Annotated in this window: 194 protein-coding genes and 2 pseudogenes (1 of these 196 cut by a window edge); 74 read left to right on the top strand and 122 right to left on the bottom strand. The window is 49.0% G+C overall.

Going from position 1 to position 230,686, the window contains the following annotated elements; all coding sequences use genetic code 11:
- Positions 1 to 726 precede the first annotated feature (726 nt).
- Positions 727 to 1,650: a GGDEF domain-containing protein gene (locus AC6B99_RS17405; protein ID WP_496663872.1), complete on the top strand. Its 924-nt coding sequence runs from the start codon at positions 727 to 729 to the stop codon at positions 1,648 to 1,650.
- A gap of 35 nt (positions 1,651 to 1,685) precedes the next feature.
- On the opposite strand, the gene AC6B99_RS17410 is transcribed toward AC6B99_RS17405, so the two are convergent.
- The 5 genes from AC6B99_RS17410 to yidC all read right to left on the bottom strand — a co-directional run bounded on the left by AC6B99_RS17410 (position 1,686) and on the right by yidC (position 5,983).
- Positions 1,686 to 2,906: a Bcr/CflA family multidrug efflux MFS transporter gene (locus AC6B99_RS17410; RefSeq protein ID WP_496663873.1), complete on the bottom strand. Its 1,221-nt coding sequence runs from the start codon at positions 2,904 to 2,906 to the stop codon at positions 1,686 to 1,688.
- A gap of 173 nt (positions 2,907 to 3,079) precedes the next feature.
- Positions 3,080 to 3,316 carry a cold-shock protein gene (locus AC6B99_RS17415; protein WP_442952533.1) on the bottom strand — a complete coding sequence of 79 codons (237 nt, stop codon included), beginning with the start codon at positions 3,314 to 3,316 and terminating at the stop codon, positions 3,080 to 3,082.
- A gap of 547 nt (positions 3,317 to 3,863) precedes the next feature.
- The gene (locus tag AC6B99_RS17420) at positions 3,864 to 4,196 is read right to left on the bottom strand and encodes a hypothetical protein (RefSeq protein ID WP_494861117.1); all 333 of its coding nucleotides are present in this window, start codon (positions 4,194 to 4,196) and stop codon (positions 3,864 to 3,866) included.
- 33 nt (positions 4,197 to 4,229) lie between these two features.
- Positions 4,230 to 4,928 (bottom strand): pirin family protein, encoded by a 699-nt coding sequence (locus tag AC6B99_RS17425; RefSeq protein ID WP_056036544.1) that lies wholly within the window; start codon positions 4,926 to 4,928, stop codon positions 4,230 to 4,232.
- Positions 4,929 to 5,122: 194 nt separating this feature from the next.
- The gene (gene yidC, locus AC6B99_RS17430; RefSeq protein ID WP_496663874.1) at positions 5,123 to 5,983 is read right to left on the bottom strand and encodes a membrane protein insertase YidC; all 861 of its coding nucleotides are present in this window, start codon (positions 5,981 to 5,983) and stop codon (positions 5,123 to 5,125) included.
- A gap of 458 nt (positions 5,984 to 6,441) precedes the next feature.
- Between yidC and AC6B99_RS17435 the strand changes: the two genes are divergently transcribed.
- Positions 6,442 to 7,188 carry a hypothetical protein gene (locus tag AC6B99_RS17435; protein WP_496663875.1) on the top strand — a complete coding sequence of 249 codons (747 nt, stop codon included), beginning with the start codon at positions 6,442 to 6,444 and terminating at the stop codon, positions 7,186 to 7,188.
- Positions 7,189 to 7,337: 149 nt separating this feature from the next.
- On the opposite strand, the gene AC6B99_RS17440 is transcribed toward AC6B99_RS17435, so the two are convergent.
- The gene (locus AC6B99_RS17440; protein ID WP_496663876.1) at positions 7,338 to 7,754 is read right to left on the bottom strand and encodes a glycosyltransferase; all 417 of its coding nucleotides are present in this window, start codon (positions 7,752 to 7,754) and stop codon (positions 7,338 to 7,340) included.
- 133 nt (positions 7,755 to 7,887) lie between these two features.
- On the bottom strand, positions 7,888 to 8,535 hold the full coding sequence (locus tag AC6B99_RS17445; protein ID WP_496663877.1) for a hypothetical protein: 648 nt from the start codon (positions 8,533 to 8,535) through the stop codon (positions 7,888 to 7,890).
- Between the two features lie 155 nt (positions 8,536 to 8,690).
- On the opposite strand from AC6B99_RS17445, the gene AC6B99_RS17450 reads away from it, so the two are divergent.
- On the top strand, positions 8,691 to 9,665 hold the full coding sequence (locus AC6B99_RS17450) for an aldo/keto reductase (protein ID WP_496663878.1): 975 nt from the start codon (positions 8,691 to 8,693) through the stop codon (positions 9,663 to 9,665).
- A gap of 126 nt (positions 9,666 to 9,791) precedes the next feature.
- On the opposite strand, the gene AC6B99_RS17455 is transcribed toward AC6B99_RS17450, so the two are convergent.
- Entirely contained in the window at positions 9,792 to 10,694 is a 903-nt protein-coding gene (locus AC6B99_RS17455; RefSeq protein WP_496663879.1) for a LysR family transcriptional regulator, read from the bottom strand.
- 229 nt (positions 10,695 to 10,923) lie between these two features.
- Between AC6B99_RS17455 and AC6B99_RS17460 the strand changes: the two genes are divergently transcribed.
- Together AC6B99_RS17460 and AC6B99_RS17465 are read left to right on the top strand one after the other, a co-directional pair.
- Positions 10,924 to 12,024 (top strand): YeiH family protein, encoded by a 1,101-nt coding sequence (locus AC6B99_RS17460; protein ID WP_496663880.1) that lies wholly within the window; start codon positions 10,924 to 10,926, stop codon positions 12,022 to 12,024.
- A gap of 94 nt (positions 12,025 to 12,118) precedes the next feature.
- On the top strand, positions 12,119 to 12,313 hold the full coding sequence (locus AC6B99_RS17465; RefSeq protein WP_494880944.1) for a hypothetical protein: 195 nt from the start codon (positions 12,119 to 12,121) through the stop codon (positions 12,311 to 12,313).
- Between the two features lie 704 nt (positions 12,314 to 13,017).
- On the opposite strand, the gene AC6B99_RS17470 is transcribed toward AC6B99_RS17465, so the two are convergent.
- Positions 13,018 to 14,994 (bottom strand): GTP-binding protein, encoded by a 1,977-nt coding sequence (locus AC6B99_RS17470; RefSeq protein ID WP_496663881.1) that lies wholly within the window; start codon positions 14,992 to 14,994, stop codon positions 13,018 to 13,020.
- A gap of 327 nt (positions 14,995 to 15,321) precedes the next feature.
- Here AC6B99_RS17470 and AC6B99_RS17475 point away from each other — a divergent pair, with 327 nt between their 5' ends.
- Positions 15,322 to 16,764 carry an RICIN domain-containing protein gene (locus AC6B99_RS17475; RefSeq protein ID WP_496663968.1) on the top strand — a complete coding sequence of 481 codons (1,443 nt, stop codon included), beginning with the start codon at positions 15,322 to 15,324 and terminating at the stop codon, positions 16,762 to 16,764.
- A gap of 92 nt (positions 16,765 to 16,856) precedes the next feature.
- Here the strand turns inward: AC6B99_RS17475 and AC6B99_RS17480 are convergent, their stop codons facing one another.
- From AC6B99_RS17480 to map, 3 genes are all read right to left on the bottom strand, one after another.
- Entirely contained in the window at positions 16,857 to 17,225 is a 369-nt protein-coding gene (locus tag AC6B99_RS17480) for a DUF5412 family protein (RefSeq protein WP_496663969.1), read from the bottom strand.
- 374 nt (positions 17,226 to 17,599) lie between these two features.
- Positions 17,600 to 19,792, bottom strand: a complete 2,193-nt coding sequence (locus AC6B99_RS17485) for a bifunctional 2',3'-cyclic-nucleotide 2'-phosphodiesterase/3'-nucleotidase (RefSeq protein WP_496663970.1) — start codon at positions 19,790 to 19,792, stop codon at positions 17,600 to 17,602.
- A 234-nt stretch (positions 19,793 to 20,026) separates the two neighbouring features.
- Positions 20,027 to 20,773 carry a type I methionyl aminopeptidase gene (map, locus tag AC6B99_RS17490; RefSeq protein ID WP_056036524.1) on the bottom strand — a complete coding sequence of 249 codons (747 nt, stop codon included), beginning with the start codon at positions 20,771 to 20,773 and terminating at the stop codon, positions 20,027 to 20,029.
- 329 nt (positions 20,774 to 21,102) lie between these two features.
- On the opposite strand from map, the gene AC6B99_RS17495 reads away from it, so the two are divergent.
- Positions 21,103 to 21,606 carry a hypothetical protein gene (locus AC6B99_RS17495; protein WP_056036522.1) on the top strand — a complete coding sequence of 168 codons (504 nt, stop codon included), beginning with the start codon at positions 21,103 to 21,105 and terminating at the stop codon, positions 21,604 to 21,606.
- An 89-nt stretch (positions 21,607 to 21,695) separates the two neighbouring features.
- Here the strand turns inward: AC6B99_RS17495 and AC6B99_RS17500 are convergent, their stop codons facing one another.
- The gene (locus tag AC6B99_RS17500) at positions 21,696 to 22,754 is read right to left on the bottom strand and encodes a hypothetical protein (RefSeq protein WP_496663882.1); all 1,059 of its coding nucleotides are present in this window, start codon (positions 22,752 to 22,754) and stop codon (positions 21,696 to 21,698) included.
- A gap of 176 nt (positions 22,755 to 22,930) precedes the next feature.
- On the opposite strand from AC6B99_RS17500, the gene AC6B99_RS17505 reads away from it, so the two are divergent.
- A complete protein-coding gene (locus tag AC6B99_RS17505; RefSeq protein ID WP_496663883.1) occupies positions 22,931 to 25,216 on the top strand; it encodes an ATP-binding protein in 2,286 nt (761 codons plus the stop codon).
- A gap of 134 nt (positions 25,217 to 25,350) precedes the next feature.
- Here AC6B99_RS17505 and AC6B99_RS17510 read toward each other — a convergent pair whose 3' ends face one another.
- Entirely contained in the window at positions 25,351 to 25,914 is a 564-nt protein-coding gene (locus AC6B99_RS17510; protein ID WP_056036516.1) for a CatB-related O-acetyltransferase, read from the bottom strand.
- Between the two features lie 178 nt (positions 25,915 to 26,092).
- Here AC6B99_RS17510 and AC6B99_RS17515 point away from each other — a divergent pair, with 178 nt between their 5' ends.
- Positions 26,093 to 26,950, top strand: a complete 858-nt coding sequence (locus AC6B99_RS17515; protein WP_056036515.1) for a lipoate--protein ligase family protein — start codon at positions 26,093 to 26,095, stop codon at positions 26,948 to 26,950.
- Positions 26,951 to 27,073: 123 nt separating this feature from the next.
- On the opposite strand, the gene AC6B99_RS17520 is transcribed toward AC6B99_RS17515, so the two are convergent.
- From AC6B99_RS17520 to AC6B99_RS17530, 3 genes are all read right to left on the bottom strand, one after another.
- A complete protein-coding gene (locus AC6B99_RS17520) occupies positions 27,074 to 27,517 on the bottom strand; it encodes a threonine/serine exporter family protein (RefSeq protein WP_056036513.1) in 444 nt (147 codons plus the stop codon).
- 21 nt (positions 27,518 to 27,538) lie between these two features.
- The gene (locus AC6B99_RS17525; RefSeq protein WP_056036511.1) at positions 27,539 to 28,300 is read right to left on the bottom strand and encodes a threonine/serine exporter family protein; all 762 of its coding nucleotides are present in this window, start codon (positions 28,298 to 28,300) and stop codon (positions 27,539 to 27,541) included.
- 90 nt (positions 28,301 to 28,390) lie between these two features.
- Complete coding sequence (locus AC6B99_RS17530; protein WP_235533184.1) at positions 28,391 to 29,773, bottom strand: MATE family efflux transporter; 1,383 nt, start codon at positions 29,771 to 29,773, stop codon at positions 28,391 to 28,393.
- A gap of 611 nt (positions 29,774 to 30,384) precedes the next feature.
- Between AC6B99_RS17530 and AC6B99_RS17535 the strand changes: the two genes are divergently transcribed.
- On the top strand, positions 30,385 to 31,959 hold the full coding sequence (locus AC6B99_RS17535) for a histidine kinase N-terminal 7TM domain-containing protein (protein WP_494861179.1): 1,575 nt from the start codon (positions 30,385 to 30,387) through the stop codon (positions 31,957 to 31,959).
- Positions 31,960 to 31,969: 10 nt separating this feature from the next.
- Positions 31,970 to 32,596: an NAD(P)-dependent oxidoreductase gene (locus tag AC6B99_RS17540; RefSeq protein ID WP_056036505.1), complete on the top strand. Its 627-nt coding sequence runs from the start codon at positions 31,970 to 31,972 to the stop codon at positions 32,594 to 32,596.
- On the opposite strand, the gene AC6B99_RS17545 is transcribed toward AC6B99_RS17540, so the two are convergent.
- Positions 32,585 to 33,064 carry a glutathione peroxidase gene (locus AC6B99_RS17545; RefSeq protein WP_494861541.1) on the bottom strand — a complete coding sequence of 160 codons (480 nt, stop codon included), beginning with the start codon at positions 33,062 to 33,064 and terminating at the stop codon, positions 32,585 to 32,587. The genes AC6B99_RS17540 and AC6B99_RS17545 overlap by 12 nt on opposite strands.
- Positions 33,065 to 33,304: 240 nt before the next feature.
- Here AC6B99_RS17545 and AC6B99_RS17550 point away from each other — a divergent pair, with 240 nt between their 5' ends.
- The 6 genes from AC6B99_RS17550 (at position 33,305) to AC6B99_RS17575 (ending at position 39,153) form a co-directional block, all read left to right on the top strand.
- Entirely contained in the window at positions 33,305 to 33,754 is a 450-nt protein-coding gene (locus tag AC6B99_RS17550) for a MarR family winged helix-turn-helix transcriptional regulator (protein ID WP_056036504.1), read from the top strand.
- Positions 33,755 to 33,921: 167 nt separating this feature from the next.
- The gene (locus AC6B99_RS17555) at positions 33,922 to 34,293 is read left to right on the top strand and encodes a GntR family transcriptional regulator (RefSeq protein WP_056036502.1); all 372 of its coding nucleotides are present in this window, start codon (positions 33,922 to 33,924) and stop codon (positions 34,291 to 34,293) included.
- A complete protein-coding gene (locus AC6B99_RS17560) occupies positions 34,290 to 35,186 on the top strand; it encodes an ABC transporter ATP-binding protein (RefSeq protein WP_496663884.1) in 897 nt (298 codons plus the stop codon). Before AC6B99_RS17555 ends, AC6B99_RS17560 begins: the two co-directional genes overlap by 4 nt.
- On the top strand, positions 35,183 to 35,872 hold the full coding sequence (locus tag AC6B99_RS17565; protein WP_496663885.1) for a hypothetical protein: 690 nt from the start codon (positions 35,183 to 35,185) through the stop codon (positions 35,870 to 35,872). The genes AC6B99_RS17560 and AC6B99_RS17565 overlap by 4 nt, the downstream gene beginning before the upstream one ends.
- Positions 35,873 to 36,076: 204 nt before the next feature.
- Positions 36,077 to 37,114 carry a Leu/Phe/Val dehydrogenase gene (locus AC6B99_RS17570; protein ID WP_056036495.1) on the top strand — a complete coding sequence of 346 codons (1,038 nt, stop codon included), beginning with the start codon at positions 36,077 to 36,079 and terminating at the stop codon, positions 37,112 to 37,114.
- A gap of 329 nt (positions 37,115 to 37,443) precedes the next feature.
- A complete protein-coding gene (locus AC6B99_RS17575) occupies positions 37,444 to 39,153 on the top strand; it encodes an alpha/beta fold hydrolase (RefSeq protein WP_496663886.1) in 1,710 nt (569 codons plus the stop codon).
- Positions 39,154 to 39,374: 221 nt separating this feature from the next.
- Here AC6B99_RS17575 and AC6B99_RS17580 read toward each other — a convergent pair whose 3' ends face one another.
- Positions 39,375 to 39,938, bottom strand: a complete 564-nt coding sequence (locus AC6B99_RS17580) for a DUF1697 domain-containing protein (RefSeq protein ID WP_496663887.1) — start codon at positions 39,936 to 39,938, stop codon at positions 39,375 to 39,377.
- A gap of 342 nt (positions 39,939 to 40,280) precedes the next feature.
- Here AC6B99_RS17580 and pepT point away from each other — a divergent pair, with 342 nt between their 5' ends.
- Positions 40,281 to 41,513, top strand: coding sequence for a peptidase T (pepT, locus tag AC6B99_RS17585; protein ID WP_496663888.1), 1,233 nt, complete (start codon positions 40,281 to 40,283; stop codon positions 41,511 to 41,513).
- Positions 41,514 to 41,689: 176 nt separating this feature from the next.
- On the opposite strand, the gene AC6B99_RS17590 is transcribed toward pepT, so the two are convergent.
- The 4 genes from AC6B99_RS17590 to AC6B99_RS17605 all read right to left on the bottom strand — a co-directional run bounded on the left by AC6B99_RS17590 (position 41,690) and on the right by AC6B99_RS17605 (position 44,448).
- Positions 41,690 to 42,310, bottom strand: a complete 621-nt coding sequence (locus tag AC6B99_RS17590; protein WP_496663971.1) for a flavin reductase family protein — start codon at positions 42,308 to 42,310, stop codon at positions 41,690 to 41,692.
- Entirely contained in the window at positions 42,310 to 42,921 is a 612-nt protein-coding gene (locus tag AC6B99_RS17595) for an alpha/beta hydrolase (RefSeq protein ID WP_496663889.1), read from the bottom strand. Before AC6B99_RS17595 ends, AC6B99_RS17590 begins: the two co-directional genes overlap by 1 nt.
- Positions 42,922 to 42,939: 18 nt before the next feature.
- Entirely contained in the window at positions 42,940 to 43,869 is a 930-nt protein-coding gene (locus AC6B99_RS17600) for a ring-cleaving dioxygenase (protein ID WP_496663890.1), read from the bottom strand.
- Positions 43,870 to 43,971: 102 nt separating this feature from the next.
- Positions 43,972 to 44,448 carry a MarR family winged helix-turn-helix transcriptional regulator gene (locus AC6B99_RS17605; RefSeq protein WP_235533183.1) on the bottom strand — a complete coding sequence of 159 codons (477 nt, stop codon included), beginning with the start codon at positions 44,446 to 44,448 and terminating at the stop codon, positions 43,972 to 43,974.
- Between the two features lie 192 nt (positions 44,449 to 44,640).
- On the opposite strand from AC6B99_RS17605, the gene AC6B99_RS17610 reads away from it, so the two are divergent.
- On the top strand, positions 44,641 to 45,654 hold the full coding sequence (locus AC6B99_RS17610) for an LLM class flavin-dependent oxidoreductase (protein WP_056036486.1): 1,014 nt from the start codon (positions 44,641 to 44,643) through the stop codon (positions 45,652 to 45,654).
- A 200-nt stretch (positions 45,655 to 45,854) separates the two neighbouring features.
- Here AC6B99_RS17610 and AC6B99_RS17615 read toward each other — a convergent pair whose 3' ends face one another.
- The 6 genes from AC6B99_RS17615 to AC6B99_RS17640 all read right to left on the bottom strand — a co-directional run bounded on the left by AC6B99_RS17615 (position 45,855) and on the right by AC6B99_RS17640 (position 54,447).
- The gene (locus tag AC6B99_RS17615) at positions 45,855 to 47,576 is read right to left on the bottom strand and encodes a PAS domain S-box protein (RefSeq protein WP_494880926.1); all 1,722 of its coding nucleotides are present in this window, start codon (positions 47,574 to 47,576) and stop codon (positions 45,855 to 45,857) included.
- 190 nt (positions 47,577 to 47,766) lie between these two features.
- A complete protein-coding gene (locus AC6B99_RS17620) occupies positions 47,767 to 48,753 on the bottom strand; it encodes a methyl-accepting chemotaxis protein (protein WP_496663891.1) in 987 nt (328 codons plus the stop codon).
- 5 nt (positions 48,754 to 48,758) lie between these two features.
- On the bottom strand, positions 48,759 to 49,145 hold the full coding sequence (locus AC6B99_RS17625; protein ID WP_496663892.1) for a hypothetical protein: 387 nt from the start codon (positions 49,143 to 49,145) through the stop codon (positions 48,759 to 48,761).
- Between the two features lie 275 nt (positions 49,146 to 49,420).
- Positions 49,421 to 50,758, bottom strand: a complete 1,338-nt coding sequence (locus AC6B99_RS17630) for a type 2 periplasmic-binding domain-containing protein (protein ID WP_494880921.1) — start codon at positions 50,756 to 50,758, stop codon at positions 49,421 to 49,423.
- 132 nt (positions 50,759 to 50,890) lie between these two features.
- Entirely contained in the window at positions 50,891 to 52,540 is a 1,650-nt protein-coding gene (locus AC6B99_RS17635) for a response regulator (RefSeq protein ID WP_056036477.1), read from the bottom strand.
- A complete protein-coding gene (locus tag AC6B99_RS17640; RefSeq protein WP_494861207.1) occupies positions 52,537 to 54,447 on the bottom strand; it encodes a histidine kinase in 1,911 nt (636 codons plus the stop codon). The genes AC6B99_RS17635 and AC6B99_RS17640 overlap by 4 nt, the downstream gene beginning before the upstream one ends.
- Before the next feature lie 197 nt (positions 54,448 to 54,644).
- Here AC6B99_RS17640 and AC6B99_RS17645 point away from each other — a divergent pair, with 197 nt between their 5' ends.
- The 9 genes from AC6B99_RS17645 to AC6B99_RS17685 all read left to right on the top strand — a co-directional run bounded on the left by AC6B99_RS17645 (position 54,645) and on the right by AC6B99_RS17685 (position 65,277).
- On the top strand, positions 54,645 to 55,535 hold the full coding sequence (locus tag AC6B99_RS17645) for an ABC transporter permease subunit (protein WP_494861209.1): 891 nt from the start codon (positions 54,645 to 54,647) through the stop codon (positions 55,533 to 55,535).
- On the top strand, positions 55,535 to 56,368 hold the full coding sequence (locus AC6B99_RS17650; protein WP_099518046.1) for a carbohydrate ABC transporter permease: 834 nt from the start codon (positions 55,535 to 55,537) through the stop codon (positions 56,366 to 56,368). The genes AC6B99_RS17645 and AC6B99_RS17650 overlap by 1 nt, the downstream gene beginning before the upstream one ends.
- Before the next feature lie 168 nt (positions 56,369 to 56,536).
- Complete coding sequence (locus AC6B99_RS17655; RefSeq protein WP_494861212.1) at positions 56,537 to 58,360, top strand: histidine kinase; 1,824 nt, start codon at positions 56,537 to 56,539, stop codon at positions 58,358 to 58,360.
- Entirely contained in the window at positions 58,338 to 59,570 is a 1,233-nt protein-coding gene (locus AC6B99_RS17660; protein ID WP_056036468.1) for an AraC family transcriptional regulator, read from the top strand. Before AC6B99_RS17655 ends, AC6B99_RS17660 begins: the two co-directional genes overlap by 23 nt.
- Positions 59,571 to 59,889: 319 nt before the next feature.
- Positions 59,890 to 61,374, top strand: coding sequence for a DUF5605 domain-containing protein (locus tag AC6B99_RS17665; protein WP_496663893.1), 1,485 nt, complete (start codon positions 59,890 to 59,892; stop codon positions 61,372 to 61,374).
- Between the two features lie 101 nt (positions 61,375 to 61,475).
- Positions 61,476 to 62,765 carry an ABC transporter substrate-binding protein gene (locus tag AC6B99_RS17670; protein ID WP_056036464.1) on the top strand — a complete coding sequence of 430 codons (1,290 nt, stop codon included), beginning with the start codon at positions 61,476 to 61,478 and terminating at the stop codon, positions 62,763 to 62,765.
- A 93-nt stretch (positions 62,766 to 62,858) separates the two neighbouring features.
- Positions 62,859 to 63,734 (top strand): carbohydrate ABC transporter permease, encoded by an 876-nt coding sequence (locus tag AC6B99_RS17675; protein ID WP_056036462.1) that lies wholly within the window; start codon positions 62,859 to 62,861, stop codon positions 63,732 to 63,734.
- Positions 63,735 to 63,760: 26 nt separating this feature from the next.
- Positions 63,761 to 64,594 (top strand): carbohydrate ABC transporter permease, encoded by an 834-nt coding sequence (locus tag AC6B99_RS17680; RefSeq protein ID WP_056036461.1) that lies wholly within the window; start codon positions 63,761 to 63,763, stop codon positions 64,592 to 64,594.
- Between the two features lie 257 nt (positions 64,595 to 64,851).
- Positions 64,852 to 65,277, top strand: a complete 426-nt coding sequence (locus AC6B99_RS17685) for a DUF1878 family protein (protein WP_494861219.1) — start codon at positions 64,852 to 64,854, stop codon at positions 65,275 to 65,277.
- A 15-nt stretch (positions 65,278 to 65,292) separates the two neighbouring features.
- Here the strand turns inward: AC6B99_RS17685 and AC6B99_RS17690 are convergent, their stop codons facing one another.
- The 3 genes from AC6B99_RS17690 to AC6B99_RS17700 all read right to left on the bottom strand — a co-directional run bounded on the left by AC6B99_RS17690 (position 65,293) and on the right by AC6B99_RS17700 (position 68,800).
- Positions 65,293 to 67,074: a WD40 repeat domain-containing protein gene (locus AC6B99_RS17690; protein WP_496663894.1), complete on the bottom strand. Its 1,782-nt coding sequence runs from the start codon at positions 67,072 to 67,074 to the stop codon at positions 65,293 to 65,295.
- A 160-nt stretch (positions 67,075 to 67,234) separates the two neighbouring features.
- Complete coding sequence (locus AC6B99_RS17695) at positions 67,235 to 67,750, bottom strand: GyrI-like domain-containing protein (protein ID WP_496663895.1); 516 nt, start codon at positions 67,748 to 67,750, stop codon at positions 67,235 to 67,237.
- Positions 67,751 to 67,867: 117 nt separating this feature from the next.
- Positions 67,868 to 68,800 carry a helix-turn-helix transcriptional regulator gene (locus AC6B99_RS17700; protein ID WP_496663896.1) on the bottom strand — a complete coding sequence of 311 codons (933 nt, stop codon included), beginning with the start codon at positions 68,798 to 68,800 and terminating at the stop codon, positions 67,868 to 67,870.
- Positions 68,801 to 68,925: 125 nt separating this feature from the next.
- Between AC6B99_RS17700 and AC6B99_RS17705 the strand changes: the two genes are divergently transcribed.
- A complete protein-coding gene (locus tag AC6B99_RS17705) occupies positions 68,926 to 69,645 on the top strand; it encodes a 3-ketoacyl-ACP reductase (protein WP_496663972.1) in 720 nt (239 codons plus the stop codon).
- A 191-nt stretch (positions 69,646 to 69,836) separates the two neighbouring features.
- On the opposite strand, the gene AC6B99_RS17710 is transcribed toward AC6B99_RS17705, so the two are convergent.
- The 5 genes from AC6B99_RS17710 to AC6B99_RS17730 form a co-directional block, all read right to left on the bottom strand.
- Positions 69,837 to 70,622: an ankyrin repeat domain-containing protein gene (locus AC6B99_RS17710; RefSeq protein ID WP_494861227.1), complete on the bottom strand. Its 786-nt coding sequence runs from the start codon at positions 70,620 to 70,622 to the stop codon at positions 69,837 to 69,839.
- 341 nt (positions 70,623 to 70,963) lie between these two features.
- Positions 70,964 to 73,492 carry a glycoside hydrolase family 3 N-terminal domain-containing protein gene (locus AC6B99_RS17715; RefSeq protein WP_496663897.1) on the bottom strand — a complete coding sequence of 843 codons (2,529 nt, stop codon included), beginning with the start codon at positions 73,490 to 73,492 and terminating at the stop codon, positions 70,964 to 70,966.
- Between the two features lie 162 nt (positions 73,493 to 73,654).
- Entirely contained in the window at positions 73,655 to 74,665 is a 1,011-nt protein-coding gene (locus AC6B99_RS17720; RefSeq protein WP_056036446.1) for a DUF3829 domain-containing protein, read from the bottom strand.
- Between the two features lie 185 nt (positions 74,666 to 74,850).
- Positions 74,851 to 75,141, bottom strand: coding sequence for a hypothetical protein (locus AC6B99_RS17725; protein WP_056036444.1), 291 nt, complete (start codon positions 75,139 to 75,141; stop codon positions 74,851 to 74,853).
- A gap of 85 nt (positions 75,142 to 75,226) precedes the next feature.
- On the bottom strand, positions 75,227 to 76,927 hold the full coding sequence (locus AC6B99_RS17730; RefSeq protein WP_496663898.1) for a methyl-accepting chemotaxis protein: 1,701 nt from the start codon (positions 76,925 to 76,927) through the stop codon (positions 75,227 to 75,229).
- A 215-nt stretch (positions 76,928 to 77,142) separates the two neighbouring features.
- Here AC6B99_RS17730 and AC6B99_RS17735 point away from each other — a divergent pair, with 215 nt between their 5' ends.
- The 3 genes from AC6B99_RS17735 to AC6B99_RS17745 all read left to right on the top strand — a co-directional run bounded on the left by AC6B99_RS17735 (position 77,143) and on the right by AC6B99_RS17745 (position 78,951).
- Positions 77,143 to 77,763, top strand: a complete 621-nt coding sequence (locus AC6B99_RS17735) for an acetate uptake transporter (RefSeq protein ID WP_056036441.1) — start codon at positions 77,143 to 77,145, stop codon at positions 77,761 to 77,763.
- Positions 77,764 to 78,059: 296 nt separating this feature from the next.
- Positions 78,060 to 78,485 (top strand): YkvA family protein, encoded by a 426-nt coding sequence (locus AC6B99_RS17740; protein WP_081418841.1) that lies wholly within the window; start codon positions 78,060 to 78,062, stop codon positions 78,483 to 78,485.
- On the top strand, positions 78,475 to 78,951 hold the full coding sequence (locus tag AC6B99_RS17745; protein ID WP_496663899.1) for a hypothetical protein: 477 nt from the start codon (positions 78,475 to 78,477) through the stop codon (positions 78,949 to 78,951). Before AC6B99_RS17740 ends, AC6B99_RS17745 begins: the two co-directional genes overlap by 11 nt.
- A 133-nt stretch (positions 78,952 to 79,084) precedes the next feature.
- On the opposite strand, the gene AC6B99_RS17750 is transcribed toward AC6B99_RS17745, so the two are convergent.
- A complete protein-coding gene (locus AC6B99_RS17750) occupies positions 79,085 to 79,570 on the bottom strand; it encodes a VOC family protein (RefSeq protein ID WP_496663900.1) in 486 nt (161 codons plus the stop codon).
- A gap of 160 nt (positions 79,571 to 79,730) precedes the next feature.
- On the opposite strand from AC6B99_RS17750, the gene AC6B99_RS17755 reads away from it, so the two are divergent.
- On the top strand, positions 79,731 to 80,165 hold the full coding sequence (locus tag AC6B99_RS17755; RefSeq protein WP_056036439.1) for an Lrp/AsnC family transcriptional regulator: 435 nt from the start codon (positions 79,731 to 79,733) through the stop codon (positions 80,163 to 80,165).
- 98 nt (positions 80,166 to 80,263) lie between these two features.
- Here the strand turns inward: AC6B99_RS17755 and AC6B99_RS17760 are convergent, their stop codons facing one another.
- Entirely contained in the window at positions 80,264 to 80,677 is a 414-nt protein-coding gene (locus AC6B99_RS17760) for an organic hydroperoxide resistance protein (protein WP_099518023.1), read from the bottom strand.
- A 14-nt stretch (positions 80,678 to 80,691) separates the two neighbouring features.
- Complete coding sequence (locus tag AC6B99_RS17765; RefSeq protein WP_056036435.1) at positions 80,692 to 80,979, bottom strand: putative quinol monooxygenase; 288 nt, start codon at positions 80,977 to 80,979, stop codon at positions 80,692 to 80,694.
- Between the two features lie 821 nt (positions 80,980 to 81,800).
- On the opposite strand from AC6B99_RS17765, the gene AC6B99_RS17770 reads away from it, so the two are divergent.
- Positions 81,801 to 82,436, top strand: coding sequence for a DUF1361 domain-containing protein (locus AC6B99_RS17770; protein ID WP_056036433.1), 636 nt, complete (start codon positions 81,801 to 81,803; stop codon positions 82,434 to 82,436).
- Between the two features lie 51 nt (positions 82,437 to 82,487).
- Here the strand turns inward: AC6B99_RS17770 and AC6B99_RS17775 are convergent, their stop codons facing one another.
- Both AC6B99_RS17775 and AC6B99_RS17780 read right to left on the bottom strand, forming a co-directional pair.
- Positions 82,488 to 82,712, bottom strand: a complete 225-nt coding sequence (locus AC6B99_RS17775) for a hypothetical protein (RefSeq protein WP_496663901.1) — start codon at positions 82,710 to 82,712, stop codon at positions 82,488 to 82,490.
- Complete coding sequence (locus AC6B99_RS17780; protein WP_056036428.1) at positions 82,664 to 83,005, bottom strand: sigma-70 RNA polymerase sigma factor region 4 domain-containing protein; 342 nt, start codon at positions 83,003 to 83,005, stop codon at positions 82,664 to 82,666. The genes AC6B99_RS17775 and AC6B99_RS17780 overlap by 49 nt, the downstream gene beginning before the upstream one ends.
- A 234-nt stretch (positions 83,006 to 83,239) precedes the next feature.
- Here AC6B99_RS17780 and AC6B99_RS17785 point away from each other — a divergent pair, with 234 nt between their 5' ends.
- Entirely contained in the window at positions 83,240 to 83,659 is a 420-nt protein-coding gene (locus AC6B99_RS17785) for a hypothetical protein (protein WP_496663902.1), read from the top strand.
- A gap of 16 nt (positions 83,660 to 83,675) precedes the next feature.
- Complete coding sequence (locus AC6B99_RS17790; protein ID WP_056036424.1) at positions 83,676 to 84,359, top strand: hypothetical protein; 684 nt, start codon at positions 83,676 to 83,678, stop codon at positions 84,357 to 84,359.
- Here AC6B99_RS17790 and AC6B99_RS17795 read toward each other — a convergent pair.
- Together AC6B99_RS17795 and AC6B99_RS17800 are read right to left on the bottom strand one after the other, a co-directional pair.
- Positions 84,334 to 85,047: a DUF3169 family protein gene (locus AC6B99_RS17795; protein WP_056036422.1), complete on the bottom strand. Its 714-nt coding sequence runs from the start codon at positions 85,045 to 85,047 to the stop codon at positions 84,334 to 84,336. The two genes, AC6B99_RS17790 and AC6B99_RS17795, sit on opposite strands and share 26 nt — an antisense overlap.
- Positions 85,044 to 85,262 (bottom strand): helix-turn-helix transcriptional regulator, encoded by a 219-nt coding sequence (locus tag AC6B99_RS17800; protein WP_056036420.1) that lies wholly within the window; start codon positions 85,260 to 85,262, stop codon positions 85,044 to 85,046. The genes AC6B99_RS17795 and AC6B99_RS17800 overlap by 4 nt, the downstream gene beginning before the upstream one ends.
- 233 nt (positions 85,263 to 85,495) lie before the next feature.
- On the opposite strand from AC6B99_RS17800, the gene AC6B99_RS17805 reads away from it, so the two are divergent.
- The gene (locus AC6B99_RS17805) at positions 85,496 to 86,056 is read left to right on the top strand and encodes a helix-turn-helix transcriptional regulator (RefSeq protein WP_494880895.1); all 561 of its coding nucleotides are present in this window, start codon (positions 85,496 to 85,498) and stop codon (positions 86,054 to 86,056) included.
- A complete protein-coding gene (locus tag AC6B99_RS17810) occupies positions 86,022 to 86,774 on the top strand; it encodes a CPBP family glutamic-type intramembrane protease (protein ID WP_494880893.1) in 753 nt (250 codons plus the stop codon). The genes AC6B99_RS17805 and AC6B99_RS17810 overlap by 35 nt, the downstream gene beginning before the upstream one ends.
- A gap of 132 nt (positions 86,775 to 86,906) precedes the next feature.
- On the opposite strand, the gene AC6B99_RS17815 is transcribed toward AC6B99_RS17810, so the two are convergent.
- From AC6B99_RS17815 to AC6B99_RS17825, 3 genes are all read right to left on the bottom strand, one after another.
- Positions 86,907 to 87,878 carry an ankyrin repeat domain-containing protein gene (locus AC6B99_RS17815; protein ID WP_496663903.1) on the bottom strand — a complete coding sequence of 324 codons (972 nt, stop codon included), beginning with the start codon at positions 87,876 to 87,878 and terminating at the stop codon, positions 86,907 to 86,909.
- A gap of 303 nt (positions 87,879 to 88,181) precedes the next feature.
- Positions 88,182 to 88,445, bottom strand: coding sequence for a DUF7667 family protein (locus AC6B99_RS17820; RefSeq protein ID WP_235533177.1), 264 nt, complete (start codon positions 88,443 to 88,445; stop codon positions 88,182 to 88,184).
- 65 nt (positions 88,446 to 88,510) lie between these two features.
- Entirely contained in the window at positions 88,511 to 89,062 is a 552-nt protein-coding gene (locus AC6B99_RS17825; protein WP_496663904.1) for an MOSC domain-containing protein, read from the bottom strand.
- Positions 89,063 to 89,515: 453 nt separating this feature from the next.
- On the opposite strand from AC6B99_RS17825, the gene AC6B99_RS17830 reads away from it, so the two are divergent.
- The gene (locus AC6B99_RS17830) at positions 89,516 to 90,250 is read left to right on the top strand and encodes an MgtC/SapB family protein (RefSeq protein ID WP_056036414.1); all 735 of its coding nucleotides are present in this window, start codon (positions 89,516 to 89,518) and stop codon (positions 90,248 to 90,250) included.
- Between the two features lie 387 nt (positions 90,251 to 90,637).
- On the opposite strand, the gene AC6B99_RS17835 is transcribed toward AC6B99_RS17830, so the two are convergent.
- The 3 genes from AC6B99_RS17835 to AC6B99_RS17845 form a co-directional block, all read right to left on the bottom strand.
- Positions 90,638 to 91,084: a DUF1284 domain-containing protein gene (locus AC6B99_RS17835; RefSeq protein WP_056036412.1), complete on the bottom strand. Its 447-nt coding sequence runs from the start codon at positions 91,082 to 91,084 to the stop codon at positions 90,638 to 90,640.
- Positions 91,085 to 91,180: 96 nt separating this feature from the next.
- Entirely contained in the window at positions 91,181 to 91,996 is an 816-nt protein-coding gene (locus AC6B99_RS17840; RefSeq protein WP_056036410.1) for a GNAT family N-acetyltransferase, read from the bottom strand.
- 29 nt (positions 91,997 to 92,025) lie between these two features.
- The gene (locus tag AC6B99_RS17845) at positions 92,026 to 92,910 is read right to left on the bottom strand and encodes an NAD-dependent epimerase/dehydratase family protein (RefSeq protein WP_494880886.1); all 885 of its coding nucleotides are present in this window, start codon (positions 92,908 to 92,910) and stop codon (positions 92,026 to 92,028) included.
- Positions 92,911 to 93,025: 115 nt separating this feature from the next.
- Between AC6B99_RS17845 and AC6B99_RS17850 the strand changes: the two genes are divergently transcribed.
- The 5 genes from AC6B99_RS17850 (at position 93,026) to AC6B99_RS17870 (ending at position 98,723) form a co-directional block, all read left to right on the top strand.
- Entirely contained in the window at positions 93,026 to 93,703 is a 678-nt protein-coding gene (locus AC6B99_RS17850; RefSeq protein ID WP_494861268.1) for a response regulator, read from the top strand.
- Positions 93,700 to 95,127 carry an ATP-binding protein gene (locus AC6B99_RS17855; RefSeq protein WP_494861270.1) on the top strand — a complete coding sequence of 476 codons (1,428 nt, stop codon included), beginning with the start codon at positions 93,700 to 93,702 and terminating at the stop codon, positions 95,125 to 95,127. The genes AC6B99_RS17850 and AC6B99_RS17855 overlap by 4 nt, the downstream gene beginning before the upstream one ends.
- A 98-nt stretch (positions 95,128 to 95,225) precedes the next feature.
- Complete coding sequence (locus tag AC6B99_RS17860) at positions 95,226 to 96,350, top strand: FtsX-like permease family protein (RefSeq protein ID WP_494861272.1); 1,125 nt, start codon at positions 95,226 to 95,228, stop codon at positions 96,348 to 96,350.
- Positions 96,347 to 97,027 (top strand): ABC transporter ATP-binding protein, encoded by a 681-nt coding sequence (locus AC6B99_RS17865; RefSeq protein WP_056036399.1) that lies wholly within the window; start codon positions 96,347 to 96,349, stop codon positions 97,025 to 97,027. Before AC6B99_RS17860 ends, AC6B99_RS17865 begins: the two co-directional genes overlap by 4 nt.
- A gap of 157 nt (positions 97,028 to 97,184) precedes the next feature.
- Positions 97,185 to 98,723: a hypothetical protein gene (locus AC6B99_RS17870; RefSeq protein WP_496663905.1), complete on the top strand. Its 1,539-nt coding sequence runs from the start codon at positions 97,185 to 97,187 to the stop codon at positions 98,721 to 98,723.
- A gap of 127 nt (positions 98,724 to 98,850) precedes the next feature.
- On the opposite strand, the gene rsgA is transcribed toward AC6B99_RS17870, so the two are convergent.
- Positions 98,851 to 100,032 (bottom strand): ribosome small subunit-dependent GTPase A, encoded by a 1,182-nt coding sequence (gene rsgA, locus AC6B99_RS17875; RefSeq protein WP_496663973.1) that lies wholly within the window; start codon positions 100,030 to 100,032, stop codon positions 98,851 to 98,853.
- Positions 100,033 to 100,530: 498 nt separating this feature from the next.
- On the opposite strand from rsgA, the gene AC6B99_RS17880 reads away from it, so the two are divergent.
- Positions 100,531 to 101,046, top strand: coding sequence for a nucleoside 2-deoxyribosyltransferase (locus AC6B99_RS17880; protein ID WP_056036396.1), 516 nt, complete (start codon positions 100,531 to 100,533; stop codon positions 101,044 to 101,046).
- A gap of 133 nt (positions 101,047 to 101,179) precedes the next feature.
- Here the strand turns inward: AC6B99_RS17880 and AC6B99_RS17885 are convergent, their stop codons facing one another.
- Together AC6B99_RS17885 and AC6B99_RS17890 are read right to left on the bottom strand one after the other, a co-directional pair.
- Entirely contained in the window at positions 101,180 to 102,901 is a 1,722-nt protein-coding gene (locus AC6B99_RS17885) for a family 10 glycosylhydrolase (protein ID WP_496663906.1), read from the bottom strand.
- 121 nt (positions 102,902 to 103,022) lie between these two features.
- Positions 103,023 to 103,601, bottom strand: coding sequence for a prolipoprotein diacylglyceryl transferase (locus AC6B99_RS17890; RefSeq protein ID WP_056036392.1), 579 nt, complete (start codon positions 103,599 to 103,601; stop codon positions 103,023 to 103,025).
- A gap of 176 nt (positions 103,602 to 103,777) precedes the next feature.
- Here AC6B99_RS17890 and AC6B99_RS17895 point away from each other — a divergent pair, with 176 nt between their 5' ends.
- Positions 103,778 to 105,769, top strand: coding sequence for a DUF2157 domain-containing protein (locus AC6B99_RS17895; RefSeq protein WP_496663907.1), 1,992 nt, complete (start codon positions 103,778 to 103,780; stop codon positions 105,767 to 105,769).
- Between the two features lie 440 nt (positions 105,770 to 106,209).
- Here the strand turns inward: AC6B99_RS17895 and speD are convergent, their stop codons facing one another.
- The 6 genes from speD to rlmN form a co-directional block, all read right to left on the bottom strand.
- The gene (gene speD / locus AC6B99_RS17900; protein WP_081418838.1) at positions 106,210 to 106,668 is read right to left on the bottom strand and encodes an adenosylmethionine decarboxylase; all 459 of its coding nucleotides are present in this window, start codon (positions 106,666 to 106,668) and stop codon (positions 106,210 to 106,212) included.
- A 2-nt stretch (positions 106,669 to 106,670) separates the two neighbouring features.
- Positions 106,671 to 107,555 (bottom strand): nitrilase-related carbon-nitrogen hydrolase, encoded by an 885-nt coding sequence (locus tag AC6B99_RS17905; protein ID WP_494861283.1) that lies wholly within the window; start codon positions 107,553 to 107,555, stop codon positions 106,671 to 106,673.
- A 14-nt stretch (positions 107,556 to 107,569) separates the two neighbouring features.
- Positions 107,570 to 109,120, bottom strand: a complete 1,551-nt coding sequence (locus tag AC6B99_RS17910) for a GNAT family N-acetyltransferase (RefSeq protein ID WP_494861285.1) — start codon at positions 109,118 to 109,120, stop codon at positions 107,570 to 107,572.
- 270 nt (positions 109,121 to 109,390) lie between these two features.
- The gene (locus AC6B99_RS17915; RefSeq protein ID WP_099517995.1) at positions 109,391 to 109,666 is read right to left on the bottom strand and encodes a hypothetical protein; all 276 of its coding nucleotides are present in this window, start codon (positions 109,664 to 109,666) and stop codon (positions 109,391 to 109,393) included.
- Between the two features lie 41 nt (positions 109,667 to 109,707).
- Positions 109,708 to 110,193, bottom strand: coding sequence for a transcription elongation factor GreA (gene greA / locus AC6B99_RS17920; RefSeq protein ID WP_442952530.1), 486 nt, complete (start codon positions 110,191 to 110,193; stop codon positions 109,708 to 109,710).
- 173 nt (positions 110,194 to 110,366) lie between these two features.
- Entirely contained in the window at positions 110,367 to 111,458 is a 1,092-nt protein-coding gene (gene rlmN / locus AC6B99_RS17925) for a dual-specificity RNA methyltransferase RlmN (protein ID WP_056036383.1), read from the bottom strand.
- Between the two features lie 278 nt (positions 111,459 to 111,736).
- Here rlmN and pgoN point away from each other — a divergent pair, with 278 nt between their 5' ends.
- Positions 111,737 to 112,582: a glyoxal/methylglyoxal reductase gene (pgoN, locus tag AC6B99_RS17930; protein ID WP_496663908.1), complete on the top strand. Its 846-nt coding sequence runs from the start codon at positions 111,737 to 111,739 to the stop codon at positions 112,580 to 112,582.
- Between the two features lie 216 nt (positions 112,583 to 112,798).
- The gene (locus tag AC6B99_RS17935) at positions 112,799 to 114,373 is read left to right on the top strand and encodes a diguanylate cyclase domain-containing protein (RefSeq protein WP_496663909.1); all 1,575 of its coding nucleotides are present in this window, start codon (positions 112,799 to 112,801) and stop codon (positions 114,371 to 114,373) included.
- 3 nt (positions 114,374 to 114,376) lie between these two features.
- Here AC6B99_RS17935 and AC6B99_RS17940 read toward each other — a convergent pair whose 3' ends face one another.
- The 4 genes from AC6B99_RS17940 to AC6B99_RS17955 all read right to left on the bottom strand — a co-directional run bounded on the left by AC6B99_RS17940 (position 114,377) and on the right by AC6B99_RS17955 (position 119,345).
- The gene (locus AC6B99_RS17940) at positions 114,377 to 114,943 is read right to left on the bottom strand and encodes a DinB family protein (protein WP_056037032.1); all 567 of its coding nucleotides are present in this window, start codon (positions 114,941 to 114,943) and stop codon (positions 114,377 to 114,379) included.
- Positions 114,944 to 115,020: 77 nt separating this feature from the next.
- Complete coding sequence (locus tag AC6B99_RS17945) at positions 115,021 to 115,968, bottom strand: helix-turn-helix transcriptional regulator (RefSeq protein WP_056036377.1); 948 nt, start codon at positions 115,966 to 115,968, stop codon at positions 115,021 to 115,023.
- Between the two features lie 76 nt (positions 115,969 to 116,044).
- Positions 116,045 to 117,553 (bottom strand): response regulator, encoded by a 1,509-nt coding sequence (locus AC6B99_RS17950; protein ID WP_496663910.1) that lies wholly within the window; start codon positions 117,551 to 117,553, stop codon positions 116,045 to 116,047.
- 16 nt (positions 117,554 to 117,569) lie between these two features.
- Complete coding sequence (locus AC6B99_RS17955) at positions 117,570 to 119,345, bottom strand: sensor histidine kinase (RefSeq protein ID WP_056036373.1); 1,776 nt, start codon at positions 119,343 to 119,345, stop codon at positions 117,570 to 117,572.
- Between the two features lie 220 nt (positions 119,346 to 119,565).
- On the opposite strand from AC6B99_RS17955, the gene AC6B99_RS17960 reads away from it, so the two are divergent.
- From AC6B99_RS17960 to AC6B99_RS17970, 3 genes are all read left to right on the top strand, one after another.
- Positions 119,566 to 120,885, top strand: a complete 1,320-nt coding sequence (locus AC6B99_RS17960; protein WP_494880870.1) for an extracellular solute-binding protein — start codon at positions 119,566 to 119,568, stop codon at positions 120,883 to 120,885.
- Between the two features lie 75 nt (positions 120,886 to 120,960).
- On the top strand, positions 120,961 to 121,830 hold the full coding sequence (locus AC6B99_RS17965; RefSeq protein ID WP_056036369.1) for a carbohydrate ABC transporter permease: 870 nt from the start codon (positions 120,961 to 120,963) through the stop codon (positions 121,828 to 121,830).
- Entirely contained in the window at positions 121,830 to 122,660 is an 831-nt protein-coding gene (locus AC6B99_RS17970) for a carbohydrate ABC transporter permease (RefSeq protein WP_099517988.1), read from the top strand. The genes AC6B99_RS17965 and AC6B99_RS17970 overlap by 1 nt, the downstream gene beginning before the upstream one ends.
- A 207-nt stretch (positions 122,661 to 122,867) precedes the next feature.
- Here the strand turns inward: AC6B99_RS17970 and AC6B99_RS17975 are convergent, their stop codons facing one another.
- Positions 122,868 to 123,635, bottom strand: a complete 768-nt coding sequence (locus AC6B99_RS17975; RefSeq protein WP_496663911.1) for an ABC transporter ATP-binding protein — start codon at positions 123,633 to 123,635, stop codon at positions 122,868 to 122,870.
- Positions 123,636 to 123,637: 2 nt separating this feature from the next.
- On the bottom strand, positions 123,638 to 124,741 hold the full coding sequence (locus tag AC6B99_RS17980; RefSeq protein WP_056036364.1) for a FecCD family ABC transporter permease: 1,104 nt from the start codon (positions 124,739 to 124,741) through the stop codon (positions 123,638 to 123,640).
- Positions 124,742 to 124,866: 125 nt separating this feature from the next.
- Between AC6B99_RS17980 and AC6B99_RS17985 the strand changes: the two genes are divergently transcribed.
- Entirely contained in the window at positions 124,867 to 125,940 is a 1,074-nt protein-coding gene (locus AC6B99_RS17985) for an ABC transporter substrate-binding protein (RefSeq protein WP_494861306.1), read from the top strand.
- A 135-nt stretch (positions 125,941 to 126,075) separates the two neighbouring features.
- Here AC6B99_RS17985 and AC6B99_RS17990 read toward each other — a convergent pair whose 3' ends face one another.
- Both AC6B99_RS17990 and AC6B99_RS17995 read right to left on the bottom strand, forming a co-directional pair.
- Complete coding sequence (locus AC6B99_RS17990) at positions 126,076 to 127,140, bottom strand: LLM class flavin-dependent oxidoreductase (protein ID WP_056036360.1); 1,065 nt, start codon at positions 127,138 to 127,140, stop codon at positions 126,076 to 126,078.
- 24 nt (positions 127,141 to 127,164) lie between these two features.
- Positions 127,165 to 127,506 carry a zinc ribbon domain-containing protein YjdM gene (locus AC6B99_RS17995; RefSeq protein ID WP_056037031.1) on the bottom strand — a complete coding sequence of 114 codons (342 nt, stop codon included), beginning with the start codon at positions 127,504 to 127,506 and terminating at the stop codon, positions 127,165 to 127,167.
- A 212-nt stretch (positions 127,507 to 127,718) separates the two neighbouring features.
- Here AC6B99_RS17995 and AC6B99_RS18000 point away from each other — a divergent pair, with 212 nt between their 5' ends.
- Positions 127,719 to 128,768, top strand: a complete 1,050-nt coding sequence (locus tag AC6B99_RS18000) for a bifunctional transcriptional activator/DNA repair enzyme AdaA (RefSeq protein WP_496663912.1) — start codon at positions 127,719 to 127,721, stop codon at positions 128,766 to 128,768.
- A 19-nt stretch (positions 128,769 to 128,787) separates the two neighbouring features.
- On the opposite strand, the gene AC6B99_RS18005 is transcribed toward AC6B99_RS18000, so the two are convergent.
- The gene (locus AC6B99_RS18005; RefSeq protein ID WP_496663913.1) at positions 128,788 to 129,804 is read right to left on the bottom strand and encodes an SDR family oxidoreductase; all 1,017 of its coding nucleotides are present in this window, start codon (positions 129,802 to 129,804) and stop codon (positions 128,788 to 128,790) included.
- A gap of 96 nt (positions 129,805 to 129,900) precedes the next feature.
- The gene (locus AC6B99_RS18010) at positions 129,901 to 130,356 is read right to left on the bottom strand and encodes a MerR family transcriptional regulator (protein ID WP_496663914.1); all 456 of its coding nucleotides are present in this window, start codon (positions 130,354 to 130,356) and stop codon (positions 129,901 to 129,903) included.
- A 171-nt stretch (positions 130,357 to 130,527) separates the two neighbouring features.
- Between AC6B99_RS18010 and AC6B99_RS18015 the strand changes: the two genes are divergently transcribed.
- Positions 130,528 to 131,379, top strand: a complete 852-nt coding sequence (locus tag AC6B99_RS18015) for an aldo/keto reductase (protein ID WP_496663915.1) — start codon at positions 130,528 to 130,530, stop codon at positions 131,377 to 131,379.
- A gap of 194 nt (positions 131,380 to 131,573) precedes the next feature.
- Here the strand turns inward: AC6B99_RS18015 and AC6B99_RS18020 are convergent, their stop codons facing one another.
- Both AC6B99_RS18020 and AC6B99_RS18025 read right to left on the bottom strand, forming a co-directional pair.
- On the bottom strand, positions 131,574 to 132,587 hold the full coding sequence (locus tag AC6B99_RS18020; protein ID WP_494880847.1) for a zinc-binding dehydrogenase: 1,014 nt from the start codon (positions 132,585 to 132,587) through the stop codon (positions 131,574 to 131,576).
- A gap of 419 nt (positions 132,588 to 133,006) precedes the next feature.
- Positions 133,007 to 135,313, bottom strand: coding sequence for a beta-L-arabinofuranosidase domain-containing protein (locus AC6B99_RS18025; protein WP_496663916.1), 2,307 nt, complete (start codon positions 135,311 to 135,313; stop codon positions 133,007 to 133,009).
- Between the two features lie 133 nt (positions 135,314 to 135,446).
- On the opposite strand from AC6B99_RS18025, the gene AC6B99_RS18030 reads away from it, so the two are divergent.
- A complete protein-coding gene (locus AC6B99_RS18030; RefSeq protein WP_496663917.1) occupies positions 135,447 to 136,211 on the top strand; it encodes a helix-turn-helix transcriptional regulator in 765 nt (254 codons plus the stop codon).
- 49 nt (positions 136,212 to 136,260) lie between these two features.
- Complete coding sequence (locus AC6B99_RS18035; protein WP_494861324.1) at positions 136,261 to 136,911, top strand: pentapeptide repeat-containing protein; 651 nt, start codon at positions 136,261 to 136,263, stop codon at positions 136,909 to 136,911.
- Positions 136,912 to 137,014: 103 nt separating this feature from the next.
- Here AC6B99_RS18035 and AC6B99_RS18040 read toward each other — a convergent pair whose 3' ends face one another.
- The 6 genes and pseudogenes from AC6B99_RS18040 to AC6B99_RS18065 all read right to left on the bottom strand — a co-directional run bounded on the left by AC6B99_RS18040 (position 137,015) and on the right by AC6B99_RS18065 (position 143,693).
- A complete protein-coding gene (locus AC6B99_RS18040) occupies positions 137,015 to 138,472 on the bottom strand; it encodes a hypothetical protein (RefSeq protein WP_496663918.1) in 1,458 nt (485 codons plus the stop codon).
- Positions 138,473 to 138,502: 30 nt separating this feature from the next.
- Positions 138,503 to 139,273 (bottom strand): dioxygenase family protein, encoded by a 771-nt coding sequence (locus AC6B99_RS18045; RefSeq protein ID WP_496663919.1) that lies wholly within the window; start codon positions 139,271 to 139,273, stop codon positions 138,503 to 138,505.
- Positions 139,270 to 139,923, bottom strand: coding sequence for an alpha/beta hydrolase-fold protein (locus tag AC6B99_RS18050; protein WP_494880839.1), 654 nt, complete (start codon positions 139,921 to 139,923; stop codon positions 139,270 to 139,272). Before AC6B99_RS18050 ends, AC6B99_RS18045 begins: the two co-directional genes overlap by 4 nt.
- Before the next feature lie 176 nt (positions 139,924 to 140,099).
- Entirely contained in the window at positions 140,100 to 142,130 is a 2,031-nt protein-coding gene (locus AC6B99_RS18055) for an S-layer homology domain-containing protein (protein ID WP_496663920.1), read from the bottom strand.
- A gap of 171 nt (positions 142,131 to 142,301) precedes the next feature.
- The gene (gene lepB, locus AC6B99_RS18060; RefSeq protein WP_056036337.1) at positions 142,302 to 142,862 is read right to left on the bottom strand and encodes a signal peptidase I; all 561 of its coding nucleotides are present in this window, start codon (positions 142,860 to 142,862) and stop codon (positions 142,302 to 142,304) included.
- Between the two features lie 257 nt (positions 142,863 to 143,119).
- Positions 143,120 to 143,693: pseudogene (locus AC6B99_RS18065) on the bottom strand (alpha/beta fold hydrolase).
- Between the two features lie 289 nt (positions 143,694 to 143,982).
- Between AC6B99_RS18065 and AC6B99_RS18070 the strand changes: the two are divergent.
- Entirely contained in the window at positions 143,983 to 144,726 is a 744-nt protein-coding gene (locus AC6B99_RS18070; protein WP_494861333.1) for a hypothetical protein, read from the top strand.
- 108 nt (positions 144,727 to 144,834) lie between these two features.
- Here AC6B99_RS18070 and AC6B99_RS18075 read toward each other — a convergent pair whose 3' ends face one another.
- The 15 genes from AC6B99_RS18075 to AC6B99_RS18145 form a co-directional block, all read right to left on the bottom strand.
- Positions 144,835 to 148,002, bottom strand: a complete 3,168-nt coding sequence (locus tag AC6B99_RS18075) for a hypothetical protein (protein WP_496663921.1) — start codon at positions 148,000 to 148,002, stop codon at positions 144,835 to 144,837.
- A gap of 319 nt (positions 148,003 to 148,321) precedes the next feature.
- Positions 148,322 to 151,720 (bottom strand): RCC1 domain-containing protein, encoded by a 3,399-nt coding sequence (locus AC6B99_RS18080; RefSeq protein ID WP_496663922.1) that lies wholly within the window; start codon positions 151,718 to 151,720, stop codon positions 148,322 to 148,324.
- 247 nt (positions 151,721 to 151,967) lie between these two features.
- The gene (locus tag AC6B99_RS18085) at positions 151,968 to 152,762 is read right to left on the bottom strand and encodes an ABC-2 family transporter protein (RefSeq protein ID WP_494880833.1); all 795 of its coding nucleotides are present in this window, start codon (positions 152,760 to 152,762) and stop codon (positions 151,968 to 151,970) included.
- Between the two features lie 18 nt (positions 152,763 to 152,780).
- On the bottom strand, positions 152,781 to 153,569 hold the full coding sequence (locus AC6B99_RS18090) for an ABC-2 family transporter protein (protein WP_494880831.1): 789 nt from the start codon (positions 153,567 to 153,569) through the stop codon (positions 152,781 to 152,783).
- A gap of 12 nt (positions 153,570 to 153,581) precedes the next feature.
- Positions 153,582 to 154,589, bottom strand: coding sequence for an ABC transporter ATP-binding protein (locus AC6B99_RS18095; protein ID WP_496663923.1), 1,008 nt, complete (start codon positions 154,587 to 154,589; stop codon positions 153,582 to 153,584).
- 26 nt (positions 154,590 to 154,615) lie between these two features.
- On the bottom strand, positions 154,616 to 156,199 hold the full coding sequence (locus AC6B99_RS18100) for a nucleotidyltransferase family protein (protein ID WP_496663924.1): 1,584 nt from the start codon (positions 156,197 to 156,199) through the stop codon (positions 154,616 to 154,618).
- 10 nt (positions 156,200 to 156,209) lie between these two features.
- Positions 156,210 to 156,833, bottom strand: a complete 624-nt coding sequence (locus AC6B99_RS18105) for a hypothetical protein (RefSeq protein ID WP_056036322.1) — start codon at positions 156,831 to 156,833, stop codon at positions 156,210 to 156,212.
- Positions 156,820 to 157,443 (bottom strand): dTMP kinase, encoded by a 624-nt coding sequence (tmk, locus tag AC6B99_RS18110; protein ID WP_496663925.1) that lies wholly within the window; start codon positions 157,441 to 157,443, stop codon positions 156,820 to 156,822. Before tmk ends, AC6B99_RS18105 begins: the two co-directional genes overlap by 14 nt.
- On the bottom strand, positions 157,440 to 158,129 hold the full coding sequence (locus AC6B99_RS18115; RefSeq protein ID WP_496663926.1) for an SDR family NAD(P)-dependent oxidoreductase: 690 nt from the start codon (positions 158,127 to 158,129) through the stop codon (positions 157,440 to 157,442). Before AC6B99_RS18115 ends, tmk begins: the two co-directional genes overlap by 4 nt.
- 10 nt (positions 158,130 to 158,139) lie before the next feature.
- The gene (locus tag AC6B99_RS18120; RefSeq protein WP_056036316.1) at positions 158,140 to 158,793 is read right to left on the bottom strand and encodes a GTP cyclohydrolase II; all 654 of its coding nucleotides are present in this window, start codon (positions 158,791 to 158,793) and stop codon (positions 158,140 to 158,142) included.
- A gap of 251 nt (positions 158,794 to 159,044) precedes the next feature.
- Positions 159,045 to 159,944, bottom strand: coding sequence for an orotidine-5'-phosphate decarboxylase (gene pyrF / locus AC6B99_RS18125; RefSeq protein WP_496663927.1), 900 nt, complete (start codon positions 159,942 to 159,944; stop codon positions 159,045 to 159,047).
- A 138-nt stretch (positions 159,945 to 160,082) separates the two neighbouring features.
- A complete protein-coding gene (locus tag AC6B99_RS18130) occupies positions 160,083 to 161,219 on the bottom strand; it encodes a response regulator (RefSeq protein ID WP_496663928.1) in 1,137 nt (378 codons plus the stop codon).
- The gene (locus AC6B99_RS18135; protein WP_496663929.1) at positions 161,216 to 163,024 is read right to left on the bottom strand and encodes a sensor histidine kinase; all 1,809 of its coding nucleotides are present in this window, start codon (positions 163,022 to 163,024) and stop codon (positions 161,216 to 161,218) included. The genes AC6B99_RS18130 and AC6B99_RS18135 overlap by 4 nt, the downstream gene beginning before the upstream one ends.
- Before the next feature lie 215 nt (positions 163,025 to 163,239).
- Positions 163,240 to 164,856, bottom strand: a complete 1,617-nt coding sequence (locus tag AC6B99_RS18140; RefSeq protein ID WP_494861347.1) for an S-layer homology domain-containing protein — start codon at positions 164,854 to 164,856, stop codon at positions 163,240 to 163,242.
- Between the two features lie 98 nt (positions 164,857 to 164,954).
- Positions 164,955 to 166,328, bottom strand: a complete 1,374-nt coding sequence (locus AC6B99_RS18145; protein ID WP_496663930.1) for a hemoblobin-interacting domain-containing protein — start codon at positions 166,326 to 166,328, stop codon at positions 164,955 to 164,957.
- A gap of 291 nt (positions 166,329 to 166,619) precedes the next feature.
- Here AC6B99_RS18145 and AC6B99_RS18150 point away from each other — a divergent pair, with 291 nt between their 5' ends.
- Positions 166,620 to 169,739, top strand: a complete 3,120-nt coding sequence (locus AC6B99_RS18150) for a copper amine oxidase N-terminal domain-containing protein (RefSeq protein WP_496663931.1) — start codon at positions 166,620 to 166,622, stop codon at positions 169,737 to 169,739.
- 108 nt (positions 169,740 to 169,847) lie between these two features.
- Here AC6B99_RS18150 and AC6B99_RS18155 read toward each other — a convergent pair whose 3' ends face one another.
- Complete coding sequence (locus AC6B99_RS18155; protein WP_056037024.1) at positions 169,848 to 171,368, bottom strand: DHA2 family efflux MFS transporter permease subunit; 1,521 nt, start codon at positions 171,366 to 171,368, stop codon at positions 169,848 to 169,850.
- 228 nt (positions 171,369 to 171,596) lie between these two features.
- On the opposite strand from AC6B99_RS18155, the gene AC6B99_RS18160 reads away from it, so the two are divergent.
- Entirely contained in the window at positions 171,597 to 172,196 is a 600-nt protein-coding gene (locus AC6B99_RS18160; RefSeq protein ID WP_056036301.1) for a TetR/AcrR family transcriptional regulator, read from the top strand.
- Between the two features lie 74 nt (positions 172,197 to 172,270).
- Here AC6B99_RS18160 and AC6B99_RS18165 read toward each other — a convergent pair whose 3' ends face one another.
- The 9 genes from AC6B99_RS18165 to AC6B99_RS18205 form a co-directional block, all read right to left on the bottom strand.
- Entirely contained in the window at positions 172,271 to 172,825 is a 555-nt protein-coding gene (locus AC6B99_RS18165; protein WP_056036299.1) for a VanZ family protein, read from the bottom strand.
- A 195-nt stretch (positions 172,826 to 173,020) separates the two neighbouring features.
- A complete protein-coding gene (locus tag AC6B99_RS18170) occupies positions 173,021 to 174,112 on the bottom strand; it encodes a HAMP domain-containing sensor histidine kinase (RefSeq protein WP_056036298.1) in 1,092 nt (363 codons plus the stop codon).
- Complete coding sequence (locus tag AC6B99_RS18175; protein ID WP_056036296.1) at positions 174,105 to 174,800, bottom strand: response regulator transcription factor; 696 nt, start codon at positions 174,798 to 174,800, stop codon at positions 174,105 to 174,107. Before AC6B99_RS18175 ends, AC6B99_RS18170 begins: the two co-directional genes overlap by 8 nt.
- A gap of 63 nt (positions 174,801 to 174,863) precedes the next feature.
- Positions 174,864 to 176,414: an SAM-dependent methyltransferase gene (locus AC6B99_RS18180; RefSeq protein WP_496663932.1), complete on the bottom strand. Its 1,551-nt coding sequence runs from the start codon at positions 176,412 to 176,414 to the stop codon at positions 174,864 to 174,866.
- Positions 176,415 to 176,734: 320 nt separating this feature from the next.
- Complete coding sequence (locus tag AC6B99_RS18185; protein ID WP_235533174.1) at positions 176,735 to 177,655, bottom strand: MBL fold metallo-hydrolase; 921 nt, start codon at positions 177,653 to 177,655, stop codon at positions 176,735 to 176,737.
- 25 nt (positions 177,656 to 177,680) lie between these two features.
- On the bottom strand, positions 177,681 to 178,727 hold the full coding sequence (locus tag AC6B99_RS18190) for an ABC transporter substrate-binding protein (RefSeq protein ID WP_056036289.1): 1,047 nt from the start codon (positions 178,725 to 178,727) through the stop codon (positions 177,681 to 177,683).
- Between the two features lie 27 nt (positions 178,728 to 178,754).
- Positions 178,755 to 179,447, bottom strand: a complete 693-nt coding sequence (locus AC6B99_RS18195; RefSeq protein WP_235533173.1) for an ABC transporter permease — start codon at positions 179,445 to 179,447, stop codon at positions 178,755 to 178,757.
- Between the two features lie 4 nt (positions 179,448 to 179,451).
- Positions 179,452 to 180,291 (bottom strand): ABC transporter ATP-binding protein, encoded by an 840-nt coding sequence (locus AC6B99_RS18200; protein ID WP_056036287.1) that lies wholly within the window; start codon positions 180,289 to 180,291, stop codon positions 179,452 to 179,454.
- A gap of 30 nt (positions 180,292 to 180,321) precedes the next feature.
- Positions 180,322 to 181,002: a Crp/Fnr family transcriptional regulator gene (locus AC6B99_RS18205; protein WP_056036285.1), complete on the bottom strand. Its 681-nt coding sequence runs from the start codon at positions 181,000 to 181,002 to the stop codon at positions 180,322 to 180,324.
- Between the two features lie 431 nt (positions 181,003 to 181,433).
- Here AC6B99_RS18205 and AC6B99_RS18210 point away from each other — a divergent pair, with 431 nt between their 5' ends.
- From AC6B99_RS18210 to AC6B99_RS18230, 5 genes are all read left to right on the top strand, one after another.
- Positions 181,434 to 182,990, top strand: a complete 1,557-nt coding sequence (locus AC6B99_RS18210) for a helix-turn-helix domain-containing protein (protein WP_056036283.1) — start codon at positions 181,434 to 181,436, stop codon at positions 182,988 to 182,990.
- Positions 182,991 to 182,997: 7 nt separating this feature from the next.
- Positions 182,998 to 184,740, top strand: a complete 1,743-nt coding sequence (locus AC6B99_RS18215) for a sensor histidine kinase (RefSeq protein ID WP_496663933.1) — start codon at positions 182,998 to 183,000, stop codon at positions 184,738 to 184,740.
- 365 nt (positions 184,741 to 185,105) lie between these two features.
- Entirely contained in the window at positions 185,106 to 186,482 is a 1,377-nt protein-coding gene (locus AC6B99_RS18220) for an ABC transporter substrate-binding protein (RefSeq protein ID WP_056036279.1), read from the top strand.
- Positions 186,483 to 186,569: 87 nt separating this feature from the next.
- A complete protein-coding gene (locus AC6B99_RS18225) occupies positions 186,570 to 187,457 on the top strand; it encodes a carbohydrate ABC transporter permease (protein ID WP_063892567.1) in 888 nt (295 codons plus the stop codon).
- Positions 187,454 to 188,260, top strand: coding sequence for a carbohydrate ABC transporter permease (locus tag AC6B99_RS18230; RefSeq protein WP_056036276.1), 807 nt, complete (start codon positions 187,454 to 187,456; stop codon positions 188,258 to 188,260). The genes AC6B99_RS18225 and AC6B99_RS18230 overlap by 4 nt, the downstream gene beginning before the upstream one ends.
- Before the next feature lie 132 nt (positions 188,261 to 188,392).
- Here the strand turns inward: AC6B99_RS18230 and AC6B99_RS18235 are convergent, their stop codons facing one another.
- Positions 188,393 to 189,247 carry an alpha/beta fold hydrolase gene (locus AC6B99_RS18235; RefSeq protein ID WP_056036274.1) on the bottom strand — a complete coding sequence of 285 codons (855 nt, stop codon included), beginning with the start codon at positions 189,245 to 189,247 and terminating at the stop codon, positions 188,393 to 188,395.
- A 211-nt stretch (positions 189,248 to 189,458) separates the two neighbouring features.
- Between AC6B99_RS18235 and AC6B99_RS18240 the strand changes: the two genes are divergently transcribed.
- Positions 189,459 to 190,151 carry an MIP/aquaporin family protein gene (locus tag AC6B99_RS18240; protein ID WP_056036272.1) on the top strand — a complete coding sequence of 231 codons (693 nt, stop codon included), beginning with the start codon at positions 189,459 to 189,461 and terminating at the stop codon, positions 190,149 to 190,151.
- Positions 190,152 to 190,273: 122 nt separating this feature from the next.
- On the opposite strand, the gene AC6B99_RS18245 is transcribed toward AC6B99_RS18240, so the two are convergent.
- The 6 genes from AC6B99_RS18245 to AC6B99_RS18270 form a co-directional block, all read right to left on the bottom strand.
- On the bottom strand, positions 190,274 to 191,389 hold the full coding sequence (locus AC6B99_RS18245; protein WP_056036270.1) for a response regulator: 1,116 nt from the start codon (positions 191,387 to 191,389) through the stop codon (positions 190,274 to 190,276).
- Positions 191,386 to 193,119: a sensor histidine kinase gene (locus AC6B99_RS18250; RefSeq protein ID WP_496663934.1), complete on the bottom strand. Its 1,734-nt coding sequence runs from the start codon at positions 193,117 to 193,119 to the stop codon at positions 191,386 to 191,388. Before AC6B99_RS18250 ends, AC6B99_RS18245 begins: the two co-directional genes overlap by 4 nt.
- Positions 193,120 to 193,423: 304 nt before the next feature.
- A complete protein-coding gene (locus AC6B99_RS18255) occupies positions 193,424 to 197,284 on the bottom strand; it encodes an RCC1 domain-containing protein (RefSeq protein WP_496663935.1) in 3,861 nt (1,286 codons plus the stop codon).
- 701 nt (positions 197,285 to 197,985) lie between these two features.
- A complete protein-coding gene (locus AC6B99_RS18260) occupies positions 197,986 to 199,413 on the bottom strand; it encodes an NAD-dependent malic enzyme (RefSeq protein WP_056036258.1) in 1,428 nt (475 codons plus the stop codon).
- Between the two features lie 46 nt (positions 199,414 to 199,459).
- Positions 199,460 to 200,881: an aspartate ammonia-lyase gene (gene aspA, locus AC6B99_RS18265; RefSeq protein WP_496663936.1), complete on the bottom strand. Its 1,422-nt coding sequence runs from the start codon at positions 200,879 to 200,881 to the stop codon at positions 199,460 to 199,462.
- A 24-nt stretch (positions 200,882 to 200,905) separates the two neighbouring features.
- On the bottom strand, positions 200,906 to 202,171 hold the full coding sequence (locus tag AC6B99_RS18270) for a cation:dicarboxylate symporter family transporter (RefSeq protein ID WP_056036255.1): 1,266 nt from the start codon (positions 202,169 to 202,171) through the stop codon (positions 200,906 to 200,908).
- A gap of 240 nt (positions 202,172 to 202,411) precedes the next feature.
- Here AC6B99_RS18270 and AC6B99_RS18275 point away from each other — a divergent pair, with 240 nt between their 5' ends.
- The 5 genes from AC6B99_RS18275 (at position 202,412) to AC6B99_RS18295 (ending at position 208,480) form a co-directional block, all read left to right on the top strand.
- Positions 202,412 to 203,710: an ATP-binding protein gene (locus AC6B99_RS18275; RefSeq protein ID WP_494880800.1), complete on the top strand. Its 1,299-nt coding sequence runs from the start codon at positions 202,412 to 202,414 to the stop codon at positions 203,708 to 203,710.
- Positions 203,688 to 204,617, top strand: coding sequence for a DNA-binding domain-containing protein (locus tag AC6B99_RS18280; protein WP_056036250.1), 930 nt, complete (start codon positions 203,688 to 203,690; stop codon positions 204,615 to 204,617). Before AC6B99_RS18275 ends, AC6B99_RS18280 begins: the two co-directional genes overlap by 23 nt.
- A gap of 736 nt (positions 204,618 to 205,353) precedes the next feature.
- Complete coding sequence (locus AC6B99_RS18285) at positions 205,354 to 206,193, top strand: AraC family transcriptional regulator (protein ID WP_056036248.1); 840 nt, start codon at positions 205,354 to 205,356, stop codon at positions 206,191 to 206,193.
- Positions 206,194 to 206,374: 181 nt separating this feature from the next.
- Positions 206,375 to 207,433 carry an NAD(P)/FAD-dependent oxidoreductase gene (locus AC6B99_RS18290; RefSeq protein ID WP_496663974.1) on the top strand — a complete coding sequence of 353 codons (1,059 nt, stop codon included), beginning with the start codon at positions 206,375 to 206,377 and terminating at the stop codon, positions 207,431 to 207,433.
- Between the two features lie 15 nt (positions 207,434 to 207,448).
- Positions 207,449 to 208,480 carry an ABC transporter substrate-binding protein gene (locus AC6B99_RS18295; RefSeq protein ID WP_494861384.1) on the top strand — a complete coding sequence of 344 codons (1,032 nt, stop codon included), beginning with the start codon at positions 207,449 to 207,451 and terminating at the stop codon, positions 208,478 to 208,480.
- A gap of 103 nt (positions 208,481 to 208,583) precedes the next feature.
- Here the strand turns inward: AC6B99_RS18295 and AC6B99_RS18300 are convergent, their stop codons facing one another.
- From AC6B99_RS18300 to AC6B99_RS18320, 5 genes are all read right to left on the bottom strand, one after another.
- Entirely contained in the window at positions 208,584 to 210,176 is a 1,593-nt protein-coding gene (locus tag AC6B99_RS18300) for an ABC transporter permease (RefSeq protein ID WP_494861386.1), read from the bottom strand.
- Positions 210,173 to 211,057, bottom strand: a complete 885-nt coding sequence (locus AC6B99_RS18305) for an ABC transporter ATP-binding protein (protein WP_056036242.1) — start codon at positions 211,055 to 211,057, stop codon at positions 210,173 to 210,175. The genes AC6B99_RS18300 and AC6B99_RS18305 overlap by 4 nt, the downstream gene beginning before the upstream one ends.
- A 392-nt stretch (positions 211,058 to 211,449) precedes the next feature.
- A complete protein-coding gene (locus tag AC6B99_RS18310; RefSeq protein WP_496663937.1) occupies positions 211,450 to 212,394 on the bottom strand; it encodes an alpha/beta hydrolase in 945 nt (314 codons plus the stop codon).
- Between the two features lie 31 nt (positions 212,395 to 212,425).
- Positions 212,426 to 213,481 (bottom strand): LLM class flavin-dependent oxidoreductase, encoded by a 1,056-nt coding sequence (locus AC6B99_RS18315; RefSeq protein WP_056036238.1) that lies wholly within the window; start codon positions 213,479 to 213,481, stop codon positions 212,426 to 212,428.
- A 111-nt stretch (positions 213,482 to 213,592) separates the two neighbouring features.
- Positions 213,593 to 214,843: an MFS transporter gene (locus AC6B99_RS18320; RefSeq protein ID WP_056036236.1), complete on the bottom strand. Its 1,251-nt coding sequence runs from the start codon at positions 214,841 to 214,843 to the stop codon at positions 213,593 to 213,595.
- A 318-nt stretch (positions 214,844 to 215,161) separates the two neighbouring features.
- Here AC6B99_RS18320 and AC6B99_RS18325 point away from each other — a divergent pair, with 318 nt between their 5' ends.
- The gene (locus AC6B99_RS18325) at positions 215,162 to 215,767 is read left to right on the top strand and encodes a TetR/AcrR family transcriptional regulator (protein ID WP_496663938.1); all 606 of its coding nucleotides are present in this window, start codon (positions 215,162 to 215,164) and stop codon (positions 215,765 to 215,767) included.
- A 208-nt stretch (positions 215,768 to 215,975) separates the two neighbouring features.
- On the opposite strand, the pseudogene AC6B99_RS18330 reads toward AC6B99_RS18325, so the two are convergent.
- Positions 215,976 to 216,206 (bottom strand): annotated as a pseudogene (locus AC6B99_RS18330) (winged helix-turn-helix transcriptional regulator); the annotation flags it as partial.
- Between the two features lie 257 nt (positions 216,207 to 216,463).
- On the opposite strand from AC6B99_RS18330, the gene AC6B99_RS18335 reads away from it, so the two are divergent.
- Entirely contained in the window at positions 216,464 to 216,640 is a 177-nt protein-coding gene (locus tag AC6B99_RS18335; RefSeq protein WP_496663939.1) for a DoxX family protein, read from the top strand.
- Here the strand turns inward: AC6B99_RS18335 and AC6B99_RS18340 are convergent.
- The 4 genes from AC6B99_RS18340 to AC6B99_RS18355 form a co-directional block, all read right to left on the bottom strand.
- A complete protein-coding gene (locus AC6B99_RS18340; protein ID WP_494861396.1) occupies positions 216,610 to 217,533 on the bottom strand; it encodes an NAD-dependent epimerase/dehydratase family protein in 924 nt (307 codons plus the stop codon). The genes AC6B99_RS18335 and AC6B99_RS18340 overlap by 31 nt on opposite strands.
- Before the next feature lie 101 nt (positions 217,534 to 217,634).
- A complete protein-coding gene (locus AC6B99_RS18345) occupies positions 217,635 to 218,243 on the bottom strand; it encodes a DUF4304 domain-containing protein (protein WP_496663940.1) in 609 nt (202 codons plus the stop codon).
- A gap of 306 nt (positions 218,244 to 218,549) precedes the next feature.
- Positions 218,550 to 219,014 carry a DUF8821 family protein gene (locus AC6B99_RS18350; RefSeq protein ID WP_496663941.1) on the bottom strand — a complete coding sequence of 155 codons (465 nt, stop codon included), beginning with the start codon at positions 219,012 to 219,014 and terminating at the stop codon, positions 218,550 to 218,552.
- 156 nt (positions 219,015 to 219,170) lie between these two features.
- The gene (locus tag AC6B99_RS18355; protein WP_496663942.1) at positions 219,171 to 222,590 is read right to left on the bottom strand and encodes an S-layer homology domain-containing protein; all 3,420 of its coding nucleotides are present in this window, start codon (positions 222,588 to 222,590) and stop codon (positions 219,171 to 219,173) included.
- A 337-nt stretch (positions 222,591 to 222,927) separates the two neighbouring features.
- Here AC6B99_RS18355 and AC6B99_RS18360 point away from each other — a divergent pair, with 337 nt between their 5' ends.
- Entirely contained in the window at positions 222,928 to 224,073 is a 1,146-nt protein-coding gene (locus AC6B99_RS18360) for a response regulator (RefSeq protein ID WP_494861404.1), read from the top strand.
- Positions 224,074 to 224,270: 197 nt separating this feature from the next.
- Here AC6B99_RS18360 and AC6B99_RS18365 read toward each other — a convergent pair whose 3' ends face one another.
- Positions 224,271 to 227,360, bottom strand: a complete 3,090-nt coding sequence (locus AC6B99_RS18365) for a hybrid sensor histidine kinase/response regulator (RefSeq protein ID WP_235533171.1) — start codon at positions 227,358 to 227,360, stop codon at positions 224,271 to 224,273.
- A gap of 72 nt (positions 227,361 to 227,432) precedes the next feature.
- Between AC6B99_RS18365 and AC6B99_RS18370 the strand changes: the two genes are divergently transcribed.
- The gene (locus AC6B99_RS18370) at positions 227,433 to 227,579 is read left to right on the top strand and encodes a hypothetical protein (RefSeq protein WP_235533170.1); all 147 of its coding nucleotides are present in this window, start codon (positions 227,433 to 227,435) and stop codon (positions 227,577 to 227,579) included.
- Positions 227,580 to 227,778: 199 nt separating this feature from the next.
- Here the strand turns inward: AC6B99_RS18370 and AC6B99_RS18375 are convergent, their stop codons facing one another.
- Together AC6B99_RS18375 and AC6B99_RS18380 are read right to left on the bottom strand one after the other, a co-directional pair.
- Positions 227,779 to 228,555, bottom strand: coding sequence for a class B sortase (locus AC6B99_RS18375; protein WP_056036216.1), 777 nt, complete (start codon positions 228,553 to 228,555; stop codon positions 227,779 to 227,781).
- Between the two features lie 19 nt (positions 228,556 to 228,574).
- On the bottom strand, positions 228,575 to 230,686 hold the 3' portion of the coding sequence (locus tag AC6B99_RS18380; RefSeq protein WP_496663943.1) for a DUF7601 domain-containing protein. 3,969 nt of this gene lie beyond the right edge of the window; the window shows 2,112 of its 6,081 coding nt (coding positions 3,970–6,081); its start codon lies off the right edge, out of view — the gene reads right to left on this strand; it ends in the stop codon at positions 228,575 to 228,577.

The raw sequence follows: 230,686 nt of genomic DNA on the forward strand, positions 1-230,686 counted from the left end.
GGTAGCTCATGGCTGATTCTCCTGTGTAGGGGTAGTGTGGTAACTTCATTCTACACACGAATCGGTCATGGGTCATTTTTATGTGTCGCACTTCATATTACAATCCGTCATCAATAAAAATCTATCATAACGTTTAAAAAAATATTCCTCCTTATTCATTTTTCAACACATAGTAACAATCTATTTCTTTTTTCATTAATTTACAAGAGTTGTATTTTGTCGAATTAGATAATAAAATGTCGAATTAAAATATATATTTAAAGATTTGTTTCATAGACCCTCATTGTATAAGAAATAAGCTATGGATTGTCTTTCAGTAGGCATTTGAATACTCAAACTCTCTCCTACTAAGCGAGGTGATTTTTCAATGTAAACTTTCTAATATATTAAGAAAATTATACTCTCGCACCCCAATATGCAAATTTTAACAGCAAACCTCTAAATTTCGCATGAATAAGTGTCGAATTTGCAGGATAGAAGGAATGGTCTGTCGAAGCTATTCAGCTAGCCATCTAACGGAGGCACCATTTTGGAAAAGAGGCAGATATGTTCAGTCTATCTTCATTACCCCGACATGATTCATCAAGCTGGTACCGCATTATGCTCAATGTGTATTGGGTGTTATGTATACTAGCGCTTACTTGTCAATACACGATATTTGCTCTCCAAAATACTTCAACGGAAGATACCTTTTTCACAAACCGACTATTTACTTATGACATCCTGGTGCAAAACATATTTCTGCTAGTCGTTATGGTATCCCTTGAAGTCATTATCCGCTATGCAAACCGCTTTATCGAAAAAGCACTCATTATCGGCGCTCATCTCATTACGATGAGCTTCTTATTTTTTTTAAATGCACAGCTTTTAACGGCACCCGCCTTGCTGCTGCTTCCGATGCTGATTACGATTTTATTTTTGCGGCCGTATTATTTATTTGTTTCGCTGCTCGTCTCGATGCTTTACCTGTTTTATATTTATTTTTCTTATTATTATGATGAAGGATTTACTGATCTCGATGCCTTCTTCTTCGCGGGTATTCTAATTACGACAGCGCTAGTAGGATTCGCCATTATTCAACGGGCAAGAGGCTTGCTTGTCACGCTCAACCGGACGCTGAAATCAGAGCAGGAGCTGCTGATCAAAAATATCGTGATGGATCGGATGTCGAAAATCGACCCGCTCACCGATCTTTATAACCATAAAACGTTTCACGAATATGCGGAAAAGCTCATTGAGTACCAAGAGGCTAATCCGTTCAACTTCCAGCTAGCGATTATAGACATCGACAACTTCAAGCATGTCAACGATACCTATGGGCATTGGGTTGGCGATATTACGCTGAAGCAGATGGCGGCGACGCTGCTGAAGCACTTGAAAACCGATGATTTTGCCGCCCGTTATGGCGGTGAGGAATTTATTCTCATCCTTCATGAAGAGAGTTTGGAGAAGGCGCTTGCGCTCGTGGAGGAAATTCGCGTTTCCATCTCTCAGACCAAAATCGCTGAAATGGATAACCATTCCGTCACCGTCAGCATCGGCCTGCATGAGCATCTCCCTGGCGAATCCAAAGGAACGAGCTTCCAGGAAGCGGATCAAGCCCTCTATGAATCGAAAAATAGCGGCAAAAATAAAACGACTATCCGATAACTTGCTCGGATAGTCGTTTTTGTGTGAGCTTCCAGCTAACTTGCGGTCCCCCTACGCGCCATAAACACATAGAACAGCACAGCAAGGATGCTCGATGCTGCAATAACAAGGCCCATCGGCAGCGCCGTGTGGCTGCCGCCCAGACCTACCATCGGCGCTGCAATTGCGCCGATGACGAAGGATAGCAAGCCGATCAGCGCCGAAGCGCTTCCGGCTGCTTTGCCTTGGCTTTGCATCGCCAGCGTAAAGCTCGCCGTCTGGATGACGCCGACGCTGGATACGACGAAGAATAGCGGAATGAGTACAGCAATCAGCCCGAGATCGGCTAATATGACGAGCAGCAGCGCTGCACCGCCAATAGATGCCATGCTTAGCCCGACGATAAGCAGCTTCGTCTCGCTGACCTTGCCAGCAAGCCTGCCAGCGGTTTGGCTGGCAATAATGATGCCCAAACCATTGATTGCGAAGCATAAACTGAACATTTGCGGCGATACGCCAAAAATCTCCTGCAGTACAAACGGAGAGCCCGATATATAAGCAAACATCGCCGCGGTTACAAAGCCTTGAGAAAGCGCATAGCCCATAAATACGCGGTCCCGGATTAATGTGCCGAAGGTACGCAGCGTACTTTGAAGCCCGCCTTTCAATCGATTATGCTCCTGCAGCGTCTCTCTAAGCCCGAGCCATGAAGCAAGCAGCATAACAAGTCCAATCGCACCGAGCACGAGGAAAACACCGCGCCATGACGTCCATTGCAGCAGCTGGCCGCCTGCTATGGGCGCAGCGATTGGAGCTACACCGTTCACCAGCATAAGCAGGGCGAAAAACTTCGTCATTTCGGGCCCCTCATACATATCCCGCACAATCGCTCTGGATAGCACAATTCCCGCTGCCCCGCCCAAGCCTTGAACGAGCCGCAGCAGCACGAAGGTCTCAATTGACGGCGCGACGATACATAGCACGGAGGCTATAACGTATACGATGAGTCCAATAATAAGCGGCTTTTTCCTGCCATAAACATCGCTAAGAGGGCCAATGATGAGCTGGCCTACAGCAATGCCGAGCAAGCAAGCCGTCAAACTCAGCTGCGCCATGGAGGTGCTTGCGCCAAAATAATTTGCCAGCTCCGGCAATGCCGGCAAATACATATCGATGGATAACGGAGCGAAGGCCGTTAAAGCGCCAAGCAGCAGCGCCATCCCTATTCGTGCCGAAGAAGCCGGTTTTTGCTGCGATGTAAGCACCTGTTGTTTCATCGAGCTATCTCTCCATTTCTATCGTCCATTTGCGTCCCTTCATGATGTAACAATTATAATTACAACTCGCGATAGGTGTCAATGCATGAACAGCAGCAGACGCTCTTCGGCGGTTTGCCCAAACAAAGGGCGCCCAATGGGCGCCCTTTGTTTGAATCCACCATTTATTCGGTTTATTCCGTAACGGGTATGCTGTTTTTCGCCCGATTTATATCATTGGAGTTGACGAGCTGTGGCAGCATCTTCTCCGATTCTTCCATAGGAGAATTACATTGCAGGCAAGTAGGCGACTGCTCGAACGAAAAGTTTGCACGCATCCAGCCATTGCAAACATCACTCGTACAAGCCCATATTTTCGTGCTGACCTCAGGGACTTCCTCTTGAAACTTTTTCCGACTATAGATCGTCAACGCCTCCTTTAATTGGACATGCTATTGCCATGATAATCCTGTTCCTGCTCCTAGCGTTTGATAATTCGCGAAATTCCATACATAGGGATTGGACGCAATTTATTACCAGCCGCCCGAGCCCAAGCAATGAATCGTTGTACAACTGATCGGTACGCCTGAATAAGTCAAGCCAAGGCACCCTGTCCTTCATTCGCATAAAGGATGTATATGCAGCAGCGAGCGATTTTATTAAAATATAAGAAAGTATAAGTTTTCTCTTTATACTTAGCTTATATTTCACCGCGAAACGTTAGCATTACCGCCAGAGGACGGCGACAGCCGTTTCACCTTGAATTCTAAGCATGTATAAGTTTGCTCGTTTGCCCCTTATATCCGCTTAGAATTCTAGGGCAAAGCTCTTCGCTCGTCACAGAAGGACGACGAGGTCGTTTTTGCTTGAAATATAAGAATTTATAAGTTTTACATCTATAAATACGCTTATATTTCTCGGACTGAAACGCGCTACGCCGCCAAAGGACGGCTTAAGCCGTTTCACCTTGGCCCTGCTTTACAGCTTGTAGCCGTAATTGTGTGGAATATATTCAATCAACGCCTTCGCCTTGAACGCAAGCTTGTGTTCATTAGCTTGAAAGCTGACGGATTGTTCCTGTACATAGAACCAAATTTTGACCGTTGGCTTATCCTCGTGCTCTTGGAAAAGAAAGACGTTCAGTTCTTCCTTCCACGCAAGCAGGTCAGCCAAATCAAGCTCCGGCGGCACAGTGACCGTGAACGCCCACAAATCAGCAGCCTGCTCAATGTGATAATGAACGCCATGCTTGCTGGAATCTACAAAGGTTCTTCCTCCAACCGCATGCTTGATTAATAACGTTTCCTTCATCGCTTTCTCCTCCTCGCGCAGAAACTTCCGTCCTTATGGCATATCAATGAGCATGACGAATGTATCTTCCTTCGCCTTGATTAGAATTTCCGGTTCAAACTCCGCACGAAGGCTGTCCTTCGCCACCATATTAAGATTGTTCACATCGGCAGCGCCCTCAATCAGCATGAGAAACACACGCCGGCCTGCCTTTTGGCTGTAATACAAACGTTTCCCTGCCTCAACGCGGCCCAGATGAATCGACATGTCCTGATGAATCATCGCTGTGCCATTCGTTCCTTCCGGCGTGACAATCGGCAGAAAAGCATTGACCAGCTTCTCCTGATCGTACCGATGCACCTCATAGGAAGGAGTCAGCCCGCGCTCGCGAGGCATAAACCACAGTTGAAGAAAATGTCCTTCTTCGGTATCCGAATCATTGTATTCTGCATGGACAATGCCGGAGCCCGCTGTCATTCGCTGGATTTCTCCCGCAGAGGTAACCTCCATATTGCCTAAATTATCCTCATGCTTGAGGCGGCCCTTCAACACAATGGTGACAATTTCCATGTCGCTATGAGGATGCGCTCCGAAGCCGCGGCCCGGCGCAATCTCATCTTCGTTGCATACACGCATGACGCCGAACTGAGCGTTATCGGGATCATAATAATCACCGAACGAGAAGCTGCGTGAGCCCCTCAACCAACCAATATCAAAAAAGTTCCGCTCGTTCGCAGGATAACGCTTAATCATCGTGCAAGGCCTCCTTTTTCCATTCCATTGTCCGCATGCCAAACTAAACCTTACACTTATTGTATCATAATAAAGTGCTTTATAGGATTTTCGACTTATAATCTTCTGCCCGCCGTTTTCTTATGCCTTCAAAAAAATAAAAACAAACGCCCCGAGGGTTGAGAGCCCTCTGGAGCGTCTATTCAATATCCGGGTTAAGATTTCGCTGGCAGCTTCTTGTTTTTCGATTTCACTGGCGCTGGCTTCGCGGCCTCAACTGCCGAAGCGACCGGCACTGTCGGCATTGGGTAAAGCCGCTTGGAAAGCATCGTCTGCAAAATCATAAATACGCCGCCAACAACCCAATACAAAGGTACAGCAGCAGGCGCGGTAAAAGAGAAAATGCCCATCATGATCGGTGAAATGTAACCAAGCAGCGCCATCTGTTTTTGCTGGGCTGGGTCAATCCCGATTTGAGACACGCGGAACTGCACATAATAGATAGCAGCGGCGAGAAACGGCAGGATGTGATCCGGCGCGCCCAGTTGGAACCAGAGGAAGGAATGCTGCGCCAGCTCCGGCGTCATTTTGATCGCATAATACAGTCCTGACAAAATCGGCAGTTGAATGAGCATCGGAAGGCAGCCAATGGCAAGCGGATTAAACTTATGCTCGCCGTACAGCGCCATCGTTTCCTTCTGCATTTTCGACTGTGCTTCAGGCGATTTGTCATTTTTGTATTTTTCCTTAATTTGGTTCAGCTGCGGCTGCATAACGCTCATCTTCTGCTTCATCACCTGCTGGCTCTTGGATTGGCGAAGCATAAGCGGAAGCAGGGCCAGACGGATAAGCAATGTAATCGCAATAATCGCCATCCCAAAACTGTCGTTAAAAAACTGCGCAATGTGTTGAATTAAATAAGAGATGGGGAAAACGACGTAATGGTTGAAAAATCCTGGTGTCGCTGAATCAATCGTTCCATTCGGCGCACCACAGCCGCTAATGATGAGCAGCAGCCCGATAATAAGGATAAAGCGGTATTTTTTAAGCATTTCCATTGTATATTTAGATAACATATATATCCTCCTCGTTTGTTTGGATGTTGCTTCACAAACGAGGAGCTGCAATCTGTGGGATCACCATCAGGCGCTTCTTTTCTTTTTACTTTTCGTACAAGCCAGAGCGCAACGGTATGAGCCCGTTGAACAGTTGGCAAAATACGCTCAGGTGCTGGCGTATGGACCTTGTCCTTCGACCAGCGGGACGGCTCGCTTGCAGCATGAAAAGTGAAATACGCTGCATAAGCGAACGTGCAGATAATGCTTACAGAGAAAAAATACGGTATAATATCATGCAGCTCGAGCAGCTTCTTCACCTCCAGACTCAAATCGGTTACTCTTGTATTATAAAGCAACCATTCCTGATATTCCCTCGTCTAAAGTCTAGGTACTACCTGAACCAGAGACTGTTATAGCGAGAAGCTCGCAGGCGATAAAATATATCTAGTTATTATTATACTGGGAGGTAAGCTATTTTGTATATCACCTTGGTTCATCTTACGCTTGGTTGTTTATTCCTAGCGCTGCTGTTGTCTTGGATTGCCGGCAATAAGGCCTCCTCCCTGCTCTACAGCAAATCCGAGCAGCAGCTGCACCAGCGTGCCAAAAACTTGTTCATTTGGACAATTGTGCTGTCCATTCCAACAGCAGCCGCATTGGGCGGAGTCGTCACCATGGCCGTCAAGCTCCCTCCGGATTACGATTTGGGCATGCTCATCTGTGTACCGATCTTGACTCTGTCGCTAGCGCTGCTGTGGGTCAGAAGCATGCCGAAGCTGCTCAGAATGCGGAAAAACACAGGACGGAAGTCCAGCGATCCATTGCCTGTGCGCATGCTGTATCGCGCTTCAGAGCCCGCATTCATTTTGCCCTACCAGCTGCTGTCGCTCTGTACGCTAACGATCTTTTATTTAACCTTATCGGTCGCCGTATCCCTGCATTCGATGCCGCTCAATATCCCGCTTTCCATGCTTGGCTTCGCCGCTGCCGTCCTCTGGATGATTCATGGCGAGCGCAGCAGCAGAGTGACCTTGCCGAAGGCGAAGCTCAATCGCCGCCCAAGCGAGCGGTTGGTACGCAGGCTGGCTATTGCCATTGCTATTGTGCTGCTTGCTGGAACTCCTTACTACAACGCCTTTGACAAAATCGATTTGCCAGAAGCGCTCACCATGACCAACAGCGCCGACAACCTGCACTCATTCGGCTTTTACATTGAACAATAACAGATCCGCAGCAGCCGCTCTTCTACGGGGTACATCAGGACAAACCTGCGCATATGCATAAATAGCATCGCTCCAGTTAAAAATAACCCTCGCCTAATAAGGCGGGGGTTATTTTTTGCGAACAAAAAACCATCCAGCTGTTCTATTTATTAGCATGCGGCACTCTCCGAAGCAAAATCCCAAAGCGGTGAATGGGTAAAGCCTTCCTTAGCCCGTACAACATAAAACGGAGAAGCACCCTTCAATCCTGCACTAACGGTGCGGAAGCGGTCAGATACCTCCATGACGATCTTCTGTTCGCCCGAGGCATGGTCGGTTCCTGCGGCAACGGCCGCCTCATAGCCGAAGCTGCTGGCGAAATGGATGGCACGTACCCGAATATCGGCTGCACAAAAGACTCGAAGCATATCTGCTGAGCGGTCCGTGCTGTTGTCATTTACAAAAATCAGTTCGTAATTCTCGCCAATGGGCGGAATAATTCGTTTTAGCCGCTTGTAGGTGTCGTAAAGCATTTGCTCATCATTATACACAGGAATGACTACGGAATAAGTGACTGGCTCACGCATAACAGGTCCCCTCCCGGCTTCGAATGCTGCCTAAACAGCTTGTACCTTTACTATACATGATTTATCTTAAGATTCCCTTAATTCTAACTGATCATTTTTCATGAAATTATGATGAATTTTGTCAGTTTGTTCCTTATTCACCCAAAGCAAACCAAGTTTCCACCGGCTTGAAATACAAATGACCATCGGGCCATGGCTGAAAATGCAAATCCATTCGCGATTCGCTCCAGTCCGCAGGCGTTCCGTTTGTCTTCAGCTTGCGCGGCAGCACTGGCTCCTCCACTACACCTGGAAACTCCTGATAACCGAATAGCAAATTTTCATGCAGCGCGATGATTTCATATTTAGGCCCATGAAATGCGTGCTCCTCCTGCAGCTGGTAGTGATAATAAATGTAGCTCGCCACCATCTCCGGCTTCAAATGCGCCACGCGCCCGACGCGCCGCTCCACCGCTTCCTTGCGCCGCCAATGCTCCGGGCTTGCTGGCGCATTGAAATGAAAAACATCAATCATCGGAATCCATAACCGCTTCTCGGCCTGACCGGGCCATGGCTCCAAGCAACGGCTCAAATCACGCATGAGCTCCTCTGGCGCTGGCGGTTCATCGATCAGGCTCTCTACGTATAAGAAAAGATTACGCTCCCATTTAAATAAAGCAGCTGTCATAAATTTGCCCTGCTCAATCCAAGGAAGCAGCTGCTCTCTCAAGCGCTCTACAGAAGCGAGCGCTTTCATTTCTTCATCTGCAAGCAGCTGCGCCCGCGCTATCACTCTTTGCATCGTCGTCCCCCACATTCTTATGCTATAGTGAAATAAAAGCGTATTTATAAAAAAACTATAAAATCTTGAATTTAAAATGGTCGCCTTGGAGCAGCAGACAAGCAAGCTTCTGCCTAAAGGAACCAATTAAATGTTGAACGGAGTGATTTTAGCTTATGATCTATAAACGTCTTGGCACTAGTGGACTGAAAGTATCCTCTCTCGGCCTTGGAACTAATTCCTTCGGCTCGCGGGCGGATAAGCAAAGCTCTATTTCCATTATACATGCTGTGCTTGGCAGTGGGATAAACTTTCTGGATACTGCCAATATTTACTCGGGCACCGCATCCGAGACGATTATCGGCGAAGCGCTTAAAGGCCGGAGGCATGAGGCCGTCATTGCCACCAAAGCCGGGCTGCCGCGCGGGAAAGGCGCAAATGAGCGCGGCTCGTCCCGCTATCATTTGCAGCTGGAGCTCGAGCAAAGCTTGCGGCGGCTGCAGACGGATTATGTGGATTTATACCAAATCCACACCTTCGATCCGGAAACGCCGCTGGAAGAAACGCTGCGGGCGCTCGATGATATGGTGCGCGCCGGCAAAGTCCGCTACATCGGCGCATCGAACTATGCGGCCTGGGAGCTGATGAAGGCGCTCGGCATCAGCGACCGCCTTGGCCTGAATCGGTATGTGTCGATTCAGACCAGCTATTCGCTCGCCGACCGGACGCCGGAACGCGACATTACGCCGCTATGCCTCGACCAAGGCGTCGGCATTATCCCTTATTTTCCGCTTGCCGGCGGCCTGCTGACCGGAAAATACAGCGAGCAGCAAAGCGCGCCGGAAGGGTCGCGCTTGGACAAAAACCCGGACTTCGCCCGCTTCTTCACCGGCGAAGGCTTCACGCTCAGCCGCCAAGTCGGCGAGCTTGCGGCTGAAGCTGGCTGCACGCCAGCTGTGCTTGCCCTGCACTGGCTTATGCAGCAGCCCGCCGTGGCAAGCGTTATCGTCGGCGCGACGAGCACAGCGCAGCTGGAGGCCAATCTGGCTTCAGCCAGCCTTCAGCCCGAGCCGGCCGTCATGGAGCGGCTGGATGAAATCAGCCTGCGATTTAAGCATGGCGAGCCATTTGCGCTTTACCGGCTAAGTTAGCCGGTAAGCTTGAAGGGGAACATGCCATGGTGTGCGCTCGAGGCAGCGCAGCCGGTTATGGGCCGGGTGGCAGGGGCTATTTTTCATAAGAGGATGTTGCCCTATCGCTGCTGGACCGGGGGATTCCTAAGCCGGCTGCTGCGGCATGCCTTCGCGGGCACGTAACATTTCAATGAACAGCTCCGCCGCTTTCGTATGAAAAGCATCGCGCAGCGTAATAATCGAAAAATCTCGCTGAACAGGCTGGCCATCGATGGTCAGCCTGTTCAGCGTCCCGAGCGAAATTTCTTTGCGCACAGCCCACTCTGACAGCAAAGAGATGCCCAGACCCGCCTCCACAGACTCCTTAATAATTTGCGTGCTGCCAAACGCCATAGGGTTAAGCGGCCGAATATCGTATTGCTCGAACATTTTTTCCATTGCCGTCCGCGTTCCCGAGCCTTCCTCCCGCATAATCCAATGCTCGCCCAGCAGCGCCTCAGCCTCTATATCATGCTGCCGCGCGTAAGGATGCCTGACGCCAACAACGACATACATCGCATCTTTGGCAAAAGGCTCACATTGCAGCTTGTCCTGCTCCGGCACCGCACCCTCTACGATTCCAATATCCAGCTGGCGGGCTGCAACGAGCGCCGCAATGTCCTTCGTGTTGCCGATTGTAATTGTGGGCGTAATAAGCGGATACCGCACCCGCAAACAGGCTATCATATGCGGCAGCACATACTCGCCAAAGGTGAAGCTTGCGCCGATCGACAGCGCGCCGCTTGCCGTGTGAAGCAGGTCACCCAGCAGACTTTGCATTTTCGCATGCAATCCGCTGATTTCCTTCGCATGGCGATACACGATGTCACCCGCTTTATTCAATCGGACGTACTTGCTGCTGCGATCCAGCAGCTTGGTGCCTAAATCCGCCTCCAGCGACTGAATATGCTGACTGACTGCTGGCTGCGTCATATGCAGCGCTTCCGCTGCGCGAGTGAAGCTCCGTTCCTCAGCAACCGCAATAAAAACGAGCAGGGATTGATCCATCGTTTAAACACGCTCCTCTCTCTCCATCTGTTGTCTTTTCTATTTATGAAAATACCATAAGTATTTAGTTATGATTATAATCATAACAATTTATTTTTCTTATCGTAAGCTATTCCTTATGCTTAATTTATAAAACAAGCAGGAAGCATGCGCCCGCTATTGGCGGCATCGGCGTCGGAAGCAGTAGCAGCGGGCTTTTCGCTTACAGGATAAGGATGAGGTGACAGCTATGAAAGCAGAAATAAACGCGATGATGATGAGGCAGCCCTCTTCGGAAAAGACGGAGCCGCAGGGAGCGTTAAGCAGGCACGCCAAGGGGCATGCTGCGGCTTGGCTGGGCGGGGTTGCGCTGACAGCTGCTTTTGCCTCCGCTGCTTATGCGCTCGCCATGCTTCCCGGCTTCAGCCGCATAGGGCCTATGGCGATTGCCTTAATCGCTGCTGTGCTTTTTCGCCAGTTCGTTGGATATCCGGCTTTTCTCCGCGCTGGCATCCAATTTTCCTCCAAGCAGCTGCTGCGGCTTGCGATTATATTGTTTGGGCTCAAGCTGAATATGACCATTTTGCTGGAGCAGGGGACCGGATTGCTGCTGCAAGCCGCAGCCACCATTCTCTTCTCCACCCTCTTCACCCTGCTTGTCGCCCGCAAGCTCAAAGCCGATATGCCGCTGTCGCTATTGCTCGGAATCGGCACAGGCATCTGCGGCGCGGCAGCCATTGCGGCTGTATCGCCGATTCTTAAAGCTCGCGGCGAGGACACAGCCGCAAGCGTCGGGCTCGTTGCGTTGGTCGGCACGATTGCCGCACTCGCTTACACCGCCCTCCAGCCGCTGCTGCCGCTGACTGCGGAGCAATACGGCATTTGGGCAGGCATCAGCCTGCATGAAATTGCCCATGTGGCGCTTGCCGCAGAGCCGGCCGGGCAAGATGCTGTCGCCCTGGCGCTGCTGGCGAAGCTGAGCCGCGTGTTTTTGCTCGTTCCCGTCAGCTTCATACTGATGGCAATCATGAACCGCCGCCGCCACCGCGGGATGGGGGCTAGCGCCCAAGAGATGAAGGCTCGGCCTGAATTCCCATGGTTTTTGCTCGGCTTCATCGCCCTCAGCTTGTTCGGGAGTATGACTGCAGGCACGACGCTGGAACTTTCCGCTCGGACCTTAGGCAGCCTGTCCACGATTACAACCATCCTGTTGACGATGGCTATGGTCGGGCTAGGGCTGAACGTCAACTTGAGGGAGCTGCGCTCCCGCGCGCTTCGCCCGTTGCTCGCCATGACCATAACGTCGATTCTGCTGTCTATATTGTCTTTGCTGTTCATCATGTGGCGCTAGGGGGCGTGCGCAAACCAGATTCAGCCTGCCGCGCCTTGCTTTGCGCTTTTTCGATGCCAATATCATCAGACGATCATGGCTAGGTAGCCACAAGATGCAAATGCAGTTGAAAACACGTTTGCTTGGATCCCGCAGCTTGTATGCCGCTGGTATGCAGCTTAACCGCCGTTGGTTCGCAGTTAGTACCCAGTTGGTACGCAGCTTGTATGCAGCCTGGCCGCCATTGGTACGTATTTGGTACCCAGTTGGTACGCAGCTTAGGATGCTCACTCCTTTTTTGGAGGACTGAGGTTCCGCTATTCTGGCTTATGATTGGATTTCTGGCCGTAAGAGGACAGGAAATCCGTTATTACCCTCTTCACCCCAGCAAAATGGCCATTTGCAGCGAATTAACGGCTCCTGAGTCCGCAGACTGTGCCATAGCCCTTGATTTAGATGAAATAGCTGCTGCTGTGTCCGCCAAATCTATCTTTGTGCAGGTGCATCCCTCTTAAACGAAGAGCAGAGAGCAGTCCATCGGCACGAATGGTCACATTCATGAGGTGTGATATACCCGGTAGTAGAAAAATTAGGTTTGACGCTGTTTTCTAACAGGGTCTGCCTCGTTTACGTTTGCATACACGCCCTAGCCCTAGTGCCGAACAATGAAAATCCCCGCCCCTTCTTTACATAAAGGGGTGAGGACTTTTTAGGTTATCCTTTTTTTCGGCTCCACAGAACCCTTAAGCAGAATCCTTAACCTGACTTCATAATCTGTCTTCTTAATCTCAACCTTTAATCTGAATTCTTAATCTGCATCTTTGATCTGAACCTTTAATCTGCATCTTCAATCTGATCCTTTAATCTGATCCTTTAATCTGATCCTTTAATCTGATCCTTTAATCTGATCCTTTAATCTGAACCTTTAATCTGATCCTTTAATCTGATCCTTTAATCTGAACCTTTAATCTGAATCTTCAATCTGAATCCTTAATCTGATCAGCTCTAGCGTATCTAATTTTGCAGCGCCTTGCGCACGCTCAAAATATATTTTGACTGATCCAACGGATTGACACCGCGCCGCTGGCGCTCGGCTTTCACATCAAGCGGGCAGGGCTCATAGCCAGCGAAAAAGGTGGCAATCGTCCCGCGTCCTTTCGTCAGCGAGCTGAGCTCCACCGCGTATTCCAGCGAAGTCGCTGCGGGTACGCGCCCTTCGATAATCATTCTGTCGCCATGCAGCACGGGTGCACCGAATGTGCCGCGCATTAACGACAGGTCGTTCATTACCCGGCCTCCCGCCTCCTCGGGCACGACGATGCGGAACTGGAGAATCGGCTCCAGCAGACGGGTGCCTACCGACGCGAGCCCACTCATAATGCCCATTGGCGTCGCCACCGCAAAATCCAGCGGATGCGTATGCCACACATGATGCTGCCCTTCAATCAGCGTCACTTTCAGGTCAACGACCTCCCAGCCGTACAGCCCTTGCTCCAATGCCTCCGGCACGCGCCGCGCCACCTCGCTCTGGTATTGCGGCAGCAAATCCTCGGAGCGTACTACCGAAGCATATTGCAGCCCGCTTCCACGCTCGCCCGGCTCCATCCGAAACCGCAATACCGCCCAGCAAGGCTTGGGCATTAAATAGGAAATATACCCTTCCCCCACTTCCTCAAGCGTTTCCTTATAAATAACAGATGGCTGACCGAAGCGCACCGCAAGTCCATACCGCTGCTCAATAACACTCGTCAATATTTCCAGCTGTATCGGGCCCATTACTTTAACATGCAGCTCCCGCTCGTCCTGCAGCCACTGCACATTGAGCAGCGGGTCCTCATCGGACAGCTCCGTAAGCGCCTGTACCATTGCCGGATAATGCTGGGCATCGCCCCAATGGGCTTGAACGGTCAGCAGCGGAACAGCGAGCCGCGCCTCTTCGGGAACGGCATCCGGGCTGCCGATAATATCGCCGATCCGCACATGCGACATGCCGCATACGGCAGCAATGCCGCCAGCCGCAAGCTCTCCGGCGTCCTCGGAGCGGAAGCCGTCCATTTTGCGAATTTGCGTCACCTTCTCATCCATTTGCTGCGTAAAATTGCGAACGACATCGCGATTGCGGATTTTCCCTTGATATAGCCGGATGTAAGCCATCCTGCCCATCACCTTGTCACGCTCAATCTTAAAAACAATGCCTGAAGGCGGCGCCTCCGCCTCTCCGCCCGGCGCTGGCAAATATTCGATCATCGCGTCCAGCAGCGCTTGCACGCCAATGCCTTTGCTCGATGCGCCGTACAGCACCGGATAAACCTCCGCACGGCGCGCCTTCGCGGCGGCTTCCGCCCGCCACTCCGCCAGCGGCACTTCCTCGCCGCTAACATACCGCTCCAGCAGGCGCTCATCCCGCTCCGCCAGCGCCTCAAGCAGCGCCGTGCGCGCATCTGCATCCGCGCCCTCCGCCCACAAATCCTCCGCGCCAGCGAACTGCTGCTCGCTGCCGAGCGGACGCTGCACCGCGAGCAGATCCGCCGTCAAATAGCTGCGGATATCAGCAAGCACCGCTTCGCAATCAGCGCCGACGCGGTCCATTTTATTGATATAAATCAGCGTAGGGATGCACAGCTTGCGCAGAGCATTCCAGATCAGCTCCGTCTGCGCCTGCACGCCCTCCACTGCGGACACGATCAGGACAGCGCCATCCATTACCCGCAGCGCACGCTCCACCTCCGAGAGAAAATCGACGTGTCCTGGCGTATCGACCAGCTGCACATGCGTACCGCACCACTCCAATGCGGTCATCGCTGCCCGTACCGAAATGCCCCTTGCCCGCTCAACCTCCATGGAATCCGTTATCGTCGTTCCTGTATCGACACTGCCTAGCGTCCGCGTGCGTCCGCTGACATACAGCATATGCTCCGTCGTCGTCGTTTTGCCTGCATCGACATGAGCGAAAATCCCGACATTGCGCCAATTCGCGCGGCTGTTTCCCATCCTTCTGCTCCCCTGTCCGCCTCAATCATCGCCGTACCGCATGGCGGCTTTATTTTGCTTTTAGCGTACCGCGATAGCGGTTTCACGTCAAATGCCGCGATGCCCCTCCATACACTGCTTACCCACCAAAATAAGTAAAAATAATAGGATGCTTTTCCCTCATCGTCGTTGTACAATCTTATTTGCAAACGCTTACTTTTTCTCGTTATTCACCTAATCAACCCCATAACCCGAGTTAAGCCTAAGCCGGGCTCCGAGCAGCTATGCGGTCCATGCTTACGCCGATGCTTGCGATTGCCTCATCACATTCCAAGGAGGTTTTTTATGATGAAAAGCAAGTCCCGGCTTTTGCTCGCGTATGTGCTCACCGTCGCTTTGGCTCTTACTCTTATGACCGTTCCTGCGGCCGCTGCTCCTGTCACGTTCGACAATGGCATTCAGTTCAAAGACACCGCTGGCAACCCGATTCAAGCTCATGGAGGCGGAATTCTCAAATCAGGCAGCTATTATTACTGGTTTGGCGAAAATCGCGACGGCGTCAATTACGTTTCCGTCTATCGCTCAGCAGATCTGAAAAACTGGGAGCTTCGTGCCAATGTTCTCAGCAAAACCTCGTCGCCCGAGCTGGCAACCGCCAACATTGAGCGCCCCAAAGTCATCTATAATGCGGCTACGAATAAATATGTGATGTGGATGCATAAGGAAAACGGCGTAGACTACGGCGATGCACAGGTCGCTGTCGCTTCCTCCACCAACATTGAAGGCCCCTATACGTATCACGGCAGCTTCCGTCCGCTGAACTACGATTCCCGTGATATGACGGTCTACAACGACAATGGCACCGCCTATCTCATCTCCGCTACCCGCGTCAACGCCGATTTAAATATTTATCGCCTGACCTCCGACTTCCTTGGCGTCGATTCGCTCGTCTCCACTCTGTGGGTTGGCCAATACCGCGAAGCGCCTGCCATGTTCAAGCGGGGCAGCACCTACTTCCTCGTCACCTCCGGGGCGACTGGCTGGGCGCCGAACCAGGCGAAATATGCGACGGCAAGCAGTATATCTGGTACATGGAGCAGCTTGACGAACGTCGGCAATGGCAATACCTACAACTCGCAATCTACGTATGTGCTGCCTATTGAGGGCTCATCCACTACTTCGTTTCTTTACATGGGTGACCGCTGGGCCGGCGCTTGGGGCGGTGCGGTCAACACCTCAGAGTATGTGTGGCTGCCAATTACCTTCCCTTCGTCTACTACCATGACGCTGGACTGGGCCGACCAGCTTACGATTGATGCGGCGACAGGCAGCGCCACCGGTACTGTAGCGCCGCCTGTCAATACAACGTCCTGGTACAAAATCGCGAATCGCGCCAGCAGCAAGCTCCTTGGCGTCACTAGCGGCGGCACGACGGACGGCGTGCAGATCGAGCAATACACCGATGGCGGCTGGACAAGCCAGCACTGGCAGTTCACTGACGTTGGAGGACGCTATTACACGATCAAGAACCGCAACAGCGGCAAAGTCATGGATATTACCAGCAGCTCGGTTGCTGATGGCGCTACTGTCATTCAATATACGAGCAACGGCGGGCTCAATCAGCAATTCCGCATTTTAAGCGCCGGAAGCGGTTATTTCAAAATCATGAACGTCAAAAGCCGCAAAGTGCTTTACATTACGGGCGGCTCCTCCGACAATGGCGCCGACGCCATCCAATGGACGGATGACAACAATATGAATAAGCATTTTTCATTCACAACGACGAGCTAGTCCAGCCCCACGAGCATAGCCACTCCACAAAAAACAGATGATTTAGAGCTATCTAGCTCTAGATCATCTGTTTTTCAGCGCGCCTCAAAGCGCTATATTCCTCCTTGCGGGGGCAGCATTTTACTTGCTTGCAAATTATCGCGAAAGTCAAAAACCTCATTTTTCGAAACATCTAACGTTTCTCTGCCAATTTTCACCACACTATTGCCTATCCACTGAACAGCCGGACTGCGATCATAATCATTAAAGTAGATAGTCTTGCTCTTCCCACTCTCTATATCCACAGCTTCGGCTCGCGCCGTTCTATAAAATAGCCCATTATAGTGATAAGTCCGAATTTTATATTGACCATTTGGAGAAACGGCAGCGCTTGGTTTCAACTCCCCCTTAGGGAGAAAATCAAGATGATTAAAATGATTATAGTCATATATCCCTACCGTAGAGGCTCCGATTATTGTCAGCTACACGGACACGATTCTCTCTCTTTTCTTGGAGGACTGACATTCCGCTATTTGAGCGTTTCGAGCGATTTTGGCATATGAGCGGACAGGAAATCCGCTAATCCCTTGATCATGGCGTTAAAACAGGGAATTGAGAACCAATAGCGGCCCCTGTGTCCGCGAACACCTGCAAACCCTGCGATTTAGACAAAATAACGTTATCTGTGTCCTCCAGACCAGACTCCACTTTGAGCGAACTTCCCTTGTACAATTAAAAAACACCCTTCGAGCGTTCATCCAAACAGCCGTGGAAACCCAGGGGCTGCAAGGACGAATGTCGAAAGGGTGTTTCTTCTCAAATGGCTATCCCCCAGGCAAGCGAGACTAAGCTCTGCTTATTTCGCTGCCGGAATCAAAATCTTCTGGCCAATGGACAGGCGATCCGGGTTCGCCAGCTTATTATAGGCGGCAAGCTTCTGCCATGTCGTGCCATGATTCAGCGCGATGCGGTACAGCGTGTCGCCGCTCTTCACGATATACACCGTATCCTGCGTCGTACCGGTCGCCGGCTTCGTCGGTGTCGTTGGTGTCGTTGGTGTCGTTGGCGTTGTCGGCTTCGTTGGGCCCGGCTCAGTTGGCTTCGTAGGCGTTGTTGGAGTTGTTGGAGTCGTTGGCGTTGTCGCGCCAGCTGACAAATTAATCTTGAACTCCGCATAACCATCATCGGTTTGGCCTACATACGACAGCGGGTCGAGCGAATCCGCGAGCGTCTTGGCAGCAGGCGACGTTTTGAACGAAACGTTGACGTCCGCTTTGATCGCCGCAAGCGACCAGTTGCCGTCGGCAGCAGGGTTAATCGTCTTGTTGGAGCGAATGTAATCAATGACAACCTGACGGTTCTCGTCCGGCGATGCCAAAACAATTCGCTTGCCATCCGGGTTAGCAAACTTGCTCGACGATGCCCGGTAGTTATTCGACGCTACGATGAATTTCTGCTTTGGATCAATCGCTTTGCCGCCAAATTGCAGATTGACGATCCGGCTCGATTTTTCATGAACGGTTGTGCCTTTAGCATCGTATTTGGCTGGCTGTGTCACGTCAATTTGGTACGTTACGCCGTCAATGACATCGAAGTTGTAGGTCGGGAAATCCAGATTGACCAGTTCCTGCTTCGCTGTCGACTTGGTATCGATTTGGTTGAATTGTCCAGCGGACCATTCCAGCCATTCCTTCAGCTCGGCGCCTGTTACTAATACAGCGTTAACGGTGTTGGAGTACAGATACAGATCGGCTACGTTTTTGATCGCAATATCGCCTGCAGCAATATCTGTGTAGTAGTTCGGGCCTTGGCGTCCGCCTGCCTTGAACGGCGCTCCTGCGGATAATACCGGAATACCCTCGTATTCCGTGCCTTGCATTTGCTTTTCTACGTACCATTTTTGCGCATTCGTTACGATTTGGATCGATGGATCATCCTGTACGAGCGCGAACCAGCTATTGATAGGCGCCGTCGTCTTGCCTACTGGGCCGCGAATGTAATCGAGCGTATGCTCATGGTCATCTTCTACGGCGTCCAGCACCGCTTGATCCGCTTCTACAAGCGGCTGCTTGTTCACCGCATCAAAGATCGGCTTAACCTCCACCTTGGAGTCCACAACCGACCATTTGCCATCTGTGAGCAACAGATCAAGGTCAATAATCCCAAGATTATTGCCCCAGAAGCCCGGCTCAACCGAAGGCACGCCGTTAATTGTTCCTTTTTCCAAATCAACGCCCTGCTTGCCCTCGAACGACTTGTCTGGAAACACTTTGTGGGCATGGCCGAACAAAATTGCGTTAATATCCTTGACCTTGCTGAGATACAGCACGGAGTTTTCCATATTTTCAGCCTGCGGAATATCCTCAAAGCCGGAATGGGGAATCGCTACAATAATGTCCGCGCCCTTCGCTTTCATCTCCGGAACGAATTTCTCCGCCGTTTTGATAATATCCTTGGCAATGACCTTGCCTTCGAGATTCGCCTTGTCCCACTGCATCACCTGCGGCGGAACGAAGCCGATAACGCCTACCTTGAGCTTATGTGTGGCGCCGCTCTCATCCTTCACTTCCTTGTCCAAAATCAAATAAGGCGTGAACAGATTTTTATCGTTTGACTCGTCTTTATCTTTGTCATCCACATAGATGTTCGCATTGACGTAAGGAAAATCTGCCCCCGCCAGCGATTTATTCAGAAAATCCAGCCCATAGTTGAACTCGTGGTTGCCCAAATTCCCAGCATCGTAATCGAGCAAATTCATCGCTTTATACACCGGATGCGTCTCGCCCTGCTTCAATGGATTGATAACCGCCGTGTAATCGCCAAGCGGGTTGCCCTGAATCAGATCGCCATTGTCAAAAAGCAAGCTGTTCGTCGCCGCTTCGCGCGCCTGCTTGATGAGCGTCGCTGTTTTGGCAAAGCCGTACTCATCGGTCGGCTTGTCCGCAAAATAATCATAGTTCACCATGTTCACATGCAAATCGGTCGTTTCCATAATACGCAGCTTTACTGTGCTGCTGTTCTCAGATGCCGCTGTTGCAGTAAAGGGCATTGCGACCAAGCCTACAGTAACCGCAATAGATAGAGCATTTCTCCATACGACTGACGATCTCAACAAATGAATACCCTCCCCAAAATGACTAAAATCATGTAATGATCACGTTATGTAGGTCGAGCTTTTGGACGATCATTCCCATCATTCCATTTATTTTAGATGAATTAACCATTTTTGTCATGCAAAAAAAAGAGGGATTTCTCCCTCTTCGCGTTACATACATGTAAAGTTCTATTGTTGGGTCAAAATAAGCGGGCCATCCTTCGTAATCGCAATCGTATGCTCGTACTGGGCCGACAGCCTTCCGTCGCGCGTCCGCGCCGTCCATCCATCGGAATCCAGCTTGCTGAAATACGTGCCTGCATTCAGCATCGGCTCAATCGTGAATACCATGCCCTCTTTAATTCTTGGCCCTTTATCCGGTGGTCCATAGTGAGGCACCTGCGGGTCTTCATGCATGTCCTTCCCAATTCCATGGCCGATAAAATCACGCACGACCGAGAAGCCTTCCGCCTCAGCATAAGACTGAATCGCGTGAGACACATCGCCAATCCGCTTGCCGATCAGCGCTTGCTCGATGCCGAGATACAGCGATTTTTCCGTCACCGCCAGCAAATGCTTCGCTTCATCACTCACTTCGCCAACCGCATAAGACCATGCGGAATCCGCAAGCCAGCCATTCAGGTTGACGACCATGTCGATGGTCACGATATCGCCTTCTTTGAGCTTCTCCTTCTTCGGGAAGCCGTGGCAAATAATATCGTTTGTAGAAGCGCAGGTCGCGTATTGATAGCCGTTATAGCCTTTTTGCTCCGGCGTTGCGCCATTTTGCTTCATAAATTTTTCCGCAAACTGGTCGATTTCATGCGTCGTGATGCCAGGCTGAATGAGCTTGGCAATTTGCCTGTGGCATTCCGCCAATATTTTACCCGCCTCATGCATGCGGTTGATTTCCGCTTCGGTCTTAATAATGATCATTTCCGTTCCTTCTTTCCATCAATTTAACCCGGCTTCGTCCCGAGACTTCGCCAGAAGCTCCGCTAGAAGCTACATGCCTATGCCCATCGTAGCATATTATGATAAATATGCGAACATGGGCTGGCCCATGACGCTGCTTTTTCGCTCATATCTGTTAGGAAATTTGGTGAAAAAGAGTCGAAACCGTGACGTTTCCTCCAGCTGCCTAGACTTTAGTCTAGTTTGCGGCTTTACCTCTAGCATGACGACATGCTGCGGGGGCCTGTGCTATGCTATTGTTGCTAAGAAAAGCAACGGATAAATAATTAAAAGAGGAGAGATAACAAAAAATGTTAAAGCGATCGATTATCGGCCCTGTCCTTATGCTGATTGGTGTATTTCTTTATTTCAACCAAGGTCAGTCATTTGGAGCGGGCGCTGTGTTCGCAAATTTTTGGGCCAGCATGTTCATCATCCCGCTGGGACTATTTTTCCACTGGCTGTATTTCGGCGTGACAGGTGGCAAAGGGGTCGGCCTGCTCATTCCGGGAGGCATTTTGTTCACTGTTGGACTCGTCTGCCAGCTCTCTACGTTATTCTCGGCATGGCATATTTTGTGGCCAGGCTTCATTATGGCGGTAGCCGTCGGCTTGTTTGAATTTTATTGGTTTGGCAGCCGCAACAAGTGGCTGCTTATCCCGATCAACATTTTAACTGTCCTATCGCTGCTGTTCTTCGGTGTCTTCTCGCTGAGCGCTGCCTCGGGACAACTTGCCACCGTACAGCCGCTGCTCGCCATTGCCCTTATTATCGTAGGAGCTTTCGCGATGCTGTCGCGCAAGAAAGAGCAATAATCGCATAGACCAGAGCCTCCGGCTCCGCTTGAAGGGATCGCCCTTCACCAGCGGAGCCGGTTTTTTTATGCCTGATGCTGCTAGCCCTTCTAACCTTCCACGTGCAGCGAATCCTCCGCAATGCTCATGCGAAAGAGGCAATCCGCCAGAAACACTTGCGGCTGATCGATAAAGATATAAACCTCACGAACGCTCCGCTGGCTGCTAAACAAGCCGTAGGCCACTAAGTTCTCCTTCAAGCGAATACTTACATTCGGCTCCACACCGTGCGGCTGAATGGCTGCCTGCCCTTCCTTCTCTCTCCGTTCCTTCAACTCCTCTGGCGATACCAATTTTACGGACGCTACATTATTGATGTCGATTTTCACCCGCAATTGAATGCCGTACTGGATATGGATGCTTCGATCATTCATTAATATCGGACTCAGGCGCATTGCACGGTAGTTTGCCACCAGCAAAATGATAAACCAAACATTTCCTATAGAAAGTACCCAAGCCACCAAAGGCGACCATTGCGCCAACAGAAAGTGAACCACTGCGCCCTCCAGCAGCAATATTTTTGAGAGAAACAATACAATAATGAGTGAGTTGGTATTTTCATGATAAGTATAAACAGCTGTCTCCGAGCGGATATACGGCTTTCGTCGCCAAGTGAGAAAGGCGTAATAAACGACGGATATATCCTGCAGAAGCCATGCGGCTAAGCGTGGAGAACGAACAACAGTTTGCAGGCTGATCCTCATAGTATCCATCGGATGAACATCCGGCTGCCAATTGCTCTTGAATGCTCTAACAATACGGTACAGCTTATATAGCTCATAGCTGATGAAGGCAAGCTCCAGCGGCAGCAGCGTATACTTTGCGATCACAACAGCCACATTGTCTGTTTTCGGCATCAGCATCAGAATTGCGAAATAGCCTGCAATGGCGAGGGGCAGCACGCCCAGCAACGGCTTTTTTATTTTTCGATAGACAAGAAAATAGAGCAGCAGTGGTATGACCAGCACAAAATCTGCTACGATGGCAGTGCCAAGCACCTCAGCATGCTGAACGAATAATAGCGACTGCATAAGCAGAGCATCTGCCAAAACAATAATGGCGCTTACAAGCAGAAAAACAATGACATTGTTCTTCTTCAGCCTAAACATCGTGCAACTCCCCCCGTTTATGACTCTTTGACACCAATATAGAGCATTTATAACTATTTTCCAAATTTATTTTAAGCAGTAAAATAGTCTCTATCTCCTCTCACAAACAAGGAATTTGCCTTAAAGATGTCAAATAATACAGAAGCATCCGCGACCATGGCCAGGAGGAATAGGATTTGTCGATCAGAGCGAAGCTCGTTTGCCTCATATCGGTTACCGTTACCGTGATTTTGCTACTCAATATTACGATTTACTATATGTCCTCCAAGGGTGAGCTGCAACAGAACGCAGAGCAGCAAATGCGCTTTATTGGCAATCAGATAGCCGTCTCCATCGCCTCGGCCGAGCAGAACAGCCAGTTGACGGAGGACGCGCTGGGGGAGCGGCTGCGCGCTGTCGCGATTGCCATACAAAGCAAGCTCGATCCCGATATTAAAAATGTCCGCAACAGTGAGCTGGTTCAGCTGAGCAAGGAGCTGGGCGTTGATCACATTACACTGTGGATCAAGACGAAAGACGATATTTTATCGGTACGCTCGACGAACCCCGATGAGCTTTATATGAGTCCGAAAACGTGGAACTACTGGTATACCGCCTTTACCCAGCTATTCGAGAAGCATAATGTCACGATTCCCGAAGGACAGAAGCTGGAGCATTTTTGGGCGGGACCGATCAACTTCGGCACCTCCGACCCCGAAAAAGTGTTTAAATGGGGCAACTATTATGACGGCACGACCAACTATATGATCAATCCTTATATTCATGCGCAAACTTTTTTGGATAGCAAAAAGAAATATGGTGCGGATGCCATCGTGGCGCAGATTTTGCGTGATAAAAATAATATTCTCGAAGTGACCGGCTTCGATCCTGCCTACTTCGGCAAAGCGCCTGCTGTCAGCATTAAAAATGGGGCCGTTGTCTATAATCTCGATGTTCGCAACATTATTTTTGGCCAATATTATTACAAGGACCCGGATAACGATCACCTAAATACTCAGAAAGCGATTGAGAAAAACGAAGTCGTTACGATTGAAAGCAAGCTGAACAGCAAGCAGGTCATCAAGAGCTTTATTCCCGTCCAGGGATCGAAGCCGTACGTTATTAGCATTACCTTCAACAACTCGGCCCTGCAGCAGACGCTGATGCGTCAGGTTCTGACGCAAGGCGCAATATCTCTTGGCCTGATTTTGGCGACGGTGCTGTGCAGCTACTTTATTTCCGGCTTCATGGTGCGCTCGCTCAATCAAATCGTCAGCAAGGTCAATGAAATTTCCAATGGCAACTTCGGCGCCCGTATTTCCTTAAAGAGCAATGATGAATTCGGCGTATTAGCTAATCGCGTGAATGCCATGGGGCAAAACCTTCATACGTATATGAATCGGCTGACCGAATCAGCGGAAGAGCTGCGGCAGACGAAGCAGTATTTGGAATCGTTCGTCAATCATACCTCCGATGCAATTCATGTCTCCAATCTGCACGGCTCTGTCATTCAGATGAATAAAGCGTTTGAGAAAATGTATGGCTGGACGGAGGAGGAGCTCCTTGGCCAACCGCTTAACAACACACCGCCAGAGCTTGCGATGGAAGGCAACTTTATGCTGGAGTTCATCCAGCAGGGCGGCTCCGTTGCCGATTACGATACGATGCGTTATGACAAAAGCGGCAGGCTGCTCGATGTGAGCATCACCGTCTCTTCCATTCGCAATGAGCAGGAACAGATTATTGCGATTGCGACGATTTCGCGCAACATTACAGCGCGCAAGCAGACGGAAGAGGTGCTGCGCCGCTCGGAGAAGCTGTCCGTCGTCGGGCAGCTCGCGGCGGGTGTCGCCCATGAGGTACGCAATCCGCTAACGACGCTGCGCGGGTTTGTACAGCTGATGAAGAAAAATGGGCAGCTGGCGCCCGCCTACATCGATGTGATGCTGTCTGAGCTGGACCGGATTAATTTTATCGTCAGCGAGTTTCTTGTGTTCGCCAAGCCGCAGGCCAGCCGCTTCCAGCGCGCCAACATTCATGAAATTATGCGGGGCATCATTATGCTGCTCGATTCCGAGGCCAACATTAGCAATGTCCAGTTCACGACGCGCTTTGATACTGAGATACCTGAAATGAAGTGCGAGGTCAATCAGTTAAAGCAAGTATTCGTCAACATTATTAAAAATGGGATCGAAGCGATGCCGGAAGGCGGCGAGCTCGACATCGACCTGTCCTATACGCCTTCGACCGGCATCATTATCCGCATAACCGACCATGGCTTCGGCATTACAGAGGACAATCTGTCGCGGCTCGGCGAGCCGTTCTTCACAACGAAGGAGGAGGGCAATGGGCTCGGCCTGATGGTATGCTATCAGATTATTGCCAATCATCGCGGCTCGATGTCATTCCAAAGCAAGAAAGGCATTGGCACGCAAGTGGAAATTCGGCTGCCTGTCATTCAGGATGTGGCGCCGACCGGATAGCCGGCGGCGACTCGCATTTGCAAGGAGGAACCCTTGCATACCACTGCCTAGACACAATCAGCAAAAAAAGACGTGGCAGCTGTTCGTGCTGGCTGCCGCGTCTTTTTTTGCTTTTCCCCCACACCTTCATTTCCTTAGTAGCCATGCGAATCGCAGTAATCCAGAAAGGCTTTCATGTTGTGCGACGCGATGAGCGGCACCACCTTCTCAATACGTTTCGGCGGCCAATCCCACCATTTGATACGCAGCAGCCTGGCAATGACGAGATCGCTGAAGCGATAACGGATGAGGTTCGCCGGATTGCCACCTACGATCGCATAAGGCGGAACATCTCTCGTTACCGTCGCATTCATGCCAATGACCGCCCCATCGCCAATCGTAATGCCAGACATAATGGTCGCATGCGTGCAGATCCAAACGTCGTTGCCGATGACGACATCACCATTCGTTTGCGGATGGCCGGTAATGTGCAAATGCTTCGAAAGAAAGGAAGTAAACGGATACGTCGATACCCAATCCGTACGATGGTTCCCTCCGAGCATGACTGAAACGCCACCGGCAATACAGCAAAATTTGCCGACTGTCAGCTTCGTTCCCTCCCCCCAGGAGAAAACATTCGGTTCACCAACGGTGTATTCGCCAATTAGCGTATGCCCATCCTTTTGCTTTGCAGGGAATACCGTTCGCAGCAAGTCCATGTCCACTCTATCACTCCTTCCTACCATAAGGGTGAAACTTATAAAGACTTATATTTTAAAATAATATATTCAACAGCTTGCCTTTTTGCTTCCGCTCCTCTATAGAGTCAGGCTGGACTTCTAGCCCCGCCGCTTAGTATGATGGAGGAACAGGAAGCCTAGAGAGGAGCAGCTCACGATGACAATCCAGCCAGCAAGTCCGGTTCCCGGACTGCAAAATCTGCTGCTGCTTGACCGGATGAACGATTATTCGCAGACCGATCCGCTTTATCCCTTCGCCTTGGATGAGCTGCTGTGCCGCAGCACAGGGCAGGGCGGGCCAGCGATATGCCATATTTGGCGCCACGAGCGCGCCTTTATACTTGGCCTGCGCGACAGCAGGCTGCCGCTGGCGGGCGACGCCTCCCGCTGGCTTGAATCGCTCGGCTACAAGACGGCGGTGCGCAACTCTGGCGGCGCAGCAGTGCCGCTTGATCCGGGCGTCGTCAATATTTCGCTTATTTTGCCTAAGGCGAACACGCTCGACTTTCATTTTCATCAGGATTTTGAGCTGATGTACAGCCTCATTCGCTCCGCGCTTGCCGGGGCTGGCGTGCCAGTCGATAAAGGCGAAATCGCCGGGGCGTATTGTCCGGGCGATTTCGACCTCAGCATCGACGGCTTTAAGTTTTGCGGCATTGCGCAGCGCCGCCAGGCCCACGCCTATATCGTGCAGGCGTTCATCGTCGCCGAAGGCGCAGGACAGGAGCGGGCGGCGCTAGTCCGCTCCTTCTATGAGCGGGCAGCGGGCGATGCCGAGCCCGGCGCGCATCCGCTCGTAGAGAGCAGCAGCACGGCCAGCCTCGAAGAGCTGGTCGGCTTGGCGCAGGGCGGCGGCGCGGAGCGCTTCGCAGACGCCGTCAAGCAAATCATCCGCAGCGGTCAGACGGCGGATGGTCTTGCCGCAGCGGCGGCTAGGCTCCAGATGCCGTCGCCTCAGCAGATTGAAGCCATGGCGCAATCGCTGCGCGGACGCTATGCAACTACGCAGGCGTAGCACTTTTGGCTAGGCTAGGCTAGGCTAGGTTAGACTAGACTAAGCAAGTTTAAAGCGCGTCCAAATATACAAAATGCCTCTTGCCCTGCTGCGAAGCAGCATAAGCAAGAGGCATTATTATTGTCAGGATGATCGCGGCGATCTGCGAAATATAAGATAAACAACCTCGGAGAATACAAGCCCGATAGCGATGGAGCCAGAAATCATGAAAGCCTGCATAGCTAGCTCGACAGCTATGACGTATTCCTCCTGCACAATGTGACGCATCGCATCATAGGCGATTTTACCCGGCACAAGGGGAATAATGCCCGCCGCACTGAAAACGATGATTGGCGTGCGATAATGCTTCGCCATTATTTGGCTAATAATCGTCACTACACAAACAGCCAGCAGTGTCGCGGGAATCGTCCTCATATCCAGCATGCTGCACACGGTATATGCAAGCCACCCCGATGCGCCAACCAGACCGCACTGCACCAGGCGATGCTTCTGCACACCGAAGATCAGGCTGAAGGCCGCGCAGGCCACGAAGCTGACGGCAAGCTGTTCAAGCAGCTGTACAACCATCGTTTCTCCCTCCTTTTCAAGCTACGAATAAACGGACAGCACGAAAGCAATGCCAGCACCGATGGCAAAAGCAATGAGAAAAGCCTCCGCTCCCTTGGACAAGCCGGAAACCAGATGCCCCGCCATTAAGTCCCTTACCGCATTCGTAATATGAAGGCCGGGCACAAGCGGCATAATTGAGCCGATAATGATTTTATCCAAATTGTGCCCAAAGCCAAGCCATACCATCAGGACAGCCAGCGAACCGCTAATAACCGCCGACAAGAAGCTCGCGAAAAAAGTAATCGGCATAATGCGGTGCAGCGTCAGCAAGCACAAGAAGCCGATGCCGCTCGCAAGCGCCACCGGAAGAAAGTCGTTCCAGCTGCCGCGGAACATAATTAGGAAGCAGCCGCTTGCGATAGCGGCAACCAGCACCTTGAGCCACGCCGGATAATCATCCGCCGCCTGCTCAATATCCTGCAATTGCTTATAAGCTTCATGACGCTGAAGGTTCCCTTGGCAGATGCGCCTGGAAATATCATTGACGAGCGTCACCTTCTTCAAATTCGTCGAGCGTTCCGAAATCCGGACAAGCCTCGTCGACTGCGCAGCGCCATCCAGCGCAAAAATAATGCCCGTGGGCGTCACATAGCTATAAGCATTAGCCACGCCGTAAGCCCCGGCGATCCGAACCATCGTATCCTCAACCCGGTACGTTTCCCCGCCATTTTGCAAAATAATCTTGCCCGCCAGCAAGCAAATGCTCGCAATATCCTGACCATCATTGTTAGCGTAATCCATACGTAGCCAGCCTCCCTAGCTTCGCAGCCTCAACACTTCATAACAGGATGAGCGGCAAGCGTATGTCCGCCCGCAAGACCCATTCTGCCATTAATGCGAGGCCGTATGCTCTACAAAGTCCGGTTTCACCAGCGCATGCCGTTCCCACTTCCGGCTCTTCCACCGGAAATACATAATGACCGCGCGCAACCACTCATCCGTCGCAATAGCCAGCCAAATGCCCGCCAGTCCCATATCCAGATGAAAAACAAGATAATAACCGAGCGGCACGCTTATGCCAACCATCGTAACCATCCCGATCCAGAGCGGAAACTTCGCATCCCCGGAGGCCCGCAGCGAATTGACCAATATAATATTGATCGTTCGCCCCGTCTCCAGCACAATGCTGTACAGCAGGACGTTCGCCCCCAGCCGAATAATGTCGGCATCATCCGTGAACAAGCCCATTAGCCGCTCGCGGAACAGCAGCACGAACACCAGCATCACCATCGTCGCTCCGCTGGCCCACAGCACGCTTGCCAATACCTGTTTGTACGCAGCGTCGCTGCGTCCGCCGCCGACGTAGCGGCCTACCATTATTGCCGTACCCATGCCGACCGCCATCGCGAATAAATAGATCAGCACCGATATATTCGAGGCGTACTGCCGGGCCGACAAGGACGCATCACCGAGAAACGTCACATAATACAGAAAGACCATTTGGCAGCTCTGGTACATCACCTGTTCAAAAGCCGACGGAATGCCGATCTTTAATATTTTGCGAATAAATTCCTTCGACATTTTGAAAAAATATTGCAGCTTCACCTTAAATACCATAACCCGATTCATCAGCCAGAAAAACACCAGCATCGCCAGCAAGCGGCTGACAACCGTCGAAATAGCTGCTCCTTCCACCCCAAGCTCGGGAAAGCCGAACTTGCCAAAGATCAGCACGTAGTTGCCGACCAAATGTATAATGTTCATTCCCAATGATACCAGCATGGCTTCCTTCGTGAAGCCGTATACCCGAATAATTGCAGAAAGTGAATTAATAATTGCCTGTAAAAAAATAAAGCCGCCTACAATTCGCAAATAGCTTTGCGCATAGGCCAATACTTCCCCTTGCAGATGCAAGCCTTGCAGAATAACATTGCCGAACAACAAACAAGATAAGCTCATCAGCAAGCCCGCCAACAGATTAAGCGAAATCGCCAGCGCTGACAGCTGTGCAGCCTCAACCAGCTTCCGCGAGCCTATATATTGCGCGACAACAATCGAAGCGCCGTTGCCGATAACCTCCATAACAAGCAGCATAATGTGCAAATATTGATTGGATGCGCCTACGCCGGAAACGGCATTGTCGGACAGCTTGCTGAGCATGAATGTGTCCGCTGTTCCCATCATCATAAACAAAAATAATTCCAAAAATATCGGCCAAGTCAAGAAAAAGAGACTATTGTCCCGATCCCGCTTAACCCCCAGCTTAAATCCCAAGATGTCACCTTCTCCAGCTCATAATCCTAAGGTGAAACGGCTGTCGCCGTCCTTGACGGCGTGGCGCGTTTCATTCCGAGAAATATAGAGAAAGGATGAAAAAAAATCATATACTTTCCTATATTTCAAGCGTAAACGGCTGTCGCCATCCTCTGGCGGCAAAGCTAACGTTTCGCGATGAAATATAGAGAAAGGATGAAAAAATCATATACTTTCCTATATTTCTAAGAAACTCAAGGTATCTTAGCATACTTGACTGGCAAATGCACGAACTAAGGAGCTGCGTGGAAATTAGTATCCGCTTTTATTGACAAAATCTCCACGGTTTTAGGAGTTTTGTCAATAAATTAGCGGTACCTTATTTCGTCGCAGTCTCTAAAGCGGGTTTTATCGGCCTTTTGCCACCCAAGAAGGATGAAAGCGGTTTATGCTTAACATTACCATTCAAATCGCGTATCCTTAAAGGCAAAAAATGTGATACCATTCTAAATAGATTGTTTAGCAACCTGAGAGCGCTTCATTGCAGCAATACCTAATTACTAAGGAGCTGTGAGGAAATTAGCGGTACTTTATTTCGTCGCAGTCTCTAACCAACTGGAGCCATACAACTGATGAATATGACTATCTCCAATTATATTGTTATTGTAACGATTTCCAGCGTGCTCAGCGCCTTGCTTGCCATTTACGGATATTTAATAAAATCCAGCTTTGCCGGAATGAGAGCCTATATCTGGACCTCGATTTGCTCAGCTATCTACACCTTCGGCTTTGCTTTTGAATTGGCAAGCGATTCGTTAGCCGAAATTCGCTTCTGGATTGGCATAGAATATTTGGGACTGCCATTCATCTCCCCCGCTACGCTAGTGCTCATTCTGTACTTTACTGGAATGGATCGCTTCGTTACCCGTAAGATGCTAATCTGGCTCTTTACGATTCCCTTTATTACTTTATTGCTGGTCGTCACAAATGAATGGCATCATATGTTTTACCGTTCGATATTTCTCCGTCCCAATGAATCGGTTATTGTCGCCGATATCGTCTTTGGAGAATGGTATATTATTAATGGCAGCTTTACGTTCGGCTGTCTGGTCGTAAGTGCTTACCTGCTGCTGCGTCAATGGAATCACGCCAAGATGATTTACCGCAAGCAGCTTTTAATGATGGCAGCCGGCATTTTTATTCCCATGACTGCCTCCTTTATGTATTTGCTTGACCTTACGCCACACGGCATGGACATCGTGCCTCCGCTTATGTTTATCACGTCGATTTTGAACATTTGGGCGATTTTGACGTCAAATATTTTGAAGGCTGCGCCAATTGCCAGAGAACGTATTTTCGAAAGCATGCGCGACGGCGTTATTGTGCTGGATATGAGCGGGCGGATTGTAGATTATAATCGGTCGGCGTCGCAGATGATCGCATCGCTGAGGCCTACGGCGATTGGGACGGCATTCAAGGATATATGGCTGTTCCATACGGGACAAGCTGCTGATTTTATTCATTATGATGAGGAATTCAAGCATCATGAGCGGGAAGTAAGGTGGATTCAGCTGCATACGAGCCTGCCGTCGTTCTACCTTGTGCGCTCATCCCCTGTCCACAGCCGCAAAGGCGAGCTGATCGGGAGGACGATTGTCTTGATGGATATTACGGAGAAGGCGATTCTGCAAGAGAAGCTGAAGCAAATGGCTACTATAGATGGACTGACTGGCATATACAACCGCGCTTACTTTTTAGAGCAAGCCCGCTTGCTGCTTCATCAATCGCTGCTGAATCAACAGCCGTTTTCACTTATTTTGTTTGATATTGACCATTTTAAAACGATAAATGACCGCTTCGGCCATGACATTGGCGATTTAGCCCTTTGTCATGTCGTAGCGGTCTGTCAGGAACAGCTTAGCGATAGCGATTTATTCGGGCGGTACGGTGGAGAGGAATTTATTATTTGCCTTCCATCTGCTGCGCCCGAAGAAGCAGGGGAGCTCGCCGAGAAGCTGCGCCGGGCCCTTGCTGGCAGCCCGTTGCAGACACAAGCCGGCACCGTTCCATTGTCAGCAAGCTTCGGCGCAACTGGCATAACAATTGCAGAGCATGCTGAACTGGACGAGATGATTCGCGAGGCTGATAAGGCGTTGTACCAATCCAAGCATATGGGACGCAATGCCGTTCATATTTTTAGCAAATGAGGGACATCACATGCAAATTACGATATTAGGCGCCACAGGACGCGTCGGGCGCGAAGTCATGCTGCGCGCCCTTGCAGATGGACATAGCGTCCATGCCTTGGTGCGTTCGATAGAGAAGCTTGAGCTTTCGCATCCGCAATTGAAAGCCATCGTTGGCGATGCCCGCGAAGAAGCTATGCTCAAGCAAGCTGTTGCAGGCAGCAGCGTAGTTATTAGCGCACTGGGCACGGACGGAGGAGATACGCTCTCCTCCTGCTTTCCGGGCCTTCTTGCCGTTATGGAGCAGCAAGCCATCCATCGTCTGGTGACGGTCGGAACGGCGGGTATTCTGGAGAGCCGCACCGAGCCTGGCCTGCTGCGCTATCAATCCAGCGAATCGAAACGCCGGTCTACACGGGCTGCCGAGGAGCATCATGCTGTACTGCGCCTGCTGGAGGCATCTGCCGAGCCATTAAATTGGACGCTCGTATGCCCAACTTATTTGCCGGATGGGCCTTATACTGGCGTTTATCGCAGCGAGCAGGACTATTTGCCAGAAGGCGGGCTGCAAATTACGGTAGGCGATACCGCCGACTTCACTTATAATGAAGCGATTAGCGGAGCCTTCGCCCGCTGCAGAGTTGGCTTAGCCGAGTAGTTTTTTGATATCTTCTACGAGATCTTCCGGCTTATCATTCGGCCCAAACCGCTTGACCACTTTGCCATCCCGATCCACTAGAAACTTCGTAAAATTCCACTTGATCGCCTTCGAGCCCAGCACCCCGCGAGCCTCATTCGTCAGGTGCTGGAACAGCGGGTGTGCGCTGCTGCCGTTTACATCGATTTTGCCAAACAGCGGAAAGGATACCCCGTGGTTAAGCTCGCAAGCCTGCGCAATTTCCGCATCGCCCTCCAGCTCCTGATTCATAAACTGCCCGCTTGGAAATCCTAGAACTGCAAGCCCTTGCTCGCCATACGTATCCTGCAATTGCTGCAAGCCTTTGAATTGCGGTGCAAAGCCGCATTTGGTAGCTGTATTTACGATTAACATCACTTTGCCTTTATACGGAGCCAGCGTCTCCTGCGAACCTGTAATCTTCTTCACTTCGATATCATAAATGGACATCATAATAACCTCCTTTAAATTTAAAAAAACAACGGTCAGGCTGAAAATACAGCGATTGATTTTGATAAATTTAATTTTATACAATTTAATTTCAATTGTCAAATCGCTTTGCTGAAATTTGCTGCTGCGCATACCGCTTCTTCTTTTGACAGGTTCCGCAGGCAATGCTACAATAGCTTAATTAATTGTACACAACTGATTGCTGCGCATAACCTTGGTCCGGAGGGAGAGACAACTAACATGAATGAAGATGAATGGATGAAGCTCGATAATCAAGTTTGCTTTTCCTTATATGCCTGCTCGCGGGAAATTACAAAGCTTTACCGTCCTGTACTAACGGAGCTTGGCTTAACGTATACGCAATATGTCACCCTGCTGTCCTTATGGGAACAGGACAAGGTGACGATGAAAGAGCTGGGCGCGAGACTGCTGCTCGACTCTGGTACGCTGACCCCGCTGCTTAAGAAGCTGGAAGGCATGAACCTTATTACCCGCATCCGCGATAAAGCCGACGAGCGCAATCTCGTTATTCAGTTGACGGACGATGGCCGCGAGCTTAAAAAACGGGTTGCCGACGTTCCGAAACGCGTTTATGGCGGCCTGGACATTACACCCGAGGAGCTTCATGCTATTCATAAGCAGGTACGAGACCTGCTTGGCAAAATAGAAGCTGCACAGCAGCCGATTTAACAGAGGGCAGTCGGCCCATTTCACCCCAAAAAGGATAGAAGAGCAGATACCCTACTGCCTCTTCTATCCTTTTTTGTGTTTTTTCATATCGGCTGCCTATTGACGCATTGGTTGATCGCATGTATAGTTGGTTACATGAGTAACTAACCAGTTTGGTGGTGGACAATGTGAGCATAAGCATCGACGATAGCAGACCCATTTTCATGCAAATTGCCGAGCGCATCGAAGACGATATTATTCAAGGCCTGCTGCCGGAAGAGTCGCAGGTGCCTTCGAAAAATCAATTTGCAGCCTTTTACCAGATCAACCCCGCCACCGCAGCGAAAGGCGTCAATCAATTAGCGGATCAAGGCATTCTTTATAAGAAACGAGGGATTGGCATGTTTGTCGCAACAGGTTCCAGAGCGCTATTGATGGAAAAGCGGCGTGAGCAGTTTTTCGAGCAGTATGTGGTGACGATGATGCATGAGGCCGAGAAGCTGGGCATTACGCCGGAGCAGCTGTCAGATATGATCAGAAGAGGAGGAACCAAGCCATGAGTCCAATTGTCGAGCTGAAGCGGGTAACGAAAGCTTATGGAAATTTCAATGCCGTAAACGAAGTGAGCTTCGTGCTGGAGCCGGATAAAATATACGGTTTGCTCGGACGCAACGGCGCCGGGAAAACGACGATTATGCATATGCTGACTGCCCAGTTGTTCACGACGAGCGGCGAGCTGACGGTCTTCGGCGAAGCCCCTTATGAAAACAACCGTGTACTGAGCCAAATTTGCTTCATTAAGGAGAGCCAGAAATACCCGGACAATTACAGCCTGCTCGATGTATTGGAGCTATCCGCCTCTTTGTTTCCAAACTGGGACCGCACCTTCGTTAATACATTAGTCGAGGAGTTCCAGCTGCCCTTGAAGCGTAAAATCAAAAAAATGTCGCGCGGCATGCACTCCTCTGTCGGCATCATTGTCGGGCTCGCGAGCCGCGCCCCGCTGACGATTTTTGACGAGCCCTATTTGGGACTGGACGCCGTGGCCCGAAATTTATTTTACGATCATCTGCTCACCGATTATGCCGAGCATCCCCGCACGGTCGTGCTGTCCTCCCATCTCATTGATGAGGTCAGCCAGCTGCTGGAGCATGTAATCGTCATCGACAAGGGCAGCATTCTGATTAACGAGGACGCCGAGCTGCTGCGGGGTCGCGCCTACACAGTGGCTGGCTCTGCATCTGAGGTTGAATCGTTTCTCATCGGCAAAACCGTTATTTCCCGCGAGCCCTTTGGCGCCTTGCTCTCTGCCACAGTAGACGGCATGCTCAGCGCAGTTGATCGCAAGCAGGCGACGGCGAGAGGGCTGGAGTTCGGCTCCGTATCTCTACAGCAGCTGATTATTCATCTGACGAATGGCAAAACCGAACGAAAGGCGGCTGATTTGTTATGAATCGCACAATAAGCGTGATCAGGCTGCATCGACGCGATCGATTTAGCTGGTTTTTCATTCCTCTCTTCATTCTCGGCTCCAGTTTTATTGTGAATTTGCTCATTAGTTTATTGATTGACGATAAGGAGAATATGTATACGGGCGGAATCTCCTCTCTATTGGTCTATATATTCGTGCTGGGCATTATCGTCGTCGCACAGACCTTTCCATTTGCGATTAGCTTCAGCATTAGCCGCTTCAATTATTTTGCAGGTACCATCGTAATGGCTCTAATAATCAGCTTCGGCTCGGCGCTCCTGCTGCTGCTTATGTCTATTATTGAAAATCAGCTTACGAACCACTGGTGGTCGGGCTTGTATTTTTTCTACCTGCCGTATTTGAGTGACGGAAATTTGCTCGTACAGCTGCTTACCCTTTTCCTGATCGCTCTGCATTTGTTTTTGTGGGGCTTTGTCTTAGGCAGCTTCTATCGCAAATTCAAGAAAACCGGCATGCTGATTTTGTTTCTTGCATCCGGTGTCGCACTCACCCTTAGCTCCTATATCATTACTCAAAATCATGGGTGGCTCGATATTTGGGCGTGGCTCACCAAGCATACCGCACTCGGCCTCTCCCTGTGGCTCCTTCCTTTCATCCTGCTAAATGCTCTGCTATCCTTCCTTATGCTTAGAAGATCAACGATATAAAAGCTTACTTGAAAGGGGCCGCTTCATCACTCCAGACAGCTGGTGCAAGCGGCTTTTTTCTTGTTCACGCTGCGCCCTTCTAAGCTATGTATTTCCCCCGACTCGTGCATATGCGGTATCGGTATCAAGTTATGCTGCTGTTGAATACATCAATAGTAAACGGCATAACGGCTATGCACTTCAGCAAAAGGGAGGCTGCTATCTATGGACGGGCATAGCGTGAGCGCAAGCTTCGAAGGATTCGAGCAGTTGGACGTGATGGAGGATGCATCTAGCGGGCTCAAAGCGATTATTGCCATTGATCAGACCAAGCTTGGTCCGGCACTGGGCGGCTGCAGAATGTGGACATACGCCTCTGAAGAGGCGGCGATCAGCGACGCTCTTCGGCTGGCGCGCGGCATGACGTACAAAGCGGCGCTTGCCGATATCCCCTACGGGGGAGGCAAAGCCGTCATTATCGGCAATTCTGCCACAGACAAAAGCAGCAAGCTGTTCCGCTCGCTCGGGCGTTTTATTGAGCGGCTTAACGGACGCTATATTACCGGCATGGATCTGGGCACAACTCCGGGCGACATGGATGAGATCGCAAAAGAAACAGGTTATGTGACCGATGTTACCGGCTCGCTGGGAGCAACGGGAAATTTCACAGCGGAAATGACCGCCTATGGCGTATATATCGCAATCCGTATATCGCTTAAGCAAAAATATGGCTCTGAGCAGCTGCAGCAGCGAACGGTCGCTGTACAAGGCCTTGGCAAGGTTGGCTACGCCTTATGCCGCTATTTGCATCAAGCAGGAGCTCGGCTTATTGTCGCTGATTTGAACGACGGGCTAGTCAAGCAGGCGGCCGCACAGTTCGGGGCCACAGCTGTTTCCGTCAACAGCATTCATAAGCAAAGCTGCGATATTTTTTCGCCTTGCGCACTCGGCGGCATATTGACCGACGTGACTCTTCCGGAGCTGAAGTGCCCCATCATTGCGGGCGCCGCCAACAATCAGCTGGCGAATGCCAAGCATGATGCCGCCTTGCAGCAGGCTGGCATTTTGTATGCGCCGGACTATGCCATCAATGCGGGCGGCATTATTGTTACGGCGGCTGAGCTTGACGGCAGCTCCGCTACCTATGCCCGCAGCCAGGTGGAGCGCATCAGCGACAGGCTGGCTCATATTTATGCGCTATCCAGCACGCTTCCGCCAGCGGCGGCAGCGGACGCCATTACGCGGAAACTGCTCGCGAAATAAAGCCGCGCACACGATTTAATGTCAGCCAGCATTCCGCCATGAACAGCCGTCTGGCGTCGTGTCAGCTTCGGCGGAATGCGGCGGCGATCGGCTGGCGATCTCTTTTTTCCATAATCGCACGGAAACTGTGCTTGAATCCGATTAAGCCCCCAAACTAAGATGTCCAACAATTAGGAAACCATGAACAAGCTCCATTCGTATGAAATAGAGCTGCGGTTATTTAACCGCCCTACATAATTCACCCCATGCATCCAGCTATTTTTCTACAGCATCTTATGCCTGATTCCCTCGATGGGACAGGCACACTCTAAAGGAGGACTGAATTTATTTTGAAAAAGCATTTGGCATCTACGATCGTATTTTCCTTGCTGCTCATGGCTGCATTTCCCGCTATGACAGCTGCCGCAGAAACGCTCAAGCTGCTCGTTAATGGCAAAGTCATCACGACGTCTGCTGGCAATGAGGCTTACTTGAGCAGCAGCGACGAGGTCATGATTCCGCTGCGCAGCGCAGCCGAAGGACTTGGTCTGAAAGTTACCCACCATAAAGCGAGCAGCAAGGTTCTGCTTGAAGGGCAGGACCTCAAGGTCACGTTCAGCTCCGGCAGCTCCGAAGCACTAGTGAACGGGGAGAAGCGCACCTTCGACACCGCTTCGGTTCAGCGGCAGGGACGCCTTTATGTCCCGCTCGCTTTTTTCAATAAAGTTCTGGGTTATCAGTACTATTATGAAAGAAGCAAGATGCAAGTCTCGATTGCTACCCCCTTGTCTGAAGCCGAGCGTTGGATAGATCGAGTTACTGCTGCTTTGGATAAAGGCGATTACCAAATGCTGTGGGACGATTACTTCTCGGATACATTCAAGGAACAGGTTTCTGTAGATGTACTAGGAAAATCGTGGGAAAACGCAAAAGTTCAAGCAGGCAGCTACGTTCGCGCAGAGGATATTGTAGTATCTGGAGCGGACGAAGGGATGAAGATGATTACCGCAACTGCTGTATTTGAAAAGATTAGCTTTAACCTTACGCTTTACGTCAACATGGAGAGTACGCTGCTCGAAGGCATGCTCATTACGCCAAAGCCCATCGATAAAGAAGCGCCAGCTACGATTGTTGAAGAAGAGGTTACCGTTGGCGAGGGCACTCCTTATGAGCTCGGTGGAACGTTGACTCTTCCGAAAAATGCCACTGGCCCGCTGACAGCGGTCGTATTGGTCCAAGGCTCGGGCGCATCTGATCGCGATGAGACGGTAAGCGGCTATACGCCATTTCGCGATATTGCTTGGGGACTAGCTGAGCAAGGAATTGCGGTGCTGCGCTATGATAAACGCACATTTGTTTACGGCAGCAGCATGACGACAGAAGCTTTTATGAAAATGACGGTGAAGGAAGAAACCATTGATGACGCCATTGTCGCAGCCAAGCTGCTAAAGGCGGATAAACGGATTGACGCCTCCAAAGTGTATGTAATTGGACATAGCCTTGGCGGCATGCTTGCCCCGCGCATTGATGCAGAAGGCGGCGACTTTGCCGGGCTTGTGCTGCTTGCTGGCTCGCCACGCTCGCTATGGGAAATCGTCTATGACCAGAACCAGGCTTTTATTGCTGCCATGGATGATAAAGATCCCGCCAAACAGGCAAATGCTCAGCTTATAGAAGCCGAATACAAGAAGGCGCAAGCGCTAGGTACGTTGACCGATGCGCAGGCGCAGGCGACGACGGTTTTCTCCCTGCCCGCCTATTACTTTAAGGAAATGGACAATCATCCCGCGAGCGGATATGCCGCAAAACTGACGAAACCAGTGCTTGTCCTGCAGGGCAAGGATGATTTCCAAGTATTTGCGAATAAAGACTATGTGCTGTGGGAGGAGCTGTTCAAAGGGAAATCGAATGCTTCCTTCAAGCTGTACCCAGGCCTTAACCACTTTTTCGTCGATTACAGCGGTGAAGGAGAAGGCACGTTAGCCGAATACAACCATCCAGGCAGCTTTGCTGAACCCGTCATTTCCGATATCGCCAAATGGCTGAAACAGCACGCTTAGCACTTATTATTCAACTCATACAACGAACCGCCAGCTTGGACAAGGAAGCTTTATGCTTCCTTGCTGCCAAGCTGGCGGTTTCTTATTGAAATATAGGAAAGGATATTCTAACGCCATCCTTTCTCTATATTTCTCGGAATGAAACGCGCCGCGCTGCCAAAGGACGGCGACAGCCGTTTCACCTTGAAATATAGGAAAGTCTATCGTAACGCTATCCAGGCTTATTCGCCTTTGAGCAGTTCCTCCATGCCTGCAGCGAGGCTGAGCAGCTTGTTCATCGTCTGCCAGTTCCGCGAAGTGGCAGCTACGCCGAGTTTTTTTTCCAATAAATTATTCGAAAACATCGACTTGCGCACGCTTTGGCGGCAATAAATATACACTTCGCTATCGTGCAGGCGATAGTCGTCCACCTCGCTGCTGCATGCGAGCAGCCGCTGCTTTCCTTCTTCCGTAGGCGCGTCCGCGAGCAGCGCGACATAAATATTTTCACCCTTCTGAAGCTGATCGGCATCAAAAGGGCTGCTTGCGACAATCGTAGCCAGCTCCATATTGGTACGTAGGACGACTGGAACGTCAAATCCGAATACAGCCGTAATTTCCTGCTGGATTTGCAGGCGCAGCTGAGATGCTGGAGCATCTGATTCGAACAGCACATTGCCGCTTTGAATATACGTTTTGACCTGCTGCAAGCCAAGCTGCTCGAACATCCGCTGCAAATCCTGCATTTTGATCATTTTATGCCCGCCGACATTAATGCCACGAAGCAACGCTATATAAATGGCCATCCAACAGCACCTGCCCTCTTCTCAATAATCCTAAGTATAGCATGTACGGCCCCGCGCGCGAACGCTGCTGTAATTGTGATAAAATAGAAATAAACCTAGAGATACATACAGACAAGGTGAAACGGCTGTCGCCGTCCTCTGGCGGCGCGGCGCGTTTCAGTCCGAGAAATATAAGCTAAGTATAAAGAGAAAACTTATACTTTCTTATATTTCAAGCGTAAACGGCTGAAGCCGTCCTTTGGCGGCAAAGCTTCCGTTTCGCGGGTGAAATATAAGCCTATTTATACGTGTAAACTTATAAATTCTTATATTTTGAAATAGAGGAAAAAGGAGCATGGAAGCATGAAACAGGAACTGATGGAACGCTTTATTTCTTATGTTAAAGTGAACACGCAATCGGATGACCGCAGCGAGACTTGTCCGACGACCCCGGGTCAGCTGGTACTTGCCGACCAGTTGGTGGAAGAGCTGATGAAGATCGGCATGGAGGAGGTAACTGTGGATGAGAACGGGTATGTGATGGCTACACTGCCTGCCAATACGGACAAAACGGTGCCGACGATTGGCTTTCTCGCCCATATCGATACTGCGCTGGATTTCACCGGTGAAAATGTAAAGCCGCAAGTGGTCGATAATTACGACGGCGGCGACATTGTACTGAACGAAGCGTTGTCTATCGTATTGTCTCCGTCCGCTTCGCCTGAGCTGAGTCAATATGTGGGACATACGCTAATTACGACCGATGGCACGACGCTGCTGGGCGCAGACAATAAAGCGGGCATTGCCGAAATTATGACGGCAATGGTGTATTTGATTCAGCATCCGGAAGTGAAGCATGGAAAAATCCGCGTCGCCTTTACCCCGGATGAGGAAATCGGCCGTGGGCCGCATCGTTTCGACGTTGCCGCATTCGGTGCAGATTATGCCTATACGATGGATGGCGGGCCGCTTGGCGAGCTGCAATACGAGAGCTTTAATGCAGCTGCCGCCCACATTATTTGCAAAGGCACGAACGTGCACCCTGGCACGGCTAAGGGTAAAATGGTCCATTCGGCGAAAATCGCCATGGAATTGCACAGTCAGCTTCCTGCAGAAGAAGCGCCGGAATTTACTGAAGGCTACGAAGGCTTTTATCATTTGATTCAAATGAGCGGCGACGTGGAGAAGTCCGAGCTGCGCTATATTATCCGCGATTTTGACCAAGAAGGCTTTGCGGGACGCAAGCAGAAGCTGGCGGACATCGTCAGCGGGCTAAAGCTTAAATATGGCGAGTCGAGCATAGAACTGAACATTCGGGATCAATATTTTAATATGCGCGATAAAATTGAACCGGTTATCGGCATCGTAAATCAAGCGAAGCTGGCCATGGAGAATCTCGGCATTAAGCCGGATATTAAACCGATTCGCGGCGGCACCGATGGCTCGCAGCTTTCCTACATGGGGCTTCCTACGCCTAATGTGTTCACCGGTGGGGAAAATTATCATGGCCGCTACGAATACGCTTCGGTCGACAATATGCTGAAAGCCGTTCAGGTCATCGTGGAAATTGCTAAGCTTGCGGAAGCAGAAGCTTAATAGAGCTCCTGCAGCATTAGCTTAAAATTCAAAAGTAAAAGAACCTTCGCTCTACACCGATACGGTGTAGTCGAGGGTTCTTTTACTTTGCAGTTTCAAGTGTCAAGCTTGCAGCTCTCATCTGCTGCCATTTTTGGTCAAACAGATACAACGAATATCTGCATATGTGTATTCCATCACGAGGTTGGACGGTCAATGGAAAAACGTGCGCCGAGCCCTGCATAATCGCTGCCTGCAAGTCTGGCAATAGGCGCAAGCTGGTCGGCGTCAATATAACCGCGCTCATCGTAAACCGTCTCGTCGAGATGATAAAATACGACCTTGCCGATTAATAAATCGCAGGCAGGCACATCGTCCGTTCCGCCGAGCGGAATGGCCTTCTCCAGGACGCATTCCATCCGGATTTTCGCTTCAGCTACACCAGGCACGGCAATCCTCACGCTCGGAACCGGCGTAAGCCCTGCTGCTGCAACCTCGCTTTCCTCTGGCGGCAAATTAGCCGCCGTTACATTCAGCTGTTCAATATACGATTGGTCGGCAATATGCACGACGAACGCCCCTGCCTCTATTGCATTGCGGGCAGTATCCTTCTGCTGTCCGCCCTGCTTCCGCTGTACCGAAACCGATAGCAGCGGCGGATTGGACGATACGATATTGAAATAGCTGTATGGCGCAGCATTGAGTACGCCGCCTGAAGACAGCGTCGTCACGAAAGCAATTGGCCGTGGTATAATGCTGCCCGAAAGCAGCTTATAATTGTCGCGGGGCGAGCGTTCAGACGGATCAATCGTTACCATCATGGGCAAATGACCTCGGCATACCAGGCTGCGGCTGCTTCAACTTCGCTGCCCGTCAACTGATGGCCGTAGTTTTCCCAATGTACGCTAACCGCTGCTCCCGCGCCGGACAGCATCGCTTGAAGCTCTTTCGTCTCTTGCGGCGGGCACATCTGGTCATTGCGGCCTGCTCCGATGAAGCAGGAAATGCCGGTCATATCGGGAAGCTCTAGGCTGCGAAGCGGAACCATCGGATGATGCAAAATCGCTCCGCGGAAAGCATCCTTGTAATGGAACATCAGGCTGCCCGCGATGTTGGCTCCATTGGAGTAGCCGATAGCGACGAGATTTTCACGATCGAAGCCATAGTCGACTGCCGCCTGGTCCAGAAAATCATGGAGCTCCTTCGTGCGGAGCACCAAATCCTCCTCGTCAAAAACTCCTTCGGCCAGTCTGCGGAAATAACGGGACAACCCATTTTCCAGTACATTGCCTCTAATGCTTAGCACCGATGCTGTAGGGTCAATTCGGCCAGCCAGCGGCAGCAAATCGCGCTCCGTTCCTCCGGTACCGTGCAGCAGCACCAAAACTGGCGCTGCTGCGTTCGTGCCTTGCTGATAAATATGTTTCATTGTCCATTCTCCTCTCATTCACGGTACTTGGATAGGCGGAAGCAGCCGCACAATATCCTCGCGATGCTGTTCAAACCATTCTGGCAGCATCAGTTTTTCACCGAGATGTTCCGGCTCCTCGTCACGTGCAAAGCCTGGAGGATCAGTTGCAATCTCGAATAATATGCCGCCTTCTTCGCGGAAATAAATCGCATGGAAATATTGTCTGTCGATTATTGGTGTAGGATGGTAGCCATTAGTCTCCACATGGCTTCTCCACAGCGCATGCTCTACATCGTCTTTCGCACGCCATGCAATATGATGGACCGTACCGGAACCGCCGTGTCCGGGCTCCACACGCTCAATCGGAAGATCAATGATATTGCCGATATCTGCGGATGATCTGAAACGCGCATAACCAGCATCCTCACCGATTTTGCTTAGTCCCATCACCTCTTCCAGCAAACGGAACGTTTTCTCTGGAGCCGAGCTGTACAAAATCGCTCCGCCAAAGCCTTTAATGGCTTTATCTGTCGGCACTCCCGCGTAAGACCAATCGCTTAGCGGGCCTTCCTCCCGGGCTACAAGCTCAAGCTGCAAGCCATCTGGGTCAACGAACTGTACATACGACTCGCCGAACCGCTCCGTTTCGGTGAACGGAACCTCATATTTTGCCAAACGCTCTTTCCAAAAATCAAGCGCCCCCGCAGGAACAACATAAGTGGTTACCCCAACCTGTCCTCCGCCAATCACACCTTTACGACCGTGTGCAAAAGGGAAGAAGGTCATGATCGTGCCTGGGCTGCCGGCTTGATCTCCAAAATACAGATGATACACTTCTGGAGCATCGAAGTTGATTGTTTTTTTCACGAGCCGTTGGGCAAGTACGCCCGCATAGAAAGTAACCGTTGCCTGTGCGTTCGATACGAAAGCTGTAATGTGGTGAATGCCTGCTGTTTGTTGTGTCATTATAAACACTCCTCTATTATATCATGGATTTGAGAATCTTTAAATTAAGATATTGGGGCTGAGTGATAGAAAGAAGTGACGATACAGGATACCAAGCCTCTTCTACTTAAAAGCATCCTGCGCGTGTCTGCCGAGCTTCTTGAGCAGCTCGCTTGCCAGCTTCTGTTCCTCTGTCGTCAAGCCGCTAACCGCTTCTGTAATAATGGTTGCATGTGCCGGGAATACTTCCTCAATAAATTGTGTGCCTTGGCTCGTTATTTCTGCGAAGATGAGCCTGCGATCATCAGCTGAAGCTCTACGCTGCACAAGCTGCTTCTTCTCAAGCTTATCTATGACGTAGGTAATGTTGCCGCTGCTCATCAGCACCTTACCGCCAATTTGCTGCAATGGCTGTGGACCTTTGTGATACAGCATTTCCAGTACGCCGAATTCCGTACGATTCAAGCCATGCTTGCGAATGTCCCGGTCGCCGTGGGCGTTAATCCATTGGCTGGCCCGGTTGAGCGCAATGTAGAGCTTCAAAGCACTGTCTTCGGCTTCCTGCTGTGACACTTTCATCTTGCTGGCTGCCTCTTTCATTGCCCTCACCTCCTTGCATTTATTATCTTAAATTTAAGATACTACAATTAAAGATAAATTGCAAGCTTTTGTCGTAACTTTTTTCATCCCCTTTTTCACACCAGCCTGTCTGCTCTATCCTTGGCGTTCATTATGATATAATGGAGAGTATGACCTACAAGTCAATTTACAGTATAGGAGGTTGTTGTTATTATGACCCATTCACATACCGTTCCTCTTTCTATCCTTGATCTCGCTCCCGTTGTTGAAGGCGGCAATGCAACCGACGCTTTCAAAAATACCCGCGATCTCGCCCAGCATGCTGAGCGTTGGGGCTATCAGCGCTATTGGCTGGCTGAGCATCACAATATGCAAGGCATTGCCAGCGCCGCTACCTCAGTACTCATCGGCTATGTGGCCGAAGGCACGAGCACGATCCGCGTCGGCTCCGGTGGTATTATGCTGCCCAACCATGCGCCGCTTATGATAGCCGAGCAATTCGGCACACTCGCCTCGATGTATCCGGGACGCATTGATCTTGGACTCGGGCGTGCGCCAGGCTCAGACCAAGCCACTGCCCGCGCGCTGCGCCGTGGACTTAATAGCAATAACGGCCAAGACTTCCCTGAGCTGCTTGGCGAGCTTCGCCATTTTCTAAACCCTTCTATAGAAGAAGGAGTTCCTGCGGTTCGCGCATTCCCCGGCGAAGGGCTCGATATTCCGATCTGGCTGCTAGGCTCCAGCGGCTTTAGCGCTCAGCTAGCGGGGCAGCTGGGATTGCCGTTTGCTTTCGCCAGCCATTTTGCGCCAGACTATTTAATGCAGGCGTTGCATTTGTACCGCAGCAGCTTCCGCCCTTCGGCGGCGCTGGAGCAGCCTCATGTCATGATTGGCGTAAATATTCTCGCCGCCGATACAGATGAAGAAGCTCGCTTCCTCGCTTCCTCGCAGGAGCAGCAGTTCCTGCACCTCATCCGCGGCCAGACGAGCAAGCTGAAGCCGCCCGTTGCGAATATGGATGAACTGTGGAATGAGCAGGAGAAGGTTGTCGTCCGCAGCAAATTCAGCTTCGGCGCAGCCGGAAGCAAGGAAACGGTTCGCAGCAGAATCGCCGACATTATTGAAAAAACAGGCGCTGATGAGTTGATGATAACTGGCTCTGCTTATGAGCATCAAGCGCGTCTTCGCTCTTTTGAATTAATTGCTGAGATTATGAAAGAGGGCTAAGGCTGATTCGTCTCTATAGCCCGTATTACGTCAAATCAAGAAATCCCCCTGGACGCTTTCGCGTAATCAGGGGGATTTCTTCTATATATAGGTAAGACGAAACCATTCATCAGCAAAAAAACGTTAGTGTGGGAAAATATCCTAATCCACCCAAACGATTGGCTGCTTATCATGAGATTGTACGCTGCTTGGCGGGGCCGCTAGAATACGACCCGGAATGTCGTCCCCTCCTCGCTTGATTCAATCTCGATATCGGCGCCATGATGCTCCGCAATGCTGCGGCACACCGCAAGTCCAAGCCCGGTTCCCGTTTCTTTCGTCGTATAAAAGGGAGTGAAAATCGCTTCAATATGCTCCTTCGGGATGCCATGGCCTTGATCGGCCACTTCCAGTATAACGCTGCCTTGATTCATTCTCGTCCGAATGGTAAGCTCGCCGCCGCTTTCCATCGCCTCTATCGCATTACGCGTCAAATTCAGCAGCAGCTGGCGAATTTCCTTTTCTTCCACGTTAACCGGAGACGTAGCATGCAGATCAAGCACAATTAAAATGTTGGAGTAGGCCGCATCCGCTTCCAGCAGCGGCAGTATATTCGAAACGAGAACATCCAGCTGCTTCTGTTCTTTTTGCACAAAACGGGTATTCGCCAGCGATAAATATTCTGAAATAATGCCGTTAGCGCGATCGAGCTCGCTAATCATTAAATTCAACGTATCGCGGTAAGAGGCGAGCGTCGTATTTTTCTGCATCAGCTGTAAAAATCCTTTAATCGTCGTCATCGGGTTGCGTACCTCATGGGCAATGCTTGCCGCCATAGAGCTCAGCAAATTCAGCTTGTCCATGAGTAGAAGATGCTTTTTGGCTTTGCGCAGCTCCGTAATATCGATAGCAAAGGCGAGAAAATAACGCTTATCCTTCAGCTCCAGCACCTCGCCCGATATAACGCCATAGCCCGTATCTCCAGACTGCCGCAGGAAGGGAAGCTCAATATTCTCTAATAACCCCTGAGCTGGAATCGCTTGCATAATACTGCTTACAAAATGGGAATAATGCCCCCGCCGAATCGTCTGCGAGAACTTCTGATTCATCTCTATAATCGTCGCTGTTTCCAAATCTATGAGAAAGTTCATTGTTGCATTCGTGTGAAAAGCACTCGTAAATTTTAGGTTCGAAAGCTCCAGATGCTCCTGCGCCCGGCGGTATTCCGTCACATTGCGCCAGCTGCAGGCGAAGCCATCCCCCATTTTATAATAGAGCACATCATAGCTTTCCTCATCCGTCAGCCACTTATTGTATACCCGCTCCTGCCTTAAAACGGGTTTGCCGCTGCTCGTCACCTGCTTCAGAACCGCCCTGATCTCTTCTGTAAAATCAGGAAAAAGCTGCGACCACAGCCGGCCCACAGCTTCATCTTTCGAATAATTCATCATGCGGCAAAAGGTATCATTCATGTACTCCGACCGATAATCAATAATATCGCCGAATTCATCCCGGATTGTCTTGTAATAGCTGAAGCCATCCAGCAAATTGTCGAGGCAGGAACGATACCAAAGCTCCTGTGCCGCCAGATGCTGCTCGAAGCTTTTCTGATGATGCACATCGCGACCTATGACATAAAAATACATATTGATTTGATCCAGCGAGACATTCCATTGCAGCCATTTATAAGAGCCGTCTGCGCAGCGGAATCGATTCAAGTATCCGCTCAGCTCTCTACCCTGTATTAATTGTGGGACCAAAGCATCCATTGAAGCTATATCGTCGGGATGCATATACGAATAAAAATCTTTCATACTATTCAATAAGACAGGATAGCCCAGCATCTTCTGCAAGCCACTGTTATAGTGCACAACGCGGCCGTTGCAGTCCATGACCACAAGCATGTCAAAAGATAGCTCAAATAAATTTTTGAAGTGATCCACCGCCGCAATCTCCTTTTCGCAACAAACTGTTTTCCTGCCTGGCAGGCAACTAGCGCACACGCTTCAACCCGATATTTATCGATTATTGTTATATTATAGCTTATTTTCACGCTCTATGAGTTCCTTTATTTAGGCGAACTAAACACCCCTGTTCTACTAATAGAACAGGGGTGTTTAGGGTGCTGTATCGTTATTCTACTTTAAATTCGCCAGCTGCTTGCGCCAGCTCATTGCTCAAGCTTTCGATCGTTTCAACCATCTCCGCAAGGTTCTGTACCATTGCCGATTGCTCCTGTACCGTTGCTGTTACTTCCTCCACGGAAGCGGATACCTGCTCAATAATTTCGCGAATATTATCGGTAATGTAGCCAAAGGTTTGCTGCGTCTGATGCACACTGCTGTTGTGCTGCTCCGAGATGGACTCTATCGCCTTCACGCTGTGATCGCTTCGCTCTACGCATTCAATCGTCTGGGCGACGATTTTATTAATATCTTGGGATTGCAGCGAAGTCTGCTCGGCTAGCTTGCGAATTTCCGAGGCGACGACTGCAAAGCCGCGGCCCTGCTCTCCTGCTCTTGCTGCTTCAATCGAGGCATTCAAGGCAAGCAGCTGCGTCTGACCCGCAATATCAGAAATCGCTCCAGTAATTTGGCGGATGCCCGATGAGCTTTCCGCCAGCTGCGCGGTGACCTCGGAAATGCTGCGCACCTCCGACTCGCTGCGATGATTGATTTCCACCAAAGCCTCGATAACCTCGTAGTTGGCTTTGAATACTTGCGCAACGGAGTCTGCCTTCGTTCTAATTTCCTGCGACTTGCTGCTTACGTCAGCAATTTTGTCGCCGACCTCCAGAAACTTGTCTACAATCGATTCCGTATCATTGGCCTGCGATTCCATCGCCTTGGCAATTTCCTGCGTCGTTCTGGAAGTTTCAGCGATTGAAAGATTCGTTTTCTTCGACGTTTCATCCAGCTCTGACATGCTGGTCTTCAGCACAGCAATCGAGCTGTTCATGCTCGTAATAAGCTGTTTATTGCGCAAGGCCATGACGTCGAAGCTGTCGGCCAGCACCTTGAATTCACCGCTGTATTTCCCTGTAGCTGTTACCGTCAAATCGCCCGTAGCCATCGTTTTGAACAGCCTCGTCAGACGGCCGATTGGCCGCGTAACGAGCATGGAAATCAAGATGCCTGCCGCGCTTGAACCATGACGAGTATCGTTTCTGTACCCTGCATCCCCGTGATGCTCGTTGTTAATTGCTCATCAACGCTATTCATCAAATCATTGTCAGCTGAGAAAAACTGTTCCTCTGTCATGGAATTGCCATTATGCAAATTAACGACATCTAAAATCGTTTTTTGGACTGAGAGCAAGTATACCGATTGCTGAGCCAACTCCATATTTGAATACAGCTCTTCTCCAATTCGGTCCGAGGTCGAACGGATTTCATGCTTGCTGTTTTCCAAAGTCATAATTGCAGCAATGCGATAGCATAATATACATGTGCCTGCGAGTACAATGCTGACTAGTAAACAGATCATGACGGGAAGCTTAATTCGGAAAGACATTTTTGTAAAAAATTGCTTTGGATTGGCTCGATTTATCTCGTCATACCCCTCTTACTTTTAAAGTTAACCTATATTACTTGTTATATCGGTTAACGGAATCAAGTTTATAAGTAGCAATTATATAGGTTTTGCAAATTTTATTGTAGAATAGTTCTGGGATATTTACCCTTAATTGAGAATATCGAACATGGAAAAACAAGGCATAAGGACTTTTCTCGTCCCCATGCCTTGTTTATCGAATGCTGCTTGGCAGCATCTATAGAGCGTTTCCCCTTCTACATCGAGGAGCCGAATTGAATCCACGCTTGCTGGATTTCGGTAATCGTCTGCTCCTTCGTTTTCCCGCCACTAATGTAGCTCTGCATCAGCTCGCCAAATTTTTGATGGAACGTGTCGAGGGAATAGTTGACCGAAAGGTCACCTGATTTCTCCGTCTTTAAAATCTCTTCCATCTGCTTCGGCATATCCAGATCCGGCAGCGCTGCATCTTTAATCGGCGGAATGACCTTCGCGACTTCCGAGAACCATTTTTTACCGTAGTCGGACGTGTACAGCCAGTTGAAAAATTCAATGGTTTCTGCCGCAACAGCGGAATCCTTGTTAATGCGCAGCGCTTGGTCTGCTCCCGTTACAAGCAGCGCTTGCTCCGGCTTATCGCTTACCGGGTAGCCTGCAATGCCAATCTCGATGTCAGGCGTAATTTTCTTGATCGCTTCCTCGTCCCATGCGCCCTTGCCGGTCATGAAGGCCGCTTTGCCTGAAGCAAAGTCACTTACTTCGGCGTTGCTGTCACGCTCCAGCGGCTTGTCTGTTCCATGCTTCACAGTCAGATCGATGAAATTAAAGAAATTGTCGCTGAGCACGGGATGGTCTTTAAATGTCGTTTCACCCGCGATGAACTGGTCAACCAGCGCTTTCGGCGTTGTGCCTGCATCTTCCGCCGCAGCGTTGACGAAGTTTTGGAAAATATGCTTCCATACCCACCACTCTTTGTAGGCATTGGCAAATGGCGTGATGCCCTTCGCTTCCAGCTTGGCAATTGCATCCTCAAGCTCCGCAGTCGTCTTCGGAGCGGCAGCAATGCCGGCGTCCGCCAAAAGCTTTTTATTATAAATCATCATCATTAAGTTGCCCTTGACCGGAAGCCCCAGCACCTTGCCATCGCTCGACGTCATATTCACACGGACCGCATCCATCATGGCTGCCGCAAGCGGCTCATTCGTCAAATCAGCGCTGTATTCGGCAAAGGTGTCAATGTCGCCGCCCGCCGTCGTCTGGAATACATCCGGCGTGCTGCCGGCAGCGATTTTCGACTTCAGCACCGTATTGTAGTCGGCTTGCATAATTTCCAGATTGATTGTGACGTTCGGCTTCACTTTTTTGTATTCGGCAATGTAAGCATTAAACGCATCGGTATATTCGGGAGAAGCGGTGAACATGTTGATCGTAACCGGTTTAGCCTCATTCGCAGCGCCGCCAGCATCAGCTGTGCTGCTCGCTTCTGGCGTAGTGCTGTTAGTGCTGGTAGTGCTGCCATTGCCGCTGCCGCAAGCAGCCAGCATGACCGAAGCCAGAACGATACTGGTGGACATGGACATGATTTTTTTGAACATGGTAGGGCCCCCATTTCTTTTCGCTTGGAATACAAGTCTTCGCTGCTTATTCTAAAGAAAAGGATAGGAGATAAAAATGCAGATAAGTGGTGTATTAAGGGTAAAAAAGTGGTGTATGACGATGGGGCTCCCCTAACCACTCCCCTTGCTGCTTCGATATTCGGAAGGCGACAGGCTGTAATAATTGCGGAACGCCTTGCTGAAATAGTTTTTGTCCTTGTAGCCTAGCAGCTCGGAAATATCTTGAATTTTGAGCGCCGAATCGTCCAGCAGCTCCCGCGCTTTATCCATCCGCACCTTCTGTACATATTCATGAATGCCGCAGCCAAACTGCTGCTTGAACAGCTTCATCAAATACTCGCGGCTAAGAAAATATTTATCGGTATACAGCGAGATTTTAATATCCTCAAAATAATAACGGTCGATATGGGCTTTAATATCGGCAATATCGAACGGCTTCTGCACAGCCTGCGCTGCCCGCAGCTGCTCATGGTAAAAGCCCAGCAGCCGCTGAAGCAGGGCGGCGAACTGCTCGAAAGTGGCAAAATCGAGCGAAAGCCCCCAGCTGCGCAAGCTTTCCTCGCTGCCGGCCGGCAGCCGCTCCTGCGGAACGCCAAGCTCAAGCGCAAGGTCGCCGAGCAGCACGATGCCCTCGCGAATGATGCGATCGGCCTCGCCCAAGCTCAGCCTGTCCGCCTCCTGCCAGCTGCGGGCCAGCTCGCTGATGATGCTGCTCGCCTGCTGGAGGTTGTCGCCCGCCAGCGCCTGGCGAATGGCCGCCATCCGCCCAGGCAGCGACAGCCCTTCCTTCTGCTGCCTCTTCTCTGCGGCTGCGGCGGCTCTAACGGCTGCTGCTCCATTCAAACGCAGCAGGTCCATCTCGCCCAGCGCTGAGCGCGCTTCTTCGAAGGAGGCGGCCATGTCCAGCGCCGCCTTCACCGGGCCGCCGATGCCTGCGGCGACCCTAATGCCGAATAGCCGCTGAAGCGTAGCGGCTATGGCATTCACCTGATGCAGCGCCCGATAGGCTGCATCGGCAGCGCCCCCGCCATTCATCGTCAGAATGGCGAACAGCTCGCGCTCCTGCTTCGGATTTGCGAAGCTGAACGCTTGGAAGTGCGCGCCCGCCACCTCATTGACGACGTTGCTGGCGGCGAAATGCAGCAGCTCCGTATCGCCGTGGAAGCGGCTGCGCCTGATCTGGTCCAGATTGAGAATGCGCAGCAGCACAACGACGAAGCGATTGGACTTGTCGTCGGCGCCAATCAGCGGCAGAAACGCTTCATTCGCCTGCTGCTTAAAGCTGCGTTCGAGAATGGACAAATACATCTTCTCCTTAAGCCCGGGCAGCGAAAGGTTGAGGGTAATATTTTGCGCAATAAAATCGCTCTCCTGCCTGCGCTTCGCCTCCAGCACGTCCATCGCCTTGCGCAGCGCCTGATTCAGCTCGATTCGATTGACAGGCTTAAGCAAATAATCGACGACTTTGGAGCGAATCGCCTGCCGCGTATATTCAAAGTCATTGTAGCCGCTGACGACAATGGTCAGCAGCCCGGGATACTGCTGCTGGACAGTTTGCAGCAGCTCAGTCCCGTTTAGGCCAGGCATTTTCATATCGACGATAGCGAGATCTACCTTCTGCTCCGCTAGCATGCGAAGTCCGCTTAACCCATCTGCCGCCTCCAGCACCTGCCCTACGCCAAGTCCCTCCCAGTCGCCAAGCAGCCGAATGGCCTCGCGCAGCGGCTCTTCATCGTCAATGATCAGCACCGTATGCTTCATGAACCGTTTCCTCCTCGGCGGGGCAGCCGCATCGCCAGCTCCGTCCCCGCATGATCGCTCTTGATAAGCAGCTGCGCCTCTTCTCCGTACAACAGCTTCAGCCTCGTGTACAGGTTGACGAGCCCAATGTTGTCGCTTTCCCGCTGGCCCCATTCGCGCCGCAGCGAAGCCTCCACCTGCCCAAGCCTTTCTTGCGTAAAGCCCGGCCCGTCATCCTGCACCGAGATTAGCGCTGTTCCATCCTCCTGCAGGCATGCCTTAATGCCGATGGTGACGGTGCTCGTCACCTTCTCCAGTCCATGCTTAATCGCATTCTCAACCAGCGTCTGCACCGACAGCTTCGGAATCTCAAGCTCCATTAGCGCTTCCTCCCACTCATAGACGACCTGCAATCTGGCGCCGAACCGCGCCGTTTGCAGCGCCATATAACGCTCGATATGCTTCAGCTCCTCGCGCGCAAACACAATATCCTTCCCGCTGATGCAATAGCGGAACGTCAGCGCCAGCGCATCGATCATATCCGCGACGTCGTACGTTTGATGCTTGAGCGCTTTCGTGGAAATCGCTTGCAGCGCATTGTACAGAAAATGCGGATTGATCTCCGCCTCCAGCGCCTTTAAAATCGCATGATTTTCCGCCAGCTTCATTTTGTAGCGCTCATTAATCAGCTCATTTGTCCGCCTGACCATCAAATTGAAATGACGCGATAAATAAGCAATTTCGTCGCGGCCCTTCACCTCCGCCTCCGCATCAAAGCTGCCTGCGCTGAACCGGCTCATTTGGCGGGACAGCTTCTTGAGCGGCTTCGTGATCGCACTCGACATCAAGCTGACGAGAATGACGGCGAGCAGCAAGAACAGCACGCCGATAGCATAGTTCAGATTGCGCGTCTTCGTCGCGGCCTCGTAAATTTGCGAATAAGGAATCGGCTTAATCAGCTTCCAGCCGCTTTTCTCCGCCACATTGTAAATAATTAAATATTTCTGCTCCCCCTGCACCCAAGTAAACGGCCCACTGGAGGCCCCAGCCTGCTCCGCCTGCTTGTTTTGTCCAGCTTGTCCGGATGGTCCAGCCAGCCCTGCTCCTCCGCCCAGCTTTTGCAGCACGCCCGCGCCTTGAAGCTCGGTATAGAACGCTTCATCATCCAGCTCGAACGGCTCATTGTCCGGGCTGACATACAGCAAATGCTGGCCTTCGCTAAACGGAATATCCTTCACAATCTCGTCCTTGACTGAAGCATTGTAATAAAAAGAGAGCACCGCCTGCGGCTTGCGCGTCTTAATCGAACGCATTACCCGGTGGTACGCCATAAAGCTGGACCGTTGTATTTCAGCCGAATAACCGGAATCCGCCTCCACATCAGGTCCCGACAGCGATTGATAGGCTTGATTGCTCGGGTCGGCCATCGCCTTCGCGTACCAGGGCTGCTCTGCAATGATGGTGTTCGTCCCCGTCCGAACCGTTATATTGTAATTTTCTCTCGTAATCGCATAATACTTCTGCTTCTCAACGACATACAAGTAGATCGCTTCCAAGTCGCTGCGGGAATAAAACAAATTGCGCAAATAATTTTCAACATACATCTTGGAAGAATAGTCCTCCGATTCATGCATAATGGCATAGGTAATTTCATCGTAGCCGATTTGCGGCAATGATATTTGCTCGATGCCCTTCAAATAATCCTCCAAATTGCGGCCAACGAGCAGCAAGTTGTTCGTCGTACTATCAATGCTGTTGCCGACCGACTCCTTCTCAAGCATCTGGTAGGAGATAAAGTTCAGCGAAGCCACAACGAGCACAATGACACCCGTAAACAGTAAAATCAGCTTATTGACCAGCCTCCGGGCAACCAGCTCCCGCCAAAACGAAAGCAGCTCCCAAACCTTGCCCGCAATCGCTTTCATCATCGTTTCACGCTCCGCATACAGTTCACCTTTTTACCCCTAACTGTTTTCTATAATCCATTTTGACGGGCAACCGTCTGCTCTATAATACACATTAAAGCTAAATTGGAAAATGCTTTTTCCAGCGTAAGCGGCTGGCGCCATCCTCTGGCTGCAAAGCTCGCTGGCGTGGATACAATAGACGAATTGGGGTGCATCATATGTTCAAAGCATTAGGTAAAAAGTGGGGCGGGAAGCTGGAATTCACCTTGTTCAGCCTGCCTGTTCTGATTTGTATTGCCGTTGCCTTTTATATTCCATTTGCCATGACCATCCGTTATTCCTTGACCAAATGGAACGGCATTTCCAAGCACCCGAAATTTATTGGGCTCGATAATTTCAAGCAGATTTTTATGAATGATGCGAATTTCACCAGCTCGGCATGGTTTACGATCAAATACGCGGTGCTGTACATCGTGCTAGTCAATGTGCTGGCGATAGGGCTTGCGGTTCTACTCGATATGAAGCTGCGCACGACGAATTGGCTGCGGGCTGCCTTCTTTATTCCGTACATTTTGAGCCTCGTCATCGTCGGCTTTATCTGGAAGTTTATTTTCATGCAGGGCTTTGAATCGCTGGGCGAAAGTACGGGCTGGGCAATTTTCGACTTAAGCTGGCTTGGCACGCCCGGGCTTGCCTTTGTTTCGATTTTGCTCGTATCGATCTGGCAATCGATTGGCTTCTACCTCGTTATCTATATCGCGGGACTGCAATCGGTACCGGGAGATTTGAAGGAGGCGGCAACGGTAGACGGCGCGGGGCCGTTCCGCACCTTTTTCAACATTACGCTGCCCCTGCTTGCCCCATCGATTACGATTGCCGTCTTTATGGCGCTGACGAATTCGATTAAAGTGTTTGATGTCATTTTGTCGCTGACCGGCGGCGGGCCGGGCGGCTCGACCTACAGCATCGCCTATGACATTTACCGCGATACGTTCCAGAACAATCTGTATGGCTACGGTACAGCGAAAGCGCTCATTTTGTTCGTTGCCGTGCTGTTCATTACGATCATTCAATTAACGCTGTTCAAGCGCCGGGAGGTAGAGGCCTAATGAGAAAAAATCGCCCAGTCGGACGCTATGCGCTGGAAGCCGTCATGCTTTTGCTCTCGCTGCTGTTTCTATACCCGCTGTTTCTGGCTATTAACAACTCGTTCAAAAGCTTTGGAGAAGTGATGAGCGATGTTATCGCGCTGCCTGAGAAAATAATTTTTGAAAACTACGCTTATGTGTGGCAGTTTATCAATTATCCGAAGCTGTTCATGAATAATCTGGTCATTACGGTCGTCGGCCTCGCGGGCATTATTCTCGTCTCATCTATCGCTGCCTATAAGCTGGCGCGTACAAAAACGCGGATGAGCGGCCTGATCTATCTGCTCTGCATTATGCCGATGCTCATTCCGTTCCAATCGATTATGCTGACGGTGCTCCAGTTCGCCAAACAGCTGCATTTGTCGGAGAGCACCTGGGGACTTGGCGTGCTGTATTGGGGCTTTGGCGCCCCGCTTGCCGTCTTTATCTATCACGGCTTCGTGAAAGGCATCCCGCAGGAAATCGACGAAAGCGCGACGATGGATGGCGCATCTGGCTTTCGGCTGTTTTTCCTCGTTATTTTTCCGCTGCTGCAATCGGTCACGACCACTATCATTATTATCGATGTGATGTGGATCTGGAATGACTTCCTGCTGCCGCTGCTCATGGTGAACGGCTCGCCGGACACGAAGACGCTGACGCTTGCCGCGTACACGTTCGTCGGCCAATATACATCCGACTGGCAATATGCGATGACGGCCATGGTCATGGCGGTGCTGCCTTCAATTATCGTATTTATCTTTCTGCAAAAATACATCGTCAAAGGCGTCGTTGCCGGAGCGGTGAAAGGCTAGTATATGCATAGGGAGAAAGCCTGTCCTTTACGGAGGATGGGCTTTTTCCTTATTTTTCTGTTTAGTGATTTAGTTTTGTCTTCCGGAAGCAATCATGTTAAAATGCTTGAACACTGCGCGGAATGAAAGCGCTATAATCGGCAACTACTCCCTCGCATTCAGGAAAGGGTGGGCAAATTGGGACGCTGGAGAAACGCACGCTATCAGACAAAGCTGCTCATTTTATTTTTTCTGCTCAGCAGTATACCCGCTTTCATTATAGGAGCTATCGGCTCGACGAAGTCATCGGGTACATTGGAAGCGCAGACGACGCAGGACTTGAAGGTCATTTTGGCGCAGTTCAATGCTTCGATCGAACGGCAAATTAGCGACTTTGACCGCTTCAGCATGCTGCCTTATTTTATGCCGGAGGTGTTTTCCTTTCTGAACAAGCCTGCACTCTCGCCTGAACGGTGGGGGACCGAAGAAATCAATGCCCAAAAAACGATGGCCCGGCTCATGAGTGCCTATCCATCCATTAATTCATCCATTAAAGGGCTCATGATTTATGGCATGAACGGGTCGATTAATGGTTATCGGCTAGATGGGGACAGCACCATTAATGGGAATTATGACGCCAAGGACGAGGATTGGTATCAAGAGGTAATGGCGGGCAAGGGCCATTTTTCCGTGACGGGCATTCAGAACATTCAGCAGTTCAAAACCAATTCCTTTGACGCTATTATTGGTGCCCGGCTATTGATGGACGAGGACTATAAGCCGCTGGCCGTCACGACGATGTTTATCTCCCCGCGCTTTATTTCGAATCTTGTCGATTCGCTCGAGCTGCCAAATGCGCAGGTCATCGTCGTCGACCGGGACGGCCATTTGATTTATGCCTCGAATGCAGCGCTGGCAGCTGAACTCCAGAAACACGCAAGCCAGAATGTACCGCATGACGAGTGGGAAGTTGCCATTGAAGAACAGGCCGGAAGCAAAACCTTTAGCGGTGTTTCCTTGAAAAGCGATTATCTGGAGTGGCAAATTTACATGGGCGTAGATAAGGACGCTATACTGCAAAGCAGCCGTTCCATTCAGAGCTTTACGATCGTGATTATTATTTGCGTTGCTGTGCTGGCGGCCGTTGCCTCCCTCTTAATCGCGCGCGGATTTTCCCAGCCCATCTCCAGACTTATACGCTCGATGCGCAAAGTAGAAAAAGGGCAGTTTTTCACGCCCGAGGCGCATGGCCGCGCCGACGAAATCGGCCAGCTGGAAAGCAGCTACGGCCGAATGGTCATTCGACTGCAAGAGCTCATTCAATCGATCGAAGAGAAGGAGCGGCAAAAACGGCATGCCGAGCTTTACGCGCTGCGGGCCCGTATTCAACCCCATTTTTTATACAATACGCTCAATTCTATTCGCATGCTGGCTGTGCTCCAGCAAGCTGGGCAAATCGCCAAGCTGATTCAATCGCTGAATAAGCTGCTCCATGCGAATATGAAGCTCGACAGCGAGCTCGTTACGTTTGAGGAAGAAATTCGGCTGCTGCGCGACTATGCGACGTTAATGGATTTACGCTATACGAATGTATTTGATATGGAGTGGCATATTCCGCCCGAGCTGAATCAAGCGTCCATACCGCCCATGCTGCTGCAGCCGCTGCTGGAAAATGCGATTTTTCACGGGGCCAAGGGGCTGGAAAGAAAGCTGCATATTACGCTGGAAGCCCGGCTCGAAGGGAAGGATAACCGTCTGCTGGTCATTGAGCTGCGGGATGATGGAAGCGGCTTCGACCAGCAAGCCTTGGAGCTGCTGAAGCGGCCGCAAAGCGATACCGGCACCCAAAATATTGGACTGCGCAATGTGCAGGACCGCATCCGGCTGCGTTTTGGCGAGGAATACGGCTTATCCTTTGAGCGTTCAGCGACACATACGATCGTGACGGTTAGAATGCCTTATAAGGTATTAGAGAAGGAGGAGAATGCGGATGTGGAATCTGCTCGTCGTTGAAGATGAATCGATTGCAAGACTAGGACTGCGCCATATGGTAGATTGGGAAAAATACGGCGTTCATTGGAAAGCCGAAGCCTCAAATGGGGAAGAAGCGCTGCTTGCTATGGACACCCAGCAGCCTATCCATATTATCCTTACGGATATCCGAATGCCCGGCATGGACGGGCTCGCTTTTGCCAAGAAGGCGCTGGAGCGCTATCCGGGCGTACAAATCATTTTCATCAGCAGCTATGATAATTTCACCTATGCCAAAGAGGCGATTCGCCTCGGTGCCGTCAACTATTTGCACAAGCCCACGATGGATGAAGAGGAAATTGGCGCTTCCCTGCTTAAAGCTGCGGCGAAGCTTGCGCTCACTTCCGCTCCCCAGCCCTCCTATACAGAGGAGGAGAAAAATCAATATCTGCTGTCGCTGCTCGATGAGCATACGTTTCCTGAGCAGCCGCTGCTGGCAGAGCTGGAGCAGTCTGCTTTTGAGACAGGCTTTCGGCTAACCGTCTTCCGTAAACGTGATGATGCCGCACCTATGCAGGATGCCCGGCATTTGCGCTTCCGTTCCCTCCAGCATCTCATTGCCGAATTTGTTACGAAGGAATGGGGCGGGCTTGTCTTTCATCGCAATTACCGCGAAGTGATCTGGCTTTGTCCGCAATATGCGGGCTCAACCGATGCTGCCCAGGCTCGGGGGCATGGTGAACACGGCGATACTGGCAAAGAGGGCATAAAAAGCCCCGCCGAATTAAATAAGCTGCTCGATATGGTACGGCAGAAAACGCTGGAGCTGCTGAACGTTGCCATTATCTGCTCGGTCAGCTCGAGCTACAGCTCCCTTCAAGAGCTGCCAAAAGCATATATGGAAACGCTGCTGCAGCTGCCTTTAAACGAACAAAGCGATAATTTTATCGTTCGAAAGTCGAAGGCTTTTATCGACCAGCATTTGCTGGAGGACTTATCACTCGTAAAAGTAGCGGCTTCTATCCATGTCAGCCCAAGCTATTTAAGCCGCATTTTTCAAAAGGAGATTGGGGAAAGCTTCAGCGAATATGTCATTCGCCACAAAATCGAGCATGCGCAGCAGCTTCTGCGCACGACAAATTGCAAAGTTTATGAAATATCCGCTGCTATCGGTTATATGAACCCGCATTATTTTAGCAAGCTGTTCAAAGAGCGCACCGGCGTTTCTCCATTAGAATATCGCAATCAATAAGCTTTTTCTAAAGCCTTCTGCCTTCTGCCTTCTGCTTTTCGCCTCCTGACTCTTCCCTCCAAGAGAAGAACACAGGGGGCTTTTTTGCCTTGCATTCGGCTCTCCGTTTGTCCCTATTGCAGCATATGGGCATAAAAGCATAGGAAAAAGCATCGTTCGTCTACTTACAGATACGTATTGGCAAGCTTAGCACATGCAAAGAGTCATATTAATGCACAAAAGGATACTTGGGACAGCTACGAATGGGGGACAGCATCCTATAAAATGAAGCCATTCACCAAATACCATGTACTTTTATGATCAGAGAAGGAGGAACAGCATGACTCGCATATGGTCAGAGCCTTTCGAGGCTGAGCAGTGGAATCGTTTTGAGCTTCGCATAGAAGGGCCGCAGGAAGGAAATCCCTATAAGGAAGTTGTACTCGGCGCCGAATTTCAATTCGGGCATCGGAGCATTAAGGTTGACGGCTTCTATGATGGCGATGGACAATACGTCATTCGCTTCATGCCGGATTGCACGGGCACATGGTCCTTCACTACGAGCAGCAGCAGCACGGCGCAGCTGGATGGCCTGCAAGGAACGCTCATCTGCATCGCCCCCACGTCGGCCGAAAATCATGGACCTGTGAAGGTTGATCAAATTTTTCATTTCAGCTATGCCGATGGAACACCCTTCTATCCGGTTGGAACAACGGCTTATGTCTGGAACCATCAGGGGGAGCAGCTTGAACAGCAAACGCTGCGCTCGCTGAGCAAAGCACCGTTCAACAAAATTAGAATGTGCGTGTTTCCCAAGCATTATGATTATAACGCCGCCGAGCCGGAACATTTTGCTTTCGCAGGCTCCTTGCAGCAAGGCTTTAATTGGGAGGCGTTCAATCCTGATTTTTGGCGCCGCCTGGAATCGCAGCTGGAGCAATTGCAGCTTCTCGGCATTGAAGCAGATCTGATTTTATTCCATCCCTATGACCGCTGGGGCTTCTCGCGCATGACTGCTGAATCGGACGATTATTATTTGCGGTACGCGCTGGCAAGGCTGGCCTCCTTCCGAAACCTATGGTGGTCGCTTGCCAATGAATATGATCTGATGTTCGAGAAGAAGATGACGGACTGGGATCGGTTTTTCCGCATCATTCAGGAGCATGACCCTTACCAGCATCTTCGCTCCATTCATAACTGGCATAATCCCGAGATCCATTATAGAAGCAATCTGCATTGGTATGATCATGGTAAGCCTTGGGTGACACATGCCAGCATCCAGCATGCTGACTTGAATTTCGTAACAGAATGGCGCGAGCTTTACCGCAAGCCGATCGTCGTGGATGAATGCCGCTATGAAGGCAACCTGAATCATGGCTGGGGCAATCTTACCACAGAGCGAATGGTAGAATGCTTCTGGGAAGGGATGGCCCAAGGCGGCTATGTCACGCATGGAGAGACGTATGTACACCCCGACGATATCATTTGGTGGTCGCACGGAGGCGAGCTGCATGGCAGCAGCGCGGAGCGGATTGCGTTTCTGCGCAGCATCATGGAAGAAGGGCCAAGACTCGATACGAGCGCCATTAATTTCAAATGGGATGCTTCTGCCGGAGGCGTGGAGGGCGAATATTATTTGATTTATTTTGGCGCCAGCCGCCCTGCCTTCCGCAGCCTATCGCTTCCGGAAGGCGCAGCATTCCGCATCGATTTAATTGATACTTGGGCGATGTCGATATCGCCGCTAGATGGAGAATTTACAGGAGAATGCAAAGTCCCGCTTCCAGGCATTCCTTATCAAGCGCTGCGGATCAGCAAAATTTAAGCTTAGCAGCTATTTTGATGGGCCAAAATTTGACTAACCACTGTTTGAATGAACATTAGTTGATTGATAATTATTTGATTGACCACTAGAGGGGGATTCTCATGACAAAAAGATGGCAAGCCTTTGTTGGCTTATTGATAATCGCACTTATTGCTGCCGGCTGCTCATCCAGCAGCGGCACAAATTCAGAGGCTGGCAGTACGAGCGGTACAAGCAGTACAGGCAGCACAAAGAAAACCGTCGTTTCCGTGTGGGCTTTGCAGGAGCATACATGGATTGACGGAGCTGCTGCTGACTTTAATGCAGCTAACCCCGATATTCAAATCGAGGTTAGCAAATATGCCGTTGATCCGATGAAAGAAGCGTTAAAGGTAGCCGCAAATTCAGGAACGCTGCCTAATATGTGGTCTACATGGGGCGGTTCCCTAGGTTCCTTTTATGCCGATAATGGGCTTACAGCTGATCTGACCCAGATTGCCAAGGATCATAATTGGCCTTCGCTTTACAATCAAGCGGCCATTGATATGGGAACCTACAACGGGAAAGTATCCGGCATACCCTATCACTTAAACGCCGTCGATACGTGGTACTCCAAAATAGCCTATGACAAGCTCAAGCTTACCGCTCCTACTTCCTTTGAAGAGTTTGAAGCACAGCTGCAGGCGATGAAGGATGGCGGTATTACACCGCTATCGCTCGGCGGCAAAAACGGCTGGCACGTCATGCGTCTGACGGAGCAGCTGCTGGAGCATTTCGCAGGACCCGAGCTGCATGACAAGCTGAACAGCCTGACTGCCTCGTGGAACGACCCAGCCGTTGTTCAAACGTTCGCAAAGCTTAAGGAATACAACGATAAAGGCTATTTCCCTAAAGGTTATGTCGCCCTTGATCCGACAGAGGCCGTCAATCTCTTCTATCCGGGAACGTCGGGATTAGATATTGATGGAACATGGCTGGATGGCAATATTGCAGCAGCCGGATTTAATGTCAATGATTTTGGGGTATTCAAGTTCCCAACCGGCCGTTCCTCCGTATTTGCCGAAATGTTCCAAGTAAGCGCCGACCTTGATCAAGCAACGCTTGAGGCTACCATTAAAGTAGGGGAATATTTGACTAGCGCTGAAGTGGTCAATAAATACATTGATTCTTACGGCACCCCTGCTGCTCTTAATGTCACTTATTCGGAAAACACGCCCCACCTGAAGCCGCTGCTCGATATGGCGACGAAAGGCAGCTTCCTCATTACCGACCAAGCGCTACCGCAGGAAGTGGTACAGAAGCTGTTTGAGGCGCAGGATAAGGTCGCTCTAAAAGAATGGACGCCTGAGCAGGCTGCGGAAGGAATGGAGAAGGCCGCTGCTGACTATAAGGCTAAAAATAAAACAAGCTAAGAAGCATCCATGAAGCGCTGCAAAAGAGAAGAGAGATGGGGCGCGGCCGCTTTGCCCGCCCGCTCCATCTTGATTCGCAAGGAGGAATGAAGCTTGAAAATCGGCGTATTAAAGCCCTGGCTGTTCGTGTTTCCCGCTCTTTTCATTTATATAGCGATTATCTTTATCCCGACGCTCTACACGCTGTATCTCAGCTTCTTTAACTGGAACGGCGTTGCGCCAGTGAAAACCTTTGTCGGCTTAAGCAATTATACTGATCTTTTGCTGCACGATTCCGTCTTTCCAAGAGCGGTCGCCAACAATCTGTTATGGACGCTCGGCTCTTTGACAATCATTATGGGCATCGGCCTGATGCTGGCGATTTTATTGAATCAGAAGCTGAAGGGACGCATTGTGTTTCGGGGCATTTTTTATTTCCCTTACGTATTATCCGGGGTCATCGTCGCGACGATCTGGACATGGATGTACAATCCCATGCAGGGATTATTCAATAAAGCGCTGGAGCTGATCGGGCTCGGCAGCTGGGCGCAGGCTTGGCTGGCGGAGCCGAAATTCGCCCTCTATGCCGTGTTCGTTGCTGCTGTCTGGAATGGCGTTGGGCAGCCGATGGTGCTGTTTCTCGCTGGACTGCAGACGATTCCCCAGGACCCCTATGAAGCGGCGACGATTGATGGTGCCAAGCCGCGGCAAATGTTCTGGTTTATTACCGTTCCCCTGCTGCGGGAAACGTTTGTTATTGTTATCGCCATCACGATGGTATCGTCCATGAAGGTATACGATTTGATTTATGCGATGACGGGCGGAGGCCCAGCGGAAAGCACCCATGTGCTGGCTTCGTGGATGTATATTCAGACGTTCAAATTTGCCAATATCGGCACAGGCTCAGCCATTTCCATGTTTTTAGTTCTCATTTCGCTGATCATTATTATTCCGTATGTTTATTACACGACTAAAAAATCGCATTTGTAATATAGAGGAAGGATGGTGTCCAACCGATGGAACAGCGCGTTCATCCCGTCAGTAAGGCACTTAAATATGCCCTAATCGCAGTATTAGCAGCCATCTTTCTGCTGCCCGTTTTATTCATTGCCTTTACGGCGCTAAAGTCGAGCAGCGACTTGCTGACACGTCCTTTTTATATGTTCCCCGAAAAGCTGCAGTGGCACAATTTTGTACAAGCTTGGGAGCAAGGGCGCATGAGCATGTATATGAAAAATACAGCGTTTATCGCCTTAATAAAGGTTCCCCTTGGCATTTTAATCGAAGCGCTCGCCGCCTTTGCTCTGACGCGGCTGGCTTTCAAGGGGAGCGAGTGGCTCTTCGCCTTGTTTCTCATCGGCATGATGGTTCCGATGCAGGCTACCCTCGTGCCGCTCAATATGATTCTCAACAAGCTTGGGCTTGTCGATACGTATCCCGGCATCATTCTTATTTATTTGGGCTTCGGCATCCCGTTTGGCATTTTGATTTTGCGCGGATTTTTCCGCACGATCCCCAAGGAAATTGACGAGGCTGCCCTGATTGACGGCTGCGGGGTCATGGGAAAATTTTTCAAAATCATTATTCCACTATCAATGCCCGCCATTGCAACGCTGTTTATCTTTGATTTTATGGCAACGTGGAATGAATTTTTGCTGGCCCAAATTTTTATTACAAAGGATTCAATGCGCACCATTACGACAGGGCTGCTGGCATTCCGCGGCCAATATTCGGCGAACTACCCGCTGATGAACGCAGGCGTGCTCATTTCGGTCGTGCCCGTACTCATCGTCTATGTCGCGTTTCAGAAATACTTCGTATCCGGCCTTGCTGGATCGGTCAAAGGCTAGAACTGCCCTTTGCGGGGAGAAAGAGTCTTCGCTGCGCGAAAAGGGATTGCTTCCAATCGCCATTATCGCTGCGTTTCCTCGAGCCTAAACGGATAAGCCGTTGAAACGCAGAGATATAAGCGAGTGCTCACGCTTTTACAACTACCCCTTTTCACTTCGCTGCGACTTTTTCACCGCCATTAAAACCGACGCAATCATTTTTGGAGTATACTGGAGAAAAGACCAGACTGTGAAAAAAATAAGGAACGGAGAATTCGATGAATGTGCATGAAGAAATAGAACGGTTGAAATATCAAATGAAGCTCATGAGGACGATTATTTCCAAAGATGAGTTTCCCTTCTACCTTTTTCTATTGGATCATGATTTTACGGAGCAGCAGACAAGAGCCCTGCATGATGTGCTGTATATATTAAATCATCGCATGAAGGGTCCTGCCGCCGCTAGGGATGAGCATAGCATCAGCTTTTATAACGCAAAGGTTGCCGACATAAAGCAGCGTAACTCGTTATTTTCCAGTCCAAACCACCCTTTGTTTTCCGACGCTCCACCATCCTATCGTGAGTTTGCTGCCTACGCTTCGGCTGTTGTGCCGCAGGATGTAAACCCCGATTATTTGCTGATGGCTCTGAACAATCAGGTCGTTTATCCCGAGCTATGCCAGCTGCTATTAAGTGAAAAATAGTGCCTTTCTCAGCAATTAGCCGAAAAACCGCACCCTGCCTTTAAAAGCGATGGCGCCAGCGGCTCTATCGTCAGCTAGCGCGCTCGGATTTTGCAAAATAGCTGTGGAATTGTGCCATTGGTAAGGGTCCAGCCTTTTTAGCTGCTCCAGCGTACTCAGCCTGCGAATTTCCAAGACCGGGCCGGTAAGCACCCATAGCTCATCGTTTTGTTCGTGAATAGCAAGCTTGGAAGCGACAGAGCGCTCAATGGCGGCCGTATGCAGCTGCTGTGCCCGCTCCACATCCCAAACGCTGAGCAAGCCTTGTTTCCAGCGGCTATGATCCTCTGCCGAAATGAGCGTTCCTCCATCTTCACTGAACGTTATGGCGCTGACCGTAACGCCTTCCTCCAGCACAATCGCCCGCCGCTGAATCGTATAAACGCCGCCCCATTCACTCATGCTGATTAATTTAATCGTATGATCGCTTGCCGGATAAGCAAGCATGGAGCTTCCATGGGCAAAAGCAATCGTATTCGCCAAAGCCATGCGCCCATGGTCTTGCACCGTTACAAAATCATGATCGAAATAAACGATGCTGCCGCTCCTCAGCTCCCATACAGCAACCTCCTGGCCAATAACGCCGACCGCCAGCATCCGCTCATCCTCGCTGAAGGCAACCGCACCGATTCGCCCTTCGCGAAACGTGTGCTGCAGCACACATCGTCCGCCGTTTATCTCTATTACAAATATAGTATGGAAGCACGACATATCCGCCCCATCTGCATACGGAGTCACATCGCCCTCTGCTACCGGGATAACGACGGCATAACGTCCACTGCTGCTAAAGCTGACATGCGTATACAAGCTCTGAACATGCCCGTCACCGTACGGGGATTGAATGTCCGTACAGAGCTCCCAGTGCTGCTCCAGCTCCCCGTTATGCACATGAAAAAGATCTACGACACCAATTCCACTGCCCACCGCCAGCAGGCTGGAGTCTGGACTAAAGCACAATGCCGCTCTAGCGGCTCCCACTTTGCTTTCTGGACACTCGCCTACAGCTCCGCCATTTCCCCTATAAATTACAGCTTGAAGCTGGCCATCCGCTGTACGCCACACACGGACGATGCCGTCTTCATAGAGGACGGCTGCCAAGCTGCCCTCGGCATTCAGCGCCAGCTCGCAGATGCCGCTTTCTTGTCCGCCTGCAAGCTCCCCGAATTGCTGGAAGGTTGAGCTGTTGCGATCAAGCTGCTCCCACTCCATCCGGGCTTCACGAATGGCAATCCACTGCTCCAATTCGTCTAACCGCTTTGCAATGAAAGGCGTGCAGCCTTCCTCGCGCCTGGCTAAATGCAGCTTCTCTCCCGCATCCACCACGTTGTAATCCTCATAATCCATCAGTGAAAAATAATAAAAAATCGCCGCCCTTAGCTGCGCATCTAGCTGTGCGCCATATTCCATTAGCCTAGCGAAGCCGCGCACGGCCGCCAGCTTGCTCCCCAGCGCATAATCCAGCGCTGACCGGATAAAATTCAGCTGATAATTGGCGGTATAGCTGTGACTATAAATGCCGTTCCACGTATACAGCAGCGATTGAAGCGCCGGGTAATGCACCTCTGCTTCCTCCGCATGCCCGCTGTAAAGCTGCGCTTCCACATATAAGTACAGCGTATCAAAGCCTTCCTGGCAGCCCGTCTCACTTCTAATATCAGCGGGAATGGCCACGGCCTCCTGCAGCGCTTGAATGGACCGATGAAATTCACCGGTCCTGTTCCATTTTTTTATTTGTTCCAGCTTGCTTCTGTTGACCATTCGCCTTCCCCTTCCAATCTATCCGTTATCCTCTCATCCTGCATAGGCACACAGGCACACAGCCAAGCTTGCCGAGCAACAAGGAAAGGCGATTCATCCAGTGGCGGGGCATACGGCAATTACATGACGCATTCGCGTCTAACGTAACGCTTCACAGCATTCAGCTTTTGATGGCGATATAAATACGAACGACTGCTTCCCCGTCCTGATAATCGTTTTGATCATACCGCTCAAAATCGCCCGTATACGCCCGCTGCTCGGCAGCTGTCTCATAATAAGCCCAAATTTCCTGCCAAGCTTCAATGACAACCTGCGGCATAGGCCCTCTTCTCGTCTCGAAAACCCGGTACAGGGAGCTCGGCACAACGATTTGCTGCATGTTTGCAGCGGCAGATGCCCCTGTTGTTTCTGTTGCTATTGGCAAGTCTAAATCATAGGTATGTCCGATGAAAGCCGTGTAAGCGCCGCTTGCATCCGTTTCATAATCCGTATATACCCCATAAATAAAATCGTCTTGAGCTTGGGCCTTATTGGCGTATGCGCCTTCCAGCTGAAAATATTGTGTCCAGAGCGCAGGAATGCGCCCATTCGGCCCCGCTTCCTCCTGATTCGTCGTCCGAACGCCAATGCCCGCCAGCTTCAAGGCCTCTTGCTGCTCCAATATCGATTTCATCATGTCATTTCCTCTTTTCCGTAAGCAAGGCGGCTAAGGCGTGCGCCGTTCACCATGCTTACCTAGATTTACCCAAAGCTTATCGCACCTTATCAGACAGCTATATGTCCGGATTATAAATTAATATAATTCAAATATAAGCTGCGCTCTGCGCTTTATCTCTTCAGCAGCCCAAGAGGGCTCCAGCACCTTAACATGTTGACAGAAGCTTAGCAGCAAGCCGTAAAACCACTCATCCAGCGAAAAAGAGCCCGTCACCTGCAAGCTGCCATCTGCCAGCTCGGTAATAAACACGTTTGGAAAAGCATCATATACGCGATGCTTGACCTGCGGCTGAAAGTGCATAAGCATCGGCGTCTCCTGGTCTGCCCCCCAGTCGCTGCGCCAGATCAGCCCTTCCAGCTGCGGCGACTGCCGCGGCTCAAAGCCCTCCAGCAGGAGTGACAGGCTCAGTATTCGCGTCAAACGAAACATGCGAAAGCCCTGCTTCCTGCGGCAATACGCCTGCAAATACCAAATCGAGCCTTTCATGATGAGGGCTGCCGGCTCGACCTCCCGCTCGCTTTCTGTCCCCGCCGAGCTGGCATAACGCAGGCGAGCCAACTTGCTCTCTGTAATCGCTTGTTGGAGCAAGGCCAGCTTGGGCTTCAATTCCAGTCCCGATCCCCACGACTGCAAATCGAATACGAGTTCCTCGCCCTGTCTGGCATGCTCTTCATGAGCAGCTTGCGGCAGCAGGGCATTCACCTTGGCGAGCAGCTCATGATAAGCTTGATCATCTAGCGCCGAGGCAATTCCCTTCACTGCAGCAAGCAGCGCCTTCCATTCCTTCGCGCTCGCAAGCTGCCGATTCAGCGTGTATTGCTCCATAATTTCATAGCCGCCGGCCGCGCCATGATGCGAGGCCACAGGAATGCCAGCTAAACCGAGCGTCTCCATATCGCGGTAAATCGTTTTTACAGATACTTCAAAACGCTCAGCAAGCTCGGTCGCATTCCACCGCCTCCTGCCAAGGAGCAGGACGACGATGCCGAGCAATCGATCTATTTTCATATGTACCCACCTGACTTATTGCATTCGCCCGCTTATTAGGGCTTATTTGTATTCCGGTTATTGACAGCTTTATAATGGAGAGGAGAAATGAGAAGCAATTCCCCTAAAGAATGGAGAGATTAATGATGACACTAAGCGGAAAAACAGCGATCATTACCGGCGCGGGCAAAGGCATCGGGCTTGCTATTGCCCATGCACTCGCGAAGGAGGGCGTAAGCCTTGGACTTATTTCCCGAACCGTATCCGATTTGGAGACGCTCGCCGATACGCTGAAAGCCAGCTATTCTATACAGGTCAGCCTTGCGGCTGCCGATGTATCGGTTAATCAAGAAGTACAAGCAGCTGTTGCCTCGATTACAGAGCAGCTTGGCCCTATTGATATTCTAATCAATAATGCAGGCATTGCCAAATTCGGCACCGTGCTGGATATGGACCCGGAAGAATGGAAGAGCATGATGGATGTCAATTTATACGGCACCTACAATGTGACTCGCGCTGTACTGCCAGCGATGGTTGCCAGAAACAGCGGCGAAATCATTAATGTGGCTTCCACAGCGGGAGAGCGCGGCTTCGCAACGGGCTCGGCTTATTGCGCTTCCAAGTTTGCGGTGCTGGGCTTTACCGAATCGCTGCTGCAAGAGGTGCGCAAGCATAATATTCGCGTAACGGCTCTTACGCCAAGCACGGTCAATACCGAGCTGGCTACGAAAGCTGGCCTCAAAATCGGTGATGAGGATCGCATGATGCAGCCTGAGGATGTTGCAGCTCTGGCGCTCGCGGCTATTTCGCTTCCGCCACGCGTCTTCATTAAAACAGCGGGTATTTGGACGACGAACCCGCAATAAAGCTGTTTCAGCAGGATTGATTGGCGTTGTCCAATGAAAATAAAGCTTTAGACAGACCATAAAAATGAAACAGCGGCGGACTAAGACTGAAAAATAAAGTCTTAGACTACCGCTGTTTTTATTGAATTCACATATTCGTCAGCTTAATCCTATGGAACACTAGCTTGAGGCTCTGCAACCCTATTGATCCTTCACAATTCGCTGGCAGATTTGGCGCCTTGACTATGCAGCCATTGAACCAGATCAGTAGCAGAACTACGTTGCGCTGCGTCCAGCGGGGTCAATCCATCCCAAACCGAAATCCAGTTCAGTTCAGCACCTCGGCCGAGAAGGTACTCTGCAGGGCGCTGTTGTCCGCCGTGGCAAGCGCACCAGAAGGCTACGGTAATCTTGCCTGGTGGTGAAGAGCGACTTGCTCCCCAAGGGTATCGCTCTGAAAGTGCGGAACCGGCGAAGTAAGCCTCAATTGCAGCCAATTGTCCTAGCGCAGCCGCATGCCAGAGTGCGATTTGCGCTCCACGTTCAACCAACCTATGCGCTGCCCGCCACTGTGCGAATGCTACTGCGTCGTCTAGTGGTGTACCGCCTGCGATCACTGCACCTGGCGCTTCGATATCGGCACCAGCATCAAGAAGCGCGTCAAGCACTTTAATGTCATCGCAACTCGCAGCCCAATGAAGCGGTGTCTCGGTGTGCGATCCAGTGAACCGAGCGTTCACCTCCGCGCCGAACTCGACTAACGTACTTACAGTAGCCGCACCGTTAGGAAAGTGACCGGGCCAGTCGGTCACGACATGCAAAAGTGTTCGAGACGTTCTACAACTATTGTCTTCGTTGTTATTGTCTCTACCGATAATTCTTGCCGCAGCCAAGCCCGGGTTCTCTTCAAGAAGTCGTTTCAACGATGGGGTATCGCCAGTGTGGATCGCTTTAACAACAGTTACTGCCAGCGTTTCATCTTCGTAAATAAATGCCATATCCAAATCTCCTCACACAAATTTAAGCCTCGTAAATTCGCCATATTTGAAGTATTCGTGGAATGATAATAATGTCCTGCCCATTGGCTAACGCCCATATCCAGTCGAATCCTTTACTTTCTTTTGACATGCGTGTGTTCATGCGAATATTCGCAGCCGCGGCATGGCTCCATTCGCACAATTGTGGGCTAACAATCGTATAACGACGCAAAAAAAGACAAGGAGCGAGGGATTCACCCTTCTCCTTGTCTTTTTCATAGCTATCTTAGGCTGATGGTTCCTCTTGCTCTAAATGTTATGCTTCCACTTCCTTTAGGCTTAAAGCGCTCTTGAGCATGAAGCTACTCCAGCCATTCAAAACCCGCTGCCAGTGCCGCTCTTGAGCTTCCGCCTACGTACACCTTAAACTGCCCGGCCTCCACCTCGTGACGCATAGCGGCGGTCGTAAATTTCAAATGCTCTTCCGAAAGGGTGAAAACCACCTTACGACTTTCTCCCGCCTCCAGCGCCAGCTTCTGGAACCCTTTCAGCTCCTTCACCGGACGAACGACGCTGCCGTGAACGTCCTGAACGTACAGCTGTACGATTTCTTCCCCAGCCCTGCTGCCTGTATTCGTCACCGTGACGGCGACCTCCAGCGTATCACCTGCCCGCAGCTCAGAACGGCTAAGCGCAAGCTCTGAATAAGCAAATGTCGTATAGCTGAGGCCGTAGCCAAATGGATACAAGGGCTCATTCGGGCCATCGATATATTTAGAAATAAACTTCTGGCCGCTATTGCTCTCCGTAAGCGGACGGCCGGTTCGGTAATGATTGTAATACACGGGTACTTGCCCCGTCTTATATGGAAAGCTCATCGTCAGCTTGCCCGATGGATTGTAATCGCCGAGAAGAACATCCGCTAAAGCATGTCCAGCTTGCGAGCCGAGGAACCAGCTTTCCACTATCGCAGCCATGTGGTTATCAAACCACTCCAGCACCAATGGACGGCCATTGGTCAAAAGCAGCACGACAGGCTTGCCTGTCTGCGCTATGGCCTTAGCCAGCTCCAATTGGGCTTCCGGCAGCGTCACATCCATACGCGATGCCGCCTCGCCAGACATGTCGCTGCTCTCGCCCAGCGCCAGCAGCACGATATCTGCTTTGCGCGCCTGCTCCACTGCGTGCTCGATGCCTCCGGCAAGCGGCTCATGCACGCCGCAGCCCTCCGCATAGAGCAGCTGCTCCTGCGCGAAGCCCTTCGCTGCCAAGCCTTGCAGCAGCGTCGCCGTTTCACTCGCGTAATTGGAAAACTGCCACGGCCCGAGCAAATCCCGGCTTGCCGCGAACGGCCCGATAACCGCCAGCTTGCGATCTGGGGCAAGCGGCAGCACGCCGTTATTTTTCAGCAGCACGATGGATTTGCGGGCTACGTCACGGCTAGCCTCCAGATGCTCGGGCGACAAATAATGCTCGTAAGCTTCTGCCGGCCTCACATAACGGTAAGGGGCATCCATAATGCCGATTTTAAATTTATAGGTCAAAATCCGGCGCACCGCCGCATTCAGCTGCTCTTCCGTCACTTTCCCTTCTGCCAGCAGCGCTGGAAGATGCTCCTCATACAGTCTGGTCACCATTTCAATATCCATCGTCGCATGCAGCGCTTGCGCAGCAGCCTCTTTGCCATCCTCAGCAGCGCCATGAATGACCAGCTCATCAATGGCCGCATAATCAGAGATCAGCATGCCCTCAAACCCAAGCTCCTCGCGCAGCAGATCGCGCAAAATGCGGGCATTTCCAGCAATCGGGATGCCGTCATACAAATTAAAAGCATTCATGACCGATCCGGCTCCCGCCTCAATGCCCGCACGGAATGGCGGCAAAAACACGTCACGCAGCGTACGCTCGGATATATCGACCGTATTGTAATCACGGCCTGCCTCCGCTGCTCCATAAGCAATAAAATGCTTCAAGCAGGCAATCAGCGTGTCCTGATCCAGCAGGCTTTCGCCCTGAAATCCCTCTACCTGCGCTTTGGCTATAGCAGCGCCCAGATACGGGTCCTCGCCCGCTCCCTCGACTACCCTGCCCCATCTGGCATCGCGTGTAACATCGACCATCGGTGCATGATTGTACGTAATGCCGGAAGCGGCGGCTTCTTTGGCCGCAATGGCGCAGGCTTTGCGAATCGCCTCCATATCCCAGCTGCACGACCAAGCTAGCGGCACTGGAAAAATCGTCTGATAACCGTGGATCACGTCGGCATTAAACAGCAGCGGAATACGGAGCGGCGACTGCTCGACCGCAATTTTTTGCAGCTCCAGCACCTGGTTCATATCGAATGCGCCCAAAATGGAGCCAATCTTCCCTTTTGCGATCAGCACCTCAACCGGCTCGCTCTCCACATCTCCGCCGAACGAAAAGTTGGACGCGCCGACCTGGCTCATTTGCCCGATTTTCTCCTCCACGCTCATTCGGCCCAGCAGCAGCTCTACCTGCTCGCGAATTTCCGCATCCGTTCGCTCAATGACTGCCCCGCCCTGTACCTCAGCAGCTTTCGCTAGAAGTGATGCATTGCGGAAGGACGGATGTCCCTTCCTGCCTTCAAGCGGAAATGGACCGCCAAACGGCAAAGTCACCGTGCCTGTGAGCAATGTTTCTCCAAATATAAGCTGAACCGTCATATCTGCTCCAAACATCCCCAGATATCCGGCTGCCTTAAGCTCATTGCCGCTGCTTCCCTCCGCTTTCAGGCCGCCAGCCTCAAAGCTGTATATGCCCGGTACCGAATGCACCGCAAGCCTGTAGTCGCCAGCCCACTCCTCTACCGTAAAAATAAACAGCGTGGAAGCTTCCCCCATTTTCACATGCCCATGCCATACGCCCTTCATCGCTATCATCCTCTCTTCATTGAAAGTGCTGCATTAGATTAGTTTGACTATAACCCGTATGCCTGCGCACTCACTACCGATGAGACGACTTTTTGCTAGCACAATTGCGACTACAATGCGGCATAAGCAAGCCGCCGCACCGCCTGCCCAGATAGAATGCAGCTAATTATATATTTTCAATTGAATATTGGTATTATAGCTGTCCACCAAAGCAGAGACTTGTCTGTCATAAGTGGCAAGAATATCGTTTTGGCCGCGTGCTTTCACAGAGCCTTTGCTCAAGCTGTCGATTTCCGTATTGCCCTTCTTGAGCGTTTCTAAAATATGTGCGGATGCGGTTTTGACATTTTGCAAGCTGTAATCAAACACCTCAACCGTTGTCCACGCCTCCTTCTTCCGGCGCTCATCATCCTTCGCATATTCGTAAAAATGGTCCATATCCTCAATCAGCTGCTTATGCAGCTCCTCGTAGGCCTTTAAATCAAAATCGAGAATATGATCCATATCTATATTTTGCTTATAAAAAGCATCCTGAATGTCCTGTGCGCGTATCAGGGTACTCATTGCATAATAACGGATCAGGCTGTCCGCCTCTTTCAACGCCTCCAAGCTTTCCTGCTTGCTCTGACCCGTGACCTCTTCCAAGTCGGTTAAAAAGCTTTCCACAAGCAGCTCAAACTGCTCATTCTGCTCAAGTAGCCGAGCATGCAGCTCTCCCCCCTGCTTAAAGCTGTCCTGCTTGTACGTTCCAGCATCATAATAATCGCTGATCTCATTCAACGTATTCATCATTTCGATCATATGTGGAATCAGCTCCTTGAGTGATTCGTCCGCCGCTCCAAAGGAGGGTTCGGCAGAAGCGAGCTCCAGAGTTGCCTTTTTCGCTTCAATAGAGGAAGGGGGATACGGCATATTTTTGTAGTCGTCGAGATAATTTTTCGTATCCAGCTGCTGCCCCGTACCGAAAGTGTTGAAATATTGCTTGAGTGATAAGGCAAAAATACCGCCATTCACTTCATTGGCAAGATCGATGTAGGCATTATGTTTCTTCGTCTCCTGTGCATCGGCGGCTGCTTGCCCGGCACTTCCTTTACCCCCAGTGGTTACAGAAACTCCGCAGGCCGTTAATGTGAATAGCGTAATACCTAGAAATAAAACCATTATCTTTTTCATAATTCCAATAATCCCCTCATTATCATCTTTTAAATACATTATTATGTATCGGTTGGGGATATTCATTTGTTTATTCATTCATAAAAAATGCATATTTATATTAAATGAGATTTCATTGCTTTATATAAAAAAAGCTTCCGAAGTCGCCAAAATGGCGCTTCGAAAGCTTCATTTCCTTATACTGCTTAATCAACATAACCGGCTACGCCTTGATCCATCAAATATTCCATTTCCAGATCAAGAATCGTCTCAACCGCAAGCTCGTCCAGCTTCACATCACGCTGCTTCAGGATATAATCGACCAGCTCATCGCTGTCAACTTCGACCTCGCCAGAAGCGTTCTCCTGCGCGTTGTTAATGAAGGTCATTTCATGCTTAAGCACCAGCTTCACATCCGCTTCGGACGCCTTCGCTTTACTCGTTATGTAGGCGATCAGCTGCTGCTCGTCGATTTGGTCATTTTCTTGCTCGCTCATCTGTCATCATCTCCTCATGGGCTGTCTAATGCCATTGTATCACAATGGCCCCTTCGTATCTAAGCATGCTCAGCAGATACACAACTTAAGCCTGCTCCTTCTCAAAAGTAAACTTCTGAATCTCGCCCCGCAGCACATTCGCCATATGGCTCAGCGCTTCGGCCGAAGCTGAAATTTCCTCCATCGATGCCAGCTGCTCCTCGCAGACGGCCGCCACGCTTTGGGAGTTGTCCGATATGTTATTCGCAAGCACGACCAGTTGCTCCTCGGTTGCAAGCTGCTGCTCTGTCGAAGCGGCCAGTTGCTCCGCCGATGCCGATACTTCCTGCACTTGGCTGGTTACCGTACGAATAGCCGCATATACCTGCTCAAAAGCTTCGCCGGTCTGATTCATATAAGCAGTGCTGGACTCAACCTCTCCAGATCCCTTCTGCATGGAAACAACTGCGCCGTTCACCTTGTCCACGATAGCACGAACAGAAACCGCGATTTTATCGGATGCTTCGCCTGTCTGCTCAGCCAGCTTTTTCACCTCGCCTGCAACGACGGCAAAGCCTCTGCCGCCTTCCCCTGCCCGTGCCGCCTCGATGGAAGCATTCAGCGACAGCAGGTTTGTCTGATTGGCAATCTCGCGAATAAACTGTGTAATTCCCTCGATCGCCCGCGATTGCTCGCCAAGCTCGTAAATGACAGCAGCGGATTGATCAATCGTCAGGTGGAGCTGCTTCATTTGGCCAATCGTCTCGCCGAGCAGCGCACTGCCGCGTTCTGCCTGCTGCAAGGCAAGCTCGGACGATTCCGAAGTAACCGCAGCCGAATCGGCAATACGCTGAATGCTGATGGCGCTCTCTTCAATCGCCTGCTTATTCTCATTAATGCTGGTTGACTGCTGATCCGATGCTTCCGATACCTGCTGCACGGACTCTGCTATTTGGTTGGAAGCCATTACCGCCTGCTCCGCCCCGCCGGACAGCTCCTTCGATGCCGCTTCAACCTCCATCGCGTTATGATTGATGGTCAGCATCAGCTGCCGCAAATGATGCTTCATTTTATTAAAATCCAGAGCCATCGCCCCGATTTCATCCTTCTGGCGCAGCACAATATCCGCTCCCGTCAGGTCGCCATCTGCGATTTGCCGCGCTGCCTGGGCTACCTTCTGGACAGGACGGGCAATCATTTGTCCAATGAGCACCGCCAAGGCGATACCAAGGACCATGGCAACGACAATTGTCGTCATAATGATCGATTGCACTTCCCCTACTTCCTTCGTTAAGGCTGCTTGGCCTTCACTCAGCTCTGACTGTTGAAAATCCACCAGTTGATCCGCTGCCTCTATCAATTGCTCCGCAATGGGCGAGCCTTTCGTCTCTACCAGCGTTACGACCTCATCCATATTATCCTGTTCCTTGGCCGCAATCATTTCCTCTGATACCGTCTTGTATTCCGCCTCCAGCTGCTTGAGCTTCGCTGCCAGCTCTATCGAGACGGGATTTTCGATGGAGGCTTCCAATAACTTCATCGTTTCAGCAAACAGCACTCGATCTTCGTCATATTTATCTAATTGCATGGAGTTTCTAGTAATGATATAACCCCTTACACGATTGGATTGATCCGTTGAATGCTGCTTGAGCTCGTTGACCCACAATATTTTCTGCACATGATCACTCAGCAAATTCTGGTAAGCCTTATCCAGTGCCGTAAACTGAAACCAGCTAATCATTCCGACTGCCAAAGTAAGCAATAATACTGCTGCAAAACCTGTAATTAGCTTTTTTCGAATGTTCACAAGAAAGCGCTCCCCTTTATCATATGTATTAGTTCTCTATACCTATTAAACCACTTAATACATGCCGAAACACCTAAATTCAACAAAGTTCGACTTTTGGACACGAATTATACCCTTTCTTCTTGTTTCGAATTCAGTTAGAATGTTTCAATGTGCGTTAGAAGTCGGCGAATACGCATGAAACAAAGGAAATCGCAGGATTATTGGAGGCTTATATGCAAAAGGAATCATCGAACGTCAAAATTATGAATGCTGATCCGAGTGCCCTAGGCTTATTCGGACTAGCAATTGTCACCTTGGTTGCATCATCTCAAAAGCTTGGAATTACGACGGGCTACAGCTTCGTCATCCCATGGGCCATCTTCCTGGGCGCATTCGCCCAGTTATTCGCTTGCATTCAAGATTCCAAGCGGAACAATACATTTGGTACGACCGCTTTCGGCGCTTACGCCTTTTTCTGGTTCGCAGTCGCCACAAGCTGGATGTTTAAAATGGGTGTCTTCGGCACCGCACTCGCAGGCGATGTCGATGGCAAGCAGCTCGGCTTCGCATTCGCCGGGTATCTCGTATTTACGCTGTTTATGACGATTGGCGCGGTGGAAACGAATCGTGTGCTGCTGATCATTTTCTGCCTGATTGATCTATTGTTCCTAGGACTTACGCTCGATGCTTTCGGCGTTGCACCTGAAATTTTTCATACGCTGGCTGCCTACTCCGAGCTCGCGATTGGCATCGTATCGCTTTACGGCTGCGGCGCTTCCGTGCTGAACGCTCATTTCGGCCGAAGCTTCCTGCCGATTGGCAAGCCGTTCGGCATTTTCAAGCCGCGCGCTTAGCTGCGCTAAAGGTGAAACGGCTGTCGCCGTCCTTTGGCGGCTCGGCGCGTTTCAGTCCGAGAAATATAAGCGGAGTATAAGGGGGAATCTTATACTTTCTTATATTTTCATTAAACCGCCTTCCGCGCCGATTCGCGAGGGGCGGTTTTTTTGGTTTATTTTCAAAACGAATCAAACTTGGGTATAACTACGTATAAGCATTACAGCCTGCATTTGCGGGATTAGAATCTGGATGGTTGAGACTATGAATCTGTTAAGCAATAGATGGATTTTAACGATGAAAGGGGCAAATGATAATGGATAACTTGATTACAGGCCAGCCTTACCGCTTTAAGGATGAACAGGAGCAGCAGACAGCACCCGAGGATACGCCGAATGTCAATGAATGGACGTCCAAAATTGGCGATTCCACCAAACAAGAAAAGTATGTGAAGCAAGGCTTTCTGCGGAAAATTAAAAAGCATGCCAAAAAAATCCCATTTGCGAAGCATGCCGTCGCCATGTACTACTGCGCTATTGACGCCAATACGCCTACTTCGGCTAAAGTCATTGCCGTTGGCGCGCTCGCTTATATTTTGATGCCGATTGACTTGATCCCGGATTTCGTGCTCGGCATCGGCTACACCGATGATGCAGCAGCTTTCTGGGCGGCTTACCGCAGCATCAGCATGCATGTGACAGACGCGCATAGCGAGATGGCGGAGCAATGGTTTGCGAAATAAACGCAAACCGGACAATGGCGGCTTAGCCCGGGCGCTTGCCCTCGCTGCTGCCATTGGTGCAGGGGCTGGCGTGCTGCTCGGATTGTATATGCAGGCGGTTCAGCAGTTGACTGGAGAGACTGTCTATACGCTGCTGCTCAATGTCGATTATATTCCGCTGCTGAACGAGCTGGCGCTATCCGAGCTAGGGGAATTCGCCTTGCACTTGGTCGTATCTGCGCTCGTCGGCATCGGACTAGCTCTCTTCTTTAGGAGCGTTCGCTGGTCTGCGGTACGGCAAACCTATTTCGCTATGGCAATCAGCCTGCTGATTGGACTGGTGCTTTTTCCGACTACGCTTCTGGCGGATCGCACACCGTCCATCGGAAGCGGTGCTGCTTGGAGCTGGTGGCTCGTTGGCCATGCCGTTTATGGCTGGGTGCTGGGGGAGCTGCTGGGACTTCTCAAGCGTACACGCAGTTACTAGTACTAATACCAGTACCTAAAGTTGTCAATCTGTTTTCCGTACACATCAAAAATGCGGCCTCATGGGCCGCATTTCTTCGTTATTTTATAAGCACCCTGAATATAAAGACGCTACAATTTACAATTGCCTATGCCTACTTCATTTCTTTCAGTGCCCGCTCATTGTGCGAAAGCCCCGAACGATCAAAATCCACATCCTCAATAAACTCAATAACTTCGCCGTTTGGACTATAGACGAGCGCATTTCGGACGAGCAGCGGCGGTTCCCCAAGGGAAAGCTCACTCGGCTCGATATACGCCGTGGCACCGTGGGCAAGCGACTTCCGATAGATGACATCGACTTGCTCGACATAAAAGGCCAGATGCAGCAGCGCCCCATGAGCTATTTCCTCGTCAGAAGCTGCTTTTTTCCCTTGTGCTGGAATGACGGCCTCATTATCGAAAATTTCCAGACAAGTCCGTCCATCAGGCGAGATCAGCATCGAAGCTTCTTCAATCTGAAAGGATGGCAAGCTCCAATGATGCCCCACCTTAAAACCTAAAGCGAGCGTGTAAAAAGCAATCGTTTCTTGATAATTTTTAGCTTGAATTGCTACATGGGCAAGTCCTTTTATAGTCATCTGCCATCGCTCCCGTTTCGAATATGCCGTTTATTTTACGGGGAATATAGCAATAAATACATAGGATAGAAGAGGATTTTCGGGTAAAATGGTTTATGTATCGCAGTTAATTAAGCGAAATGAACTTATTTTTTAAAGTACAGCTTGGGGGGTGCTTATAATGGATCATCAACTTGATGAAATTGATAAAAAGATTATGCAGCTGCTTCAGCAAAATGCAAGAATGCCCATCTCACAGATCAGCAAACAAATCGCCATGTCTTCTCCTTCCGTTAAAGAAAGAATAATGAAGCTGGAAGAGAAAAATATTATCGCTTCGTACACAACCGTGTTTCGCTTGCAGGAGCTGGATCGCGGAATGACCACCTTTATTCTGGTGAAAACAGAGCAATGCCAAGAGCTGGTCGATTTTTGCCACAACGCTGGCGAAGTAACGGATTTATTTCGAATTAGCGGGGAATATAATTATTTAATTAAAATACAGACCGCCTCTATCGGAGAGGTTGCCGCATTTCAAGACACACTGGCCCAGCTTGGAGCATCCAAATCCCATATTAGTATGAAAAATATAATTGAGAACAGGGTTTTGCTCTAACGCTTGCTGTTGGCTGCTAGCTGCTGGCTGTTCGATGAGTATACTACATGCCTGTTTACGAAAAAAAGCCATCCCGCTAAGGATGGCTCGATTTGCGATTAAACGATGTTCAGTTCCACTTTAATGTTTCCTCTTGTTGCTCTCGAATACGGGCAAACCTGATGCGCTGCTTCAACAAGCTCCTTCGCCACATCCGCATCTACGCCGACTACGGAAATGTCCAGCTTCGCCTCCAAACCGTAGCCGCCATCGTCTTCTTTGCCGAGCGTGACATGCGCTGTAACCTGCGTCTTCTCAACCTTGATCTTTTTCATTCTAGCTACAACGTTCAACGCACTTTCAAAGCAAGCCGCATAGCCGCCAGCAAAAAGCTGCTCTGGATTCGTTGCGCCGCCTGGGCCGCCCAGCTCCTTAGGTGCGCGAATCGCTAATTCCAAAATGCCGTCCTCGGATTTAAGCTGACCGTCTCTTCCGCCTACTGCTGTTACTGTTGCTGTGTATAAATTTTGCATATCAATAGCCTCCGTTATTGTTTTGGTGTAGAAAGCTTAAGTTCTGGCGGTGCCGCCAATACGCCGCGGGCAAAGCCAGCAAATGCTGTGTAATGCGCCGATTCATTATGCTCGTCAATCGCCTGCTGATCCCGCCATTCCTCCAGCATGACAAAATGGCTCCGCTGCTCCGCATCCTCATACAGCTTGTAGCTTATATTGCCCGGCTCCTGCTGCGTCGCGGCGATCAGAATCTTCGCCTGCTCGATAAAAGCCTCACGTGCATCTGCTTGTACCTTCAAAAATGCTTGTACAATAATCATCTGCGCCTACCTCCATGCTGTGTGCTGCGACACCCTACTTTCTTATTACCCAAATTGCTAATTGCTATCCCAATAAATTGGAAATGCAAGTAGATATGAGATGGGCTCGCTAATAAATTGTATAAAATTTAATTTGATAAAACCAATATTAACGCATCGCTGTGCCGCTGTCAACTGCCTTAAACAAAAAATGCTGCAAGGAACACGATTGCTGGGCTTCAGCAGTTGGGCTTCAGCAGCTTGCACTTAGTTCGGACGCCCACTTCTTTTCAAGGACTGAGATTCCGCTATTTTGGCTTTTGAATCGATTTCGGGCCGTAAGCGGACAGGAAATCCGTTATTGCCCACATTATCTCTGAAAAATGGCCATTTGCAGCGAATTAGCGGCTCCTGAGTCCGCGACCTATGCCTTAACCCTTGATTCGGTTGAAATAGCTGCTGCTGTGTCCGCCAAGCCTAGCTTTCTTCGCTAGGAGCAGACCCATGAAGCAAAGCGCAGGAGGCTGGCTGCTTTTCAGTAAGTACGTTCACATATACGTATGTTCATATTCACAAATATTCACATCCATGAGTGGTGACATTCCCAGCAGGAGAGGAACTACGGTTGACGTGGGCATCGATCAGGATCTGGCTCACTTACGCTTACGATTACGCTTACGTTAGCATCCACGTCCTAGCAACAAAATCTCAAAACAAACGTTATACATATATAGGCAAACGAATAGGGAGGGTTTACACTGAATTTTTGGGAAAATACGCAGCTGCGCAGTAAAGCCGTTATTATTGCCGTCTTATTGGCGGCTACTATAGCAAGCCTCACTTTGGCGGATCACTTAAGGGCGGTAACAGGCCGCGAAATTTATTTATTTTTGGATTGGGATGTGTTTCTGGCGTGGGTTCCACTGGCGCTCTCCTTAATCATTGAGCTGGCAGCTTTTTATTTGAAAAAGAAGCATACAGCGTTGAAGACACTAATCATACTGCCTCTAGGACTGGTATGGCTGCTCTTCTACCCAAATTCCGCTTATTTGATTACGGACATGCTGCATCCCTTTATGCGGGTTCAGGCCGATGGGGGCGGGCATTTTGTGCAGACGATGGAATTTTGGAAGCATCTTTTTATTTTTCTGACAGCAGCTTCGGTTGGCGTGCTGCTAAGCGTCGTCTCGTTATATTCGCTGCATCAGCTTGTCAGGCAAGCCTTTGGCGCTGTTGCTGGCTGGCTGTTCACTGTTGGCATTTTGCTGCTCAGCAGCTTCGGCATCTATATCGGCCGGTTTGTCCGCTGGAACACTTGGGATGTATGGACAAGACCGCATGTCATATTCGGCCAGCTTTATGAGATTGTAACGAATGCGAAGGCAGAGGTGCTGCTTATCCCCTTCACGTCGTTGATCTTTGCTTTCACTTTATTTTTTTATGTGGTGCTTTATGCATTTACTTGGATGAGGCGGTAAAGAGCAATTATCCGCATGCCTAGCTGCCTATAACCCCCTGTCCGATTTGGGCTAGGGGGCTTCTTGTCCTCCCTTGAAAAAAGCAAGCAGCTCCGCAGTCATGCTCTGCACAGCATCCTCTTGGGGCATGCGGATAAAACGGCTGATCCGCTTCATTTCCGGCTCGAAAAATCGGATCAGCGCAAGCGTGGCCTGCTCGTCATTTTGCCGAACCAAGTCGAGCAGCCTCAGGAACTCATCATCTGACATAGCTGCTTTAGCGTCTTTTGCTTCCATTTATTCACCGCCTGCTGGCTCATGTTCAGCGCCTTGGCTACCTGCGCTTCCGTCTTGTCCTGCAAATACAGCTCACGAATAACCGTTCGGCCCAGCGGTGAGGGGAGCGCAGCAAGCAGCTGCTTCACAAGTATTTTCTGCTCCATCTGGTCGGAACCGCTATATGGCCGTACGGGATCATAGGTGAGCGAGCATTCATGCTTGCGCTGCTTTTTCGCCTGGTACTGGATGCGCCAGCCGATGCGGTAGAGTTCTTTTTTATAAAAATCAATAACCGTCCTCGCCTCATCCATCTGCTTAAGCCTCCTCTATCGCCATAATCATCTCATTTGTTAGGATAATTATAACAATTTTAGAGCTTTTTCAGCGGACATCTACCGGACAAATTGGGGACAGCAAACGGACCAACATGGATCATAAAAATAAGTACTACGAAAGTTAGAACTGTGGGAATGTTTAAATAAAGGTTATATTTACGCTAGAGAAGCCATTTGAAGGTTGATGAATAATTAGGTGGAATAAAAATTATGAAGCGTTTTGGGATATATTTTTTAGTTGTTAGCTTCAGTTATTTATGTGGAGTGTTTTCTTATAAAGCAGCTTATACTGTGCTTTCAATTTCTGAACGTAGCGAATATGATCTACTCTATACGGGAATCAACTTATTTTTTATTTTCTGTGTCGTTCCTGCTTATTTTTTAATCGTTCTCATCCTAAAGTCTGTGAATATCCAGTCTACTGCGGTTTACGCCTTATTATTGACCATTTTCGGGTTCATCCCCTCCATGCTCGTCCCTTTCATGGGCGGGTTCGGCTTTATTTTTCTAACGCCCGGCTACTATATTTCTGAGATGGCTATTCTGCTCTATGCCTTTTTCACGGGGACAGCCGTCTCCTTTTCCTTAGGAATAAAAATATTAAGGCATTACCCTACATTACTGAAATGAGTTGTGAACTTTCGCCATGAAAAAAATATTCGGTATATTTTTCCTATTATTAGGCCTCTGGGTCGCCGTCGCCTCGCTGAACCCGATTTATTTGTTGAATAGAGAAGGCAGAATAGCCAAGTCAATATCCAGGCAATATACAATTGATCAGCTCGATATGATCGGAAACCATGGTCAGTTGAATGGAAACGAGGTTGAAATTGTAACGAAGCCACGCGGAAATCGATACGAGCTGCAGGTGCTGCTGAACGATGCTCCTCTTATTGGGCCGATGAACGTTCCTGTCCATGAGAATGGAAAATTTTATGAGGGAGCTTGGATTGATGTGTTTCGCCTTCATAACAATGATGAGCGTGGACATAAGCAGGATCAAATAGCTATCGTACAAACGATGCCTGAGAAAAAATCATTCCATCTTGTCTATATCTCCCCCGACCAGCAAGTAACCGCTAGTTCGGTTGATATAGACAAGCATACAGATAATTATCTGGATATCACCCTGATCAAACGAAGCGGTTACTATGAAATGGGTTATAAATTAGCCGTCGTTCCCGTTACCGCTAACATTCTCGGATATGTGTTTCCTTGGTTTTTCGTCCTTATTGGCTGTATTCAAATGTTAATAGGCGTGATTTTACTGGTTAAAGCCCGTTCAGCCACTAAGCGCCAGCTTGCTACTGGTACTTCTTCGTCTCCTTGAAATACGCCAAATTGTTCACGATAAACAAAACTAACAGGATGAGGAACGGAAACAATTGAAAGCTGCTTAACGCGGAGTAGGCAAAGGTGACAAATACGAGCGCATACAGCGTATTGTTGATCATGTTGAAGGCGCGATATGACGCTTTATACACAATGAATTTCTCCGCCTCATCCAGCTTGTCCATATAGGCCTGCTTCGCTCCAAAAGGACGTCCGGTATCAAAAACCCGCTTCGGAAAATTGCGGTTAAACACTTTAAACAACAGCGATTGCAGCCGAATATGCGCCAGCACCAGCAATATCGAAATAATCAAAAGGGCGAGCACTGGCTTGCCGTGCAAGTCCTCAATGATCATCTGTGAAAGCAGCGTCATGCTTCCAACGATTGCCGTATACGTACCGAACGTGTTCAGCATCATGCTGGAGCTAAGCAGTTTCTCTCCCGCTTCCTTATCCTCCTCCTGGTTAAACTTCAGGCAGTACCTTACGCTCGCAGCCCAAGTTCCTACAGAAGCGACCAGAAACAGCATATGGATGATATCAAGGCGAAAAAGTCCCACCGATATCCCTTCGAAATTCAACTTCCCTGCATTCGACATGCCAAAATAACTAACTCCAAATCCTAATAGTCCACTAAGGACAAAAATAAGCACCCACTGCAGCTTCCGTGATTTCCCCTTGCTCATTGAAGTTCCTCCTCCTCATCATTCAATATGAAAATAAATTCCACAGGCTCCTTAAACAGCTTCGCCATCTTTAACGCTAGAACCACTGACGGGGAATAGTCGCCCCGTTCAATTAAGCTGATCGTTTGCCGAGAGACATCGATGGCTTCCGCCAGCTCCGTCTGGCTCATTCGAAAACGAGCCCGTAATTCGCGAACCCGATTATCGAGCTTCATACGGCCACCTCCATGCGTTTAATATACAGGATTCATGACATAATGTAAACTAAAGTTGTCAAAATAATAAATAAAACTTACACACCCTTCAACTTTTGAACATGCGGGCCTGCCTCCTCTCCAAAAAATGGTTGACGAATTCCCAAAACGAGGTATACTCATATATATCAAATAGATATATCGATTAGATACATTATAAACAAATTCAAATACCTGAATGGAAGTGAATCACGATGCTAGAAAACATAATATTGGGGCTGTTGATGGAGCAGCCAATGAGCGGCTATGACATGAAGAAGACGATTGACCATTCCGTCGGCATTTTCTATCGGGCGAGCTTTGGAAGCTTGTATCCCGCCTTAAAGCGTTTGGAGACTAAGCGCTGGGTTAGCGTATCGGCGGAGCTTGATCATAGCAAAAATAAAAAGCTCTACACACTGCTGCCAGAAGGCAAAGCGACCTTTCTCGCCTGGCTGGCGGAACCGATTCAGCTGTCGCGAAGCGAGCTGCTGCTCAAGGTTTTCTTTTTCGACTATTTGGATGAAGACACCCGCCAGCAGCGCCTTAGTGAATACCAGATGCGTTTAGGTCAGGAAATTGGCAGGCTGAAGGCCACCTCCGGCATTGTTGCTGGAGAGTTGAAGGAAGTTCCTAATCCGGAGAACTACTATTACCGAGTGTCCGTGCTGTCCTACGGACTCGACTATTTTCTAATGGAGCAGAAGTGGATTCAAGCGATTAAAGAGAGGAAGGATTTAAATGATGACCGCAACGAACACCAATCCCCTAAATAAACCCGCTTTTTCTGAAAAGAGACCTGTGCTCGCAATCCTTATTATCCAGCTGCTGCTGCTGTTTGCTGTCTCTGCTGCCGGAGCCTACGCCACCATTAAAGAACTGGCTTATACCGCACCTGTGCTGCTCTCTTTCATCCCTATTGCGCTTGCCTTGATCATCTACTTAACTTTGCGAAAAAAATGGGGCTTTGCCGGCTTTCGCCCGCTGTCTGCCATTCCGCAAGGCGGCTGGAAGTATTACCTTCCGCTCGTAGCTGTGCTGGTCGTAATTGGCACGAATGGGCTCAAGGCGCTTACACCGGGCGAAATTTATTTCTTCATCTTTTTCACCTTGCTTGTCGGCTTTGTAGAGGAGACGGTTTACCGCGGCCTTATTCTGAACATCCTGCTGCGCAAATCGGCTTCCACCGCGGTCATTGTGTCCAGCCTGCTGTTTGGTGTCACTCATATTTTGAACGCTTTATCGGGGCAAAATGCGGTAGATACGACGATTCAAATCGTTTACTCCTTGGCAGTCGGCCTTTCCCTTGCGTTATTAATGGTAAAAAATCGCAACATTGTGCCGCTGATTCTATTCCATTTTGTCCATAACCTGATTCAGTTTCTGGGCAACGATCGCAGCGCCATCGGTCCGGATCTGCTTATTATTGCAATCCTCGCGGCGCACTGCATATGGGTAGGCATGAGCCTCAGAAAAGGGAAAGCAGCAGCTTAACGCAACACCTTTTTGATATAGCTAGTTCTCTCCATGAGCTTGCAAAAATAAAGAGACTTCCGTAAGCAGCAGCTGCTTGAACAGAAGTCTCTTTATTGATTTGCATGCAACCGGACCGGTTGTGTTTCCGAGTCAGTCCGTAAGTTCCAACGGCTCATACTCACCGTCCAGTATGCGGTCGATGAACGCTCCCGGCTTTTTCCGCAGCTTCGCCCATGTCGCGTCCGGCAGCAGCATCAGCTCCTGATGCTCCACATCGTAGCTGGCGAATTTCTTATGTGCCGGCACCCAGACGAACATGCCCAGCGCCGAATAATTGTCCATATCAACAAGTAAATTAAGCAGCTTGAGCCCCCCATATTCCAGTTCCGAGACGTCCAATACTGAACCAAATTCAATATAGGATACCTGCTCACAATCCGGCATTTCAACCCGGCTGCTTGTCTCTCCTAGGTCGCGTATAATGGCGGCGGGAAGGCCTGCTTTTTTCAATTGAGCCGCTCGGTTATCGAAATCATGCAGCTCCTTCGGCTCGTATGAATAGATGAGTTCCATCACTTCTTTATGCTTATAGCGCTTCGCATCGGTGTAAGCCCGCTCTCCATAGCTGTCCTTAATCGCCGGATCAGCACCTGCCTCCAGCAAATAACGAACGATTGGCAAATGCCCGATGCCGGCAGCTGCTTGCAGCGGTGTTCCGCCATACGGGCGCACCATGTCCGGCTCATTAAAATTAACAGGCGCTCCTGCCTCTACCAGCATCTTGACCAAATCCAGACGCCCGCCCGCCGCACCGCGCAAAGCAAGGCCGCCATGCAAGGTGACATCAATGCCAAGTGCCAGCAGCACTTCTACCGCCTTAGCATTTCCCCAGCTGACAGCATGAGACAAGGCAGAGCTGCCCACATGAGACACCGCATTAATGTCCGCTCCCTGCTTAAGCAAAAACTCGAATACGGGGCGCTTGCCCTGTTTTGAAGCTGTAACGATAGCTGGATTGTTTGAATCATTCAAATCCATGCCTTCGGAAATCAGCGTTTTGATCGCTTCTATATTCCCGCTCTTGCTAGCTTGCATCATACGCTCGTCCCATTCTGTTCCCATTAAAATTCCCCCGCTTTCCCAAGCGTAAACGGCCGAAAGCCGTCCTCTGGCGGCAAAGCTACCGTTTCGCGATGAAATATAGAGAATGGATAAAAAAATCATATCCTTTCCTATATTTTAAAAAAATTCATTACTCCTCTCTCTATTTTACCCTTAAACGCTACTACAAGTGTATATGACGCTGCTGCCCTTTGGTGTTAATGACCGTTTTACACTGCCGAAACATCCGAAACAGAAAAATACCGTTTCTCCAGACTATCGCTAGAAGAAACGGTATTTTGCGCTGCTTATTGAATTCAGCATTTATTCCGCACCTGCCGTGCCGGATTTTTTCCGTTTGCCCGTCAGCTGGAATTGCTCGATTTCCTTGCATATTTCATGCTGCCAATCTACATCCTTGCTCATTGAAGCAAGCAGCGACATATTCGCCAAATAAGCGGCTTCGCTGACATAATTCACATTGAGCTGCTGGCATTGCTCCAGCTCTGCAGCTTCGCTTGGCGAAAGCGGTCTTTTTTTGCTTTGCAGCCACAGCTCCGCCATTCGCTGATGAAACGGGGTTACCACTTGCGACCACCACCCTATACGAGCCAGCGTACCCTTTTCAGCCGCAAAATATGCTTTGCACGTTTCTATCCTTCAGCCTTAACCCTCATGACGCGTACGCTGTCACCCGTTTTAATGCTGCCTTCGCATTCAACGGAACAGACAATTCCCCTGCGCTTGCGGGCGGCTGGAACGAATTTGCTGCGCAGCCCCGCTTGTCCGATCGCCTCCTCAACGATCTTGCCGGGGGCGATGCACGGCAGATTCTCACCTTCACAAATTAAGCCGGTACCATCCGGAAAAAGCAGCCTCGTCCCCACCGGAAGCTCCGTGAGCTTCTCGATGCCGCTGATAAGCAGGTTAGCCCCTAGCCACTGCGGCTTAATAAGCGGCAAACCCATATTTTCCGCAATAATCGCACACTCTTCTACCGACACAATGCTGATCTGCCTGCGATTTGCAATCATCGTGCCGCGAGAATAAATTTTTTGCCGAGAATCCGCTGGACGGAGCAGTCCATAATGACGGTCGCCCGGAATCCCGCCTAGCTGCACTTCAATGCTTGGCACTTCGCGGGTTACGAAGGTCCCCTTCTCCTCCGCTAGTAAAACCTGCTTTACCACAACCCCAGCACCCATATGCGCTCCCCCTTTTCACCAATTAGTATTTATATGTTTCGCTCGAATTCATCACCGTGTGGGTTCATTTGCAGGCCGGGCTTGTAAAGGAGCGGTTTCAACAGTATTTTTTGATCAAATAAATCATTATAAAGTTATTATATTTCATTTTTTCGCCCTTTTATTTCATCCATTTTGCGCCATTGTACTGCGCGGGGACGTTCTTTCTGCTAAACTAGCATTAGGTATAGCGCTTTCATTCCACTTGCTTTCCGGAATTTCCAGCTATTGACTCAGCGGTCATTCGATCGTATTATCGTTGATAAACCGCAGAAGTGTTGACGGCATCATTATTTGCATAAGATGGGGAGGAAGCGTACTTGCGTGTAGATTTTCATTTTTGCTTGAAAAATAAACCTGATTCGTTTACCCGTCTGCAGCCGCTGACGCCACTCTTCGGGAAAGGAGATTAACATGACGAACGCCGTTTCTTCCGTATGGGAAATCAGCTATTATGAGCTGACCATTCGCCTGCTGCTCGCAGTCGTGCTTGGCGGGCTTGTCGGCCTGGAGCGCGAATTCGGGGGCCATTCCGCAGGCTTCCGTACGCATATTCTCGTATCTCTAGGCTCTTCTACCGTCGTATTGCTATCCATGTACGGATTCGCTGCATTCGCGAACGAGCCTCGTGTTAGTCTCGATCCGGCAAGGCTCGCGGCGCAGGTCATCAGCGGCATCGGCTTCCTGGGAGCCGGCACCATTCTCCGCAAGGGCAATGGCATTTCGGGCCTGACAACGGCAGCTTCTTTGTGGGTTGTAGCAGCCATCGGTCTATCGGTTGGAGCTGGATTTTATGTTGCAGCAGCTATCTCTACTACATTGGCGGTGATATCTTTGTTTGTGTTCAACAAACTGGAAAAAACATTTTCACGGGCAAAACGCATTCATGAAATTAGATTTAAGCTGGCGAAGCACTCTTCCGGCTTGCAGGACATAGTCGCCACCTTCCATGAGCACGGCATGAAAATTCATAAGCTGACCATACTGGATGATGACGATGACTCCTCCGAGCAAATGGGCGGTTCGAAGACGATGAATGTTATTATTCAGGTGAAATTCAAAGGAACAAGCCTTTTCAGCGATCTAACGCTCGTCATGGCCTCCATGGATGGCGTTCGGGGCATGGAAATTAGCGGTGAACCGCTTTAATTATAGTTGGCAAGCCCGTTATAAACCAAGCTTAAGCTAAATTTCTTTACAATTATGATCATTAACCAAAAAGAAGCAATTCCGAGTATTAACCTCTCGGGATTGCTTCTTCTTTTATTGCGTCCTCATCATTTTAATGACAGTGATCATTGACAGCATGATAACGGGAATGAGAACAGCTACAGCCTTATTAGCACCATCCAACAGTAACCAAGTACTAATACCTAACAATAGGAATAAAACTGCTAAAATCCAATAACCCGTATGTGTTATCTTACTTTTTGACTTTTTCCTTATTATGAATGTGATCAAAAGAAATATAACAACATAAAAGAAGAGGAACCCATAAATTAGAATATTGCCCAATATCATATATCACGCAACTTTCTAGTTAGACGTAGATTCAAAGTAAGGGACCGGGAGCGCCCTTAGCTCTCGAGATTCGCGGATATGGCTGATGCCCTCCTGGCACATGCCGTACGGCTGCCATGGGCAGTCCGAGCATAGGCGGTTAATATCGTCAGGCACAATGCGGCTTGCGACTGACTCGCACACATCGGACCATTTTGCCACACTGCCTATCGTTAAACCAACTTCCTTCAAAATGGCTTGGTCCTTCTGGTAGACGCTCGTATTCTGGCAATGGGACGGCTTATCCGTCGGGAACGCCTTGCAAATATCGTCAGGCCCGTCAATAATTTCGATGACCGTATCCGGCTGCTGACGCAGCTGCTCATAAACGGCTGTCATATTGACGCAGAAGCCCTCCGAGTAGCCCTTGCCTCGATAACCGAGCAGACAAAATAAATGATGGCCCCGCAAACGAATGTTCATGACACTTCCTCCCGCTTCTCGCTTTCACTGTTAACCAAATTATATCACGAAGGTTAACATACTTGCGAGCAACAAGCGGCGAGTGTACAGGACGTACTAGGTGAAGCGGTATTCAAAAATTTGTCCGCTGGGGCGAAACCCAATATTGCGATACGCTTTATTTGCGGCAGGATTTTGCACTTCCGCATACAGCATCGGCTCTAGCCCCCCTGCCACAATAATGGCGCTCACCTCTGCAACCAATGCACTGGCAAATCCGTGATTTCTCGCATCCGGCTCCGTATAAACCGCATTAATTCTAGCATGCCTTGCCGTCCGATGGGCTATCGCTGCCATGGATACAAGCTTCTCCGCCTCCACCCACACATATAATTCACCCGATTCTACCATTTCCGCAGCAGCCGGAATTTGGCTAGCTACCTCCACCTGCTGGCCGTATGCCTCCTGTGTGAACGCAGCGATGAAGCCAGCCACCGTCTTAATATCTTCCGCTCTCGCTTTCCTTATGGCCCCCGCGATGCCTGAAGGCTGCCGTACAACTGGGCACCGATAAGCCTCCAGCTTTATATGCAGACGCTGGCTCTGCCCTGTTAACGGCGGATACACTCTGGCGAAAAGTCCGGCCAGCTCTGGGCTGCCCGATATCCCCGTCACCTCGATGCCTTCTCTATACAGCTGCCCCGCCAGATTTCGAGCCATTTTCTCACGAACCGCGTCCGGCAGCCCGGGCGCCATCCACAGCCAGCCGCTATTGCCGGGTGTTTTTGCAAAAATCAACGTATCATCCGCCGTCTTCCAGCAGAGCTTCGTCTCCGAATCACAAACTCGGTAAATGATATTATAGGCGACTTCATCGGCGAGGAATGAAGCCTGCTCCAGCACCGTATCATCGCCTTCAAACCTTTCCAGCATCAGCCTCTTCTCCTCTTTATAAAATCACTTTATTGCTTCGTTTTTGCCAGCAAATCAATCAATTCTGGCAGCCAACCATCTATGTGCTTAAATGCAAATCCTGCCGATTCCGCCTTGCTTGTATCCATATACCATGAAGCCGGCACTCCAAATGGCGACTGATGTTGTTCGGATGCTTTTTCAACAATTTTTGCACGTTTACCCACATTTATTTCAATAAGCGACATGATTTGATTCAAGCCGACTTTTCCTTGAGAGCAAGCATTAATCGGCCCTATAAGCTCAGATTTACCAAGCCAATCAAGGAATTCAGCCGCTTCATTTGAGTGAATGAACGAAAGCTTCGCTGCGGGAGCAGGCATGCCAATCGCTATTTCTTTTTGCACATGTTCAATATGGAAGTGCAGCCGGCGGGTGTAATCATCCGGCCCGAGGACGATCGGAAAGCGAACCGCTGCTACCGGAAACGGCGCCTCTTGCATAAAAACCGCCTCAACTAGCCGTTTTCCGTCGGCATAACTGAGGGAGGAGAATGTATCTGGCTCGGGCAACTCGCAAGTATAAGGATCAAAAACCTGCTCCGTGAGCGGTTCCTCACCGAATGGATATACGCTCATCGAAGAAGTGACGATATATTTGCTCGTGCGACCACTAAATAGGTGAACGGCCTCCCGCGCTTCCTTAGGCGAGAAGCAAATATTGTCGTAGATGACGTCGAAGCTTGACCCGCCAACAGCTTCAGCTAATGCGGCCGCGTCAGTTCGGTCGACACATATGCGTTTTACCATGTCGCCAAAAGGGTCAGGCTTAATGCCGCGAGTAACGATCGTCACTTCCGCCTGCTGATCAATAAGCCGCTGCACAAGCTTTTTTCCGAAAAACTGCGTTCCTCCCAGAATCAATACCTTCACCATCCGTACCTCCACGCTTTGAATTTTTGTATAGTTCCTGTATTGTAACATTATCGCAAATGCTACAGTTAGAAATATAAGGAAATTCTAATTCATTCGCTTTATTCAGGAGGTTACGATGAAAACGCTGCTTGTAGTCGACGACGATCCCCATATTCGCACGCTGCTGAGGCACTTTATGACGAAAGAAGGTTATCGCGTCGTTGAGGCAAAAGAGGGAGAGGATGCTTTGCATAAGCTAAAGGAGCATTCGGTAGATCTTGCGATACTAGATGTCATGATGCCGCGGATGGATGGACTAGAGCTGTGCGGGTACATTCGGACGAATTATGATATTCCTATTATTTTGCTGACGGCGCGGGAACAGCTGACCGATAAGGAGCAGGGTTATTTGCGCGGCACTGACGATTATGTCACCAAGCCGTTTGAACCAGAGGAGCTGCTGTTTCGCATCAAGGCGCTGTTTCGCCGTTATTCCATTTCCTCCAGTGACAAAATCCAGCTCGGCCGCCTCACCATTGACCGTAGAAACTACGAGATTGCCGATGGCGATGCGATGCTGCTGCTGCCGCTTAAGGAGTTTGAGCTGCTGGCGCAGCTTGCCGAATACCCAGGACGGCTGTTTTCCCGCGAGGAGCTTATACGGCTCGTATGGGCGGCGGATTATGAAGGGGATGAACGGACGGTGGATGTGCATATAAAACGGCTGCGGCAGCGTTTTGCCGCTCATGATCAAGATTTTCGCATTACGACCGTGCGGGGCATCGGTTATAAGATCGAGGCGGCAGCGCCATGAAGTCGCTATACTCCAGAGTATTTCTAGTGGCAATGGCGGCGATTATTGGCAGCAGCCTGCTCGGGTTTCTGGTCTCCAATCTTTATTATCATAACAAGCTCAAGCCCTATAACGATGCCAAGCTGACGAGCATCGCCCTGCAAATGCAGCAGTTCGCTGAAGCCCAGCCGGAGCTGGCCACCGCTTACTTTGCCAATGCAGCCGAGCTCGGCTATGAGATATTGCTGGCGGACGGTCAGGAAGAGGAGCTTTTTTTCGGGCGTGCCTTTCGTGAAAAAGAGCTGGCGGATGACGTGCTGAGCAGCGTACTTGCCGGCGGGCAATACCACGGCATCGCAGAGTTTCCCAATCAGCCTTTCATTACGGGCTTTTTCGATAACACGCTCAGCAATACGGTTGGCGTTCCGCTGCAATTGGACGGCAAGCAGTACGCCCTGTTCATACGCCCGGATGTCATTTTGCAATTTGGCGAGCTGCGCAGCTTCTTCGCGATGATCGGACTGCTGACCGTCGCCTTCAGCCTGCTCTGCTTCCTGCTCAGCACCCGCTATTTGGTCAAGCCCGTCACGAGGCTGACGGAAGCAACGAAGCGAATTGCCCAAGGACACTATGCCTTGTCCCTAAATACGAATCGGCGGGATGAAATCGGGCAGCTCGCCGCCCATTTTACAACCATGAGCCAGGAGTTGGAGCGGGTAGAGCAAGCGCGGCAGGAGTTCGTCGCCAACGTCTCGCACGAAATCCAGTCGCCGCTTACCTCCATACAAGGCTTTGCCCAAGCTTTGGCGGAGAAGGATGTGCCAGCTGGGGAACGCACCCATTACGCCGCTATCATTGGCGAGGAAAGCCGCCGCCTTGCGGCACTCACCAAGGAGCTGCTGCTGCTCTCCTCGCTGGACCAGGCAGCGGATGTGCTTCAGCGCAAGCCCTTCATTCTGCGTACTCAGCTGCGACAGGTTGCGCAAGTGATGGAGTGGCAGCTGACGGAGAAGGAGCTTGCGCTCAAGATCGCTGTCCCCAGCTCTCTCATGCTCGATGGCGATGAAATGCTGCTTAATCAGGTGTGGATGAATCTGCTGTCCAATGCTGTAAAATACACGCCGGCAGGAAGGGCGATTGAGATTGAAGCCAAGCTTGAGCGAGGATGCTGTGTCATTCGGGTCACCGACACGGGAGATGGCATCAGCAAGGAGCAGCTGCCGTTTTTGTTCGATCGCTTCTACCGCGCCGATCGGGCCAGAGAACGAGGGATCGGTGGAGACTCTGGCCCACACGACCGTCCAGATGACTCGGTCGACTCGGGCGGCTCTGGGCTAGGGCTCGCCATTACCCAAAAGATCGTCCACCTGCATAACGGGACGATTGAGGCTGCAAGCGAGCCCGGTCTAGGCACGACCTTCACCGTGACACTTCCCCAACCCTAACTTATCGTTTTATGGTTATCCTCATTTGTAATTTGCCGTTCATACGCCGTTCATTTTCACTTTCTACACTTGTGGCATCACAAGTAGGAGGGATGAGAATGTATTTGGCTCTTAGAGAAATGCGTTTTGCCAAAACCCGTTATTTGCTCATTATGGCGATTATGCTGCTCGTTTCCTTTCTGGTCCTGTTCGTAACCGGACTTGCGGGCGGGCTCGCTTATGCGAATGCCTCTGCGGTTGAAAATATGCCTGCTACCCATTTCCTTATGCAGCAGGACGCGAGCCAGCGCTTCGCCCGCTCCATCGTTGGGGAGAAGGAGCTTAACACCGCCCGTTCGGTCGTTGGCGACGTGAATGCCCAGCGGCTTGGCGTGCAGATGACGACGGTAACCGGCGGAACAGACGGGATGAAAACAGACATTACGTTATTTGGTGTGGACATGGGCAGCTGGCTCGCTCCGACGGTCGTCTCCGGCTCAGCCGTCACAAACACGGGAGCCGGGGAAGTTGTCGTAGACCGCAAGCTGGCGGAGGAAGGCATTACCGTCGGCAGCTTGCTGCATGACCAAACGACGGGACTCACGTGGACTGTTAGCGGCTTTACGGAAAATCAGTCGTTCAGCCATACGCCTGCCGTATTTATGAACCTGCGCGACTGGCAGCAGCTGAAGCAGCAAATGGCAGGCCGGGCTGCGGCTGATCCCTCATTTGCCGCTCCCTTCAACGCCATCGCCATTCAAGCAACGGATGCAGAAGCGGAGCTGCTTTCACAGCAGCTTGAAGGTACGGAAATGATTACGAATAAACAAGCGGTAGCCAGCATTCCCGGCTACAAGGAAGAGCAAGGCTCGCTAATGATGATGATCGGCTTCCTGTTCGTCATTTCCGCTTTCGTGCTTGCCGTCTTCTTCTACGTCATTACCATTCAGAAGACAGGCCAATTCGGCATCCTTAAAGCAATTGGCACCAAAACCATCTATTTAGCCCGCAGCGTTGTGGCTCAAGCACTTGTCCTCGCTGTCGCAAGCTTAGCCGTAAGCTGCATGCTGGTCGCGGTCATGCAGGCGGCGCTGCCTGCTTCCATGCCATTTCAGCTATCGCCAGTGACAATCGGCTATACTTGCCTGCTGTTTATCGCCATGTCGCTGCTTGGCTCGCTTGTTTCAGTCCTTCAAGTGACGCGAACCGATGCGCTTGATGCGATAGGGAGGGCTGCAGGATGACAACGACAAAGCTTATGCTGAATGAAATTACACGGGTTTATCATGATGGCGATACCGAGCTGACCGTGCTGGATAAGCTATCGCTTGAAGTAAAGGCGGGAGAGCTCGTCGCGGTTATGGGGCCTTCCGGCTCAGGCAAAAGCACCTTTCTATCCATCGCAGGGGCGCTTCTGACGCCGACAAGCGGCGAGGTGCTCATCGACGGCGAATCGCTTGCCGGCAAAAACGGGCAGCAGCTCAGCAAGCTGCGGCTGCATAACATCGGTTTTATTTTTCAAAGCGCTAATTTGCTTCCATATTTGAAGGTGGAGGAGCAGCTTATGCTCGTCGCCAAGCTGGCTGATAGGGATAAACGAGGGGCTCAGGTACGATCAGCGATACTGCTGGAGCGTCTGGGATTGCTGCATCGGCGGTCAGCCTATCCGAATCAGCTCTCTGGCGGAGAAAAACAGCGTGTTGCCATTGCGCGTGCCTGGATGAATGACCCGGCTATTTTATTTGCCGATGAGCCGACGGCGAGCCTGGATGCGAGCCGTGGACAAGATGTTGTGGCGATGCTCGCCCGTGAGGTGAAAACACATGGAAAAGCCGCCGTTATGGTTACCCATGATGAGCGTGTACTGCATTTATGTGACCGCATTTTACATTTGAAAAATGGCGTATTAGTCACCGCTTAAGCTGTGGCATAATGACCATATGACCGCTGTATGAGCTGGATTTAAGCCCACAGCCCTAACCGCCCTGCCCAAGAACAGCCCCTCCGGCGGACGGCTGCTCCTATCCTTTTTGGTATAATTTTCTTATAGCTGTGCTTCGTACCGAAAGGATGATAAGATGATCGCCAAGATTGGAGATATTTATGTTGTATATGAAGAGCGGCTTCAGCAATATGCCGCCTGTCAGGTTATTAGGATAAAAGAGCAAGCTTCGAGCCGTCACAAAGTTTTGGCCGCCGTCCTGGAACTGGATTGGCACAGCGACCAGCTGCCGACTGAGGACGAGCTTCAGCATATAAAGCCACTCGTATGCAATTATTATTTTTGGAACGACCGCTGGGATTACAGCTTTGTGGACGCCAATGTGCCCAAGCATTATCGCTTGGTCGGCAATATTCCTCCGCTTATTGAAGCGGAATGCAATAGCTATGCCAGCTGGAGGACGGGAGGCAGCTTATATCGCCAGCTCCAGTGGGAGGCGATTCCAGCTGAGCTTCGCGCCCGTTTTAAAGCAGCAGTGGGCTCCGACGAACAGGTGGACATTGCCGGATTTCCGGCAAAGCTGTCAACAAGCACGATACGCCAAGGAGCGCTGGAGCAGCTGGAGGATTGGTCGGAGCTGCATAAGCTGCCCTGCTTAACTGCGATTCATACCTCGCACCCGTATAAGCCGGAACTGATCGACTATTTGCGAGACACACCGTTTATAACTGAGCTGAGCTTGGACGATCCCCGCGCTACAGAGCTGGATTTCACAGGCACGAGCTTAAACCGCCTTATTTTAAAGGCTGATGATGTAGAATCGCTAACGCTTCCTAAAGGGCTGAGCCAGCTTTCCTTGGTCGGCACCGTTTCCGAGAAGCTGCGTATTTACGCGGAGCATGATGGCAAGGAGCTTCTGCTCATGGTGGATAAACAAGCGACAAGCCATTACGGACTGAGCCAGTTAGGGGCACTGAATATTCGCGGAGTGGCGGACATCGATTTGGCCGAGCTCGCCGGGCAGTTTCCTCATTTGCACGAGCTGCGGATTTGGGGAGCGCCAGGGTACGCTGCCAACATGGGCAAAATCGTCAAGCTAATAGGCCTCCATACCTTTACAACCTATGATTTGTTTGGCTTCACCGGCGAGGAGTTTCCGCTGCCAGATACGCTGCCGCAGCTCAGCATGCTATGGCTGGACAGCCTTCCGGCTGATGCCGCCAAGACGATCAAAGCCCGCTACAAAAAAGCGGCCGCAAGCGGCCTTGATCTATCCGTCACCAAGCCCCGCAAGCCGGAATGGATGGCCGAAAATTTGACCAATCCGTTCCGCGACTGGGATGGGCGCGAGCATATTACGAGCACCAACGCCAAAAAAGCGATGAATCTCTATAAAAAAATGCTTGGCGAGCTCGGGGCATTGGAAAAACAAGCCGCCTCCGGCATGAATGCCGCGGAAGTACACGCTGCTCTGGCGGCGCTCGTGACGGATTTTACAGCTACGCTCAATAAAATGGACAGCCGCAGCGGCTTCATTGAGACGATTGAGCGCGAGGAAATTTACGAGGTGCTGCACGATCTGTTGAAAAATACGAAGCTGAACCTCGCCGAATCCGGCATCAAGGTGGATTTGGACAAGCTGATCGACATTTTTGACGCTGAGCGGGATTTTTAAATCGCAGATCCAGCGTATGCTGGACACGAAAAACCGCCTGCCTCCGGAATTTCGGGAGCAGACGGTTTTTCGTTATTCGCAGTTTCAGAGCCTGTATTCAGCATATTTCTAGTCGCTGTTGAGTTATTTATTCATCATCGCCTATATCGCCCGCATAGACCGAAGCCGCTCGTCTGCCTACCCGCGATTTGGCGGATACGCGCTTCTCGGCCTGTTTTTTCGTGCGCCTATTCACCGATTCCTCTTTACGTGCCATATGAGCGAGCTCCTTCTCCATTTTCTTGAAGTTGGCGAAGCGGCGCTGCTCCAGCGTTCCATCCGCAATCGCCTGCTTGACCGCACAGCCCTCCTCCCGCTCATGACGGCAATCTTGAAAACGGCAGCTGGCAGCCAGCTCTCCAATATCGGAAAAGGTAGTATCCATCCCCTCATCCGACTCCCATAATTGCAGCTCCCGCATACCTGGCGTGTCAACGATAATCGCGCCGCTCGGCGTCACAAACATTTCGCGGTGCGTCGTCGTATGACGTCCTCTGGCGTCGCTTTCGCGAATGTCCTGGACGCGCTGCTTCTCTGCATCTGCCAGCCAGTTAAGCAGCGTTGATTTGCCAACACCGGATGAGCCGGTTATCGCAATCGTCTGCCCGGGGAGCAAGTACTCGGATAGCGCCTCCCGCCCCTGATTTTCAAAAGCACTCACGGCATGGACGGGAACGCCGGGAGCTACCCCCTCCACCAGTGCAGCATAATGATCCGGGTCATCGCAAAGATCGGCCTTGGTCAACAGCACAACCGGCCTCGCCCCGCTTTCCCAGACAGCGAGCAAGTAACGCTCTATTTTCCGCAAATTAAAATCCTGATTCAAGGCGTTCGTTATAAAAACATAATCCAGATTGGCGCTGATCACCTGCACATCGACCCGCTGTCCCGCCTCCTTGCGCACCATCGCTGAGCGGCGAGGCAGCAGCGCATGAATAACGGCCCTCGCTTCACCGGGAAGCGGCTGCACCAGCACCCAATCGCCTACCGCTGGAAAATCACCGCGATTGACCGCTTCAAACTCGAACTTTCCGGTGACAACGGCCGCCTGCTCGCCTGCCTCCGTCACAATTCGGTACTGATGCGAAAACTGCGCTACTACACGCGCCGCCACCAGCGGTACACCTCCTGCTCCTGCTCCTGCTCCTGCTCCTGCTCTTGCACGCTGCAGCTCCGCTTCCCAATGCTCATTCCAGCCATAGGCTTGCAGCAGCGTTTTTTGTTTCTGTGTATCCGGTTGTTGCTTGATTTCTTGATTTTCTGGTTTCAATGTCAAATCGTATTCCTCCGTTTGTCGAATGATTATTTATTTAGGTACAACAAAAAAAGACCACAGCATGATCCTGCGGTCTTTTTCTCGCACAGCGATGCTGGGGAGCAGCATCCGTATGCACAAGCGCAAAGGGCTGTCTGTCTCCACCTTTCGGCGGCCAGAGCCCCTTTCGCATGAAAAAAAGTCCGCAAGACACCAACCTGGTCTCCTGCGGACACAAAAAAGCTTCAAAAGCAGCCCTGCTGCGCCTTGCCCAGCATAAGCCTAATGCTCTATCCGTCTTCTTAGCTTAAGTCCGTAGAGACCGACGCCATAACAACCAATCCTCTGCTCATTGTGCTCATATAACATCAGCCTCCTTCTTCAAATTAGTTCCAGTATAGACTTGGATGACCAGCCAGTCAAGCCGGGCAGCTGCCTTTTTATTGCTACTTTAATTAGAGACGTAGTAGAATAAAGCTTAAAAACGTGCCTTAGGCACGAAGGAGAATGGGAATGGACGAGACGACAACTGGGAAACTAAAAGTATACATGGCGGGCTTTGAGGTGTTCCGCACCGATGCTGTGGAGCTGGGCAAGCAAATGAAGGAGCTGTGCGAAGCATACGGCTTTGAAGGCATTTTCCCACTGGATAAAGATATTAAGCCTTCACCGACAAAATGGGAGACGGCGCAGGCGATATTCGCTGGCAACGTCAAGCTTGTGCAGAAGGCCGATGTCATCATCGCCAACTTGAACCCTTTTCGCGGGCATGAGCCGGATTCCGGCACTGTATTTGAGTGCGGGCTTGGCTACGCGATGAATAAGAAGCTGTACGGCTTCGTCAGCGATAAGCGCACACAGGCAGAGAAGCTGCTGCCGGGCATCAATTCGCAAACCGGACTGTATCAGGATGGCATGCAGGTAGAAAACTTCGAGCTGCCAACCAACCTCATGCTGTCCGTCCCGCTTACGATTGTTGAAGGCGGGCTTGAGGATGCGTTGAAGCAGGCACGTCAGGACCTTTTGTAAATCAAACGGCTCAGGCACGCTGCTGCTTGGAGGCTAATAAAAAACAGCCGCTGTTCCCTTCCTTAAAAAGGGGGCAGCGGCTGTTTTGGCTTTATTTTATAAATATAGAAGTGCGTTTGGACGCTGTTCGATCTTACTTCCCGTAGTAGCTTTTCAAAGCTTCAATTATGCCGAGCGGGTTTTTGCGCAGGTCTTTGGCACTGAAATAAATATCGCCCTTCACCTCAGGATGCTTCGTATTGTATTTCAGCTGCTTGATCAGTTCCTCCGAGGTTTGCCACCCTGTTTCTTTCGTTCCCAGCTTGTAGGCGGCATGGCCGATATAAAGATCGACACCCGTGTTCGCCACTTGGGCTGCCCACCAATCTACCACTTTATCGTAACGCGCTGCGGAGAGGGACATGCTCCAATACACTTGAGGAGCGACATAATCGATCCAGCCCTGCTTGACCCATTTGCGCACATCAGCCGACATGCTGTCGTAGGCAGTGACTCCAGCATTCGTATCGGAGCCGTTCGCATCCTGCGATTTGTTGCGCCATACACCGAATGGGCTGATGCCAAAATCAACCGTCGGCCTGACGCTATGAATCGACTCGTCGAGCTGCCTTACGAATTCATCAATGTTGCTGCGTCTCCATTCCGCCTTGGTCGCCAGCTTCTTGCTGTTATAGGCCTTGAATGTGGCATCATCGCTCAGCGTAATGTTGGACGGATAAAAATAATCGTCCAAATGCACGCCATCGATATCGTAATTGTTCACAACTTCCATAATGACATCAATCACATGCTGGCGTGCGGCCGGAACGCCCGGATTAATGAGCAGCTGCGAGCCGGAGGTCAGCACCCAGTCGGGATGCTCCACCGCTACATGATTGGAAGCGAGCTTGCTCGTATCTGTATCCGTATTCGCCCGGAATGGATTGAACCAGGCATGGAACGTCATGCCGCGGCGATGCGTCTCATCCAGCATAAATTGCAGCGGATCGTAGGTAGGCGCTACTCCTTGCTTGCCCGTAAGCACCTTCGACCAAGGGACAAGCGATGATGGGTAAAGCGCATCAGCCGATGGACGAACCTGTACGAATACGGCATTCATCCCCATCGCCTGCACATCATCGAGCAATGCTTTAAATTCCTTCTCTTGCACAGCCTGTTTTCCATAGGAAGCCGTTGAAGGAAAGTCCAAATTGTAGATCGTCGATACCCAAACTCCTCTTAGCTCGGTGCCCGCAGCGGGAGTCGGTACGACTACCGGCGGCATCGGCTCTGTTGTAGCAGCAGGAGTTGGGGCCGGTGTAGAAGTTGGTATCGGAGTCGCCGTTGGACTCGGCTTCGCGGTAGCCGAGGGTGTTGGAGCAGGCGTTGCGGCCGGGCTCGCTGGCGTGCTTGGTACCGGACTAACGGTATCCTTGTACAAATTAACGACCTTGGCTTCATTATCCCATCTCACAGCAACGCCCAGCTGATTGCTGACAAAACGAAGCGGTACCATGACACGGCCGCTCACGGTCTGAACCGTCGCATCGAGCGTAATGACGCTGCCGTTCACGAATGCGCTATTTTGCCCCGAAACCATCGTAATAATCGTATCATCCTGACTAATCGTTACTTGCTTAGCCGCCTGCGACCATCTCACCTGTGCGCCCAGACTTTCGCTAATGACGCGCAGCGGCACCATCGTTACGTTCAAATCCTCCCGCAAATACGGCGGGACATCGCTGCTTACCACTTCGCCATCCAGCACAATTTGAATCGTCGGTGCTGCCGCAGCTTGTACAGAAGCTGGCGCTACGCCTGCCGGGATCATCAATATAAATAATAAGAGGAGCAGAAGCGCCCGTTTGAATCTCATTTCCTTAAAACCTCCAGATTTTTTAGTCATTTTTTCCTCTGATATGCTGAAAATATAGACGCTTCCTACTAAGATGAAGTTGCGTTTTACGGTAAAAAAGCAAGCCGACGGTATAGACCGCTTAATCGATAACGGCGATTTTGTAGCCGCCTTCTTTGTTTTTTTGGAAGGTGTAGGTCATTGCGCTGTTCTCTTCGAAACCTGCCTCCGACCATAAATTGACCTTTACAACTACATTGATATTGCCAGAGTCAAAGTAAGTGACATCTCCGATTCCCGTAAAATAATATTGGTAATAGCTCAAATAAAACTGAAACGGCTCCGCATGCGCCTGATCAAGAAAGGTGCTGTTAAATGCCTTCTGATCCTGCTTCAGCAGCGCCTCCAAATTCGCGTGCAGCGCTTCCGCCATCCCTTGCTCCTTCAGCTCGGATTGAGCCGCTTCCCAATCAATGTCCATCCCCGGTTCAAAATCGGCGAGCGTGTTGGCGGATGCATCAGCCGTTTCACTCGGGCTTGAACCCGCGGAAGACTCTGGCTCCAGCGCCGAACCAGCTTCCGGCACTTGCGTCGCTTCAGCTTCAGGTGATGCCGTGTTGGCGGATGCCGCTGTATCGGACTGCGGCGCATTCTCGGCTGCGGAGCAGCCTGTGAGCAGCAGAATACAAACAGCTGCTGCCTGCACTATTTTCAGAACCATTAGAAACCAACCCCTTCTCTCATTCCATCTACTCCTATGATCTAAACGCCAAAATCAGGAAAATAGTTTCGAGCTGCTGTTAGGCGATTCGGTACTATAAAAAGTGAGTACTAGTTCGCTGGCAAATAGGAGAATATAATGAGGCGTATACTTCCAGAGAAAGGCAAGTGAACGCTATGCTGCGTATAAACATGATAAGAATGGGCTTCCTGATGGGCATTGCATTGCTGCTTGCGGCTATTTTCTATTTATTCGCTGCGAATTGGAGCGGACTCAGCAGCTCTCACAAAATGCTGACCTCCGGCGGATTCGTTTTATTTTTCTATGTGCTGTCTTTCGGCTTCTCCCGGAGCAAGCTTCCGCTTGGCTTGTCCGCTTTTCTAAGCGGCATCCTCCTCATCGCAGGCTGCATCGCCTTTGGAGCAGCCGCAGCGCTTGCTGACCAAATATATAATCTGCATCAGCCTCCTTACGTCATTTGTCTCATTTCAACTCTGCCGAGCCTGCTGCTCGCTTGGATAACGCGATACAAGCCGCTATATGTGCTGACTTATATACTGGCGCATTTCACGCTGTATTTTTTATTCGATTATCGTTTGTTTACGCCTAATGTAGAGATGAACACCCTACTGGCCGATTCCACTTATGTGGCGTTCAATCTAGCTCTGTTCCTGCTGGCACAGACTAAGCGGCTTGCTTCTGAAATCGTTCGTCTGGCAAGCTTTGTAATGCTGCATATTTCGCTGCTCAACCTCGCTGGCGCCTTTGACCATGCCGGCCTATCGCTCTTCATGAATGTTTTGGATATCGCCGTCATTGCGGCCTGCTTCTATTACTTCATGCGAATACGGCTTGATAAAACGATGCTGACTCTTACCGCACTCGCTGCATCCGCTTATACGGTAGCAAAATTCATCCGTTTCTCGCTGGAGACCGAGTCCGTCTTCCGTTTCGTGCTAGGCATCTTGTTCGTTATCGTGCTGCTTACGGCAAATGTGCTGTTTTTCCGCTATATGAACAAGTTAGGCAATAAAACCACTGCTGCCGAGAGAACGACAGAGAGTGTTAAAGAGTCTGCTTCGGAAGCTGCTCAGCAGTCCGTGAATACTACAGCAAAAAAGACCACTGACCACCATCTGCTGGGCAGCATCGTCTCAACAGTCATTACGATTGTGGGCATCATCATCGGCAGCATTTCTGTTATTGGCCTTGTCGTGCTGCTAACGGATGAGAACGGGCCGCTGAAGACACAATATGCCCTTTATGCCTTATCGCTGCTGTTCATCGTACCGATGTTATTGCTGCCACGCGTAAATGCGGTCGTTCGCTACACGGTGTTTACGGTTGGCTTCGCCATGGGGCTCGTATCCATCGCCTGGATCGGGAAAGCGCCGCTGAGCGTCATTTTCTTGGCTATTGCCGTCATCAGCTGGCTTCGCCTCCAAGGACGGATGCAGCATTTGATCACCTATATGCTGATGAATATTGCCGCTGCGATTGTGCTTTATCAGCTATTCCAAAACATGCACGATGCTTATTCGATCATTATCATTTCCTTGACCGTGCTAAATGCAGTGGTATACGGCAGCTCATTCGCTGGTTTGAGTGGCGAGCGGCGCGCCCATATGAGGGAGGGCAGCCTGTTGTTCAGCTATATTTTTCTCTTATGGATGACATCGCTGGACCCGGTATTTGCTTATTCAGTAGTCCTGTTCAATGTGTTGGCCTTCATTCTGCTGACGGCTGCGGTATTCCTGTTCATCAAGCGTGAGCAAACGCTGGAAACAGCGGGAAGCTTCTTCTTCTGGCTCCTCTTTCTCACAATCAAATATTACGATTATTTGTGGACGCTGCTGAACAAATCGGTCACGCTTGCGCTGCTTGGCATTGTCGCACTCGGACTGTCCTATTGGTTCGCAAGCCGCCTGTTGAAGAGTGGGGGCCACTATGAGGGAAGCGATAAACCCGGATTTTTCATTGGAAAAAGGGTTTGGCTCATCGCCATAGTCGTGCTGCTACAGCTAGGCTTCATCGGCTATGAGACAGCTGCCAATGAGCGGATACCTAGCGCTAATAACCATGCGACAGCCCTTGCCGCTCCGGCCAACGATGCGGTTGGCACCGCCACTATTTCCGCCGCACGGTCTAGTGATAGCAACGCTGGCTGATCATAGCCGCATCGGCTAGCAATTCCAGCAAGCAGTTTAATTCTATGCCTATGTGCATTACAAATAGCGCCAAGCCTGCCGGCTTGGCGCTATTTCTTTATTTGCCACGCGATCGTGGTTATCTGGAGACAGGGCGGAACACCCGGCGCTTGTTCATTCTATCGGACACGAGATCCACTATTTGAAGAAAAGTGGAACAAAATCTGCTTGAGAGGACTACAAATCAGTTATTTCACCGAAACGGCGTATAAAGAAGAGGAAAACAACAAAATAAGGTCATTGGTGTCCGTGAAAATCCCAAAATCGTTATTTTCCCGAAAATAACGGCTCTGGTGTCCGCCAGCAGCGGGAATACGGCAGAATCATTCGGATTCGTATTCAGATTCGCATTCGCATTCGGATTCGCATTCGTGGCACACTGGTACCGCGACTCCGCTCGGCTACGGCTTCATTTTCCCTTCCTCTTGCTGGCTCCCAAGGACCGAAGCTGGAATTGCTGCGTCACACTCCGCGCGATTCGCAAGCGGGAAACGATTAATAACGAGCTCGCCCATGCCCCTCGTTATTTTCACCTCCGCTGTTTCCTCTGGTTGAAGAAACACGAGCATCGCCTGAATCGCAACATGAGGATCGACGGTATCGCCACAGGTGTAGCAGTCAAGCGCAGCAAAGCCCTTCTCGGGATACGTATGGATCGACATATGGCTTTCCGACAGCATGACGAGCACTGTCGCCCCCTGCGGCTCGAACTGCTCCGCTTGTACGGATAAAATCGTCGCGCCGCTCGCCTCTGCTGCTTGTACCATCTGCTGACTCAAAAGATCAGCGGCGTTCAAATGCTCGAATGCAATGCCCCAAGCGTCCATTGCGACATGGCGGCCATACGTTGAATATTCCATCTTCAGCACTCCCTCAGCAGCCTATTTTCTTGGTGTTTATAAAGGTCAGGACGTCGGTCATAAAAAGGAGCGACCATACCCTGCTCCCGGTTTGTGCGCAGCATGGAAAAATCCAACTCGGCCATCACGAACATGTCCTGATTCAGCTCGCCCGTCTCCAATATGCCATCCTCGGCAAAAGGAACATCGCAGGGCGTGAACAGCCCCGCCTGGCAATAGCCGCGGTCGACCTGCGGACGATCCTCGCCCAGCTCCCCAACGATACCGCTGAGCACAACGAACAGCTGGTTTTCAATCGCCCGCGCCTGCGCGCAAAGGCGCACCCTGTAATAGCCGAAGGAGGTGTCCGTATAAGACGGACATAACAGCAGCTCCGCGCCTTGATCGGCAGCAAGCCTAGCCAGCTCGGGAAACTCGATATCGTAGCAGGTCAGCATCGCCAGCTTGCCCCAGCTTGTTTCCACAATATTGAGGCTGTTCCCTGCCGCCAGCGGCCAGCGTGTCTGCTCCTCAGGCGTGAGATGCAGCTTGCTTTGCGTCTCTATCCGTCCATCCGGGAAGAACAGGAAGGCTTTATTGTAAAACTTCCCGTCTTCCTTGCAAATATGGGTGCCGCCCAAAATCATCAAGCCCTGCTCGCGGCTGTTTTTTTGCATCAAGGCCATATAATCCTCGGTATAGCTGTCTAAGTAACGGCAGGCTGCCTCATGATCCATTTCCTCCGTAAAGCCCAGCAAATGTGCGGTCATGTATTCGGGAAACACGATAAGATCCGCGCCCCGTCCTGCGGCCTCTTGGATGGTAGCCGTGATTTTTTGCCAAAATGCTTCCTCGGCCGTAATGCCCGTCAAGCTATATTGCACAGCTGCAACCAAAAATGGCCTCATAAGCGCCTCCTATGCTACGAATGAATTTGCAAGGAATAGATATCCGTCCTGCGATCGCGGAACGTCAGCACATCCTTGGACTTGCGGTAGCGCTGCAAAATTTCCATGTCGACTTCGACCATGATAATCGTCTCTGTATTTTCACTGCACTCTCCGGCAATGCCGTCGCGCGGGAATGAGGAATCAGCTGGCGTATATACACCAGACTGCGCATATTGAATATCGACATTGTCCACATGCGTCAAATTGCCGACCGTTCCCGAGGTGACTGTAAACACCTGATTTTCGATCGCCCGCGCCTGCGCGCAATATTTAACCCGCAGGAAAGTCTGGCGATCCTCCGCACAGAAAGGGATAAAAATCATCTGCGCACCGGCTTCCGCCACTGCGCGCGACAGCTCGGGATATTCAATATCGCTGCTCAGCTGAATGGAAATTTTGCCGCAGTCGGTATCGAATACCTCCAGCCGGTCTCCGCCGTTAATGCCCCACCATTTGCGCTCATTTGGCGAAATATGCAGCTTGTACTGCTGCTCGATCGTCCCATCGCGGCGGAATAAATGCCCCACATTGTATATGCGATTATTTCGCTCCACAAAATGCGAGCCGCCGATAATATTTACATTGTATTTAACGGCAAGCTCCGTAAACAGCTCCACGTATTCCGCTGTGAATGTCGTCAGCTTGCGCACCGCAAGGCTGGGCGACCGATCATCGAGGAAAGAGAGCAGCTGCATCGTCACATTTTCAGGAAACACGACAAAATCTGATTTGTAATCGGCCGCTACATCGACGTAATGCTCGCACTGTGTCGCAAACTCCTCGAAGGAGTCGATTTTTTTCATCATATATTGCACGACGCAAATGCGCACCGGAAACGAGAGCTTATAATGGATTTTGCTGCTGCTCGGCTTGTAGTCGATATTGTTCCATTCCAGCAAGGAGGCATAGCTCATCGAATCGTCATCATCGGGCAAATAGTTCGTCAAAATCCGCTTGAGCGTAAAGCCGTTCATCATTTGGAACGTCAGCACCGAATCATAAATGTTCTGCTGCAGCACTTCCTCCGCATATTCCCGCGGCGTCAGCTTGTCGCTGTATTTGTGATAGCCGGGAATACGCCCCCCGACGATAATGCTTTTTAAATTAAGCTTCTCGGCCAGCCGCTTGCGCGCTTCATACAGCCGTCTGCCGATTTTCATCCTCCGGTACTCGGGGTGCACCATAACCTCCATCCCATACAAGCTCTCGCCACGCGCGTTATGGTTGCGGATAAAGCCTTTATCCGTAATTTCCGAATACGTATGCTGCTCCAAATAGTCATCAAAGTTGACGATGAGGCTGGAGCAGGAGCCAATAATTTCGCCATCCAGCTCCACGCAAATTTGCCCTTCTGGAAAAATGCGAAGATGGCTTTCAAGCTGAACTTTTTTCCATGGGGCCATATTAGGAAAGCAAATGAGCTGCAGAGCAATAATCTGGTCGATATCTGCCGTTTCTATATTGCGGATGATCATCTTCTTCTCAAATTGAGCAATCGGATCGGCTGTCATAGAACGCCTCATTTCATTATTTGTCCTTAGTATACGTTTGAAAGTTTATAGCTGTATTAGAGTACGGTAAATGCTTTGTAAACTTCGTAACATTAGCATTGCCGTTTTTTTCGAAAATATGGAGCTTGGATTCAATATCGGCTGTGAAATAGGAAAAAGCCCGACGCACAGGCTGCTTTCCCCACAAGGGTACGCTTTCTGCGCGCCGGGCTTTCGCCACAGCAACTCGGTATGTTGTAAGGGAAGGCTAGGCAGTCGATTCCAGTCCGGCCGCTTTGCGCCTTAGTCGATTTTAATAACGCGACCCTTGTCATCCACAATAAACTTCGCTTTTCTGACTGTATCCTCTTTGACCATGCGTACGGAACGCACCGCCGGATCGGAATGATCCAGCTCCGTCTTCCAGCCTGCTGTGTTCACCAAAGCCAGCACCTGCTCGAAATCCATATCCTTGTAGCCAAAAAAGCCGCTTTGTCCCGCCCATTCCTTGAGCAGCACCGTTAGTTTATGATTCAGCTTGTCTTCTACCGTCGTATGAACGATTTTTTTTCTAGCCATTGTCCATTTCTCCTCTATTTGACCACGAATAAGTTGGTGCGTTACGCCTTAATTTCGAGCAGCTCGTATTTAATGATGCCCATTGGCGCGTTCACGCTAATAATGCTGCCTACTTCTTTGCCCATCAGCTCTTTGCCGAGCGGGCTTTCGTAGGATATTTTATTGCTTGCAACGTCAGCCTCTTCTGTGCCGACGATTTTGTATTCCAGCTTTTCCGCGAACTCCACATCGTTCAAAATCACGGTGAAGCCAATGTTGACCCGGCTCGTATCCAATGCTTCCACATCAATGACGCGGGCCTTCTTGAGCATTTTTTCCAAAATAATAATTCGGGTTTCCATGAAAGACTGGTCGTTTTTAGCTGAATGGTATTCGCTGTTTTCCTTCAAATCGCCGTAGCTGATGGCCAGCTTGATCCGGGCTGCGAGCTCCTTGCGCTTCACATATTTGAGATCGTCAAGCTCCGCTTCCAACTGGGCAAGCCCCTCTTGCGTTAATATAATTTCTTCTCTATCTTTCGACATCATAACAGCTCCTGTCCAGCATTCTATTGTTCATTCTAACCTAATTTGCGTCAAGTTGCGAAGACTGCCTTTCATTTATCGCTGGTTCACAAAAAAAGCACTTCCTGCCGCCTGTAAAAAAGCAGTCGGAAATGCCCGTATGCCTTGCTGTTATATGCCTATATGCCTGCTATGCTCTATCTCGCCGCGCTTTCCTGCGGCACTTGATCCTTGGACGCCTTGATCTGCTTGCTGCGAAGCTGTCCGCAGGCTGCGTCAATATCCGTGCCATGCTCCAGACGCACGCTGCAGCTAAGGCCATTTTTCTTAATCGTATCATAGAACGCCCGGATCGACTCCGGCTCGCTGCGCTGATATTGGCTGTGCTCATCGACCGGATTATAAGGAATGAGGTTCACATTCACGAGCGACCCTCTATCCGCAACAAGCTCTACTAGCTCAAGCGCATGCTCCACCTGATCATTCATATCCTTGAGCAAAATATATTCGAGCGTAATTCTCCGCTTCGTCTTCGCCAAATAATAATCGATCGCTTCCATCAGCTTCTCAATCGGCAATGCGCGATTGATCTTCATAATGCGCGTGCGCAGCTCATTATTCGGCGCATGCAGCGAAATCGCCAGATTAACGCCAAGATCGTTGTCGGCGAAATCCATAATCTTCTTCGTCAAACCGCTTGTCGACACGGTAATATGCCGCGGGCCAATCGCCAGCCCCTTATGATCCTTGATCACTTGCAGAAAATCGACCAAATTCGTATAGTTGTCGAACGGTTCGCCAATGCCCATTACGACCAGATGGCTGACGCGGTCGCCCTGCTGCTCCTTATCCAGATACAGCTGCGCCTTCATCACCTGCTCAACGATTTCTCCGCTCGTCAGGTCGCGGCTCTTCGCCAGCAGTCCGCTCGCACAGAAGCTGCAGCCGATGTTGCAGCCTACCTGCGTCGTCACACAGACGGATAAGCCAAACTTATGCCGCATCAGCACCGTCTCAATCAGATTGCCGTCGCTAAGCTTGAACAGAAATTTGCGCGTTCCATCAGCCGACTCCTGAAGCGTGTGCTCTGCCAGCGTCTGGATTGCAAAATGCTCTTCGAGCACCTTCAAGCATTCCGGATTTACGTCCGTCATTTCCTCGAATGACGTGACCCGTTTCCGGTACAAATATTCCCACACCTGCGTCGTGCGGAATTTTTTATGTCCAAACTCCAGCAGCCAGGCGGTTAGCTGCTCAAAGGTTAATCCATAAATGGATGGTTTCATCATGATTGTTCCTCTTTCCACTGCATTGAACGACCGATCCGTTCTTCTTTATCATTATTGTCCCAAAAATACTACCCGAACACAAGGGGCATGGAGAAAATGGCTCCGTGGCGGCCGTAGGTAAAGATTACTTTATAGTAATATGGGTACTTTAAAGTACGTACTGTTTATTTCGGGTGTAAGGGTGCATAATTACAGTTGTCAGCCAGCAACGAGCTAAACGCTGCAAATGACATTGCGGCTCAAGTATACATTTTATTTTTCAGGAGGAGAGTTCATTCATGACAGCACAACATTTGCAGGATACGGTCACGCTTCATAACGGCGTCAAAATGCCTTGGTTCGGACTTGGCGTATTTAAAGTAGAAGACGGCGAGGAAGTCGTCAGCTCGGTGAAAGCAGCGATTAAAAATGGCTACCGCAGCATCGATACCGCAGCCGTATATCAGAACGAGGAAGGCGTGGGCCAAGCAATCAAAGAAGCGATGGAACAGTACGGGGTTGCCCGTGAGGAACTATTCATTACTTCCAAAGTATGGAATTCCGATCTTGGCTATGAGACGGCAATTGCCGCATATGAGACTAGCCTTGCAAAGCTTGGACTAGCGTATTTGGACCTTTATTTAATCCACTGGCCTAAGCCGGGCAAATATAAGGAAGCTTGGCGTGCGCTTGAAACCTTGTATAAAGAAGGCCGCGTGAAAGCAATCGGTGTCAGCAACTTCCATGTCCATCATCTGCAAGATGTGCTGGATGGCGCAGAAATTGTGCCGATGGTCAATCAGATTGAGCTTCACCCCCGCCTGACGCAGCAAGAGATCAGAAGCTTCGCAAGCGAGCACGGTATCGTTATTGAAGCTTGGTCACCGCTCATGCAGGGAAAATTGCTCGATGAGCCTGTGCTGAAAGCCATTGCGGACAAGCATGGCAAATCGACGGCTCAAGTCATTTTGCGTTGGGATTTGCAAAATGGCATCATCACCATCCCTAAATCGATTAAAGAAAATCGGATTATCGAAAATGCCGCCATCTTCGACTTCGAGCTTTCCGCAGAAGAAATGGCACAAATCGACGGCTTGAATCAAAATGTGCGCGTAGGTTCAGATCCAGACAACTTCCATTTCTAATCTACTTAAAAAATGGTATAGATGACCGCGCGAGGCGGTGCGAGCTGCCTTTGGGCCATTAAGGAGGGGAATAGTCCCCTCCTTTTTTGCTGCCCCTATTTTCCAATGAAAACGAAAATATATTTCAAATCGACAAATAGCGACGAACTGTCTAAAATGAGGTTAGATGTTTGCAGCGCATGCAGATCAGATGAATCCGGAAGGGGCAGAGAGGCCTTGAGTCTGTCGGAAGTATTAGTTTCACTGGGTGCTTACTTGCTCCCGATGCTTTTATTTTTCTATATGGGTCTGGATGTGCTGTACCGCAACCCGAAGAAGATCGAGCATCAGCTCGTCAGCCTTATTATCGCTTGTTATTTTATTTTGTTTATGGAGGAGTATGTTCGGTTTCTGCTTCCCATTGAATACAGCCCAGCTCTTACAGCGTTGTGGTTTTCTAACGTTGGCATCGCCATACCTGGAATTGGCGTACATTTCATCTCCAAATTTTCCGGCATGGACAAGCGGCTTCCGCGTTGGATTTATCCCTATATTTTCTACATCCCACTGCTGATTATTCCCTTCAACATTTTTAGTAGCCAAAAATACATTTCCTCCCAAGAGTTCGTTCAAGTTGGCATTTGGAAATATCCCGTATACAATTTCCCTTATTTCGCCGCCATGACGGGCAGCATTTTGATTGCCATTGTCTATCTTGTTTTTCTATTGCTTGGTCAAGCCCGGGTTAGAGCTTCTCAGGATCACGAACGGGAGCCTATTTATCGGCTTATGATTGCCGGCACCATTATTACGATGCTTTGGGTTGGTTTCTTTGGCTATTTCCAATTCGAAAATACACTGCCCCCTTACTCTTATTTATACGGCGGTCTTGTCTGGTGCTTTATGCTGCGACTCGCTATGCAGAGGTTTGAGTTTCTCAATTGCAATAAACAGCGATATGAGCGACTATTCAATTTAAATCCAGCCGCGATTTTGCTCGTTGAGAGCTCCGGTAACATTAAGGAAGCCAATCCAAGTGCAAAGCAGCTGTTTGACCATTTGCAGCTGGAGCATACTGGACTGGATGCGCTAGCTAGTGCCGAGCTGAAAAAACGGCTCAGAAGCCAGCTGGAAATTAAAGAGCTGGAGACGAAAATTCATAATGGAGAAAGAGAACTCACGGTGCTGATTGATGGGGATTATATAACGGTAGATAATGAACCGCATGTCATTCTTATTTTCCGCAATATTACGCTGATCAAGGAGCATCAGGAGCAGATTGCCTTTCTCGCCTACCATGATGCGCTGACCGAATTGCCAAACCGCCGCTTCTTCTATGAAAGGCTGGCGGCAGCTATTGCGGAAGCTGCGCGGAAGGAGCATCAGCTCGCTGTCGTGCTGATTGACCTGGATGAATTTAAAGAAACGAATGACCGCTTCGGGCATGATGCAGGCGATGCTTTGCTGCGGCATACGGCTGGGCTCATTAAAGAAAGTGTCGGTGGTCAAGGCATGGCAGCTAGGCTGGGAGGCGACGAATTCGTCCTATTTATCAGCCCGCTCCCTGCCACCGATTGCGTCCACGAGATTATTCCTGAAATAGAGGAACGTTTTGCAAGCCGAGCGCTGAGCTATGGCAATGAGCAGTTGTTCGCGAAGCTCAGTATGGGGATCAGTATTTATCCGCAGGACGGACTAGATGGGGATTCCTTGCTGAACCGTGCAGATAAAGCAATGTACAAGCTTAAGCGCGAACGCAAGCTGCGGAAGCACAATATGGACCAGCTCCCGCAGTCGCAGTCGACTCTTTAGCTGTTAAATCGAAGCAACGAAGGGCTTCAAGCGCTCCAGCTGGCGCAGATGATGGCGGAAATGCATTTCTACGAGCAAGAACCATTCCTTAGCGTTCATCTCGCCAAAACCCGGATGCGGAACCGTCTGATGCTCAGGTGCCTGTGCAACCGCTGGCTCCAGCTCCTTCATGCGGTGAAGCACCTCTGCCATTCCTTGGATCAGCTCTTCTTTGCTGCTAGGCTGAATGGGTGTATATCCCGGAAAAGGATCAACGTGAACGCGAATTGGCGGCAAGCTGCCTTCGGCATAAATGGCGTTTTTCCTTTCCTTCATTTCCTTTATTTCCTTCATTTCACTAGTTGAATCACCAGGGCTATCGGAAGCTGGCGACTCCCCGCTCAAGCATTGCTCAGCAGAACTAAGCTGCATGTATAGCGCACTGTTGATTAGATGGACATAAACTTGACCGATCGACCATTCAGCTTCAGCCGGCTTTTTCTGCAGCTGTTCGAGCGTGAACAAGTCCAGCTCCCGTTCATATTGCTCCTTCAATGGTTCAAATTGCTTCAAAGATTGCAGCGTATTTATCAATTTGCACAGCCCCTTTAAGTAAGATAGCCCCAGTATAAGAAAAAGCTACTGACATCAGTATGTCAGTAGCTTTTTCAGTAGCTTTCCAAGATTTTAGCAGCTTCCTCCCGAACCTGATGGCGCAGTGATTCCGGCTCCAGCACAACGACGCCTGAACCCCAGCCAAGTATCCAATGCAGCAGCTCCTCCTGCACACGAACAAGAAAATTCACGTACAAGCCGTCCTCGTTCTCCTCAAATGATTCCATATAAAAGTTATTTTGTTCCTTCACTTTATCCGCTATAGAGGGATTTACCCGTATACGCACAGGCAGCTTGCGGTCATTTTCGGGTACATAAGCATGCAGATCAAAGTCCTGTGGCCGTCTGAAGCGCTCATCCAGCAAAGCAAGCTGCTCCATGCGCGACAAGCGGAAATGGCGCAGCGATGCCCTTAGCTCGCAATGGGCCAGCAGCAGCCAATTGCCCTGCGAAAGCACGAGTCCATATGGCGAGACTGTCCGAGTGCTATGCCGGGTTCCGTCCTCATCAGCATATATTTTCTTATAATGGAGACGTATTTTACGCTGTTCTAGTATTGCGGTGCGCAAAAGATTGATTTTCTGTTTATCCAATCCGCCCGCAAGCGGATCATAGGGTGCCAGCAGCTTGATGGCTGCACTGGTGCGGTCCGCTTCCTCACGGACACGCTCCGGCAATATAGCCTCGATCTTCCCGCGAGCGACTCTCGCCTTCGACGTATATCCCTCATCGAACTGCTGCTCGACAAAAACCGTACCAATCAATAAGGTCACGGCTTCCTCCACGGTAAAGCTAATAGGCGGCAGAAAATAACCCTCCATGAGCGAATAGCCGACACCCGGCTCTCCGATAATCGGGACACCGGATTCACTGAGCGCCTGCATATCTCGATAAATCGTGCGAACGCTCGTCTCAAATACCGCAGCCAAATCCTCGGCGCGCATCATGCCTTTACGCTGGAGCTCCAGTAAAATCGCTAACAATCGCTCTGTTTTATTCATAAAGAGCCATTTTAACCGCTATAGCATCGCTAGTCCTCATCGCAGATCCTCCTATTTTCATATTAGACGAAACGGTTTACAAGCTCTTGAGCTGCTCCTTATACTCCGTCGGGCTGCATCCTGCATATTCCTTGAACACTTTGGAAAAATAGTGCTGGTCGCTGAACGATAGCACATCGGACAGCTCTTTAATTTTCATCTCCGGCTTCGTTTCCAGCAGCCGGGACGCCTCCTTGATTTTCAAATTCAAGTAGTAGTGGACGAAGGTTTTCTCCGCATATTTCTTCATAATTCGGCTGATATAGGAGGGACTGACATGAAATCGCTGCGCAAGATCGGCAATGGACACATGCGAATACATGTTCATCTGCACGTACTCGTCAATTTGCTGAAACAGCTCGGAGCCGCTTTTGCGATTTTGATTTTGCAGCAGCTCAAAGCATTGCTCGGTCCAGAGCAGCAGTTGCTCGGTAAAGTGTGCAAAGCTGTCCAACTCCAGCAGCTTATTCGCCTGTTCCGTCAGCTTGAGCCTATTCCACGGGTCCTGCTCAGAGAGGGAGCTGCCGAAAGCCTCGGTCAGCAGCACCAGAAAGCGCTCCAGCTCAGCCAGCCGAACGTTGCTGCTCTGCCACTTTTGCAGCTGCTCTGCCAGCTTTAAGGCGAAGCGCTCCTTCTGGCGCTGGCGAATCATGTCCACGAAGCTGTTCGAGAGCAGCTCCGTCATCGCAGAATCAGCGCCAAGCGGCAGCGCCGAATAGCCTTTATCCAGCAGCAGCGGGCCCGTGATAGATAGCTGTTCCTTCATAAGCCGCGACATTTGCTGATAAAACTCCGCCAAGCGGCCGTCTGGGATTGCTTGCAGCTGGCCGCATAGCGAGGCATATAAGCCTTCCTTCAGCAAGCCGCTGCGCGCCGCCTCCATGCATTCATAAGCGGAAGGGTATTTATCCTTTACCGAAAGATTAACGAGGACAAAAAACTGATAGGGCTGCTGCGTTGGAAAAACCCAACAGTCATGCGGAGCAAAAACCTCCGTCAAGCCGGCTTGCAGCACGCTCAGCTTCCATTGCTCCTTATTCGGCGAGAAGGGCTGCTTATGGATGAGAAAAGGCGCTTTCGTCTGTTCCCGAAATTCCGGACCCAGCCTAAGCTCTGCATGAAAATCGGGATCAACGATATCTTTGAAGCTCCCGGCCTCCCCCGATTGCTGCTCTTTCAGTTGGACAATGATCCGCTCCATAACCTCTTGCAGCTGATGGCGCTCAACAGGCTTGAGCAAGTAGTCGAACACCTGCAAATTCAGCGCTTTGCGCGTATATTCAAAATCGTTGTAGCCGCTGATCAGCACAACCTTGAGCTGCGGATGAAGCAGCTTCGCCTGCTCGATAAGCGCCAGCCCATCCATTTTCGGCATCCGAATGTCCGTAAGCAATATGTCGATGCGATGCTGCCGCATAGCTGCCAGCGCTTCCTCGCCATTCGCCGCTGTTGCGGCAATATGAATGGGCAGCTCGGTTGCTTGCAGCAGCGCTTTAATATTGCGAAGGATCGGCTTGCTGTCTTCTGCAATTAAAGCCTGGTACATCGCTTATCCCTCCTCATCAGTAAAAATCCTTCGTCAGTGATGCAATAATTTGAATCGTTGCGCCTTTGCCCGTTTCTGCATTGTTGTAAACATTGAAAAAAAGGCGGTTTTTGTACATCAGCTTGAGCCGATTGACCGTATTCACCATACCCATATTGCCAATGCCCGTGCTGTTCATTTTCAGCTCAAGCGCTCCCGAATCGGAATCATCAATGTTCCCGAGTATTTCTTTGATTTTATCGTCGGCGAGCCCTTCGCCATTATCGCTAATCTCAATCGCCCACAATCCGTTATACAGCTTGAAGCGAATCGATATTCGCCAAGGCGGGTCTGTATTTTCGAATGCATGCTCAATGCAGTTTTCAACAAACGGCTGAATGACGAGCCGCGGAAGCTGGATCAAGCCCGTCAAATCATCATCAGCTTCAATGTCCCACTCCAAATCATCCTCGTATTTCTGCTGGACGAGCGATAAATAATTGCGCGTATATGCCAGCTCGTCCGACAGCGATACATGCTGATAGGGAGAGGATACAACATAACGCAGGCTGTCCGACAGCTGCTTGCACATATCCTGAACGACCTGATCCTTGCCCTCCTGGGCAGCAATACTAATCAAATACAGCACATTATGGATAAAATGAGGCGCGATTTGCGCTTGCAGCGCGGAATTGCGCGCTTTAATTTCCTCATGCAGCGCCAGCTTCTCGCGCTCAATCGATTGCTGCAGCCGCTCCAGCAGCTCCTGAAACGACTCATTGAGCAAAATCAGCTCATTATTATGCGAGCGGCTGTCCACCTTCACATTCATATTGCTGTAATTGACACGCAAAATTTGATTGCGCAGCTTGCGAATCGGCAGCAATAAATTTTTGGCGGAAAAATAAATGTAAAAAAAGGAAAACAGCATCAGCGAAGTAATGAGCAGGATGGAAATGTTGCTGATCGAGCTGACGGGGCCGAGCACCGCTTGTTTTGGAGTGACAATATAGGTCGTCCAATCGGAGCTGCTGGATTTGTAATACGTAATGTAGTTTTGTTGATGATCCATATACATGCCGCTTGCTCCCGACCGCGGCTCCAGCGTAGACAGCAGTTTGTCGACCTCTGCATTTTGCGAGCTTGAGATGAGCTGACCGTCCTGCGCCAAAACAAATACCTCGCTGTCTGCCAGCCCCTCCGCCGGCATTTGCAAATAAGCTTGATCCAGCTGGATCGACAAATAGCCGAAAATTTCACCATTTTGATTGATAATCGGGCGAATAAACGAGACTTTTCCTGCCTCCTCCCGATTGAGCAAATAGCCGCTTCTGCTCCAAATCGCTGAAGTTTCGCTGTCTGCCAGCAGCGGCTTTAAAGAAGGCGGCGTTCGGTCGTAGCCTATATAGGAGACCAATGCAGAGCCTTCGAGGTTGTAAATAATCATATCCTGAATGTTCAAGCTTGGCCCAATCGCCTGAAACATAATATCCTTCAGCTTGCGGCTGCGGGACAATCCTTCAAACGTTTGGGAAGCGGCGTCATCGGCCAGCAAAATATAAACATCTTTATTGGACAAAATACGTTGGGATAGCTGATTTTGGCTATCGATATAAATATCGAGCTGATCGCTGACCTTCTCTGCTGACATCAGCTTTTCATTTTCGGTCTTCTCTTTAAGCGGTTGTATAACGACGAGGTTGACATAGACCAGAAAGCTGCCAAGCACGATAAGCAGCAGCACAACGAACGTTAGAAAAAACTTGGTCTGTAGACTCGCCTGGAATTGGTTTTTACCGAACTTGCGATTCATGATAGCCAGCCCTATTCCTCCTTGAACCTTTTAATGCTCCTACTGTACCATTTGCAGATATCGACGGACAAGCGGTGAATGGCTCAGAGTGGACGGTTCAGAATATTACACATGAAAGGTAAATGCCAAACATGTACCTATCTGGCTCTAAAGTCTATAATCGAACCTGTAACCGCATTCAGAATGATTCACATACATTTCAATACGGGGGGATATAAAAATGAATCACAAGATGAAAAAAGCTGCAACGGGCGTCATCGCAAGCTTACTGGCTTTGTCACTGGCGGCATGCGGATCAAACAGCAATAGCCCAGCAGGTACAGCAACCAACGGAGGAAGCGGCAGCAGCGGCGGTAAAGTAACGCTGGAGCTAGCCATCTCCAAGAGCTCGCAGGACTCCGCTTTTGTAGCGCAAGACCTTCTTGATGCTTTTGAAAAAGAGACAAACATTAAAGTTAATCTTCAACTGCTTCCAGCTGAGCAGACAGCAACCGTGCTGCAAACGAAGCTGGCGGTTGATGAAACTCCAGATATTATCCAGTACAACCTGGCAAGCGCCGTAACCGACCTGAACTTGGAGCGCAACTTTGAAATTTTGGATAGCGAGCCATGGGTTGGCCGTCTGTTGAACAAAGATGTGCTGTCCGCTAATGATCATGTATACAGCTTCCATGTCAGCCAAGACACAGGCATGCAAGGCGTTGTGTACAACAAGGATATGTTCAAGGAGCTGAACCTGTCGATTCCGACAACCTTCGAGGAATTCCTTGCGGTATGCGAAGCGATTAAAGCAAGCGGCGTAACACCGGTATTCATGCCGTTCAAGGATAATTGGGCAGCCAACATCTGGCCAGCAGCCGCATTCGCAGATTATGCAGCGAAAAATGACCCAACGTTGTTCGATGATCTGAACAGCAATAAGAAAAAATGGACAGACATCCCTGAGTTCGCAACTTTGCTGGACCAGCAGTACCAAGTATTCAAAAAAGGCTACACGAATCCTGATATTTTGAGCGACAGCTACGATATGGCCGTTGGTAAATTTCTGGACAAAGAAGTGGCTATGATGTTCATGGGCGACTGGCTGATCGAGAACGTAGCGGAAAAAGATCCTAGCATCCACCTTGGACTGTTCGCGATTCCTTCTTCCAAAGATGCAAGCCTTGGCGCAAGCCCGCTTGGTGGACAGCTGTTCATTCCTAAAAAAGCGAAGCATATGGCTGAAGCTAAAAAATTCCTTGAGTTCATCGCTTCCAAAGAGCAGGCACAAAAAATTGTTGATTCACAGGGCTATGTTTCCAACTTCAACGATGTGACGACTCCTAAGCTGCCTGACTACAAGCAGGAAATCGTAGATAACTACATTACACCGAAGAAAACCGTTCTGACTACAGATGCGCATATGCTGGTAGACCGCAGTGAGCTGTACAGAAACCTGCAGGATCAGTTTGCTGGTGCCAAAACACCGGAAGAAGTATTGTCTGCTTGGAACGACAAGTTTGCACAATTGATGAAAGATAAAGGCGTTGCCGGATTTTAATTGATAGAACACTAGGCAGAATAAAGTCCTTCAGGGCTTTATTCTGCCCCAAGCTGTTATGGAGCGTGATTACAGATGAAGACAAAAAGCTTGTATCCTTATTATCTAATATGGCCGGCCCTGCTCGTTTATTGTGTATTTTTCGTATTGCCTGCCCTCATCGGCTTGTTTTACTCCTTTACGGACTGGCGGCTTGACCGCGAAACGCTTAAATTTATCGGTTGGGACAATTTCAAACAGATTTTTTCCGACAAGACGCTTATTTTAGCCCTGAAAAATACTTTTATTTTCGCGATTGTTACGGTTATCGGAAAAAATGTGCTTGGTATCGCCTTAGCCATTGGCCTCAACATGCGACTGAAATCCAAAAATCTGCTGCGCGCGATTTTTTATTCGCCGTCGATTTTGAGCGTTCTCGTTATCAGTATTGTGTTCACGCCAATGCTGCGTACAGATGGCACCATCAATAAATTTCTGGAAGCCATCGGCCTAGGTGTCTTTGGCCAATCGTGGCTGACCAATCCATCCATTGTAATCTGGACCGTTGCCCTGGTGTCGATCTGGCAGCATACCGGCTTCCAGATGGCGATTTATTTGGCCGGACTCCAGTCTATTTCCAAAGAATATTATGAAGCAGCGACGATTGACGGAGCAGGCGTGTGGAGCACGTTCAGCAAAATTACGCTCCCGTTATTGCTGCCCGCTATCAATATCAATCTCATGCTGACGCTCATTGGCGGCTTGAAGGTATTTTCCGAAGTATTCGTCCTTACAGGCGGCGGACCGGGGAACGCTTCCCAGGTTGTCGGAACGATTATTCTCCGCGCCTTCGGAGAAGGCAACTGGGGCATGGGTACAGCGATCAATACGCTGCTGTTCGCGGCGGTTACCGTTATTTCCATTCCACTGCTGATCTTCATGCGTCGTAAGGAGGTTGCTGAATAATGAGCTACACACGCAAACTTGCGCTTCGCAACTATATTGTCGAAATTTTTCTGCTGATCGCTTCCCTGATCATTATTGTGCCGTTGCTCATGATGATTTTCGGTTCCTTCATGACCAGCTCCGAGGTGCTGCGCTTTAAGCTCGCGCTTCCGGACAAGTGGATGTTCTCCAACTATACGCAGGTTTTTAAAGAAGGCGGCCTCGGCCGTGCCTTCCTGAATGGCCTGCTGATTACTGGCGTATCTTCCATCGTCAACATTATTACCTCTTCAGCCGCTGCTTTCATTCTGGTGCGAAGAGAATCAAAGCTGTCGAGCTTCCTGTATATGTTTTTCTTTATGGGACTTATTGCTCCGATGTCGATTATCACGACGATTCGTGTCGTACAATGGCTGGGCTTCTATGGCAGCATTACGAGTGTTATTTTCATTTACGCCGCTTTGAACGTCGCGTTCAGCGTGTTCCTGTATAGCGGCTTTATCAAATCGATACCGAGAGCTCTCGATGAAGTAGCATTCCTTGAAGGCGCGAGCATGCTTGCTGTATTCTTCCGCATTATTACACCGCTCATCGTTCCCGTGAACGCGACTGTGGCGATTATGGTGTTTATGTCGGTATGGAATGATATTACGATTCCGCTTTATTTCCTCACCGACAGCTCCGACTGGACGATGCCGCTATCCGTTTACAATTTTTACGGCAAATACAGCCGGGACTGGAACCTGATCTTCGCCGATCTCGTTATGACTTCGCTCCCTGTGCTTGTGCTTTACCTGTTCGCACAGAAATACATCGTCAGCGGCCTTACAGCTGGCGCGGTCAAAGGTTGATCGCCCCTCTCTCCCCAAGCCCTTGCGCCGGATTGCCATCTCCTGCGCGGGGGTTTTTTACATGGACTGTTGTATTTAAATAGAGCCACTCTTGAGCTGCCAATAGCCGAACAACCGTCTGGGGCGAGAAACAGAAAAAGAGAAGAAACTCAGGTTTCCCCGATTTCCTTCTCTCTGCCTTATGCGACCTGGGCGCTTGCTAATTACTTACTGCGAATTCAAATATGCGATGCCGAGTCCGCCCGTTACCGGATTTTTATAAATTTCGCAATTGACGTCGAATACGTCGCTGATCATCTCTTTCGTCAATACTTCTTCTGGCGTTCCGCTCGCGTAAATTTGCCCCTGCTTAATGATATACAAATAATCGCAATACTCTGCTGCCAGCGTCAAATCATGAAGGGCGGCTAAAATGCCGATGCCCAGCCCTTTGACGATGCTCAAAATTTGCAGCTGGTATTTAATGTCCAAATGATTCGTCGGCTCATCCAAAATCATAAACTTCGGCTGCTGTGCAAGCACTCTCGCCAGAACGACGCGCTGTTTTTCCCCGCCTGAGAGCGACATGTAGCTTCGTTCCGCATAATGGGACAAATTCACCTTGCTCAGCGCCTCTTCCACAATTTCCTCATCCCGCTGATTGTCCGTCTCCAGCATTCCCTTATGGGGCGTCCGGCCCATCATGACCATCTCCCGCACATTGAAATCAAAGCTCATTTCATTGAACTGTCCGACAACGCCAAGCTGCTGTGATACTACCTTTGGCTTGGATTTCAGCACATCCGTGCCGCTGAGAAATACCTGTCCCTGCTTGGGCTTAATGACTTTATAAATGCTTTTGAGCAAGGTTGATTTGCCGCAGCCGTTAGGGCCAATAAGGCCTACAAACTGCTGGTTGTCTACCTTGAGCGATATATCCTTCACAATGTCCGTACTCGCAAACGATACCGAAATATGATCCACCGTCAGCTTCATCGTTATTTCCCTCCAAAGGCGTAGCCTTTTTTGACCAGCATGTACATGAACAGCGGCGCGCCAATCATCGCCGTAATTATGCCGATGGGCAGCTCCACGCTTGGAATGATCGTCCGGGCAATGACGTCGGTCCAGATGAGAAAAATGGCGCCAACCAAAATGGAGGCCGGCATCAGCCTTCTATGATCCGAGCCGACCAGTCCCCTCACCATGTGAGGAATAATAAGCCCGACGAACCCGATCATACCGCAGCTCGCCACAATGACGCCTGTAATAAGCGCAGCCAGCAGCAAATAAATTTTGCGGAACACCGCCAGATCAACGCCCAGCGTCACCGCCGTATCATCGCCAAGCAGCATGGTATTTAATATCCGCGACTGAAAAAGGAAGAACAGCGCAGCCCCAACAACGACGAGCGATATGAGCGGGAGCTTGTCCCATTTTGCCGAAGCCAGGCTGCCCATTGTCCAGAACGTGACGGTCTTAATGCCAACGGCATTGTTTGCGATATAAATAATAAAATTGGCGAAAGCCGTACATAAAGCATTGATGACCATCCCCGACAAAACCAGCTTAACCGACGTCATTTTGCCACCAATGCCTGCTAATATAAAGACGAGCAGCGATGCGCCCAAAGCGCCTGTAAATGCCCAGAAGGCAACCCCCGTCTGCCCGAGCAGACCGCCCGCGCCAAAGCCAATTAAAATTGCAAACGTCGCACCGAGCGATGCGCCCGAGGAAATGCCCAAAATATACGGGTCTGCCAGCGGATTTTGCACCGCCGCCTGCATGACCGTGCCGCACATCGTAAGCCCGGCCCCGATAAACAATGCCATTAATACACGTGGAAACCGAATTTGCCATAAAATATCGACAAACGAGCTTGTCTCCATCGCGCTCCCGTCGCCTAGCTGGATTCCTAATAACTTGTAGAGCAAAATCCGATAAGAATCCCCTAACGGAATCTTTACCTGCCCGATTGATACGGCAACGCCAATCGACACCACGATAACAGCCGCGAGTACGAGCATTAAAGTTAAAAACAGCGACTTTTTTCGAATGAGAGCTTCTTTCTCTTCCTGCCTGCTTACACTAACCTCTGCCATCCCGATTTACCCTGCCTTTTCATTCATTGTTCCGATTTTAGTTTACAACTGACTGTTTTTAAGTATAATTGATAATGATTCTCTTCGTCAATTAAAGACAATATATGAAATGAGGTTAGTAGGATATGTTTCGTTTTTTGCGTAAAATGACGTTTTTTGCACTTCCCCTTGCTCTGGCAGTAACCGCTGGCTGTTCTTCCGCTTCGACCAATTCGCCAAGCAGTTCCCCGAGCCCTTCCGCCGAAGCGACGGCTTCAGCAGCAGTAGTAGAGGCTTCTCCGAGCCCCGGCGGCAAAACCGCTTATCCGCTCACCCTTGAAAATTTCAATTTGTCGGCAGAAAGCGGCTCCTTCCAGCCGAAAACGCAAACGTTCGAGAAAGCACCGGAGCGCATCGTCGCCAATACGCAGTCCGCTGCGGAAATTTTGATCCGACTTGGTTTGACGGATAAAGTCGTTGGCGTCGCCGCCCTTTACGGCGATGTGGAGGCTGACATTGCCGAGCCATTCGCCAAAATCCCTGTCTTATCCGAGACATATGTCGGCAAGGAGCTTGTCGTCGGAGCGAAGCCGGATATCGTCCTCGGCCGTGGCGACCTGTTTGCAGATGCAGATTGGGGCGTCGGAACGGTTGACTCGCTGAACGAGCTTAATATTGCTACTTTTGTTCAAAACAACTCCCGTCCGGGTGCTGTACTCAGTGATCTTTATAAAGACATTGAGCAAATGGGCCAAATTTTCGACGTACAGGATAAGGCGCAGGAGCTTGTCCAGAGCTTGCAGCAGCGCGCCAAGGATATCGAGACTCGGTTTGCCGGCAATCAGGAGCAGAGCTTTGCTTTTATTGGAAGCAGCACGCCGGATTCCATTGCCGTCTACAGCGCAAATAATGATACCTTCCAAGCCGAGGCGCTTAGCCTGTTGAAGGTGACCAACAGCTTCGCCGACGTTTCCGGTGAAATCAGCGCGGAGCAGCTCGTTGCGAAAAACCCTGATTTCCTTGTCATCTCGGATTATAAAGGCGGTCCGGACATCAATGAATCGGTGAAAAATATTTATGAAAATCCAGCTCTGCAAAGCATGTCCGCTATCCAAAACAAAAAAGTATTCATTATCGATTTCAATGATTTCTGGGGCTACGGCTACCACATCTTTGACGGTGTCGAGAAGCTGGGAGACAACTTGTCCAAAACCTCTTAAATCTTGCAGCTATCTATTGGCCGTCTTCAGCCATGCACCAACAGAAACGACAAAGCGCCTCTTCCTTTACGGGTCCAGTTCATTATCAGAGCTGGTCCGCAAGCAAGAGGCGCTTTTTTATGTCATCACACTATTTTAGTTCGTCTTTCCTTCGTTTTCCGCTTCCCACTTGGCAATTTCCTCGCGCACTCGCGGTGCAACCTCCGTGCCAAGCAGCTTGATTGCGTTCATTACGTCCTCATGCGGCATCGTGCCGAGCGGCGTATGGAGCAAAAATCTCGTAATGCCGACATGCTTGCGCAGGTTAATAATTTTACGGGCAACCGTTTCGGGATCGCCGACATAAAGCGCACCTTCAATGCTGCGGGCAGCGTCAAAGCTGGAACGGTCATAATGCCCCCAGCCCCGCTCTTTGCCGAGCACATTCATAACCGCTTGCGTGGAAGGGAAAAACTTGTCTGCTGCAAGCTGCGTCGTCTCTGCAATAAAACCGTGCGAGTGCGAAGCGATAGGCAGCTTCGAGGCATCATGCCCCGCATGGGCTGCTGCTCTCTTGTACAGCTGCACCAGCGGTGCAAAATTCATCGGACTGCCCCCGATAATGGCGAGCACAAGCGGCAGGCCGAGCAGGCCCGCGCGGACAACCGATTCTTGGTTGCCGCCGCTGCCGATCCATACCGGCAAAGGGTTCTGAACAGGGCGTGGATAAACGCCCAGATTGTTAATGGCTGGGCGATGGCCGCCTGCCCAGGTCACCTTTTCAGATTCGCGAATTTTCAGCAGCAGCGCCAGCTTTTCATCAAACAGCTCATTATAGTGGTCCAGATCATAGCCGAACAGCGGAAACGATTCAATGAAGGAGCCCCGCCCTGCCATAATTTCCGCACGCCCGTTTGAGATACCATCCAGCGTAGCAAAATCCTGAAACACGCGCACGGGATCAGCCGAGGACAGCACCGTAACGGCGCTCGTCAACCGAATCTGCTTCGTTTGTGCGGCAGCAGCCGCCAAAATAACGACTGGAGAGGAGGCCGCATAATCCTCGCGATGATGCTCGCCTACTCCATAAACGTCCAGCCCGACCTGATCCGCAAGCACAATTTCTTCAACCACTTCGCGAATACGCTGGGCATGGCTCATAACCTCTCCTGTTTCTACATCGGGCGAGGTTTCGACAAACGTACTAATCCCTATTTCCATCGTACAATCCCTCCTGCTTCCACTCTATATTTTTTTAACAAACTCCGATTTCAGCTTCATAGCGCCAAAGCCGTCAATTTTGCAATCAATATCATGATCGCCGTCGACGAGCCGGATGTTTTTGACCTTGGTGCCAATTTTGACGACGAGCGAGCTGCCTTTGACCTTCAAATCTTTAATGACCGTGACCGAATCACCGTCGCTCAGCACATTGCCGTTCGAATCCTTTACAACCTTCTCATCCTCATTGGCATTATCCTGTGCATTTGCATTCCATTCATGCGCGCACTCCGGGCAAACAAGCATCAGCCCATCCTCGTATGTATATGGCGACTGGCACTGTGGACAATTTGGCAAGCTAGACATGTATTCATGCCCTCCATTCCTGTTACTATAATCGTTACGACTTTGCTTGGAAGTTTCATTATAAACGGTAAAATAGCAAGCGTAAACGGCTGAAGCCGTCCTCCGGCGGTAAAGCTGCCGTTTCGCGGTGAAATCAATGCCTGATTTTCGGCTGCAACGGCAGTCAGGAATCTATATAATAAAATCCATCAGAAAAGTAAGGGGCGCATGCCATGATACCTGCCGAACGTTATCCCGAATGCTATAGGGCCTTAATAGAGAAAAATACCGAATATGAGGGCGTTTTTTACGTTGGAGTCAAAACGACGGGCGTATTTTGCCGGCCAACCTGCCCCGCTCGCAAGCCTAAGTTTGAAAACTGCGAGTTTTATGAAACGGCGCAGCAGGCTTTGCTTGCGTCTTTCCGCCCTTGCCAGCGCTGCCAGCCGCTTTCCCATCCGAATCAAGTGTCAGAGGTCGTTCGCCTGCTCGTCGAAGCGGTGGAGCAAAATCCGGAAAAACGCTGGAAGGGCCAGGATTTCAAAAATCTATCCGTCGATGAATCAACGGCTCGCCGCCAATTTAAGCAGCGCTTCGGCATGACCTTCGTCGAATATGCCCGTGCCCGCCGTATGGGCATCGCCTTGAAAAACATTAGAGCTGGCCAATCGGTTATGGATACGCAGCTCACGACCGGCTATGAATCCAGCAGCGGGTTTCGCGATGCCTTCTCCCGTATTATGGGCGCGGCACCTACTTTATTGGAAGATGGCAAAGTGCTGAAGGCGGCTTGGATCGATACGCGGCTTGGCCCAATGATGGCGATTGGCGATGAGCAGCACTTGTATTTGTTGGAGTTTGTAGATCGGAGGGGGCTGGAGCGCGAGGTCGAGCGGCTGCGCAAAAGGACCAAATCCGCGGTCATTCCCGGCACAACAGCATCCATTCAGTCTATTGAACGGGAGCTGGCGCTTTATTTTGACGGGAAATTGACGGAATTTAAGACGCCGCTATTTTTATTAGGCTCGCCGTTTCAGCAAAGCGTGTGGGCACAGCTGCTGCAAATACCGCCGGGCGAAACTCGTTCTTATTCCGACATTGCGGCAGCACTTGGAAAGCCGACAGCCTTTCGCGCAGTCGCCCAGGCCAATGGAGCCAATCAGCTGGCTATCCTCATCCCCTGTCATCGCGTTATTAATTCAAACGGTGAATTGGGCGGCTATGGAGGCGGATTAACCCGAAAAAATTGGCTGCTCCGGCATGAGAGACAAGCATCATGCTGAAGCAGCCGCTTCAAACGAGCTATTCGGCTAAAGCTTTTTCGGCAGCAGCCAGAGCATTCACTACTTTATCGCACCAGAGATCGAATTCCTCGTCTTCCTTCTGATGCTCAGGATTGGCCATAATGTGGGCAACCGTCTGCTTGATGCCTTGATCAAGCCGCGTCGTAGCTACAAACTCTGGAACAAGCTTTTTCAGCTTCGCATTGTCAAAGACGACGGAGTTCGCCTTGTCGCCCAGCAAGCCGCCCCGGAAATCATATTTGCTGCCCGCAGCGAGAAAATCAGAGGCTACATGCACCGCATTCAGCTTTACGCCTAGCGCATCCGCAATGATTTCATAAATCTGATTCCAGGTCACCGACTCATCCGACGTGATATGCACGGATTCGCCAATCGCGTGGATGTTGCCCATTAGACCGATAAAGCCTTTGGCAAAATCGCTGTTATGCGTCATCGTCCAGAGGGACGTGCCGTCGCCATGGATGATGACCGGTTTATTTTCAAGCATACGCCTAGCGACCTGCCAGCTTCCGTTATTGCCGTGCACGCCCAGCGGAATCGAGCGCTCGTCATACGTATGGCTTGGCCTTACAATCGTGATCGGGAAGCCTTGCTCGCGGTACTGCTTAGTCAAATACTCTTCACATGCAATTTTGTTGCGGGAGTATTCCCAATACGGATTGGATAATAGCGTTCCTTCGGTAATGCGATAATCCGACAGCGGCGTCTGGTAGGCTGAAGCTGAGCTGATAAACATAAACTGCTTGGTTTTTCCCTTGAATAAGCGGTAATCGCGCTCGAGCTGCTCTGGCTTGAAGGCGATAAAATCCGCTACTACATCAAATGACAGATCGGCGATAAGCGCCGCCACCTGCTCCTCATTATTAATATCGGCTTTAATGCTATGTACACCTGCTGGCAAATCAGCATTTCTAGTTCCCCGGTTCAAAAGATAAAGCTCGCATCCACTCTCTACTAACTGCTTCGTAATGGCAGAACTAATCGTTCCCGTTCCTCCAATAAATAGCGCTTTCATAAAACACCTCCGTTAGTATGGTATTGCTGTAAAAGCTGCTTCTTTTCTTCTTAATGATAGCATGGGGCTCGTGCGAATACTACGACTAAGCGTTCATTATTCGCCTCCTCGTGGAACAGAGGGCGAATAAAATACGTCAGCATGGATATGCCGGAATTTTTCCCAGTTGCCGGGATTGGTCGTGTCTGGAGTACGATGCTCCATAATGGCCTGATATAGGGCGGTTTTCTCTTCCAAATGGGCGACGCGCTGTTTGGCTTCTTCGAGCTGAACGATCGCCGCTTCTCTATGCTCCATCATGATTTCGCAGCGTTGCGGAATGGTCGAATCCCCTTCGATACAGAGATCGACGTACATTTTGATGATTTCAATCGGCATCCCGGATTGCTTGAGGCATTTGACGCCATACAGCCAGTTGATGGATTCTGCGTCGAACAGCCGGATATTATTCTCATTGCGCTGTAGGCTTGGCACCAACCCTTTATCGGTGTAAAAGCGTACAGCGTGCTCGGTAAGTCCCGTTAACAGGGCGGCTTCTTTGACCGTATGCATGAGTAATCCTCCTTGGGAAAAATGATAAGACCGCTTGACTTCGTGTAACACGAAGGCGATAAGCTTATTATAATGCAAATCGGCCGTTCGCGAAATCAGCCGCTGCGGCGCGCGATTCCCGGGATTCGATGCCATTTGCCCTATTACATTTGAATAATGGGAGGAATTACAATGCAAACTGTAACCTTGAACAACGGTGTGAAAATGCCAATCATCGGCTTCGGTGTCTACCAAATTCCCGATGCTGAAGAATGCGAGAACGCGGTATATGAAGCGCTGCTAGCCGGTTACCGCCTGATCGATACCGCCGCCGGTTATCTGAACGAGGAAGCGGTCGGACGCGCGATCAAGCGCAGCGGCGTACCGCGTGAGGAGCTGTTCATCACGACCAAGCTCTGGATTCAAGATGCCGGCTACGAGAGTGCCAAGCTGGCGTTTTCCAAATCCTTGAATAAGCTTCAGCTCGACTATCTTGATCTGTACCTTATTCACCAGCCGTTCGGCGATTATTACGGCGCTTGGCGTGCGATGGAAGACCTGTACCGCGAAGGCAAAATCAAGGCGATTGGTGTCAGCAACTTCCTGCCCGACCGTCTGATGGACCTCATTGTGCATAACGAAATCGTGCCCGCCGTCAACCAGGTCGAGACACACCCGTTCTACCAGCAGCTCGAGAGCGCCGCTTTTATGAAAGAGCAGGGAGTGCAGCACCAGTCGTGGGCGCCGTTCGCTGAAGGACTGGGCAACATGTTCGGCAACGAAGTGCTGACCTCGATTGCAGCGCAACACAACAAGTCCGTCGCCCAGGTTGTGTTGCGCTGGCTTGTTCAGCGTGAAATCGTAGCTATTCCAAAATCGGTGCGCAAAGAGCGGATCGTCGAAAACTTCGACATTTTCGATTTTGAGTTGAGCGCGGACGATATCGAGCAAATTTCCGCCCTCGATACGCGGGAAAGTCTTTTTTTATCGTACCATGATCTGAAATTCGCCAAGATGCTGGGCACCTTGAGAGTCGATCTGTAGCCTGTAACCTTGCTCGAACCGTAAACTCATCACGCGTTTATCCTCAAATCTATTAAGAAAGGACAGGGCAGCGCACCTGTCCTTTCTTTGTGTCAATTTATACTTACAATAATCATACCAGCCTTACCTTTAAGAGACCGTAACGAAGAAAAAAGCTTAGAAAAAGGCACCGACATTTCTGTCGATGCCTTTTTCTAAGGAATCTTAACCAGCATTTTCCCCATATTTTTGCCCTCAAACAGCTGCAGGAACGCTTGAGGCACTTTGTCGAAGCCTTCGACAATCGTCTCCTCGTATTTCAGCTTGCCTTCTCCGAGCCACTGTCCTAGCGCCTGAATGCCTTCAGCCGTACGGTCGGCATAGTCGCCCAGCACAAAGCCTTTAATAAGCGAACGCGTCTTGATCAGCTGCGTCTGTATCCGGGGACCGATGTCGCCTGATTTGCTATTGTATGAGGAAATAGCTCCACATAGCGGAATGCGCGCATGCGTGTTCAGCAGCTGCATCACCTGATCGGAAATGTCGCCGCCGACATTGTCGAAATAAACGTCGACTCCATTCGGACATGCCGCTTCCAGCGCTTTGCCCAGATCACCGACCGTCTTGTAGTTAATCGTCTCATCGAAGCCGAGCTCCTGCTTCAAATAGCTGGTTTTCTCATCCGTTCCTGCGATGCCAACGACTCGAGCGCCCTTGAGCTTCGCAATTTGCCCGACAATCATGCCGACCGCACCTGCTGCGCCAGATACGACGACGGTTTCCCCTGCCTTAGGCTGTCCAATATCCAGCAAGCCGAAATAAGCAGTCAGCCCTGTAAGGCCCAAAACGCTCAAATAAGCGGGCAATGGCGCCATTTGATCATCTACCTTGCGAACGCTGGCAGCATCCACGACATTGTACAGCTTCCAGCCCAGCATGCCGAGCACCTTGTCTCCAACTGCAAACTGCTCGGATTTCGATTCGACAATCTCGCCAACAACACCGCCGACAATCGGCTCGTCTAAAGCAAATGGAGGAATATATGACTTGCTGTCATTCATCCGTCCCCGCATATATGGATCAACCGATAAATACAGGCTGCGGACGACTACCTGCCCTTCCGCCGGTTGCTCTACCTTAGCGTCCTTCATCGCGAAATGCTGCTCTGTCGGCATGCCCTCAGGCCGTGCTGCCAACACAATCATCCGATTATTTAAAGTTTCGTTCATGATTCCAAAACCTTCTTCCTTGTTTTAAACTAATATATCCATTTTACCGGGCGGCATTCTGGGGCCCGAGCCACAATAAAGATTTTTCAAAGTACAGCTATCGTTGTATTCAAGCAAAAACGAATTCGTCGTCCTCTGGCGGCGCAGCGCGTTTCAGTCCGAGAAATATAGAGAAAGGTTGGCGAAATCATGTCTTTCCTATATTTTAAGAAAATAACATACTGGGGATAAAGTTTCAATGTTCGATTTTCATCGAACCGTTTTCGCTGTTTGCTTGCAACTGTGATTCAATCGGTGAAAATGCCAAAACAACCGGAGCCTTTTATGGCCCCAGTTGCTTCCCTTGATTTTGTACTTTGATCTTTTTGTACCATGATCTTTTGTACCATGGTGTTGTGTCGCTCTTTTGTACCGCAGCCCTATGGGCTGACTATCGCACTTGTCGTTCTAACTCCCGCAACACGCCCCGCACAGCTCGCAGGCGACTTGGCCTTAAAGGTGACAATGACACTATCCTTCCCTCGTGTGAACGGCTCTGCTATCTCATAGGTCACATAAAAAATATGGCCGATTTTATTGCAATGAATCGTCTGCTCTCCGACGATCTCGTCATCGACCAGCACCTCAAACTCGCGGTTATATGCCGTACCTTCATGCTCAAAGCGAAAATGATCGCCGCCCCAATAAGCTACGCAAAGATTATTTTTGTTCGATCCATCAACCGCAAGCCGGTAGCTGAAGTAAGCATCGCTGACGCCAAACGCTTCTCTCCACATATGCAGCTTGTTCTGATTGTCCGTGAACGACCCGTTATAGGGGCTCGTTAAGCAGTTGCCTTGAAGCTGATGCCCGATTTCATCCTGCTGCCCGTCCGGCTGTACGCTATCGATGGTCACCTTATTTAGCTTCTTCTCAAAAGCATCGCCTTCGTCATTCAAATTCCAATACAGCGTATAAAACTCATGATGCAGCGCGTAGAAAGGCACGAGTGCTGCCCCCTTCCCATCGGAGGTCACTTCCTTCGCTATTTCAAATGTCAGCGTTTCGGCGTCCTTCAGCCTGATGAAGTCAGACAGGTTCTCACTTTCCGTCCAAAGCACAGGCACATCCGCCGTCTTCATGCTTAATGCGGTCTCATCGACGATCGTATCCTCCGGAAGGCCATCAGCCCCAAACCTTCCCGCAAGCACGATTGGGCCATAAAGAAAGGCGATTTTGCTTGCGCTATCTTTGGCGGTGTACTTCCTCAGTGCCAGCGGCAGCGTGACAATAATATGATCCCCCTTGCTCCATGTCCCGCTGATGGTCAAGTATCCGGCTTGTTTTTCAACATATTTGCGCTCGCCGTTGACGACCGCCACTAGCTCACAAGGCAGCCAGGATGGGACGCGCAGCTTAAGATTAGCCTCTGCCGTTCCCTCGGCAATAACAAGCTTCACGGTGTCTGAATACGGAAAGCTTGTTTCCTGCCTGATGACCAGCCCCTTGGCTTTCCATTCCAGCTCGGAGGCCATATATAAATTCACATACAGATCATCCTGCTTTTCAAAATAAATCGCCTCGGCATATTTGCCCGGGTTTTCCATGCCCGTTCCGGTACAGCACCACCAAGCGGAATCGCGGGTGCCGTAAATTTTGAAATGGCCCGGCAGCGTCGAGGCAAAATAAGTTTTATTGCCCGTATGCGGGTCCTGTGTACCGAGGATGTGATTGTATAAGGCGTTTTCATAATAATCCATATACGCGCTGTTTTGCTCCCAGCTAAACAAATATTGGGTCAGCACAAGCATGTTATGTGTAAAACACGACTCTGCCGATTTAATGCCCAAGCTTTCCATATCCATCGCTTCAAAATGCTCCGAGAGGCTGCTTCCGCCAAAAACATAAGAGCGTCTGCCGACCACCGTATGCCAGAAAAACTCGGCAGCTGTGCGATAGGTTGTAAAATCCTTGTTCTGCTCATACATTTCGGCCACACCAATGACCTTTGGTATTTGCGTATTGGCATGCTTGCCCTGCAGCTCATCCCGCTCCTGCTCCAGCGGCGAAATGATGGCTTTATGCGTAAATTGAACCGCTGCTTCCATATAGACAGCTTGTCCCGTGAGGCCATACAGCTGCGCAAACACTTCATTCATGCCGCCATGCTCGCATTCCAGCATATGCTGCGTCTGCTCCTCCGACATTTGCGAGAGTCCATTTACTGCCCAATCGGCAAAGGCTTTGACAACGTGCAGTGCCTCCTCATTTCCAGTCAGCGTGAACGCATCAATTAAGCCTTGATAAATTTTATGCACGCTGTACCACGGAACCCAATACCCGTTCATGCTAAAACCGCCAATGTCCGTTCCTTTAAACGCTTCGATAAAAGGAGTTTCGACCAAGCCGCCAACGTATCCGCTGCCGGTCGCCGCTTGAATGCCTGCAAGCTCCGATACGGCATAATCCAGCTTCGCTTTTAGCGCCTCATGGCCCGTTGCCTGATAGGTGACGGCAAGTGCCGACATATAATGCCCGAGCGAATGACCGCTGATCGTTCTGGCTTCCCAGCCTTCGTACCGCGGCTGCTTGGGAGCCAAGCCATGCGCCTCATAACACGGGGCGAGAAAACGGTCGATATCAAGCGCGTGCAGATAACGCTCGCCAACTTCCTGTGACGTTTTAAAGAGGCCGTCCAGTAGCAATACGTCGCTTTGGCTGACGAAGCCTTGATTTATTTTTGCCATATTTATGAGTCCTCCCTAGACCTAAAATCAGCTATTTGCTATTCAGTGGCTACCATTCATGATAGTATCTTATCAAATCAAATTCGAAATAATCAGACTCATAATCAAAGAAAAGGTGGATAAATCAGTCTACATGAATGAAAAGCTGAGCCATTACTTATGCGGTAAATTCATATCCGAAGGCAACTGGTCGCACATGAAACGAAATGCGCTGCATTATGAAATCATTATGATGCTGGAAGGACAGATGTATATCGCTGAGGAAGAGCGGGAATATGTCGTCCGCCCAGGTGATATGCTGCTGCTGCGGCCCGGCATGACTCATTTTGGCTATCGGAATAGCGAGTCGCCCGTCAGCTTTTATTGGGTACATTACGGTACGAAGGCGGAGCCATATCGGAGCTATCCGACCCATGTGCCGATTGATGGTCCGTCGACGATTAATCAGCTGTTTAAGCAGCTGCTGCATGTTTCTTCTTTTTCGGCGGAGGAGGCAAATGCCGCTCTATTGTTATTATTGAATGAGCTTACGCGGACGATTGACCGGCAAAATCATGCCCCGCACGCCATCGTCGACAACATTTGCAGGTGGATTGATGCCCATTTGCATCTGGACATTAATGTCCGTAAAATTGCAGAAGTGTTCAACTTTAATAAGGATTACATTTCGAAGGTTGTGAAGCGGGAGAAAGGGATGGGCATTAAAGCTTATATTTTGACGCAGCGGATCAGCCGGGCGAAGCTGAAGCTTCTGAACACGAATTTGAGCGTAAAGGAAATTGCTGGCGAATGCGGTTTTTCCGATTATAAGCTGTTTCTGCGAACATTCAAGCATTATGAGGGCATGACGCCGAGTGATTATCGCAATATTTTATACTCGACACCGCTCAATATTTAAAGGTTGCATACGGACAAATGAGCTGGAAGAAGTTTGGGAGATGATCGTATTGAATAAAAAGAAGAAAACGATGGCGATTGAGGCACCGATCCTGCCGATTGAGCTTCCTGTGCTGGAGCAGACCGAGCTGCAATCTCATGCTTTTTTTGAAATGGGCATTATCCAGGATTGCGTATGGGATGGACAGCAGGCTCGCAAGGTGATTTTCGACAAAATTATTTTCAGAAATGTCACGTTTACCGAGACTGCGCTGAACGAGGTCGAATTGACGGATGTGATTTTCGACAAATGTGATTTATCGAATGCCGATTTTAGCGATGCCATTATCCACCGGACTGTGTTCAAAAACTGCAAAATGATTGGCATGAATTTGACCGGAGCCACGCTGCGAAACATGGTTTGGAAGGACAATTTGGCCGATTACGCCAATTTTAGAATGTCTGATATGAAGCAGGTATCCTTCCAGGACAACTCGATGGGCAAAGTTGATTTCAGCTTTGCAAAGCTGCAAAAACTCGAGCTTTTCCAATGCCAAATTGACCAAGCCCAATTTTCAAATACGAAGCTCGCTGGCCTTGATTTAAGCACCTGCGAATTTAATGGGATTGCCGTAGCCCCCGAGGATTTGAAGGATTGCGTCATTTCGCGAGAGCAGGCGTATGTGTTTGTGGCGCTGTTTGGGTTGATTTTGAAGGAGTAGCAGCTTCGCTAGGCTATTTGAAGCGTTATTTTGAACATGATTTTAACCATGATTGCCATTATAAAATCAAAAAGGGCATCCCCGAAGGGTGCCCTTTCTCCATTCAGACCATCATTAAATACAATAAGAGCGCCAGTCCCATAACGGCAGCAAACCTATAATTCGGCCTCGCCAGCTCGAAAACTGACTTGTTGAATAATCCTGCCAGCAAATTGTTCACCGCCGAAGCGGGAGAAATCGGATTGGACAGCCCCCAGCTTCCGAGCAGCAAAACGGCGAAATAAATCGGGCTGATTTGCACGACGTCCGGATCAATGCTGGTCGCGAGAATCGTCACCCATACAATTGGATGAAGGCCAATTAATGAGGTAGCAGCAATCATAACGATTGTGAAAATAGAAAACGATAATGCAATAGGCAGAGGTATGTGCCCGAGCAGGGAGGGAATGACGTGCCCAAAACCTGTAGCGCTAATCGATCCGCTGAAAAAGCCTGCGGCTAAAAACAGCGTAATCTCCTTTTGCAAAGCGGGCAGCGTAACGGTCAAATGATTCGTCAGTCCCTGCCGGAATGTCGGGAGTGCTCCCTTCGCAAGGCACCACAGCAGCGGAAAAACAACCGCCCCCATGCAAGTAATCAGCACCATCGGAAGCTCAATCAGCTGCTCCAGCAGCAAAATGGCCGCCGTCGCACACAGCAAATAAATAGCGAGTCCCATCGGAAAGGAGGCCCGTCTTCCGTGTTCCTTCTCCATGCCTTGGCCTCGCTGATTCTCGATCGCTTTCGTGGATCGCGTGACTGTCGTGACTTCCGTGACTTCCATGGCTTCCTGGCCCAGCTCATCTGTCTGCGCTGCTGCAAGCTCACTTGCCTCATCCTGTGCACGCAGCTGCTTAAAGTCCACAGCCAAGCTTACCAACAGGCTGATCAGCGACAGCCCGATCAAATAGGGCAGCAGCGCTGACCAATTCAGCTTAAGCGCCGAGGTGACAAGCGCCATTGCTGCAAAATAAGGCGACCAGCAAATCGCGCCTCCAAAGCCGCGATTCAAGGCGTTCGCCAGCAGCCCGGATAAGCGCCCGGAGCGGGGCTTAACGAATACCAAATGATAAACGACGGGAATAGACCCGACGTTTATAAACCCGCCCATTATATGCGTCATAAGCTGCGTACCGATGAACAGGGCTGTCGTGCTGCGCATACGCGTTTCATAGAACCGCTTCAGAGCAGCAACATAATCCGGCAGCCGTACCGGAATGCCGAACAAGGGAGCAAATACGAATAAGGTAACCAACGTCGCATTCATACTCGCGGCTTTAAACCAATATGCGACATCCGCTTGCTGTGCCAGCATCAGGACGACCCCGCCAGCTATAAAAAAAAGACTCAGCCACAGCGCGATTCCTTTGAGCTTAGGCAGCAGCAGGAGCACCGCCATAAAGGAAAGTCCGCCCAGCACATAAACAAGCGGCCCCCACTGCGTAAACTGCTGTAAAATAAAAACGGCAGCGAGAGCGAAAATAACTGCTCTATCGATCACTGCCTTTGTCCCAACTGTCATGACCTTCGCCTTCTCTTCTGCTTCTGCTCTCTAGTTGAACTTCCAACAGCTTAAGCTTAAATTGCCGTACTGGTAGCTGCGGTGAAGCAACGTTGCTTGACGGTTCTTATCACCCGAGCCCATAGCCAGCAGGAGCGGGATAAAATGCTCGCTCGTCGGCACTGCCTCCTGCGCAAAGGGAGCCAGCTCCCTATAATTGAATAGTGCCGGGAGATCCCATGCCTCAAGCTTGCTCTGCAGCCAATTATCGAATGATTCCGCCCATTCGTCAATGCCTTCAGACTGCCAATTCAGCTTTCTGAGATTATGGACGGTTCCGCCGCTTCCAATAATCAGCACATCCTGCTTCCTAAGCGCAGCTAATGCCTTGCCGATCTCATACTGCTGCTCATTGGTCAAATAACGGTTAACCGAAAGCGCGACGACGGGAATATCCGCATCCGGATAAATCAGCTTGAGTACGGCCCAAGCGCCGTGATCAAGTCCTCTCTCCTCATCCAGCACACTTGGAATGCCATGTTCAGCGAACAAGGCTTGAATGTCTTCACTGAGCTGGCGTTTGCCTTCCGCCGGATACGTCATCTGGTACAGCTCATCCTGAAAGCCCGAAAAATCATAAATCGTGCTGTACGCTGGAGCAGCGCCCACTGTCTGAACCGTCTGCTCCCAATGGGCGGAAAAAAGGACAATCGCTTTCGGCTTTGGCGTCTGCTCCTTAAAGCTTTTCAATAGAGCCGTATAACCATTATTCTCCAATACAATGGACGGCGCGCCATGGGCAAAAAAGTATGCTGGCATCATTGTGCTTGTTCCCCCTTGTTCTCAAGTAGCCATGCAAGAAAATCCCGTTGATTTTCTTCGGACACGCCATGGTCGGTCGGATAAATCTTAAAGGTCAATTGCGGCGTCAGCGCTTGAAAATAATCCGCTGTCTCGTGTCCAATTCGAATCGGAAATACGGAATCAAATTCACCATGCGAGACAAACACGGATACGTTCTCCAGTGATTGCAAAACATATTCGTGTTTGACGAACTCTGGCACATAGCCGTTCAACGCAACAATGCCTTTCAACTGGTCCCCCATCGTAAGGGCAAGCGTCATCGATAAAATCGCACCTTGGCTGAAGCCAAGCAAATAACGCTGGCTCGCATCAATCGGGTATTTTTCCGTTGCATAAGCAATAAAACCTTCAAGCTGCTGCACAGCCCGGTCAAAAATGTCCCGAATCGGGTTGCCGAGGCTCTTCAGCTCATAATATTGGTAACCGGCGCCCAGCCTAAGGTCGCCTCGGATGTTAATGATGATGAACTTGTCCTCTAAAGGCGCTACAAGCCCATGCATATTTGCCTCATTCGAGCCTTTCCCATGAAGGGTGAAAATAACAGGATAGGTTTGGCCTGCCTCCGCATGCGCTGGCAGGTGAACATCATAATGATAAGCGGGGTTCATAGTGGCCCTCCTCAAAATATTAGTAATAAGAATTAAAGTTCTGTATTACAAATATATAGTGAAGCTATAGCTTTGGTCAACATGAAAATCGCTGCGCCCGCTTCTGACACATGCAAATAGCGCGTGCTGATCGGGGATCGGCACGCGCTGCTTGGTTTCTTTTTTTTATAAACAAACTACAATGTTTCCAGCAGCGCTTTAAGCTCAGGATTCAATTGCAGAACATGCAGCACCATTGTTAAAGCCTCCGCACGGGACGCTTGGTTATTCGGCTGGAACGTTCCGTCGCCAGCTCCGCTGACGATGCCAGCTGCCGCGGCTTTCTCAATTTGCCCCTTGTTCCACACTTGATTAATGTCGGTGAAAGCAGGCACACTCGCTGCATTCACACTATCAAGATCAATAATTTTAGCAAGGATTGCGATTATTTCAGTACGGCTAATTTCCTGATTCGGCTTAAATGTGCCGTCCTTATAGCCTGAAATTACGCCTGCTGCATGCAGGCTTCCAATCGCCGCTTCCGCCCAGTGGCCCGAAACATCACTTAGCACGCTGCCGCCTGCAGCAGGGCTGGATATGCCAAATAACTTGGAAATGATGGCCGAGAATTCAGCGCGGGTAATGCTTGCATTCGGACGGAAGGCATTGTTCTCATATCCATTAACGATGCCGAGCTTAGCAAAGACGTCAACCGTCTTATTTGCCCAGTGGGAGCCGGTATCCGTAAATGGGATGATTGTTGGATTAGCTTTAGCTTCATCTACTTGCTTCGCAAGTCCTGTGATCACATCATCAATCTTGACGACTTTATCATTGAACTTTATTTGGGGCGCTGGCACCGATGTCGGTGTCGGCGCTGGCGTTGCTGTAGGCGTTGCTGTCGCTACAGGCGTAGTCGAAGAGCCGCCTCCATTGCTTCCACCACTAGCTGGCGCTTGAACAACAACGCTATGGGAGGCAAACACAGCCGAACCATCGGCCGCCGTTGCTTTCACAGTAACCGTACCTGCGGACACGCCCGTCAATAAGCCGCTGGCATTAATGGAGGCGACACCTGTACCATTTTCAACCGACCAAACGATCGATTTGTCCGCTGCATCCACAGGTGCAATTTCTGCTGCCAATTGGATGGTACCGCCAGTCTGAACAGCGGCTTGCCCCGATACCAAGACGGAGTTTACCAACACAGGTGTCGCTGTTGGCGTCGGCTCTTGTGTTGGTGTTGGTGTTGGTGTTGGTGTTGGTGTTGGTGTTGGTGTTGGTGTTGGCGTTGCAGGCACATTTATCGTTATGTCCTTGCTCCCTACAATACCAGTGCCGTCAACGGCAGTTGCTTTCGCTGTAACTGTTCCGGCCGATACGGCCGTCAACAGCCCGTTTGCATCAATCGTCGCTGAGCCTGTACCGTCCACAACAGACCAGACAACCGCTGGATTAGCCGCATCGATTGGAAGCACTGCTGCATTTAACGCTAAAGATTGACCTACATCGACCGTATCGATACCGCCAGACCCACTGACCTGAATATCTGTTACGACATGAAAAAAGTTATCCGTAATCAATTTCGGACCAGAGTATACAGCTAATTGTGCCAAAGTCACAGGAACATTAACATCGTTATTTTTAATTAAAAACGTCACGAGTCCGCTATTCGTATAGGAGGACATCCCCCCGAATATTGAAGCATTCGAAATATAATCAGGATCCATATCATAAAAGAGTAAATTCGGATTACTCGTATGAATAAATATTTCTGTTCGTCCCGTCACGAGCTCGTCATCCGCATCATAAACAGAAAAAGTGACACTTGTATAATCCGGATGATTGACATCCGTATGTGGCAGCTCGGCCAAAGCAACATAATCTACAGCCTCTGTCGGTTTGTACGTTTGAATGTTGGATAATGATACGGATTGGCCGCCATAAGAACGTCCGGGAATCCAGCTGACCTGACCATCCGTTACATACCCGCCCATCATCGTTTTATCAGCATAGGTATTTACGGTTACCGATGTTTCCCCTGCGTTAACATCCGGAACCTGTGTGACCGTTCCATCGGAATACCGTATAAATGCATGTTCTGAAGCGTCTGGCAACCCACCATTATAATAGACTGTTACAAGGCTGCCCGAGGAGATACAACCGCTTAACAAAGCGAGAGTCAAAATTAAAACCAAACCCAATTTCATTGTTGAACTTTTTTTCATTGCTTTCCCTCATTCCTTATCGTCTTAATAAATGCCCGTTAGCACTAGTATAGCCCTTGCCAATGACAGGAAAATGACAAAGTCTTGGACAACGCAAAGAACCCTCACTTTGAGGGCCCTTAGGTTATGTTACGGATGCTATACGATGAGGAAGAGGAGCTAAACCAAAAGTTAAGGAAACTTTTTAACGCCCATCACATGATCGAGCGGAATATATCCGATTTCCCTGCTGTCCGAGCTATGATTGCGATTGTCGCCCATGACGAAAATATGCCCTTCAGGAACGTTCCATTGCTGATCCGAAACAAAATTCATCGTTTCATTCAGATAAGGCTCGTCCAGCGCCACACCGTTGCGATAGGTTTTATGATCCTTAAACTCCAGCACATCGCCAGGTTTGCCTAGCACTCTTTTCACATAAAACACGGCGTTGTCATTCGTATTATTTTTCATAAAAAGCTGAAGCAGCGGGTGCTCCAAAAGATCATCTGTCAAATCCCGTTCTCTGCTCACCCGGCTGTCGATCACGACCACATCGCCATATTCCGGAAGCTTGGACAACGTGTGCGAGATTTTCGAAACGTAAATTCGTTCCTTATCCTGCAAAGTCGGGTCCATTGAATGACCGTCAACCTTATAGGGCTGAATAACAAATACACCAATAATTAATGAAAGTACAACTGCAATGCCGAAAGTGCTGACCCAGCTGCCAATCTCCTTCAAGGCTTTCATCTTAATAACGTCATCCTCCTCTTTCAAAGACTCCCTAAATTATACCATTTACTCTACTACATGAAAACCTGAAGCCAGGCAGGGCAGCTTCATGCTTTTCGTTTCGTGAATCTGCTCCCTGTACAAAGATAGATTTGGCGGACACAGCAGACTCTATTTCAACAGATTGACGGGTTATGGAATAGGCTGCGGACTCAGGAGACGCTAATGTGCTGCAAATTTGGTCATTCAGCGGTTCTTGTTTGTTAGACCGTTTTCTACCCGTTTAGAAACGCAATTAAGGCTTTATTAAATGACTCGGGATGCGTCGCATTAACGCCATGCGGACCGCCTTTAATTAAAGCAAGCCTGCTGCCTGCAATGGCTTCGTGCGAACGTTTTCCACTTACTTCGAATGGCACAATAGCATCGGAATCGCCGTGGATAATGAGCGTCGGTACATTTATTTTTGTTAAATCATCGCGAAAATCGGTGCGCCCAAACGCCTTGATGCAATCCAGCGTCCCCTTCGGTGAAGCAAAAGCGGCAATATCGCGGTTATACAAGCGAGCCGGCTCGCTTACCAAATCCGACTTTTCCCCAGCGGCAAAAAAGTTCTTAGTAAATCCATCAAGAAAGGCCAGACGATCCTTCTTTACCCCGTCCTCGAACTCCTTGATCAGGGCATCATCAACGCCGCCATCAGGATTGCCCTCGGTTTTATATAGGTATGGCGGGACAGCTGCCGCCAAGACGGCCGTGAATGAGCACCACCGGTTTTCCTGTACCCCGATCCTCATAAAAAAGCTCAATAGGAGCATTATTTTCCGATCCAACCGTTAATTTTGTCATGTGAAGCACCCCTTCCAAGTTTGGGTTACAGCCTTGCAAGCAGCTCTATTCATCCTGACACCGGGTGAAGAAAGGACAGATTTCATACGCTGCGAGCCATTGCTGCAATATTATTCCCCTTATAGAGGACCTCCCAAACATTGAAGAGGCGGAATAGGAGGGTCCTGCAAGCGTTAGCTTTTTAAACAACCTCTTCATACTGCTCCATTATTAAAAGTGAAATTTTTACAAACCTATAGTAAAATAGACTAGTTCTTTTTGTAACCAAGAAGTATATGGGGGTTAATTATTGAATAAAAGTCTAGCAGTAAAGTTGTGTTCTTGTTGTCTTATCATCCTGTCCATTTTGCTTAGCGCCTGCTCAATCAAGCAGGAAAATCCGCAAGAGCAGCGTCCCAGCGCAATCCCAATTGCCGAGCCTCTTATTAGTTCCACAATAAGCCCTACAGCTAGTACTTATCACCATTCTTTAAGCGACTACTCTGGCAGTTGGACAGATGCAGTATTTAATCAGTATCTCTGTAATAATTGCTTTAGTGGAATTGATATTTATAGTACAGACAGCGATACAGGCAGCTTGTCTTTCTATTTATATAATCCTGATCGTGTGATGGACTCGTCCACAGAAATCAAGCTTACAGACAATGAGGGCTCTTTTCTATTGGAAGATTATGCAGGAAAAGGAACCGGCACGATAAAGCTGGAACCTGATCGCGTTATTATAACTTTAAAAATGGATACCGATATAGAAGGCGTTCTAGAGGCCTATAGTGATGAGCGAACCTTTGTAAGAGACCCCTATAAAGGACTGACTTATCTGGACCCTCTCGCTCTAATGACAGACTACGTTAAAGACAAAGATGGGCTTAACCGCTTGAATTACATTTATGATAATTCAGCGGAATGGAATGAAGAACTGTATGGCACTGATGAGCTGAAGGTTATAGTCGGTTTAGATGACAAGGGAGAAATTACAAAACGATTCACGGTGAACAGATTGACGGGAAATATATTAGAGCTACCCTTTTTTTGAGTATGTCCCTTACAGGAAAAAAAAGAGCCCGCTCATTACTGAGCTGGCTCCAACTATAAATCATAAGTTATAAGTCATCTATTCCAGTATTTCATTCGAAAATGCCGCTTACAGCTCAATTACCGTATATTTAATTTCCTGCTCTGAATTTGGCGCCATCGCATGCAGCTCGTGATCCGGTGACTCCCAAATAGGCTTGACAGGCACTTTATAGCTTTGCAAGTTCTCATTTGTCCGCCGCACGGCGTAAGCCTCTGCCTTGCCTTCAACCATCATCTCTATTCTGTTGACGTTGTTCAAATCGACACCTTCGTTAATGGACATGCCCGCCAAATCAACGGTAGGAACCTTAATGGACCAGACGGATAACAATCCTGGCATAATTCGGGTACGACCATCACCTACTACGCCGCCTGCCTTAAAGCTGAGCTTCTCTCCATCAGGCTGAAGGTTCACTTCATATTGATACAAGCCTAAGCTGCTTTTATGAATAAAATCATGGCGCTTCGCTTCTCGGTCAAGGAAGGTAGAAGACCCGGAATGCGCAAAATCTACATGCACTTCCCCGTCCGTCTCACGCGCTCCAGGCAGCACAACCCGGCAGCCGCTCACCATCATATGTGCTTTTCCGGCGATTTTGCTCCGGATGAGAAGGTTGTCAAGCGATAGAGAGAATACAGCCGCGTCGCCTGCGCGCATCGCTGCAAACTGCTCTGGGAATGTCTCCTCCTTAAAAATAAATTTGATATTTTCAAACGGCTGAATAGCGCTATCCGAAGCATTAAGCATATTTTTCAGCTTGACGATTACATCGGCATGAATCCCGCTCAGCTCTGCGACATGGCTGTCTTTGATTTTTGGGAAACGCTCATTGCCCAATGTCATATAGCGGAATGCCTGATATTCCTGATAGAGGAAGTCAATCAAGGCAAGTCTAGCCTGACTGAAGCGTTCGAAAATATAAGTATGGAACAACGGCAAGCTAGCATCCATACCGTCTCCCAGGTTTTGGCGCAAACGATCGTCATTGGCTTGCAGCTCGATCAGCTCGGCCGCCAGCTTCTCATCCTCCAGAAAATAGGCGCTGTAGGCCGACGCCTTATTTTGATAATCCTCGACAACATTCAGGAATTCATAAAATACCGTGCGGTATTCCCCCGCTTTTTCGGGAACCTTGCTGTAAACCGGCTTCAGCAGCTCCTCAAATTCCTCCCTAGTCATCGTCATCAGCGTCGAACCATAACCGAACCGTTCTTGTGCCCTGTTCATCTGCTTCGTCAGGTCAACCAAGCCTCCGCCCTGCTCCCATAGCGCGCGGCCAGCAGCAGCGGTCTTCTTGACCGAATCCAGTGATTTGGATAGCTCCTTCTCCTTCTCCTTCTTTTCCTTTTTAATCGACTTATCGCTTTTGAAGGCTTCGTCAATGATAATCGTCTTGCCTTCAGACGTGAAATTGCTAATAGCCGATCGCAAAGCGCCGCCCACTTTGAGTGCTCCTACTACAGGAGCCACACCCGTAGCCAATGAAACGCCCGTGACAATTAAATCAACCGTTATTTTCAACGATTCCATGCGAAGCTCGTTTTTCAGTGCCTCGACAAAAGCGGTCGCTTTCTTTTGCAGCTCCTCACCTTTGCTTTGGACATCCTTCAGCATCGCATCGATATTATGCTTAAGCTCGTCTCTTTCTTTAATGAGCCATTCCCTGCGTTTAGTAATTTCTGCGGCTTTGTCCGCGGATTGAGACATGGCCTCCTTGATTACCCCGACCCGGCTGTCCTGATTGGCCTGCACGCTTAAATAATCTTTATATAAGTCCTCCGCTTGCTGGGCGGCCGTTATTAAGCTGCCGCCAAGCTCCAAATAGCGGTCGAACGGCATAAGCGGAACCCAGTTCCATGGATGCCCGAAATAATCAAGTCCTTGGCTGAGTTGGGCAATCAGAATGGCGGCTTTGTTTCGCAGGGCAAGCCATTGAAGCGAAACCTCCAGCATGCGGCTTTTGAATTCTTCAAACCGATGCGCCTCATCCTCATGCACCTCATGAAGCGCAGCGTAGCGAAGCTCTTCAAACCAATCTGCATCCGGCATTGTTTTAAGCATCCATTCGAGCAAAATCGCCGCTTCATTCAGACGCTCCTCGCTGGAGACCAGATAAGCGATGCCGGCCTTATGCAGCGTAAGGCTTTTCTGCTCCAGAGACCCCATTAACCGCTGATCAAAGTAAAGCAGCTTGGGAGCATCCTGCCTATGGATCACTTCAAAGCTACCGAAGAAATCGGTATATTCAATAAGAGCAGGTTTACCCTCGCTATTAATTCCACAACGCCCCGGCCTGCCATCTGCTGCGGGAGCTTTAGAGTCGCCATTCTTGCCATTTGTTCCGTCTGTCCCGCTTTTCGCTCTGTTTGTCTCACTAATAATATAAATATAATTTTTGTCCATCCATGCCGGTGCAGGCTCTTTATCATAAAAACGGCCGCCTTTGCCGCCTGTTCCGCCGCTTGCTCCCTTGCCCGGCTTTGCCTGTTCACCGGCCCTGCCCGCCCGGCTCTCCATCTTAATGTAGTGCTCATTGGCCGATACTACGTATCCGACAATGATATCCCCTCCGTTGCCGCCATCTCCCGATTCTCCGGCATTTCCACCGTTTCCGCCATTGCCGCCGTCGGTGCCTGGCGTTGGATCGTCGGGAAAGAAAATGTTGAATTTGTAGTCTACTCCATCAATGCCGTTCGCGCCTTTGCCCCCGTCTCCGCCCTCCTGTCCACGCCCGCCTTGTCCGCCGTTAGCGATTAGCTTCAACTCGCCTTTCAGCTCAAAACGCTCCGCTGCCAAAGTAATAGCGCCGCCATTATAGCCGTTTGAACCACGTTCCCCATTTGCACCGGATAATCCCTTATCGCCCGGCTTGGCTCCCGCAACACCCGTTTTAGCACGATTTTCCGTAGTGAAATTGATATTAGCTGTTGGACCTGACGCATCGATAACAGCCTCTGCTTCTGAAGAGATAATACGCGCATTAATTGTTATATCTCTTCCCTTTGTTTCAAGCTTGCCTGCTAGACAAACGGTATCCGCATGAATGACATAATTGCATGTGGTATCCCTTAAATCCTCATATGTCAAAGTCAAATCAGCAGCTGTTAAATAAATCGTATTGCCCTTCTTACCTCGCTGAACATTCGAATACTTTAATTGATTAGCCAGCCACTCCTGCTCCATATTCTGCTGTGCAGGCCTATTGTCACCAACCATATTTTCTTTCGTTGGCATTCCCTTCGCCTCCCTGTATTTTCCTCATTAAATAGCGAAAAACCAGATTACTTCCATTCTTCTATCGGCTATATTCCTGTAAAAGCTTGTAAGCTTTCACTAAATTCATCATATCAAATCGTTCTGAACGGATATTGAACCATATTCTCCCTGTCAGCCATTTGATGAAAGATAATACTTCAAACGCACCAGATGAAGGCGAGCATAAGCCGAAGAGGGAACTGCTATGATAACGCTTGTATCGAAGGCCATCACTGGATATAAAAAAAATGAAACAGGCTGCCACGGGGCAGCCTGCTGTTTATCTTCATTTTACTTTTTATGGTGTGAACAGCAAATTCAAATTATTGACGATTCCAGGTGTATAGCGCTCACCGCTGCCGCCTTCACCAAGCATGCCGTCGGCACCGTCGCCCCAAGCCCATAAGCTGCCATCAGCTTTTAGAGCATAAGTGGTATTGCTGCCGCCCCCGTTAATCACGAGGACATCAGATATACCATTGATGATCCCTGGCGTGTTTGTATCATTGGTATGGCCGAAACCTAACTTGCCGCTCTGGTTACTGCCCCAAGCAAATACATTTCCATCTTCATCCTGTGCAAAAGATTGATAATTCCCTGCACCAAGCAGCGTGATTTTGGGTAGATCTTCAAGTTCAACTGGAAGCAATTGATTAACATTCGTCCCGTTGCCGACTTGGCCCATTTGATTAAAGCCCCAAGCATATACGCTTCCTGTCACGCTTAAGGCAAGAGCATGCTGGTTGCCCATCTTCATGGAAACGATATTAGTTAGTCCCGATACTTGAACCGGAACATTGCTGCTTGTTGTCGTCCCATTGCCAAGCTGACCATTTGTATTGTCTCCCCAAGCCCATACGGTTCCGTCAGCTTTTAAAACGTAAGAGGAAGCGTATCTAGCTTGGATTTCGAGCACATGATCCAAGCCTGGTACTTGAACAAGCGGTGAATAATCTCCCCATGTCCATACCGTTCCATCACTTTTCAACACAAGTGAGTTCGTGCCGCCTTCTGCTGAAATAGCAATCGCATGATCAATCCCGTTCACTTTAACTGGCGTATTGCTTGATCCCCTGCCCCATTGCCATACGTCGCCTTTCGAGGTCAGAATCAGGGAATGGCCAAAGCCAGCTTGTACGGCAATAATATCGCTTGGCAAGTTAGGCACTGTAAATCGGTTAGGGGAAGCTGTCGTCGTCCCGTCGCCAATTTGCGCATTCCAGTTAGCACCCCATGTGAGCACTTGGCCCATCGCGTCCAGCACTATAGCATGGTTCGATCCTAATGAGAAATGATTTTGCGGCAAAATAGCAATTTCATTCACTTCATACTCCAGTTCCTCAGAGTCCAGACTCGCCCCCCGCATGGAATCTGCTGCATGAGCGGTTATCGTATGTGTTCCCGATGCTAAAGCATTCAGTGCAAGCGTCAGAGTATCCGTTATCGCCGTACCCGAGGCCAGAATTGCCGTGCCATCTGTATCGTATATGGTTACCACGCTGCCAGCAGTCAGTTCGCCAATCGTAATCATTGGCAAGTGGTTCGAATACGAGCCATCTACTGAAATGACAGGCTGCCCCATGACGCTTTCTTGACTTACCGCTTTCGCTGCCTGCCCTGTTGTAGGAGCCGCTGTATTTTTCGGTGTCACTTCAAACGTCATATATTTGCCAGCATCTTCGCTGCCAAGCACATAAGTAAGGCTTGTCGCTCCATCAATTGCCGTATAATTAATGGTCTGTTCGTAGTCATCCGAGCGATACCACTGATAGGTTGTTCCCTCTTCTGCATCCCCATCGGTATCCCAATAGTAATAATCCCCTGTTAACGTTTGGCCTACTGCAGGTACACCTGTCACTTGGACTCCTTCTACGTATGGAGCAACGGGAGCGTTTTTCACTGCGCCCGTAATTGCACTTTTAACAGTATCTCCAATTGTTGGCTCTGCCGCATTCACAGGTGTAACTTCGAAGGTGATGTAATATCCCGCATCTTCCTCGCTCAGCAGATAGGTTGAATCATTTGCTCCGTCAATTTGCGTATAGTTTGATCCATTCTCATCATCCGAACGATACCATTCGTAAGCTGTTCCATCTTCCAAGTCGCCATCTGCATCTTGGTAGGTGTAGTTGCCCGTTAGCGTTTCCCCAACAGTCGCTGTCCCGCTAATAAAAACATCGGATGCCGTTGGAGCCTGCGGCACTGGTGTTGGCGTTGGTTCCGGCGTTGCTGTTGCGCTTGGCTCCGGCGTTACCGTCGGTTCAGGCGTTGCCGTCGCGCTTGGCTCTGGCGTTGCTGTTGGTTCTGGTGTTGCAGTTGGCGTTGCGCTTGGCGTCGGCGTTGCTGTCGACGGCGCTGGTGTTGATGATCCCGTTGTTACAGTTGCTGTTGGAGCTGGAGTAGCTGGCGGATTTTCAAAAGTCGTACCCACTCCTCCAGTATTAATGGTAGCCAGTACAATTGTACCTTGGCCTAACATTTTCACAACCGTATCTAGGACAAGCGTGTTGACTCTGCTGCCTTGGCTGAGATTCACCGTCGAGCCAGTTGCCCCTGAGTTGACATTCAACTGCTGGACAGTACCTGTCGGCAGGTCAACCTGAATTTGCTGAGCGCTGACATTGACCGTGTTGAATGAGCCTTGCAGGGTTACTTTCGCACCTGCTGGCAGTACTGCATTTAAGTTTACATTGCCAAAGCCTGCTCCTGAGCCTGATTCTTGAATAATCGCAGGAGAGTTAACCATAACAAGCGCAATCGTTGTTGTGCCTTCCGACACGATACGCACAGTTCCTGTACCTGATTTTTTGTCGATCACAATATCAATAAGCACCGAGTCGTTAAAATGGATACTGTTCTCGCCGCCGCCTTGAACGGTTACGGTTCCCGTTACTTTGACGTTGTTCAAGAACGCATCGCCATTGCCGATGCCTTCGCCCAATAACAGATCGCCATTAATGACCATGTTTTTCAGCGTTACGCCAGCTGCGCTAACAACGACGTTCTTATTAACCGTCTCAACTCCAGCAGCTGGACCATAAGTTCCCGCCGCGTCATAAACGATCGCTTGCGACTCCATTGCACGGTTCAGCGTTACTACCGCTTCTGCGCGAGTAATAAAGGCTGCCGGTTTAAACGTATTATCTGCGCTGTAGCCCTTCATAATTTCCTTAGCTACAACTGCGCCAATCGCGCCCTTGCTCCAGCTGGCAAACTGATTCGCATCTGCGAAGGCTGCTGCCGTAGTGCTGGCTGCCGGATTGATTTTCAGCAGACGGATGACAATGACCGCAGCCTCTTGACGGCTAATCGGCTTAAAGGCTCCGATTGTTCCATCCGCATAGCCTGAAATGTAGCCTGCTTTTACCGCCTTCGCGATATCTGCATAAGCCCAGTTTGTAGAGGGTACATCGCTAAACGTAATTTCCGTTTGCTCGGTAAAGCCGAATGCACGATTGACCAGTGTTATAAATTCAGCTCTTGTAATTTGATTTTCCGGCTTAAAGCTGCCGTCCTCATAACCCGTAATCAGCCCCTTGCTGATCCACTCCGAAACTTGGCTTTGTGCCCAATGCCCTTCAATATCCGCCGGAGCAGCTGCTGCCGTAGTGGCACCAAATGCCACGCCAAACGACGATAACAATAGACATGCTACAACAGCTGACGATACGAGCTTCTTAACCAGTTTGTTTTTCACGATAGTCCTCCTAATGATTATTGCTTTTTATAGTTGGTTCTTTATTCCTACTAATTAAATAAGTATAGCCCTACTCAATGACAGCAAAATGACAAACTCCGACAAGGAGCATGAAACTCTGGAAGAAATACGGATCGTTTTTGTAGCAAGAGAAAAAGCAGCCTCCTCGGTTGAGGACAGCTGCTCCTATACTTCTTGATATATATTGATATAGCTTGACCCGTATGAGGTCTATCTTCTCATTAACTCAGCCACCAGCACCTTGATACTTGTTCGCACCATACATCCAGAACCTATAGCCTGCCCAATAACAAAGAGGGCCGACAAGTGGCACCATCCACATTGCCCACTGCGGTAAAAGCGTTGCATCATTAGATAAAAGGAATGCCGCTGGATAAAAACTAACAAAGGCGAGTGGTACAGCAACCGTAAGCAACAACTGAATAAACGTTCCGAATATCGGCAAAGGGTACGCAATAAAATCCTTTAATCTGAAAAATAGGGTAAACATAAAATTAGTTCTAATCCATATAAAAGAAACAGCACCGATAATGGTGAGGATTCCGGCATAAATCATAGCACCGCTGACAACGACTAGGATTAAGTAGATGTACTCGCTCAGCTTCCATTGCATATTCAGCTTCGAGATGGCCCAAATAAGTACAGAACCAGAGATTAAAATATGGGCGATGTACCCTAAGTTGAAGCCCCTGCTTACTAAGTATAAATAGGGATTTACAGGCTTTATAAGCAAAATATCAAACGTGCCCTGTTTAACCTGGCTTTCCAATTCACGCATCTGTACAAAAGAAAAGGATGCCCCTAGTGCATACGTAAAGAGACCGATGCTATACAAAAGGGCTATTTCCGGCCAAGTCCAACCAGCTATCGTGTTAAACCTTTGGATAAATAACCAGATTATAATATAGTCCCCGGCATATGCGATGATTTGAGCAAAAGCGGAAAGGATGAAATCAGCCCGATACTCCATTCTTTCTTTTAATAATAAACGAACTAGCTTGCCAAACAACTGCAGTGTCATGAATTTCCGCCTTCCTCTTTATCCGCCCTGCACAACTAAGCGACGCACGGCTCTAGTCCAAAGCCATTGAACGAGGACAAGTAATCCCACGATCCACCCTACCCCCATGGCAAGCACCTGCCATAGTTCAGTTTCCGTTATATTGCCTAGATATATGGCCGCCGGGACATAACCCATATATTGAAATGGCAGCATTTTCGCTACAGAAGCCCATGAAGGGGGGAAAAACCAAAGTGGCAAAAAAGAGCCAGAGAAGATAGTGATTAGGCCTCCCATCATCCAACTAAGAGCAAAATGATTCATAAACCAAAATGCTAGTAATGAGATTAGATAACCTAGAAGAAAAGAAATAATAAGGGCTAGCATCAGTGCCAATAAAAAAGCGAGAAAGTTTGTTAAGGTCGCAGGTGGGAGTATTCCGAAAAACAGCCCTGCTATAAGGAGAGACGGCGCAACAGTGAAGGCTAGTTGATAGAGGGAGTTGCCTAGCCCGTCAAAAAGCAAATATAACGGGTACGATAGCGGCTTGATTAATTCAGAGGCGATTCCACCCGATTTCAAGCTTCCATCCACTTTACTGCTTACCCCATTTAATAACAGGGCAAAAAGCAGTGTATTGATAATGCTGTATGTAATCATTTGTTCGGCCTTAATACCCGCTACACTGCCGCTACCAATAACGGCTCGCCAGATTTCAACCTGGATCAGGATCGTGACAAAGTTGCCCAGTAAACGGAGCCAAACTTCCGAACGGTAAGCTAACTGGTTAGAAAAAGCTTTCATTGCGAACATAAGATACATTCTCATTACTAACCCACCTTAACCAATTTGGCGTTTTAAATCGGCTTCAGCTAGTTGATGATATAGCTGCCGGATAACGGAATCGATATCCGCACTTTCAATTGAAGCGTCCTCAACGGGATACTTCGCTGCAATTCGACTCACAAGATCAAATACGCTGGCATCACTTTTTGCAAAAGAATAGGTTCTTCTTAGCCCTTCCTCTTGAAGCAAGGTTATTCCCGGCATATCGATTAAACCTGGCTCTTCCCGAAAATCAATGACAACTTGGCGTTCATTACCTAGTCTGTTGCGGAGCTCTGCAACAGACCCGTCGTAAACGACGCTCCCCTTATTCACCACAATCATTCTCGGACATATTTCCTCTATATCTTTCATATCGTGTGTCGTTAAAACGATGGTTACTCTTTTATCACGATTTACCGTACGCAAAAACTGCCGGATTTGGTCCTTGGCGATCACATCGAGACCAATTGTAGGCTCGTCGAGAAAAAGAATTTTGGGTTCATGCAAGAGCGCCATTGCAATTTCAACGCGCATCCGCTGCCCTAGACTTAACTGTCTTACTGGCTTTTGAATAAAATCCTTGATGGATAGCAATTCCACGCAAAATTCCAGATTGTTCTCGAAAGTTGCCGCAGGTATCTTATAAATGTACTTATGCAGATCAAAGGAGTCCTTAACCGGAAGGTCCCACCATAGCTGACTTCGCTGCCCGAAGACCACTCCAATTTGCCGGGAGTTAACTTTACGCGCTTGATGAGGCACGCTTCCAAGTACTCGCAGTTCTCCAGCAGTAGGCACCAAAATTCCGGTCATCATCTTAATCATTGTTGATTTCCCCGCACCGTTAGGGCCCAAATAACCTACCGCTTCGCCTTCTTTAATCGAAAAGCTAAGATGACGAACGGCCATTTCTTCTATATACTCACGCGTAAATAAACTCCTAACGGAACCAATGAGCCCAGGGAATCTTCTATACTGACGATAAGTTTTGGTGATATCATTTACAGAAATAATAGCCATACTACTATGACGCCCCCATTTTTCACTTAATGATCCCTAACCTCTACGACGGGCATGCTGGTCCAAAAATCCTTATGATACGGCGGCGCCGTTTGCCAATGTGGAATTCTGCCCAGCAAATTATCTATGACCCCTATAAAATATCCAATATAGTCGCCACTTCCAAGGTTTTCATAAGGCAAATAAATAATCAAGTTTCCATTATCGTTTTGAAAATGAGAACAGCCTCGCAGGACATCTTCTTCTCTCACATGGGCAAATTTAGATCTTTCAACTGGCTGGAGCCTGTTGTTTTCTTTACGAATAATGACTTGATGTGTGAAATAGTCTGGGCAATCCAGATCCGGATCGACCAGAAAAATCATTATTTCCTGATTTTCAGTAAGGTTATTTAAAGTTGGTTCGGAAAGGTTCAAACGGAGTACAAGGCGGTTTGCCTCATATTCAAAGTTATAGCGCAGATCAAATTTATCATCGTTTACTAACAACTTCCGCCACTGCTTATCGTTTGTTTTTATGGGCCCGCAATAATTGATATTATGATCGCTAAACGCTGCTTTTTTACTCATTAAAGCGATCATTTTCTTACGCTGCCCGCCATCAAGAAACAATCTCTCTGTTATGCTGATATCCCATTCATAAAATGATTGATTATGATTTAAAGCTTCGTCTGCTCTTATATAATCTAGAAATGAAAGATCGACGCCGGCAAATATCTCTTTAATTTGCTTTATAACTAGAGCAAACTCTCTGTTCAATTCATACTTAGCTATCCATTTATTTACGTTATCCCAATTTACCATTTGCTCATATTTTTTAAAAAACATGACTATATCCATATAGTTTTTAAGTGCTGGAATTCGCTCATCGAAGCCCTCGGCATCATTGAATGCATTTTCAAGCAAGGCGATACAGCTATGCTCGAGATCTAAGGTTTTCACATTTTCATTACCCTGAATATTCATATATTGCGTGGATTCCAGAAAGGAAGTAATCTCTTTAATGGATTGATGCAGATGCCTTCCCGTCTCAAGTACAACGTATCTTCCAGAATGGGTATGTTTCCAGTATTCGAAAAATTCATGGCTATCTGGAGCTTTCAATATTGGCTTATCCAAATAAAAGAAATCGTTTGGGTCCTTCCTGTCTATGTGATACGTGTTTTTATTTCCTATGGCACTATGAAAGCCGCATACACGCAGCAACTCATTAATTTGATCCATCTCATGTTCATTAATGAGCAAATCTATATCCCGAGAATCCCTCTTATAAGCATCCTCATATATGAGGATGGATAAGGCAATTCCCTTGTTTAATACAATATTTATATTCATTTCTTTTGCTTTATTAAATAATAATTTAATTTCTTGTATTCTCTCATCAATAATTTCCACATGGTTTTGGTATAGGGTTTCACACGATTTTTTTAAGCTATCCGGCAGGACAGGAGATATATTTTGATAGGTTAAGGCAAAAATTTTATGCTGCTGCAGCAAATTCATTAAAATGGACCAATCCACATCCTGAAAACCATCAGCCGTTAATGGATGATTATTTATTACACTTTTTGACACTTCCAATAATGCCGCTTGCTCTCTCGTCAATTTCATAAATCCTCCATCATATTAATGCGTTTTCAAGGGTTAGAAGCTTATCTTTAAACTTTTTCACATTGCCAAAAGCCTTTCTCATCTTTAAATCTTCTGGATTTATCACCCTTGAATAAGGCAATATGGCCCTGCTTCTAACAATTAAGGAGAGCGTCATTTTATTGCTTGGAATGACTCGATGGAAGCTGCCCGCTTCAAAAAAATAAGTATCGCCCTCTACTACCTTAGAGCTGCGGGTTAATTCAACCTCTACTTTATCCATCTCAAGTTCCGTGACATTATATTCCTCATGGGTATATTCACCGCATAACATGATGACCGCAAAATTAAACCTATGATCATGTATGCTTTCAAAAGGCCATTTATTTTGCGGCCAGTAATGCAAGCGACCACGAATTCCCGAATTTTCGCCGCTCCACAGTACATACTTTTCAAATCCCAAAGGATGAATTTCCATGAGTGACGCTAAATTACCTAATTGATCTTCAGATTCTTGACGCAATTCTGAAAGCCATTCTGTAACTTTCTGTAGATTCACCTGTTCCTTTAGCAAGCCGCACATCAGCTCTAATTCCTTTTTGCTTTCTAAGGTAAATGTACGATCTATAACTTCAACAAATTTATTTAATACCATACGAATATCCTCCCTTTGTGCTCATAATCGTTTCTAAATGTAATATAATTTCAGAATGAATAGCTTGGGGGTCTCTTTCCCCATCCATGATTAAGGCATCTTCAGGCAATACCGTTCGAAAAGCTTCCCTTACATGAATAAAGATAGACGGGTCTTTTTCTTCATATTTTAGGTGCCCATCCCGGGCCTGTATTCTCTTAATGGTTATTTCGGGCTTAATATCTAAAAAAACAGTTAAATCTGGTTTGCGTATGGAGCCATAAAGATTTTTAATATCATTGATATCCATTCCCCGAACTTTGAAATAGGCATAAGAACTGTAAATATATCGATCAGATATAATGTTAACGCCCGACTCCAAGCGCTGCTCCAAATCATACATATGGGTTATTCGGTCAGCAGCAGACAGCATCGCAATGACTCTCATGTCAGGGGCATGTCCATCATCAAGATAGGATCGTACCCTCGGATCATTTCTATATTGATCAGTTGGTTGCTTGGTGTTGTATAATTGCACATTATTAAGCTCAAACCATTTGGTAAGCATTCCGATTTGTGTAGTCTTCCCTGCTCCATCCAACCCGCACATTGCAATTAAAAGTCCACTCAAAATGTCATTCCTCCATTAATGTCTATTGAAGCTCCCCATATATATGAGGAGTGGTCTCCGAGTAGGAAAGCAATTACATTAGCGACCTCCTCAGGTTTGCCAATTGTGTTTGACAGCGTTTTTTTTCGATGATAGTCACGGCGCTCTGACGATTGCACCTTGGACATGTCCGTATCTATAATTCCCGGCAGTATGGAGTTAACTCTTATTCCCTTCGGAGCCAATGAAAGACTAAGACTTCTTGAAAGCCCAAGAAGTGCCGCCTTCGATGATGCATATGCAGGGTCCCGACTTCCAACTTTAGCAGCTGTACTTGAGGTGCAAATAATGCTGCGTAAACGATCACAGCCTTGTTCTAGCAATAATTGCACGATAATAAATAAAGAAGTTACATTTACAGCGTGAACCTTCTGCCATAATGATAAATCGTATTGCGATAGACTGAGGTTCGGATATATTCCAGCCAAATGAACAATACCCGTTATATTTTTCAAATCATCTTTATATAAGTCGAATGCTTTCCTTATTTGATGCTCGTCACTTAAATCGCACTGTATAGGAATGTCCACCGCTGCACAGCTAGTCTTCAAATCCATACCGATGACCTGAACGTCCCGCTCCTTTAACTGCCTGATTAGCTCTGAAGCTATGCCTCCTCCAGAACCCGTTATTAAAATTTTGTCCAATATATCACCCTTATACATTCATTTTCATTCTATCTCTTAATAGATCTTGCTCAGGCTCTTTCGATTTATTGCTCAAGTATTTCAGAACCTTCTGATCCGTCCCGTCATAAACTAAAGCAAATCTATCAACGACATGAATACCTGCGTTACGTGTAGCCTCATATTTCTTTTTATTATTTCCTATAAGCCTAACTTGAGTTATGTTAAAATGATTGAGTATGGCGATAGAAGCTCTGTAATTTCTAGCATCCTCCATCCCCGTCCCCAATTGGGAGTACGACTCAACCGTATCAAGTCCTTCATCCATCATATTGTAAGAAAGAAGCTTCGTGGCCAGGCCAAAACCTCGTCCTTCATGGGAGGCATGATAGGTAATAATTCCTTGTCCCGCTGCACTAATCAACTCCATAGCCTTGTCCAGCTGCCATTTACAGTCACATCGAGTGCAATTAAACACTTCGCTTGTTATACAAGCCGAATTAAAACGACATAATACTGGACCTTCCCAATCTACTCCATTGCGTTTCACTACTGCTAAGTGTTCAACGGCTTCTGAAGGCGCTTGCAAAAGATCTGTCATACTAAAACGATATAAGTCCATCGTTCCAAAGATGGTATGAATCTTACCTTTAACCACATGATTGATTACAATATTACTGACCACGATACTTCACCCCTTCTATTCAAATATTTCCAACAATTAGATATAAATAGTATAGAACGTAAAAGATGTCAATCGATACCTTTACAATCGGTTAATTTTTCATGCGGTTATTAGTGGTCATTTCTTTAGAATGTCCCATGGAGTATTGTGATAAAAAAATAAAGGGCTTCATCTCCGCTTCCGAGATAAAGCCCTTCTATTTGAATTTCATCATAATATTTCATAATAAAATGTATTAAACATCTAAAAAGTTAATGGCTAAGCCGTACCTCGTTGATTTTATCTTTAGACTCTCTAGCAGCCTTCGCAATAAATTCATATAGGATAGCTTCTGTTTTCTTCTCTTCCTTTGCACCGTTATAGATGATGCCTCTCGATGAGGAAACCAAGGCGCCTAATCCTTTTGCATCAAAAAATGGCTTTAAATCATTAGCCGTTCCGCCTTGTGCGCCGAAACCCGGAACTAGAAAAATAGAGCTTGGCAATACTTTCCGCACCTTCTCAGCTTCCATTGGGTAGGTTGCCCCAACAACGGCGCCAATAAAGGAGTAATTATTTTCCCCCAATGTTTGCTGCGCCAGTTTGTTGATATCATCAGCCATTTTAATATAAAGCAATTCTCCGTTTTCCAGCTTAACATCTTGTACTTCATGTGAAGAGGGATTAGAGGTTTTCACTAGTAAAAATAAACCTTTACCGTTTCTTCCAGCTTCCTCGATGAAAGGGAGGTAACCATCGCTGCCCAGAAAGGGGTTAACGGTAACCATGTCTCCTGCAAGAGAGCCATTCCCAAGGAATGCCTTTGCATATGCACTTGAAGTAGAGCCTATGTCTCCACGTTTTGCATCATTGATGACGATTAAATTTTTTGATTTGGCGTAGGCAATCGTTTTCTCTAATGCATGAATTCCCTCGCTGCCATAAACCTCATAATAAGCCAGCTGTGGCTTTACAGCTACTGCATGCTCGGCTACTGCATCAATTACAATTCGATTATAATGATAAATGGCTTCACTAGCTTGTTGGTTGCTAATCTCATCGTTATCCACTAAAAAATCCGGGAAGTATTGTAAATCGGGATCTAACCCTACGACTAATACAGAGTTTTTATGTAGGATCTCTTCAATAAGCACATCAGCGAAATTCTTCATATTCTATGCTCCTCTTATAAGTAATCCGTTAGATTTGGCCGGCTCAGTGATTTATTGTATCACACAATGAATACACTGTCTTCCAAATCTATACAAAAATTCATCTATATCTTTATATATCCTCTTTGTGCTCTACTTTCAGTAAGTATTCAGTTCCCGCAGCAGCTGCTCATAGAGTACGGTTATCTCAAGCGATGGACCGACACCCATCTCATGATGCAGCATGTCTACAAATTTCATGTATTGCTGGACTAACGCTTCTTTGTTTTTCTGGAGAGCGTGGGCGCGCATCAGCAGCTTTATGGTCTCTTCATCCAGCTCGTTTATAGCAGACTGCTTAGCGAGCAGTCGAATTGCTGTCGCTGTATCTCCTCTAAGCAGCAAGGCGCTGCACAGCCTCTGGGAGAGAGCGATATACATTTGCGAGAAACGTTCGATCTCGCTCCACGCCCACGGATAGGCGCGATCTCCAAACAAATCCCCGACATAAAGCTGCTCCAGCTCAAGCGCTCGCCCGATATTCTCGTCAAGAACGAGTGCCATTTGCTTGCAGCCCTCTTCAAAGCTGAACATATCGAAGCGCGCCTTATTCAAATTCAGGCCATAATGAATACCGTCGGAGTGCAGGCTGCCCTTAAGTCCATTAGATTCAAGAAGCTTGCGCAGCTGGTAAGCGGTTGTGTTTAAATAGCTTTCCGCATTTTTTCGGGGCATGCCGCCAAAAATATCCTCAATCAGCCGCGCCCTTGAAACGAGGCGGCCTTTTTGCAGCGATAAATAGGCGAATAGCTCGGCGCTTTTGCTCGTCTTCCATTTTATAATTTCATCACGGGCACTGCGGATTTCCATTCTACCGAGACAATTGAACAGCACTTTGGTCGGGGCGGCCTTCGTTTCCTCGGTCGGCATAGTGGGAGCACCTTCGGATAACGCTTTGAGAATGGTCTGTCTAAGCCTTTCCTGCACGACGGGCTTCACCATATAGTCATAAGCGTAGACGCCGAACGCAGGTAGCGCATATTCCTTATGCGAGGTTACAAACACCAGCTTCGTCTGCCTGCCCTGCTCCCGTAACCGCTGAGCAAACTCCAGCCCGCTCTCCTTCGGCATGTTTATGTCCATAAAGATCATATCAATCTCCTGCTTTTGCAAAAAAGCGAAGGCTGCAGCCGTCTCCTGAAAGCTGCCCATAATCTCGACTTCGTCGATTTTGCCCAGCATTCTGTTCATAATCAGGTGCATCGCCAGTTCGTCATCGATGATGATGACCTTCATCCTGTCCCTCTCCTTTCCGACTGTTTATGGGGATAGACTTGTGCTGATGGAGGTAGAGGCAATGAAAAATAAAACGTACTCCCCTGCTGGGGCGCCGTGTCGAACCAAATCTCGCCCCCGTTCAAGTGAACGAATTCCCGGCATAAAGTAAGGCCTAATCCTACGCCGCGCTCACCCGCGGTTCCTATAGAAGGCACAGGATAAGCATCCTGCTGCAAGAGCGAATCCACCTGCTCCGTCGGTACTCCTGCGCCTGTATCGCTGACCGATATGACCATTTTGCCCTCCACATGCTCTGCTTTTAAACGAATGCTGCCTCCGTAATCCGTAAACTTAATCGCATTGGACAGCAAATTGCGAATAATGAGATCAAGCATTTCCTTATCGGCAAAAATAAACGTTTCCTGTGGAATCTCGGAAATAATACGGATGCTTTTGCTTTCACTGCGAACTTGCAAGAGACGCGCATTCAGCTGTACCGTCTGGGCAAGATCCCGCACCACCGGATTAAACACCATCCCGCCCCGCTGGCTGCGAAACCATTCGAGCAAGCTTTCTACGAGAGCAAACGTCTTCTGAATTTGCTGGCCCATCTCATGGACGATTTCATCGTGCTTGCCCCCGTAGTCCAGCAGCTCATCCTCCATTAGCTCCATCAGATTCAGCGATACCGCAAGCGGATCACGGATATCATGGGCCACTACGCTGAACATTTTATCCTTAAACGTATTAAGCTCCTGAAGCTGTTTTGCATTTTCTTGCAGCCGTTCCTCGTTGCGGACGCTTTCGGTCACATCGCTTAACAACAGGATCTGGCCAGCAGGTCTGAGCCGGTTGTCCAGAATAAAGGAGAGATGAAGATTATAAAACCGTTCATCCCCCTCCCCAGTAAGCCGGACTTTAGGAGCAATAGCGGGGCCTCGAGCTATTTTCTCAAGTAGAATGGGATATTGCGCGAATATGTATGTGGCCGGCTGTCCAATCCAGCTATTGTGGAGGCCTGTTATTAAATTTTTTGCTGATTCATTAAAGCTCGTGAGCGTATGATCCAGGTCGAAGATCATTACGGCATCCTGCATGGAGGCAAATACCTTCTGCAGTGCCAGAGGTGCCAATCGCAGCATATTAAACTGGTAAATGCCCCACATGTAAAATATGCCGGAGACTAGAAAACCAAATGGAGAAATATCATACGGCATGTTAAGAATGCCGCTTAAATAAACGAGAGTGAAGCCGTATGGACCCCACGAGCCAATAAACATAAGCGCAATTTGTTTTTTCATCCGCGAAGCCGATTTAAAGAACATTTGAATCAAGAGGATCATGCCAATGACAAAAAAAGAATAAGCGTATGCGACATGAAGCTTGTAGAATGGCCCTTTTTCCAAAACAACCAGCGGAAAGCCTTCTGAACGATCTAAAGTCATGCTTGTATAAAAGAGGTGATGCCACTCATTCGTATGGTGGGCTAGAAAATTAATGAAGGGAATAAAGAGAAGAAGAATGACGAGTTTTTTGGTGACAAGTGCCTGTCGTCCGGTATACTGCAATACCATAATGAACCACAATATCGTGCCAAATGGAATACCGATGTATTCAATATGCAGCCAAAACCGGATATCCTCCAAAGAATTGCTGACGATTTCAAAGGCGTAGCCGAAAGTATAAAAAGTACCCGTCAACATTCCTAATCCATAGCTAATGGCAATGGGAAGCTCTCTTCTTTTGAAGCAAAGATAGCAGATGATTAGGGAACAGCAAGTGACTGCCAAGAGCATGGCGGATAAATATAAGTTGTTATGCATGGCTGAGTGCCCCTTAGCAGATTATTCTTTTATGATGCCCTTCATATCTTATCAGAAGACTAGGAAAAAAAATATAAAAAAGAGCCAGTCCGCGAACGGACCAGCCTATGAATGGACTGGATTTCCTAATATGGCGAAAAACAGGGCCATTTCAGCAGAAAAGCAGCCCCTTGAGCAGGGACTGCTTTCTTCTTTTTTATAAATGGTTTACTGCCTTATTTGCTTTGCAGCGCCAAAATATTGAGCAATACCGTTACCGCTTCCGCTCTTGTTGTATAGGCTTGAGGCGCGAATTGATTATCGCCTTTCCCTTGTACAATGCCGGCTTGCTTCGCATAAGCCACGCCGCTTTTCGCCCATGCTGGGATGTCCTTATCATCTGCAAAACCAGTTGCCGCATTCTCATCAGCAGGAATACCTGCTGCGTTTGCCAGCATAGCTGTCATTTCCGCTCGCGTAATTTGAGCATTCGGATGGAATGCGCCATCAGCGTAGCCTTTCGTAATGCCAGCTTGTACCGCTTGCGCAATTGCTTTTTGCGCCCATGCACCAATTGTCGCCGTGTCAGTGAAGGTAAGTGCCGCGCCTTCTTCTTCCGGCTTCAACGTGTTCATCAGCATTACTGCAAACTCCGCACGCGTTACCGTTGCATTCGGCTTAAAGCTGCCGTCCGGATATCCGCTGACAATGCCTGCACCAATTGCTTTCTTGATATTTGCTTCTGCCCAGTGGCCGAAAATATCATTGAATTCCTGAGCTGGATTTATAGGATCGACAATAGGTTGAGCTACAGCCATAACCGCATATTTAGTGAAATGGTCGACCGCTACCGTAATCTGGTTGCCGCTAACCGTTCCACCGACTTCTACCCATGTTTTCTTCACTTCGTCAAAATAGAACACAGAAGCCTTCTGGTTGCTCTTCAGACTTGCTTTGTTGAAAGTAAACGTCAATGTAACAGGATTGCTGAAGTTTTCCGTGAAATTTTTCAAAATTTCAAAGACGGAGCTAGCCAGTGTTTCCTTATTTGTGAGCAGGCCTTGTACATTTTGCAATTTGGTAATGGAGATGATTAATTCTTTCGCTGTCGCATTAGCTGGAATCGAGACGATGACTTCGCTATTCAAGCTTACCTCGCCCGCTTTGCCAACTGGAAGCGTCAGATTACCATTCGTTGAGATAACTTTGTCCGTGCTAGGCACAGTCGTCGAACCGCCGCCACCAACAGCGCCACCGCCGCCAGTTGAGGCTGAAATCGTGTAGCTTGCGCTCATCACTTCGCTATTTGCTTTGCCGTTGGCAACAGCGATAGCTTTAATCGTCAGCGCGCTGCTCACGACAATCGGTCCACTGTACAAGGTGCTGCTTGTGGTTGGGTTGCTGCCATTCGTCGTGTAGTAAATAGCCGCGCCAGCTGTCGAGCTGCTCAGCGTCACGTTTGTACCCGCTGCAACGGCTCCACTCGCCGGATTTGCCACAGGGGCAGCCGTCGTTGTGCTTGTCGTTACCACTACATTGGTGGATGAAATCTGGTCAGCTTGTCCAACGTTAATCTCATACGTTCCGACCACTTCATTAGCACCAAGGGTAATGGTGTCGCTGTATGTGCCATTGCTAACCTTGGCCACATTAAAATATAGAATGCTGCGGTCAGGACGGTACACTTTAATAATGACCTCGGACAGGTCTGAGGTTCCTGTGATATTAATTTGGCTGCCAGGATGGATGCTGCCTGTCACCGGATTGACCGAGACAGCAGCCCATAAGGAGATGGGAAACAGCGATAGGCATAGACCAATGATTAGAGTTAAGCTCCATGTACGTATTCTCACTTCAGACATACCTCTTTTCTATTCAATTAAGCGTAAACGGCTAAAGCTGTCCTCTCGCGGCTAAGCTACCGTTTCGAGGGTGAAATATAAGCCCACTATCAATCCCAGTCACGCCATTCTTGGTAACGCTGCTCAAACTCAGTTGCATTCACTTCTGTTACAAGATTATAGCCCAGGTTGCTCGGATCGGCATTGTCCCCCGTAATGAGAAAAGCACGTACCGAGTAGTTCGGATTTGTTGCTGCATCTGCTAAATTGAAATGTGCGCGATTCGTCTGATAGCTATCCAGACTGCCAGTCGTAACAGAAACGGTATCCACTGGCACATCGCCGTTCATAAGCTGAAAAATAAAGGTCGCTTGATCATTATAACTATTGTTAGTGATGTTTCTTACGAATTTGACGGATGCGGTTAGTCCGCCGCTCGCCCTGTCAATAAGAGGCTCACTCATATAATAGGAATGTTCGGATTGATGAAGAGTAATCTCGTACACCCCATCTATCGTATCATAGGTCTTCACAATGATTTTATTTTCACCTTCTGACAACACGCTGGCTTGCAGCACAATTTCGCCGTCACTTTGACCAAAAACCCCAGGTGTATAAGTATAGCTTTCGCTTGGCACAGTCACTCCATTTACTTCAATAGAGCCCGGCGCCCATTGTGCGGTTGGAGGATTAACCGAAAGCGTTAAGGCTTTTCCAGTAAAATAGTAATCTTCATTATTATTTAAATATGGCTGGCGATTTGACACAACCGAAACGGGCATTGTTGTTCTTATTTTATCCCCTGTCAGATTGTCTGCGGCATCAAAGCTTATAGTAGCCGTACCTGTGCTAACCCCATTAATATAAAAATACCAACCATTTGGACTTGCAGAAGCTATAGCGGTATCAGAGCTTATGAAGTTGCTAAGCGTTACTCCATTGGGTGTATCGTAAAAATTGGCACCCTGCACAAATTGATTATAACCAGCTTGTATTCCAGGGAAAACATAGTTCCGATCGACCATAGGAGCCACCGTACCAACATGATTAGCTCCAACCGCTAGCGAAGTGTAGCCTACAACCTCTCCGCTTTGAGCATCTACTTCAACGATAGAAAGGATATCGCCAGCAGCAGCCGGTACAAAAGGATTATAGTTCAGGTTATAGCTATAAGCACCCTCAATCGTGCTGAACGATGTCCCTGTTTCAGGCACCACCTCTGCACTTGCCTTTCCATAGGTCGACCATACAACTGTACTATTTGAATTAAAAAGGCCCTTCACTTTCACTTTATCCTGTGTAACGATTCCTCTGTTTGTCTCCAAGGCAACTGTACTGAGATTCGGGCTCACCGAAACCGGAGCTAGAGCAGCCAAAGCCGTGCTTGGCAGAACAGACAGCGCTACGACTAGCGCCAACATCATAGACAACACGGTGAAGCTAGATTTCCCTTGCGCTTTTACTTTAAACCAACCTTTTAACATGAATCTTTCACTCCCCTGTACATTCTCGTATTCGGCATGTCTTTCAATGAGCAACCTTCCTGCCCACTATTCCAGCTAAGTATAATCCACCCCAATGACAGCAAAATGACAAACTCCGACAAAAGACCTCCTCTAATTGACCCATTTCAAATCTCTCGTCCCCCCTTTTATCCTAGGCGCCAGATTTTTATGAACAAAATATGAATAAGTAGAAACTTTTACCCTTCTTGCTTCGTCTTATTATCGATCCAGAAAATGATGGAAGAACGATCCAGAGGGGATATGAACGTTATGAGAAAAATGGTTTCCGCTCTAGCTGCTTTTGCAACGCTGTTTTTTGTGTTACTTCAGCCTGTAGCGCAGGCAGCAACAACCGATATTAAAATTTATATCGATGGACAAGTGCTGCAAACTGATCAACCCGCTATTATTATTTCGGGCAGCACCTTTGTGCCCTTGCGCGGGATTTTTGAAGCTTTAGATGCCAAAGTATTATGGAGTCAAAAAACCAAAACGGTAACCGCTACGAAGGGCGATACAACCGTTGTTCTTAAACTGGGTGCCAGAACGGCTACGATTAACAATACAACCGTTACACTGGACGCCCCTGCCCGTTCCATTAAAGGCAGAACCGTCGTTCCTGTCCGCTTCGTCAGCGAATCGCTTGGCGAGGATGTGAAATGGGATGCGAAAACAAGAAGTGTACGCATTACAACATCTGCATCCGTAAGTATTGGCGCAGCCACCTCGGTGAGTGTGTCCACAGTTAGCCAAAATGGAGACGGAAGAGATTTGCAGGTTAATTTCACACCTCCAACCGATATGACGAATGTGAACAGCTACCGCATACTCGTCGTTCCGGCAGACAAAGCGTCTTCCTTTAATTTGGCTAAGGCGCAAATTGTAGGCGGTACGAATTATACGGCGCTTCCTACATCGTCCGCATACCAAAACAATGTACTAACGGCTCAAACAAGAGATACAGACGGGGCGTTGCTTCGTTCTAATCTGCCTTATAAAGTTTTTATTTTGACTGTTGGCAATAACGATCGTTACGCGCTATCCAGCCCTTCTGCCTCCATTACGCTGAGCGTCAAATCGACAGTAGACGCTGCTTCGAATGTACGCATTAGCGATGTTAGCGACTTCGGCGACGGCCGTGACCTCTCGGTCAGCTTTACACGGGCTTCCAATGAAAGCAACATTTCCAGCTACCGGGTGATCATTGTGAAGACCGCCAATGCTTCCAAATTTGATTTGGCAGCAGCCAATACGCTTAATAGCTCCTATTACACGACGGTTTCCAAAACGGGCAGCAGTACGATGAGTACAGGCTTCAGCTCCTCGGCAAGGGACACTTCGGGTGAATATATTAAAAATGGCGTTGCCTATACCGCTTATGTCCTTTCCATGAGCAGCAGCGCAGGTACTACTGCTAATACCTTGTCTTCGGCTTCTTCGTCTGTGACACTTGGCTCTTCTTCCGGATTTAATCCGACGATTACGAGCGTAGCCGATGTCAGCAACTATGGAGATGGCCGCGATTTGCGCGTTAATTTTAATCGGGCATCGGATGAGTCCCGGATTAGCTATTACCGGATTTTCGTAGTAAGAGAGGCTGATTACGGCAACTTTAATTTAACAGAGGCGAATAACGTAGCGTCGGGAAGATATACCGATGTTTCTAGAACGGGAAGCAGCAGCTACAGCCAAATTCTCTCTTCCAGCGCAAGAGATGTGAAGGGAAATTCCATTATGAATGGCGTTGCCTACCGTGTGTTTGTAATGGGTGTTACGAATAACAGCTCCTCCTATTCCAGCACCTTGTCCACCGCTTCCTCCAGTATTGCGCTTTATAGCACAGGAGTCAGCAGTGTAACCAATGTAGGCGTAAGCGACGTGAGCGACTATAACAATGGACAGGATTTGCGCGTTTCCTTCACTAGAGCTAGCGACGAGAGCAGCTTGAACCATTACCGCATCTTCGTCGTTAGGACGGCAAATGCAAGCAGCTTCAATCTGGCTGCAGCAAACAATATTACAAATTCCAGCTATTATACGACCGTTTCCAAAACAGGCGGAAATATTAATCAAGTATTGCCTGCGACAGCGCGTGACGTTAATGGCGTGCTCATCCAGAACGGAGTCAGCTATCAGGTATTCGTCTTGTCCGTCGGCAACGGAAGCTCGACTAGCAACAATGCTCTGTCTGGCAGCTCAGTTCCGATTATCCTGTCAGCTAGCGCTGTAACAGCAGCAGCCAATGTTGCTGTCAGCGACGTAAACGAGCTTAACAACGGTCAAGATTTGCTTGTTGCTTTTACCAAAGCAGCCGATGAGACCAACCTGAACCAATACCGTATTTTCGTCGTTAAGACTGCTAATGCGGGCAGCTTTAATCTAGCAGCGGCTAACGCTGTGAGCAACGCCAATAACTACACGACAGTAGCTAAGACAGGCGGAAATATTAGCCAAGTGCTTGCTGCAACTGCGCGGGACGTTAACGGCGACCTTATTCAAAATGGCATCAGCTATCAAGTATTTGTATTGTCCGTTGGCGGCGGCAGCTCGGCAGGCACCAATGCACTGTCCCTCGGTTCAGCAGCAATTACGCTAGCAGCTAAAGGTGTATCTGCGGCAGCCAATGTGGTTGCAGCTGAATACAATGGCGGTCAAGATATCAAAGTCGATTTTACAAAAGCTTCGGACGAAAGCAATATCGACCATTACCGTATTTTCATCGTCAAAAGTGCGAATGCTGGCGGTTTTGACCTGAATGCGGCAAACCGGATTACTTTGCCTGATTATTTTACGGCAGTCAATAAAACCGATACACCGAGCAAAGTGCTTACTCGCAATACACGCGACACAGGCGGAGAGTTCATCCAAGCCGGCGTCAGCTATCAAGTGTTTGTATTGTCCGTTGGCGGCGGCAGCTCGGCAGGCACCAATGCACTGTCTTCTGCCTCTGCGACTATTACACTTCCTGTACCGCTGCCTCCAGCAGCGGCAGCAACAGCGGTTAATGCAACCCTGCTCGCGAGCGGCCAGGATATTCAAGTATCCTTCACGAAACCGGCTGATGAGCGAAATATCTCGCAATACCGCGTGTTTATCGTTAAAGAAGCAGATGCTAGCAGCTTTAACCTAGCCTCGGCAAGTGCATCCAGCATTTACACACCATCGCCAGCTGAAGCCATACTAACAATAAACAAAAACACATCGGATGCTAGTGGTCAGCCACTCGCTTACGACACCAATTATCGGGTGTATGTGCTTTCGGTAGCCAAAAGCGGTGCGAATGCGTTGTCCGATCCTTCGGCAGCTGTTCTGTTTCCAACGCCAGCTACCCCACCAGCGACACCAACAGCACCAACAACACCAACTCCTGACCAGCCTACAGGAGTTTAAATTTAATAGAATCAAGATGTACGCAAAAAAGGCCGGGAGCCCCTCAATGGGGTCCCGGCCTTTTTTTGCATGACATGCATCTCACCAATAGGAAGAGCATCTCTTTTATTAGCTGTTTTTTAATTTTTTAGCATGCCCGATTCCAGCTGGCACTTTATTGCTTGCAGGCATTTTAACGCCTTCCTCTTCACCTTGCTTGACACTTTTTATAAAGAAAGAAAGCACAAGTCCAATAACGCCAATTCCAACAATAACAAGATAAGCATCATTAATACCTTGAATGTTCGCATGTACCATCATTTCCTTGGAAGCCGTCTGTGTGCCGCTAGTCACCATCGTATCCGTCAGATGGGTTTTGGTGCTCGACGTCATGACGGTTACGAGCAAGGAGGTACCAATCGCGCCAGCCACTTGCTTAATCGTATTAGAGATAGCTGTTCCGTGCGCATTCAGTCTCGCTGGAAGCTGATTCAGACCCGCAGTAGTAATTGGCATTAGGAAGAGAGCCATACCGATCCGTCGTCCCGTAGACATCAGCAGCAAGTAGTTATAGCTGGTGGAGTCCGTCAAATTCACAAATCCAATCGTAGTCCCGATTGTTATAATCATACCCACGATCGACAACCACTTTGCACCAAAGCGGTCAAATAGCTTCCCGGACACTGGCATCATGAGAGCCATAAGCAGGGCTCCCGGCAGCATAAGCATGCCCGACTCCAATGCCGTATATCCGCGTGCATTTTGCAAATAGAGAGGAAGCAGCATCATATCAGCATACATCACCATAGTGACGGCGATATTAATAATGGTCGTTAAAGAAAACATATTATATTTGAACGCTCTGAGATCCAGCAGCGGACTTTTGGCTCGCAGCTGCTGCCACGTAAACACGGCCAAGGAAACAATACCCACTGTAAGTGAAACTACAACTTCTGTGTTGGACCAGCCTAGGCTGCCCGCCTTACTGAATCCATAAATGACCATACCAAAACCGATGGTCGAGAAGATCATTCCCCATACGTCGAGCTTAGGGAACAATCGTTCAGCTACATTTTTCAAATAAAAATGAGCAAGAATAATGACCAAAGCAGCAACAGGAATAATCGCCTGGAACATCGTGCGCCAGCTGTATTCCTCCATGACATAACCCGTGATAGCAGGTCCAACAGCAGGTGCAAAAACAATCGCTAAACCAACGACTCCCATGGCAACCCCGCGTTTGTCCGGAGGGAAGATGGTAAGAATGACATTCATCAATAACGGCATAATAATGCCGGCGCCAGCCGCTTGAATGAGCCGTCCAACGAGCAATATTTCAAATGAATTCGCCATCGCCGCCAATATGGTTCCTCCGAGAAAGATAACCATGGCTGATTGAAAAAGCTCGCGTGTCGTAAAACGCTGCATAAGATAGGCCGTAATCGGAATGAGAACGCCATTTACCAGCATATACCCGGTGGTGAGCCATTGAGCGACGGAAGCCTCAATCGAAAATTCGACCATTAGATGGGGAAGCGCGACACTCATAATGGTCTGATTCAATACCGCGACAAATGCCCCTACGATTAAAACAAACAACAAGGGACCTTTCTTAATTGAGCTGCTGTCAAATACAGTGTTTGTACTAATCTTACTCAATCCTTTCGACTTCAACTAATTGACAGTCTGTAGTATAATTTACTTAATGTAAAAGATTATAGGCGTCTCGTTTTATGATTACAAGCGACACCTTTTTCAATACTGTTTAATAGTTTACAAATATGTACGATATGTAGTTTTACTTCGTAATAATCTACAAATTCATTCCATCCTGTCGTATAGACGATTATTCTGAAAGTAGAAAGGACCGGTATTCGCATGACAACAAAATCTTCAAAAATGGATCCGCGCGTTATACGCACACGCCAACTGATTCGAGATGCTTTTCTCCAGTTAATTCAAGAGTATGATTTAGAGAAAATCACGGTGAATCGACTCGCGGAGCGGGCGACCATCAATCGGGTTACCTTCTATCTTCATTACAGGGATATCCCGGATATGTTGAATCAGATGGCGGACAACATGACCACGCACATTCGAAAGCTGCTAGAAGATGTGGCCGATCAATCCAGTACCGCTAAGGATGAATGGCCCGAGCTGGTCAGGCTTATTCAGCATTTTGCCGATCATTCAGCGTCTTACAAAATCATGCTCGGCTCCAGACGTCTGCCCATATTCACGGAGCGCCTTTCTGTGCTGATGATGGAATTTATTAAAAGTAAAATTGGCAATCATAATGCCTCATCCAAAACCATCACGCCCCAAATTCCGAATGATATTGCAGCCTGGTATGGCTCCTCTGCCTTTCTTGGCACGATCGTTATATGGCTGCGCAACGATATGCCCTATACGCCTGCCTTCCTTGCCAAACAGCTTTTGCTTATGGTGCCATTCAAATCTAATGCAGACAGCTCGTAGAACACCAATCCTTATTCATTCAGATTAGACGCGAGAAAGGCCGGGAACCCTCACTAGGTTCCCGGCCTTCAAACTCATGTATGAGAAGTTCTCTTTATTCCTCTCGCCGTTGTGGGCTGGAGCACTTTCACGCCAACCTTGACTATTTTCCAAGCAATGTACCCCATCATGCCGCCAACCGTGTTTAACAGCAAGTCGTCCACATCAAAGATGCCGATGCCTAGAAAAAATTGAGTCGATTCGAAAAATAAGCTTAGCAGAAAGGAAAGCATCACTACTTTTATACATAATGCCCTTTTAGATTGGATGAGCTCCGCCATAAAAATACCAAGCGGAATAAAGGCCAGCGTATTGCCAATTAGATTCGAAAATAAAATAGAGCCTGAAATCGATAATCCATTTATATCTCCTATATCTCTTGAAATCTCATCGAATAGCTTGAAGTTCGCTTGGCGCTCGTAAATGAGGTACGGGTGGTGCAGAAACGTTTTGAAATGATACCATAAAGCATCGAGACTAATGAAGTTCCATTTGAGCAAAATGATTTTAAATAATAAAAACAGATATACGATAAACGCCGCTCCTATAAAAAGTTCCCACTTATTTGTCTTATTTGCCGTCTGTTCCAAATGGCTTCCTCCTTCACCGTCACAATCTCGCCGTTCTATTTATAAAGCTCTCTGTCCGTCGCTGCATAGCCCAGCAGAACCAAGCATATAAAAATGCCCCACCTCGTCATTAACGCGTCCTCCTCTTGCCTTATACTTCTAGGATAGAGAAAACTAGTTAAAAAAAAGTGGGGCAAATTTAAAGTTTTTCTTAAATTATGAGCGCACAGGCAATCGCACTTCAAATACCGTCCGCACCACATTGCTCTCGGCCTTAAGAGTTCCCTCATGCTGCTCTACAATATTTCTGGCAATGAACAGGCCTAAGCCCGTGCCGCCCTCTTGATGCGCCCGTGAGCGGTCGCCCGTATAATACATTTCGAAAATATGCGGCAAATCTTCTGGCGGAATCTCCCCTCCATAATTGACGACTTGAATGACCACATGCCCGGTATCGATATGCCCATTCATATCTACATATAAGCCTTCTTTGCCATGCCTGGCCGCATTCGTCAACAAGTTCTCGAATACACGGGCCAGCAGCTCCCCGTCACCATAAATATAAAGCTCGGGAGCCACATCGATTCGGGAAATTACACGATTTTTCTCAAAAACAGGATATAGCTCCTCATTCAGCTGCCTGAGCAGCTCGCTGAGATCAATGTGCTCTTTCTGAACCGGCAGCTTGCCATAGTTCATGCGGGTAATATCGAATAGTCCATCAATCAGCTTCTCCAGACGCTGTGATTTATTGAAGGCAATCGTAGTGTAATGCTTGATCTGCTCATCGGTTAGCTGATTATCCTTCACGATCAAATCCAAATACCCCAATATCGAGGTAAGCGGCGTGCGTAGATCATGGGCCAAATTCACAACCAGCTGATCCTTGCTATTTTCGGCAAAATCCCCTTTTTCGACCGCCGCTTGCAGCTTTTCGCTGGCCAAATTCAAATCCTCCGCAATGCTGTTAAACTCATCGTTTGAGGAAATATGTACCCGATTGTCAAATTCCCCATTAGCCAGATGGCGGATTCCTTTGGAAATTTCATTGAAATACGTCCCATAACGCTTCGTAAACCAGAAGAAAAAAACAATAGCCAGCGGGATAAAAAGAATGAGGAACACATAAATGTCCCCAACCTCCCTCATCATCCTCCGGTACAGAGCCAATCGATCGCCCTCGCGAACGTCGACGTAATAGAGCTGCAGCATTTTATAAATGCCATACGTAATCGCACCGGACAAAAGCATGCTTAAGCCCAGCAGCATAATCATCGTAGTCCGAAAGCTTCGTCTGCTTTTAATCATTAAACGTGTACCCCACGCCCCAGATCGTCTTGATGAATTTACGCTTGGTCGTATCTTCTCCCAGTTTTTTGCGCAGTGTACGGATATGGACCATCACCGTATTGCCGCTCTCATAGTAGGCTTCGCCCCATACCTGTTTAAAAATGCTTTCCGCGCTAAACACCTGTTTCGGGTGGCTCGCCAGCAAATAAAGAATGTCGAACTCCTTCGGCGTTAATTCGACGTCCTCGCCGTACAAGGTGATTTTATGCTGATCGGGTGAAATCACGAGTCCGCCTAGCTCCAGCACCGCTTTATTCATGACGGCTGGCTGATTGAATTGCAGCGACCGGCGAAGCTGCGAATTGACGCGTGCCACCAGCTCCATTGGATTGAAGGGCTTGGTCATGTAATCGTCAGCGCCCATAACCAGCCCTGTGATTTTATCGAGGTCCGAGGTTTTGGCACTTAAGAAAATAATCGGCAGATGGTATTGCTCCCGAATTTTACGTGTGACCTCGTACCCGTCCATTTCCGGCATCATAATATCCAAAATAGCCAAATCGATCGTTTGCGATTGCACAGCTTGCATGGCTGCCTTCCCGTCGGCTGCTTTTATAATGTAATAACCTTCCTTTTGCAGGTGCAAGGCGACCAGATCCGCGATCTCCACCTCATCGTCTGCGACCAAAATCGTAATACGCCTCAAATCCAGTCACCCCTAACTGTCTATGCCTAAAAGTAATGAACAACAAGTGAAGCCATACGCTTTTTACTCAAATCGGCTTAACAAAGCCAATGCCTCTTCATGACCCGGCTCCAGCTCCAGAAATTGCTGAATATAGCTCAATGCCTGCTCGTCCAACTCCAGCTCAAAGCAGCTAATAGCGAGACAATAAAATACGGTTGAAACGACCTCATCTTGTTCTTGCTGCACCGATATTTCTAGAAAATGCTTGGACTCCTCGTACATTTCCATCTCAAACAGCAGCAAGCCAGCATCTAGTGCCAAGTCATAGCACTGCTCCATGACGTAATACGACGACCACATTAGCTGAATGCCTCTTAGCAGGTCCTGCATTTCTTCATCATTCGCATCCGGCAGCAGGCTGGCTATTTGCTTCGTGCTCTGAATGAAAAACTCCGCATCATATCCACCCAAACGCCAAAAGCTCAATAATGGTTGCAGCTCCATGCTGGCAAGATGGCGGTCAACCCACATTTTCATGCTGAAAAACTCGTCCGGGCCAAAGCGCTCGACAAATCGGCGGTAAGCTAGTCTCGTATTTGAGTAGGCCATCGGTTGATCCAAATGGAGAATGCAGCCGACATTTATATTTTTATAATGATGCGGGGGAAATAACGCCTGGGCTCCTCTTTGCTCAAACACATGCTGAATCGCATGGTAGTTGGCGGTTAAGGAGAAGCTGCCATGCAGAAACAGCTCCGGCGGCTCGGCAAATTTCCAGTTATCGAGCAGGTGGTCGCCCTTGTCAGCAGTTATTAATAGAAAGCCTGCCTGGGACAACCGATTCAAGCGCTCCAAGCAGGTTAAACCCGCGGCAGGAAATAATATATGCGAATCCTCCAGCTGTTCCTGATATACGGCAATGACATCACGGTAAGGATAGTCGTCTTGCTCATACTCGGGTGCCCGCCTGTGCTCATAATGCAAAGCGATTTGATCTAATAGTTCGGCTGGTTTAAGGGCATCCCGATTTTCAGGATATTCGACAAAAACATCCGCTTCATAAATTTGCCCGTCGCCTACATAGATTAATTCTTGTGGAATGCTGTCAAAAAAATAGTTGGCGACAATGACTAATGGTTGCTCTAAGTCCTGTTCTCTAATGATTGTGTCTGACTGGGCGAGGCTTAATGCCGTATCATGAACCGCATCAAATCGTGCAAAATCAAGCAAGCCTTCAGCGATAAAAGCTTGCAGGGCAGGATGCTGCTGCCAGGCTAGAACATTTTTCATAGCCAAATCGGTCATAATATAGCGGAAAGGGGGCAGGGATATCCCCGCATAGTCTCTCAGCTGGCATAGCTCATGCAGCACATGATAGGCGAGACGGCCTGCTCCCGCCCCGAGCTCTACAATAAACACAGGCTCTGAGCCGTTTCCCTTATTTGCCCGATCTTGGAGGAGTCCGAATATCATCTCGGCATAGGCCGCCGCAATCATAGGATTACTCGTTATATATTGAGGGACTTGATCATTGTTCCAAGCCTTCATGCCTTCTTCTTCAAAATATTCCCTTTGAATATGCCATATAGGCGCTTCACTAAAACGATAGCGTTGTGTATGATTAACAGTCATTTAAACGAATCCTGCCTTCTGAAAGTGATTGCATGCCATCTTGCCCGCCTGCACATTACTTATTTTCATAATATCCCTTTTTATGATAGCACATCCCAATCAAATACGCCGTTTCAACCGTCAAGAGTCCGACTGCCATACAAAAAAGGACGCCCAAATCGGCGCCCTAATAATTAATGAAATAGAATTACTTAATCTGATTCAATAAGTCCGACTTTCTTTAAATCTTTAATTTTCAGATACATCGTCCCTTTATACTTCTTGACATGTATGTCACTTAAAACAATATAGAAGGGCACCCGGAAGGGGTGCCCTGTCAGCTACTTTAAGTCGAAGACCATCAGGTCGCGACCTACTGTGATCGGGCCGGCGTAAATTCCAGCCATCCCCTCGATATACGCTTGCTCGGCCTCTGGATTCACCGCTGGTGCGGGAATATGATGCGTGAGCACGAGATGCTTGACTCCCGCCCGTTGCGCGATTGCAGCCGCTTCCAGCGTCGTCGTATGATACTTCGCAGGGTTTGACAGCGCCTTCTCGTGATTCGGGTATTGCGCGATCAGGGCGTCAAGCCATGACTTGTTGTACGCTTCGTGAACGAGCAGATCTGCCCCAGTCGCTTGTTTCTCCATATTGGCCACCGGAATCGTATCGCCTGATATAACGACCGTCTTGCCGTTATACTCGAACTTGTAGGCGATAGCCGGATAGACAGGGCGATGGTCCACTTCGAAGGCGGTAATTCGGATGCCCTCCTTGTCGTAGATAACACCCTCGTTGCATTCCGTATATTCGATTAGCGAGCCCGCTTCATCCGACAGATTGTAACTAATTCGGAGCTTGACGTCGAACTCGAAGGACTCCCGCATTTTACCAATGATCGCCTTCGTCGTCTCTGGTCCGTACACTTGCATAGGCACTGAACGACCTTCGAAGACACGTTCTGCGGTAATATGCGTGCGCCAACTCGTGATGAACACGTCGAAAAATCCTCCGTTATGATCGTAATGGTGATGGGTAAACAGGACATCGGATATCCGTTGAGGCATGATGCCCGCTTTGATTAGTTGGTCCACCGTAGAGCCCCCGCAATCAACGAGGAACGTCTTGTCTCCCGCGAGCACCGCTGCTCCGGGCTTCGCTCGCCCATAGAAGGCACGGGGAGAACCTGTCCCGAGCAGAACGACGGTCAGATCTGGGTGGTAGTCTGGCCTCAAATTCATTTGTGGCTGGATATACATCGCTGTCAGCCCTCTCATCTTCGTTTTATTTGCCTTCCTGTATCTCCTTCAGCAGCGACAGATCGTACAAGCCTGCCAGATCCAGGCCATCTGCTCCGACTCCCTTGATATAGCCGGCATCGACGGCTACCTGCGCCATTAGCTTCAAGGAATCTTGGTCGATGTTCATCGTCAGATTTAGATGAGACAGTGTGGCCTTGATCAATTCGGCATCCAAGCCCTTGCCCGTCAGTTCCTTCAACTCATCGCTAACGAGAGAATACGTGTCGCTGGGACTTTCCTTGATAAACTTAATTGCGTCCTCGTTGGCCAGAAGAACGGATTTGGCCAAATTCCGATGATCCTTCAGGAAGTCGTCACTAGTTACGATAATCGTAAGTGGATAATTCCCCTTGTTCGGCGGAATTTGATCCCAATCGACGGCGATATTACCGATGCCTTCATTCGCGATCAGCGTCCCCCATGGCTCCGGCAATAGCGCCGCGTCTACCTGGCCTTGCTTCATGGCCGTCAGCGTATCTGCCGGAGCCATCGCAATAAGCTGAACTCCGCTCTTATCCGTGGACACCTTCAGGCCCTGCTCCTGAAGAAGCAGACGCAGAGAGATCTCATTCGTGCTCCCCTTTGTCGGGATAGCGACCAGCTTGCCCGACAAGTCCTTGACGCTCGTCACGCCCGAGCCCTTCCTCGTCACTAGCACGGCGCCGCCGTTGTTCGCTCCTGACAGAATCTTGATGTTCTTGCTCCTTACATATTGGTTGATTATCGGGCTTGGCCCGACGTACCCGATGTCAATCTGGCCTGTCGCCATTGCAGTCGAGAAGTCGGAGCCGTTGTTAAAACCCTGTACCTCGATCTTCACATTAGCGCCGAGACGGTCTTGCAAATAGCCCTTCTTGATCGCTACGAAAGCCGGAGCATGGGTCACGTTCTTGAGCAAGCCGATCCGCACCGTAATGGGGTCGACCGATTTGGAGCTTCCATTGCTTCCCGAGCCAGAGGTCCCGCAGCCGGAAAGCAGAGTCAGAATCAAGACGATCATAAGACTCGAATAAGCCGCTTTTCTAAACATGCATCATTCCCCTTTTCCTAGTTAAGCTTACGTTTTGGCCGTATTCAGACCGTACTGGGTCCAGATCCGCTCCTCTATGCGCTTGAAGACGAGGTGGTCGGAGATCGTACCGAGAATCGCGATCACGAGTACGATGCAGAGCATAAGAGAGGTGTCGCCGAGGCTTCGCCCCTCCTCCAACAGCTGCCCCAAGCCGATGCCGCGCGCAATGAGCTCACCGGAGACGAGTGCCCGCCAGGCGAACGCCCAGGCCATACGCATGCCCGTAATGAGCTGTGGTATAGCCGCGGGAATCATCACTTGGTAAAAGAGTCGGAACCCGCGACCTGTTCCAAACATCTGCGCCGACTTCAGATAGATTGAAGGAATGTTCTTGATCCCACTCCGACTCGCAATCGTCATCGTCCACGTCGCCCCAATCGTCGTGATGAACAATACGGCGAAGTCGTTCAGCCCGAACCATATGATAGCGAAAGGTAACCAAGCGATGCTCGGCACCGTCTGCAAAGCGACGACGACAAAGCCGAACGTCTCGTCCAGCAGCCGGCTCCGAGCGAACAAGACGCCGAGTGTCATGCCGATGCCGCACGAGAGGACGAACGCGATGAGGATTCGCCTCAAGCTGCTAAGCGTCGCTTCGAGTAGCTGCCCATTTGCCATCCCATCGTAGAATGTCTGCACCGTCTGCAGCGCCGATGGAAAGCGCCAGCCCCAATGCATCGTCCTATATGCCGTCTCCCAGATTATTAGCAGTAGAATGAGAAAGAGGGCTTTTCTCCAGAGTGTAGTCATTGCCATATTCCTCCTTCGCCACCTTCTCCAGTTCAGCGGCCAATGTATCCATAATCTGACTCTCGATATGGTGCAGAAGAGAATCGCCAGGCTCCCGCGGCCGTGCCGCCTGTACGCGGAACTCCTTCTTAATCCGTCCCGGCCGGGTAGACATGACGAGCACTCTGTCCGACAGTATGACCGCCTCCCGGATGTTATGCGTGATGAACAGAATGGTCTTCCCCGTGCTCAGCCATATTTGCTCCAGCTCCTTATGCAGCAGCAGCCTAGTCTGTTCGTCCAGTGCAGCAAACGGCTCATCCATGAGCAGAATCTCTGGGTCCATGACGAGCGCCCGCGCTATTGCCACCCTCTGCTTCATCCCACCCGACAGCTCATGAGGATAGCGGTCCGCGAACTTCCCCAAATGGACAGCCCGGATCTGCTCCATGGCTCGCTCGCGGCGCTCCTTCTTTTTGATTCCCTTTTGCTTGAGACCGAATGCGACGTTCTCCAGCACGGTAAGCCAAGGATACAGTGCATGGTCTTGGAATACGACGATCCGATCAGGCCCTGGGGCCGTGACTTCCTTGCCATTCGCTTCTACTCGGCCGTAATCCGCCCGCTCCAGCCCTGCTACCAGGTTAAGCAGCGTGGACTTGCCGCAGCCGGAAGGACCGAGGATGGAGACGAACTCTCCCTTTCCAATCTTGAAGTCAATGTCTTTCAACGCAGTATAGCCCGCTCTGCCCCGTTGCGCGAACGTCTTACCTACTCCCTCTACCTGGATCATGCTCCCGCCCCCCCATGGCTTTCCACATCGTTACAAGTGCTGTTGGAACTCGTCGGTATCGTGAATGACAACCATTTTCCTCTCATAGCGAATGATGCCTTCCTCCCGCCATCGACCCAATGTCTCCGTAACCGTCTGCCTGCTGCAGCCGATGACATAGGAGATCTCCTCATGGGTAAGCGAAAGCGTGACGACCGTCTCCTTCCCCACACGAACTCCGAGCTGCATGAGTAGTTGAGCCAGCCTCCAAGCAACCGGCCGTGAGATGAGCGTCTCAACGTAACGCTGTGTCTGCAGCAGACGACGGGCGTTGACCACCGTTAGCGCATAGAGGGCATCTGGATGTCTCTTCAGCAAGCTGGTGAATTGGGAAGCCGGAATCGAGAGGATCCAGCTGTCCGTGATGCATCGCGCATAGCGTTGTCTCTTCTGCCCCGTCAGCACCTCGGCCGCACCGAACACCTCGCCCTTGTGCCTCAGGAACAAGGTGATGCTCTGGCCCTCTTGCGCAAACTGCGAAATCTTCACCAGTCCGTCCTGGACAAAATAGATATCCTGACTTTCTTCCTCGCTCCTGAAGATAAAGGAGTTCTTCTTCATGACACGAGAAGAGCCAAACTCCTGGAAGAGCTTTGCCAACGTGAGTTGCTCGGCTTCACCGCTATCCGTTACGTTTCCTTCCCAATAGGAGGACATACCCTCTTGGTCCATCGTCGTTCCACCCTTCTCTAGCTGTTGGTGAATTCAAAGTTTACCTATCGGTATTTGCAATTATAATCCATGGTTCAAAACAAAAACAGTCGGCTAGCCGACAAAATATAAGCCGTATCAAACGGCACGAGTGAGAAAGCTGTCTACAATCAGGTCTGGATCGCAACGTTAGTGAGGAACAGTCATATAAAAATACAATTATTCAGGTTTTCGTCGTATACTTGGCGAAAGTTAGTCTATTTCTAAGAGCACCTTGAGTCCTCTAATTTATCTGTCATTTACGAGCCCTCCATGAATGAAATAGGGCATACAGGAAATTATTTTACATAGAGAAAGAATTTGAAAGAGACAGGCTCAGTCGTATTTAGTTACATGGCACAAAAAAATGATAACTTCATTTTAAGTATTAAGAATATGGAGGCAAGGAAAAGATGAACTGGGTTAAAGTGATGCTCGTGGATGATGAAGTGCTGGCGATCGAGCATATGAAAAATTTAATATCGTGGCAGCAACTCGGATATGAGATCGTCTGCACGGCGAATAAGCCGTCGCAGGTCGTAAAATTGGCGCGGGAGCACCGACCGGACCTGATCATTATGGATATCGTCATGCCCGGAAAGGATGGGCTGGCGCTTAGCAGGGAGCTGCTGGCAGAGGGACTGGTGCTGAAAATCGTGCTGCTCACCTCCTACAAGGAATTCGAGTACGCCAAGGAAGCGCTAAAGCTCGGCGTCTCGAATTATTGGATTAAGCATGAGATGGATGCGGAAGCGGTCAAGCGGGAGCTTGGCGGCTTAAGGGAAGAGATCGAGAGCGATAAGCGGCTCCGAAAAAATGATCGCGGCCGATTGCTCATTGATTGGCTCGGCGGGAGACCTCTGTCGGACGCACAGTGGAGGACGGCGACGGCTGAGGTGGGCGAAGCGTTCGACCGGCTTCATCTGCTGGTGCTTGAGCCTGCCCGAATTACTCCGCTGCTGCCCGGCACGGCTATAGGTAAACCCGAATGGCCGACAGAGTGGCCCGATACAGGAGATTCCAGCCTGCTAGCGGCGATCCCCTTTCTAGAAAGCTGCTTTGTTCTTATTTACGGGGATAAGAGCAGCAGGGGTGAGGGCAAGATGCGAGAGCTGCTGGAGGAGAAGGCGGTCGAGGCACGCCGGACGATAGAACAGTTGACGGGCCGCTCTGCATCAATGGCGATGGCCTACGGTTTGCCAAACCGGGCAGACGTTCCGGCAAAGCTGGCTGAAGCTTTGAAATGGCTGTCGCAGGCCATATTCTATGCCCCTAGCCACCTGTTCCGGCTGAACGAGCTTCCGCGTGCAGAAGAGAACGCCCCCATACATTTGGAGTGGGAAGAAGGCCTGGCGAAGACGAAAGAACTGCTGCCGGGCCACCAATATGAAGCAGCAGCACGGGAGATTTCGGCTTTGTTCGCGCGAGCTTTGGCGGCAAAGGATGCGGTTGGCTTCGCCGATCTGTGCCGGCAGTTGGTCGCCGTATTGAACCGCTATCGCTCCACTTGCGGACTGCCTTCTCTAGCAGAAGCTTGGGCAGATGGCCCCGGCACAACAGCCGATTGGACCTCGCTTACGGGGATTCGCGATTGGTTTTTGTCGGAGTTAAATGCGCTTGCAGAAGCGACATCCGGGCTGCCCGCGGTGTCCCGTAAAGTGCGCCAGGCACTCGAGCAGATGGAACGGCATTACGGCGATCCCGAGCTCGATGCAGATGCGATTGCAAGGCAGCTCGGCATTTCGCGCGACCACTTCCGCCACTTGTTCAAGCTGGAGACGGGCCAGACGGCACTCGACCGGCTTACAGAAATCCGGATGGAGAAGGCTAAGCAGCTGCTGGAAGAGGGGAATCTCAAGGTGTATGAAATCGCTGACCGGGTCGGCTTCCGCAATGGGCAGTATTTCAGCCAAGTCTTTCGCAAGACGACGGGCATGACCCCGCTCGAATATATGGAGAAACGCAGGTGAACTTGCAATGCGCATGAGGATACGCACCAAAATTATCGCCAGCACCGTTCTAGTCGTCTCCATTTCGCTTATTCTTAGCGGCTTCTTCATCTATGACTACGCAAAGGACATTATTCGCGAGCAATCGATTAAGGACAGCCGGACGAAGCTCGCGCAAATTTCGTTCCAGTTGAAGAAAATTCAGGAGCAGGTCGTCAAGACAGCAGAGTACATCGTATCCGACGAGGAGATAACCGCCCTTATTAACGCGCCAGCAAGCGAGGATATTGAGGTGAACTATTTTCGCAAGCAGGCCGTACAGGAAAAGCTCGGGCGGTTCGTGGCGCTCAGCAATTTTATTCTGAATGTCGTGATCGTTGCACCGAACGAGGAAACCTATTCGAATTATAGCGGATATGAGGAATATTTCTCCGAGTACTTGAAGCAGGACTGGTTTGTGAAAATGAAAGATACACGCGCTGCCTATAGCGAGCCGCACTCCTTCTTCTTTATTAGCGGCAACCGCCAAGTATTTAGTTACGTGCTGAAATACCGTCCGATCGGGCAGGACTTAGAGGCGGATAGCTATCTTGTTATCGATATTGCCTATTCCGAACTATCCAACGTCTTCTTGCAAAGCGCTCAGGATTTCGAGCAAATCGAGCTGTTCACCGGCTCAGGGGCTTTGCTGTTGGAGGCGAATGAGAAGCTGCCGGATGCAGACCGGGCGTTTATGGCGAGCACCTTGCATTCCGGCCAGCCGTTCGCGGAGGACGCCCGCACCATCGTGTTGACCGACGATGCGATGAGCCAGGGATGGAAACAGGCGGCTTTGCTGTCTAAGAGCAAATTATTTATGAAAATTAATCGCGTTTTCTTTTTCTATATCATCATCATTATTACCGCCATTATCGTAACGCTCGTCGTCATGCTTCCTATTATCGTCAATCTAATGAGACCATTGATCCGGCTGACAAATGCGATGAAGCGCGTAGCGGTCGGCGATCTCGGGACAAGCGTCCAAATCCGCAGCGGGGACGAGCTGGAAATTTTGGGAACAGGCTTCAATCGAATGGTTAGAGACTTGAAAAGCCTGATGGACACTGCCGTACAGAACGAAACGGTGAAACGGCAAATGCAAATCGATTTATTGATGGCCCAGATCAATCCGCACTTTCTATACAACTCCTTGAACACCGTCATTTACTTGTCGCATGCCAATCGCGGAGCAGAAGCGGCCGAAGTGACGCAGGCGCTCATCTCTATTTTGCAAAACACGATCAAGACGGGGGAGGGAGCTGTGCGCGCGCCGTTGTCGGAAGAAAAGCGGATTATCGACAAATATACGGTCATCCAGCAGACGCGTTACCCCGGCCAATTCCGGCTCGTCTGGGAGGTGGATGAGACGCTGCTTGACCGTTCGGTTCCCCGGCTGGCGCTTCAGCCGCTCGTGGAGAACGCTATAGTGCACGGCATCATTCCGTCGGATCTGGAAGAGGGCACGATTATTGTGCGGGCTTACCGGGAAGGGGAACAGCTTGTTTTGGAAGTGGAGGACGACGGGCAAGGCATGACGGTGCCCGAGGAAGGCTGGAGGATGCAAATAGGACAGGTGGGACAAGAGCCTGAGCGTACGAGGGGAATCGGTCTGTCCAACATTCAGGAGCGGCTGCAAACCCATTTTGGCGCTTCGGCGCGGCTGGAAGTATTTAGCGAATGGGGAGAGGGCACCCTGATACGAATTAAGCTTCCTTGGATGGAACTAGCGTAAACGGCTGAAGCCGTCCTTTGGCGGCAAAGCTACCGTTTCGCGGAGAAATATAGAGAAAGGATGGAAAAATCATATGCTTTCCTATATTTCAAGCGTAAACGGCTGACGCTGCCCTTTGGCGGCAAAGCTACCGTTTCGCGGAGAAATATAGAGAAAGGATGGAAAAATCATATGCTTTCCTATATTTCAAGCGTAAACGGCTGACGCTGCCCTCTGGCGGCAAAGCTTCCGTTTCGCGGGTGAAATCGACTTGATCACCGGATTTTATACGAAATCACCGTTTTGGCTGATTACCGCCTAACAGGGTCCTGAGTTACGATAGCAGTGTAAGCACTTACAAAATTATTTTAGGGGGACTCACCAACATGAACATCAAAAAGAAGGCCAAATGGGTGGGCGGTTTCGTATCTGTGCTGATGCTGACTGGGCTGCTCGCAGCCTGCGGCGGCAACAACACCACTGGAGACAACGGTACTGGCAACAACGGAGGCACTGCTGCTCCTGCGGCGTCGACTGCGGCCAGCACCGATCCAACACAGATTAGCGGCACCGTTAAAGTCTGGGATTGGGATGAAGCGTTTCAGAAGGGCATGATCGTAGAATTTAATAAAAAATATCCGAACATCAAAGTCGAAGTAACGGTCGTTAATCCGAACGATTACTTGCAGAAGCTGCAAAGCGGTATCGCTTCCGGCTCTGACGTTCCGGACGTCATTCTTGGGGAGTCGGCCTACCGCGGCAAGCTGTTTGACCTTGGTGTGCTCGACAATCTGGAAGCGGCGCCTTATAACTTCGATAAAAGCACCATTATAGATTACGTTGTGCCTTACGTCTCTAATTCCAAGGGCGAAGTCATTGCCGTTGATCAATCGCTAACGCCTGCTGGCTTCGCTTACCGGAGAGATTTGGCGAAGCAATACTGGGGCACAGATGATCCAGCTGAGCTAGAGAAAAAGATTTCCACTTGGGATGATTTCATCGCTGCCGGCAAGGAGCTTAAAGAGAAAAGTGCTGACAAGGTGCTCATGTTCCCTGGTCTGGGCGACGCCTTTCTCGCTTTGAAAGGTCAGAATTTTGCTTCCTACGTAAACGGCACAGAAATCGATTTGACGAGCAAGCTGCAAAAGCCTTTGAACCGCTTGTTTGAGATGCGTGACGCTGGCATTATCGGCAAAAATGAACTGTGGACGCCAGCTTGGTCTGCTTCCATGGCGAAAGGCGAGTTCATGTTCTATCCAATGGCGCCATGGGGAGCCAAATGGCATATATCCGCGAACGATCCGGACGGTTCGGGACGCTGGGGTCTTCTCAAAGCGCCAGAAGGCGGATTCACCCGCGGCGGAACGGCGATCGGCATTTACAAGGACAGCAAAGTTAAAGAGGCCGCTTGGGCATTTATCCAATACGCTTACTTGTCCGATGAAGGCTCGGCCTTCAACTTTAAGACGTTCGGCAACATGACCAGCTCCAAGTCGTTCTATGAAACCCAAAAAGCTCTCATCGACGCGCCGGGGCCTTATGATGAATTTTTCGGCGGTCAAAATCTTGCGAAATACTTCGTCGAAAATATCGTTCCAGATATGAAAGGCGAAGCACAGTCCAAATACGATTCCGTCGTAGACTCTGTGTTTAACGCGCTGTACCCGCTATGGATGAAGGATGGATCGGTCACTGCCGACTCCGCGCTGCAAAAGTTCATCCAAGAAACGAAAAACAAAGCGTCCGACGCGACCATCAAGTAAATTTTGGGAAAACGAGGGATGACCGTGAATGCGGAACGCATAATTAAGACTTCCGCCGCATCCAGCAAACGCAGATGGGGGCCACGCATGTGGCCCTATCTTTTCGCCCTGCCTTTCGTGCTGACGTATGCGGCGTTTCAATTGTATCCAGTCCTTTACTCATTCGTGCTCAGTCTGCATGACTGGAACGGCATAGGCGACAAGACGTTTATCGGCTTTAAAAACTATGTGCAGCTTTGGACGAATGACCCTTTGTTCATTAAGTCCTTGTGGAACACCCTGATTATGATGGCGATGTTTATTCCAGTAACCTTGATTTTAGGGCTCACGCTGGCGTATTGGACTTTCCATTTGACGCGCGGCAAGAGATTATTTCAGACCATTAATGTACTGCCATATATTACGACTCCGGTAGCCATCGGCTTTATTTTTTCCTACATGTTTGACTGGCAGACCGGTCTTGTGAACCTGCTCCTTACGAAATTCAGCCTATTGGAAGAAGGTTTTTACTGGCTTCAAGACCCATGGGGCTCCCGGGCTATTATTGCTCTAATGGTCATTTGGCGCAATCTCGGATATTTTATGATTATTTTCATGGCCGGCATGACCGTCATTCCGCAAGACGTATACGAAGCGGCCAAGATGGATGGCTCTACGGGACTTCATACCTTCCGCAAAATTACGATGCCCTTGCTGCGAAATATTATCGTATTTCTCGTCGTCACCTCCGTTATTAATGGATTGCAATTGTTCGATGAGCCAAAGCTGCTTTACGGCGGATGGTCGGGCTCCGCACAGGTAGGCGGTCCTGATAACACAGCCCTCACTATTATTTGGAAATTTGTGGATGAGTCATTCGGTTCCAATACACGTTTCGGCTATGCTTCGGCCATTGCCTACTCGCTGTTCCTGCTAATCGTATTATTCTCCATTCTTAGCTATAAACTCACAGCACCTAAGGAGGACAAACGATGAAAACAGCCAGCATGTGGTTTTGTCTAATTGTCATCTCCCTGCTCTCGCTCTTTCCGTTCTATATTATGATCGTGATGGGAACGCATTACAGCGAGGATTTATTCAAGGGAATTCCGATTCTTCCGGGCAACTATTTGGGAGAAAACCTGAAGACCGTCCTGCAGGCCGATTTTCTAAAAGTATACGGAAACAGCTTGATCGTATCCGTTGCCTCTGTCTTGCTGGCGACACTCACCAGCACACTCATCGGCTATGCCGTGGCGAAATTTGAATTCCGCGGTCGCAAGCTGCTTCAGACCTTCGTTATTATTACGATGATGGTACCGACCCAGGTCGGATTAATCGGTTATATTATTGAAATGAGACATCTCGGTGTCGGCAATACGCTGTGGCCGGTCATTCTCGTCTGGGCGGCATTTCCGTTCGGTGCATTTTTTATGATCCAGTTCATGCGCGATTCGATTCCAACCGATTTACTGGAATGCGCGCGTATTGACGGCTGCTCCGAGCCGGGTATCTTAATTCGCATTGTACTGCCGATAATGAAACCGGGCTTGGCGACGCTGGCAACGCTGGTGTTTCTATGGTCATGGAACAACTATTTGCTGCCGCTCGTCACGATTAACAAGTCCGAGTGGTACACGCTTCCGATCTTTATCTCAAATCTGGGTATTGTTCACCGGACGGATTACGCAGCGCGAATGACTGCCCTTACGATGACGACGATTCCCGTGCTGATTCTGTTTATTCTTGGTTCGAAAACGTTCATGAAAGGCCTGACCGCTGGTGCGGTCAAAGGCTAAACGTTATAGCAAGGCCACCAAGGCCAGCCAGCTATATTGTGCTTTCAATATGAGAAGGTGAATAGGCTCTCCCTACAGCACAGGTTTTATGACAAACTTGTCTGCTATAGGGGGAGCCTATTCGTTATTTTACTAATCTAGAAAGGTATCCGACATCCACTTAACAAAACGTTCCTTTTCTTCATATTGCGGGTAATGCGCCGATTCCGCATAAGGAAGGAATTCCTTGTGTTCAGCTTCAATGCTGTCAAAATAATGCCGAGCTGCTTGGGATGATGTCATAGCGTCTGGAATTTTGGTTAGTCTGGAAGCCCCGCCGTATTTATTAACATAGTCGCGAGGAGTCAGAGCATCACCATTCTCAATAGCTTCCTGCAATTGCTGCAGTTGAGCTGCATCCTCCGCATTTCCTTCTTGCCCAGCCTGTTCCAAAACGTAATGCAGAGCGTCGATCTCGCTTTCTACCGTATCCCCCATTTGACCGATTCCGATATAGGCTTCGTACTTTTCAGGAGCTCTGGAAGCAGCTTGCGTAGCAAGATAGGTGCCGTAGGAATGCCCGATCAGGATAATCTTTTCTTTGCCAAGCCGCTTTGCTATGTAATCCGTTACCGCGAGCAGATCCTTCACCAGCAAATCAGAGGAAAGGTTAGAATAGTCCTCGGAAAAATGATAGGATTTGCCGCTCGCCCTTTGATCGTAGTTAACGATGGTAAACTTCGTTTCCAGTAGATCCTGCATTTTTTTTGCAAAAGGAATTTCCGAAGCACCTGGCCCTCCATGCACATTCAAAATAACCGGATTATTCCGATCGTTGCCCCGAATCATAATCTCTTGTTTGGTACCGTTCAGATCCACGTGTTCCAGCACACTTATACTATTCTCGCCTTTTATACGGGGCGTCCATGTCGGGAAGAAGAGCGCTAGCAGGATTAGTGCAATCAGGATGGTGCTAATCATTAAGGCTGGTTTTAAAACGGTTTTCATCTCATGTGTTCCTTTCCATTCCATATCATTTCAGCTGATCATTCCATATTACTTCACTGTCGATCCTTCTAAATCCATCGCATGAATGAAATTGGGCACCGTCTCTGGTTGTATATAACCTCTAATTGAGCGCTTCTCCGCACCATGTTCAGTTTTTGTAGATAAGCCTCCTTTATAATCAAAAAGATTTTTAATCCTTGGGAGGTAAGTTATGAACGCATCATTCAAAAAATATGCAGCCGAATTTATTGGAACCTTCGTCCTTGTTCTATTCGGCTGCGGCAGTGCGGCTACAGCGGGAGCTGAGCTTGGCTATTTGGGCATTGCATTGGCATTCGGGCTGTCTATTGTGGCGATGGCCTACGTCATCGGACCGATATCGGGGTGTCATATCAATCCGGCGGTTTCACTCGCCATGCTTATTAGCCGGAAGCTATCGGGGGCGGATTTCATCGGATACGTGGTTTCGCAAATCGCTGGCGCTATTGCAGGCTCCGCCGTTTTGTACGCCATCATCGTCTCCGCAGGCCTGCCTACGACAGGGCTCGGCCAGAACGGTTTTGGCCCTGGGTACGGAATCGGAATTTCAGCACTAATGGCATTTATTGTCGAAATCATCTTAACCTTCGTATTTATTTATACGATACTGGGAGTGACCTCTACGGAGGGCAATGGAAATGTAACGGGCCTCGTTATCGGGCTGACGCTCGCTTTTGTCCATATTCTTGGCATCGCCTTAACCGGAACGTCCGTCAATCCGGCAAGAAGCTTGGGACCCGCATTGCTGCTTGGCGGCGAGGCGTTATCCCAAGTGTGGGTATTCCTTATTGCCCCGCTTGCCGGCTCGGTGCTGGCCGTTGCCGCTTACAAGTGGCTGAACAGCTACAAGGCGAAGCAAGCCTAAAATGATTTTAAGCTCGTTATGAGGGATTTCGGGAGGAAAGGGCTACTGGGAGGTTTTCCAGCAGCCCTTTTTTTATGTGTATTTTTCTATAAAAAAGACCCCCTCCATATAGGAGGAGGCGATCACTGGTATATTTTATAAATCTGAAGAAATTCCTCTGAAGGCTGCAGGCCAAGCTCATCAAACAGCAATTGCGTATAGTGCTCATAATAGCCGCTTATGGATTGCCGATCTCCCATAGCCACGAGGATTTTCAGCAGCAGCAGATTTGATTCATCTTCAAATTCATTGCGCGCTACGATTCTTCTCGTTATTTGCGCCGCTTCTCTATAACGCTTCTGGTCCAGCAGCCAGCTTGCGAGACGCTTCGCCAAGGAATCATAGATAATGGCCAGCCTCTCACGCTCGACAGCCGCCCACTCAAAGGATTTATCATCAAACAAATCGCCTGTAAATTGTTTCTCCAGCTCTATAGCTGTCGCTGCATTGGATTCATTGATTTCATATAAAGCCTTCGCCTGCTGCTCAAATTGAATAAAATCGACATCAGCCTGATTCAAGTCAATCCGATACTGCTCTTGCGCTGAAATGACCACCTCTTTCAACCCATGCGGCGACAAGACTTTTCTAAGCTGGTATGCCGCTGTACGGAGATACGTTTCTGCATTTTTAAGAGGCATTTCTGAGAAAATGTCCTCTAAAATACGGGTTTTAGAGGTGCTGCGGCCATGGTTGATGAGCAAATAGGCGAATAATTCCATGCTTTTTTTAGAAATCCATCTTACGGTACCTTCTTGCCTGCTGCTCACCTCGAAACACCCTAAACCACGAACCACTAGTCGATTAGAGGAGAGGTCCCCCGTAGGATGGGAAGAAGCATCCTGTCTGCTCGCCGCTTGTGTAATGGTCTGGGCTAAGCGCTTGCGGGTAACCGGCTTAACCATGTAGTCCAACGGATAAACATCGAAAGCTTGAATGGCATATTCAGAATGGGATGTCGTAAATACGATATCCAGCTTAGCACGAAGGGAACGCAAGCTGTGGGCGAGCTTGAGCCCATCATCCCCCGCTATCTTGATATCTAGAAACGCAAGCTCCACGTCATTTGCCCGAACAAAGTCCAGCGCCTCAGCTGCCTTCTGGAAGCTTCCAACAAGCTCCACGTCATCCATAGTGGACAACAACCGCTTCATAGCAAGCAGCATAGCAGGCTCATCGTCAACGATAACCACCTTCATCGCTCTGTTCCGCCTCTCACGCTGAATTGAAATAGGCTACCTTGTCCTAGTTTGCTTTCCACCCATAAATTTCCCCCGCCTAGTTTGACGAATTGCCGGCTTACAAGCAGTCCAAGTCCCGCTCCCTTTTCCCCTAAAGTACCCGTCAATGCGTCCAACTGCTGCTCACTAAGCAGCCTGTGAACCTGATTCTCGTCCATCCCAACTCCGTTATCGTGAACTGAAACGATTACCATGTCCTCTGATAGCTGGGCGTCTATATGAACGGAGCCGCCCACCCCAGTAAATTTAATCGCGTTGGATAACAAATTGCGGATAACTAAGCCAAGCACCTGCTGATCAGCGTACACATAAGTCTGTGCAGCAATGGTATGATGTACATTTATTTGCTTGGCCTCGCTTGTAATATGCATCAGATGGATGCACTCCTCCACAACCTCAGACAGCTCCAGCAGCTGTAGCCGGAGGGACACATCTTCCCGCTGACTGCGGAACCACTCCAGCAAATTATTGGCTATGCCGAGCATATTGCGGATCTGGCCACCTAGCGCCTCAACGATTTCCCGGTGATCGCTCTCCATTCTGGCTCTGTCCTCTTCTAGAAGCTCAATCAGTTGGAACTGTAATGCCAGTGGACTGCGGATATCATGCGAGACGATCGTAAACAGTTGATCCTTCAGCTGGTTAAGCTGTGCGATCTGCTCCAGATGGCGCTGCTTCTCTGTTATATCGAAGATAAGGGAAATACTGCCCTGCGTATGCTTGCTCTGCTTATGCAGCGGATACACGTTTATGCTGTAAATTTTCCTCTCGCCATTAAGCCAAGTGTCAATTTCCACACTGCCCTGCTGCATGGACATGCACAACTTCTGCCATTGCGGCCATGGTGCTAGCAGCTCCGCCATTTCCCGGTCATAAATCTCGGCATGGCCCAGCTCTAAAAACCACTGAACAGCCTTTTTATTGCTGTCGATGATCTTTCCTGAAGCATTCGCGATCAATATACTTTCCTGAAGCGTATCGAGCACGGCATCCCTGGCATAAGGAACAATAGAGAAAAACTTATACCGCATGGCAATGACCAGCATGATCATACCTGTAAATCCACAATAAACCGAGAGCCTTAGCAGCCATGACGACATTTCAGGATTCACGAATTTAATAATCTCAAGCACCAGAGGCAATGATCCTAGACATAGAACCCACATGCCTGGCTTGCGAAAATCATCTCGAATATTACGCACATAATGAATTAAAAAATAAATACATACAGCCACGATGCTGTAGCAAACTAGCGTAAATATGATGGAATAAATAGTTCTTGTCGTTATTAATTCGCCATTATAGAGCTCAATCGTGCGAAAAATCAAATGAAGCTCAGGGTTGAGCCACACCAGCAGCGACCATAGCACAAATACCGTGAACAGCAGGACCTTCCAGCGAAGCTTAATGATCTTGTCGGAACCGATCAAATAATAGACAAATAGAATTAAGAAAGGCACCATTAAATTAAGCATCGTATGCTGAATATTACGAAAAATCAGCTTTTCCGTTAATAGAGAACGGCTCTGCTCCATAATGATGGCACCGGAGAAAATCATTCGACAAATCGTCAAACCGATGAGATAGCCCACTCCGCGCACTCTTCTAAAACCATACTCCGATAATAAAATAATCCCCATCATGATTAATGAAGCAATCATAGAGACGAGCTCTATTGTGGAATCCATAAGGATAGTCCCTCTATATTTGACATAAATAGAATAATAACTTTTTACTCTCTTCATACAGTATACGAATACGAAACCATGGAGCGCAATATATGCCTCCTCCTATTTCATCAAAAAACCCAATTATTCGACAGCATGGGATAAGGGGCTAAAGCCGCAGCGTATAGAGAAAGTCAAAAAAAAGACTGGCCGAGCATATCATTAACCAATGACATACTCAGCCAATCTAAGTTATAAATCGGGGGATGGGCACTGCAGCATCGGGGGATGAGTACTGCAGCCTATTAAATAAAAATTTGTTGGATTAATAAAGAAAGTTCCAAAGCCGCAACAGCAGGGCAGTAGCTTCGGCTCTAGTTGTAAGTCCAGCTGGCACAAATTTATTGCCTTCCCGGCCCTCTATCAGCCCATTCGCGCGAGCATTGTGAACATGCGTTTTGGCCCAGGCTGGAATATTTGCATCATCGGTAAAGGAAGCAGCTTCCTGAGTGTCAATCTCCCACTTCATTGCCCGGGAGACCATCGCAGCCATTTCCGCTCGGCTTACCGTTTGCTGCGGCCGTAATGTTCCATCGGAATACCCTTCGAGAATACCCTCAGCTACCGCTGTCTGAACGGCCTGTTGTGCCCAGGCTGGAATGCTGTCCTTATCGCTAAAGGGCATCGCAATCGATTTATTGCCAATGGGAATTTGAAGGGTGCGAAGCAGCATAAGAGCAAACTCCGTCCGTGTTACGTAGCCATTAGGCACGAAGGCATCGGCACTCATACCCTCCACAATTCCAAGTTTCGCTGCTTCGCAAATATTTGATGCAGCCCAATGATTATTAATATCTTCAAATGTACATGCAGAGCCTGTATTTCCATTATCAGAAATACGATTAATCTTTAACGTATACGTTTTTATCGTTCCATCCTCGGCTTGAACCGTGATGGCGAACACATTTTCTCCCATGACCAAAGGTACAGAAGTTGTCTTTATTACTTGTTCTCCCAGCAATCTAACCGCTGCCATGACATGAGCAGGTGCCAATTGCAGCTCAACTTCTTTTGCATCCGTCTTCGTTCTATACTCCGTAGTCCCGGGTGTAAATACAGGCGACAGCTCTACTGCCTTACCGCCTGCAAAGACGTTCAAATAAGCTAGGTTTGCATTGCTAGAACGTGTTACGGATGGCGGCGTTGCTGCACTCACTATGCTAAAGCTTGCAGTTGCTGCATCAAGCGCATTGCCATATTCATTTTCCACTTCGCCTCCAGCCACATTCACCCTGTATAAGCCATTGTTAAGCGTGCCATTAAACGTCAACGTATACGTTAGCAAAGATTCATCAAACGTTGTCGTATAAGAAGTAAATGCTTGTCCGTCCTTCGTCAGGCTAATCAGAGGCTTTGCATTTGCAGAGGTGAGTGGAGCCCCATCATTAATCCAATATACCGATTCGCTCACAGTCACGGAGACTTGAGTAGGCGGCACAACGAATGCTTGCTGATCGGTAAAGCCACCGAATGCAGTGACGGGTTGTGCCGTGTTATACAACAGGCTGAGCATGTTGGATGCTGTATTGTCCAGTCCTGCGGCATTTACTGCTGCACCCGCACCAATCGATACCGTCACAGCTTGACCACTCGTCAGCGGTGTAATGGTCGCTGTGTAAGTCGATGCGTTAACGGAAACCAAATTAGATGCTGTAGCGTTAACGACTACAAGGTCATCCACGGTGAAACCATTTACATTCTCGTTGAAGAATATGTTCACCGGAAAAGCCGCATTCACGGTTTGGCTTGCTGAACTGGTTACCGTTACTGTCGGTGCCGTGTTGTCCAGCACAAAAGGATTGGATACAGAATTTACAATATTACCCACTTTATCTTTGGCTTGAATGTGCAAGTACCAATCGCCATCAACATTTGTTTGGCTTAACGTATCCTCGCTGCTGAAGGCCGTCCAGCCTCCCGTCGGAACGGCTGTTCCTTGCGTCCAAGCATACAGCAGCGAGGCAGGCTCCACGCCGCTTTGCGTGTCACTAACCGTTACTTTGCTTGAGACGCTTGTTGCAGGCGTTAACCCTCCATCAGTGCTGAACTTTACCACTGGTGGAGTTGAATCAATCTCTAGCGTAATCGTATACCTTTGATTAGGAAAGAAATAGGGCTCGACGCGAACAGGAATGACCGTATCAGCCGTCGCTCCCGCTACATTGATTGTCGCCGCACCGCCACTCAATATAGACTGATTGTTCACATACACCAAAATTTGGTCAGGGTCTGTCATCGTCGGTGTTATATGGGCACTGGACAAAGACTGCCCGTCATAATAATAGGTGTAGGAGGTAACAGTGACGTCAAAGGCTTCCGTAAAATCGCCCTCTTGCAGCTTCAAATCGATCAGCTTGCCCGGTACGGTGCTTTGGCCAAAATCGTCGTTACCCCAGGCAATGACGCTTCCATCTGCTTTCAAAGCGAGCGAATGCTCAGCGCCAGCGGCAATGGACACTACATTTGCCAATCCAGCTGGCACGTTAATCTGACCGCTAGCATTGCTTCCCCATGCGACGACGGTTCCGTCTGCTTTCAAGGCAAGCGAATGCTCAGCGCCAGCTGCAATGGACACTACATTTGCCAATCCATTCGGCACCGCTCTTTGGCCACTATTATTATTTCCCCAGACAACGACAGTGCCGTCCAATTTCAGGGCTAGCGAATGGTTGGCGCCGGCAGCAATGGACACAACTTGATCCAGTCCAGCCGGAACTGTGCTTTGACCGTAATGATTTCTTCCCCACGCGACGACCGTATGGTCTGATTGCAAGGCGAGCGAGTGAAATTCTCCTCCAGCAATTGCAATCACTTCATCGAGTCCGATTGGAACCGTGCTTTCATTATAAGCATTGTTTCCCCATGCAGTGACCGTCCCATCCGCTTCCAGCGCAAGCGAATGATTCGCTCCCGCCGCAATCGATGCTACATTTTCCAGTCCAATAGGAACACTACTTTGACCATTGCTGTTGCTTCCCCACGCAGCAACAGTGCCGTCCGATTTCAGTGCGAGCGAATGATTCGCTCCTCCAGCGATCGACTCCACGCTTCCCAGTCCAGCCGGTATCGCACTTTGTCCATCGCCATTGTCTCCCCAAGCGGAGAGGGTACCATTCGATTTCAAGGCAAGCGTGTGAGACCAGCCCGCTGCGATTCTGCTCCCTTTAATGGGCGAAGCATGATCCGCTGGAACGGTCCTCTGACCATTAGCGTTGCTCCCCCACGCGACCACTGTGCCATCGGCTTTCAAGGCGAGTGTATGAAACCAGCCGGCAGCAATCGCAACCACATCATGCAGTCCCGCCGGTACGTTCGTCTGACCTGCATCATTTTCTCCCCAAGCAACAACAGTACCATCCGCTTTCAGAGCAGTCGCAGTCGCCCTGCTTGCAGAGATCGATATGACTTTGCCATCTGCCGCTGCATTTGGAATTACCGTTTGACCACTAGCGTTGTTTCCCCATGCAACAATCGTGCCATCCGCTTTTAATGCCATCGCAAATAAGGACCCTGCGGCAATCGATACTACGTCACTCAGGCCAGCAGGGACATTCGTTGCGCCAGGCTGACCCCATGCAACGACCGTGCCATCCGCTTTTAATACGAGCGAAAACTCTTTTCCGGCAGCGATTGCGATCACTTCTTGCAATGCCGCTGGGGGTACGCTTGACTGGCCATATTGATTGTCCCCCCATGCTACAACCGTACCATCCGCTTTCAAGGCGAGTGAAGAACCTCCTCCTCCAGCAATCGCTGTCACCCCTCCCGCTGCTAATTCATTCGGCACTGTTATTTCGCCCGAGCTATTGTTCCCCCATCCGACAACTGTCCCATCTGCTTTCAGAGCGAGTGAATGCTCACTCCCAGCAGCAACAGAGATTACATTAGCAAGGCCTCTCGGTACATTCGTTTGGCCCCCACTATTGAGTCCCCATGCGACGACGGTACCATCCGCTTTTAACATGACGGAATGGTTGGCTCCTGCGGAAATCTGTACTCCCTTCACACTTCGCATGCCCTCTTGTGCTGCATAGACGGTGCTCTGCCCATAGGGTGTAAGCAATCCCATTAGCAGCACAAGGATAAGTACAAGGTAAACCGGCTTTCTCGATTGATTGGATGACAATATGTACGCCTTCTTTCATGCCAAAAATTTTGGTTAAAATTCCCTAGTTGAAATTTTAACAAATCCCCGTGAAAGAATAATGAAAGACTTGTTGCTAGGTCCTGTATGCAAACGTAAGCGAGCTGGATCCCGAAAGAAACCAGCGTTTCAACTTCTACCCTCTACTATCGAGAATGGCATAACTTGGAGGACACAGCATCCGCTAATTCAACCGAATCACTGGTTTTGGTACAGGCTTCGGACACAGGAGCCGCTAATGTGCTGCCTATCTTCATTTTGAGAGGAATGTGAGAGCAATAGCGAATCTCCTGTCCGCTTACGACCTGAAATGGGATTAAGAGCTAGAATAGCGGAAGCTCAGTCCGCCAAAAAAGGAATGAGCTTCCAAAACTGCGTGGTCTCAGTCACAGTGCTTTCTGTAGCTGTAGGTCTCTGCACTCCCGATAAGACAATCATTGAGATAGACTCATCCAGCTCTATTGACGGTACCCTTCCCCGCAAACTGGCTGTCCCTTACATCCAAGAGTATTTGAAGGACAAGCTCAAGTAGGATACATGTCATATTTTGGAAAAAGCTCTTGGTAATATGGGTAAACCAGTTTTACTGCCTAAATGATAAAAAGCAGTTATCACAAAAGAACACTTTTGTGATAACTGCTCCTATGAGTAAGCTTCGCAACGCACCGTAATAGTAGCCGAAATTACTCTTTATTGGAATCTCTCAATTTTTTTCGGGCAACTCCGGTATTATAGGCTGCTTCTATAACGGCCTCTCTTACCTTTTCCACTACTTTCTGGTTGAATACGCTCGGAATAATATACGTTTCGCTCAATTCTTCATCCGTCACAACGGATGCGATCGCCTGAGCGGCTGCAAGCTTCATCGCTTCATTGATTTCACTCGCCCGGCAATCCAAGGCACCGCGGAAAATGCCCGGAAAGCAAAGCACGTTATTGATCTGGTTCGGCTTGTCGGACCGCCCTGTCGCCATCACTCGAACGTAAGGCTCGGCCAGCTCTGGATCGATCTCCGGTACCGGGTTCGCCATTGCAAAGACGATCGGGTCTTTCGCCATGGATTGGACATCTTCGACCTTGAGAATATTCGGAGCCGATACGCCGATAAATACATCCGCTCCCTTGATCACTTCAGACAAGCTGCCTGTCTCCAGATGCGGATTAGTCAGCTCGGCAAACGCCTTCCAATGAGGATTGCCATACGGGATGTTCCGATTAATGGCGCCCTCGCGGTCCACACCAATCAAATTGCGCACGCCTGCGGCCAGAAGCATCTTCGAGCAAGCAATGCCTGCTGCGCCGATACCGTTCACAACGACTTTAATATCCGACATTTGCTTACCGGTAATTTTGAGCGCATTGAGCAGCCCGGCCAAGATGACCACAGCGGTTCCGTGTTGGTCATCGTGAAACACAGGGATGTCCAATTCCTGCTTCAAACGCTCCTCGATTTCAAAGCAGCGCGGTGACGAAATGTCTTCCAAATTGATGCCTCCGAATGCCGGAGCGATGGCCTTTACGATGCGGATAATTTCTTCGGTGTCCTTCGTATCCAGGCATATCGGAAAAGCGTCCACACCAGCAAATTCTTTGAACAGCATGGCCTTGCCTTCCATCACCGGCATGGCCGCCATCGGCCCGATGTCGCCAAGTCCGAGTACAGCTGTTCCGTCAGAAACAACGGCAATCGTATTGCGTTTGATCGTCAGCGAGTAGGCCTTATTCGGCTTTTCCGCAATCGCTGTACAAACTTGGGCGACACCGGGTGTATATACCCGCGATAAATCATCACGGTTTTTCACCGGTATTTTGGAGGTGATCTCAATTTTACCGCCCAAATGCACAAGGAAGGTCCGGTCCGACACATGAATGACTTTAACGCCTTGCAGCTTCTCAAGCGATTCGACAATCTGCTTGCTGTGTGCCTGATCGGATACATTAACGGTAATATCGCGGACGGTACTCGTACGGCTCGACGAGATAACGTCAATCCCCACGATATCCCCGCTTGTCCTTTCAATTGCAGCAGCGATATCGCCGAGAGAAGTTAGTTGTTTATCTATTTGCAGCCGAAATATCATATAGGTACTGGCACCACTTGTTACGGACATCTCGCTCTCTCCTTTGTGGGTCACTCTATTTCTAGAAATTTCTTCCTTATCTTTGGTCCAAAAGCTCTACTCCCGCAATGCCCGGGTTCGTCATCTCATACGGATCAAGAATGATTTGGAGCTCCTCTTCCGTCAGCACGTTGTAAAGCAGGCAAAGCTCACGAACCGGACGGCCTGTCAAAATCGCTTCTCGCGCAATTCGGGCTACAACCTCATAGCCAAGATGCGGGTTGAGCGCAGTGATAACCCCGACGCTTTTCTCCACGTACTCTTTGCAGCGCTCGACATTCGCTTCGATTTCCTCCAAGCAATAAGCGCGAAAAACTTTAAATACTTGATTCATCATGCTGAGGGATTGAAGCAAATTAAATACGAGTACTGGCTCCATGACGTTAAGCTCAAGCTGCCCGGCTTCAGAAGCCAAACAAATCGTATGGTCATTGCCTATGACCTGGAACGCCACCTGATTGACAACCTCCGCCATAACCGGATTGACCTTGCCTGGCATGATGGACGAGCCCGGCTGGCGGGCAGGCAAATTCAATTCCCCGAATCCGGCACGCGGCCCGGAAGCCATCAGGCGCAAGTCATTGGCGATCTTGGACATGTTGATCATGCATACTTTGAGCGCCGCAGACACTTCTGTATAAGCATCCGTATTTTGCGTAGCGTCGACCAAGTGCTCTGCATTGATAAGCGGCAAGCCGCTAAGCTCGGCAAGCGATTCAACGACCCGCTTAATGTAGCGGGGATCGGCATTGAGGCCCGTTCCAACGGCCGTTGCCCCCATATTGACCTCGTACAAGTGGCCGCGGGTTTGCTTGATCCTCTTAATATCACGCTCCAGAACCCGGCTGTAGGCCTCAAACTCCTGCCCGAGGCGGATCGGTACGCCATCTTGAAGATGCGTCCGCCCCATTTTAATAATGCCATCGAACTGCACAGCCTTTTTCCGAAACGCCGCCAGCATTTCCTCCATCGTCGCCAGCAGCTTATCAATTAAAACAAGTACGGCGATATGAATCGCTGTCGGAAAAGCGTCGTTGGTCGACTGGGACATATTCACATGCGTGTTAGGACTAACATTGAAATAATCGCCCTTCGTTCCTCCAAGGATTTCGATCGCCCTGTTGGCAATGACCTCGTTGGCATTCATATTAATGGAGGTGCCTGCTCCGCCCTGTATCGGGTCAACGATAAATTGCTCATGCCATTTTCCATCTATAATTTCCTGCGCCGCTTGCATAATGGCTTTTCCGGTTTCCGGGTTCAGCTGTCTAATTTCCATGTTCGCTTCAACTGCCGCATGTTTAACGATAGCCATCGCACGGATTAGCTCTTCATGAATGCGGTAACCTGTAATTGGAAAGTTTTCTACTGCTCGCATCGTTTGAATGCCATAATAGGCGTCTTCCGGCACTTCTTTAGAGCCAAGGAAATCTTTTTCGATTCTAAAATGAGCTGACATTGGACATTCCCCCTTGTTATGGTCTTACGAACTTTTTTTGAGCGTCTCCAAATATTGTTGTCCCTTATTCTGATCATATTGTTTCTCCCATTTCGCCATTACAACCGCGGCGATGGAATTTCCAAGGACATTGACTACTGAACGGGCCATATCCAAAATGCGGTCAATACCCGCGATAAAGGCAAGCCCTTCGAGCGGAATGCCAACTGACCCAAGAGTGGCCAGCAGAACGACGTACGAAGCGCCCGGCACCCCGGCAATTCCTTTCGAGGTCAGCATCAGTACAAGCACCAGCATAATTTGAGAGCTGATCGGCATGTGAATGCCGTACATTTGTGCGATAAACAATGCCGTTATCGCTTGATACAAGGTCGACCCATCCAAATTGAACGAATATCCGACCGGGATGACGAAAGAGGTAATGGATTTAGGAACTCCGAACTTCTCCATCTTCTCCATCATCTTGGGAAGCGCTGTTTCGGAGCTTGCTGTCGAATACGCGAGTATGAGTTCATCTTTCAATATGCGAATGATCGATATGAGACTAGTTCCGCATAGCTTCGTAATCAGGCCAAGAATAAGCACTACAAACAGAATCATGCCCACATACACGGCCAATACTAGCTTCCCCAAAGGAAGCAGCGAGGCAATCCCGAATTTAGATACCGTCATGCCGATTAATCCAAAAACGCCGATCGGAGCAAATTTCATAATTTGATTCGTTACCCAAAACATCGATTCGGCAAGACCTTGGAAAAAAGCCAGAACCGGCTTCCCTTTTTCACCGATGGCAGCAATGCCTAGACCCAGAAATACCGAGAAAAAGATGATGGCGAGCATATCGCCAGCTACTAATGATTCGAAAATGTTTTTTGGAACAATGTTTACAAAGGTATCCATAAAGCTATGATTGGTCACCTTTTCCGTTGCTTCCACATAACCCGAGATGTCCGACTTGGCTAACCCCGTCATATTAACGCCAGCTCCGGGCTGAAAAATATCCGCGATGAGCAGGCCGAAAACAATGGCTGCTGTCGTCACGATTTCAAAATAAAGAATCGTCTTCCCGCCCAGCTTGCCGAGTTTTTTAATATCTCCAACACCAGCTATTCCGACAACTAGAGAGGAGACGACAATGGGAACGACAATCATCTTGATCAATCGTATGAAAATGTCCCCCGCCGGCTTCAAGTAGCTTTCGATGGTTGGGTTGCCATAAAAGATAGCCCCTACAGCTACCCCTAATACGAGGCCGACTAAAATTTGAAAAGCCAAACCAAATTTTTTCATCATGCTTCCCCTTTTCTGTAGGTTATTAAGCGCTTTCATATTGTATAATTTCGCTATTCCTTTGAATGGTTTCATTGTACAGGCAAGCTACACAAATCTATTTAAATCTACATATTCGTTATAAGAATTTATTAATTTCGGCATAATGAGGAGGAAGAAAGAAAGCTTTTTACGGAGGAATATGGAAAAAGATGTCGAATGACTGTTACGTCGTGCAAGAAAGGAGGCTGGGATGTAGCATTGAAAGACAAATGGCTTTTGTTTCTGCTGATGGTTGTTTCGGTGCCGCTTGCGGGGGAATTGAATTTTTATCCGTTTCATAATGATTTTCGGGTCAGTCTGGGAACGCCCACCTTCTTTCTGTTTTTACTCTGGCTGAGGTTTCCTTCCCCTTTTGTCTCAGGTCTGCTTGTCGGCGCTGCGGTTACCTTTTTTCGCACGGGGCTTGAGGTGGCCATCGAACCGGCCAGGAGCTGGGACGCTGCTTTTCTGCACCACTATCCGGTATTCTTCTATTATTTGACCTATGCGGTGGCATTTAGAGCTGTACGACTGAATCGTTATCATAACCGCCCCATTGTTCTCGGCTTATTAGGCGTGACGATTGAAATTGCTGCATCGTTGGCAGAACTGCTGATGCGCTATTCGGTTACGGAGCAAGTCGTGAGCTTCTATACTTGGAATCAAATTTTGCTCATCGGGATTTTTAGAAGCTTCTTTGTGCTTTCCTTATTCAATCTCGTCATATTGCGCCAGTCGAAGGCGGCCGAGGAGCTGACGCGCAAGGAAAACGAGAAGATGCTTCTCCTTATCTCGGAGCTGTACGAGGAATCCATTCAATTGAAGAAAACGCTGCACAATGCGGAGAATATCGCCCGGGACAGCTACGGGTTATATCAATCTTTAAAAGCTGAACAACCCGAGCCGCTTGACGAGCTAGCTCAAAAGGCTCTACAAATTGCTGGACAGGTTCACGATATCAAAAAGGACAATCAACGCATTTATGCCGGGCTGTCCGGCTTAATATCGCACGAAAGCGACTATATGCCATTGGAAGCCTTAGTTGATATTGTTCTACGATCGAATCAGAAATATGCCCGCTCGCTCGGCAAGCAGATCGATTTCTCGCTGCATACGGAAGGCGCCTTTCCTTTGTGTCACGTATACGTTTCATTGTCCTTGCTCAATAACTTGGTCGTGAATGCCGTCGAGGCACTAAATGAAGCGGGGTCTATCCGAGTGGAGGTTAAACGGGAGCAGGAAGCTGTCGTTTTCCGCGTAGCCGATAATGGCCCGGGAATTGCACCCAAGTATCGGGAGAAAATCTTCATACCCGGATATACGACGAAATACGATAAATCCGGCAACCCTTCTACGGGAATCGGTCTGGCTTATGTCAAGCAAGAGACGGAGCGTCTGCTTGGAACTGTCCAAGTTCAAGCTGGGAACGATGAGCAAGGCACTATTTTCACGATCACACTGCCTGTGGGTCAAATAGGAAAGGAGGAGTCGAAGGATGCGTTTCTTTATAATCGATGACGATCCGGCCGTACGCTCCATGCTGGAGCAAATGATTGAGGATGAGGATTTAGGAAGTGTTGTAGGGGAAGCCGAAGACGGAGCGTATGTCGATAATACGCTGCTCGACCTTAAGCAGGTGGATATCGTTCTGATTGATTTGCTGATGCCCATTCGCGACGGCATAGAAACGGTTCGAGAAATATCAAGCAGCTTCAAAGGAAAAATCGTCATGCTGTCTCAAGTGGAGTCGAAGGACATGATCGGCAAAGCCTATTCCTTCGGAATTGAACATTATATCACCAAGCCGATAAATCGTTTGGAATTTATTTCGGTCATACGCAAAGTTTCCGAGCTGCTGCGATTGCATCAATCGCTTCGAGATATTCAAAAGTCGCTCAGTGCCTTAGGCTTAGGCGGCGCAATAACGGAGAAAGAGGCAGCCTCTCCTGATAAAAGCATCATCACTTGCGGAAACTATGTGCTGTCGGACCTTGGGCTAATCGGCGAAGCCGGCTGCAAGGACTTGCTGGAGATGCTCGATTATTTGTTCCGTTACGATAGCGAGCATCCATTGGAGCAAGGCTTCCCTCCGCTTCAAGACACGTACAAACAGCTCGCCTTGAAAAAACTCGGCCCCACCGCTTCTGAGACCGACTTGAAAAAGGAGGGAAAAGCCGCCGAACAGCGTGTACGGCGAACGGTGAACCAAGCGCTAACCCACTTGGCCTCCCTGGGGTTACTTGATTACTCCAATCCGAAATTCGAGCAATACGCGAATAAGTTTTTTGATTTAAGCGACATCCGCAAACGGATGAAGGATATAGAGGATGAAGAATCGGCGTCCATTAGCATGATCAGGCAAAACACCAAAAAATTTATTCAAGTCCTTTATTTTGAATCCAAAAAGTTAATGACCCAGCGATAAGTGGGCGCCGGGAGCCACTTGCGGGCAAGGCCCTAGCTAAAAACGCAGCCTCATTGGCTGCGTTGATAAAGGCTCCCCGGCCATTATCTCTGAGAGGGAAGCAGCTTCCCCTCATTCACTGTTTGTTTGGCAGGCACTAGGGCATGTATGCAAATGTAAGCGCGACTAGAGCTAGATCCAGAGACAGAGCCAGATCAAGCCAAGCCCAGCATGTCACACGTATTTCCTGTACTGCCGAGAAGATCAGTCCCCGTGAATATGAACTTGTGTACTGAAAGGCAGCTTCATGCTCTTCGTTTCAAGAGTTTTCTCCCAGTATCAAGATAGGTTCGGCGGACACAGCAGCAGCTATTTCAAGCGGATCGAGGGTTATAGCACAGGCTGCGGACTCGGGAGCCGCTATTGCGCTGCAAATGACCATTTTGGAGGGAGGATTAGGGCGATAACGGATCTCCTGTTCGCTTATGGCCAGAAATCGTAGAAAATGCCAGAATAGCGGAATCTGTGTCCTCCAAAAACCCTATTTCAGCAGCAACCCTTCCGTTTTCTATACGTCATTATTTGCTGATCCTTATGCCAAAGTAAAGACCGCTTTGGTTGCAGCGCCCCGCAACCGCTGGTTGCCGCCCTTTTTTCGCCTATGAAGTGAACCAATAGCCGCCATCCCGCTACAGTTTTGCTCCGTTCTGACGTATACTTCTATATAAATAGATACTAACGGAAGAAGTGAGGGAGCATGATTAATGTCGAAGAATTAGCCGAAATGTTTGCGGGCCGTTCCTATGATATAGCTGAAGTCCATCGGTTCGTCATCCAGCCCGACAACATCCTGCGCGGTTATAAAACAACAAGACACGGGCTATTGTTTCCCATTCGTGGAGAAGCCCGATTACAGGTGGATGATGCCACCTATGATCTGCAGCCGGGAGCGATTTTTCATTCACCCCCGAACAAGCTGCTGAATTCGCATGTGACAAGCCAATCGGTGTATGAATATTATCTCGTGTTATACCGGCTTGATAACCAGCAAGACACGGATAGTGCCCACACATGCGATACCCATTTCAGACTAGAGCCGGGTGTCCACTCGCGCGTACATGAACATTTGGCCATGCTTCATCAGCATATGCATTCCCCAGGCGGGATTGGAAAGCTTCGAGCTAAGGAATTGTTTCTTGGCATTATGCATCAGGTGCTCGTAGGCTGCAAGCACAGAGAAAGTGGTGAAAGCGGCTATCCGCCTGACAAAACAGCGATCGAAGAAGCAGTTGCCTATATTAACGGCCACTATATGCATCCATTGACACTGGGCGAGCTTTCCGAGCTGCATGCGATGAGCCCAAAACGTTTTTCTTATTTCTTTCATAAATATACCGGATTCCGCCCGATTGACTATGTCATTCATTATCGAATGGAACGAGCCAGCGAGCTATTAAAAATAGGTCAATTCCCCATCCGCGACATTGCGGGAAGTGTCGGCTATTCCAATCCGCTGTATTTCAGCCGCATTTTCAAGAAGAAGTTTGGCTTGTCCCCTTCCGCTTATTCCGAAAAACAGGAGCATGAACATTTATAAACAGGAACTAACAAATCCCCCATGCTCCCGCTCCTTCTCTCTCCCCTTTGATAATAATCCATATCCCATTTGTGATTTGTGCATTCGCAAGCATTCCGGTTCTTGCTATACTACATATTGATAATAATAATCATTATTGATTAAATGAAGGATCAACAACAAAACGAGGTGAATAGGCATGATAAATGAACAAGAATTATATGACCTAACGATTATTGGAGGCGGTCCCGCCGGATTGTTCGGAGCCTTTTACAGCGGGCTGCGGGAAATGAAAACCAAGATTATTGAATTTCAGCCCCAGCTTGGCGGCAAGGTTCATGTCTATCCCGAAAAAATGATCTGGGACGTAGGAGGCGTGACTCCGATACTGGGAGCACAGCTGATTGACCAGATCGTAACGCAGGGGATGACGTTCCATCCGGAGGTGGTGCTCGGCGAGAAGGTCACCTCGATTGACCAAAACGAAGACGGCCATTTCGTCTTGCATACAGCGACCCAGCAGACGCATCTGTCCAAAGCGGTGCTGCTCGCGGTTGGCGGGGGCATTTTGAAGCCCATTAAGCTGGAGATTGAAGGGGCAGAACGGTTCGAGGTCACCAACCTGCACTATACCGTCAAATCATTGGCCCGCTTTAAGGATAAAACCGTATTGATCTCAGGAGGCGGCCATTCTGCAGTAGACTGGGCCAATGAGCTCGCTCATATTGCCAAGAAGGTTTATTTGACCTACCGGAAGGATGCTTTAAAGGGACATGAAGCGGATGTGACCCGCCTGCAAAAAAACGGTGTGGAATGCCTGCTTAACAGCACCATCGACAAGCTGATCGCAACGGAGGATCATAGCCGGATCGAAACTGTGCTGCTGAACCAGAATGAAGGGGAAAACCTATTCAAGCTGGCAATCGATGAGGTCATCATCAATCACGGCTACGAGCGCGACAAGGAATTGCTGGGCAACAGCAAAATCAATATCGAGCTGCTCAATTATCAGGTTGCGGGAACACCATCGAGCGAAACCTCTGTGCCGGGCCTCTATGCCGCTGGCGATATTCTGCATCATGAAGGCAAGCTGCACCTCATAGCGGGAGCGTTCCAGGATGCCGCCAATGCCGTCAATAAAGCCAAGCAGTTTATAACACCAGATGCTAGCGCTAACGGGATGATATCCTCGCATAACGAACTGTTCACGGAAAAAAATCGCGATTTAATGAAGCATCTTTATACAAAATCACACACTTAATCTGGAGGATTCCTCATGAGCAAACTGCTCGGACTCATTGTTTCCTTTTTTATTCTGACCGCTCTCATCGCCGGTTGTTCTGGCGCAAGCGGAAATAATCAGCCAACAGAAAGCGATCCTGCTCCAAGCGCGAGCAGTCCCTCTCCTTCTGGAAGCGCACAGACCGCCGATACAAGCGCAGACGAAGAAAGCACTGCCGCAGCCGCTGCCGCTTGGCCAAGAACGATTACCGATGGCGCGGGCCATGACGTTGTGCTAGAGGAGCAGCCCAAGCGCGTAGCGGTGCTTCATCCTTTGTATTTGGACTACTTTTTCGCCTTGGACACGCCTCCTATTGCGTCCGGCAGTGCGGCAAGCGCGCTCGCAGAATACGCTACACTGAAGCCTTATGCCGACACAGCCGAGGTTATTGATTTGGGTAGCGGACGGGAGCTCAATCTTGAGAAGATTATCGAGACAAATCCGGATGTCATTGTGACCTTTAAAGGGCATATAGACGCCCTTTATGACGAATTGAGCAAAATCGCTCCGGTCGTTCAAATCAATTACGCAGATACATGGGAAGAGGCCACCATGCTTAGCGCCCAAATTGTAGGCAAAGAGGAATTGGCAGAGCAATACATTAAAGAAACGAAAGAAAACATTGAAAAATCCAGGCAGCAGCTTGGCGCTTTGAAAGATAAAACGTTTGCCCTGCTGCGGGTTGGCGATGACGGCACCTTTCATGCCCAAGGCACAAACAACACGACGTACTACAATGAAACGACTGGCTTTGGCTTGCTAGTGCCGAAAGGCTATCCCGCAGACAACGATGTGCTTTCCGTGGAAGCTCTGTCCGATATGAATCCGGATTACATTATTTTTCAGCATGATATAGCGGTGGCCAAAGCCGCCGTTAAGCAAAACGAGAGCCTGGCGGTATGGCAATCACTTGAGGCAGTCAAAAACAATCATGTCCTTTATTTCGACAATTCCCTTAATACAGGAAGTGTGCTCGCTGTTCGGCTAGCCGCAAACCACTTTATGGAATTGGCCGCCGATCAATAACACGAGCTTCTTATCCCCCATTTGCCCCTTACATGAAAAATTGAAAAATCAGACCAAAAAAGCGTCAAAAGCACATCACTGTGCTTTGACGCTTTAACTACTTTTAACTATACATTCTCGCTTGACGTGCTCTTCCCATGACGGCCAGTATCAGCAAAATAATAGTCGCTAGCAAGTAATACACATATACCCCTCGGTCCAGACCTTGCGGTGTCGACCCTATAAAATCCACAGCCTCCCACTTGTTCAAGGGACCCAGATACCACAGCAGCATAAATACCACTTGAAACAGCTTGCCATTCCCAGACCATATGCCCAACGCTACAGCTAATGTAGGTATAAATATTCCGCCAACGACCATAGCCTTTAAGCTTTCCCATTCGCCTGCAATAAGAAAATGAATGAGCGCTCCGCTGCCCGTCAAATAAGCAACGATAATTCCAGCAAGCCACAATCCGATAAATGTATTTCGAACGGGATGCACCGCTGTGAAAATCAATGAATGGGTACGGTAATCCGTTTCATTTGTCCCCATAGTCGACCAAATGAGGATAGGCAGCAGCCATGTAAAAGGTACAACATACGCTGTTAAAGATTCTATCGGCAGTACTAAACCTAATACGATCATAACCAACGCTGCCAAGTACCACCACACGCGTTGCCCTTTGAGCATAAGACGCAGTTCCAGAGCTAATGTTTTAAAATAGTTTGGTTGCCCCTTTGCAGCAGCATAAGGAGTTAGCTTTATTTCTGTTTCCTTCCTATATGCAGGCTTATTGTGCGGCTCTGCTTTTTTAGCTTCATCGGGCTTGCTTGTTCTGTTTATTTTAACGTAACGTGTCAGATCAAATCGGTGAAAAAAGAATGAAGCCACTGTTACGATCATTACTGCCGCAGCAAGCCACATATACCGTTCTAAAAACATCTGGATCGTCCAATGTACGCCGTTCCAGTCGTAGGTTAGCAGGTCTCCCTTCAAGGGGCTTATCCCTGAGACATGGCCTCCATGGCTATTAGGAATCCTTTCGTTTGCCTCGCTCGACATGTTGGTAATAATCGGTGAAATTCCGAACATATCCTGGGTGGAGTGAGTTGCCTTGGTCGAAAAAATCAGCGAAAAGATCCATATCATAAAATATATTAAATTGCCCAATCCCTTACGCAGCCCAGGTACAGCTTCAAAAAAGATGGCAACTGAAGCCACCAAAGCCATTGTCGGCAATGTCGAATACATAAATGGTAGCCATAAAGCGACCAAATCAACCGCGTAATCTTCCCCTCTAATGAGCTGCATGGCAAGCGCAGATACCATTAACACAGCAACGATAGACAGCAAGTAAACGAAGTTGCTCCACATTTTGCCCATGGTGTACATCCACCTAGTAATCGGAGTCGTCGCAATGATTTGCCCAACCCCAGTCTGCACATCTCGTTCTATCGCATTTTTCACTAGAAAAAACGCCGGAAGACTTAATAGCATGGATGCTAATACCGCGACTCCGCTACCGACCCATGCAGAGTTATATAGGCCGCGCATCGATTGCAGCGATAAGGTTAAATAATTTTCATCACTTGAAGGTATGCACTTATATACGAGGAAAATGGAGAGGAGCACTGTAATCAAAAAGCTATAGCGTCGGACCCTTTCCAAATAGTCAGCTTTCATCATATGAAAGAGAATACGAAGCGAGGTCATGCTGTTGCCCCCTGCTTGTGTGCTGAAATGTAATACAAATATGCATCCTCTAAAGTCGGCGTAACCAAGCGGCTCTCCGCAGAAGGCTGAGTATCGGCAATAACCCTTACACGTACCCCTTCACTGGTTTGAATGGTGCTGCTGACCAGCAGTTGTTTGCGTACCTCCATCCATGTATGACTCGGGATCAGCCACTCCCACACTTTGCCTACCGTTGCTGCCAATAGTTCGCTTGGAGCCGCCTGTATGACACTTCGACCTTGATTGACAATGGCGATATCGGTTGCGGTCGCTTCAATGTCGGATACGATATGGGTGGATAAAATAACAATACGTTCTCCAGATAATTCGGATAGCAGATTACGGAACCGAATACGTTCCTCAGGATCAAGCCCAACTGTGGGCTCATCAACAATCAGTAGCTGAGGATCGTTCAGTAACGCCTGTGCTATACCTACTCGTTGCCTCATCCCGCCAGAAAAACCGTTCAGCGGTTTTTTGCGAACCTCATGCAGATTAACCAGGTGCAGCAGCTCGTCAATTCTTTTTCTTGCGATTTTATAATCCAGCCCTCTGATTGACGCCAAATATTCCAAAAACTCAACCGCATTTAAATGCGGGTAGACGCCAAAATCTTGTGGCAAATAGCCTAAAATGTGCCGCACAGCATTGGGTTCTTTCGTAATATCGATGCCGTTCCAGCTCACCTTGCCCCCTGTCGGCCGAGTAATGGTGGATAAAATTCTCATCAACGTCGATTTCCCAGCACCATTCGGGCCCAGCAATCCCAAAACGCCTGTTGTTATCTCTAGAGATAAGTCCCTGAGTCCATAAAAATCCCCCTTATATTTCTTGCTCACATTTTCAATGATTAATTCCATAAATGCACCCCGCCTATATGTTAATTAAATACCTCTGCAACTTACTTTAACTAAAAATTACCTTTTCCATATCTGTCTTAGGTTCAATTCATTACTGGACTTGGGTCTCGGAGAGAACGGAGGGGAAACGTTAGGGGGTGCACTGGATATCGACCATGTGGGTACGAACGTTGTCATTACGCAATCCGGAAACGGACTAATCAAGATTGGCGAGGTAAAAGGGACCACAACCCAGAATAAAAAGCGGTAGCGGTAAAGCCATCGCCGTTGACTAGGAAAGGGGCTTTAGCTGCGATCAACAGGTTCTACTTCAAGATATCGTATCATACTTATATTGCGAAAAAACTTGCCCCTACTTATGGTACGGTTCCGCTTAAAGGTCATCTATGTGTTCAAGGATTAAGCGCTCTCGCCATCGCATCTATATAGCTCTGACTGGCGCGTTGACTGACTTCCGCTTGTGGAACCATCATTTCAAAGCTGTGGAAAGTGCCGGGATACATATGAAATTCGACGTCTACACCCGCTTGCGCAAGTCGTATCACATATTCGATCGTCTCATCTCGAAACAAATCGAGCTGACCTATGCACGTATAGGTAGGCGGTAGCCCTGCCAAACTTTCCGCTCTCGACGGTACCGCATATGGAGATAACTCGCTGTCTTCTGTGTGCTTACCTAAGTACATGTTCCAAGCCTCCAAATTATTCGTCCGATTCCAGATTGCGTTATCGGCCGTAATCTCATAACTTGACGCCGTAACATTTCGGTCGTCGATCATCGGATACAGCGGCATTTGGAAAATGAGGGCTGGACCACCCTTGCCACGGGCCATTAGAGCAAGAGCTGCAGTCAGACCACCGCCCCCGCTTGCACCTGCAATCGCGATCCGATTCAGATCGATGCCCAGCGACTCAGCCTCGCCCGTCATCCACGTTAAGCTGGTATAACAGTCATTGATAGCAGCTGGATAGGGATGCTCCGGAGCAAGTCGATAATCAACAGACACGACGACGCAATTAGCCGCTTGCACAAAACGTTCGCACAATGCATCGTCCATATCAGGGTTCCCCAGCACATAACCTCCCCCGTGAATCCATAACATCGCCGGAAGCTTAGCATCCGTTTCCGTTCGCTCACTTGGTTCGTAAATTTTGACCCGCACCTCCCCTTCTGCGCTTGGGATCATGCGGCTTGTCGTGCGTACATGCGTTGACCCCTCAATAGGAGAACTCGACAAATAGCTCCTGCTCAATTCTAAATTTCCCTCCAGTTGAAAACCAGGAAATTGTGTTAATATCGGCCTTAATTCCGGTAATACCCGACTTTCGAGATCCATGCAAATTCCTCCAATATCATTCAATGTACTTTCAAATGTCCATCTCAGCTTCCCACTTGGCTACTTCCTCCCGAACTCGGGGTGCTACCTCTGTTCCAAGCAGCTCAATGGCTCTCATTACCTCGGCATGCGGCATCGTGCTTAACGGTACATACAGCATAAAGCGTGTAACGCCTACATTTTTGCGAAGGTGAATGATCTTCTGGGCAACCGTCTCGGGGTCGCCGACATACAGTGCACCTTCGAAGCTGCGCGCGGCATCGTAGCTAGAGCGATCATAATGCGCCCATCCCCGCTCCATGCCTAATCGATTCATACCTGCCATGGTAGAAGGAAAAAATGTATCTGCAGCTCGCTTCGTATTCTCTCCAACAAATCCTATCGAGTGCGCCCCAACCTTAAGCCGCGATTCGTCATGGCCAGCGTGCGCCGCTGCTTTCTTATAAAGCTGCACGAGCGGTGCAAAATCCGTTGGACTTCCACCAATGATCGCCAGCATCAGTGGTAGTCCTAACAAACCTGCACGGACAGCCGACTCCTGTCTCCCCCCGCTGCCAACCCATATCGGTATTGAATCCTGAACGGGCCGTGGATATACGCCCAAATTGTTAATCGCTGGCCGATGCCCGCCCTTCCAGGTTACTTTCTCGGATCCCCGTATTTTAAGGAGCAATTCCAAATGCTCTTCATACAGCTCAGCATAATCGTCCAAATCATAGCCAAACAATGGGAAAGATTCGATAAAGGACCCTCGGCCCGCCATAATCTCCGCACGTCCATTTGAAATGCCGTCGAGCGTAGCAAAATCCTGAAACACACGCACCGGATCAAGGGAAGAAAGCACTGTCACAGCGCTGGTCAGCCGTATCCGTTTCGTCTGAGCTGCAGCCGCAGCCAGTACAATAGCTGGTGAAGATGCCGCATAGTCCTCCCGATGATGCTCACCTATGCCAAACACATCAAGTCCCACCTGATCAGCAAGGACAATTTCCTCGACAACTTCACGCAGCCGCTGTGCGTGACTGATCACTTCACCCGTGTGAACATCCGGCTTGGTTTCTACAAACGAGGTTATACCTATTTCCACGAACACCCGCTCCTTTAATCAAAAAGTTTCTATTGCATTGAGAGAAATTAATTCAGATTGATTTGTAGCTGCAGTTTTATGACGATGAATCTGTACTCATGCGACAGAAGCTTACTTTATTGCGGCAGCCGTAGTGCGGAGAGTCATTGCCCAAAACAGCAGCGCTGCAGCACTAACAGAAGCCCCAAGCATGCATACTCCTTCCCAGCCGTAATGCGCGTAGATGTGGGTCGAAGCAATGGAACCACCAGCACTTCCAATCGAATAGAACACCATATACCCGGCGGTAAGTCGACTACGAGCCTCTGCACGCAACGGGAGGATCATCGTCTGATTCGTAACATGTACGGCCTGTACGGCCAAATCGAGAAGCACGATACCAATGACCAATGCAAACAGCGATTGTTCTGTATAGCTGATGAACAACCATGAAACCAATAACAAGGTTAGAGCAGTGCCCGTCGTTCTCTGTCCGTAACCTCGATCAGCAAGCTTCCCCGCTCGAGCTGCAGCTAACGCTCCAGCTACACCTGCAAGACCGAATGCTCCAATTGCACTGTGCGAAAGCGATAATGGTGCAGAGCTAAGAGGCAGTACGAGTGAAGTCCATAAAATACTGAAATCAGCAAAAATCAGCAGAGCGAGAATAGAACGGATACGTAATATTCGTTCTTGAATAAATAACCTAAACACCGATCCTAGCAGTTGAGGATAGGACAGTGATTTCACCTCGCGTTCAACACGAGGCAGTACCTTATAAAACATACAAACCATAACAAGCATCAGCGCTGCAGAGACCATATACACGGATCGCCAACCCGCAAGATCGGTTAATATGCCTGAAATGGACCGCGCAAGAAGTATGCCGATTACGATCCCGCTTGTTACCATGCCAACGACACGTCCCCGTTCAGCAGGCGCCGCCATAGTTGCCGCGAACGCCACAAGAGTCTGCGTCACAACGGCTAGCAGGCCCACCATAGCCATACCTGCAAATAGTACGGTGCTGTTGGCCGCTGTTCCAACGATAACCAGAGCTATCATGGACAATAACATCTGACCGATAACCAAGCGGCGTTGGTTCAGTAAATCTCCAAGCGGTACCAAGAGCAGCAGGCCCAATCCATAAAAAATCTGCGTGATGGTAACAACGATGCCAATGATAGAATAGTCAATACCGAACTCACTTGACAGCCGATCGAGTATCGGTTGTGCGAAGTAGATATTGGCAACCGACATCCCGCAGGCAACCGCAAACAATAGAGTCACATAGCGAGACATAGAAGCAGGTTGCTCTGAATCAGACCCGATCAGCGGTGCCTGTGACGAATCTGCCTTGCTATTGGCGTTGACTGCCGCCATTTCTAAAACCTCCTCTGTTTTGTACACACCTTTCCCCCTTCATATGACATGATAATAAAAATAACATACTAATCGGTACGTTATTATCCCCAGTAAATATAGACCGCTGTTATACTTAATGTCAATAAAAAAATGATTTTACTGGTCATTTCCTTATAAATCTTCTCCTTTGTTGAAATAGACCCGGCTTCATTTGACAAATTATCCGGCTAAATATAAAATGATAATATACTTTTTGGTACAGAAAAATCGACAGTTGAGATGTCCGGAATCATGGAGTAATGAACAAAAATTCAAGATTAACGAGGGGTATTCATTATGGCAAGAACCCGTGAATTTGATGAACAAAAAGTATTAGAAGCAGCGATGGAGCTATTTTGGGAAAAGGGATATGAAGCTACCTCATTAAGCGATTTAACTTCCAGAATGGGGATTCAACGCCCCAGTATATACTCGGCCTTTGGAGACAAGAAAGAATTGTTCGAAGCTGCGCTACGAAGATACACAATGTCCCGCGCATCCGAAGTACGAGCTAGACTACAGAACCATTCTTCTGTAATAGAAGCTTTTTCCGCTTATTTTGAAAGCGTGGTTGTTGAGGAATATGCAGAAGATCGAAGTCGGGGCTGTTTTTGCATCAATACCATGGTCGAACTTGCGCCCCATGACGAGAAATTTGAAATTCTCACCAGAGAACATCAAATGTACCTATCTGTCATATTTCAAGAGACCATTGAACGAGGTATTCAATCAGGTGAGCTCAAGCGTGGTATCAATGCGAAGGCTTTGGCGCAGGCGCTAATCTTATCGTTAATCGGACTAACCGTAATCTTGAAATCTCGTCCAGAGCGATCATTTGTTGATCAGGCGATAGCGGTCACACTTACACTGCTTAATTCGAATGAAGTCACCCCCGTTAAATAGATTTTTATAAAAGTGATCATAGCATGGATTCCAATTGTAGTATTTGCTAACTTAGCCATAGATCTATCCTCTATTTACCATCACTTGTGATACGGTATACCACGCTGTCTGTAACGGCAAGTTTTTGGGCACCTTAACAGGTGCCCTTCGCATTATTTAACGCCTAGCAGGCTTATATAACCTCTGCTCGCTCTATTTTTTACCCAAATTAATCATCTGAACCAACTTCTCCGTGCAGCTCATTCATATGCTCGCTATGGGTCTCTCCCCAATCGTTAAGTGCCTGCAACACCGTGCTTAAGCCTTTGCCGTATTCTGAAATGGAGTATTCCACTTTCGGCGGAATCTGGTTATACACCTTGCGATAAACGATGTCGTTATACTCAAGCTCTCTTAATTGCTGCGTGAGCATCTTTTTGTTGATATCCGGTATTGCTCTGTGCTAGGTAAAGGTAACTTTTTGTTAGCTATGTTTAGTTAAAGTGCCTACTTCCTTAAATGAATGACTAAGGTCTATTATACCTTTAGCAAGTAGCGAATACGCAGCCAGGAGGAGGCTTTATTAATGAATATCGTGTTATGGATCGTTCAAGGTCTGGCAGCACTGGGTTTTGTTTATTCAGGGTGGTTGAAGGCGTTTCAGTATGAAAAAGCCAAGGCGTCCTGGGCTGGGTAAAGGACGTTTCAAAAGCGTTCGTGGTCTTTATTGGGTTAGCAGAATTGCTCGGGGCAATTGGAATCATTTTGCCTCAAGCGACAAATATCTTGCCTGTACTGACGCCAATTGCCGCAATTGCATTTGCCGCAGTCGTTCTTTTTGGCGCTCGCTGTATTTGTTGCGGTCAGCCGTTTTTAGGCCGATGCTCTTCGTGAGGCATAATCCAACTTTTGGCTTGTTCCTCCAATTGAACAACGGTTTCTTCGAATTTTTTTATTGGAAGGTAGCCCAAGTCATTTCTTATTTTGTTGCAATTATACGTCATTCTAATTGGGTTTCCATCGGGTACTATGAGCGTTTTTTTCATAGCATGCGCAAGACGTACAGTAAACTCTCTTTCTGTATAGTTTCCGTCCACAGCGTTGTAGGTCTGATTTACTGCCGCAGGATGCGTCGCTGCTAATACGCACATCTCAGCTAAGTTATCCGCATGCACCCATGGTGTCAAATCCTCAGGATGAATCCAATCCACCTTTTCTACAGCAGCAAGCTTTGCGACCAGCTTGTCGCCCCAGTGGGAGTTTTTTTCGGCACAAATAATGCCTGGGCGCAAAATGACACCTTTTAGTCCATTAGCCATTGCATCTTGTAAAATCCGTTCCGATTCACATTTCGTTGAAGTGTATACCTCAGAGTGGCCATATGCTAAATTGCGTGCTTCATCCAGCTCCACATCTCCTTCAAGATGACCATAAACAGATACAGTGGAAATATGTACGAAGCGTTCAACTCCTGCCGATATAGCCCCCTCAACCAGATTTTGGACCCCATGAATATTAGATTGCTCAGCAGTGGCTCTATCGCCACCGAGATACGCCGCAGCGTGAATGACAATGTCAACATCTTTTAGCGCTTCCTTAATCGCTTCCCTATCCGTTAAGTCTCCAATTATGGGTATTATGCCAAGATTATTGCAGAGGTAAATTTTTTCTTTGTCACGTATAAGCCCTTTGACTTTTGCCCCCTCTTTGAGGCACTTAGTCGCAATTTTGTCCCCTGTAGTTCCCGAAACACCTGTTACAAGAACAACTTTATCTTTAAGTTTCATTTAATTTCTCCTATATTAAGACAAGCGTTCCTCTTAACCAATGAATTCCACACTAATTTTCCGCAAAATATGCCCTTTAACTGCAATAATCATGTCTGAGGTTATAGCTTATTAAATTCCACTCCGTATTTATTGAAGATGGCCTCGTACTTATTTTCGAATATGGCCCACCGATTTTCCGCTCCGTACTTTTCCTGCAAAGCCTTCAAATATTGGTTAGCCGCTGCTGTATCGTTCGATTGCAAAAGCAGATGAAAGCTCTCTTCGCCCAGATGCAAAAATGGACCCGAAATGTAATAGTCCACAATGGATCTAGCACTGGTCATCGTATCATAGAAATGAATAACTTCTTCCAAACCGCCTAACAGCGTTTTTCTCAACTCATCCCTGTCCGTATCAGGAGTAATTGCGAATCGATCTGGAGCAGCCGGGGCAATTTCCCCGATTCTTGCTCTGAAGTGACACTCCGCTTCCTGAGGAGCCGTCAAAATCTCTTTCGATCGAATTTGCGCCAACTTCGCTGCATAAATGCCGCAGTTCACATAAAACATAACATTTTCCGCCGAATTGCCCGAGGATTTTTGGAAATTGAACATGTAGATGAGGCCTTCTGTCGTTTTACTGAAATTCAAACTTTTCTTGGCAAAGCCATGCTTAGCAAGGAACGGCTTTACATCCTGCTTAATCAGATCGTTAAATAGCTGCTGCAATACAATTCCTCCTGTCTGACTTTTCATATTACTGCCAAACCCGGTTATATGACGAAGTCCTGTGCACGTTTGTTATTTTTATTATAATGCTCGTGTTTCCTGAGTCCACCTCCTTTTTACCTGAATTTTGGAAATGATTTTTATAAGGGTATCCTATTTTCGCTGTCACTTCTAACTTGATTCGCCATGCTGTCGGTAATGACAAGATTTAGGGCCATCCTTTGCGGGATGGCCCTTTCTTTGATCTCGTATTTTTTGCAAACAGAATAAGTGGATAGACCCCTTCAAATTGCGCTTTTGCTTATTTTAATATTCTTTTTTAATTACAAAAAATGAGCCCCTAATGGTACCAGCTAGTTTAGACTTCTGTCTGGCAAACTTAAACTTCTCTTCTAGCTCCTTTGGTATCTCCATCCCCTCAGAAAGCTTGAAACCAACAGCCCGCTTCTTAGGGTCATCAACCGTATACATGATGTTGATTGCAAGACCATCCTCATAAAAGACATAGGCAAATTTGATATTTTCCACTTGAAACTGCGACGTTTCTAAAGGTTTGGCCGCAAATTCAATATCACGTTCTTCTTTCAAAATCCGGTTCACATATTCAAGAGTCTCTTGGCTTTCACCAGCTTGTACAACCGTAAATTCATGCTTGTATTTGTTCATGAAATAACGGGCTTCATTAGCACGTAATCCAGCCAGTGCTTCTACTACAGGTGAAGACTCTAAACCAACTGTAGATACATTTTTAAAATCAACGATATAGGACATTTCCATCTCTCCTTTTATTTTATTATTTCCAAAAAACTTGCTGTTATTTATGAAACAGTTCAGCTAAACGGATCTATCGGCAAAAATAGATGTATTAAGCATAAAAACAACCTTTGCTCACTTTAAATGTAAGCAAAGGTTGTTCGATCTACAAGATTACTTATCAATAATGTCCGTTATTTTCAACATTCTTGCAATTAATGCCGTGACCTCCGCACGCGTCATTGGTGCTTTCGGACTGAGAACCTCTGGTCCATTACCTTGAATAATTTCCGCTGCGATCAGTTGGGCAACATCTGCTTTTGCCCAAGCAGATACGTCAGGCGCATCCTTGTATCCAGCCAGTGCCGAAGCTGCTTGTTCTTCACTCAACGCGGCTCCCGAGTCTATCATACGGTATGCACGGGCAATCATCGAAAATCCCTGTTCTCTAGTAATTTCCTGATTGCCGTAGAAGCTTCCATCGTTGTAGCCGCGAACGATACCGAACTCATTCGCAATGGCTACGGAAGCACCGTACCATGCTGAATCCGTAACATCCGGGAAAATATTTTGCGGTGCATCCTGACGCATTAAGCCCAGACCCAATACAACAATGTCAGCAAATTCCGAGCGCGTAACATTGCGGTTCGGCGAAAACGAATTGTTGCCCGTTCCTTCAAGATCAAGTCTTGCTGCAACATTGTTCGTGTCCATTTTGCCCCAATGGTTCTTCACATCGTCGAAATCTCGCGGATTCCAGATGACCGAATAGGAACCATGGCTGCGCAAGTCGTTAATTTGTGCGTAATAACGGCCATTGATTTTCGCTAAAACCGTCGGCACATGGAATACACTTCCGTCCGAATTAACAACGACACCTGTCGTGATACGGTTCGGATCGATACCTTCCGGAAGAGCGATGTACTTAGGCGCATATCCACTCAGTTGCTCAGATCTTTTCGTCTTACCGCTATTCGTGAAGGTCAAGTCGAGATCAACCGGGTTAACCAGCAGTTGGTAACCTTGCGATGTCGCTTTATTCTTAGCGCTCTGAATCAATGCATCCGCTGAACGGGAGATGTTGATTTGAACGGCTATATCGTTTAATGCGGGGTTCCCCAATTGCTTGGACACCGAGTCAAGGTCCATCTTTCCGCCAGGAACAGGATAGATTGCCAGCTCATTGCTGATTTCGAGGTTTGCCTTTTTATCAGCCAATGTTTTCACAGTTCCTGCCGTTAATCCGTCTACTTTAAGATCGCCATTTTTAGGTGAGTGGATTACAAGTTTCTGTCCGTTGCCTTGTGCCAGGGACTCGTTCAGCTTGTTCAGATCAACTTGAACCGACGTTGTCGTACGGTCTTCTAAAGTTGACGTTTTGCCGGTTGCAAACGTGCCCTCCTTGTCGTTCACAGAGGTTTGGATTCCCGACTCATCCGGCTTTGTAGGTGTTATTGGAGTCGTCGTGCTTCCGCCACCAGTTCCGCTATTGTTTCCATTTGATGTTGAAGCCGACGTGCGAATCTTGGCGGACGCGCTGATGGTGGACGCGCTTTGTGTCACTGTTGCTTTCACTCGCGTTACAAACGAATACTCCGTATCCGGCGTCAGTCCAATGAACGTCGGGCTGCTTTGCCACGTTAAGCCGCCATCCTTGCTGTACTCCTGGCCGTCAACGGCCTGCAACGTGATGCTCGTTGCGGTCTTACTATCCTCTACCGGAACGCTAGGTGCCGGTGGACCATCCACTTTCGCGACCGGTGCCGTAGCCTCGCTTGCTACACTGCCAGTCGCATGCGTGCCATCAGCTATAACCTTCACGGTAATAGCCTTGCCGATATCGTCTTCAGTTAACGCGTAGCTGGCACTCTCCGCTCCCGGAATGGCGACTCCGTCGCGATACCACTGGTACATCGTCGCGTCTTCCGTCGTGTCCGGCGTATAGTTGATACCCGATAGATCGGCCGTCAACGTTTGACCAATCTGGGCTGTACCCCTGATCGACACGGTGCCTCCCATTACCGAATATTCCGGTGTTGTAACTCTCGTGCCACTTAAGTCTGTTGTAGGAGGCTCACCGATCATATCTTCAGGAACTGTCACAATTTGATAGGTGGTCCCAGGGTCAAGGTTATAAAAGGTTAAATCTGAACCCGTACCTGTTTTCCAATCACTGACCACATTGCCTTGTGCATCAGCTATAGCATATTTAACCAGAGTCGATGAAGGGTTTACAGTAATTGTTGTTTTACCGGGATTTACCGAATCTTTTCCTACTGCAACGTTATCATTTACTGTCGGCAATGTAATACTTTGCGTCTCAGTAACCGTACCTGGAGTTGTTGTACTTGCATTAAATGTCGTCGAAGCGGCAACTTTGTAAGTACCACCAGGCATTAAAGGTTGAAAGACAATTGGGTTTCCGTTGCTTGGATACCACCCGTGTGAATCGGCCATAATTTCATTGCCGTTTTGATCATATGCTTTATATCCTGTAACCGGGTTCCCGTCCAGATCGGTAACGCTCATCACCGTACTTACGTCAAGAGGGGTTCCAATGATTGTGCCGGAACCGTTATAAACGGAATAAACTGCTGACGTTACACTCTTGATACCGCTTGAAAAGCTTGCAACATCTTTTGTGGCATTGATGACGTTAATGACACCAGAATCATACTCAACGATAACTCCTGGATCTTTATATTGGCTAGTAACACCGTGTGTATTATTTACGGGTAAGTATCCTATTTTAGTATCATCTTTGTCTAGCATAAGTGTAAGATGGGTAGGGATTCCATTTGGCAGAAGAGTTGCTTCCAGACCTGTTTGCTGATTCGGGTTTGTTACATACCTTGTTTCGCTATAAACAGAAGTGTCCCAATTAGGTCCTTGAGTTTTAGTAGCGCCTATAAAGCTTAAAAAATGCCAAATCCCTCCATCCCCCGCCCAGGGACTTTGACTTTTAAATTCTTTAAACATACTGGCAATCGCAAACATTTCACCAGGATTGTCTGCTGTCGGCTCTACAAGATGTCCGTGATTGTTTGTTGCAATATCCACAGCATCTTTAAAACCCATGGTATTCTGTCTTGCCACATATACAAAATGACGTCCATTGTAGGTACGTACAGATGTTTTTCCATCGTTCAATGGTTCTCCTGGCGCTACATTTACTGTTACACTTTGGGTTTGACCTGAATTTTGTGTAAATGTCAGATTTCGAATAATGGCTTGAATTTCTTCATTAGTTGTACCGCTTGAAAAATTGAATACTCTATTTGTAGGTGTAGATTCGTCAGTAATAACGCCACTAATGTTTATGCCATTCGTCAACTCGGTAATACCGCTTGAAAGAGTTCCAACAGTAATTGTGCCATTATTTACAGTCACAATAAAGTATCCGCTCTCTTCATCAAGTCCTCCAAATGTAGCATTGGATAGCTGATAGGTTGATTCGGATAATCGAACAGGAGTACCAAGATCAAATGTTGGTGTATCCGCCGCTCTTGCCTCTAACGGATAAAAAGGCATCGTCGTCAACACCATAACGATTGCCATTAGAAAAGATAACATGCTTCGATTTTTTAATTTCATCTTTGGTTCTTTCCTCCTAATGAAAGTATTGAAATTCTCCCCGCCATGGTCAGATGATTATAACGCTATCTTGTCATGTCGCAACACCCCGTTCTGAGTTCAACTAAACAAATAGCGGAGAGAGACCGTAATGAGCGGTTTTCTATAAACCACATTATAGACAAAACTTCTAACCAAACTCTAACCACAAATAATAGATTTGACGGAAGTGAGCCTGCTCTCAACTTCGGACCAAAAATCCAACCATTTCCTTATTAAATAGATATCGTTTCTTACCGATATAGATATAGCATCAGAAATATGGATTCAATGTTCGACGATTGGGGGCTGCGTACGAATGAAGGTCATGTTGATAGACGATGAGCGGCTGGCGTTAGTCAGGTTGGAAAAAATGCTGGGGGAATTTCACGATTGCCAAGTAATCGGCTCCTTTTCGAAGGCAGAGTTGGCGATCAATCATATTGGCGAATTCAAACCCGACGCCGTCTTTCTGGATATTCATATGCCGGGATTGAATGGTTTGAGAGCAACCGAGAGAATACGTTCTGTCTCGCCGGACACGAAAATCATCTATGTGACAGCCTATGACGAATACGCGATTGAGGCATTCGAACTGGATGCGACCGATTACTTAATGAAGCCGTTAAGACGCGAACGCGTGAGCCGAACCATACAGCGTCTACGGGAGCGCGTTGTTGAGCATAAATTGGAGTCTCCGGAAGAAGGTTTGTTGTACCATTGCTTGGGTGCCATGCAAATCCGGAAGCCAAACGGGGAAATGGAGTTCCTGAAGTGGAGAACGACGAAAGCGAAAGAGTTGTTTGCCTACTTACTGCATCATCGCGGGAAACTCATTAGCAAGAACGCCTTGCTGGAGCTGCTGTGGCCGGAATTGGACGAACGCAAAGGGCTCGCCAACCTGCAGACAAGTATTAATCGGATTCGGAGCTTATGGAAGAATACGTTCGGAGAAGGCTATATATCCATCCGATATTCTCAGTACGGATATGTCCTTGAGTCGAAACAGCTGCTAATCGATGCGGAGGAATGGGAACAAGAGCTTCGCCGATTAAACCCTGTGTCCATTGAGCAGGCCCCTGAACATCAGCGATTGCTCGATATGTATCGCGCTAATTTTTACGAAGAGGATCATTATGTGTGGGCGGAGAGCGAACGCCAAAGGCTCAAGGGACTATGGTTGCAACATGCCCAGCAGTTGGGGCAATTCTATTGTTCTAACGACATGAATATGGAAGCGCTTGGGGTTTATCATCAAATACAAAAGCAGGATCCTCTGAATGAAGATAGTTACCTCACGCTTATGAATATATATGCTCGGCTGAGTGACGCCGATTCTGTTCATAAACAATATGAATTTATAGTTCGAATATTGAAACAAGAAGTAGCGACCGATCCCAGTATTGGCATATTGGAATGGTATACACGATGGAAAAAGTCAGATAAAAGCGTGGTGCACCATTAGACGATTGGACGCAATCTGTACCTGAAATCAAGCGCGTTACCTGGGCTGCATGGAGTCGGTTGACAAAAAAACCGTTCGTCCGATCGTTGTACCAAGGGATTGAACGAACGGTGGTGGGACTTATTAAATCCTATTGATAACGCAAGTGTAAGCGCGAGTGTTCTTATATTTATGTTTGGTTCATTTACGGATTTAGGCTAAGCCTTTTTCCTCCCAATTTTTGGAACTACAAAACTGACAATTGTGCCTTGATTCGGAACACTTCGGATTTGCAGTCCTTTGCCGTATATTTGTTTCAATCGCCGATCCGTATTGAACAAGCCGATTCCCGCCCTTCCTTCCAGCCGACTGTCCAGGATACGCCTCACCGTTTCCTCATCCATACCTAAACCGTTATCTGCAACCGAAATTTCCGCATCATGTTCTTTTTCAGTAATTCGGATATGAATCTCTCCACCTTCATCACGACTTAGTAGGCCGTGTCGTATTGCGTTTTCGACAAGAGGCTGGATGCTGAGCGGGGGGACTTGCAAATGAAGCCTTGAGTCGACCTCCCAGCGAATGTTTAATCTATCCTCAAAACGTTCCTTTTCGATATACAGATATGAGCGGACAAGACCAAGCTCCTGGTCAAGTGAAACGAGCCGTTCCAAATTCCGAAAATCGAAGCTTGCCCGCAAGTAGTGGCCGAATGCTTCAAGCAAAGCGCTCATTTTATCATTATCGATTTCGCTGAGAGCGGCTATTGAATTGAGCGTATTGTAAAGAAAATGTGGTTGGATTTGCGCCTGAAGCCAGGCTGCTTCCATGCGCAGCCTTTCACGCACCGATTGCCTCAATTCAGTCAATGCCCGCACCCTGGACTTCAATTCCATCGCATCAACCGGCTTCGTTACGTAATCGTTGGCGCCAGACAAGAATCCGATATCTATATCTTCCGGTCTGCTACGAGCGGTCAGGAGCAAGATGGGTAGCTCCGAAATGGAAAATCGCTCACGAATAAAGCGGGACAATTCATACCCCGACATATGGGGCATCATAATGTCGGTAATGATCAAGTCCCATTCTCTGGTATCCAAAATGGCAAGCGCTTCAGATCCACTTACAGCTGTGACGACGGTATACTTTTCCGAAGCAAGGAGATTGCTCAGTATATTTAAATTGACGGCATCATCGTCTATGACCAGAATGTTTGGCCAATCAGCATCGGCCGCCGACTCCAGTTTGGTAATGTCAACGCGAGGTCCCGAGGAAACAGTAACGGCCGCTTCTGCATAAACGGCCGTTACCGGTGCAATCATTGCAGTCTCGCTTTGCCTGCTCGATACATCGGAGAACGGCAAGGCTAAGCTGAATACTGAACCTTGGCCCGGAATGGAGCTAACCTCCAACATGCTTCCATGCAGCTCCACCAGTTGCTTGCATATACTTAACCCGAGCCCGAGCCCATTTCCAATCGCCGTTATGCCAGAGTCCCCCTGCTCGTAAGGAGCAAACATCCTTTGCTGTGTCTCCAGATCTATCCCCATGCCGGTGTCGGCGACGACAATATTCGCCTTACCGTCCTTCACCTCAGCCTTTATTGTGATTTGTCCTTGATCTGTATATTTCACCGCATTGTGAAGCAGGTTGAACAAAATTTGCGTAAGCCGGTTTTCATCGGCCATGACACTAGGGAAGTTAACCGGAATGTCGTTGACGATACGAACCGGCTTGCCTTCCGTCAAGAAACGAAGCATATCGGTTACACCGGATGCGACTCCCTGAACGCGGACACTCCCTATGTGCAGGCGGATCCCATTCTCCTGAAGTCGTCTCATGTCCAGCAGATCGTTAAGCATGTATGACATTCGCTTGCCTACGGAAATAAGCAGCTTCATGTTCTCTCTGTTTTTGTCGTCTTTATCGTTAATTCCGGTATCCAGAACGGTCTGGGCGATGTTAAGTATGCCATGCAGCGGATTCCGCAATTCATGGGATGTGTTTGCCAGGAAATCGTCTTTCAGCTTGTCCACTTTCTGCAGCTTCTCGGCGAGCTTCGCCGTTTGGGTGGTAACGTGGAAATAGCGTTTGAACCAGAAAGACGCAAAAGCGAGGAACGCAACGATCAAGTCAATCGGGTAATAACCCATTGCGAGCAGACCCTTAAGATAACCCCCAATGATATTAGTCAAAATGCAGGTTAGACCAAAGACCAAATAAATGGCATTCTTATCGCTTATCAGGGCTGTACGCAGCGAGAACATCAGAAAGTACAAACAAGCTATTAAATCTATGGTGTAGTATACAGCCAATGCGCTCAGCCCATATCCCGCTGGCAATAGTACAATCGCCAGTGTAGCAATCACGCAGAGCAAGGGGAACCATCGGAACACCCTGTTCTCCTCATGCTCCGGCAAGAGACTTTTGGCAAACTGCAGCAGGAAGGCGCCTACTCCAATAAAGGACAGAAGGATGAGTTTAATGGACCACTCGTAGCTGAGGGCCGGCAGCCATGCCAGCAAAAGTTTATCGTCGTCGAGCAGTGTCATGACAATAGTACTAACAACGAGCATAAAAAAGTTGATCAAAGATTTATTCCGTGTTCCGATCACGTAAAGAATCAAGGCATACAAGGCATGAATCATCAGAACGACAACTACGACTATCTGCATGTTAACGGAAAACCCTACTTCTTTTTTCACCGCTCGTTCACTGCCGAACTTGATCGATCCAGTCACACCGCCTCTTATGCTGTTGTCATAATTCGCGGCATGTACGACAATATCAATTTCGTCAGTATCGGCCTTGAAAATAGCGGTATAGGGCGTGCTTCGGGCTGTATACTGCTGTTTGTTCTTTGCTGGTTGCCCATCTTTCGCCAATAGACGACCGTTTACGTATAGCTCGGACGATGTAGCCACATTCGGAACGCGGATGCCATAGGTTAGTTCGTTATCCAGGTCCACCTTGACGCGCAGACGATAAGAGCCATAGCCATATGGCGAGTTGTTCGCGGATAATAACGAGTCCCACTTTCCGGGAACCGGGATGAACATCCTCCCTTCTCGGGATGAGAGTGTGTTCGACTCGCCTTGTTTCACAAATTTGCCGGGATAAAACTCCCACTCTCCGTCTAATGTAATCGTGCGATCATTGGTGAAGTCGAAACCGCGCAAATCCAACTCGCCCCGAACCGCATGAGGGTGATCCGGCGACGTCAGAAGAAATGCCCAAATGATTCGAATCAGGATTAAGGTGATAAAGAATGACCCTGTAATAAGGACCGCTTTTCGTTTTGTCATCATAATCCAACCTATTTCGACAAAAACCAGGAAATCCCTTTGATGATAACTATTAAATCTTGAAAAATGGAACATATGCTGATAATCACAGCTTCCATACCGGGTATTGATGGTCGTATCTACAATGCCCTCGACGATGCGCCGATTTCCGTTGCAGAGTTGCTTCAGCTTCATAATAGCGAAATTTTGTCGGAAGCACTGCATCAGGATTATTATCCATAGGACATGATCGTTGATACAACACGTATAAGAAAGGAATTACAATATCGACCGATTTACCCGTCGTTCTATTCGGCGAAAGATACAGGGGCATTTTAAGGACAAGGATATAATACCACAGAGTTTCGGAGGCAAAAAAATCGCGTCCTCCAAGTGGAGAACGCGATATGAAGCAGTTTGATTTCGTGTTTCAATATCGTCATTAACGCTTTCGGGCAACCACCGCTAACCGGCCGTTTTCGGTCGAGTACTCGCACGTGGACAGCACAATAAGCTTGTCGCCATACCGGGCTGTTACTCCAGTGTCATAAAGAGCGAGTTCATTGATGTTCTGAACATACGAATCGAACTCGGCGGACGTACTTACATTCTCAATCTGGTAGTATTTAAAAACGTCGTCCGATTTGCGATAAACTTTTGAAAGAATAACGGCAACTATCTCATACTCTTCCTGTTCGTAAAGCGTGCTGAACTGGAACGTAGCATGCTCTTTATAAAAGCTTTCGTTCTTGTACTTCATTAAATCTTTAAACATCCAGCCGCTTTTCATGTGATGTCCATGAATCAGCAAAATGTCCGAACCGTTAGTCCGGCTATGCGCGTCCAAAAATGGGAGGCCGCCTTTGTTTTCCTTTTTATCGAAATCATGATTGAGATAGTACTCCGCATCCTGTTGATTCTGCATGACTGGGTACTCAATTCGGGTGCCGTCAATCTTCAGCCAGCCGACGATGTCCGGGTTCCTCTCGTAAAGCTCTCGAAATTCGGGAAGCATGACCGGCTCATTCGCCTTATTGAACAAAAGGGAGGGGAATGCATCCCCTCCGACTTTGTCCGACCCTTCCTCCCAAACTTTTGTCAGTTCTTCGATTTTCTGCTGCTCAGCATAATCCCGCAGGAGAGTTCTCGCAGCACTAACGAGAGAAAATACCAACACAAGGAAGGAAACGGCGATAAGAATTTTTTTAGTTTTGCTCATTTTCTTACCGCCTTTCCGATCACTGGATGTGCTTTTTCTTCTTATTACCGAGTAGACAGAACCCGATCGTCATCAAAGACATCAGCGCCAAAGCCATATAGAAGATTGGCGGTACGCTGTTGTCGCCAGTCAACGGAGCATCGTCCAGCTCGTTGTTACCGTTGCCGATTTCATTGTTACCGTTGTCGGTTCCGCTATTACCGTTGCCGGTTCCGCCGTTACCGTTGCCGGTTCCGCTGTTACCGTTGTCGGTTCCGTTGTTACCGTTGTCGGTTCCGTTGTTACCGTTGTCGGTTCCGCTGTTGCCGTTGTCGGTTCCGCTGTTACCGTTGTCGGTTCCGCCGTTACCGTTGTCGGTTCCGCCGTTACCGTTGTCGGTTCCGCCGTTGCCGTTGTCGGTTCCGCCGTTGCCGTTGTCGGTTCCGCCGTTGCCGTTGTCGGTTCCGCCGTTGCCGTTGCCGGTTCCGCCGTTACCGTTGTCGGTTCCGCCGTTACCATTGTCGGTTCCGCCGTTACCGTTGCCGCCGGTTCCGCCGTTACCGTTGCCGCCGGTTCCGCCGTTACCGTTGCCGCCGGTTCCGCCGTTACCGTTACCGTTGCCGCCAGTTCCGCCGTTACCGTTGCCGCCGGAACTGATCGGCTTCATTGGCACATCGTATTTTACAATGTCAAAATCGACAGAAATCGTATCACTCCTGTGCGTTTCGTATCCGTCCTTCGTTACGATCAGATAGTAATCCGCTTCAGGAAACACCATGTAAGCATAGAAGCCATTTGCGTCGCTATCCTGCTCCGGGCTCTCATTGTCGTGCGGCGGAAAATTCGGAACCTGAGGAAGCGTTACTTTCGTATCCGGAATGCGGCCGTTATCTCTATTCCGCTGCGTATCCGCATAATACAATGTAACTTTGGCTCCATCAATTTTCTTGCCAGTGTTGGCATTTCCTGTCGTTTCATCATAAACCGTACCGTAAGGGTCGACCAATTCCTCGGAAATATTCAACTCTCCGTTAGCCTTCACGTCCAGTTGCGTCACTTTGAGGAGCAGTTCCTCGCCGGTCTCAGCTTTATAACGAACTTCCATTGTGTACTTCTGCTCGCTTAGCCCTTCCACGGAGAAAGTTCCGTTCAAAGCCATTGGGAATGCCTTGGGACGACCGTTCTCCATAATATAATTGCCGTGCTGATCCTTCAAATAGATATGCATATGGCTGGTAAACGAATCGTTGAATAGCTCTTTCGCTCCATCCGGCTGCTTGAACAGAACGATCCCTACCGCCGTAATGTCCGCCGGAACGGTCTCTTCCGTTACGCTGCCGTCCACATTTGCTTTTTGCGTGAACTCGACAGGGACATCCTTCCCGCCTATCTGATACCTCTTCGTATATGTGATCGTATAGTCGGTATCCGCTGTGACTGGGACCGAATATTCACCCTTCTCATTCGTCTCCACCTGAAGCTCCTTGCCTGTCTTCAGATCGGTCACTGTAATGGGCGCATTCGGAATGGCTTCTCCTGTGTTGTTGTCACGCAGTACGCCTTCCAGATACGGGCGGGTATTGACAAAGTGTGCTTCGGCCACTTTTTTCTCCGGAATGGTGCCTGTGCGAACGAGACTTTCGGGATCCGTCACATAGCCGTCATTCGTATAATCATCTTGGGTCACCTTATACTGGAGATCTGTCGGAAGTCCTTGCACAACGAGCGTCTGGCCATCTGCAAGCTCGAAGGTCTCTCCGCTCTTAATTGTGCCCTTGCTGCCGTCTGACTTCTCATAGGAGTAGGATTCGCTCTCTCCTTCGCCTGTGAAGGTGACCGTGTACTTGAACGGCTTCTGTTTGTCTTCGTCTTTGCCTTTAACCGTGTTGCTGATTAGTAGGCCGCCCTTCAAGACTCGCAAGTTCGTAAACGGGGCAACTTCATCTTTGCCCTCCACGATTCCGGTATAATACCGTTCCTCAGGAATGGTCACGTATTCGTCGGCTGTGTATTCCTTCTGGGTAATGGTATATTTCAGACCCTTAGGCAGATCCAAAATATCCAGTGTCTCTCCATCCTTGAGCCTGAAGGTATCACGGGACTTGATCGTACCTGTGCCACCGCCCGACTTCAAGTAAGAGTAGCTTCCATC

This window comes from Paenibacillus liaoningensis, from assembly GCF_059609455.1.

Coding starts and splice junctions, on each gene's coding strand:
- AC6B99_RS17895 (WP_496663907.1), top strand. CDS start 103,778: ATGCTGCGTATAAACATGATAAGAATGGGCTTCCTGATGGGCATTGCA.
- AC6B99_RS17590 (WP_496663971.1), bottom strand. CDS start 42,310: ATGGTAACGATTGATCCGTCTGAACGCTCGCCCCGCGACAATTATAAG.
- AC6B99_RS17855 (WP_494861270.1), top strand. CDS start 93,700: ATGAAGTCGCTATACTCCAGAGTATTTCTAGTGGCAATGGCGGCGATT.
- AC6B99_RS18025 (WP_496663916.1), bottom strand. CDS start 135,313: ATGGCAAAAATAAATCAAGGCTTCGTCAGCCAAAGCGACGTATTGCTA.
- AC6B99_RS17985 (WP_494861306.1), top strand. CDS start 124,867: ATGTTTCGTTTTTTGCGTAAAATGACGTTTTTTGCACTTCCCCTTGCT.
- AC6B99_RS17520 (WP_056036513.1), bottom strand. CDS start 27,517: ATGGTTGTACAGCTGCTTGAACAGCTTGCCGTCAGCTTCGTGGCCTGC.
- AC6B99_RS18215 (WP_496663933.1), top strand. CDS start 182,998: ATGCGCATGAGGATACGCACCAAAATTATCGCCAGCACCGTTCTAGTC.
- AC6B99_RS17880 (WP_056036396.1), top strand. CDS start 100,531: ATGGACGAGACGACAACTGGGAAACTAAAAGTATACATGGCGGGCTTT.
- AC6B99_RS17410 (WP_496663873.1), bottom strand. CDS start 2,906: ATGAAACAACAGGTGCTTACATCGCAGCAAAAACCGGCTTCTTCGGCA.
- AC6B99_RS17600 (WP_496663890.1), bottom strand. CDS start 43,869: ATGACACAACAAACAGCAGGCATTCACCACATTACAGCTTTCGTATCG.
- AC6B99_RS17660 (WP_056036468.1), top strand. CDS start 58,338: ATGTGGAATCTGCTCGTCGTTGAAGATGAATCGATTGCAAGACTAGGA.
- AC6B99_RS17460 (WP_496663880.1), top strand. CDS start 10,924: ATGAAAGCAGAAATAAACGCGATGATGATGAGGCAGCCCTCTTCGGAA.
- AC6B99_RS17425 (WP_056036544.1), bottom strand. CDS start 4,928: ATGATTAAGCGTTATCCTGCGAACGAGCGGAACTTTTTTGATATTGGT.
- AC6B99_RS17865 (WP_056036399.1), top strand. CDS start 96,347: ATGACAACGACAAAGCTTATGCTGAATGAAATTACACGGGTTTATCAT.
- AC6B99_RS18375 (WP_056036216.1), bottom strand. CDS start 228,555: ATGAGCAAAACTAAAAAAATTCTTATCGCCGTTTCCTTCCTTGTGTTG.
- map (WP_056036524.1), bottom strand. CDS start 20,773: ATGATCATTATTAAGACCGAAGCGGAAATCAACCGCATGCATGAGGCG.
- AC6B99_RS17580 (WP_496663887.1), bottom strand. CDS start 39,938: ATGGCCATTTATATAGCGTTGCTTCGTGGCATTAATGTCGGCGGGCAT.
- AC6B99_RS17750 (WP_496663900.1), bottom strand. CDS start 79,570: ATGACTATAAAAGGACTTGCCCATGTAGCAATTCAAGCTAAAAATTAT.
- AC6B99_RS18085 (WP_494880833.1), bottom strand. CDS start 152,762: ATGACACTGCAGTTGTTTGGCAAGCTAGTTCGTTTATTATTAAAAGAA.
- AC6B99_RS17515 (WP_056036515.1), top strand. CDS start 26,093: ATGACAATCCAGCCAGCAAGTCCGGTTCCCGGACTGCAAAATCTGCTG.
- AC6B99_RS17485 (WP_496663970.1), bottom strand. CDS start 19,792: ATGCCCTTTACTGCAACAGCGGCATCTGAGAACAGCAGCACAGTAAAG.
- AC6B99_RS18020 (WP_494880847.1), bottom strand. CDS start 132,587: ATGAACGAAACTTTAAATAATCGGATGATTGTGTTGGCAGCACGGCCT.
- AC6B99_RS17495 (WP_056036522.1), top strand. CDS start 21,103: ATGTTAAAGCGATCGATTATCGGCCCTGTCCTTATGCTGATTGGTGTA.
- AC6B99_RS18235 (WP_056036274.1), bottom strand. CDS start 189,247: ATGAAAACCGTTTTAAAACCAGCCTTAATGATTAGCACCATCCTGATT.
- AC6B99_RS17695 (WP_496663895.1), bottom strand. CDS start 67,750: ATGATGAAATCGATATTGGAGCAGCAAGAGGCCTTGAAGCTGGCGGGC.
- AC6B99_RS17475 (WP_496663968.1), top strand. CDS start 15,322: ATGAAAAGCAAGTCCCGGCTTTTGCTCGCGTATGTGCTCACCGTCGCT.
- yidC (WP_496663874.1), bottom strand. CDS start 5,983: ATGTTATCTAAATATACAATGGAAATGCTTAAAAAATACCGCTTTATC.
- AC6B99_RS17830 (WP_056036414.1), top strand. CDS start 89,516: ATGACGAACGCCGTTTCTTCCGTATGGGAAATCAGCTATTATGAGCTG.
- AC6B99_RS17630 (WP_494880921.1), bottom strand. CDS start 50,758: ATGTTCAAAAAAATCATGTCCATGTCCACCAGTATCGTTCTGGCTTCG.
- AC6B99_RS17470 (WP_496663881.1), bottom strand. CDS start 14,994: ATGGGAAACAGCCGCGCGAATTGGCGCAATGTCGGGATTTTCGCTCAT.
- AC6B99_RS17840 (WP_056036410.1), bottom strand. CDS start 91,996: ATGCTGGAAAGGTTTGAAGGCGATGATACGGTGCTGGAGCAGGCTTCA.
- AC6B99_RS17780 (WP_056036428.1), bottom strand. CDS start 83,005: ATGGATGAGGCGAGGACGGTTATTGATTTTTATAAAAAAGAACTCTAC.
- AC6B99_RS18150 (WP_496663931.1), top strand. CDS start 166,620: ATGAGAAAAATGGTTTCCGCTCTAGCTGCTTTTGCAACGCTGTTTTTT.
- AC6B99_RS17570 (WP_056036495.1), top strand. CDS start 36,077: ATGGACGGGCATAGCGTGAGCGCAAGCTTCGAAGGATTCGAGCAGTTG.
- AC6B99_RS18050 (WP_494880839.1), bottom strand. CDS start 139,923: ATGAACCCCGCTTATCATTATGATGTTCACCTGCCAGCGCATGCGGAG.
- AC6B99_RS18220 (WP_056036279.1), top strand. CDS start 185,106: ATGAACATCAAAAAGAAGGCCAAATGGGTGGGCGGTTTCGTATCTGTG.
- AC6B99_RS18280 (WP_056036250.1), top strand. CDS start 203,688: ATGCGTTTCTTTATAATCGATGACGATCCGGCCGTACGCTCCATGCTG.
- AC6B99_RS17965 (WP_056036369.1), top strand. CDS start 120,961: ATGAAGACAAAAAGCTTGTATCCTTATTATCTAATATGGCCGGCCCTG.
- AC6B99_RS18260 (WP_056036258.1), bottom strand. CDS start 199,413: ATGTCCGTAACAAGTGGTGCCAGTACCTATATGATATTTCGGCTGCAA.
- AC6B99_RS17760 (WP_099518023.1), bottom strand. CDS start 80,677: ATGCAAAATTTATACACAGCAACAGTAACAGCAGTAGGCGGAAGAGAC.
- AC6B99_RS17685 (WP_494861219.1), top strand. CDS start 64,852: ATGAATGTGCATGAAGAAATAGAACGGTTGAAATATCAAATGAAGCTC.
- AC6B99_RS17990 (WP_056036360.1), bottom strand. CDS start 127,140: ATGGAAATAGGGATTAGTACGTTTGTCGAAACCTCGCCCGATGTAGAA.
- AC6B99_RS17970 (WP_099517988.1), top strand. CDS start 121,830: ATGAGCTACACACGCAAACTTGCGCTTCGCAACTATATTGTCGAAATT.
- AC6B99_RS17800 (WP_056036420.1), bottom strand. CDS start 85,262: ATGAAGCTCGATAATCGGGTTCGCGAATTACGGGCTCGTTTTCGAATG.
- AC6B99_RS17700 (WP_496663896.1), bottom strand. CDS start 68,800: ATGAAAATAGATCGATTGCTCGGCATCGTCGTCCTGCTCCTTGGCAGG.
- AC6B99_RS17795 (WP_056036422.1), bottom strand. CDS start 85,047: ATGAGCAAGGGGAAATCACGGAAGCTGCAGTGGGTGCTTATTTTTGTC.
- AC6B99_RS17620 (WP_496663891.1), bottom strand. CDS start 48,753: ATGCTCGTTACGCGGCCAATCGGCCGTCTGACGAGGCTGTTCAAAACG.
- AC6B99_RS17815 (WP_496663903.1), bottom strand. CDS start 87,878: ATGGGAACAGAATGGGACGAGCGTATGATGCAAGCTAGCAAGAGCGGG.
- AC6B99_RS17740 (WP_081418841.1), top strand. CDS start 78,060: ATGGATAACTTGATTACAGGCCAGCCTTACCGCTTTAAGGATGAACAG.
- AC6B99_RS18105 (WP_056036322.1), bottom strand. CDS start 156,833: ATGGTATTAAATAAATTTGTTGAAGTTATAGATCGTACATTTACCTTA.
- AC6B99_RS17670 (WP_056036464.1), top strand. CDS start 61,476: ATGACAAAAAGATGGCAAGCCTTTGTTGGCTTATTGATAATCGCACTT.
- AC6B99_RS18030 (WP_496663917.1), top strand. CDS start 135,447: ATGAATGAAAAGCTGAGCCATTACTTATGCGGTAAATTCATATCCGAA.
- AC6B99_RS18095 (WP_496663923.1), bottom strand. CDS start 154,589: ATGGCTATTATTTCTGTAAATGATATCACCAAAACTTATCGTCAGTAT.
- AC6B99_RS17765 (WP_056036435.1), bottom strand. CDS start 80,979: ATGATTATTGTACAAGCATTTTTGAAGGTACAAGCAGATGCACGTGAG.
- rlmN (WP_056036383.1), bottom strand. CDS start 111,458: ATGATGAAACCATCCATTTATGGATTAACCTTTGAGCAGCTAACCGCC.
- pyrF (WP_496663927.1), bottom strand. CDS start 159,944: ATGAAGAATTTCGCTGATGTGCTTATTGAAGAGATCCTACATAAAAAC.
- AC6B99_RS18010 (WP_496663914.1), bottom strand. CDS start 130,356: ATGCATACGGTCAAAGAAGCCGCCCTGTTAACGGGACTTACCGAGCAC.
- AC6B99_RS17720 (WP_056036446.1), bottom strand. CDS start 74,665: ATGAAAAAGATAATGGTTTTATTTCTAGGTATTACGCTATTCACATTA.
- AC6B99_RS18015 (WP_496663915.1), top strand. CDS start 130,528: ATGCAAACTGTAACCTTGAACAACGGTGTGAAAATGCCAATCATCGGC.
- AC6B99_RS17995 (WP_056037031.1), bottom strand. CDS start 127,506: ATGTCTAGCTTGCCAAATTGTCCACAGTGCCAGTCGCCATATACATAC.
- AC6B99_RS17845 (WP_494880886.1), bottom strand. CDS start 92,910: ATGGTGAAGGTATTGATTCTGGGAGGAACGCAGTTTTTCGGAAAAAAG.
- AC6B99_RS17975 (WP_496663911.1), bottom strand. CDS start 123,635: ATGAAGCTGACGGTGGATCATATTTCGGTATCGTTTGCGAGTACGGAC.
- AC6B99_RS17535 (WP_494861179.1), top strand. CDS start 30,385: ATGAATATGACTATCTCCAATTATATTGTTATTGTAACGATTTCCAGC.
- AC6B99_RS18295 (WP_494861384.1), top strand. CDS start 207,449: ATGAGCAAACTGCTCGGACTCATTGTTTCCTTTTTTATTCTGACCGCT.
- AC6B99_RS18205 (WP_056036285.1), bottom strand. CDS start 181,002: ATGGACCAAGAGGGTATGTCCTCCTATTGGGAAGGAAACGTAACGGAT.
- AC6B99_RS17860 (WP_494861272.1), top strand. CDS start 95,226: ATGTATTTGGCTCTTAGAGAAATGCGTTTTGCCAAAACCCGTTATTTG.
- AC6B99_RS17680 (WP_056036461.1), top strand. CDS start 63,761: ATGGAACAGCGCGTTCATCCCGTCAGTAAGGCACTTAAATATGCCCTA.
- AC6B99_RS17550 (WP_056036504.1), top strand. CDS start 33,305: ATGAATGAAGATGAATGGATGAAGCTCGATAATCAAGTTTGCTTTTCC.
- AC6B99_RS17870 (WP_496663905.1), top strand. CDS start 97,185: ATGATCGCCAAGATTGGAGATATTTATGTTGTATATGAAGAGCGGCTT.
- AC6B99_RS18340 (WP_494861396.1), bottom strand. CDS start 217,533: ATGAAACTTAAAGATAAAGTTGTTCTTGTAACAGGTGTTTCGGGAACT.
- AC6B99_RS18145 (WP_496663930.1), bottom strand. CDS start 166,328: ATGTTAAAAGGTTGGTTTAAAGTAAAAGCGCAAGGGAAATCTAGCTTC.
- AC6B99_RS17735 (WP_056036441.1), top strand. CDS start 77,143: ATGCAAAAGGAATCATCGAACGTCAAAATTATGAATGCTGATCCGAGT.
- aspA (WP_496663936.1), bottom strand. CDS start 200,881: ATGTCAGCTCATTTTAGAATCGAAAAAGATTTCCTTGGCTCTAAAGAA.
- AC6B99_RS18365 (WP_235533171.1), bottom strand. CDS start 227,360: ATGATGACAAAACGAAAAGCGGTCCTTATTACAGGGTCATTCTTTATC.
- AC6B99_RS18130 (WP_496663928.1), bottom strand. CDS start 161,219: ATGAAGGTCATCATCATCGATGACGAACTGGCGATGCACCTGATTATG.
- AC6B99_RS17690 (WP_496663894.1), bottom strand. CDS start 67,074: ATGGTCAACAGAAGCAAGCTGGAACAAATAAAAAAATGGAACAGGACC.
- AC6B99_RS18355 (WP_496663942.1), bottom strand. CDS start 222,590: ATGAAATTAAAAAATCGAAGCATGTTATCTTTTCTAATGGCAATCGTT.
- AC6B99_RS18090 (WP_494880831.1), bottom strand. CDS start 153,569: ATGAGAATGTATCTTATGTTCGCAATGAAAGCTTTTTCTAACCAGTTA.
- pgoN (WP_496663908.1), top strand. CDS start 111,737: ATGACAGCACAACATTTGCAGGATACGGTCACGCTTCATAACGGCGTC.
- AC6B99_RS17595 (WP_496663889.1), bottom strand. CDS start 42,921: ATGAAACATATTTATCAGCAAGGCACGAACGCAGCAGCGCCAGTTTTG.
- AC6B99_RS17810 (WP_494880893.1), top strand. CDS start 86,022: ATGATGACCGCAACGAACACCAATCCCCTAAATAAACCCGCTTTTTCT.
- AC6B99_RS17560 (WP_496663884.1), top strand. CDS start 34,290: ATGAGTCCAATTGTCGAGCTGAAGCGGGTAACGAAAGCTTATGGAAAT.
- AC6B99_RS17785 (WP_496663902.1), top strand. CDS start 83,240: ATGAAGCGTTTTGGGATATATTTTTTAGTTGTTAGCTTCAGTTATTTA.
- AC6B99_RS18075 (WP_496663921.1), bottom strand. CDS start 148,002: ATGCCAACGAAAGAAAATATGGTTGGTGACAATAGGCCTGCACAGCAG.
- AC6B99_RS17790 (WP_056036424.1), top strand. CDS start 83,676: ATGAAAAAAATATTCGGTATATTTTTCCTATTATTAGGCCTCTGGGTC.
- AC6B99_RS17445 (WP_496663877.1), bottom strand. CDS start 8,535: ATGCAAAGAGTGATAGCGCGGGCGCAGCTGCTTGCAGATGAAGAAATG.
- AC6B99_RS17835 (WP_056036412.1), bottom strand. CDS start 91,084: ATGAACATTCGTTTGCGGGGCCATCATTTATTTTGTCTGCTCGGTTAT.
- AC6B99_RS18285 (WP_056036248.1), top strand. CDS start 205,354: ATGATTAATGTCGAAGAATTAGCCGAAATGTTTGCGGGCCGTTCCTAT.
- AC6B99_RS17805 (WP_494880895.1), top strand. CDS start 85,496: ATGCTAGAAAACATAATATTGGGGCTGTTGATGGAGCAGCCAATGAGC.
- AC6B99_RS17710 (WP_494861227.1), bottom strand. CDS start 70,622: ATGGCATTTATTTACGAAGATGAAACGCTGGCAGTAACTGTTGTTAAA.
- AC6B99_RS18185 (WP_235533174.1), bottom strand. CDS start 177,655: ATGTATATCCAGCCACAAATGAATTTGAGGCCAGACTACCACCCAGAT.
- AC6B99_RS17945 (WP_056036377.1), bottom strand. CDS start 115,968: ATGAATAAAACAGAGCGATTGTTAGCGATTTTACTGGAGCTCCAGCGT.
- AC6B99_RS17775 (WP_496663901.1), bottom strand. CDS start 82,712: ATGGAAGCAAAAGACGCTAAAGCAGCTATGTCAGATGATGAGTTCCTG.
- AC6B99_RS18000 (WP_496663912.1), top strand. CDS start 127,719: ATGATACCTGCCGAACGTTATCCCGAATGCTATAGGGCCTTAATAGAG.
- AC6B99_RS17610 (WP_056036486.1), top strand. CDS start 44,641: ATGACCCATTCACATACCGTTCCTCTTTCTATCCTTGATCTCGCTCCC.
- AC6B99_RS17465 (WP_494880944.1), top strand. CDS start 12,119: ATGCAAATGCAGTTGAAAACACGTTTGCTTGGATCCCGCAGCTTGTAT.
- AC6B99_RS18300 (WP_494861386.1), bottom strand. CDS start 210,176: ATGACCTCGCTTCGTATTCTCTTTCATATGATGAAAGCTGACTATTTG.
- AC6B99_RS17885 (WP_496663906.1), bottom strand. CDS start 102,901: ATGAGATTCAAACGGGCGCTTCTGCTCCTCTTATTATTTATATTGATG.
- AC6B99_RS18360 (WP_494861404.1), top strand. CDS start 222,928: ATGAAGGTCATGTTGATAGACGATGAGCGGCTGGCGTTAGTCAGGTTG.
- speD (WP_081418838.1), bottom strand. CDS start 106,668: ATGGAATATTCAACGTATGGCCGCCATGTCGCAATGGACGCTTGGGGC.
- AC6B99_RS18305 (WP_056036242.1), bottom strand. CDS start 211,057: ATGGAATTAATCATTGAAAATGTGAGCAAGAAATATAAGGGGGATTTT.
- AC6B99_RS17725 (WP_056036444.1), bottom strand. CDS start 75,141: ATGAGCGAGCAAGAAAATGACCAAATCGACGAGCAGCAGCTGATCGCC.
- AC6B99_RS18210 (WP_056036283.1), top strand. CDS start 181,434: ATGAACTGGGTTAAAGTGATGCTCGTGGATGATGAAGTGCTGGCGATC.
- AC6B99_RS18160 (WP_056036301.1), top strand. CDS start 171,597: ATGACAACAAAATCTTCAAAAATGGATCCGCGCGTTATACGCACACGC.
- AC6B99_RS18005 (WP_496663913.1), bottom strand. CDS start 129,804: ATGAAAGCGCTATTTATTGGAGGAACGGGAACGATTAGTTCTGCCATT.
- AC6B99_RS18040 (WP_496663918.1), bottom strand. CDS start 138,472: ATGACAGTTGGGACAAAGGCAGTGATCGATAGAGCAGTTATTTTCGCT.
- AC6B99_RS17625 (WP_496663892.1), bottom strand. CDS start 49,145: ATGTCTTTCCGAATTAAGCTTCCCGTCATGATCTGTTTACTAGTCAGC.
- AC6B99_RS17525 (WP_056036511.1), bottom strand. CDS start 28,300: ATGGATTACGCTAACAATGATGGTCAGGATATTGCGAGCATTTGCTTG.
- AC6B99_RS17915 (WP_099517995.1), bottom strand. CDS start 109,666: ATGGCTAGAAAAAAAATCGTTCATACGACGGTAGAAGACAAGCTGAAT.
- AC6B99_RS17650 (WP_099518046.1), top strand. CDS start 55,535: ATGAGAAAAAATCGCCCAGTCGGACGCTATGCGCTGGAAGCCGTCATG.
- AC6B99_RS18310 (WP_496663937.1), bottom strand. CDS start 212,394: ATGGATCTCGAAAGTCGGGTATTACCGGAATTAAGGCCGATATTAACA.
- pepT (WP_496663888.1), top strand. CDS start 40,281: ATGAAACAGGAACTGATGGAACGCTTTATTTCTTATGTTAAAGTGAAC.
- greA (WP_442952530.1), bottom strand. CDS start 110,193: ATGATGTCGAAAGATAGAGAAGAAATTATATTAACGCAAGAGGGGCTT.
- AC6B99_RS17950 (WP_496663910.1), bottom strand. CDS start 117,553: ATGTACCAGGCTTTAATTGCAGAAGACAGCAAGCCGATCCTTCGCAAT.
- AC6B99_RS17455 (WP_496663879.1), bottom strand. CDS start 10,694: ATGGATCAATCCCTGCTCGTTTTTATTGCGGTTGCTGAGGAACGGAGC.
- AC6B99_RS18045 (WP_496663919.1), bottom strand. CDS start 139,273: ATGATGCCAGCATACTTTTTTGCCCATGGCGCGCCGTCCATTGTATTG.
- AC6B99_RS17705 (WP_496663972.1), top strand. CDS start 68,926: ATGACACTAAGCGGAAAAACAGCGATCATTACCGGCGCGGGCAAAGGC.
- AC6B99_RS17645 (WP_494861209.1), top strand. CDS start 54,645: ATGTTCAAAGCATTAGGTAAAAAGTGGGGCGGGAAGCTGGAATTCACC.
- AC6B99_RS18180 (WP_496663932.1), bottom strand. CDS start 176,414: ATGACTGTTAATCATACACAACGCTATCGTTTTAGTGAAGCGCCTATA.
- AC6B99_RS18240 (WP_056036272.1), top strand. CDS start 189,459: ATGAACGCATCATTCAAAAAATATGCAGCCGAATTTATTGGAACCTTC.
- AC6B99_RS18250 (WP_496663934.1), bottom strand. CDS start 193,119: ATGGATTCCACAATAGAGCTCGTCTCTATGATTGCTTCATTAATCATG.
- AC6B99_RS17540 (WP_056036505.1), top strand. CDS start 31,970: ATGCAAATTACGATATTAGGCGCCACAGGACGCGTCGGGCGCGAAGTC.
- AC6B99_RS17755 (WP_056036439.1), top strand. CDS start 79,731: ATGGATCATCAACTTGATGAAATTGATAAAAAGATTATGCAGCTGCTT.
- AC6B99_RS18100 (WP_496663924.1), bottom strand. CDS start 156,199: ATGAAATTGACGAGAGAGCAAGCGGCATTATTGGAAGTGTCAAAAAGT.
- AC6B99_RS18230 (WP_056036276.1), top strand. CDS start 187,454: ATGAAAACAGCCAGCATGTGGTTTTGTCTAATTGTCATCTCCCTGCTC.
- AC6B99_RS18370 (WP_235533170.1), top strand. CDS start 227,433: ATGCTGATAATCACAGCTTCCATACCGGGTATTGATGGTCGTATCTAC.
- lepB (WP_056036337.1), bottom strand. CDS start 142,862: ATGAAAGCCTTGAAGGAGATTGGCAGCTGGGTCAGCACTTTCGGCATT.
- AC6B99_RS17640 (WP_494861207.1), bottom strand. CDS start 54,447: ATGATGAAAGCGATTGCGGGCAAGGTTTGGGAGCTGCTTTCGTTTTGG.
- AC6B99_RS17825 (WP_496663904.1), bottom strand. CDS start 89,062: ATGGGTGCTGGGGTTGTGGTAAAGCAGGTTTTACTAGCGGAGGAGAAG.
- AC6B99_RS18055 (WP_496663920.1), bottom strand. CDS start 142,130: ATGAAAAAAAGTTCAACAATGAAATTGGGTTTGGTTTTAATTTTGACT.
- AC6B99_RS17850 (WP_494861268.1), top strand. CDS start 93,026: ATGAAAACGCTGCTTGTAGTCGACGACGATCCCCATATTCGCACGCTG.
- AC6B99_RS17545 (WP_494861541.1), bottom strand. CDS start 33,064: ATGTCCATTTATGATATCGAAGTGAAGAAGATTACAGGTTCGCAGGAG.
- AC6B99_RS17605 (WP_235533183.1), bottom strand. CDS start 44,448: ATGAAAGAGGCAGCCAGCAAGATGAAAGTGTCACAGCAGGAAGCCGAA.
- AC6B99_RS17905 (WP_494861283.1), bottom strand. CDS start 107,555: ATGAGGCCATTTTTGGTTGCAGCTGTGCAATATAGCTTGACGGGCATT.
- AC6B99_RS17510 (WP_056036516.1), bottom strand. CDS start 25,914: ATGGACTTGCTGCGAACGGTATTCCCTGCAAAGCAAAAGGATGGGCAT.
- AC6B99_RS18170 (WP_056036298.1), bottom strand. CDS start 174,112: ATGATTAAAAGCAGACGAAGCTTTCGGACTACGATGATTATGCTGCTG.
- AC6B99_RS17910 (WP_494861285.1), bottom strand. CDS start 109,120: ATGAGGCGTTCTATGACAGCCGATCCGATTGCTCAATTTGAGAAGAAG.
- AC6B99_RS18200 (WP_056036287.1), bottom strand. CDS start 180,291: ATGATCCAGGTAGAGGGAGTAGGTAAGACGTTCGCGCAACGGGGCAGA.
- AC6B99_RS17665 (WP_496663893.1), top strand. CDS start 59,890: ATGACTCGCATATGGTCAGAGCCTTTCGAGGCTGAGCAGTGGAATCGT.
- AC6B99_RS18320 (WP_056036236.1), bottom strand. CDS start 214,843: ATGGCGGCAGTCAACGCCAATAGCAAGGCAGATTCGTCACAGGCACCG.
- AC6B99_RS17565 (WP_496663885.1), top strand. CDS start 35,183: ATGAATCGCACAATAAGCGTGATCAGGCTGCATCGACGCGATCGATTT.
- AC6B99_RS18325 (WP_496663938.1), top strand. CDS start 215,162: ATGGCAAGAACCCGTGAATTTGATGAACAAAAAGTATTAGAAGCAGCG.
- AC6B99_RS17500 (WP_496663882.1), bottom strand. CDS start 22,754: ATGTTTAGGCTGAAGAAGAACAATGTCATTGTTTTTCTGCTTGTAAGC.
- AC6B99_RS18350 (WP_496663941.1), bottom strand. CDS start 219,014: ATGTCCTATATCGTTGATTTTAAAAATGTATCTACAGTTGGTTTAGAG.
- AC6B99_RS17440 (WP_496663876.1), bottom strand. CDS start 7,754: ATGCGTGAGCCAGTCACTTATTCCGTAGTCATTCCTGTGTATAATGAT.
- AC6B99_RS17450 (WP_496663878.1), top strand. CDS start 8,691: ATGATCTATAAACGTCTTGGCACTAGTGGACTGAAAGTATCCTCTCTC.
- AC6B99_RS18270 (WP_056036255.1), bottom strand. CDS start 202,171: ATGAAAAAATTTGGTTTGGCTTTTCAAATTTTAGTCGGCCTCGTATTA.
- AC6B99_RS17420 (WP_494861117.1), bottom strand. CDS start 4,196: ATGAAGGAAACGTTATTAATCAAGCATGCGGTTGGAGGAAGAACCTTT.
- AC6B99_RS17960 (WP_494880870.1), top strand. CDS start 119,566: ATGAATCACAAGATGAAAAAAGCTGCAACGGGCGTCATCGCAAGCTTA.
- AC6B99_RS17715 (WP_496663897.1), bottom strand. CDS start 73,492: ATGAAGGGCGTATGGCATGGGCATGTGAAAATGGGGGAAGCTTCCACG.
- AC6B99_RS18135 (WP_496663929.1), bottom strand. CDS start 163,024: ATGCATAACAACTTATATTTATCCGCCATGCTCTTGGCAGTCACTTGC.
- AC6B99_RS18245 (WP_056036270.1), bottom strand. CDS start 191,389: ATGAAGGTGGTTATCGTTGACGATGAGCCTGCTATGCTGCTTGCTATG.
- AC6B99_RS17635 (WP_056036477.1), bottom strand. CDS start 52,540: ATGAAGCATACGGTGCTGATCATTGACGATGAAGAGCCGCTGCGCGAG.
- AC6B99_RS17890 (WP_056036392.1), bottom strand. CDS start 103,601: ATGGTTCTGAAAATAGTGCAGGCAGCAGCTGTTTGTATTCTGCTGCTC.
- AC6B99_RS18195 (WP_235533173.1), bottom strand. CDS start 179,447: ATGCATTGGGGCTGGCGCTTTCCATCGGCGCTGCAGACGGTGCAGACA.
- AC6B99_RS17980 (WP_056036364.1), bottom strand. CDS start 124,741: ATGGCAGAGGTTAGTGTAAGCAGGCAGGAAGAGAAAGAAGCTCTCATT.
- AC6B99_RS18190 (WP_056036289.1), bottom strand. CDS start 178,727: ATGTTTAGAAAAGCGGCTTATTCGAGTCTTATGATCGTCTTGATTCTG.
- AC6B99_RS17955 (WP_056036373.1), bottom strand. CDS start 119,345: ATGAATCGCAAGTTCGGTAAAAACCAATTCCAGGCGAGTCTACAGACC.
- AC6B99_RS18225 (WP_063892567.1), top strand. CDS start 186,570: ATGTGGCCCTATCTTTTCGCCCTGCCTTTCGTGCTGACGTATGCGGCG.